This window comes from Reichenbachiella ulvae, assembly GCF_025833875.1.
Lineage (GTDB): Bacteria > Bacteroidota > Bacteroidia > Cytophagales > Cyclobacteriaceae > Reichenbachiella > Reichenbachiella ulvae.
In genome coordinates this window covers 2998917-3229602 of sequence record NZ_JAOYOD010000001.1, presented here as the reverse complement: position 1 = coordinate 3229602, position 230686 = coordinate 2998917, and the positions used below count along the sequence as shown (strand labels likewise).

At 42.3% G+C, this 230686-nt stretch carries 185 protein-coding genes, 1 tRNA gene and 1 pseudogene (2 of these 187 only partly in view); 144 read left to right on the top strand and 43 right to left on the bottom strand.

Annotated features, from left to right (window positions below):
* From N7U62_RS12835 to N7U62_RS12825, 3 genes are all read right to left on the bottom strand, one after another.
* Positions 1–998: the 5' portion of a dihydroorotase gene (locus N7U62_RS12835; RefSeq protein ID WP_264138379.1), read on the bottom strand. 265 nt of this gene lie to the left of the window's left edge; only the first 998 of its 1263 coding nucleotides appear in the window; the start codon lies at positions 996–998; its stop codon lies beyond the left edge, outside the window.
* Entirely contained in the window at positions 999–3005 is a 2007-nt protein-coding gene (locus tag N7U62_RS12830; protein WP_264138378.1) for a BatA domain-containing protein, read from the bottom strand.
* A gap of 238 nt (positions 3006–3243) precedes the next feature.
* Positions 3244–3819 carry a hypothetical protein gene (locus N7U62_RS12825; RefSeq protein ID WP_264138377.1) on the bottom strand — a complete coding sequence of 192 codons (576 nt, stop codon included), beginning with the start codon at positions 3817–3819 and terminating at the stop codon, positions 3244–3246.
* 121 nt (positions 3820–3940) lie between these two features.
* Here N7U62_RS12825 and N7U62_RS12820 point away from each other — a divergent pair, with 121 nt between their 5' ends.
* From N7U62_RS12820 to N7U62_RS12810, 3 genes are all read left to right on the top strand, one after another.
* Positions 3941–5275, top strand: a complete 1335-nt coding sequence (locus N7U62_RS12820) for a DNA recombination protein RmuC (protein ID WP_264138376.1) — start codon at positions 3941–3943, stop codon at positions 5273–5275.
* Positions 5276–5338: 63 nt separating this feature from the next.
* On the top strand, positions 5339–6403 hold the full coding sequence (locus N7U62_RS12815; protein ID WP_264138375.1) for a PA0069 family radical SAM protein: 1065 nt from the start codon (positions 5339–5341) through the stop codon (positions 6401–6403).
* A gap of 199 nt (positions 6404–6602) precedes the next feature.
* Positions 6603–7346 (top strand): MBL fold metallo-hydrolase, encoded by a 744-nt coding sequence (locus N7U62_RS12810; protein ID WP_264138374.1) that lies wholly within the window; start codon positions 6603–6605, stop codon positions 7344–7346.
* Positions 7347–7379: 33 nt separating this feature from the next.
* Here the strand turns inward: N7U62_RS12810 and N7U62_RS12805 are convergent, their stop codons facing one another.
* The gene (locus N7U62_RS12805) at positions 7380–7832 is read right to left on the bottom strand and encodes a DUF2214 family protein (protein ID WP_264138373.1); all 453 of its coding nucleotides are present in this window, start codon (positions 7830–7832) and stop codon (positions 7380–7382) included.
* 114 nt (positions 7833–7946) lie between these two features.
* A complete protein-coding gene (locus N7U62_RS12800) occupies positions 7947–8216 on the bottom strand; it encodes a VF530 family protein (protein ID WP_264138372.1) in 270 nt (89 codons plus the stop codon).
* 139 nt (positions 8217–8355) lie between these two features.
* Between N7U62_RS12800 and N7U62_RS12795 the strand changes: the two genes are divergently transcribed.
* Positions 8356–9339 (top strand): aldo/keto reductase, encoded by a 984-nt coding sequence (locus N7U62_RS12795; protein WP_264138371.1) that lies wholly within the window; start codon positions 8356–8358, stop codon positions 9337–9339.
* A gap of 34 nt (positions 9340–9373) precedes the next feature.
* Here N7U62_RS12795 and N7U62_RS12790 read toward each other — a convergent pair whose 3' ends face one another.
* The gene (locus N7U62_RS12790; RefSeq protein WP_264138370.1) at positions 9374–9571 is read right to left on the bottom strand and encodes a DUF6728 family protein; all 198 of its coding nucleotides are present in this window, start codon (positions 9569–9571) and stop codon (positions 9374–9376) included.
* Positions 9568–11508 carry a (E)-4-hydroxy-3-methylbut-2-enyl-diphosphate synthase gene (gene ispG / locus N7U62_RS12785; RefSeq protein ID WP_404818033.1) on the bottom strand — a complete coding sequence of 647 codons (1941 nt, stop codon included), beginning with the start codon at positions 11506–11508 and terminating at the stop codon, positions 9568–9570. Before ispG ends, N7U62_RS12790 begins: the two co-directional genes overlap by 4 nt.
* A 188-nt stretch (positions 11509–11696) precedes the next feature.
* On the opposite strand from ispG, the gene N7U62_RS12780 reads away from it, so the two are divergent.
* Together N7U62_RS12780 and N7U62_RS12775 are read left to right on the top strand one after the other, a co-directional pair.
* Positions 11697–14231, top strand: a complete 2535-nt coding sequence (locus N7U62_RS12780; RefSeq protein ID WP_264138368.1) for a zinc-dependent metalloprotease — start codon at positions 11697–11699, stop codon at positions 14229–14231.
* Between the two features lie 77 nt (positions 14232–14308).
* Complete coding sequence (locus N7U62_RS12775; RefSeq protein WP_264138367.1) at positions 14309–14929, top strand: class I SAM-dependent methyltransferase; 621 nt, start codon at positions 14309–14311, stop codon at positions 14927–14929.
* A gap of 75 nt (positions 14930–15004) precedes the next feature.
* On the opposite strand, the gene N7U62_RS12770 is transcribed toward N7U62_RS12775, so the two are convergent.
* The 9 genes from N7U62_RS12770 to N7U62_RS12730 all read right to left on the bottom strand — a co-directional run bounded on the left by N7U62_RS12770 (position 15005) and on the right by N7U62_RS12730 (position 21822).
* Positions 15005–15862: a hypothetical protein gene (locus N7U62_RS12770; RefSeq protein ID WP_264138366.1), complete on the bottom strand. Its 858-nt coding sequence runs from the start codon at positions 15860–15862 to the stop codon at positions 15005–15007.
* A complete protein-coding gene (locus tag N7U62_RS12765; protein ID WP_264138365.1) occupies positions 15859–16539 on the bottom strand; it encodes an outer membrane beta-barrel protein in 681 nt (226 codons plus the stop codon). The genes N7U62_RS12770 and N7U62_RS12765 overlap by 4 nt, the downstream gene beginning before the upstream one ends.
* Positions 16540–16542: 3 nt before the next feature.
* Positions 16543–17214, bottom strand: a complete 672-nt coding sequence (locus N7U62_RS12760; RefSeq protein WP_264138364.1) for a hypothetical protein — start codon at positions 17212–17214, stop codon at positions 16543–16545.
* Between the two features lie 72 nt (positions 17215–17286).
* Positions 17287–18636, bottom strand: a complete 1350-nt coding sequence (gene accC, locus N7U62_RS12755) for an acetyl-CoA carboxylase biotin carboxylase subunit (RefSeq protein ID WP_264138363.1) — start codon at positions 18634–18636, stop codon at positions 17287–17289.
* 28 nt (positions 18637–18664) lie between these two features.
* Positions 18665–19153, bottom strand: coding sequence for an acetyl-CoA carboxylase biotin carboxyl carrier protein (accB, locus tag N7U62_RS12750; protein ID WP_264138362.1), 489 nt, complete (start codon positions 19151–19153; stop codon positions 18665–18667).
* A 116-nt stretch (positions 19154–19269) separates the two neighbouring features.
* Positions 19270–19836 carry an elongation factor P gene (gene efp, locus N7U62_RS12745; protein ID WP_264138361.1) on the bottom strand — a complete coding sequence of 189 codons (567 nt, stop codon included), beginning with the start codon at positions 19834–19836 and terminating at the stop codon, positions 19270–19272.
* A gap of 28 nt (positions 19837–19864) precedes the next feature.
* Entirely contained in the window at positions 19865–20863 is a 999-nt protein-coding gene (locus tag N7U62_RS12740) for a beta-ketoacyl-ACP synthase III (RefSeq protein ID WP_264138360.1), read from the bottom strand.
* A gap of 203 nt (positions 20864–21066) precedes the next feature.
* A complete protein-coding gene (gene rpmF, locus N7U62_RS12735) occupies positions 21067–21258 on the bottom strand; it encodes a 50S ribosomal protein L32 (RefSeq protein WP_264138359.1) in 192 nt (63 codons plus the stop codon).
* 12 nt (positions 21259–21270) lie between these two features.
* Positions 21271–21822, bottom strand: coding sequence for a YceD family protein (locus N7U62_RS12730; protein WP_264138358.1), 552 nt, complete (start codon positions 21820–21822; stop codon positions 21271–21273).
* Between the two features lie 117 nt (positions 21823–21939).
* Between N7U62_RS12730 and N7U62_RS12725 the strand changes: the two genes are divergently transcribed.
* From N7U62_RS12725 to N7U62_RS12715, 3 genes are all read left to right on the top strand, one after another.
* Positions 21940–22563 (top strand): Crp/Fnr family transcriptional regulator, encoded by a 624-nt coding sequence (locus tag N7U62_RS12725; protein WP_264138357.1) that lies wholly within the window; start codon positions 21940–21942, stop codon positions 22561–22563.
* A 77-nt stretch (positions 22564–22640) separates the two neighbouring features.
* Positions 22641–24335 (top strand): SulP family inorganic anion transporter, encoded by a 1695-nt coding sequence (locus N7U62_RS12720; protein WP_264138356.1) that lies wholly within the window; start codon positions 22641–22643, stop codon positions 24333–24335.
* A 48-nt stretch (positions 24336–24383) separates the two neighbouring features.
* On the top strand, positions 24384–24917 hold the full coding sequence (locus tag N7U62_RS12715; RefSeq protein ID WP_264138355.1) for a DUF4251 domain-containing protein: 534 nt from the start codon (positions 24384–24386) through the stop codon (positions 24915–24917).
* Between the two features lie 69 nt (positions 24918–24986).
* On the opposite strand, the gene N7U62_RS12710 is transcribed toward N7U62_RS12715, so the two are convergent.
* Entirely contained in the window at positions 24987–26663 is a 1677-nt protein-coding gene (locus tag N7U62_RS12710) for an alanine/glycine:cation symporter family protein (RefSeq protein ID WP_264138354.1), read from the bottom strand.
* 117 nt (positions 26664–26780) lie between these two features.
* Here N7U62_RS12710 and N7U62_RS12705 point away from each other — a divergent pair, with 117 nt between their 5' ends.
* Both N7U62_RS12705 and N7U62_RS12700 read left to right on the top strand, forming a co-directional pair.
* The gene (locus N7U62_RS12705) at positions 26781–27380 is read left to right on the top strand and encodes a Crp/Fnr family transcriptional regulator (RefSeq protein ID WP_264138353.1); all 600 of its coding nucleotides are present in this window, start codon (positions 26781–26783) and stop codon (positions 27378–27380) included.
* 61 nt (positions 27381–27441) lie between these two features.
* Positions 27442–28011 carry a DinB family protein gene (locus N7U62_RS12700; protein ID WP_264138352.1) on the top strand — a complete coding sequence of 190 codons (570 nt, stop codon included), beginning with the start codon at positions 27442–27444 and terminating at the stop codon, positions 28009–28011.
* A gap of 336 nt (positions 28012–28347) precedes the next feature.
* On the opposite strand, the gene N7U62_RS12695 is transcribed toward N7U62_RS12700, so the two are convergent.
* The 4 genes from N7U62_RS12695 to N7U62_RS12680 are packed head-to-tail and all read right to left on the bottom strand — an operon-like array spanning position 28348 to position 32373.
* On the bottom strand, positions 28348–29499 hold the full coding sequence (locus N7U62_RS12695) for a class I SAM-dependent methyltransferase (protein WP_264138351.1): 1152 nt from the start codon (positions 29497–29499) through the stop codon (positions 28348–28350).
* A 16-nt stretch (positions 29500–29515) separates the two neighbouring features.
* Entirely contained in the window at positions 29516–30412 is an 897-nt protein-coding gene (locus tag N7U62_RS12690) for an SdiA-regulated domain-containing protein (protein ID WP_264138350.1), read from the bottom strand.
* Between the two features lie 9 nt (positions 30413–30421).
* Entirely contained in the window at positions 30422–31726 is a 1305-nt protein-coding gene (murA, locus tag N7U62_RS12685) for a UDP-N-acetylglucosamine 1-carboxyvinyltransferase (protein ID WP_264138349.1), read from the bottom strand.
* Positions 31726–32373, bottom strand: a complete 648-nt coding sequence (locus N7U62_RS12680; protein WP_264138348.1) for a DUF4290 domain-containing protein — start codon at positions 32371–32373, stop codon at positions 31726–31728. The genes murA and N7U62_RS12680 overlap by 1 nt, the downstream gene beginning before the upstream one ends.
* Positions 32374–32561: 188 nt before the next feature.
* Between N7U62_RS12680 and N7U62_RS12675 the strand changes: the two genes are divergently transcribed.
* Positions 32562–33092: a DUF2911 domain-containing protein gene (locus tag N7U62_RS12675; protein ID WP_264138347.1), complete on the top strand. Its 531-nt coding sequence runs from the start codon at positions 32562–32564 to the stop codon at positions 33090–33092.
* A gap of 186 nt (positions 33093–33278) precedes the next feature.
* Here N7U62_RS12675 and N7U62_RS12670 read toward each other — a convergent pair whose 3' ends face one another.
* From N7U62_RS12670 to N7U62_RS12660, 3 genes are all read right to left on the bottom strand, one after another.
* Entirely contained in the window at positions 33279–35822 is a 2544-nt protein-coding gene (locus N7U62_RS12670; protein WP_264138346.1) for an ATP-dependent Clp protease ATP-binding subunit, read from the bottom strand.
* Between the two features lie 103 nt (positions 35823–35925).
* The gene (locus N7U62_RS12665; protein WP_264138345.1) at positions 35926–36531 is read right to left on the bottom strand and encodes a WbqC family protein; all 606 of its coding nucleotides are present in this window, start codon (positions 36529–36531) and stop codon (positions 35926–35928) included.
* Positions 36528–37157 carry an L-threonylcarbamoyladenylate synthase gene (locus N7U62_RS12660; RefSeq protein WP_264138344.1) on the bottom strand — a complete coding sequence of 210 codons (630 nt, stop codon included), beginning with the start codon at positions 37155–37157 and terminating at the stop codon, positions 36528–36530. The genes N7U62_RS12665 and N7U62_RS12660 overlap by 4 nt, the downstream gene beginning before the upstream one ends.
* Before the next feature lie 156 nt (positions 37158–37313).
* Between N7U62_RS12660 and mltG the strand changes: the two genes are divergently transcribed.
* Entirely contained in the window at positions 37314–38351 is a 1038-nt protein-coding gene (gene mltG, locus N7U62_RS12655; protein ID WP_264138343.1) for an endolytic transglycosylase MltG, read from the top strand.
* Positions 38351–38686, top strand: coding sequence for an MGMT family protein (locus N7U62_RS12650; RefSeq protein WP_264138342.1), 336 nt, complete (start codon positions 38351–38353; stop codon positions 38684–38686). Before mltG ends, N7U62_RS12650 begins: the two co-directional genes overlap by 1 nt.
* On the opposite strand, the gene N7U62_RS12645 is transcribed toward N7U62_RS12650, so the two are convergent.
* Both N7U62_RS12645 and N7U62_RS12640 read right to left on the bottom strand, forming a co-directional pair.
* Entirely contained in the window at positions 38683–40116 is a 1434-nt protein-coding gene (locus tag N7U62_RS12645; RefSeq protein WP_264138341.1) for a sodium:solute symporter, read from the bottom strand. The genes N7U62_RS12650 and N7U62_RS12645 overlap by 4 nt on opposite strands.
* 191 nt (positions 40117–40307) lie before the next feature.
* Positions 40308–41486, bottom strand: coding sequence for an O-succinylhomoserine sulfhydrylase (locus tag N7U62_RS12640; protein ID WP_264138340.1), 1179 nt, complete (start codon positions 41484–41486; stop codon positions 40308–40310).
* Positions 41487–41614: 128 nt separating this feature from the next.
* Between N7U62_RS12640 and N7U62_RS12635 the strand changes: the two genes are divergently transcribed.
* The 10 genes and pseudogenes from N7U62_RS12635 (at position 41615) to N7U62_RS12585 (ending at position 52545) form a co-directional block, all read left to right on the top strand.
* A complete protein-coding gene (locus tag N7U62_RS12635) occupies positions 41615–42634 on the top strand; it encodes a homoserine O-acetyltransferase family protein (protein ID WP_264138339.1) in 1020 nt (339 codons plus the stop codon).
* Between the two features lie 300 nt (positions 42635–42934).
* A complete protein-coding gene (locus N7U62_RS12630; protein WP_264138338.1) occupies positions 42935–44344 on the top strand; it encodes an MBL fold metallo-hydrolase in 1410 nt (469 codons plus the stop codon).
* 11 nt (positions 44345–44355) lie between these two features.
* On the top strand, positions 44356–44667 hold the full coding sequence (locus N7U62_RS12625; RefSeq protein ID WP_264138337.1) for an ArsR/SmtB family transcription factor: 312 nt from the start codon (positions 44356–44358) through the stop codon (positions 44665–44667).
* A gap of 18 nt (positions 44668–44685) precedes the next feature.
* Positions 44686–46032: a TolC family protein gene (locus N7U62_RS12620; protein ID WP_264138336.1), complete on the top strand. Its 1347-nt coding sequence runs from the start codon at positions 44686–44688 to the stop codon at positions 46030–46032.
* 15 nt (positions 46033–46047) lie between these two features.
* Positions 46048–47130 carry an efflux RND transporter periplasmic adaptor subunit gene (locus tag N7U62_RS12615; protein WP_264138335.1) on the top strand — a complete coding sequence of 361 codons (1083 nt, stop codon included), beginning with the start codon at positions 46048–46050 and terminating at the stop codon, positions 47128–47130.
* Positions 47127–50321, top strand: coding sequence for an efflux RND transporter permease subunit (locus N7U62_RS12610; RefSeq protein WP_264138334.1), 3195 nt, complete (start codon positions 47127–47129; stop codon positions 50319–50321). Before N7U62_RS12615 ends, N7U62_RS12610 begins: the two co-directional genes overlap by 4 nt.
* Positions 50318–50623: a hypothetical protein gene (locus N7U62_RS12605; protein WP_264138333.1), complete on the top strand. Its 306-nt coding sequence runs from the start codon at positions 50318–50320 to the stop codon at positions 50621–50623. Before N7U62_RS12610 ends, N7U62_RS12605 begins: the two co-directional genes overlap by 4 nt.
* 2 nt (positions 50624–50625) lie before the next feature.
* Positions 50626–50811, top strand: a complete 186-nt coding sequence (locus N7U62_RS12600; RefSeq protein WP_264138332.1) for a YgaP family membrane protein — start codon at positions 50626–50628, stop codon at positions 50809–50811.
* A gap of 116 nt (positions 50812–50927) precedes the next feature.
* Positions 50928–52021 (top strand): annotated as a pseudogene (locus N7U62_RS23235) (ISAs1 family transposase).
* A gap of 209 nt (positions 52022–52230) precedes the next feature.
* Complete coding sequence (locus tag N7U62_RS12585) at positions 52231–52545, top strand: rhodanese-like domain-containing protein (protein WP_264138331.1); 315 nt, start codon at positions 52231–52233, stop codon at positions 52543–52545.
* Between the two features lie 136 nt (positions 52546–52681).
* Here N7U62_RS12585 and N7U62_RS12580 read toward each other — a convergent pair whose 3' ends face one another.
* The 3 genes from N7U62_RS12580 to N7U62_RS12570 form a co-directional block, all read right to left on the bottom strand.
* Positions 52682–52981 carry a type II toxin-antitoxin system RelE/ParE family toxin gene (locus N7U62_RS12580; protein WP_264138330.1) on the bottom strand — a complete coding sequence of 100 codons (300 nt, stop codon included), beginning with the start codon at positions 52979–52981 and terminating at the stop codon, positions 52682–52684.
* Positions 52966–53193: a hypothetical protein gene (locus N7U62_RS12575; protein WP_264138329.1), complete on the bottom strand. Its 228-nt coding sequence runs from the start codon at positions 53191–53193 to the stop codon at positions 52966–52968. The genes N7U62_RS12580 and N7U62_RS12575 overlap by 16 nt, the downstream gene beginning before the upstream one ends.
* 135 nt (positions 53194–53328) lie before the next feature.
* Positions 53329–53724, bottom strand: a complete 396-nt coding sequence (locus tag N7U62_RS12570) for an energy transducer TonB (protein WP_264138328.1) — start codon at positions 53722–53724, stop codon at positions 53329–53331.
* A 736-nt stretch (positions 53725–54460) separates the two neighbouring features.
* On the opposite strand from N7U62_RS12570, the gene N7U62_RS12565 reads away from it, so the two are divergent.
* The 3 genes from N7U62_RS12565 (at position 54461) to N7U62_RS12555 (ending at position 55869) form a co-directional block, all read left to right on the top strand.
* Complete coding sequence (locus N7U62_RS12565) at positions 54461–54781, top strand: rhodanese-like domain-containing protein (RefSeq protein WP_264138327.1); 321 nt, start codon at positions 54461–54463, stop codon at positions 54779–54781.
* Between the two features lie 98 nt (positions 54782–54879).
* Positions 54880–55443 (top strand): YeeE/YedE family protein, encoded by a 564-nt coding sequence (locus N7U62_RS12560; protein WP_264138326.1) that lies wholly within the window; start codon positions 54880–54882, stop codon positions 55441–55443.
* Between the two features lie 12 nt (positions 55444–55455).
* A complete protein-coding gene (locus N7U62_RS12555; RefSeq protein ID WP_264138325.1) occupies positions 55456–55869 on the top strand; it encodes a DUF6691 family protein in 414 nt (137 codons plus the stop codon).
* A 295-nt stretch (positions 55870–56164) separates the two neighbouring features.
* On the opposite strand, the gene N7U62_RS12550 is transcribed toward N7U62_RS12555, so the two are convergent.
* Both N7U62_RS12550 and N7U62_RS12545 read right to left on the bottom strand, forming a co-directional pair.
* Positions 56165–56818, bottom strand: coding sequence for a TPM domain-containing protein (locus N7U62_RS12550; protein ID WP_264138324.1), 654 nt, complete (start codon positions 56816–56818; stop codon positions 56165–56167).
* Between the two features lie 32 nt (positions 56819–56850).
* Entirely contained in the window at positions 56851–57732 is an 882-nt protein-coding gene (locus tag N7U62_RS12545; RefSeq protein ID WP_264138323.1) for a TPM domain-containing protein, read from the bottom strand.
* A 42-nt stretch (positions 57733–57774) separates the two neighbouring features.
* On the opposite strand from N7U62_RS12545, the gene N7U62_RS12540 reads away from it, so the two are divergent.
* From N7U62_RS12540 to N7U62_RS12515, 6 genes are all read left to right on the top strand, one after another.
* Entirely contained in the window at positions 57775–58368 is a 594-nt protein-coding gene (locus tag N7U62_RS12540; protein WP_264138322.1) for a LemA family protein, read from the top strand.
* 417 nt (positions 58369–58785) lie between these two features.
* The gene (gene trxA, locus N7U62_RS12535) at positions 58786–59082 is read left to right on the top strand and encodes a thioredoxin (protein ID WP_264138321.1); all 297 of its coding nucleotides are present in this window, start codon (positions 58786–58788) and stop codon (positions 59080–59082) included.
* A gap of 111 nt (positions 59083–59193) precedes the next feature.
* Positions 59194–59265 (top strand) — tRNA-Arg (locus N7U62_RS12530).
* Positions 59266–60192: 927 nt separating this feature from the next.
* A complete protein-coding gene (locus N7U62_RS12525) occupies positions 60193–61839 on the top strand; it encodes a type I restriction-modification system subunit M (RefSeq protein WP_264138320.1) in 1647 nt (548 codons plus the stop codon).
* Positions 61832–62566 (top strand): restriction endonuclease subunit S, encoded by a 735-nt coding sequence (locus tag N7U62_RS12520; RefSeq protein WP_264138319.1) that lies wholly within the window; start codon positions 61832–61834, stop codon positions 62564–62566. Before N7U62_RS12525 ends, N7U62_RS12520 begins: the two co-directional genes overlap by 8 nt.
* A gap of 179 nt (positions 62567–62745) precedes the next feature.
* Positions 62746–63924 (top strand): tyrosine-type recombinase/integrase, encoded by a 1179-nt coding sequence (locus tag N7U62_RS12515; protein WP_264138318.1) that lies wholly within the window; start codon positions 62746–62748, stop codon positions 63922–63924.
* A 22-nt stretch (positions 63925–63946) separates the two neighbouring features.
* On the opposite strand, the gene N7U62_RS12510 is transcribed toward N7U62_RS12515, so the two are convergent.
* The gene (locus tag N7U62_RS12510) at positions 63947–64372 is read right to left on the bottom strand and encodes a hypothetical protein (RefSeq protein ID WP_264138317.1); all 426 of its coding nucleotides are present in this window, start codon (positions 64370–64372) and stop codon (positions 63947–63949) included.
* 84 nt (positions 64373–64456) lie between these two features.
* Between N7U62_RS12510 and N7U62_RS12505 the strand changes: the two genes are divergently transcribed.
* From N7U62_RS12505 to N7U62_RS12460, 10 genes are all read left to right on the top strand, one after another.
* Positions 64457–64792 carry a helix-turn-helix domain-containing protein gene (locus tag N7U62_RS12505; protein WP_264138316.1) on the top strand — a complete coding sequence of 112 codons (336 nt, stop codon included), beginning with the start codon at positions 64457–64459 and terminating at the stop codon, positions 64790–64792.
* Positions 64793–65163: 371 nt separating this feature from the next.
* A complete protein-coding gene (locus N7U62_RS12500) occupies positions 65164–65775 on the top strand; it encodes a hypothetical protein (protein WP_264138315.1) in 612 nt (203 codons plus the stop codon).
* 2 nt (positions 65776–65777) lie between these two features.
* A complete protein-coding gene (locus tag N7U62_RS12495; protein WP_264138314.1) occupies positions 65778–66437 on the top strand; it encodes a hypothetical protein in 660 nt (219 codons plus the stop codon).
* 70 nt (positions 66438–66507) lie between these two features.
* A complete protein-coding gene (locus tag N7U62_RS12490) occupies positions 66508–67065 on the top strand; it encodes a hypothetical protein (RefSeq protein WP_264138313.1) in 558 nt (185 codons plus the stop codon).
* Positions 67066–67517: 452 nt separating this feature from the next.
* Entirely contained in the window at positions 67518–67859 is a 342-nt protein-coding gene (locus tag N7U62_RS12485) for a plasmid mobilization protein (RefSeq protein WP_264138312.1), read from the top strand.
* Between the two features lie 38 nt (positions 67860–67897).
* Entirely contained in the window at positions 67898–68860 is a 963-nt protein-coding gene (locus N7U62_RS12480) for a relaxase/mobilization nuclease domain-containing protein (protein ID WP_404818022.1), read from the top strand.
* 86 nt (positions 68861–68946) lie between these two features.
* On the top strand, positions 68947–69381 hold the full coding sequence (locus N7U62_RS12475; RefSeq protein WP_264138310.1) for a hypothetical protein: 435 nt from the start codon (positions 68947–68949) through the stop codon (positions 69379–69381).
* Between the two features lie 8 nt (positions 69382–69389).
* Entirely contained in the window at positions 69390–70160 is a 771-nt protein-coding gene (locus tag N7U62_RS12470) for a metallophosphoesterase (protein ID WP_264138309.1), read from the top strand.
* 169 nt (positions 70161–70329) lie between these two features.
* Positions 70330–70650 (top strand): helix-turn-helix domain-containing protein, encoded by a 321-nt coding sequence (locus N7U62_RS12465; protein WP_264138308.1) that lies wholly within the window; start codon positions 70330–70332, stop codon positions 70648–70650.
* Complete coding sequence (locus tag N7U62_RS12460; protein WP_264138307.1) at positions 70644–71951, top strand: type II toxin-antitoxin system HipA family toxin; 1308 nt, start codon at positions 70644–70646, stop codon at positions 71949–71951. Before N7U62_RS12465 ends, N7U62_RS12460 begins: the two co-directional genes overlap by 7 nt.
* 40 nt (positions 71952–71991) lie before the next feature.
* Here the strand turns inward: N7U62_RS12460 and N7U62_RS12455 are convergent, their stop codons facing one another.
* Genes N7U62_RS12455 through N7U62_RS12435 form a run of 5 tightly spaced genes read right to left on the bottom strand, consistent with a single transcriptional unit; the run spans position 71992 to position 75945 of the window.
* On the bottom strand, positions 71992–72753 hold the full coding sequence (locus tag N7U62_RS12455; protein WP_264138306.1) for a hypothetical protein: 762 nt from the start codon (positions 72751–72753) through the stop codon (positions 71992–71994).
* A 2-nt stretch (positions 72754–72755) separates the two neighbouring features.
* Positions 72756–73055, bottom strand: a complete 300-nt coding sequence (locus tag N7U62_RS12450) for a hypothetical protein (protein ID WP_264138305.1) — start codon at positions 73053–73055, stop codon at positions 72756–72758.
* A gap of 12 nt (positions 73056–73067) precedes the next feature.
* Positions 73068–73919 (bottom strand): hypothetical protein, encoded by an 852-nt coding sequence (locus N7U62_RS12445; protein ID WP_264138304.1) that lies wholly within the window; start codon positions 73917–73919, stop codon positions 73068–73070.
* 2 nt (positions 73920–73921) lie between these two features.
* Positions 73922–75067, bottom strand: coding sequence for a hypothetical protein (locus N7U62_RS12440; RefSeq protein ID WP_264138303.1), 1146 nt, complete (start codon positions 75065–75067; stop codon positions 73922–73924).
* Entirely contained in the window at positions 75064–75945 is an 882-nt protein-coding gene (locus tag N7U62_RS12435; protein WP_264138302.1) for a tail fiber protein, read from the bottom strand. Before N7U62_RS12435 ends, N7U62_RS12440 begins: the two co-directional genes overlap by 4 nt.
* Before the next feature lie 534 nt (positions 75946–76479).
* On the opposite strand from N7U62_RS12435, the gene N7U62_RS12430 reads away from it, so the two are divergent.
* The 5 genes from N7U62_RS12430 to N7U62_RS12410 are packed head-to-tail and all read left to right on the top strand — an operon-like array spanning position 76480 to position 85073.
* Positions 76480–77427 (top strand): hypothetical protein, encoded by a 948-nt coding sequence (locus tag N7U62_RS12430; RefSeq protein ID WP_264138301.1) that lies wholly within the window; start codon positions 76480–76482, stop codon positions 77425–77427.
* On the top strand, positions 77424–78635 hold the full coding sequence (locus N7U62_RS12425) for a hypothetical protein (RefSeq protein WP_264138300.1): 1212 nt from the start codon (positions 77424–77426) through the stop codon (positions 78633–78635). Before N7U62_RS12430 ends, N7U62_RS12425 begins: the two co-directional genes overlap by 4 nt.
* Entirely contained in the window at positions 78619–80799 is a 2181-nt protein-coding gene (locus N7U62_RS12420; protein ID WP_264138299.1) for an RHS repeat domain-containing protein, read from the top strand. Before N7U62_RS12425 ends, N7U62_RS12420 begins: the two co-directional genes overlap by 17 nt.
* Before the next feature lie 12 nt (positions 80800–80811).
* Positions 80812–84324: a DUF6443 domain-containing protein gene (locus N7U62_RS12415; RefSeq protein ID WP_264138298.1), complete on the top strand. Its 3513-nt coding sequence runs from the start codon at positions 80812–80814 to the stop codon at positions 84322–84324.
* Positions 84324–85073, top strand: a complete 750-nt coding sequence (locus tag N7U62_RS12410) for a hypothetical protein (protein ID WP_264138297.1) — start codon at positions 84324–84326, stop codon at positions 85071–85073. Before N7U62_RS12415 ends, N7U62_RS12410 begins: the two co-directional genes overlap by 1 nt.
* Before the next feature lie 36 nt (positions 85074–85109).
* Here N7U62_RS12410 and N7U62_RS12405 read toward each other — a convergent pair whose 3' ends face one another.
* Complete coding sequence (locus tag N7U62_RS12405; protein WP_264138296.1) at positions 85110–85283, bottom strand: DNA-binding protein; 174 nt, start codon at positions 85281–85283, stop codon at positions 85110–85112.
* 603 nt (positions 85284–85886) lie between these two features.
* Here N7U62_RS12405 and N7U62_RS12400 point away from each other — a divergent pair.
* From N7U62_RS12400 to N7U62_RS12365, 8 genes are all read left to right on the top strand, one after another.
* Entirely contained in the window at positions 85887–86888 is a 1002-nt protein-coding gene (locus N7U62_RS12400; RefSeq protein WP_264138295.1) for a tail fiber protein, read from the top strand.
* Between the two features lie 147 nt (positions 86889–87035).
* Entirely contained in the window at positions 87036–87899 is an 864-nt protein-coding gene (locus N7U62_RS12395) for a hypothetical protein (RefSeq protein WP_264138294.1), read from the top strand.
* Entirely contained in the window at positions 87899–89095 is a 1197-nt protein-coding gene (locus N7U62_RS12390) for a hypothetical protein (protein WP_264138293.1), read from the top strand. The genes N7U62_RS12395 and N7U62_RS12390 overlap by 1 nt, the downstream gene beginning before the upstream one ends.
* Complete coding sequence (locus N7U62_RS12385; RefSeq protein WP_264138292.1) at positions 89085–89900, top strand: hypothetical protein; 816 nt, start codon at positions 89085–89087, stop codon at positions 89898–89900. The genes N7U62_RS12390 and N7U62_RS12385 overlap by 11 nt, the downstream gene beginning before the upstream one ends.
* A complete protein-coding gene (locus tag N7U62_RS12380) occupies positions 89893–91008 on the top strand; it encodes a hypothetical protein (RefSeq protein WP_264138291.1) in 1116 nt (371 codons plus the stop codon). Before N7U62_RS12385 ends, N7U62_RS12380 begins: the two co-directional genes overlap by 8 nt.
* A complete protein-coding gene (locus tag N7U62_RS12375) occupies positions 90980–94417 on the top strand; it encodes an RHS repeat domain-containing protein (RefSeq protein WP_264138290.1) in 3438 nt (1145 codons plus the stop codon). Before N7U62_RS12380 ends, N7U62_RS12375 begins: the two co-directional genes overlap by 29 nt.
* 12 nt (positions 94418–94429) lie before the next feature.
* Positions 94430–97912, top strand: a complete 3483-nt coding sequence (locus tag N7U62_RS12370; RefSeq protein WP_264138289.1) for a DUF6443 domain-containing protein — start codon at positions 94430–94432, stop codon at positions 97910–97912.
* Positions 97913–97915: 3 nt separating this feature from the next.
* Complete coding sequence (locus N7U62_RS12365) at positions 97916–98344, top strand: hypothetical protein (RefSeq protein WP_264138288.1); 429 nt, start codon at positions 97916–97918, stop codon at positions 98342–98344.
* A 44-nt stretch (positions 98345–98388) separates the two neighbouring features.
* On the opposite strand, the gene N7U62_RS12360 is transcribed toward N7U62_RS12365, so the two are convergent.
* Complete coding sequence (locus N7U62_RS12360) at positions 98389–98739, bottom strand: helix-turn-helix domain-containing protein (protein ID WP_264138287.1); 351 nt, start codon at positions 98737–98739, stop codon at positions 98389–98391.
* Between the two features lie 593 nt (positions 98740–99332).
* Here N7U62_RS12360 and N7U62_RS12355 point away from each other — a divergent pair.
* From N7U62_RS12355 to N7U62_RS12230, 26 genes are all read left to right on the top strand, one after another.
* Positions 99333–99905, top strand: a complete 573-nt coding sequence (locus N7U62_RS12355; RefSeq protein WP_264138286.1) for a toxin-antitoxin system YwqK family antitoxin — start codon at positions 99333–99335, stop codon at positions 99903–99905.
* Entirely contained in the window at positions 99857–101170 is a 1314-nt protein-coding gene (locus N7U62_RS12350; protein ID WP_264138285.1) for a hypothetical protein, read from the top strand. The genes N7U62_RS12355 and N7U62_RS12350 overlap by 49 nt, the downstream gene beginning before the upstream one ends.
* A gap of 507 nt (positions 101171–101677) precedes the next feature.
* Complete coding sequence (locus N7U62_RS12345) at positions 101678–102643, top strand: IS110 family RNA-guided transposase (RefSeq protein WP_264138284.1); 966 nt, start codon at positions 101678–101680, stop codon at positions 102641–102643.
* Positions 102644–102983: 340 nt separating this feature from the next.
* Positions 102984–103352 (top strand): hypothetical protein, encoded by a 369-nt coding sequence (locus tag N7U62_RS12340; RefSeq protein WP_264138283.1) that lies wholly within the window; start codon positions 102984–102986, stop codon positions 103350–103352.
* Positions 103345–103776: a prepilin-type N-terminal cleavage/methylation domain-containing protein gene (locus N7U62_RS12335; RefSeq protein ID WP_264138282.1), complete on the top strand. Its 432-nt coding sequence runs from the start codon at positions 103345–103347 to the stop codon at positions 103774–103776. The genes N7U62_RS12340 and N7U62_RS12335 overlap by 8 nt, the downstream gene beginning before the upstream one ends.
* Entirely contained in the window at positions 103773–104924 is a 1152-nt protein-coding gene (locus N7U62_RS12330; protein ID WP_264138281.1) for a type II secretion system F family protein, read from the top strand. The genes N7U62_RS12335 and N7U62_RS12330 overlap by 4 nt, the downstream gene beginning before the upstream one ends.
* Before the next feature lie 313 nt (positions 104925–105237).
* Positions 105238–105657, top strand: coding sequence for a type IV pilin protein (locus N7U62_RS12325; protein WP_264138280.1), 420 nt, complete (start codon positions 105238–105240; stop codon positions 105655–105657).
* Positions 105654–106106 (top strand): prepilin peptidase, encoded by a 453-nt coding sequence (locus tag N7U62_RS12320; protein WP_264138279.1) that lies wholly within the window; start codon positions 105654–105656, stop codon positions 106104–106106. Before N7U62_RS12325 ends, N7U62_RS12320 begins: the two co-directional genes overlap by 4 nt.
* The gene (locus tag N7U62_RS12315) at positions 106093–107511 is read left to right on the top strand and encodes a GspE/PulE family protein (RefSeq protein WP_264138278.1); all 1419 of its coding nucleotides are present in this window, start codon (positions 106093–106095) and stop codon (positions 107509–107511) included. The genes N7U62_RS12320 and N7U62_RS12315 overlap by 14 nt, the downstream gene beginning before the upstream one ends.
* A 4-nt stretch (positions 107512–107515) precedes the next feature.
* The gene (locus N7U62_RS12310) at positions 107516–109438 is read left to right on the top strand and encodes a type II secretion system protein GspD (protein WP_264138277.1); all 1923 of its coding nucleotides are present in this window, start codon (positions 107516–107518) and stop codon (positions 109436–109438) included.
* Positions 109439–109441: 3 nt separating this feature from the next.
* A complete protein-coding gene (locus N7U62_RS12305; RefSeq protein ID WP_264138276.1) occupies positions 109442–110599 on the top strand; it encodes a PilN family protein in 1158 nt (385 codons plus the stop codon).
* Positions 110589–111098, top strand: coding sequence for a hypothetical protein (locus N7U62_RS12300; RefSeq protein WP_264138275.1), 510 nt, complete (start codon positions 110589–110591; stop codon positions 111096–111098). Before N7U62_RS12305 ends, N7U62_RS12300 begins: the two co-directional genes overlap by 11 nt.
* Positions 111082–111600, top strand: a complete 519-nt coding sequence (locus tag N7U62_RS12295) for a hypothetical protein (protein WP_264138274.1) — start codon at positions 111082–111084, stop codon at positions 111598–111600. Before N7U62_RS12300 ends, N7U62_RS12295 begins: the two co-directional genes overlap by 17 nt.
* Entirely contained in the window at positions 111587–112051 is a 465-nt protein-coding gene (locus N7U62_RS12290) for a hypothetical protein (RefSeq protein ID WP_264138273.1), read from the top strand. The genes N7U62_RS12295 and N7U62_RS12290 overlap by 14 nt, the downstream gene beginning before the upstream one ends.
* Positions 112048–112527, top strand: a complete 480-nt coding sequence (locus tag N7U62_RS12285) for a hypothetical protein (protein WP_264138271.1) — start codon at positions 112048–112050, stop codon at positions 112525–112527. Before N7U62_RS12290 ends, N7U62_RS12285 begins: the two co-directional genes overlap by 4 nt.
* A 276-nt stretch (positions 112528–112803) precedes the next feature.
* Positions 112804–113127, top strand: coding sequence for a hypothetical protein (locus N7U62_RS12280; RefSeq protein WP_264138270.1), 324 nt, complete (start codon positions 112804–112806; stop codon positions 113125–113127).
* Between the two features lie 16 nt (positions 113128–113143).
* The gene (locus tag N7U62_RS12275; protein WP_264138269.1) at positions 113144–114265 is read left to right on the top strand and encodes a hypothetical protein; all 1122 of its coding nucleotides are present in this window, start codon (positions 113144–113146) and stop codon (positions 114263–114265) included.
* Between the two features lie 10 nt (positions 114266–114275).
* Positions 114276–115121: a hypothetical protein gene (locus tag N7U62_RS12270; RefSeq protein ID WP_264138268.1), complete on the top strand. Its 846-nt coding sequence runs from the start codon at positions 114276–114278 to the stop codon at positions 115119–115121.
* Positions 115118–116035 (top strand): hypothetical protein, encoded by a 918-nt coding sequence (locus tag N7U62_RS12265; RefSeq protein ID WP_264138267.1) that lies wholly within the window; start codon positions 115118–115120, stop codon positions 116033–116035. Before N7U62_RS12270 ends, N7U62_RS12265 begins: the two co-directional genes overlap by 4 nt.
* Positions 116035–117078, top strand: a complete 1044-nt coding sequence (locus N7U62_RS12260; protein WP_264138266.1) for a hypothetical protein — start codon at positions 116035–116037, stop codon at positions 117076–117078. Before N7U62_RS12265 ends, N7U62_RS12260 begins: the two co-directional genes overlap by 1 nt.
* Positions 117071–118030 carry a hypothetical protein gene (locus N7U62_RS12255; RefSeq protein ID WP_264138265.1) on the top strand — a complete coding sequence of 320 codons (960 nt, stop codon included), beginning with the start codon at positions 117071–117073 and terminating at the stop codon, positions 118028–118030. Before N7U62_RS12260 ends, N7U62_RS12255 begins: the two co-directional genes overlap by 8 nt.
* Positions 118031–119422, top strand: a complete 1392-nt coding sequence (locus N7U62_RS12250) for a tropomyosin (RefSeq protein ID WP_264138264.1) — start codon at positions 118031–118033, stop codon at positions 119420–119422.
* A 308-nt stretch (positions 119423–119730) separates the two neighbouring features.
* Positions 119731–120816 (top strand): hypothetical protein, encoded by a 1086-nt coding sequence (locus N7U62_RS12245; RefSeq protein ID WP_264138263.1) that lies wholly within the window; start codon positions 119731–119733, stop codon positions 120814–120816.
* 104 nt (positions 120817–120920) lie between these two features.
* Positions 120921–124166 (top strand): RHS repeat domain-containing protein, encoded by a 3246-nt coding sequence (locus N7U62_RS12240; RefSeq protein ID WP_264138262.1) that lies wholly within the window; start codon positions 120921–120923, stop codon positions 124164–124166.
* 12 nt (positions 124167–124178) lie between these two features.
* Positions 124179–127643: a DUF6443 domain-containing protein gene (locus N7U62_RS12235; RefSeq protein ID WP_264138261.1), complete on the top strand. Its 3465-nt coding sequence runs from the start codon at positions 124179–124181 to the stop codon at positions 127641–127643.
* Entirely contained in the window at positions 127643–128221 is a 579-nt protein-coding gene (locus N7U62_RS12230; RefSeq protein ID WP_264138260.1) for a DUF922 domain-containing protein, read from the top strand. Before N7U62_RS12235 ends, N7U62_RS12230 begins: the two co-directional genes overlap by 1 nt.
* On the opposite strand, the gene N7U62_RS12225 is transcribed toward N7U62_RS12230, so the two are convergent.
* Positions 128218–128556: a helix-turn-helix domain-containing protein gene (locus tag N7U62_RS12225; RefSeq protein ID WP_264140436.1), complete on the bottom strand. Its 339-nt coding sequence runs from the start codon at positions 128554–128556 to the stop codon at positions 128218–128220. The two genes, N7U62_RS12230 and N7U62_RS12225, sit on opposite strands and share 4 nt — an antisense overlap.
* 155 nt (positions 128557–128711) lie before the next feature.
* Between N7U62_RS12225 and N7U62_RS12220 the strand changes: the two genes are divergently transcribed.
* The 5 genes from N7U62_RS12220 (at position 128712) to N7U62_RS12200 (ending at position 134807) form a co-directional block, all read left to right on the top strand.
* Positions 128712–130298 (top strand): MTBMA_p00010-related P-loop-containing protein, encoded by a 1587-nt coding sequence (locus N7U62_RS12220; RefSeq protein ID WP_264138259.1) that lies wholly within the window; start codon positions 128712–128714, stop codon positions 130296–130298.
* 41 nt (positions 130299–130339) lie between these two features.
* Positions 130340–131359, top strand: a complete 1020-nt coding sequence (locus N7U62_RS12215) for a tyrosine-type recombinase/integrase (RefSeq protein WP_264138258.1) — start codon at positions 130340–130342, stop codon at positions 131357–131359.
* Entirely contained in the window at positions 131319–132242 is a 924-nt protein-coding gene (locus N7U62_RS12210) for a tyrosine-type recombinase/integrase (protein ID WP_264138257.1), read from the top strand. Before N7U62_RS12215 ends, N7U62_RS12210 begins: the two co-directional genes overlap by 41 nt.
* A 1171-nt stretch (positions 132243–133413) precedes the next feature.
* On the top strand, positions 133414–134382 hold the full coding sequence (locus tag N7U62_RS12205) for an RHS repeat domain-containing protein (RefSeq protein ID WP_264138255.1): 969 nt from the start codon (positions 133414–133416) through the stop codon (positions 134380–134382).
* A gap of 14 nt (positions 134383–134396) precedes the next feature.
* Positions 134397–134807: a hypothetical protein gene (locus N7U62_RS12200; protein WP_264138254.1), complete on the top strand. Its 411-nt coding sequence runs from the start codon at positions 134397–134399 to the stop codon at positions 134805–134807.
* 344 nt (positions 134808–135151) lie between these two features.
* Here N7U62_RS12200 and N7U62_RS12195 read toward each other — a convergent pair whose 3' ends face one another.
* Positions 135152–135928, bottom strand: coding sequence for a helix-turn-helix domain-containing protein (locus N7U62_RS12195; protein WP_264138253.1), 777 nt, complete (start codon positions 135926–135928; stop codon positions 135152–135154).
* A gap of 194 nt (positions 135929–136122) precedes the next feature.
* Here N7U62_RS12195 and N7U62_RS12190 point away from each other — a divergent pair, with 194 nt between their 5' ends.
* From N7U62_RS12190 to N7U62_RS12160, 7 genes are all read left to right on the top strand, one after another.
* The gene (locus tag N7U62_RS12190) at positions 136123–136851 is read left to right on the top strand and encodes a restriction endonuclease subunit S (protein ID WP_264138252.1); all 729 of its coding nucleotides are present in this window, start codon (positions 136123–136125) and stop codon (positions 136849–136851) included.
* Between the two features lie 154 nt (positions 136852–137005).
* Positions 137006–137908, top strand: coding sequence for a hypothetical protein (locus N7U62_RS12185; protein ID WP_264138251.1), 903 nt, complete (start codon positions 137006–137008; stop codon positions 137906–137908).
* 12 nt (positions 137909–137920) lie between these two features.
* The gene (locus tag N7U62_RS12180) at positions 137921–138265 is read left to right on the top strand and encodes an STAS-like domain-containing protein (RefSeq protein ID WP_264138250.1); all 345 of its coding nucleotides are present in this window, start codon (positions 137921–137923) and stop codon (positions 138263–138265) included.
* The gene (locus tag N7U62_RS12175; RefSeq protein WP_264138249.1) at positions 138255–138797 is read left to right on the top strand and encodes a PIN domain-containing protein; all 543 of its coding nucleotides are present in this window, start codon (positions 138255–138257) and stop codon (positions 138795–138797) included. Before N7U62_RS12180 ends, N7U62_RS12175 begins: the two co-directional genes overlap by 11 nt.
* Before the next feature lie 213 nt (positions 138798–139010).
* Complete coding sequence (locus N7U62_RS12170) at positions 139011–139607, top strand: DUF6088 family protein (RefSeq protein ID WP_264138248.1); 597 nt, start codon at positions 139011–139013, stop codon at positions 139605–139607.
* Positions 139604–140590, top strand: a complete 987-nt coding sequence (locus tag N7U62_RS12165; protein ID WP_264138247.1) for a nucleotidyl transferase AbiEii/AbiGii toxin family protein — start codon at positions 139604–139606, stop codon at positions 140588–140590. Before N7U62_RS12170 ends, N7U62_RS12165 begins: the two co-directional genes overlap by 4 nt.
* Position 140591: 1 nt before the next feature.
* Positions 140592–143810, top strand: coding sequence for a type I restriction endonuclease subunit R (locus N7U62_RS12160; RefSeq protein ID WP_264138246.1), 3219 nt, complete (start codon positions 140592–140594; stop codon positions 143808–143810).
* 306 nt (positions 143811–144116) lie between these two features.
* Here N7U62_RS12160 and N7U62_RS12155 read toward each other — a convergent pair whose 3' ends face one another.
* Positions 144117–148232, bottom strand: coding sequence for a hybrid sensor histidine kinase/response regulator transcription factor (locus tag N7U62_RS12155; RefSeq protein WP_264138245.1), 4116 nt, complete (start codon positions 148230–148232; stop codon positions 144117–144119).
* Between the two features lie 485 nt (positions 148233–148717).
* On the opposite strand from N7U62_RS12155, the gene N7U62_RS12150 reads away from it, so the two are divergent.
* The 34 genes from N7U62_RS12150 to N7U62_RS11985 all read left to right on the top strand — a co-directional run bounded on the left by N7U62_RS12150 (position 148718) and on the right by N7U62_RS11985 (position 206842).
* On the top strand, positions 148718–151720 hold the full coding sequence (locus tag N7U62_RS12150) for a SusC/RagA family TonB-linked outer membrane protein (RefSeq protein ID WP_264138244.1): 3003 nt from the start codon (positions 148718–148720) through the stop codon (positions 151718–151720).
* 62 nt (positions 151721–151782) lie between these two features.
* Entirely contained in the window at positions 151783–153351 is a 1569-nt protein-coding gene (locus N7U62_RS12145; protein WP_264138243.1) for a RagB/SusD family nutrient uptake outer membrane protein, read from the top strand.
* 148 nt (positions 153352–153499) lie between these two features.
* Positions 153500–155179: a carbohydrate-binding protein gene (locus N7U62_RS12140; RefSeq protein WP_264138242.1), complete on the top strand. Its 1680-nt coding sequence runs from the start codon at positions 153500–153502 to the stop codon at positions 155177–155179.
* Positions 155180–155381: 202 nt separating this feature from the next.
* Positions 155382–157757, top strand: a complete 2376-nt coding sequence (locus N7U62_RS12135) for a glycoside hydrolase family 3 C-terminal domain-containing protein (protein WP_264138241.1) — start codon at positions 155382–155384, stop codon at positions 157755–157757.
* Between the two features lie 6 nt (positions 157758–157763).
* Entirely contained in the window at positions 157764–160109 is a 2346-nt protein-coding gene (locus N7U62_RS12130; RefSeq protein WP_264138240.1) for a glycoside hydrolase family 3 N-terminal domain-containing protein, read from the top strand.
* A gap of 8 nt (positions 160110–160117) precedes the next feature.
* Positions 160118–161563, top strand: coding sequence for a hypothetical protein (locus tag N7U62_RS12125; protein ID WP_264138239.1), 1446 nt, complete (start codon positions 160118–160120; stop codon positions 161561–161563).
* Between the two features lie 72 nt (positions 161564–161635).
* The gene (locus N7U62_RS12120; RefSeq protein WP_264138238.1) at positions 161636–162763 is read left to right on the top strand and encodes a glycoside hydrolase family 5 protein; all 1128 of its coding nucleotides are present in this window, start codon (positions 161636–161638) and stop codon (positions 162761–162763) included.
* A 179-nt stretch (positions 162764–162942) separates the two neighbouring features.
* Positions 162943–165135, top strand: coding sequence for a glycoside hydrolase family 3 N-terminal domain-containing protein (locus N7U62_RS12115; RefSeq protein ID WP_264138237.1), 2193 nt, complete (start codon positions 162943–162945; stop codon positions 165133–165135).
* 104 nt (positions 165136–165239) lie between these two features.
* Entirely contained in the window at positions 165240–167663 is a 2424-nt protein-coding gene (locus N7U62_RS12110; RefSeq protein ID WP_264138236.1) for a T9SS type A sorting domain-containing protein, read from the top strand.
* A 114-nt stretch (positions 167664–167777) separates the two neighbouring features.
* Complete coding sequence (locus N7U62_RS12105) at positions 167778–169193, top strand: PQQ-dependent sugar dehydrogenase (protein WP_264138235.1); 1416 nt, start codon at positions 167778–167780, stop codon at positions 169191–169193.
* A gap of 35 nt (positions 169194–169228) precedes the next feature.
* Complete coding sequence (locus N7U62_RS12100) at positions 169229–171034, top strand: glycoside hydrolase family 2 protein (protein WP_264138234.1); 1806 nt, start codon at positions 169229–169231, stop codon at positions 171032–171034.
* A 174-nt stretch (positions 171035–171208) separates the two neighbouring features.
* The gene (locus tag N7U62_RS12095) at positions 171209–173572 is read left to right on the top strand and encodes a carbohydrate-binding protein (protein ID WP_264138233.1); all 2364 of its coding nucleotides are present in this window, start codon (positions 171209–171211) and stop codon (positions 173570–173572) included.
* 101 nt (positions 173573–173673) lie between these two features.
* The gene (locus N7U62_RS12090) at positions 173674–174063 is read left to right on the top strand and encodes a response regulator transcription factor (RefSeq protein WP_264138232.1); all 390 of its coding nucleotides are present in this window, start codon (positions 173674–173676) and stop codon (positions 174061–174063) included.
* Positions 174064–174243: 180 nt separating this feature from the next.
* Positions 174244–175080 (top strand): SDR family oxidoreductase, encoded by an 837-nt coding sequence (locus tag N7U62_RS12085; RefSeq protein ID WP_264138133.1) that lies wholly within the window; start codon positions 174244–174246, stop codon positions 175078–175080.
* Between the two features lie 22 nt (positions 175081–175102).
* Positions 175103–176287 (top strand): mannonate dehydratase, encoded by a 1185-nt coding sequence (gene uxuA / locus N7U62_RS12080; protein ID WP_264140435.1) that lies wholly within the window; start codon positions 175103–175105, stop codon positions 176285–176287.
* 804 nt (positions 176288–177091) lie between these two features.
* Positions 177092–177727, top strand: coding sequence for an RNA polymerase sigma-70 factor (locus N7U62_RS12075; RefSeq protein ID WP_264138231.1), 636 nt, complete (start codon positions 177092–177094; stop codon positions 177725–177727).
* Between the two features lie 130 nt (positions 177728–177857).
* Entirely contained in the window at positions 177858–178838 is a 981-nt protein-coding gene (locus N7U62_RS12070) for a FecR family protein (protein ID WP_264138230.1), read from the top strand.
* A 98-nt stretch (positions 178839–178936) separates the two neighbouring features.
* Positions 178937–182335, top strand: coding sequence for a SusC/RagA family TonB-linked outer membrane protein (locus tag N7U62_RS12065; protein ID WP_264138229.1), 3399 nt, complete (start codon positions 178937–178939; stop codon positions 182333–182335).
* Positions 182336–182363: 28 nt separating this feature from the next.
* A complete protein-coding gene (locus N7U62_RS12060) occupies positions 182364–183878 on the top strand; it encodes a RagB/SusD family nutrient uptake outer membrane protein (RefSeq protein ID WP_264138228.1) in 1515 nt (504 codons plus the stop codon).
* Between the two features lie 134 nt (positions 183879–184012).
* Positions 184013–186340: a glycoside hydrolase family 3 C-terminal domain-containing protein gene (locus N7U62_RS12055; protein WP_264138227.1), complete on the top strand. Its 2328-nt coding sequence runs from the start codon at positions 184013–184015 to the stop codon at positions 186338–186340.
* Between the two features lie 56 nt (positions 186341–186396).
* The gene (locus N7U62_RS12050) at positions 186397–188670 is read left to right on the top strand and encodes a cellulase family glycosylhydrolase (RefSeq protein ID WP_264138226.1); all 2274 of its coding nucleotides are present in this window, start codon (positions 186397–186399) and stop codon (positions 188668–188670) included.
* A gap of 10 nt (positions 188671–188680) precedes the next feature.
* Positions 188681–190933: a cellulase family glycosylhydrolase gene (locus N7U62_RS12045; RefSeq protein WP_264138225.1), complete on the top strand. Its 2253-nt coding sequence runs from the start codon at positions 188681–188683 to the stop codon at positions 190931–190933.
* A 40-nt stretch (positions 190934–190973) separates the two neighbouring features.
* Positions 190974–194564 (top strand): family 78 glycoside hydrolase catalytic domain, encoded by a 3591-nt coding sequence (locus N7U62_RS12040; protein WP_264138224.1) that lies wholly within the window; start codon positions 190974–190976, stop codon positions 194562–194564.
* Between the two features lie 169 nt (positions 194565–194733).
* Positions 194734–196860, top strand: coding sequence for a bifunctional aldolase/short-chain dehydrogenase (locus tag N7U62_RS12035; protein ID WP_404818021.1), 2127 nt, complete (start codon positions 194734–194736; stop codon positions 196858–196860).
* A gap of 646 nt (positions 196861–197506) precedes the next feature.
* Positions 197507–199762 carry a tetratricopeptide repeat-containing sensor histidine kinase gene (locus N7U62_RS12030; RefSeq protein ID WP_264138223.1) on the top strand — a complete coding sequence of 752 codons (2256 nt, stop codon included), beginning with the start codon at positions 197507–197509 and terminating at the stop codon, positions 199760–199762.
* Entirely contained in the window at positions 199759–200496 is a 738-nt protein-coding gene (locus N7U62_RS12025; protein ID WP_264138222.1) for a LytR/AlgR family response regulator transcription factor, read from the top strand. Before N7U62_RS12030 ends, N7U62_RS12025 begins: the two co-directional genes overlap by 4 nt.
* Before the next feature lie 174 nt (positions 200497–200670).
* Positions 200671–201285, top strand: coding sequence for a hypothetical protein (locus N7U62_RS12020; protein ID WP_264138221.1), 615 nt, complete (start codon positions 200671–200673; stop codon positions 201283–201285).
* Between the two features lie 4 nt (positions 201286–201289).
* Positions 201290–201631 (top strand): hypothetical protein, encoded by a 342-nt coding sequence (locus N7U62_RS12015; protein WP_264138220.1) that lies wholly within the window; start codon positions 201290–201292, stop codon positions 201629–201631.
* Positions 201632–201647: 16 nt separating this feature from the next.
* Complete coding sequence (locus N7U62_RS12010; protein ID WP_264138219.1) at positions 201648–202961, top strand: PA3715 family protein; 1314 nt, start codon at positions 201648–201650, stop codon at positions 202959–202961.
* Positions 202945–203688: an FG-GAP repeat protein gene (locus tag N7U62_RS12005; RefSeq protein ID WP_264138218.1), complete on the top strand. Its 744-nt coding sequence runs from the start codon at positions 202945–202947 to the stop codon at positions 203686–203688. The genes N7U62_RS12010 and N7U62_RS12005 overlap by 17 nt, the downstream gene beginning before the upstream one ends.
* Before the next feature lie 12 nt (positions 203689–203700).
* Positions 203701–204258, top strand: a complete 558-nt coding sequence (locus N7U62_RS12000) for a LemA family protein (RefSeq protein ID WP_264138217.1) — start codon at positions 203701–203703, stop codon at positions 204256–204258.
* 11 nt (positions 204259–204269) lie between these two features.
* Positions 204270–205076, top strand: coding sequence for a DUF1266 domain-containing protein (locus N7U62_RS11995; protein WP_264138216.1), 807 nt, complete (start codon positions 204270–204272; stop codon positions 205074–205076).
* Positions 205077–205080: 4 nt separating this feature from the next.
* Entirely contained in the window at positions 205081–206142 is a 1062-nt protein-coding gene (locus N7U62_RS11990; RefSeq protein ID WP_264138215.1) for a DUF3137 domain-containing protein, read from the top strand.
* 298 nt (positions 206143–206440) lie between these two features.
* Entirely contained in the window at positions 206441–206842 is a 402-nt protein-coding gene (locus tag N7U62_RS11985) for a GFA family protein (protein ID WP_264138214.1), read from the top strand.
* 282 nt (positions 206843–207124) lie between these two features.
* On the opposite strand, the gene N7U62_RS11980 is transcribed toward N7U62_RS11985, so the two are convergent.
* Complete coding sequence (locus N7U62_RS11980) at positions 207125–207733, bottom strand: TetR/AcrR family transcriptional regulator (protein WP_264138213.1); 609 nt, start codon at positions 207731–207733, stop codon at positions 207125–207127.
* A 115-nt stretch (positions 207734–207848) separates the two neighbouring features.
* Between N7U62_RS11980 and N7U62_RS11975 the strand changes: the two genes are divergently transcribed.
* From N7U62_RS11975 to N7U62_RS11900, 16 genes are all read left to right on the top strand, one after another.
* Entirely contained in the window at positions 207849–208628 is a 780-nt protein-coding gene (locus N7U62_RS11975; protein WP_264138212.1) for a sterol desaturase family protein, read from the top strand.
* Positions 208629–209261: 633 nt separating this feature from the next.
* The gene (locus tag N7U62_RS11970; RefSeq protein WP_264138211.1) at positions 209262–209543 is read left to right on the top strand and encodes a type II toxin-antitoxin system RelE/ParE family toxin; all 282 of its coding nucleotides are present in this window, start codon (positions 209262–209264) and stop codon (positions 209541–209543) included.
* Between the two features lie 12 nt (positions 209544–209555).
* Entirely contained in the window at positions 209556–209852 is a 297-nt protein-coding gene (locus N7U62_RS11965; RefSeq protein ID WP_264138210.1) for a HigA family addiction module antitoxin, read from the top strand.
* Positions 209853–209864: 12 nt separating this feature from the next.
* Positions 209865–210626, top strand: coding sequence for a hypothetical protein (locus N7U62_RS11960; protein ID WP_264138209.1), 762 nt, complete (start codon positions 209865–209867; stop codon positions 210624–210626).
* A gap of 648 nt (positions 210627–211274) precedes the next feature.
* Positions 211275–212066 carry a type IV toxin-antitoxin system AbiEi family antitoxin domain-containing protein gene (locus N7U62_RS11955; protein WP_264138208.1) on the top strand — a complete coding sequence of 264 codons (792 nt, stop codon included), beginning with the start codon at positions 211275–211277 and terminating at the stop codon, positions 212064–212066.
* A complete protein-coding gene (locus tag N7U62_RS11950; RefSeq protein WP_264138207.1) occupies positions 212063–212854 on the top strand; it encodes a nucleotidyl transferase AbiEii/AbiGii toxin family protein in 792 nt (263 codons plus the stop codon). The genes N7U62_RS11955 and N7U62_RS11950 overlap by 4 nt, the downstream gene beginning before the upstream one ends.
* A 431-nt stretch (positions 212855–213285) precedes the next feature.
* A complete protein-coding gene (locus N7U62_RS11945) occupies positions 213286–213951 on the top strand; it encodes a hypothetical protein (RefSeq protein ID WP_264138206.1) in 666 nt (221 codons plus the stop codon).
* A gap of 1083 nt (positions 213952–215034) precedes the next feature.
* Positions 215035–215589 carry a hypothetical protein gene (locus N7U62_RS11940; RefSeq protein WP_264138205.1) on the top strand — a complete coding sequence of 185 codons (555 nt, stop codon included), beginning with the start codon at positions 215035–215037 and terminating at the stop codon, positions 215587–215589.
* A gap of 138 nt (positions 215590–215727) precedes the next feature.
* Positions 215728–215889, top strand: a complete 162-nt coding sequence (locus N7U62_RS11935; RefSeq protein WP_264138204.1) for a hypothetical protein — start codon at positions 215728–215730, stop codon at positions 215887–215889.
* Between the two features lie 392 nt (positions 215890–216281).
* On the top strand, positions 216282–220307 hold the full coding sequence (locus tag N7U62_RS11930) for a hybrid sensor histidine kinase/response regulator transcription factor (RefSeq protein WP_264138203.1): 4026 nt from the start codon (positions 216282–216284) through the stop codon (positions 220305–220307).
* Positions 220308–220614: 307 nt separating this feature from the next.
* Positions 220615–223917, top strand: coding sequence for a SusC/RagA family TonB-linked outer membrane protein (locus N7U62_RS11925; protein ID WP_264138202.1), 3303 nt, complete (start codon positions 220615–220617; stop codon positions 223915–223917).
* Positions 223918–223928: 11 nt separating this feature from the next.
* Positions 223929–225947: a RagB/SusD family nutrient uptake outer membrane protein gene (locus N7U62_RS11920; protein WP_264138201.1), complete on the top strand. Its 2019-nt coding sequence runs from the start codon at positions 223929–223931 to the stop codon at positions 225945–225947.
* A 279-nt stretch (positions 225948–226226) separates the two neighbouring features.
* The gene (locus N7U62_RS11915; RefSeq protein WP_264138200.1) at positions 226227–227420 is read left to right on the top strand and encodes a glycoside hydrolase family 88 protein; all 1194 of its coding nucleotides are present in this window, start codon (positions 226227–226229) and stop codon (positions 227418–227420) included.
* Between the two features lie 16 nt (positions 227421–227436).
* Positions 227437–229593, top strand: coding sequence for a glycoside hydrolase family 2 TIM barrel-domain containing protein (locus N7U62_RS11910; protein ID WP_264138199.1), 2157 nt, complete (start codon positions 227437–227439; stop codon positions 229591–229593).
* 7 nt (positions 229594–229600) lie between these two features.
* On the top strand, positions 229601–230521 hold the full coding sequence (locus tag N7U62_RS11905) for a beta-galactosidase small subunit (protein WP_264138198.1): 921 nt from the start codon (positions 229601–229603) through the stop codon (positions 230519–230521).
* Positions 230522–230551: 30 nt separating this feature from the next.
* A protein-coding gene (locus N7U62_RS11900; protein ID WP_264138196.1) for a glycoside hydrolase family 43 protein crosses the window boundary here: on the top strand, positions 230552–230686 show its beginning. 852 nt of this gene lie beyond the right edge of the window; the window shows 135 of its 987 coding nt (coding positions 1–135); the start codon lies at positions 230552–230554; its stop codon lies off the right edge, out of view.

Genomic DNA, 230686 nt, shown 5'->3' with positions numbered 1-230686 from the left:
GCAGGTATCATCGTCTGGAGTCCCAGGATTCCATTTTCTGCAAGATCATATTCCAATTTCTTGCTTTCTTCGTCTTGTGGACTATGCGCACTTACGATTACATCTATGATACCTTCTTTCAGTCCTTTGATGAGTGCTTTTCTGTCTTTTTCCTCACGTAGCGGAGGGTTGATTTTGTAGTTGGAGTCGTAATCTTCCAAATCAGCGTCCGTATGAATCAGGTGATGTATGCTCACATCGCAGGTCACATTCAGTCCTTTTTTCTTAGCCTGTTTGATCAGCTTCACACTTTCTTTGGAAGAGATGTTAGAAAAGTGCAGTCGTCCACCACTGTAGGCCAGGATGTCCAGGTCTCTTTTGATCATCAGGTGCTCTGCCAGGGCTGGCATGCCTTTTAGTCCCAGCCCGGTGCTTACGATCCCTTCGTTCATCGAGCCAAAACGAGTCAGAAGCTTATCTTCTGGCTGGTTGATTAGCAGGCCATCGAATTTCTGAAGGTAGATCAGGGACTTCAGCATGATGTCGGTATGCCACATTGGTTGCTCACCGTCGGAGAAGGCAATGGCGCCCGCTTCGTGCAGATCGATCATCTCAGTCAGATCTTCGCCTTTGGCATCCAGGGTCACTGCTGCTATCGGATATACGTCTGTCAGATAGTCGCGACTCTTTGATTTGGTGTATTCGATGTGGCTTTTCGTTTGAACGACGGGATCTGTATTTGGGATCAAAGCCACTCCTGTAAAGCCTGAAGCTGCTGCCAACTGGCAACCGCTATGAATGTCTTCTTTGTGCTCGAATCCCGGGTCACAGAAGTTGGCTTTCATATCAAAAAGCCCCGGCATCACATACTGTCCATTGGCATCAATGACAGTATCTGCGCGATGTTCTTTTTGGTCGATGGAGATGATCTTTCCCTCTTTGATCAGGATGTTTACAACCTTGTTGTGGTGAGAAGATTGCGGATCCAAAACTTTGGCTTCCCTTATAAAAATGCTCATTTATAAAAATCTTAGTAGCAAGGATTCGGCTATTAAAAATACCACTGACAAAAGTAAAGCATATTTCCATAACTCAATGCTGTGGTATTTTTCTTTCATGGTTTGGCTGAAGTTTTGACTGTTTAGTTTTTCGAATCGCTCCATGTTTTCCAGTCCGGCATACAGCGCTTCAAATTCTTCTGAATCAAGTGTCTCAAGTTGTGATTCCTCAGGCGCCTGATTAAAGGAAACAAAGCCAAGTGTTTGTTGGTCCGACTTCAGTTGATAATTGCCAGGTTTGAGCAAATATTTGGGGAAATCCATGACCAGCTGGTTTTGTACCAGTCTCTGCGAGGGTATCAGTGCATTACCTTCATGGCTGTAAGGTGTCAATTCATAGAGTTTCTGGTGATTGATGCTGTCGAGCGTGATCGAGATGTTGCTGTGGTCTGCCGTATAGTAGAGTCTATTGCTGCTGCTGGCGCTTAGTTCAGCGATTCGCTGCATCGTTGGGACGAAAAATGCATGTCGAAAGAAATTGGTCTGTTCGGTAATGAGGGGTGTGCTCAGCACATAAAGGTTGCCTTGTCCGCTGATTTTGCTCAGTAGAGACTGCCCGGTTTTTAGCTCCAATAGGCTTTGCTGCAGACCTGCTATTTTGAATAGTGGAGCTGCCATTGGTAGTGCAGTGTTTTGATCCAAGCTCTCGAAGATCCCTGCGAAAAATGGATTTTCCAGATCAGGAGCTTTTAACTCAATTTTTTCTTGAGAGCTGATGTTTTGATAGTTGAGTAAGCCCACTTGTTTGATTTCATCTAATCTTTCTTGTGGATGCGGAATCAGCAGTACAGATTTTTTTCTGCTTAATAAGTTGGCTACCTGGGCATTCAGGCTGTTGTTGATTTCGTCCAATGCATTGAAGATGAGCAGGTCCGAACCCTCCAAAACCTGATAGTCGATTTGACCGCTGGCAAAGGATTGAAACTCAAAAAGCGCATTGTCTTCGAATACTTTTTGAATGTAAGTTTTTTCTGAAGTAGACTTGATCTCTGTCACTTTGATCTTAGGCGCGAGGTTGAAAGAGAGGTAAAAGTCATTGTCAAAGGTAACTGGGAAGTCCTCAAAGCTGATTTTTCCTTCATTGTATTGTTGGAGCTGGTTGCTCAATTCGAAAGGGATGGATTTAGTGGATTGAGCATCGATATTGATGGCCACACTTGCGAATTGTTTACCATTCAGTTGTAGTTTGACGATTAGATCCTCAATGGAAGAATTGCCACTGTTTTTGATTCGCGCAGTTAACACATTGTCGTTGTGAGCGAGTACGAAGGGGTGATTGAGATACACCGAATCTACCGAGAGGTTGTTGCTCTGCAGCGTAGATATGGGTAGGTAGTAGTATTGGGAGCTACTATCCGCCACCTGATCCAATTGACCAAAAGTGCTTCTTTGTCCGTCGCTGATCAGAAAAATCTCACTTTCTTGCCCTTCGTCTTTTAGAGCCATTATTTTGTCTATTACTTCTTGACCTGTGCGACTCACAGGAGAGTAGTCCATTTCTGCGACTATATCTTTTGCCTTTTGTGCGGATTTGAAATGGTAGGATTGTGACCCGAAATCGTTATCCAGTATTTTGAATTGGGTGGCAGTAGGGTATAGATCTATCAACTGGCCGGCCATGGATTTGGCACTTGTTAGTGCGGCTGTGTTCTCCTGATTCAGGTTGTTCATGCTGCCGGAGTTGTCAACATATAAGATCACAGAAGAGGAATTCAATCCCTCTTCTTGCCCAGGGATAAAAGGCTGAGCAAAGGCCAAAACCAAAAATGCAATGAACAAAAGCCTGCATAGCAATACCAGAAGCTGCTTGAGTTGAAGTTTGGAAGAGGATTTCTTTCTGACTTGATGCAGGAAACGCACGTTCGAAAACTGAACAACCTTGGCCTTCCGAAAATTAAATAGATGAACAATGATCGGAATACTCAAGGCCAAAAGCCCCCATAGGAAAGTCACATTTGCAAAGCTCATCGCAGCAAATCTAAACGAAAATGCCAGCCGTCAAAGTCGATCAGAATGAATTATTTAGGTTTGGTCGGAATTACTAAAAAGTCATATGAGCCAAGTTCTATTAGAGGTATTTTTTTTTGGATTTAAAATCTCGTATATTCGTTTTGTTGTTGTGGATTAAGATTTGATTAGTCCTTTTTATTTTGAGTTTTTGACCTTGGGGTTCAAGTTTTTCTTGGACCCTTTTTTTATACCCTTCTCACTCCCTGGTGTTTAGTCTGGTGGGCACCATTTCTCCCTCATAGTTTTTTCGAAATACAGCTGGCATTCGGTCAGGAACTTCCTCCTTGTGAAATCGCAATTTGCTCTGCAATCCTCCGTGGTATCGGAATAGATATTCGCAATCATTGGGGAGCAGTTTGAGAATTTTTTTATCAGGCTGTATTGCTGAGATGTCTATCGAATCACCTACTGCTTTTTTAGAAAGTATAGGGTCTGGAATGTTGATAGAGATATAGGATAGATAGGACGTGTCATTTTCGTTTTTGATGACGTGGAGGGTGATTTTTTCTTTGTATGGCTCGATCCAAAAGGTCATTGGGTCGTTGGGTTGTGCTTTGAGTTTGGCGCCTCGCACAAAGTAGCTGTATTGATCGGTGGTGTTTTTGGGAAGGAGCTGGAGTTCATTTCCGCAAAAGCGATAGAGTGTATCCGGAGTGTAGGACGATATCTCAAAATCACCGTAATCTTTGTTTTCCTTTTTCGGCGCTTTGTGATTTTTGCAGGCACTCAAAGCCAGAAAAAGCAGTGTGAGATAGATAGGGATTGACTTCATTCCGAAAAGTTGGGAAGATTTATAGACAGAAAGAAATTTTAGCGGACAGGCTTTTGATTTTCTGTCAAAGAAAGCAATTGACAGGTCGTCTCATTTGGATGGCTCTGTCTAGATTTGTTGCATGGAAGCATTTCATTTTATCTACCTGTTGACTGGTCTTGTGTTGGGCGCAGTGATTGCCTGGTTCATGGCCAAATCTAAGTTTCAGAATAGCGGACAGTCCGATGATCAGCTCAAAGCAAAGGAGCTGGAATACCAATTGACAGCCGAGCGCGATCGTTCAGAAAAGCTGGGCAAGGACATCAACACTATCAATGAAGAGCTAAGAACCGAAAGAGATAAGAAGCTACACCTGAGCAACCAGTATGCCCGTTTGGAGTCTGATTACAAGAATCTGCAGGAGAATCTGAAAACGCAGAAGCAGGAGCTGAATGAAATTAAGGAGAAATTTTCTGCAGAATTTAAGAATCTGGCCAACGAGATTTTCGAGGAAAAAAGCAAGAAGTTTACAGATCAAAACAAGCTGCAGGTTGGCGAACTGCTCAAGCCACTAGGGGATAAAATTGTCGAGTTTGAGAAGAAAGTCGAGCAAACCAATAAGGAAAGTATAGAAAGAAACTCTGCCCTGAAAGAGCAAATCTCAGGCTTCAAAGAGCTGAATCAGAAGATCACCAAAGAAGCAGAGAATCTAGTCAAAGCCCTCAAAGGAGATACAAAGGCCCAAGGTAACTGGGGCGAATTCATTCTTGAGAGTATTCTCGAAAAGTCGGGACTTGAGAAGGGAAGAGAGTATTTTATTCAGCAATCCTTAAAAGACGAAGAAGGCAATCGCTACCAGCCCGATGTGGTAGTACAACTGCCAGATCAGAAGAGTGTGATTGTGGACTCTAAAGTTTCTTTGATTGCCTATGAGCGTTATGCCAATACGGATGATACGGGGGAGAAAGAGGCGCAAATCAAATCGCACTTGCTATCCCTGCGTGCTCATATCAAGGGTTTGAGTGAGAAAAATTATCAAAACCTCTACGGAGTTGAGGGACTGGATTTTGTGCTAATGTTTATCCCTGTCGAACCGGCTTTTTCCATAGCGGTTCAAAAAGATCCTGAGCTATTCAACGATGCGTATGCCAAGAATATCGTCATCGTGAGCCCTGCGACCCTGATTGCTACACTACGAACGATAGCGAGTATCTGGAAGCAGGAGTACCAAAATCGAAATGCCATCGAGATTGCCCGACAGGGAGGTGCGCTGTACGATAAGTTTGTGGCTTTCGTGGAAGATATAAAGGGAATCGGTCGTCATCTGGATCAGACACAAAAGGCCTATAAGGAGTCGGCTAAAAAACTCTATGACGGAACGGGGAATCTGGTGAAGCGAGCCGAGGACATGAAAAAGCTAGGAGCCAAGGCTTCTAAAAACATGGATCCAAAATTACTGGAAAGGTCTGGAGAATAAAGCTATAATATTTAGTTAAAAACTAAAATAATTAGCATTTTTGAATCGAGATTCGAGAATGCTATGTTAGATCAAAATAACGGACGAGGCGCGCAAAGTAATCCACACAATCAGTTCCTGAAAGGTGAGGTTGAGATGGACCAGGAGTTCTATGAACACCTACATCTCAATGGAGAAACACTAAAGAAGAAAACGGCTTTTCAGAAGATCTATCCAAAGACGATTGTCAATAAAGTCACCAGTCCTGATTTGCCATTTGAGTATTCGATGAATCCCTACCAGGGCTGTGAGCATGGATGTATTTATTGCTATGCGCGCAATTCTCATGAGTACTGGGGCTACAGTGCGGGTCGTGATTTTGAAAGCAAAATTTTAGTCAAGCATCAAGCTGCGGCTTTGCTCAGAAAAAAATTGGACAGTAAGAGTTGGAAGGGGCAGCCCATCATGCTGTCGGGCAATACCGACTGCTATCAGCCGATCGAGCGAAAGCTAGAGATCACACGTAGTTTGCTACAGATCTGTCTTGAATACAGAAACCCTGTCGGTATCATTACTAAAAATGCCATGGTTTTGAGGGATCTGGATATTTTGGAGCAGTTGGCAGAGTTGAATTTAGTCCGAGTAGCGATTTCCATCACTTCGCTCAATGAGAAACTCAGGGAGCGACTAGAGCCAAGAACCTCCACTTCAGGCTTGCGTTTCAATGCGGTGCGCAGGCTTTCTGAATCTGGAATACCTGTGATGGTCATGATGGCACCTGTGATCCCATCGATCAACAATCAGGAGATCATGAAGATTGCCGAAAAGGCAGCTGAAAATGGGGCAGGCGCCCTGAGTCATACCGTCGTGAGATTGAATGGTGTCATTGGCCAATTATTTGAGCAGTGGCTGGAAACTCACTACCCTGATCGAAAAGAAAAAGTGCTGAATCAGATCATGGAGTTGCATGGTGGTCAACTGAATGACAGCCGTTTCAAAACGCGGATGCGGGGAGAGGGAGAGCATGCCAATCAAATTTCTAAGATGTTTAAACTAGCGATCAAGAAATATAAGCTTGATGGTAAGATGGAGCCTTTGAATCGATCTCTTTTTCGACGCGCCTCTGAGAATCAGTTGAATTTGTTTTAATGTTGGTTTTCTGGTCTTCTGGTCCGCTAGTCTTCTTGTCCTTTAGTCTTCTGGTCACCTGGACCGCTGATTGACTGGCAGTCTGCCATTATGGTTTGGGTCGTTCTTCCAGGGTACACTTTGCTGTTTGGGTGGAGTTTCTGCTGCTGATTTTAGTCAAAATTTTGTACCTTTCTGAACCATATAAATCACCTTGTTTATGAAATTCATCTGTACTCTTCTTTGTTTAAGTCTTTGCACTTTAACCTTTGCTCAGGACAATACTTTTTCCCTCAAAGCTTCGGATGGGGATATTTTGATCACCCCAATCCAGCATGCCACCATGATGATCAGTTATCGAGATCTGAATATAGTTACAGACCCGACAGGTGGGGTAGAGGCATTTGAGGGACTGTCTAAGCCTAATTTAATCCTAATTACGGATATCCATGGAGATCACATGAACAAGGAGACCTTGACTGCTATGGGGGCTAAGGACATTCAGATTGTTGCACCTCAGGCTGTAGCTGATCAGTTGGGAGAGGAGTTTGGTGACATCTTAATATTAGGCAATGGAGAGAGTAAAGAACTTCTCGGCATTAATATAGAAGCATTGCCGATGTACAATTTGCCTGAAGACGAAAGTTCTCGCCATACCAAAGGGAGAGGCAATGGTTATGTATTGACCATAGGAGGTAAAAGAGTCTATGTATCAGGAGATACAGAAGATATCGTGGAAATGCGTGAGTTGAAAAAAATTGATTTGGCTTTCGTGTGTATGAATCTGCCTTACACCATGGATGTCGATGCTGCGGCAGATGCTACCCTGGATTTTCTACCGAATATCGTGATACCCTATCACTACAGAGGCAAAGGAGGTTTGAGTGATATCCAAAAGTTCAAAGCTACTGTGAATGAAGGAAGCCAAAAGGTAAACGTAGTACTATTGGATTGGTATAAATAGTCCTTTGGTTTGCTTATCCTTCAGTTTCCTGTCTTACATCCCAATGCCACGAGCCATGGCAGAGGCTGCAAATAGCATAATTAATACGCCCACGATTTCTAAATTAAGCAACAGCTTAATGGTCGAAAACTGCTGTGCAGTGATGATCGGTTCTTCTCCATTTTTGATTTGTTTGTTCCATTTCAGGAAGCGAACGGTTGGGTAAATGGATAAGACTCCCACCACAGTGAAAGCGCCCATTTTGACGTAAAAGAATGGGCTTGCAAGGTAGAATTCACTTCCTTTTTCGTAGAAGTAAATTCGAATAAAGCCTGCAATCAGCACGGCTAAGGCTGATAATCCATAGATCAAATCTGCCTTCTGGATTCTTTTGGCATCCTGGATGGAAAGGGTCTGACTTAATGTAACGCGTTCGTATACGAGACCAATCATAATCCCGAAAGCAGCTACAAAGTGTATGAATGCGAAAATGGTATGAGGTAACATAGCAATTGATTTGTTTGCTATTTAATCGCTATTTGTTCAAATGCCAAAATGGAAAGACTGAAACCTGTAAAAGGTGAGATGAATCAGGTTTTTCTTTGGGTCGAATGAAGATGATTATCTTTTTTTTAATCTGTTTTTGATGGATGGTGCTTTTTTCTTCAGAGACTTGAGGTAGAGCTGCTCTACTTTTTCTCTGGCCCAGGGGGTTTTTCTCAGAAAGGCCAGACTTGATTTGATGTTAGGATTGTATTTGAAGCAGCGAATATTGATGCGATGACCTAGCTCGCTCCAGTCGTACACCGCTACCAGATGCTCCAATATATCTACTAACTTCACTCCATGAAGAGGGTTGTTTGCCTGTGTTTCCTTTTGTTGCTTCTCCATCTTTTGCAAGTTAGGGCCTTTCGGTTTAGGATTTTCGTTTTGCACGATCCAACGAACAAAAATGCAGGATTTACCTTGTGTTTGGATTCATTGAATGGGCTAAATTGCACTTCCCAAAACGATTAGACTAAATATGATTATGAACAAAAGAAGATTAGGTAAAACTGGATTTGAGATAACTGACGTAGCATTAGGTACCTGGCAAGTAGGAGGTAAATGGGGATCAGGATTTGATCATCAGTTGGCTCAGAATATACTAGCGGAAGCCATAGATAGAGGGGTAAACTTTATCGATACTGCAGATGTCTATGAGGATGGGGAAAGTGAAAAAGCCGTAGGGAAAGCCATCAAAAGTGCAGGTAAGCGAATTTTTGTGGCTACCAAATGTGGCAGGCAGATCAGCCCACATGTCAATGAAGGATATACTCCAGCAGCGCTACGAGGCTATGTGGAGGATTCATTGAAAAGGCTGCAGTTGGATTGCATCGATTTGATACAGCTACACTGCCCGCCTACTCAGGTGTTTTATAGATCAGAAATTTTCGAAGAGTTCGAAAAATTGAAGCAGGAAGGAAAAATTTTGAACCTGGGGGTAAGTGTCGAAAAAATCGAGGAAGCTATGAAGGCCATCGAGTTTGATAATGTCACCACTGTGCAAATCATTTACAATATGTTTCGCCAGAGACCGCAGGAGGAGTTCTTCCAAAAAGCCGTGAAGAAGGACGTAGGGATCATCGTGCGTGTGCCTTTAGCTAGTGGTCTGCTAACCGGTAAATTCAGCAAGCAGAGTACTTTTGATAAGGAGGATCACAGGAACTTCAATAGAGACGGAGCGGTATTCGACAAAGGAGAGACCTTTGCAGGTATCCCATATGAAAAAGGTCTGGATGCTGTGGAAGAGTTGAAGGCAATCTTTGGAGATCAAAGCCTGGCTCAGACTGCAATCAAATGGATTCTGAGAAGACCTGAAGTGAGTACGGTGATCCCGGGAGCTTCTAAACCGGAACAGCTAGAATCTAATTTAGGTGTTGGAGAACTACCTGCCCTGACTGCAGAGCAACTAGCAGCTGTAGATCAAATCTATCAGGAGCAGATCAAAGGATATGTTCATCATAACTGGTAAGTAATACCTGAAGGAAGTTTTTGTTTTGATTGGATCAGAACAAAAACTTCTTTGACAGAAAGAATATCAATCCCAATAAAAATACCACAATCGAAAACTTATTGATGAAGTGCATCGCTTTCAGGTTGAAGCTGTTGTAGTGGTCCTTCTTTTTGAAGAAGTAGGTAAAAACCTCTCCAATAGAAAAGAACTCTTTCAATCCTCCTTTGCTTTTTTCTTGTTCCTCACTCATGACACTTCGGCTTTTATCGTTTCGGGTTCTACCCAGTTGTTGTCTTCTTTGATTATTTCAATCAGTTCGTCCACCGCATGCTCAGATGGGACGGCTCTTTTTACTACGGTTTGCCCTTTATAAAGCGTGATTTTTCCTTTTCCGGAACCTACATAGCCATAGTCAGCGTCGGCCATTTCTCCAGGGCCATTGACGATACATCCCATGATGCCGATCTTGACGCCTTTCAGGTGATCCGTCCTTTTTCGAATCATAGCTGTGGTTTCTTGTAGGTCGAACAGCGTTCTGCCGCAAGAGGGGCAGGAAATGTATTCGGTCTTGGTCATGCGCGTGCGAGCAGCTTGTAGTATACCAAAGGCCGTGTTGTTTTCGATTTTCTTGTCACCATGACCGCTCAGCATCACGCCATCTCCCAATCCATCGATCAACAGGGCTCCCACATCTGTAGCAGCGGCCAATTGAAATTCGCTTTGGTCGCTCTCGATAATTCGACTGTTGAGTACGACTGGAAGATCTATCTGTTGGATGATTAATTCGAAAATGAATCGTCTCATCTCTGCCATGGTGTGCGAGTTGCCAGAGCTCAGCATTAGGATGGCGTTTTGCTTACCTTTCAGACTTTCGACTGCTGACAGATCTGCCGCATCTATGGATACAAATGCCAATTGATCATCGCTCAATTGTTGCCATTCTTCTAAAGTGACAAATGGAAACTTGTTGGATTGATCTTCCAATTCCATCCAACTGGTATAATCCAGAATTTCTTTGAGTCCATTTGGAAGCATGAAGCTGATAGGGTGACTGCCGCTGTAGACATAATCGGCACCTGTGTCTCCCATTTTCCACTTGTCCAACTCTGGCAAATAGTAATGACCAATCGCCTTGAGATCAGCCATCTCTACATGTTTGAATTCACTGAAATTGGCAATTACTCTTGGCACATTTTCGTTCCCAAAGTTCAATACTTCAGCAGTTTTTCTTCTTTCGTAATTGAATGGGTCTACTGGCGATTCTGATAAAGCTGCAATTTCTTTATGGCCAGATCGAGTGGCGTATCTTTTGATCAAAGAGGCCGCTACTGGCGCCTCGAACTCTGGTTCTTCGGTCAGAGAAACTCTAACCGTGTCACCTAATCCATCTTCTAGTAAGGCTCCAATACCAACAGCTGATTTGATTCGTCCATCTTCACCATCTCCTGCTTCAGTTACCCCGAGGTGAAGAGGGTAAGGTTTGAGTCCTTCTTCCTCCAACTTATGGACCAGCAGGCGGTAAGCCTGAACCATCACACGGGTATTGCTGGCCTTCATCGATAGCACGATATCGTGGTAGTCCATCTCGTTACAGATGCGCAGAAACTCCAGGGCAGATTCGACCATGCCCAGAGGTGTATCACCAAAGCGGCTCATGATTCTATCCGATAGCGAACCATGGTTGGTCCCGATGCGCATGGCGGTTCCATTCTTCTGACAAAGCTTCACGAGAGGGACAAACTTTTCTCTGATGCGCTGAAGTTCCGCCTGATAGGACTCGTCGGTATATTCTATTTCTTCAAATTTCTTTTTATCCGCGTAGTTGCCTGGGTTGATTCGAACCTTCTCTACTATGCCTGCAGCTAACTCTGCCGCGTTAGGTGTGAAATGTATATCTGCCACCAAAGGTACGTTGACTCCTTGTGCTCTCAGTTCATCTTTGATGTTTTGCAAGTTCTGCGCCTCTTTGATACTGGGGGCAGTGATGCGTACATACTCACAGCCTGACTCAACCATTCGGATGGTTTGTTCTACAGAACCTTTCGTATCCATAGTGTCTACGGTAGTCATGGATTGGACTCTGATCGGTTGGTTTCCGCCTAAAGGCGTTTCACCAATATTGACTTCAATTGAGGCTCTTCTTTGATAGGCCGTAAGTGACGGACAGTATTTCTTGTTGTTCAAAATCAGGAACTTTGATTGTGCTGTAAAAATAATGCGATAGCATCAATATACTGAGGTATCGCGGTACAATGTCAGGAATAATTGCCACTCATCACTGATATTGACACTTGGGCAAAAAACAATAACATAATTCGACTCATGGATGTATTTTGATACTAGATAATTAAACAATTTACTTTCAATATCTCAAAATGAAGAAACCATTCCACTGGCTCTTTGTAGCCGTTCTTATTTGTTCGATGGGACTCGCCAATCAGGATGTTTTGGCCCAGAGAAAAAAGAAAAACAAAAAAGGTGATACCGAACAAAAAGATAAAAAAGAAGAAAAGAAAAAGATCAGCGAACTGATCAAGAAGCATCAAAAGTATGAGGGCTTGTTTGATATCTATCAGGACTCGACTTCTGGGGATACGAAGGTGTTTTTTGCTATGGATCAGATTGGTCAGGAATTCATTCACTGGTATTATATAGAGAATGGAGCGGTTTCAGTTTCTGCTTTTAGAGGACAGTTCAGAGGATCTCAGATCATCAAAATTGAAAAGCATTTTGATAAGATTGAGATCATTTCGCAGAACACGTCGTTTTATTTCGATCCTGAAAATGAATTGAGTCGCTCCCAAGAAGCGAATGTGAGTCACAGTGTGCTGTTTTCTGGTAAAATCCTGGGAGGAAGTGAAGAAGAAGGTGGCTACATGATTGCAGGAGATGATTTGTTTCTTAAAGAGATTTTGGGGATTGTAGATTTTACTCAATTCAGAGAGCAGCCCAAGGCATTCAAACTAGGGTCACTAAGTAAGGATAAATCTAAAATCAAGAGTATTAAGAACTACAGTGATAATACGGATTTGGTTGTTGAATATGTTTTTGAGAATAGTAAGATTAACAACATTGAATCTAATGCTTTGGCCGATGCGCGTAACATCAGTATTCTGGTTCAGCATTCTTTGATCAAAATTCCTGACAATGATTATCAGCCAAGATTTGATGATCCCAGAGTGGGTTACTTTCTGACCTATGTTGAAGACATGACCACTACAGATCCGATTGCCTACAGAGACATGATTCACCGTTGGGACTTGAAAAAGAAAGATCCTGAGGCAGCGGTTTCTGAGCCGGTAGAGCCGATCACCTGGTGGATGGAAAATACGACCCCTATGGAGTTTAGAGCTACTATTGAAGAAGCTGTTCTGGAGTGGAATAAGGCCTTTGAAGCGGCAGGATTTAAAAATGCAGTAGTTGTGAAGACGCAGCCTGACGATGCAGAGTGGGATGCCGGTGATTTGAATTACAACGTATTGAGATGGACTTCTTCACCCAATCCGCCATTTGGTGGATATGGTCCTAGTTTTGTCAATCCAAAAACAGGACAGATTCTGGGAGCCGACATCATGCTGGAGTTTGTGTACCATACCAATCGTGTGAAGTACGCTAAACTATTTGAAGAAACTGCTGCTGACAATTTTATGATTTGTAGTGCAGGACATCATTTCCAGAGTAATACCTTACTTGGGTTAGCGAGTTTGAAAGCAGTTGGAGCCTCTGGTATGGAAATGGAAGGCTTGAAAAGAGAGGCGATGAAGGAGCTGGTTATGCACGAAGTAGGGCATACGCTGGGTCTCAATCACAATATGAAAGCCAGTCAGAGATTTTCTCCTGCTGAATTGGCAAACAAAGAATTGATCGAAGGCCAATGCCTGACTGGGTCAGTGATGGACTATACAGCCATCAACCTAACCAAAGATCGCGCGAAGCAAGGACAGTACTATTCTACAACTGTTGGCCCATACGATATTTGGGCGATTACCTATGGCTATTATAGCGATGGGAGTGAGGAGAACCTCGAAAAGATATTGGCTAGATCCACTGAGCCAGATTTGATTTTCGGGAATGATGCAGATGACATGCGCTCGCCAGGTGTCGGTATAGATCCTCGCGTGATGATTGATGATATGTCGGGAGATGCTATAGCCTATTCGGTCGATCGCTTCGAAATCATCGATGCTACGATGAAAACGCTTAAGGATAAATTCAGCGAGGAGGGAGAGTCTTACGAAGAGTTGAAAATGAATTATGGGATTTTGTTGAGGTCTCAAGATATTGCCTCCAGGGTATTGTCTAGATATGTAGGGGGTGTATATATAGACCGTGCCATGGTAGGGCAGGAGGGAGCTACTAAGCCCTATACGCCTGTGTCATTGCAAGATCAGAAACGTGCTATGGACGCTTTAGGCAAGTTTACTTTCTCTCCAGAAGCATTTTCAGCTCCTGCCGAACTGTACAACTATCTGGCTGATCAACGAAGAGGTTTCAATTTTTATGGAGGAACTGAGGATCCGAAAATTCAGGAAAGAATCCTTAAGATTCAGAAAGGAGTGTTAGATCAACTGATGCATCAAAACACCTTGCAGAGATTGAGTGATTCCTATGTTTATGGCAATGAATACAGCTTGTCGAGCTATATGAAGGATTTGAATAACATGATGTTTGCAGCAGACCGATATACCAGTGTCAACGTCAATAGAAGGAATCTACAAGTGGAATACACCCAGCGATTGATTGATATTATGGATGAAAAAAGCAGTCATATATCTACAGCTAAAGCCATGGCTCTTTACAATCTAAAAAGTATCAAGAAAATGGCGAGCACGAGTTCTGGGAATACAGCTACACAGGCTCATAGACAGTATTTGGTCTACTTGATCAACCAAGCTTTGGAAAAAGCGTAAGAACAATTACACATACTTATAAAACCTATGTTTGGAAGTACGCTTCCGGTATAGGTTTTTGTTTTAAGCAGCAAACAATGGAAGAGCAAGAACGAAAAAAACACTGGGAGGATATTTACCATACCAAAAGTCTAAATGAAGTCAGTTGGTACCAGCCTATTCCCCAAACTTCCCTAGAGTTAATCGCAGCGTGCCAACTTCCCAAAGATGCCAAAATCATTGATGTAGGTGGAGGAGATGGTTTTTTAGTAGATCATTTGCTCGACAATGGGTATTTGGATCTTACCGTACTTGATATTTCCAAGGCTGCTATCGATCGGGCCAAACAGAGGTTGGGGGATCGAGCGGATCAAGTTCAATGGATTGTGGCGGACGCTTCAAGTTTTACGCCGGATCAGAGCTACGATCTCTGGCACGATCGAGCGGCTTTCCATTTCCTGACTCAGAAAAATGACATTGACCATTATTTAAAGTCGCTCAGTAAGGGATTGTCTAGTGGTGCTTATCTGATTCTGGGAACCTTTTCAGAGAATGGACCGAAAAAATGCAGCGGGATTGAAATAAAGCAATACTCCGCTCTGTCAATGCAGGAATTGTTGAAAGATCAATTTGAGGTCATCAAAACCATGAATGTGGATCATCCTACTCCTTTCGATACCGTTCAGAATTTTACCTTCGGGAGCTTTAAAAAGCTTTAGTCTTAGAAATACAGTATGGTACTGAAGTTAGCCCCTTGTGCTCCTACATGTTTGTCGCTCTTTTCTATCGGGGTGCTACCGGTATAGGCTGTAAGTGCAATCAAGAAGGAACCTGATCCAGAATAGGCTAGTTTGAAATAGGCATTGGAGGTGTTGTTCTCCATGGATTGAAAAGGTGTTGACCTGGGTGTTGGTGCTGCCTCCTATCACCAGGGATATTGGAAACCCAATGAGCTCTTCGAAATAGAAATCCATATTGAGAGCATAAAAATATTGCCATTTACTTTCCCCTCTTTTGAGAGTTTCTCCATAGGCCATTTTCATATCTGTATTGATTCCCAACCAATGGGAGGGAGCGTAGGAGAAGGTCAAGCCGCCACCACTTATCAGAGAAGGGATTTTTTGAGTTACGCTTGGGTCATCTGCTCCATCGATCAGATCATTGACATAGGCGGTAACATCAACTATGCTGGCCTGGGTATTGGTGAGAGAATAGTACATGGCCAACTGGTGCTTCTTACCACTAGATAGTTTGAATTTTACGCCAGTCTCGGTGCTGGTAATAGAACTAATTCCTTGTGTTAGAATGCTTTGAGCGCCAGTCCCTAATCTTGCCGAATAGTTCAGCCGCATAAAGAAATTCGCCCAATCTTTTACCCTTTGAGAATACCTTAGACTTAAACCCACATATAGTAATTCATTTCGCAGACTGAATAAGGTAGTATCACCCACTTCTACAGATTGGGAATTAAAAACCGAGGTGTTAGCCATGGACATATTTAGCCCAAACTGCGTGCGAATAAATGGTGAACGCATGGCTTCAATGCTATTGAATACATGTCCATTCAGTTCTGGTACTTTAGGTAGTTGCTGGGCCTGAATGAAAAAGGCAGTGAACAGAAGGGGTGATATGAGGAAACTGAGCTTTTTCATTTGTCTTTTTTGCCTATAGGTAGCACCCAGGTGAGTCTAGATTCAACAGATGTGGTTTTTAGTCTTGGCAGGTTCTGAGTGTTTTGCTGCTCTCCCTCTGAAATATTGATGAGCCCTTGTGTATAGCGCAGATCCAGCGTGATTAATTGCTTGAAAATATGCAGCCTGTATCCCAACCCAACCATGGCAGAGAAATTGTAGTTTTTGATGGCTTGTGAAAGGTCACTGGTCTCGTTTGTTCTTGTATTTTTCCCTTTGGCGCTTAATAGTTGATTATAGATCAGGCCTGTGAAAAACTGCCAATGTTGATTGTCGCTGATTAGTTTCAACTCCAGAGGCAGTGACAGGTAGTGCAAGGAGATGTTTTTGGTAGTGATGAAGCTTTGGTCGCTATTTAGGACGTAATCAGGGTTGATTTCTTGCAGGTTTCCTTTGGATAGTTTGAATGACGGAGTGAAGGCTAAATAGACGTCAGACTTGAGTCCATAATCAACCATGATTCCATATTGATAGGCATTGCCGAATTGAAAGCGAACCTCTGCTACATCTGAGGTCCTGTCTCCAACAAACTTATTTGTGACAGAGCCAGCGAATATGCCAAGGTTGATCTTTTCCTGAGCGCTTGCTTGATAGGCAAACAATAAAACACATATGATGAAGGTTGGGATATTTCTCATACTTTAGAAGCGGATAGGGATGTTCAGGTTCAAGCGATAAAAGAGTACATTGTCATTCCCTGTTTTTTCGCCCCAGCTAGATAGATTGTCCAGGTAGTCGGTCAAGGTATTGAAATACCCTGCCTGCAACCCAATCCCAAAGTCGTTGGCCAAATAATAGCAAAGGCCAATTTGACTAGGTAGCATAATAGTCAAGTTGCGATAATCCTCGCCTATGGGTCGGCTAACAGGTTGATCGATCAAGGAATTTCCTTCCTCATCCTTTGGGGTGAATCTCATGATTCCTATCCCTTGTGAAAAGTAAACCTGAAAACGTTCCCGATGGATGATGTTGAAGTGTAGTTCGTAATTGATGCTGAAATAGTCAGTATTGAAGGATTCGTTGGGAGTAGTAGGTGTGCCCGAGCCATCGTCAAAACTGTAATCCAATTGGTTGCCCTGTAGCATCCCAAAATTTAGGAGGATGTTGCTGTTGAGTCTTTTGTTTTTATTGAGTTTAATGCCAAGAGTAAGAAGGAGTTGACCATTGCTAAGTCCGGTTTCTAAATCACCTTGATAAAACCCACTTCCAAGACCTGTTAATAATTCTTTTTCCTTTTTCGTCTGCAGACTGTCCTGGCCCAATGCTGATTGGAGGGTGCTAAAGAAAAGGAGGATGAAGAGTGTGATTCTCATGAGGACAAAAAAATAACCGGGCATGAAGCATACCCGGTTACTAAAATAAGTATTGTCTATCGACTAATGAAATTAAAGATCAGTCAAGTCAAAGCTATCCATAAAGGATGTATTGAATTGGCCTGATTTGAAGATTTCGTCTTCCATCAACTTGATGTGAAATGGGATAGTCGTTTTGATTCCTTCGATTACGAATTCTTCTAGTGCACGCTTCATTCTAACCAAAGCCTCTTCTCTTGATTGAGCTGAAATGATCAGCTTGGCAATCATAGAATCATAGTTTGGAGGAATGGTGTAGCCTGCATACACATGGCTATCAACACGTACACCGTGTCCACCTGGTAGGTGAAGGTTGGTGATTTTCCCTGGAGAAGGTCTGAAATCCTTTGAAGGATCTTCCGCATTGATTCTACACTCGATCGCGTGAAGTTGTGGGAAATAGTTCTTTCCTGAAATAGGAATACCAGCTGCCACTTTAATTTGCTCCTTGATTAGGTCAAAATCAGTAACCTCTTCTGTAATCGGGTGCTCCACCTGAATACGTGTATTCATTTCCATGAAGTAGAAATCACCGTGTTTGTCCAAAAGGAACTCAACAGTACCGGCACCTTCATATTTGATAGCCTCAGCACCTTTGATAGCAGCGGCTCCCATTTTTTCTCTCAGCTCTTGTGTCATTACAGAAGCTGGGCAAGGAGTCTCCTCTGCCAATTTTTGGTGTCTACGCTGCACAGAACAATCACGCTCAGATAGGTGACAAGCTTTACCTGTGCTATCTCCAATGATTTGGATTTCTACGTGGCGTGGCTCTTCGATGAATTTTTCGAGGTACATGCCATCATTACCAAATGCGGCTTTAGATTCGGTACGAGCATCATCCCATGCCTTTTGAAAATCTTCCTCTTTCTTGACGATTCTCATACCACGTCCACCACCGCCGGCAGTTGCCTTCAGTATGACTGGGTATTTGATTTTCTTTGCAATTTCCTTTCCTTGAGCTACAGAATCCAACAGTCCGTCAGATCCCGGGATCGTAGGAACACCCGCTTTCTTCATGGTGTCTTTAGCAGTGGCTTTGTCACCCATTTGGTTGATCATTTCTGCACTTGCACCAATGAATTTGATGTTATATTCTTCACAAACTCTTGAGAACTCAGCGTTCTCAGACAAGAAGCCATATCCAGGGTGGATGGCGTCAGCATTTGTGATTTCTGCTGCTGAAACTATTTTTTTGATATCCAGGTAAGACTGGTTGCTGGGTGCTGGGCCGATGCATACTGCCTCGTCCGCAAATCTCACGTGAAGACTTTCTGCATCTGCAGTAGAATAAATAGCTACTGTCTTGATGCCCATCTCTTTACACGTTCGGATTACCCTTAGCGCAATTTCTCCCCTGTTTGCAATTAATATTTTCTTAAACACTGCTTGAGGTATTTAAATGAAGGAATAATTAAGATGGATCTACCAGGAACAACGGCTGATCGTATTCTACTGGAGAAGCATTGTCAACCAATACTTTTACAATAGTTCCAGATACTTCTGATTCGATCTCGTTGAAAAGCTTCATCGCTTCGATGATACAAACTGGTGAACCTTTATCTACTTTGTCTCCAATGTTTACAAAGTCAGGAGACTCAGGATTAGCTGCACGGTAGAAAGTACCAATCATAGGTGACTTGATTTCTACATAGTTGCTTCCGCTGGCTGCAGGAGCTTCAGCTTGTGGTGCAGCAGTAGCTGCGGCTGGAGCCGGTGCAGGTGCAGGAGCTGCGGCAGGAGCAGCTGCAACTGGAGCAGGTGCAGATATCGCTTTTTCGATGATCTGAGCTTCGTTGCTTCTCTTAACCTTTATTTTAAATTCTTCAGTTTCAATGTTTACTTCTTCCAAACCAGAGTTTGATAGAAAGTCGATTAAATCTCTTATTTCTTTAACCTTCATTTGATCGATTGTTTAATTAATGTTTTTGTAAAGCTGCCGCTTCTTTATTCTTACAAATTTAAGCGAATTGCGCAATTTTCTTGGATTTTGCATTCGCACAAAAAAAGAGTCAAGAATTACTTCTTCACTCTTTCAACATAAGATCCTGTACTACTTTCGATTTTTAGCACATCACCCTGGTTCACGAATAGAGGAACCTGGATTTCTGCACCTGTCTCGAGCGTAGCGGGTTTACTTGCATTAGTTGCTGTATCTCCTTTTAGACCTGGCTCTGTGTAGGTTACTTCCAGTTCGATATGCATCGGGAGTTCACATCCCAATACTTTTTCTTCCTCGGCGTGGAAAATCACCACCACTTCCTGACCATCCTTCAAAAATTGAGGCGCATTGATCAGGTCCTCTTGCAAGGATACCTGCTCATAAGTAGAGCTATCCATGAAGTGGTAGCCTAAGTCATCCTTGTATAGGTACTGGTAGTCGCGACGCTCGATACGAGCAGTGTTGATTTTGTGTCCTGCCGTAAAAGTGTTGTCGATCACTTTTCCTGTTTCCACATTTTTCAATTTGGTGCGTACGAAGGCCGGACCTTTCCCTGGTTTTACGTGTTGGAATTCCACGATGAAGTACAACCCATTGTTGTACTCAATACACATTCCATTTTTAAAATCTGCTGTGCTAGCCATTGCTAAATCAGAATTTTAGTTTTTCAAGTTATTTCGGGTCGTAGGCCCATTTTATATACATAGAACCCCATGTGAAACCACCACCAAATGCAGCAAGGATGATATTATCTCCTTTTTGGAGTTGATCTTCGTAGTCCCAAAGACACAGGGGCAAAGTACCAGCAGTCGTGTTGCCGTACTTTTCGATGTTCATCATTACTTTTTCTTCACTGATTCCCATACGGTTCGCAGTGGCGTCAATGATTCTTTTGTTGGCCTGATGCGGCACTAACCATCTGACATCATCAGCGGTTAGATTATTCTTTTGCATGATTTCGGCAGAAACTTCTGCCATATTAGTCACAGCAAATTTGAATACGGTAGCTCCTTCCTGAAAAGCATAGTGTTTGTCAGCCTGTACACTCTCAATCGAAGCAGGAATTCTACTTCCTCCAGCTGGCATGCCTAAATATTCTGCTCCTGAACCGTCTGCTTTCAATATTGAATCCTGAACGCCTAAGCCTTCTTCGTTAGGCTCTAAAAGCACGGCTCCACCGCCATCACCAAAAATGATGCAGGTTGTACGGTCTTTGTAATTGATGATAGAGGACATTTTATCCGCTCCGATCACGATTACTTTTTTGTACATGCCTGTTTCAATGAATTGAGCGCCTGTTGCCAGGGCGTATAAGAAGCCTGAACAAGCGGCCGACATGTCGTAACTAAAGGAGTTGATAGCACCAATTTTGTCTGCTACGATATTGGCTGTAGCGGGAAAGGGCATGTCTGGTGTGACAGTAGCACAGATGATTAGATCTATGTCCTTAGGATCAGTACCTGTTTTCTCGAGCAAGCCTTTGCAGGCTTCTATGCCGATCACAGATGTCCCCTGTCCTTCACCTTTTAATATTCTTCTTTCTTTGATACCTGTACGAGAAGTGATCCATTCGTCACTTGTCTCTACCATGGTCTCTAGTTCTGCATTGGTCAGTACGTAATCAGGAACCCAGCCCTGAACGCCCGTAATTGCAGCTGTTATTTTACTCATTTGCAGATTGTCTTATTGGTAAAATCAGGTTGAAATATTAGCCTCTGTTGGTATCTTTTGAATCGGCAATTTAAGCATTTATTTCAGTATTAAAAGGGCATTTCAATCCTCTTAAAACATGGTATGCATGCATCATTCATATAAACACAGAAAGTCTGCTCAGAAAGCAGACTTCTAATATTTTACCCGGAAGCATCAAAGTTTTATGCTAAAACTTCTTTTTCGATTACTACTTTTCCTTTGTAGTACAATTTGCCTTCGTGCCAATAAGCCCGGTGAGGTAAATGAGCCTCTCCAGTAGTCGCACAAACTACATAGTTCTTTGCCTCAGACTTGTAGTGAGTTCTTCTTTTGTCTCTTCTTGTTTTTGAAGTTTTGCGTTTTGGATGCGCCATTTTCTTATAATTTTAATTTTCCTTATTCTTAATTTTTTTCAATAGAGCCCATCTGGGATCCACTTCTTCTTCATCTGGAGTGGTATCTACTTCTTCCTCGTCCTCGGTCGATGAGTAAACCAACTCCAATTCATACTCATCATCCTCTTCCTCTAATTCGAATCTAGGGTGAAGCTTTTTCATCGGAACAGCTAAAGTCAGGTAATCAAATAGATTTTTCTCTATGTTGATACTCTGCTGACCATTAGGTATTGTCCAGATTTCGTCTTGACTGTCGTCAAACTCCTCACCATATTTCAGGATCAGCTGTTCTTGAATACTGACGGGGAAGTCGAAATCTTCCATGCTTCTATCGCATGTCAGCACGATCGAACCCTCAATGTCAAAATTGACCTCTATTAAGCGATCTTTTTTGACTAGCTCGATTCTGCAAATTCCCTGTCCGGATTCTACCAGACTGTCCTCATGATTCTCAAAGAGCGTGTCGTTAAAATCAAAATCAAATTCATGAACCCCTAATTTGAGTCCGAAAATGTCGATTCTGAAGTTTTTATTCTCTTTCATCGTCTTGTAAGAAAATAAGTCCGCAAATTTAGAGATTTAAATTTAATATTTAAAGTCTATTTCCGAATTTTGGGGACTTCTAGTTTGTTTAATGAATTTTTCTTTGACTATTTGAATATGAGAGAGTTGCTAATTGCCAAATATGGTTCAGTATTTCAGAAAGAATTGATTGATGAAATAGTTGCCAAAGGTGTAAGTAAAGAACTCGGTGCAGGCACCACTCTCATAGACTATGGCAAATATATCAAGTCTATTCCACTCGTGATGCAAGGTACGATTAAGATTGTGCGTGAAGACGAGAAAGGAAATGAACTTTTTTTGTATTACCTGGGGGGAGGCGACACTTGTGCCATGTCACTGACTTGCTGTACCAGTCACAAGAAAAGTGAAATAAAAGCGATCGTCGAAATGGATGCGTTGGTTATCATGGTGCCACTGCAGTACATGGACGAATGGATGAAGTACAGCAGCTGGCGTCAATTTATCTTTTCTTCTTTTAATACTCGTTTTGAAGAAATGCTCAATGCACTAGATTCTGTAGCGTTTATGAATCTTGACGAGCGCCTACTCAATTACCTTTTGGATATAAAGGAGAATACTGGTACCTACGAAATCACTCGCACCCATCAGGAGATTGCCAATGATCTGGGAACATCACGTGTCGTTATTTCCAGACTGCTGAAGAAACTGTCCCAGGAGGACCGGATCGAACTGCACCGCAACCGAATAGAAATCCTTTAGGACAGAACATTGTAACAAGGGTTACAAAATCCCCATGTAAGCTGAGGTATTTTTGTGCATCTGATTAAATTGATGCTATGGAGCGAATTTTCCCTTTCCTTGCAGTAGTAAGGAATTACAAGTCTGGTGATTTTAGAAGTGACCTGATCGCCGGGTTGACGGTGGGGGTCATGCTCGTGCCTCAGGGTATGGCCTATGCTATGATAGCAGGGCTTCCTCCAGTGTATGGATTGTATGCATCGATTTTTCCTCCTATTATATATGCTTTTTTTGGCACCTCCAGACAGTTAGCTGTTGGGCCAGTGGCGATGGACTCTTTGCTGGTCGCTACGGGAGTTTCCACTATGGCTGTTGTAGGTTCTGAAGATTATATCAGTCTGGCCATTTTACTGGCCTTGATGATTGGTGTTATTCAGGTGATGATGGGGACATTGCGATTGGGGTTTCTCACTCATTTTTTATCTCGCCCTGTGATCGCTGGTTTTACCAATGCCGCGGTTTTGATTATTGCTATCAATCATATTAAATATCTGACAGGAATTGATTTGCCCAAGAGCAAATATCTCCATGAGATTATCATCGAGCTTTTTGCCAGGATTACGGAGGTTAATTTTCCTACCCTTGTTCTTGGGCTGTCAGCAATAGTTTTTATTCTGGTGATGAAAAAGGTAGCGCCTCGAGTGCCAGCTGGGCTGACCCTGGTGATGCTGGGAGTAGCAGTGGTTTACTTTTTTGATTTGGAACAATTGGGTGTAGCCATTGTAGGGTTTATCCCTGATGGGTTGCCTGAGTTTTCGGTTCCAGAGTGGAGTGTGGCAAGGTTGCGCGGTTTGCTCCCTATGGCATTTACCTTGGCTTTTATTGGCTATATGGAGGCTTTTTCTATCGCTAAAACCATTCAGTTTAAAAGAAATAATGAATATGAAGTAAGAGCCAATCAGGAATTGGTGGCGCTGGGAGTAGCTAACGTCGTAGGGTCTATGTTCAGCTCATTTACCTCATCAGCCAGTTTTAGCAGATCAGCCGTCAACAACAATTCAGGGGCTAAGTCAACTGTGGCGCTTGTGATAGCGGGAGTGGTGGTGTCTCTTGTGTTGCTTTTTTTGACTCCTGTATTTTATTACTTGCCAAGCACAGTTTTGGCAGCTATCGTGATCGTAGGAGTTATCTCTTTATTAGATATCAAAGAAGTCAAGTCACTTTGGTATACCGATCGGGTGGATTTTACGATGTTGGCTGTAGCATTTGTAGGGACAATCGCTTTGGGTGTAGAGTGGGGTATCATATTAGGTGTCCTATTGTCGCTGGCTGTATTGATATATAAAACATCCATCCCTCATATGGCGGAATTGGGTCAGATCGAAGGGACTCGTTTTTTTAGAAACATCCACCGTTTCCAAAATGCCGTCGAAAAAGAAGAGGTGAGTATTTTGAGATTTGATGCCCGACTTTATTTTGCCAATGTCGATGCGCTGAAAGAAAAGGTGGCTTCCATTGTAAGAAGAAAGCCGGACTTAAAGCTTTTTATACTTGATAGTCAAAGCATCAGTGACATTGACTCTATGGGGATCAATTGCCTTCGTGAGATTCAAACTGATCTTCAGGCCAAAGGAGTGGTGTTTAAGATGAGTTCAGTCATTGGGCCGGTGAGAGACAAACTGCAAAGGACTGGACTATCGGACCAAATAGGACTTGATAATCTTCACCCTACCATCGAGTCGGCTCTGGGCCTCCTTGGAAAAGAAAGTATTCCTTTTCAAGCCAATATTTAATCTTTGGCATAGCATTTGGTTAAGTCTTCGCAGCAAACGTTTATTGCCATGAGAAGCCTGTTAATCATTTTCGCACTTTTATTGTTGACCGCATTTGCGGTTTTGGCTCAGGATAAACAATCAAAAAGAGCAGCTAAGAAGGAAGCAGAAGCAAAGAAATATGCTTTGACTAAAGAAATCCTGGAATCTGGCGAGTACTATTTTGTGGCCGATTGGGCTACTACCCAAAAAGGGAGAAGAATCAATCTCATTTCCAACCCGAATCAATTCAAAATTTCTGATCAAAAAGCTGAGGCCAGCATGCCTTACTTTGGCGCAGTTCAGATGTATGACATGAGTGGCCAGGGAGGAATCAATATCGAAGGCCCGGTAGAAAACTATGAGGTCAAATACAATGAAAAGAAAAACAGGATCACGGTTACTTTCAAGGCGAGATCCAGTACGGGCAACGAGACTTACGCCTGTACTTTTAATATGGGTGCCACTGGCGGTACGAGTCTGAGTATAACCAGCGGTGCCCGCAATAGGATCAGTTATTCTGGTCAGATCAAGGCTCTTTCAGATACAAACCCAAAAGAATAGTAATAGTAGTTTTGATAAATTAGAAAAGGCTAGCGATTTCGCTAGCCTTTTTGATTTTCTTAGGAGTAGTTACTCTGGAGTCTTTTCGTCCGGGTATTCTTTTTTGAATCCATCCCAGAATTCATTGACCGTTTGCTTCATGTCCTTGTGAAGGTAGACCAGCCCGAAAAGGTTCGGAAGTGTCATCACCGCAATGGCAATACCGGCAAGGGACCAAATGATCGTGGTGTCTGTAAAAGAAGCCACGAAGAATCCAATCACGTATACGATTCTGTAGTAGACTACAGACCTGCTTCCAAACAAGAAAGTCATAGCTCTATCTCCATAATATGACCATGAAATGGCAGTACTGAATGCGAATAGTAAAATTCCTAAAGAGACGATGTATTTTCCATATTCACCGAAAAATCCGCGTCCAAAGGCTTCTGCAGTTAGAGGAGCACTATGGATGAGTGATTTTCCTCTGAAAGATACGGTGATATCAGTGGGATAGCCTGACTCAATTTCTGTTTCGCCAGTAAAAGGCTCTCCGTCCTTATATATCATCACATTCTCAGCTAATGATCTGGCATGAATGAAAGTAACAGGATTGATTGCCTTGCCATCTTTTACCTCTAAGGTACCGTCAAATGAAGGCAAAGTTTCTTTTCCTGATATGTGCTTGTAGAGAATCTGCTGCCCTTCTTCGTCTTGATCTGAAGCATTTACTTGCTCCAGTATGGTCAAATCAGCATAGTCAAATTGATTCTCCATTTTTTCGTTCCATACCCCTGATGAAAGCAATACCATACCTGTGATTGTACAAATCACAATGGTATCGATGAATGGTTCGAGGATGGCCACCATACCTTCTGATACAGGTTCGTGTCCTTTGGCAGAAGCGTGGGCAATAGGTGCACTACCCTGACCCGCTTCGTTAGAGAAAAGGCCTCTTCCTACGCCTTTGTTGAATGCGAAAGCTACAGAGGCTCCCAGGAAACCACCGGTAGCCGATGAACCAGAAAATAGATCTGCAAAGATGGAAGTGAAAGAAGGTATGATCTGATCGTAATTGTAGAAAATCACAGCAAAAGCACCGATGAAATAAATTAGAGCCATAGAAGGAACCAACTTTTCTGTCACTGCTGCAATTCGTTTGATCCCTCCAATAATGACCAATCCAAGTAAAACAGAAAGAACTGCTCCAGTGACCATCAAATCAATGCCAAAAGTGGAGTATAGCGTCGTGGAGATGCTGTTGATCTGAGGCAAACTACCTGTCCCGAATGACGATAAAACAGTGGCAACAGCAAATGCTGCGGCCAACCATTTCATGTTCATTTTATTTTTCATGAAATACATGGGGCCACCGGCCATGGTGCCATCTTCTGTTTTTTCACGGTATTTGTGAGACAAAGTCACCTCTACAAATTTGGTACACATACCAACTGCAGCAGTGGCTAGCATCCAAAATAGAGCAGCGGGCCCGCCAATATGAATGGCCAGCGCCACCCCAGCGATGTTACCCGTACCTACTGTACCCGAAAGCGCAGTAGCCAGCGCTTGAAAATGGGAGGTATCACCCTCATCATCGCTTTTGTCAAATTTGCCCTTTACTACTTTGACGGCAAATCCGAAATATCTTATTTGTGGAAACTTTAGGTAGATGGTAAAGAATAGTCCAGTCCCAAGTAGTACATAAGGAAACCAGCCAGAGCTGCCTATATAACTATCAATTAGGATCAAGATGTCGTTTAACTCTTGCATAAAGATTTATATGTTGTTTAAAAAATCGTCCAACAACAAATCTATACAAAGCGATCACTTCAGGAAGCAGGAGATTCTATTTATCTTAGATATCTGGCCAAAAAGCAGCTTTTTTTCATGACAGCATACGAACACCTACACGAACGCATCGATTCTCTTTCTCCATTGAGTGAGTCAGAGTGGTTGGATTTCTCCTCGCGATGGCATCCTCATCGGTTCAAGAAAGGTGATTTTATGATCGAGGAGGGAAAGGTTGAAAAGTATTTTTGGTTCGTACATGAAGGAGTGCTAAGGGCTTTTTTCAGAAGAAATGGGAACGAATCTATTGTCGGTTTTACTTACGAAGGGGATTTTTCGGGAGCTTATGATTCTTTTTTGGATCAAAAGCCGTCGGATTGGAACATTCAGGCATTGTCTAATGTGGAGGCCCTGAGGATCAGCTACCAGGATCTCATGGAAATGTACGATGCCTACAAATCTGTGGAACGCTGGGGGCGAATGTTCAATGCCAGGATACTGATAGGAATGGGTAGGAGACAAGTGGAGGTGCGAGATTTTTCGGCAGAAGAGCGTTTTGATCGACTGATGCAGGATAGCCCTCACATTTTTCAAAAAGTTCCTCAGAAGTATTTGGCTTCTTATCTGGGTATGACCCCTGAGACTTTCAGTCGGATGAGGAAAAGTACCATGAAAAATTCTGTTGTAGAACGAACTTGATTTAGATCAAGTTTTTAAAAATCAAACTCATTTAGCTTTGTATCATACAAAAACACAAACTATGAAAAGGTCTGAACTCATCGAATCCCTCAAAAAAGACACTCTAGAAGTATTAGAAGAAGTGAAGTCTCTGGAAACCCTCGGCGAGGAGCTATTGTCCAGGCGTCCCAATCCAAACAAATGGAGTGTGATCGAGTGCATAGAACATCTCAATATTGCAGACGGGCATTATTTAACCCTGTTCGAAAAGAAATTGCCCAAGGCCAAAGCCTCAGATAAGGAGGAGTATGATAGTAGCTGGATGGGAAACTATTTCGTGAAAGTGATGAAGCCAAGACCTGATGGATCGATCCCATCTCCAATGCGCACCATGAGCAAGTTCGATCCAGAGGTGAAAGTTCATGCCGATACATTAACGAAGTTTAAGAAGGATCAACTGGAGTTGATTAAGTATCTGGACATGGCAGCTAGCTTAGATCTAAAGGCCATTAAGATCTCATCAGCGATAGGTCGTTTGGTTACTTTTAGATTGGGAGATGCCTTTCGTTTCGTGATCGCGCACAATCAGCGACATATTATTCAGGCCAAAAATGTGCTGAAAGCGCTGGAGGAAGAATCGGTGAGTGTGTAAATGATAAATGACCCCACCTCTGAGGTGGGTACCCCCACTTCAGAGGTGGGGTCAGTCGTCTTTGAAGTACCCCCTCCCACTACAAACATGCGAGCTCGCATCTCAGAACCTCTCGATCGGAGCAAAAAGACCCGAGCGCGCATCTTTTTGCTGCGGCGTTGAGTGTTTGAAGTCCCCAGGGGTACCTTTTTGGTCCGGAGGCGCATGTTTTTGCTGCGAGCACTCACCTAAAACATGAGCTGGTTCATCTTTTTAGTGGGGGACCCCACTTGCATAAGTACCCCATTCACTTCTGAAGTGGGTTAGGTTCATGGAAAGACCAATTAGAAGGCTGTATTAATCTCCCAACAACCTTTCCAACTGCTGATATTCAATCCCAAACTCCTTCTTGATTTCTTGGATTTTGGTAGTGCTCTGTTCGCTGTTTCTGGTATTGTGGTGATTGATACCTACTAGCATCACGTTTTTGCGTGTGTGCTCATTGGATACAAATTCGAAGATTTTGGATTCGTATCCTTCTCTCTCGAGGAGCAAGGCGCGAATGGTGTCTGTTACCATTTCGTACTGCCTCTCTTTGAATATACCGTATTTCAATATTGGGTTTTCGGCAGGTTTTCCTTTGAGCTGCTTTCTGATCTGTTTGTGACAGCAGGGTGCCGATACGATCAGGGCTGCTTTGGAAGCGATTCCTTTGGCTAGCGCGTCATCTGTGGCAGTATCGCAGGCGTGCAGCGCGATCAGTATGTCTATATCGTTATCGTTGTATTCTTCTATGGGTTGATCCAAAAAGTTGAGCCCGTCGAATCCTAATTCCGTGGCTGCCTGATTACAGAAGTCCACCAGATCTTTCCTTAATTCTATTCCCGTCACCTGTACATCCAGACCTTTCTGAGTGAGGTAATCATAGAGCGCAAATGTTAAATAGCCTTTGCCAGACCCCATGTCCACGATTTTTGGTTTGGGTGGGAGGGAAGCCGAGTCAAGTAGAGACTCCATGATCTCAAGAAACTTGTTGATCTGTCGATACTTGTCAGCCATTTTGGGGATGATGTTTCCCTGGCTATCAGAGATTCCTAATTTCTGTAGGTAAGTGGACTCTGCTGTAGATCGCTTCTTTTTCTGTTTGTCGTGACTCACGTCTTCTATTTCTCTGGTTACGGCCTTTTTTTGTAGCGTGGTTTTGCCTTTTTTACTGGTCAGTAGCGTATAGTCGATTGTGGTGGTGCATAGCACGGCATTTTTAAAATGCGTCTCCAGATATTTGGCGACTTCTTTCAGCCCCTCTTCAAAATCGAAGTTTTTCGTTTCGTCCTGAGTTAGATGGCGAAAGAGAAAGTTGAGTACCGTTTCATTTTTGATTTCAATCGGTCGGACATACAAGTTTTGAAGACTACTTGATTTTTGAAAAGGTTTGCTCAAAGTCAACTTAACAAAGGTGCCGCCCTGTAGGCTCTCCTTGATGTGCTGCAGAAATGCCGGTTTGCTCATGTTGCAAAACTAGGGATTAAAATCCTTTAGGGCGCTTGAATTTGATGATTACAGGATTGTTTCCCTTGATTTGGTAGGTGTTAGTGGCATGAGTGCTTGTCTGAATGCCATTGTTGTCAAGCCCAATCCATATTTCGTTTTCTTTAAGTAACAGGGCTTCTGCCATGCCGTATTTTTCTGGTTCAAAGAGCTTCCCTTCAGGATGACTGCAGATATGACCATAATACTTTTTGTCTATCACCTCACCAGACGCTGGGTCAATCTTGGATATATAATTGCCGTTTCTCTCGAGAAGGTATAAAAAGCCATTTTCAAATTTGGCATCTGAAAAATCGTTGCTTTCTGTATTCGGGATGTCAAATTCAGGGAGTAATTGGTTGGACTTATTGTCGTAGGGTAATATGAATCTCGGCTGTCTTTCCTTGACCAGGTATAAGATTTGATTTTCGCAGTTGATTGCCAATCCTTCCCATCCGGCATTGCCCCATTCGGTTTGCTTTAGTTGCTTGTCTTCGAAAGGAATATCTATCAGTTCTAGTTTGCCCTTCCCATCAAAAAGGTCGCTTTTATTCAATCGGTAGATTCCGCCATTTTTTTCATTGGCCAGATAGAAATAGCCATCGCAGTAGTCTATGGCTTCTAGATCCAGTCGGAATTTTGCGTTGAAAAAGTAGGATTGAACAAGGTTGAACTTGTTTTGATCCAATGAGATTTCATAAATGTATCGGTTCCATACTTTGTCAGAAATAACAAAGTACCGATTATCTACTTCTACGATTCCGCTAAGATCAAATCTCAGTGTATCCTCTTTCTCTAATTGATGTATAGAGATCATTTCAAGTTGCTCATAGCTCGATTGAGCCATTAGCAACTTTGAAATCAAAAGGCAGTACGTGAGAAGTACTGTTCTCATGGATTTGAATTAGATACGTTCGATTTTGGCTCCCAAAGCATTGAGTCGACCATCGATATTTTGATATCCTCTGTCGATTTGCTCCACGTTGTGGATGATGCTATCTCCCTCTGCTGACATAGCTGCTATGAGGAGTGATACGCCCGCTCTGATGTCAGGAGAGGTCATGGTGATGCCTCTCAATGGCACCTTCCTATCCATACCGATGACGGTAGCTCTATGTGGATCACAAAGGATAACCTGAGCGCCCATTTCGATCAACTTGTCTACGAAGAACAAGCGACTTTCAAACATCTTTTGATGGATCAGTACAGTTCCTTTAGCCTGAGTGGCCGTCACCAAAGCAATACTCAATAGGTCAGGAGTGAAGCCTGGCCAAATCGCATCTGCGATAGTCATGATGGAACCGTCGATGAAGGTTTCAATCTCGTAATGGTCTTGCTCAGGGATGAAAATATCATCTCCCTTGAATTCCATTTTGATCCCTAGTCTTTTGAAGATGTCAGGGATAATTCCCAGATGAGGAATGCCTGCATTTTTAATCGTGATCTCAGATCGAGTCATGGCTGCCATGCCAATGAAACTACCTATCTCGATCATATCGGGTAGCATAGTGTGTTCCGTACCATGTAGAGACTCGACTCCTTCGATTACCAGAAGGTTCGAACCTACGCCAGATATTTTAGCTCCCATGCGATTGAGCATACTACACAATTGCTGTAAGTAGGGTTCGCAGGCCGCATTGTATATGGTGGTCTTTCCTTTGGCTAATACAGCCGCCATCACGATGTTGGCTGTACCTGTTACTGACGCTTCGTCCAGTAGCATATAGGTGCCAGTCAGGTGAGAGGCGTCAATTTTATAATAGCCAGAAGCCTTATCGTATTTGAATTTCGCTCCGAGTTTTTGGAAACCGGTGAAGTGAGTGTCTAACCTCCTTCTTCCGATTTTGTCACCTCCAGGCTGTGGAATCATGCCTTTCTTGAATCTAGCCAGTAACGGACCCAGCAACATGATAGACCCTCTCAGCGAGGAAGCCATCTTGCTATACTCTTCAGATTCTAAAAAGTCAATATTGATATTATCAGCCTTGAAGGTATAGGACTCAGGGCTGTTTTTGGTGACACGTACTCCGATTTCGTTGAGTAGGTCGATCAACTTGTTTACGTCCCTGATGTTAGGGACTTTGTTGATGACCATTTCTTCGTCTGTGAGAAGCACCGCAGACAAAATTTGAAGTGCTTCATTTTTGGCACCTTGGGGAATGAGATCGCCCTTCAACTGGGTGCCGCCAGTCACATGGAATGAAGCCATTAATTTCTTCTTCTTCTGTTGTTATTGTTGTTGTTATTATTCCTTCTGTTATTGTTGTTATGGGCTCTTCTGTTGCTACGTTTTTCACGTTTTTGAGGCTCGAAGAGGTTTCCAGCTTTCACTTTTTCCATATCAATATCAAGCTGATTTTTGGAGAGTTTCCTGATGTTGGTGTAAACCACATCATCTTCCATAGTGTCTTGATTGTAAGAGTAGAAGAAAGTCTTCATCAATTTGCCGATGTGAATAATTGCAGCCTCTTTTTCTTCAGCATCTTCCAGCGTGATGGCTTTATCAATCAATAGTTCGATGTTCTTACCGAAGTGTCTGAAAGTAATGTCGTTAGCTGAATAAGGGACACGATCTGGCTTCTTGTCTAAAATAGCTTTGTCTGGAGTAGGGAAAGGACCTTCTATATCCAGTTTGAAGCCAGAGATGATGTGCATGTCATCCCAGATTTTTTGATTGGTTTCAGTCGTTTCTTTGGCGGTAGGATTGATTTGCTTCATCAGCTCAACCATTGTCTGAGCTTTCTTGTTTCTTTCCTCCTTGTCTTCAATAGTCAATAAGTGATCAACTAATTTTTGAACGTTGCGCCCGTATTCTTTTAGGATCAAATGTTCCTGGACTGTATTATAATCGTGCATGTGCTTTATGATATATCAAAGATCAAAATTAACCTTTTACCCCAAATATTATAGGTCTTCTTGATTAATATGTGATTTTGAGAGATTTTCTGACAACTTCTAGTTTAGATTTTGTCTGTATTAGCCCCGCTTGTAACCTTTTAGATACCGATGTAGTTTCTACTCACAGTTAACTAAATACTAAAAGCATGCTTAAAAAGATATTATGGGTTGTAGGAGGGATAGTCATTCTGTTTGGTTCCTATGTGGTCTACGAGATTTTAACGACCAAAAAATATAGTCCCGCCGATAAGGTTGCCTTTCAAAATGAATCTGTGGAAATAGAAGTGGACTATTGTCGTCCATATAAAAAGGGCAGAAATGTGTTTGGAGATTTGTTGCCTTATGATACTTATTGGCGTACTGGCGCTAATGAACCGACCATTATTAGTTTTTCGGATGACGTAAAATTCGGAGGACTGAAAGTCAAGGCAGGTAGCTATAGGCTGTATACCATTCCGGGGAAAATGACCTGGACAGTCGCACTCAATTCTGAATTGGAAACCTGGGGGTATTGGGAACCCGACTATTCGATGGATGTTTTGAGAGTGGAGGTTCCTAGTCAGTCTTATCCCTGTTGTCAGGAACAATTTGTGATTCAATTTCCAGAAACCGAATATGGAACTGATCTGGTCTTGATCTGGGATGATGTGAAAGTGACTGTTCCTATTTCGACTTGATGAAAAATATTTTAGAGTGCTTGCAACTATTTTGGACTTGAAAGCATCTTATGTATGAAAGGTTAGAAATATGAACGTAGAATCCTCATAAAGACAAACCTTAACCCCATAGGTCAAAAACAAAAATCCCGATTCATGTATGTTTGAATCGGGATTGTTTTTTTATGATCGAGATAGATATTACATCTATTCTTTCTTCTCTTTTTTCGATTTGCCTTTCTTAACAGCAATACTCAAAGCATCAGATTTACCATCGTAATCAGCAAGTAGTGTATCACCTTCCTGAACATCTCCAGTTAAGATGAATTCTGCTACCTGATCCTCCAGATACTTCTGGATGGCTCTATTGAGCGGTCTGGCACCAAATGCTGGGTCATATCCTTTATCTGCTAAGAAATCTTTTGCTTTCTTGGTCAGCTCTACGTTGTAACCCAATTCGATCACTCTCTCTAACAGCGAGTCCAAAGTAATGTCGATGATTTTGTGGATGTCTTCTCTTTCTAGAGAATTAAACACTACTACATCATCCAATCTGTTGAGGAACTCAGGAGAGAAAGCTTTCTTCAATGCATTTTGAATCGTAGACTTCATGATGTCGTCCAAATTGTTCTTTTTGGGTTTGTTCATGAAACCAATTCCAGCTCCGAAATCTTTTAAGTCTCTGGCACCAATGTTAGAAGTCATGATGATTACAGTATTTCTGAAATCAACTTTTCTACCTAAACCATCGGTAAGAATACCGTCATCCAATACTTGTAGCAAGATATTGAATACATCTGGGTGTGCTTTCTCTATTTCGTCTAATAGAACTACACTATAAGGCTTCCTTCTTACTTTTTCAGTCAATTGACCACCCTCTTCATATCCGACGTATCCCGGAGGTGCCCCCACGAGTCTGGATACCGAGAATTTTTCCATGTACTCACTCATGTCTATTCTCACCAGGGCATCGTCCTTGTCGAATAGGTATTTAGAAAGTACTTTGGCCAATTCTGTTTTACCCACACCTGTTGGTCCCAGGAATACGAAAGAACCAATCGGTTTTTTCGGATCTTTCAGCCCTACACGTGTTCTTTGAATCGCCTTGGTCAATTTGGCGATTACATCGTCCTGACCAATGACTTTCTTCTGAAGATCGTCCTTCATGGTTAGCAATTTCTTGCTTTCCTTTTGGGCAATTCTCTTCGCTGGAACACCTGTCATCATAGCGATCACCTCAGCCACACTGTCTTCGTTAACTGTGTATCTCTGTGATTTGGTTTCTTCTTCCCACTTGGCTTTTGCCAGTTCGAGTTGCTCGATGAGTTTCTTTTCTTTGTCTCTCAACTGAGCCGCCTCTTCATATTTTTGACTTTTTACGACCTGATTCTTTTCAACCTTAACCTCTTCGATAGATTCTTCCAGGCTTACGATCTCATCTGGAACATAAATGTTGTTGATGTGAACGCGAGACCCTGCTTCATCCATTACGTCGATGGCTTTGTCTGGCAAAAATCTATCACTGATGTATCTGTCCGATAGGTTGACACAAGCTTGTATCGCCTCTTCGGTATAGTTTACATTGTGGTGATCCTCGTATTTGTCCTTGATGTTGTTCAGGATTTGAACCGTTTCATCCTTGGTGGTGGCATCTACCATTACCATTTGGAATCTACGAGCCAAAGCCCCATCCTTCTCGATGTACTGTCTGTATTCGTCGAGTGTGGTAGCCCCGATGCATTGGATTTCTCCTCTGGCTAACGCAGGCTTGAACATGTTAGAAGCGTCGAGCGAGCCTGATGCTCCTCCAGCGCCAACAATTGTGTGCAGCTCGTCGATGAATAGAATCACTTCCGGAGATTTTTCAATCTCATTCATGACTGCTTTCATTCTTTCTTCGAACTGTCCTCTATATTTTGTACCAGCTACCAATGAGGCCAAGTCGAGTGTAACCACTCTTTTGCCAAACAGTACGCGGGATACTTTCTTCTGAACGATTCTCAATGCCAAACCTTCTGCGATGGCAGTTTTACCCACACCAGGCTCGCCTATCAGGATTGGATTGTTTTTCTTTCTTCTACTCAGAATCTGAGCGACACGCTCAATCTCCTTGTCTCTACCTACTATTGGATCTAACTTGTCGTTCTCAGCCAATTTAGTCAGGTCACGGCCGAAGTTGTCCAAAACAGGAGTTCTGGATTTTTCGCCTCCTTTCGGATCCTTGCTAGAAGAACTGCCAGAACCACCCGCTCCAAATAATCTTGAAGAATCATCTTCTGGCTCATCCGTGTCGGATGAAGAAGACATTGGATGTTCTGTCTGATATTCGAGCAATTCCTTCACTACATCGTAAGCCACATCAAATTTGTCAAGGATCTGAGTCCCGATATTATCTTCGTCTCTTAGGATGGAAAGCAAAAGGTGTTCAGTACCGATCAACTGGCTTTTGAAGATTTTGGCCTCCAAATAGGTGATTTTTAATACTTTTTCTGATTGTCGAGTCAATGGAATATTTGCCAGGTTCTTCACGTTGTTAGTGGCAGATCCTTTGGTGGCTTTTTCTATTGAGGCTCTCAGCTCATCAAGAGAAACTCCCAGTTTCTTTAGCAGACTGATAGCAACCCCTTCTCCTTCTCGGATCATTCCCAGAATGAGGTGTTCGGTTCCTATGTAGTCATGCCCTAGACGGAGTGCTTCCTCGCGACTTAGTGAAATGACCTCTTTGACTCTATTTGAAAACTTTGCTTCCATGTGCTACTTCGTTAGTAGTAAAAATAATTTTTAATCTAATAAAAACTAAACATTAATCTAAAAACGATTGAAACTATTAATCGTTATGTCCATGCTTCAGTTTTTATAAATAATTGTCGGATTCGGGCCCAGTATTGCTGAGCAAATCCAGTACGCTCAATTTAGCTGCAAATTCCTGTCCAAACAGCTGGGGGTACGGGATGGGATCTTTGATCTTTGAACAAATATAATCCTTTTTAGGGTGAATCTTAGACCTCATGTCCTCTATTTGACCCTTTTCACCACTTTCATATTTATTTGTCAAATTCACTTTCGTGTCAATATTGAGGACTTTGAGACAAAATGACATGATATCCTGATTCAGTTCTAGCAATCGCTCAGGTTTGCGATGCAAAATATCATGAATATAAGGTTCGTAATATTCGAAAAATGGAGACTTGTTGTAGGCAGTCGTAATGGATCGCCAGTGATCTTTGATCCAGTCATGCTTATAATCGATCAGAATTTCGTCCATAGGGATTTTTCTATTCCCATTTTTGACGGGCACCGACAGAGGCTGTACTTTGTTAGGTCCTAAAATATAGCATCGGTTGCGGTAGGTCTGTTTTACGAAGTTCTCCTTGGCGTCAATCCAAATTTCATCAGATGCTTTGATATAGGATAAATAGGGTATGGATGGAAAGTATTGGCTGTCAATTATAGTCATCATAAGAATTCTGAAAGGTCTCCCATACCTTCTCTCACTACCAAAGCTTCCCCTTCGGTGCAGTCCACTACTGTACTGGCTACATTGCTGCCATATCCTCCATCGATGATCAGGTCGACTCGCCCATCATACTTTTCCAGGATCAACTCTGGATCCGTGGAGTATTCTAATATTTCGTCATCGTCGTGTATGGAGGTGGTGATGATTGGGTTTTCTAATTCTCTGACTATATCTCTTGGGATGTTGTTGTTGGGCACACGGATACCGATGGTCTTCTTCGAGGCATTCAGCATCTTAGGTACTTTGTTGCTCGAATTCAAAATGAAAGTGAAAGGCCCAGGGAGTGCTTTTTTCATCAATTTGAATGTGGAAGTTTCCAGGGACTTGGTGTATTCGGAGATGTGACTCAGATCGTAACAAATAAATGAGAAGTCTACCTTTTTGGACTTAATGCCCTTGAGTTGTTTGATTTTTTCAATGGCTCGTGTATTAAAAATATCACAGCCCATACCATAAATGGTGTCGGTAGGGTAGATGATCACGCCACCTTTTCTTAATACATCTACGACCTGACTGATTTTTCTGGGATCAGGATTTTCTTCATATAATTTGATGAACTCCGTTTTCATAGGAGTCAAATTTAGTCAATACCTATGATACATTTCGGTTTCGTGTCAGGTACTATTTCTGTTCTTTTCCTCGATTGGGGTAAATCAAAGGGTTCTTTTGAAATAATTAGAAGGCGACAAAAGTCGATTGGCTGAATTACTTATTTTTGCGGCCTTATGGACAGAAAAAAAGTCATTTTAGGAGCCATCATCGTTTCGTTTTCAGTGATGTTGTCTTCATTTGGTTTCTACTTTCATCAGGTAGTTTATGCCCCCAATTTTCTATATGAAAAGAATCCAAAACCATTAATTATTCCTACTGGTTCGGATTATAAATATGTGCAAAAGCAAATAGCTGATGGGGGATTTGTGGATGATTTGGTCAGCTTTAGTTTTCTGGCTAAGACCATGGGGTACCAGGAAAATGTAAAACCGGGATTGTATCTGTTGGAGCCCGGAATGAATAATCTGGAAGTGATCCGTTTGCTAAGAAATGGTAGTCAGACGGCTGTTAATGTTACTTTCAATAACGTGAGGTTGGTTTCTGATCTCACTGAAAAAATCACAAAAAACCTGGAAATTACAGCGGAGGATTTTGAGGCAGTGTTGAGAAATGATTCGCTGATTAAGGCCAATGGGTTCGACAGCCTGACTATCATTTCTATGTTCATTCCTAATACTTATCAAGCCTATTGGAACACCAGTGCTGAGGCGTTATTTGCTAAAATGAAGCGAGAGTATGACAAGTTCTGGACGGATGAGAGAAAGAAGAAAGCCGAAGCACTTGGTATGACACCTAAAGAAGTGTCTGTTTTGGCCTCTATCGTACAGGCAGAGACCATCATGTCAGATGAAAGACCAGTTGTAGCGGGTTTGTATCTGAACCGTCTGAAGACTGGAATGCCACTACAAGCCGATCCTACGCTGGTTTTTGCAGCACAGGATTTCGAAATCAAAAGAGTACTCACCAAGCATACCCAAATCGAATCTCCATTCAATACCTATAAGTACACAGGTTTGCCTCCTGGGCCTATTAATATGCCCAGTATCAAGTCCATTGATGCTGTGTTGAATTACAAAGAGCATGATTATATCTTCATGTGTGCGAAGGAGGACTTTTCGGGCTATCACAATTTTGCGTCTAATCTGAGAGACCACAATCGCAATGCAGCCCGCTATCAGCGTGCGTTGAATCAGGCTGGACTGTATAAATAATGGCCAAGGAGCATAGCTTTTTCAACGACGTGTATGAGGTGGTCAAATTGATCCCTGAAGGTCGTGCTACGAGCTATGGTCTAATCGCCAACTATCTCGGGACAGGAATGAGTGCCCGTATGGTAGGATGGGCTATGAATGCCGCCCATGGTTTGCCAGAGGTTCCAGCCCATCGGGTGGTCAACCGAAATGGTTTATTGACCGGTAAAGCACATTTTGCTACTCCTACGCTGATGCAGGAGCTTCTAGAGCAAGAGGGCATTGAAATCGTGAAAGATAAAATTCAAAATTTCAAGGAGATCGTGTGGGATCCTATGAAGGAGTTAGAGATTTAGTCTCTCTCTTTGATCAACCAAAGACCAATAAAGCAAAGTAATCCGTTGACCAAGAGCAGTTCAAAGCCAAATTGGTAGCCGCCTAGCAGCACATCTGAATACGCATTGAGGACATAGGTGAGCACGGGAGCAATCACACAGATTACAGGAGCCCAGGCATCTTTTATCTTCCATGAAGTGAAAAGTCCGAAACTGTAAAGCCCCAATAAAGGTCCATAAGTATACCCTGCCACGCGGAAGACCTGGTTGATTACACTATCGTCGTTCAATGCTTTGAAAATCAATATGACAGCAAGAATCAATACAGAAAAGCCCACGTGAATCCATCTCCTTTGGGCATTATTGGAAGTGTTCGGTTTTTTCTCAAGAAAGTCGATAAAGAAGGAGGTAGTCAAGGCCGTGAGCGCCGAGTCTGCACTTGAATAAGCCGCAGCTGTTACGCCCAGTAAGAAAACCACACCTCCCAGTACGCCGAAGTGGTTGATCGCCAGGTAGGGGAACAAGGCATCGGTAGTTTCGGTCAAGTCAATTTGCTTAACTTCTACATAGTGATAGAGCAGTGTGCCTAAGGCAAGAAAGAAAAGGTTGACAAAAATCAATACAAATGTGAACCAGTATACATTTTTTTGAGCGTCTTTGAGCGAGCGACAGGTCAGGTTTTTCTGCATCATGTCCTGATCCAGTCCCGTCATCACGATGGCGATAAAAGCTCCTGCAAAGAATTGTTTAAAGAAGTTGCGTGGAGCCTGCCAATCCCAAATGAATGTTTGAGAAGTCTCACTATCTGCCACAATCTGGATGAGCTGAGAGGGAGAATAATCCAACTCACTGCCTATGATCCAAATGCTAATACCGACGGCCAATAGCATAAATAAAGTCTGTAAGGTGTCGGTCCAAACGATGGTTTTGATGCCGCCCTTGAAAGTATAGAGCCAAATGAGTGCGATGGTGACAAATACGGAAACCGCAAATGGCACATTGAATGCATCGAAGAAGGCTACCTGAAGCACGGTGGCTACCAAAAACAAACGAAAGGCTGCTCCAATCACTCGAGAAATGAGGAAAAAGAAGGCGCCAGTCTTGTATGATCTCTTTCCGAAACGCTGATCTAGATACTGGTAGATAGATACGAGGTTCAGTTTGTAGTACAGAGGCAGTAGGACCAATGCAATCACGGCATAGCCCAGAATGTAGCCTAAAACCATCTGAAAATAAGCCCAGTGACTGCTGCCCACTTCACCAGGGACGGAAATAAAAGTGACACCTGAAAGAGAGGCACCAATCATTCCAAAGGCAACCAAATACCAGGGAGACTGTCGGTTGGCGGTGAAGAAAGTTTCTGCATCACTGTTTTTGCTGGTGATTTTTGCGATCAGCATCAATACTGCGAAATATCCAGCGATGATCAGAAATACAAGTGTTGGGCTCATGTGTTAATGGGTTTGATCTAGAAAGAAAAGAGGTTGTCTCAAAAGGTTCATTTATCTGAATTTTGTCAAATTGGGCCAAGTCGCCCGCCTGCCGGATGGCCAGAAAATGTACCATTGAAAGGCAGAATCAATGTTTCGACGGTGCTCGACATGACAATGCGGTGCTTTCGAGACAGCCTCTTTTCTTTCCATTATACTTTACTAAATGCAAGGTCCAGGTCAGCCTTGATATCTTCAATATGCTCGAGTCCAACGGATACTCTGATCATATTAGGAGTGATACCAGTGGCAGCACGCTCTTCATCGGTTAGCTTGGCGTGGGTGGTAGAAGGTGGATGGGTCACGATGGTTCTCGTATCCCCAAGGTTAGCAGTTAGTGAGCACATTTCCACACTTTTCAAGAAAGTCTTGCCTGCTTCCAGTCCGCCTTTCAACCCAAAGCAAACCATGCCACCACCTGCCTTCATTTGTTTTTTGGCAATCTCATGCTGTGGGTGTGAGGGTAAGAAAGGGTAGCGTACCCATTCTACTTGGGGATGTGATTCCAAATATTGCGCCAGTGCGAGTGCATTGTCGCAGTGGCGATCCATTCTCACCGCCAGAGTTTCCAGGCTTTTGGATAGTACCCATGCGTTGAATGGCGATAGGGTAGGTCCTGTACTGCGCGAGAAGGTGAATATTTCTTTGACCAAATCCTGACGACCTACTATGATGCCTCCCATGACACGGCCTTGACCATCGATGTACTTGGTGGCAGAGTGGATGACCAGGTCTGCACCAAAATCAATAGGGCGCTGTAGATAAGGTGTAGCGAAGCAATTGTCCACCACGAAAATGATATCGTTCTTTTTGCAAAAATCATTAACGAACTCCATATCGACTAGTTCGATGCCCGGATTGGTAGGAGTTTCTAGATAGAGGACTTTGGTGTTTTCTTTTACCAGATTCTGCCACTGATCTTCTTGCCCGATATCGAGGTAGTCACTTTCCACTTTGAATTTCGGTAGGAACTTGCTAATCACTGTATGGGACGACCCGAAAATGGAACGAACCGATAGCATGTGATCCCCTGCCGACAACAGCGTGGCAAAAGTGGTGAAGACAGCGGACATACCTGTAGAGGTAGCAAAACCGGCCTCAGCTCCTTCTAGCGCACACATCTTGTCTATTAGCTCTGTGGTGTTTGGGTTGGTGAAACGGCTATAGGTGTTGCGCTCGAGCTCGTCAGCGAAAGTAGCACGCATTTCTTCTGCATCATCGAATACAAAGCTGGAAGTAAGGTACATCGGTGTAGAATGTTCCTTTTCTTCGGTTGTGTTGATTTGCGTTCTGATGGCTTCTGTTTCGAAATGTCTACTTTTTTTCGTCATTGTCTCGTGTCTTCAAAGCTCCCCGAACTGTGGAGAGGTGGCTGCAAATATGGCTTTTTCTTCCCTGAAATTGAAGTTAGGGCGGTGACTATTATCATACATTTATTAGGTTTGCGGTCGCTAAAATTATGAGTGAAAATCCTGAAATACTGAAGATTGGTGGTGGCTTTGCGCTAGAGCGTGGAGGTGAATTGCCCGAATTGCAAATTGCCTATCACACCTGGGGTGAATTGAATGAAGCCAAAGACAATGTGGTTTGGGTTTTTCATGCCTTGACAGCCAACTCCAATTTGGCTGATTGGTGGGGCGATATACTGACGCCTGAGTCGGCCCTGAGCCCAGAAAAATATTTCATCGTTTGTGCCAATATTTTGGGGTCTCCCTATGGTACGACGAGTCCACTGACGACCAATCCTGAAACTGGGGAACCATACTATTCAGACTTTCCACTCTATACTATCAGAGACATGGTGCATGCGCACAAGCTGCTTCGTGATCATCTGGGGATCAAAAAAGTGGCTATTGGTCTGGGAGGATCGATGGGGGGCTTTCAGGCATATGAGTGGGCTGTACAGGAACCAGAGTTTTTTGAAAAACTGATACTGGTAGTAACCGGTCCGAAGGAATCACCATGGAGAATCGCGGTGCATAGTTCACAGCGTGTAGCGATCGAAGCTGATCCTACCTGGAAAGAATCGCACATGAGAGCTGGTGAGCATGGAGTAGCAGCTGCTCGAGCGATTGGTATGCTTTCTTACCGTAATCATACCATCTTCAATAAAACGCAAGCTGATGCGGAACCTCAGGTGGATGACTTCAGAGCGGACTCTTATATAAGGTACCAGGGCAAGAAATTGATCGATCGAAAATTTCAAGCCTATTTGCTATGGCTTTTGACCAAGGCAATGGATTCGCATGATATTGGAAGAGACCGAGGTGGAGTTGAGAAAGCACTGGGTATGATCCAGGCAGATGTTTTGCAGATTTCTATTGACTCGGATTTGTTATTTGCAGCTGACGAGCAGCAGTGGATCGCCTCGCACATCCCTAATGTTACTTACAGAGAAATCCATTCACTCTATGGTCACGATGGCTTCCTTACCGAGTTCGGTAAGATCAATGTCTTGATGAAAGAGTTTTTGGGTTAGATTCTAGATACTAGACTTTTAGAACCAAGATTCAAGACTTATAAATAGACGTTAGACCAGAGTCTAAATATGTGATTTAAGATTTCTAGATGTTAGAAGCTAGATTCTTGGAATCATTTAGCAAGTCTTTTGGCTTGACCTAGCCAAAAGCAAATAGCCACAACAGCCAATAATCACCAACTTTCCCCTTTTTACTTTTAACTTTATACGCTAAGTAACTATTGTTACAATCCCAGGATGATCACGATCGTACATTTGTGGTATGAATGTAAAACTGATCGAGTATAAAAGCATTAACTCATGAAGATAGAACAGATATATACAGGTTGTTTGGCGCAGGGAGCTTACTACATAGAAAGCAAAGGCGAAGCAGCCATTATAGATCCATTAAGAGAGGTTGAGCCATATATCAAAAAGGCTGAACAGGATCAAGCCAAAATCAAATACATTTTCGAAACCCACTTCCATGCGGATTTTGTGTCGGGTCATGTGGACCTGGCCAAAAAGACCGGTGGACAAATCGTCTATGGTCCTAACGCTGAAACAGGTTATGATAGCCATATAGGAGTAGATGGAGAGGTGTTTCCATTAGGAGATGTACAAATCAAACTTTTGCATACGCCAGGTCACACGATGGAGAGCAGTACATACTTACTGATCGATGAGGATGGGAAAGAGCATGCGATCTTTTCAGGTGACACTCTATTTATCGGAGATGTCGGACGTCCTGACTTGGCGGTGAAAACAGATTTGACCCGAGAGGATTTGGCGGGGCATCTTTACAGCAGTTTGAGAAACAAAATCATGACGCTACCTGACGATGTGATTGTCTATCCAGCACATGGAGCAGGATCTGCTTGTGGTAAGAATATGTCCAAGGAGACCTGGGATACTTTAGGTCATCAGAAAGAAGTGAATTACGCCTTGAGAGCGGATATGACTAGAGAGGAGTTTATCACTGAAGTGACTTCCGGTATTTTGCCAGCGCCTCAGTACTTCGCTAAAAATGCGATGATGAACAAATCAGGTTATGATAGCATCGATCATGTGATGGAAAAAGGTCAGGTGGCCCTGGATGTGGAGACATTCGAAGCAATGGCCAATCATGAAGGAGCTATGGTACTGGATACGCGTAGCAAAGAAGCCTTTGTAGAGGAGCACATTCCTAATTCTATATTCATAGGGATCGACGGAAGCTTTGCTCCATGGGTGGGTGCTTTGATCGTGGATTTGAAGCAGCCGATTATTTTCGTGTCGGACGAAGGAAGAGAAGAAGAAGTAGTGACCAGACTGTCACGTGTGGGATATGACAACACTTTGGGCTATCTAGAAGGAGGAATGAAAGCCTGGAAAGAAGCCGGCAAAGAAACAGACAGCATCGAGTCGGTAACCGCCGATGATCTGGAATCAAAGATTGGTACTGAGAAAATGACTGTGCTGGATGTGCGTAAGCCCGGAGAATACACCTCGGAGCACGTAGATGGCGCGATGACTTTTCCGTTGGATTACATCAATGATCACATGGAGGAGCTGGATAAGAAGGAAAAATACTATATCCACTGTGCGAGTGGTTATCGTTCGGTGATCGCTTCTTCTATCCTAAAGTCGCGAGGATATCATAATATTGCGGATATCTCAGGTGGGTTCAAAGCCATCCAGCAAACGGGTATCAAGAAGACAGACTATGTTTGTCCGACTACTTTGAAATAAAAGAATCTTCCATGGAAGAAACAGAAAGAATAAATTTAGTACTGGATGACGAAAAGTTCGAAAAGGTGGCTTTCATCTTGAAGACGATTGGTCATCCAGTACGTCTCAAAATCATCAGTTATCTATCTAAGTACGGATCGATGAGTGTCAACGACATCTGCGAAAAATGTGAAGTAGAACAGTCTTTGATCTCTCATCATCTTAACAACATGAAGCTGAAAGGGATCGTCTCGAGCCAAAGAGAAGGCAAGAGTATCTACTACAGCATCAAGTTGGAGGAGGTCCTAACAGTGATCAACTGTATGTCTAAATGTGATATCTAAAAAAATTTAATTAAACATATGAAAAAAACAACATATATACATATTAATAAATATGTATACACCGCTCTCCTCATGATCTTAATGATAGGGCCGTCTTTCGGGCAGGACACGCTCAAATACAGCCTGGAGGAGGTTAAAAAGGAAGTTTTGAACCAGAACTGGGATATCCGAAAGCTAGAAGCTCAGCAGGGAATAGCCAAAGGCAGAAGCATGCAGGCCAATGCCTCGTTCTTGCCATCAGTGAGTCTGCAGGAAAATTACATGACTACTACGGATCCCATGATGGCTTTCGGAATCAAACTGAGACAGGAGAGCATCGAGCAGGTGGATTTCAATCCTGACTTGCTCAACGATCCTGATCGCATCGACAACTTCAATACGAGCATACAGGTACAGCAGCCGATTTTTAATCTGGATGGCATATATGCTAAGAAAGCAGCACAGCTTCAATATGAGTCATTGAACAAGAACAAGGAATGGTTGACCAGTCAGTTGATGATCCATGCCAAGAGCATGTACTACGGTTTGATATTGGCAGAGCAGAGAGGTGAGGTAGTGAGACAGTCACTGACTTCTGCAGAGGAGGATCTCAAAGTAACGCAAGATCTGTATGATCAGGGCATGATCAACGATGCAGATAGAATGCAGGCGGAATTGAGAGTACTGCAAATGCAAAGCAGTCTACTGGAGGCGGACAACGACCTGGCGAAGTTGCAGCAGCAATTGCTACACCTGATGGGCAGACCTGCTGGCGTTCGATTGGTGCCCACAGAGTCGATTCCGATGTTGAAGATGAATGGTTCAGATTTGGCATTTTGGGAAAGCAGACCGGATCTACAGGCGGCCAAAATGCAAGCAGAATCTGCGGCTGTGAATCACAATTCTAAGAAAAGTGCTTTTCTCCCAAGAGTGAATGCCTTCGGGTCCTACGATCTACACGACACGCAGATGTTTGGCAATCAGGCAGACAACTACACGGTAGGTGTGCAGCTCAAGTGGGATTTGTTCCAGGGAGGAAAGAATCTGGGCTCTGTCCAAAGTGCGCGCTACGAAAAGGAATATGCGCAGATGCAATATGAGGCGATGGTCAACGATGCGCAGCACAACTGGATCGAATTGCAAAATGCCTTTGCGCTGGCTCAATCACAACTGGAACTGGCACAGAAAAGCACCGCTCAGTCCAAAGCATTGAATGAGATCGTGAAGGATCGCTATGCTCAGGGATTGGAAAAAACAGCCGACCTATTAAGAAACGAATCACTCTATCTCAGCAAGCAGTTGAGGGAACTGCAAGCGACGCATCAGTATCTGCAGTTGCTCTTTGAGATCGAATCTAAATCTATGAATGACATAATCACACAATAAGAAATGAAACAAGTAATGAAATCATATAAAAACATTTTGCCAGCCCTTGCACTCGGATCTATGCTATTGGGCCTAGGAGCCTGCTCGAATACCGTAGCAAATGAGGCCACTTCTGAAAGTATCAATGCGGAAGTGCTAAAGATTGAGAAGCAAGCAGGAAAGAAAGAATTGAGCTATGCTGGATTGGTGGTAGCTGAAGATCAAACTGTGATCAGTACCAAATTGCTGGGACAGGTCAAGCGTGTTTTTGTAAAGGAAGGGCAGAAAGTATCTAAAGGAGAACTGCTAGTTCAGATAGCCAGCAAGGACCTGGATTCTAAATTAGCAGCAGCCCAGGCAGGCCTAAGTCAGGCGGAGGCCAATCGCAAAAACATCGAAAAGAACCATGAGCGAATCAAAGTGTTGTTCGAGCAGGGTAGTGCCACACAGAAAGAATGGGACGACATCAGCACGGGCTTTACTGCAGCCAAGGCGCAAGAAGAGGCGGCAAGAAGAAGCATTGACGAGATCAATGAATTGAGAACTTACGCCAATCTTCGTGCGCCAATCAGCGGTTTTGTATCTCAAAAATTCAAGAATGAAGGAGATCTGGCTTCTCCAGGGCAGCCATTGTTGGCACTGGAGTCAATGCAGCAGCTGAAGGTAGAGCTGATGGTACCAGAGACCGAAATCACCTACTTCAGCGAAGGCGATACAGTAGAGGTAGGCTTCAATAGTCTGGCGGATCAGACTTACATAAGTGTCGTGGATCGTATCATTCCCTCTACGGTTTATTCCGGTGCTCAATTTCAGATCAGTGCAAGATTGATCGATGCGGATACCAAGGTGAGACCGGGCATGCATGCCGATGGAAAAGTGTACCGATCTACTGAAGAGCAAATTTGGTTGCCAGAATCTGCCTTGGTGAGAAAAGGCCAGTTGGTAGGGGTGTATGCTGTGAGCCAGCGTGGTGAAGCCATGTTGAGATGGGTCAGATTGGGAAGAGCGTATGATGATCAGTATTTGGTATTGTCGGGATTAGAAGCAGGCGATCAGGTGGTTGTTTCTTCCGAAGGCAAAATGGTTGAAGGTCTGAAGATAAATACAGCATCACTATGAGTGGAGTAGCAGGAAATCTGGCGAAACAGTTTATCAATTCTAAACTGACGCCATTGCTCATGATCGCCTTTGTGGCGGTCGGGATATACAGTGCGGTTTTGACTCCTAAAGAGGAAGAACCACAGATAGACGTGCCGATTGCAGATATATTCTTGCAATACCCTGGAGCCAGCAGCGAAGAGGTCGAGTCGAGAATCGTGGCACCTCTGGAGGCTTTGATAGCCGATATACATGGAGTAGAATATGTCTACTCTCAGTCGATGGAAGGCCAGGCCTTTTTGGTGGTTCGCTATCTGGTAGGTGAAGACATAGAGCGCAGTATTGTCAAGCTCTACAACGAGATCCAAAAGCATATGGATCAGATGCCGAGAGGCGTGACTCCTCCACTGATCAAAACACGATCGATCGATGATGTACCGATGCTGGGTGTAACCTTCTTTGGTGAGGAGTATGGCGATTATGATTTGCGCAGAGTGATCGAAGAGTTGTCTGCGGAGATCGAAAATGTAGATGACGTATCGAGTGTCAAGCTCTACGGTGGACGTAGCAGACAGGTTCAGGTGGTTTTAGATCCACAGTTGTTGGCTTCATATGGTTTGGATACCGATCAGATTGCACACTTCATTCAATCGGCCAATCAAGAAGGACAGGCTGGGACTTTCGTGTCCAACAACTACGAGTATCAGGTACATGTAGGCAACTTCATCAAGAATGCAGAAGAGTTGGCTGACCTGGTAGTGGGTGTAGTCGATGGTGCACCGATCTACTTGAAGCAGGTAGCGGAGGTGAAAGATGGTCCTTCTTTGCCATCAGAGTATGTGGCTTTCGGCTATGGAGCGGGAAGTGAAAATTTGGCCTCTAAAGCCAGCCATCCGGCAGTTACGCTCTCTGTTGCGAAACGAAAAGGAGCAGATGCGATGCAGGTGGCTCAAAAGGTGCTGGACAAAATAGAGGCGATGGAAGGGACTTTGATTCCTTCGGATATGGAATATGAAGTGGTGCGCAACTACGGTGAAACTGCTTCACACAAGGTGCAAGAGTTGATGATTCATCTGGGTTCTGCGATTTTGGCGGTGACCATCGTGGTGATGCTGTCTATGGGATGGAGAGGTGGATTGGTCGTATTCCTGTCCGTACCGGTGACTTTTGCCCTGACGCTGTTTGTGTACTATGTCTTTGGCTATACGCTGAATAGAATTACACTTTTCGCGCTGGTGTTCGTGACGGGGATCGTGGTGGATGACTCCATCATCATCGCGGAGAACATGCACCGTCACTTCAAGATGAAGAAGAAGCCATTTATGCAGGCAGCCATTGCCTCGATCAACGAGGTAGGTAACCCTACGATTTTGGCGACATTCACTGTGATCGCGGCAGTATTGCCGATGATTTTCGTGTCTGGTCTGATGGGACCCTATATGAGTCCTATGCCGATTGGCGCTTCTTTGGCGATGTTCTTTTCATTGTTGGTGGCTTTGGTGATCACGCCGTATTTGGCTTATCATCTCTTGAAAAACGACAAGGGAGAAACCAAGGAATTTGTATTGGAAGAAACCATGATCTATCGTGGGTACAACTACATGATGCAGCCTTTGATCAACAACGCCAAATATAGATGGAGCTTCATCGGTGGAGTGACTGTGTTGATGTTGGCTTCTTTCTCATTGGTTTACTTCAAGCTAGTGGCTGTCAAGATGCTCCCATTCGATAACAAGAATGAGTTTCAGGTAGTGATCGATATGCCGGAAGGTGCGGCTCTGGAGAAGACCTCTGCAGTGACTCGCGAGATTGCGGCCTATCTCCAGACACAACCAGAGGTGGTGAGCTACCAGAGCTATGCAGGTACTGCTGCACCGATCAACTTCAATGGACTGGTGCGTCACTATGACCTACGCAAGGCAGGGAACCTCGGAGATATCCAGGTAAACTTGCTCGACAAAGGAGACAGAGATACGCAAAGCCACGATATCGCCAAGCGCGTTCGTGCCGAAGTGCAAAAAATAGCGGCAACCTATGGCGCCAATGCCAAGGTAGTAGAGGTGCCACCGGGACCTCCCGTGATCTCAACGATCGTTGCGGAGATCTATGGCCAGGACATGGACGAGCAGATCAAAATCGCCGAACAGGTGAAACAGCTGCTGTCTCAGACCGACGATGTGGTAGATGTAGACTGGATGGTAGAAGACGACCAGGTGACTTATGATTTGGTTGTCGACAAACGAAAAGCCATGAGCTGGGGGATCTCCTCGGACAAAGTGCTACGAATTGTCTCTACTGCGCTCAATGGCGCTTCGGTGAGTTTCCTTCATGATGAAAAAGAGAAGACTTCTACTCCGATCCAACTGAGAGTGGGAGAGGAGAAAAGGTCTTCGATAGAGGATATCCAGAAGCTGACGATTCAAGGACAGGGCGGTCAGATGGTCGCACTGGGTGATATCGTCACGATCAACGAAAGAGCCAAAGACAAGGCCATCTTCCGCAAGAATCAGAAGAGAGTGGTGTATGTAGTGGCAGACGTAGCGGGTAACCTTGAGTCACCTGTCTATGCGATCCTGAGTGCTTCGGATCACTTGAGCGAGATCGAGGTGCCAGCAGGCTATGACTTCAAAGAGTACTATACTTCACAGCCATTTACCGAACTGGACTATGGCATCAAGTGGGACGGAGAGTGGCACATCACTTATGAGGTGTTCCGCGATCTGGGTAGTGCCTTTGCAGTGGTGTTGGTGATCATCTATCTGTTGATAGTTGGTTGGTTCCAGGACTTCAAAGTGCCTATCGTGATGATGGTGGCTATCCCACTGTCGCTAGTCGGGATTTTGGTCGGGCACTGGTTGCTGGATGCTTTCTTTACGGCGACCTCTATGATCGGTATGATCGCACTGGCAGGGATCATGGTGAGAAACTCGGTGCTGTTGATTGACTTCATCAATCTGAGAACCGCAGAGGGAGTGCCGATTGCTCAGGCAGTGATCGAGGCAGGTGCAGTGAGAACCACACCGATTTTGTTGACTGCTGGTACGGTGGTGATTGGAGCCTTTGTGATCCTGTTTGATCCGATCTTCCAGGGCTTGGCGATTTCGCTGATGGGTGGATCTATCGCATCGACGGTGCTGACGCTACTGATCGTACCACTGATCTACTATATGACAGAAAAGAATAAGAAAACGGCTAACAATAAAGAATCATGAGACAGGTCATTGTATTAAGTATCAAGGATTTTGAGGAGGAATTGGCGCAGGTCTTTTCCGGATTGCAAATCCAGGTGTACAGCAAGGTAGATATCGAAGGATATAAAAATGCCCACCACAAAGTAGATGTGGGAAATTGGTTTGGGGGCAGAAGCGATACTGATTTTTCTGTGATGTTTTTCATGTTCGTGGAGGACAGCCAGGCAGATAGCATCATGGAGGCCATGGTAGAGTGGAACCAAACGCATGACTCGGCTTATCCCGTGCATGCATTCGAAACAGGAGTAATAAGAACAGTATAGAGATGAGAAATAGAGTCATAAGATTTATCGCCGGGGCATTGGTTTTGACCGGGCTGATTTTGGGAATGATGGTCAGTACCTATTGGTTTATTTTGGTGGGCTTTGTAGCAGTGAACCTGATGCAATCCTCGCTGACTAAGTGGTGCCTGATGGAGGATATCCTCAAAAAGGCCGGGGTGAAGGATTGATATAGTACTAGTTTTCAGTCAAAACAAATCAATTTATTAAGTTGAACATCCCCCTAGCCCCCTTCAAAGGGCAGGGCTGTTGCATTCTAAAAAATGGATTAACTTGAAAATTAAAAATGGCATCAGAAAGTATCATTTGGTATTTAGGAAAAGTGAAGGATCACAGGCGTGGTGCGGGTCAGCGACATTCTCTGGAATTGGTACTGGTCATCGTGCTGATGTCGGTAATGAGCGGCTACTATGGTTATCGTGCTATTGGAGATTTTATAGAAAGAAATAGAGAGAACTTATTGTCTACTTTTCAGCCCAAACAAGACAGATTACCGACTTTTTATACTATTCGAAGAGTGTTGATGGGATTGGATTTTGATTCCTTTTCTCATCAATTCTATCAGTGGAGTAAAGCCTATGTTTCGATAGAGTCTGGAGAGTGGCTTAGTGTAGATGGCAAGGCCATCGGTGGTACAATGAGTGATTATTCAAAGTCGTATCAGAATTTCATCAATCTAGTGACCGTATTCGTTTCCAGACAGAAAATGGTATTAGCCAATGGAGAAGTCATTAACTCAAAAGAGAGTGAAATACCTGTAGTTCGTCAATTAATAGAGATGCTGGATCTCAAAGATGTGGTCTTTACTATGGATGCTCTTCATTGTCAAAAAAAACGGTAGAAGTGATTATAGCTAGTGGAAATAATTATGTAATTGGAGTGAAGAAAAATCAAAAGACACTCTACCAGAGCATCGAAAAGTGTGCCCAAGAAAAGCCTATAGGTTATTATTCTCAGCTAGAGAGAAACAAAGGAAGAATAGAAAATAGAGATGTAACAGTGTTCAATTTGCCAGAGGAAATAAAAAAACAATGGACTGGTGCACAACACGGCATCAAAATTAGAAGAGAAGTAAAAGTCAATGGACGCTACAGGGAAGAAAACGCGTATTATTTAAGCAGCATAAAGAATGGAAGTGCATTATTATACAACTATGGGATAAGGAATCATTGGCACATTGAAAACAGTCTACACTGGACCAAAGATGTAACGATGAAAGAAGATGCCTCTAAAATCAGATTAGGCAACGCTCCATCAATTATATCCACGCTTAAAAATGGTGCAATGAATATATTTAGAAAACAAGGCATGAATCAAATAGCAAAGGCCACCAGACTGGTAGCCAATGATATTGAGACTCTAAACAAACTAATCAATTAGAATGCAACAGCCCTGCTTCAAAGGGGGATTAATGGAGCTTTGTTTTGACTGAAACACTATATAGGGTCAGCATCCCCTTGAAAGCAACAGTCCTCTTTCGTAGTGGTGTTTGATTTTACAACTTATATGATCAATTTTGGATCGAATAAGAAACCTTGGGCTCTTTGGATGAGTAAGAGGCTAAAAGAATCAAACCAAAAGTAAATACCATGTACGAGAATATCGATGAAGTAGAATTTGCCGAGAAATTTGAAGCGGATGACAATGCGGTCTTACTGGATGTAAGGACACAGCAGGAGTGGGACTCAGGATACATCAAAGGCGCCATCATGCTGGACTTTTTCAATCCGGAGTTTCCTAAGGAAGTGGAGAAGCTGGATAAGTCGAAAAACTACTACATCTACTGTCGCAGCGGCAACCGCAGCGGCCAGGCCTGTGGCTTGATGGAAGGCATGGGATTCGATGGAGAACTGTACAATCTCGAAGGCGGGATCATGTCCTGGACAGGAGATTTGGAATACTAATCCTCGCGATTAGCATTACATGAAAAGGCTTGTTGAGTTCGCTCGGCAGGCCTTTTTTTGTTTTTATAATACTTAGTATAGAGTAGCTAGTATTTAGACTTAGGGACAGTCCAGTTTGTTTGTGAAACGCTTTAGGTTAACTATCAATCTTCAAATTTGTAGGATCCTGCCTGCTGTCCCAAATGGTCAATATTTCGATGGTGAATTTGGTGTCTTCATAGAAGAGAAGGTAATCTCTTACGATTTTGATTCGAACGCCTGGTATATCTGATGGTCGTCCAATGTACGGGAACTTGGAAAGCTGTGTGGTTGCTTCTTTAAAAAGGGAATTGAATTTGAGACTATATGAATGGTCGCCGTTGTTTTCTATCCAAAACGCAAGAATGCTCTTTCGCTTGTCTTGAGCCAAAGGTGACCAGTTTACTTGGAGAGCCATTCATCCATTTCCTTATCTGCGATATCAGAAGGTATTCCTTGCCCTGTAGAAGCGGTCTCAATCTCTTTTTTTTGTTCTTCTGATGTATGGTAGACAGATTCCTCCATGTCCACATCTAGTAGCCTGTTAACCTCATCCAGAATCTCCCGATTGTCGATTGAGTTGATCCGATCGATTAGTTTGGTTTTATATTTTGAACCTACTCTTGCCATATTCAAATATACGGTAAAATCTCAGATACATGTTTTGATAATCTTTTTTGTACTCGAATCGACGATGGCTAGTAAATTATGCTTTAATCCTACAGTCTCATTTAAGATGTAATCAAGCGGAGTAACACTTTTATTCTATCTCAGGTTAATATGGATTGGTATAACCAGTCTAGTTGGTGCTGCTTCACCCTTCTTTGTTATTCTTCCTGGTATCCAATCTGGACATTCTTTTATTAGTCTGATAGCTTCTTCATCTAGAGATGGATATAATCCTTGTTTGACCTCTATTGAGTTGTCGTCGATTTCTCCTGTTTTAGTTACCACAAATTGGACAAGCACTTTTCCTTGAACTCCTTCATTTCTTGCATCAGCTGGATAGTGCATATTTTTAGCGATATATTTAAAGAATTCGCTCATTCCTCCTTTAAATTCTGGCTGTACCTCAAGTTGCTCAAATGTATAATCTTGTTCTTGGGCTGTTACTGAAAATCCCAAAGAGAGGATGAATGCAAGAAGAATTATCTTTTTCATGTGGTTTTAATAATGAGTAAGTAAATATGGACCAATATATGTCATATCTATTTCAGATAAACTATCTACTCCTAAAGGCTGACTTGGATTCAACAATAAACCATCTCTCGGATAGTCGCAAATATGCCTGATGACAATACTGTGGAGCTGAAGGTCGTCCTCTCCAGCGTCAATTCGAACGAACGATAGTGAGGAGAATTCTGGTTCGAAGAGCAGTGCTGATGGCGGCTACCTGCCATCAGAGCACCAGAATCACGCCTGCCGCGTGCAGGCCTCGTCCTAGCTCAGGACTCACGTCCTGTTCTACTCTGTCGGAGTGACGTTGATTAGGGCGAGGGGAGCTTGGTTTATAGTTTTTTTGATCTGTATCGTTTCAATCCCCCTAGCCCCCTTTGCAAAAGGGGGAATTGTTCTTAATTATGGTTTGCTGTATTGACTCTCGACTCTGGTCTCCCGACTATTTAACCCCCGGACTACCGTCAGGCAGGCTTCCGCCTTCGGCACCTTCCCCGAGGAAGGACTAATGAATTTCGACTTCTTACCTCAAAAAATAAAGCGTTCAGCGCAAAGCGGATAGCGCCTAGCTATAATACTCTACGGACTATTGACTCCTGGCTCCAACTCTCCTGGTTCTTGATTCTCAAAATCTTGAGTTTCATTCCCCTCCCGGTAACAATTGTTACAAACTCGCGTGGTGCAGGCGCGTATTTTTGTAGACATAATTAATAAGGTAAACATGGGATTACTCGAGTTATTCGGAATAGGTAAAAAAAGAAAAGCAGCGATGATAGAAGCATTAAAAAACGGCGCTGTGATCGTGGATGTACGTTCGCAGGGTGAATTTATGGGAGGACATGTAGATGGAGCGAAAAATATCCCTTTGGATTCTATAGGTTCAAAAATGAAAGAATTAAAGGCAAGTGGTAAGCCTGTCGTGTTTTGCTGTGCTAGCGGTATGCGCAGCGGAATGGCGACTAGTCAGGCCAAATCTGCCGGTATCGAAGCATACAATGGCGGTGGCTGGATGTCTCTCAATGGCGTGATGCAGAGCATCTAATAATTTTTGGTTGACTAAGTGGTAGATCCCCGTGAAACTTTTCACGGGGATTATTTGTATGTACATACCTAAGTTTGCGTATAATAAATAAAAAAAGGATGGAGTGGATAAGTCAACCATGGCCCTGGTATGTGGGTGGGCCGTTGATCGCAGGGGTTTTAGTAGCCCTGATGTATTTTGGAAAACGATTCGGGATCTCGAGCAACCTGGAGACGATGTGTAGCATCGCCGGTGCGGGTCGCTGGGTCGATTACTTCCGGGTCGACTGGAAGCAAAACGTTTGGAATTTGGTCTTCGTTCTGGGGACCTTGATAGGTGGGTATATATCGCATGTTTATTTGACTCCTGATACTGCAGTAGCGATCAGTGAGAGTACTAAGGAGAGTCTGATTCAGTATGGGATAGCGAATCCTGGTGCAGACTACCTGCCGCTAGAGATTTTTTCGTGGGACAATCTGATGACCCTGCAAGGGATGATCATGCTACTGGGAGGAGGTATCCTAGTAGGGTTCGGTACGCGCTATGCCGGGGGGTGTACCTCTGGACATGCCATCACGGGCCTTAGCAATCTGGAGCTGCCTTCGTTGGTAGCCGTCATTGGTTTTTTTATCGGAGGATTGTTGATGACACATCTAATCCTTCCTCATTTGCTTACCCTATAATTTTCGTCTCTTATGAAGTTTATCAAGTTTTTAGTTACAGGAATATTTTTTGGTATTGTACTGAGCAAAACAGAAGTGATCTCGTGGTTTCGAATCTATGAGATGTTTCGCTTCGAGTCTTTTCATATGTATGGAGTGATCGGATCGGCAGTGATCGTCGGGGCGATATCCATTGCTTTGATCAAGCGCTTTCATCTGCGTGGACTGGATGGGATGGAAATGAATATCGAACCGAAGGAAAATGGCTTCAAAGCCCTCCTGATTGGCGGTAGCATCTTTGGTATGGGCTGGGCGATGACAGGTGCATGTCCGGGTCCGATGTTTATCATCGCAGGACACGGCGCTCCGGTCTTTTTAGTCGTGATCCTAGGCGCTACGGTGGGTGCTTTTCTTTACGGATTGTTGAGGAAGTATTTGCCGCATTAGTGGGGCTAAGCGCAGGGTGCTAAACGCTGACTGCTGCGCTTTTATTTTACTTGTGTTTCTTGATCTGTGAATCGCTTTAGATCCCTGTCTGTCCGGTAGGCTGGTCTCCAGAGTACCAATGACGTATTTGTAAAAACCAATGTTTTAGCATCATTTGCTATTAGGTCATTCAGCATTTGTGGCCTTATAATACTAAGGCTTAGCCTTTCGGAAAGACAAAATAAAGTAGAATCAAACTACAACAAGAAATTGGCAGAAAGCGGTTTGCTTTCAGCGCTAAGCGGACAGCCAGGAATTACTCCTCAATCCTAATCTCATCCGAAAGCTCATTGGTATCGTCGGGTCGTACGACGAAACCGTTGGCCAGGAGCAGGTCTTTGCATTTGAGCACGGCATTGGCCAGACCCTTGGCCGTTTGATTGCCTTTGATTCCTTCTATTACCAGACCTACCACTTCGGTCCAGTCGCTGGGTTGTATCTTTTGGTTGATCCCTTTGTCTCCGATCACCTGTACCTGATGCTCCAGTTCACTCACGTAGATGAGGATGCCCGTGCGGTCGATCGTCGTGAATACTTCCTCTTGCAGGAACATGTCGCGGGCCTTGGTGAGCACGCGATGGGCTACCACCTCGTCGGGAATGAAGCCCAGCCTGAGTTTGGGCACGAAAAGTAGTAGCAAGAATCCAGCGGCCATCAATGCACTGATGTAGATGCTGGTGTTGAGCAGGGTGAAATTCTCTGGGAGCATCCATAGCCAGGACAGGCAGCCCAATAGTGCCAAGCCTGCCACACCGAGTATGGCGGATAGCTTCCAGCTGGCCTCCGAATAGTCGTCGCTCGAGCGAGCAAAATAGATGACGATTTCTCCTGAGGATTCGTTTTCGAGGCTTTCGATGGCCTCTTTTACTACTTTTTTATCTTCTTCTGAAAATGTAAATTTCTTATTCATAGTTGCGAGATTGTAAGGTGTGAAAAAAGGGTTTACCAGCCACCGGAAGCACCGCCTCCGCCAAATCCGCCGCCTCCCCCAGAGAAGCCACCGCCACCGAAACCGCCGCCTCCTGAGAAGCCACCAAATCCGCCACTACTGCCATAGTATCCACCCCCGTAGTATCCGCCTCCACCGCCACCGCGGCCTCCTTTGATGCCAAAGAGTAGGGAGATCACAAAGGTCACTATCGATATGATGGCACTACTGAATATGAAGCCCACGATGATCGCCAATACAATCGAGATGGCGATTTTTACAAATTTGTTTTTGAACAGACTGCTGATGACCGTGATGATGATCGCCGCAATCAATACCCCGCCTAGTGAGAAGGAGTGACGCTTGCTTTTGGTTTTCGTTTGGGTGACAACTGGCAGCTCTTCGCCATCTACTAGTTTGATCAGAGCATCCAGTCCTTCGTCGATCCCTGAGATGAATTGCCCGTTTCTGAACTCGGGCACGATTATATTGTCGATGATGCGTTTGGCATAGATATCGGGGATCGCTCCCTCCAGACCATAGCCTACTTCTATTCTTACTTTTCGGTCCTGCTTGGCGACTATTAGGATCACACCATCGTCGACTCCCCCGCGACCGATTTGCCAGGCCTCTGCTACTTTGATGCCATACTGCTCGATCGTCTCTGGTCCAGTGGTAGGTAGGATCAGTACCGTTAGCTGACTGCCTTTTCTTTGTTCGAACTGAGCGAGCTTGTTGGTGAAGTGACTGATGTCCGAAGAGCTGAGGGTGGCAGTCTGGTCTATGACTCTACCGGAGAGTTCAGGAACGGGAACTTCGTCTGCTGCGTGCACAAAAAAGTGCGAAAAAATGAAACACAGCAGGACAAAAACAGTTTGAATATTCTTGATTTTCATTGCAGCTAAAATAGTTAGATTTGTTGCCTAATCAATAGAAACATGAGTAAAAAGTCGTATATCATAATAGGAGTAGTTGTAGTAGGATTGTTCCTGATCTACAGCAGTATCAAGGGTACTTTCAATAGTATGAACCGTGCCGATCAGGGTGTCAAAGCTCAGTGGGCCAAGGTAGAATCGCAATATCAGCGCAGGGCAGATTTGATCCCTAATCTGGTGAATGTGGTGAAAGGCTATGCCGATCATGAGAAGGAAACGTTGGAGGCAGTAGTCAATGCCAGAGCGAAAGCGACCAGCACGACGATCGATGCTTCTAACCTGAATGCCGCTTCGATTCAGAAGTTTCAGCAAGCGCAGGGTGAATTGTCCTCTGCTTTGTCCAAGCTACTGGTATCGGTAGAGCGCTATCCTGACCTGAAGGCGAACAAAAACTTCTCCGAGCTACAGGCACAGTTGGAAGGAACTGAAAACAGAATCGCCGTGGAACGCAATCGCTTCAACGATGCAGTAAAGGCCTACAATGTACTGGTGACGGACTTTCCAGGTCGTATCTGGGCGGGTATGTTTGGATTCCAGGAAAAAGGATATTTCCAATCCGATGCTGGCACAGAGAAAGCGCCTACGGTGGAGTTTTAAAGACTTGAGAGCATAAAAGAATAGGAGCGTTGGTAGAAGGAGATTCAGCTGACGCTTTTTTTTTTGTTGTTGGATAATTCGTCTGGCCCGCTGACATTACTTTCTTCCTTGCGGTCCGACGTTTCGGTGAAGAAAGTAATCAAAGAAATGAATGGGGCACAGTGGTGTGCAATGCTATTAAGTTAAGCGTCATGCTCCGGCTTGACCGGGGCATCTCCAGCTCTGCTTGCAGTGAGATTCCCCTATCAAGTAAGGGGAATGACGGGTAACATTTAGGGCAGAGGGCTTAACTTAATAACATTGTGGTGAAGTGAGGCTGGGGGATTTAAAACCTGACGAATTATGGTTTGTAACAATTGTATCGTTTTAGAAACTCTTTGTGGGGCAATTTTGTATATCAATAAAACAGAATAAGACATGGCAACATTCGCAGATATGATTAATAGTGACCAACCGGTGTTGGTGGATTTTTATGCAGACTGGTGCGGGCCTTGCAAGATGATGGCGCCTGTGCTGGAGGAGCTTTCTGCCGAACTCAATGGCAAGGGAAAGGTGATCAAAGTGGACGTGGACAAGAACCAAAAGGCCTCCCAGGTCTATCAGATCCAAAGCATCCCGACCCTGATCCTGTTCAAACAAGGCAAGATCCTGTGGAGGCACTCGGGCACGGCTGGCAAGGAACAACTTAAGCAGCTGATAGAGGCTAATTGTTAATAGGATGATGAGTTAATAGTGAATAGGTGGGCGTGCTTGTTAAAATCGTCTATTGAAAAAACACAGAAAGCCTGAATATTTAGTTCGGGCTTTTTAGATTTGTTACACTCTGGCCCTGTAGTTCAACGGATAGAATAGTCGTTTCCTAAACGATTGATCCAGGTTCGATCCCTGGCAGGGCTACACTTCTATTAGATCTTAGACCTTAGATCGCTGGATTCTAGACCTCATCCTTATATCCCATGCTAATCCCTGCCTGACGGCTAGGGCCGCAGGGAGGGTAGAAATTGGCGCAGGACGGGCCAAAAGTCGCGCAGGGAACCCTCCAGGTCGCGCAGGGAGCCTTTGAAGTCCCGCAGGAGGCATGCCAAGTCCCGCAGGGAGCTGTTAGGTTGGCGCAGGACAGGGCCTAATTCGCGCAGGGAGTAGGTTTATTGGCCTTTATCCGGCTGCTCCCGGGTCCCGGGACGGGTCCGAAGTCTCCCGGGAAGGGGTATAACTCTCCCGGGGATCCCTCAGATTGTCCCGGGAAGGGCTACAAGTGGCCCGGGACGGCCATAAGGTCACCCGGGAGAGAGTCAAAGTCTCCCGGAGAATAGTCCAGATCTCCCGAGAGGTACCGTTGGTCGCCCGGGGCCTACTACTGATAAGAATTGAGAGGTTTTAGATTAATTCTGATTATTTCTACCTTCATAAAAAAATTGAGTTATGCTCAATGGTTGGTTTGGCCTCAGCTCGATCGGGTTGCGGCTATTTTTTTGCTGTGGGGTAGGCTTGATAGTATTATGGGTAGATTTGGACCGAAGCGGGGAACACGAGCAGCAGATTAATACTCTGAGCGCAGCAGCAGGCGACCGTTTCTATTTTTCCCTTCACCTTCTATTAAAAATTTAGACCCAGCACGTTTGTGCCAGGTCAGCCCCAAGACCGCAGCCTTGGGCGGTGGGCCGTGAGGCCCGAAATCAAAGCTACTTAATTCGCTTATATCTTGTTTTAGCTTGCTTTATTGTTTTACTTCAAGCCAGCATTTTGAGAATAATAAACTTGGCTCAGAATGTCCTATCCTGAAGTACATTTCTGAATCATCCCAAGGCATTAGTACACAAGCGAATGGCAAAAAAAGCAGCTACGAAAAAGTCCGCATCGGCAGGTAAGAACAAATCCATGGAAGAATCCCTATGGGACTCGGCCAACAAACTGAGAGGATCGGTGGAGTCCTCCGAATACAAACATGTGGTACTGGGACTGATCTTCCTCAAGTTCGTCTCCGACAAGTTCGAAGAGCGAAAACAGGAACTGATCGGTGAAGGCAAAGAAAAGTACCTCGACATGAAGGAGTTCTACAACATGAAGAACATATTTTATCTCCCAGCCGAAAGCCGATGGAGCTACATCATCGATCAGGCCAAGCAGGACGATATCGCGCTCAAGATCGATACCGCCCTCCATACTATCGAAAAGAATAACCCCAGCCTGAAAGGCGCCCTACCGGACAACTATTTTTCGCGGCTCAACATGGATCCGAGCAAGCTGGCTGCACTGCTCGATACGGTCAACAACATACAGACCATCTCCGAAGAGGGAGAAGACATCGTAGGGCGTATCTATGAGTATTTCTTTGGGCGATTCGCAGCAGCAGAGGGCAAAGGCGGTGGGGAATTCTACACACCCAAGTCGATTGTAAATCTGATCGCCGAAATGCTCGAACCCTACAAAGGCAAGATCTATGATCCGGCCTGTGGATCGGGTGGCATGTTCGTGCAGTCGATCAAGTTCGTGCAGAGCCATCAGGGCAATACCAAAGACATCTCCATCTATGGGCAGGAGTACACCGCTACGACCTACAAGCTGGCCAAAATGAACCTGGCCATTCGTGGGATCTCTGCTAATCTGGGCGAGGTGCCAGCCGATACTTTCTTCAAAGACCAGCACCCAGAGCTCAAGGCGGATTACATCATGGCCAATCCGCCATTTAACCAAAGCCAGTGGAGAGAAAAGAATGAACTAGAGGACGATGCCCGATGGGCAGGCTATACTGTGCCTCCTACAGGCAATGCCAACTATGCCTGGATCCTGCACATGCTGAGTAAGCTATCCGAAAACGGCACGGCAGGTTTCGTCCTGGCCAATGGCTCCATGAGCTCCAATACCTCCGGTGAGGGCGAGATCAGAAAACAACTGATCGACAAAGACATGGTAGACTGCATGATCGCCCTGCCCGGGCAGCTCTTCTACACCACGCAGATCCCAGTCTGCCTGTGGTTCATCACCAAAAACAAAGGCGAGCGACCCCATCCGGAAAACCCCGACATCCACTTCCGCGACCGCAAGGGCGAAACGCTCTTCATCGATGCACGCAACATGGGCACCATGACCGACCGTACCCACAAAGAACTGACCCCCGATGACATCCAACACATCGCCAACACCTACCACACCTGGCGAAACAAAACAGCCGAAGAATCTAAAAACAACGTCATTGTGAGCGACGAAGGAGCGCGACAATCCCCATCGGATCGTAGCGCCTATGAAGACATCCCCGGCTACTGCCGCACCGCCACCCTCACCGACATCCAGTCCAACGACTATGTGCTGACCCCTGGTCGCTATGTAGGTGTGGCAGCCGAAGAAGATGATGGCATCCCCTTCGAAGAAAAGATGGAGTCGCTGACCCAGCAGCTCAAAGAACAGATGAGCCAGGGCGAGCAACTGGATGCAGAAATAAAGAAGAATTTGAAACTGTTGGGGTATGAGTGAGGAGTGGAAGGAAGTTAGAATTGGGGATTATTGTAAACTACAAGGTGGATATGCTTTTAAGAGTAATGACTTTCAAGAAAGAGGTGTTCCTGTTGTTAAAATAAAAAACATACAAGGTAGTACAGTTACTTTAAAGGATTCACAATGTTTTTCAGAAGAGGATGTATCAGAAAAACTTGAAAAGTTTAAACTTAATCATGGTGATGTTCTTATTGCCATGACTGGTGCTGGAAGTGTAGGTAGAGTTGGACGTTTAATTTGTTGTGAAAATGAATATGGCTTGTTGAATCAACGAGTTGGTAGATTTGATGTAAATCCAATTAAACTTAATCGTGAGTTTCTTTATTATGTTTTGATCCAGCCTAGGTTTCAAGAAGCTTTGTTTATGGCAGGAAGTGGAAGTGGTCAACCAAATCTAAGCCCTTCTCAAATAGAGTCTTTCAAAATCAATCTCCCCCCACTCCCCGAACAAAAAGCCATCGCCAAAATCCTCGGTGATCTGGATGCCAAAATCGAGCTCAACCGCCAGATGAACCAGACCCTGGAGCAGATGGCGCAGGCGCTGTTTCAGAGTTGGTTTGTGGACTTTGATCCTGTGATCGACAATGCCTTGGCGGCTGGCCATGAAATCCCCGAGCCGCTTCGGACCCTATCACAGAGAAGGAAAGACCTTCTGACTCATAATCAGAAAGTCCCTGGTTCGAGCCCAGGTGGGCCCACTGCTTAAACCGCTTAAATTTATGATTTAAGCGGTTTTTTTATTTATATCCTCTAAATTTATATCAGTTATATAGGGTGGTTTTCTGTAATTCCTATGTTTTTTCCGAGTGAATTCCGAGTTGGGTAGATCTGATTTCCGAGTAAATCAATTCAATTGGACTTGGTAGATATAACTGAAATTTAGATATGAGATATAGAGTTAAAGCATACTGCAAAGGTTCAGATTATAAGGAAAATTTAAAATCTGCTCCAGTTTATTTATCCTTGAGCGCACCAAAGCAAAGAGAAATATTAATAAATACTGGGGAAAGAATTCATCCAGATTTTTTTGATAATAAAATAGGTAGATGCATTGGTAGATCAAGCGAGGCATTAGAAGTTCAATCATCATTGGATGATCAAATGGTAAAGTTAAAATTGGTTATTGATGACTTTTCTAAAGATGATGATACCCCTACATTAAAGATGATAAAGGATCGATTTTTAAGGAAGGGGAATTTTAATGGATTTGTGGGATTTGCTAGGAATGAACTGGATATTGAAAAAGTGAGGTTATCGTCAATCACCTGGAAGAATTACGCTCATTGTTTGAATAATCTTGAAAAGTATGCGCCCGGGTTATCTTTTGCAGAGATCACCGTCGAATTTTTAGAAGAATATCGAAGCTATTTGAAGAATGTAGGAGGTAGGAATGAGAAGGGTATTTATCAAGACTTGGCAACAATAAGAAAGTTTTGGAATATTGCTCTGCGAAAACGAGAGGTAAGACATTCTCCATTTGATGAATTCAGAATTAAAACAGTTAGAGGGAGTGATCAGATTAAGTACCTTGTTTTGGATGAATTAAAGAATTTATTGGCTTTATACTATGAAGGAGATTTATCAGAAAGACTGACTGGTGTGTTGTATTATTATTTGATTGGCTGTTTATGTGGGTTAAGATCAAAAGATCTTTATGAATTGTCTTTGCGCCAAGTGAAAGACAAAAAAACATTTGAAGAAATCTTGCGTCGAGGTGAAATGGAAGTGTACACGTCTAAAAGTGGTTATAAAAAAAGAGTTGTAATTCCAGTTTCCAGTCAACTTCGGCAACTATTAGCCAATCCTTTAAAGCAAAGCTTGGTTCATAAAGGAGATCGAAGAAACAAAGCTTTACGGGAAGTATTGAAAATAGCTCAGATTGAAAAGTATCTAAGTTTTCATTCTTCCAGGCATACCTTTGGAGTAGTATCAAAACAACTAGGTATTGATACAGCAGTAGTCCAGGATATTTTGGGACACGATTCTATTTCTACTACACAGATTTATGCGAGAATTGTTGATGATTTAAGATCTAAAGAGATGACAAAATGGGATGTGATTTAAATGTTTGTGACTTTGTCTTTTTTTAATTTTTTTTTGATAGTTGTTCGATTAGTTGGTCCTTCGTTTTTATTAATTCATGTAGGGTTTGAATTTGAGCTTCCTTGGAGTCTAATAACTTATTTAGGTCTTGTACTCTTAATGAGTCAGTACTTACGTTTCTGTAATCTTCGCGCTTCCCTAAAGAATAAGATTTACCCTTCAGACTAAATGACCCTAGGAACGGCATACCCTTGCCAGTAATTAACCAGTTGATATTGATAGCCTTTAAAGAGTTACGAATTTTTAAAATGAATGATATTTTAGGGTCTTTTTTTAACCCTTTTGCGTAATCAATTGCTGAAGTGTACGGTATTTTTGTGTCTTCTGAAAATTTTCTAATATTTCCACCGTATTCATTATCAATGATTTGTGTTAGTCTTTCCGAAAAATCCGAAGAATTATAACTCATAAAGGTTAAAAATAACTTGAAAAGGTTTATAATTGCATTGTTACATTCAAATATATCAATTATTAAACGTTAAATCTTTTTAATATGTCAAATGTAGAAAATGATTTGTTGCCTAGCTTAATAAGAAAGGTTTCACAAATGGAACATACATTTCGCGAATTTATAGACTTTAACAATGAAGGTCTTTATTCTGTATCTGAGTTTTCTAAATTAACTGGTTTGGATGATGATACCGTAACCAATTATTGTAAAAGGCAATCACTTGCCGCAGTTCAAGTCATTAAAGGTGGTAAATGGATGATTTTAAGAAGTGAATTTAAAAGGCTAGTATCTGAAGCCATAAAGAATAACCAAAGTAAATTAAGAAGCACTGCAAGAAGGGATGCCAAGATCTTAAACCACCTAGGGATATCAAAATAAAAAAGCAATACTACTCCAATAGTATTGCTCTTAAGGAAACACTATGGTCTCCGTTAACCTGAAACAAAGATAACCATAGTGTATTGTTTAACCAAATAATAAAAACTATGGAAATCATAAGCCAAACAGGGTAGGTACTACCCAATTCAAAATCAGAATTATCACTTCAAATACATAGGATTAATCCGTATTACCATATATAAAAACGTCATGTGCAATAAAATGACTTAGGATAGCTATGTCCAATTGATAACACTGTTTTTTTAAACGTTTTCCGTTATCGTTTACCAAAAGATTTCGAAGAAATCTAATGCGTTTGCTAGTGTTTTCAATAATTAAAGTTTTCTAAACTATTAAATAATAAAATCAAAATGAGTTCAAGAACAGGATTTACAAGTCAACCTTGGGATACGGTTGAGAGCACGTATAGGCAAGAGATCACCCTCAAAAATGGTAAGTGGTTTCCTGGATATAGTAAGCGAGTGGGGATGCCAGAAGCAAAGGATAAGGTTTATCTTTTAAAAAATATGATTCTAAGAATGTATAAGCAAGGATATTTGGATGAAACCAATCCTGATCGATCCGATGCAGAGTATATCGAATATTTTTGGAAAAATACAAAAGGTAAATATGTTTCAATTTTTAGGTTGTATCAGGACGTACACGAATGGACCACAAATACTGAATACAGGAGTTATCTTGAAGATTTTCTAAATGATTTTTATAGACTCAAATCTAAAGGGTTGGACCCCTATTCACAATTATACATCTCCAAAAGAAGTCCTAGAGGAGATTATTTTGATTTGGATATGAGGAAATTCTACAACTACCAAAGTTTGAGAGGTTACTGTTTGAGTCTCATCAAAAAAAACATCAAGTCTCATGGTGAGGTCAAGCAATATTACATTAAGTATGCTCAAAAATGGCTTGATGGTTACAGAGATGAAGATGAGCGGTTTTTTGAAAATCTTAGGTTCGGTTAACTATGAAAGGTCAATCTTTCGAACTAAAAGTAGCTAATGGGATAAACTCATTAGCTGCTGTTATGATACCCATGCTGACATTGATTTTGGCATTTATTATCCATGCGAGTACACTGATTTATCGAGCACTGCCAGATGATATGGTCATTGAATTTAAGTTGGTTGCTAGTGCAGCATTGGGGTTCTCAATGGTGCTGCCATTATTATTAACAGCAGTAAATAGCGAGCTGCTGCCGAAGTGGTATAAGAACAATGATTGGGTTGGTTTCCCTATGTTGTTTGGTGTATTTACAATCATAATGACACTTTTCTTCTTTGATGTTTTTGAGGCAAAGGGCAAGTCAATGAGCTGGTACTTTCTTAATGTTTTTATCAGTCTGTTCTTCGGACTTATTGATTACCTCTATGCCTTCTTATTTGTTGCTAAATACAAGGAAACAGCCAATAGAGAGATGAGAAGTAAGTTGCAGGAGGATTACAAGTTGAAGTATCAACAACTTGAGAGCAAACACCAGCAACTCAAGCACAACTCAGAACAACTCAAAGAAGACTCAGCGCAATATCATGAATTGCTCAAGCAACTCACATGCAAATACTGTGGTGAAGTGAAGACAATCAATAGCATCAAGAGCCATCAAGCCAGATGCTCTAAAAGAGTCTAGTACTCACTTTTTTATTTAATGTTTTATTACCTGCAGTCCATTGCAAAGGACTGCGCTAACAGAATTAACTATGAACAATTTTAATTTAGATGACATTCTGGGTTTTGAACTGGAAGAGTCAATCGAGAATCTAACATTGGCTCAATGTGAGCTACTTCGAGATAGAGGTATATCGAGATATTCTGCCTCTTCCTACTTGACTCCATTTCGGGTCAAGAGTATAGAAGATTTACTTCTTATGGGGACTTACAATGATTTAGGAGGCGTAGAGGTAATTACCCTAGATGGCGATCGAGTTCTGTTCGGAGAACGAGATATCACGACCCTTCAAGGAAGAGAGGAAGAGTTGATCATTTGCCAAGATATGTTCTGTTTTTTAAGCCTGGTGGAGCTGGGGATATATAGAGATCAGAGTGCCATCATTTTGCATGATGATACGATGATGGCCAATGCCATGATTACGATTCATGACGAGTATTCTCATGCCAGGATTACAGCATATTTTGACCATACGGTTAGTGGGAAGTCGAGTTTCGAAAATCTAAAAAGTTGCTTTAAAAAGATCATAGATGGATCACCTTTTTACCTGGACTATGAGAACGTGAATGACTACATAATGTCCCGATAAATGGAAGATTTTAACACCAACTGAAACCCAAAAAAAGGATGGTGAATAACGAAAGACTACTTTATAAAACTGACATAGAAATACTGTGATTGCTACGAAGATTTAGAGAATCTAGCACCAATATAAATGTCAAAAATATAGAGCTGCAACACTATGATTAAAAGCTCAACTATCTACTTCTGAACCTTGGATTAATCAAGAATGAAGGAACGATTTGAAAGATAAATTTTATGAATAATCTACTGGAAGGATGGACGGAGTGGAACTATTTAATCAATGGAAAATGATGAGTACAGGTATCAAAGAATAAGATAAATCTAAGATGAACGGGAATAGCTAAAAGGGTAGAAGTTTAGTAAAGCGAGGAATGTTTTTGTCAGACAATAACCGATACAGTGAACGTGACAACAACCTCGAAATTACTAGCCCTGTGGTTGTAATTTTTAAAAGAAATGGCAAGACCAAAGATTAAAGAACTAGAAAAGAAAGTGATGCGAAAAACCTTTAGGTGTACCTTGGAAGATTTTGCTGAAATAAACAGCTACTGCGAGGATAGAAAACTGACATTATTGCAGCTGGTGAAGCTAGGGATGAACAAGAAGATCAAGGAAAAGCCGTTCCCGGAATTCAAAGCAGTGAAGATAGAACTCTATAGAATTGGGAATAATTTGAATCAGATAAGTAAGGCCTTGAACTCGGGTAACAGAGCTGCAAAATTGATGGCTGTCAATCGCATAAAAGAGTTGAAAGAACTCAAGAGTTTAATTGAAAATGTAAACTCCAAATTGAAGTGATCCCTAAGGTGAAATCGGGCACAGACTTCAAGGGTCTGATGAATTATCTCACTCAAGAAGATAAGAATCATGAGAGCCTGGGAGATAATATGGGAGACCTACCAACTGATCAACAATTGGAGGCGATGATCTGTGTGTCTGATCAAAATCAAAGACTGCAAAAGAAGGTCTTTCATGGTTCATTGAGTTTACCGATAGGCGAGCGATTGACAAACGATCGGTGGAAAGAGGTCGCTCATGATTTCATGGATCATATGGGGTATTCCGATGCGCCGTATGCAATTATCAAACACAATGATCGGGACCATGAACATATCCATATAATTGGGTCACGTGTCTCTTATAATGGCAAGACTGTTTCAGATTCCTTTTCCTATCGTGAAGCGGTAGACTTTGCTCGAATTACTGAGGTTATGCTTGGGTTGAAAGAAGTGCCCAGTCCGGATTGGGGAAAGGGTGAAAAGAATAAATCCTCAAAAGAGATTCATGCAGAAAGAAAGCATGCCAAAGGGAAAGGAGATAAACTGGTCAAGACCCAGATCAAGGATGCCGTTCAAGAGTGTCTGAAAAAAACAAGGGGTTCTAGTCTAAAACAATTTACTGTCAATTTCAAAAAGGAACTGAATGGTAGAGGGGTCAAGATGCACTTTCATTCTCACGCAAAATCTGGAGAGGTCTATGGATTATCCTATCAAATGGGAGATAAGGTTTTCAAAGCAAGCCAATTGGGCAAAACCTATCAGAACAAGCAGATGCAAGAATCCATCAAAAAGGCTTTCATTAGTCAAATGCCTGAAATGAATATAACCATTCAACCATCTACTGAAGTTAATACTCAACCTACAGTTGAACGGGCTCAAGATCCAGCCCCTACTCATGAAGAAGGGTACACACCTAAACCATTCATAGGACCAGGGCAAAAAAAATCAGATGATGAGGAAGAGGATGAAGAGGAATTGAGAAAGAAGCGAAAAAGGAGAAGAGGCCGTGATATGAATTAGAAGAAAGGCAGGGTATCAGTTAGCCTTAAAAATTGTTTGTCGTCTCTCGGTGAACAAACAAATTTTTAATTCTAACTAATACAATTATGAAGATCGAGAGATTAGAGATGCCTGGTTTCTTTTATGTGTTGAAACTGGAAAATGGGGTGAGTAAATTTGGTATATCCCGACGGTGGAGCCTTAGGTATCGCTACTACAACAAGGAGCATAAAGGCCAACAATTTCAAGTAGAGCACCATGATCATTGGGATCATTTTTGGCAAGCAGAGTTGATCGAAAAGATGATGATCAAGCTGCTAGAACCCTGGGCTGTTCCAGGAAAAAGGGAATATATTATCGAAGCTTTCCCGACCGAGGCTATCATTACCTGCTATCAAAGGATTAAGCAATTCATGATAGAAGAAGAGGATTTTCTCTATGCTCAGGATTTTTACAAGGAAGGCAAAGCCAGAATGGATCACTATAAGAACCTGTACAGGATGAGAGAAAGTAAGTTTAAAGAATTAATGATGACGAAATAACGATAGCTATGAAATTCCAATACGCAAGTGATCTCCATTTGGAGTTTGAAAATAACCACCACTATTTGACACAAGTCAATAACCTGAAGCCAGTCGCTCCATACTTGATATTAGCAGGGGATATAGATAACATAGTTAACCGGCAAGTAACGCGAGATAGCTACTTTGAGTGGCTATCCAAAAATTGGGAACAGGTTTATATTATCCCTGGTAACCATGAATGGTATATGAATGAAGATGTCTCTCAGGCTTTTGATATTGATCTGAAGATCTATCCTAATGTCCGATACCTCAATCATCAAAAAGTTCATATCGAAGGAGTAGATTTTTACTTCACTACACTTTGGTCGATAGTTAGACATCACATGATCAAAAATTACATTGCCGATTTTCGTAGCTGTAAATATGATGGTGAGCGCTATACTTATAAGCATCATGATGAGCTTCATCAAAGGGCTGTGAAATGGCTCAGTACTGAACTGAATAAGGAAAAAACAAATCCTAGAGTAGTGGTATCTCATTTTGTTCCTTGTCCACAAACTGATGGCTATCCAAAGGGTTCTAATTCGCTCATTGGTCCAATTATTAAAAGATACTTTACGGCGGATTTGTCTGTGAGAATTGAGGGGTGGGATATCGACTATTGGATCTATGGTCACAACCACTGGGACAAGAATGTTGATGCCCTTGGAGTCAAGTTCAGATCCAACCAGTTTGGTTATGTATCACATAGTGAACATCAAGGCTTTGATTTTGCCAAGGTGATCGAAATGAGTTAACATAAGAGAGAGACCTAAGAATGATTTAGGTCTCTCTCTTGAAATATTAAATCATAACACAAGTTTTTATATCATTATCTTTGATAAATTTTTTATCGTATGATTAATCATTCAATAATTGTTTATATTTGATTTTATGAATGATAAATCATACATAAATTGGGTGTCGATGAGTGATGTAGCCTTGAGCCAGACGATAGGTGTTTTCGTTCAGCATCATCGTCTCAATCAGAATAGATCCCAGGAGGAAGTGGCCAATGCAGCAGGTATCAGCCGGTCGACCTTGAGCCTTTTAGAACGAGGGGAGAAGGTAACGCTAAGTACTTTACTCCAAGTGCTTAGAGTGTTAGATTTATTATACGTCATGGATGTTTTTAAAGTGGATCATAGCATTAGCCCACTAGAATATGCCAGGCTTCAAAAGCAAGCCAGAAAGAAGGCAACAGGAAAAAGAAAAGATCAGGAACATAAAACGGACTTAGGATGGTAGATGTAGCAGAGGTATTGATCTGGGGAGAGCTGGTGGGAGCGGTACGCTGGGATGAGGGTAGACAGCTGGCGAGCTTTCAATATGATAGGAAATTTCTGTCTAAAGATTGGGATTTGTCTCCCATCAAAATGCCGATTCAGCAAGGGAATCGTATTTATGAGTTCCCTGAGTTGAGGAAAAGAAAAGATGAATCTGAAGATACCTACAAAGGGCTACCAGGATTACTGGCAGACAGCCTGCCTGACCGATATGGTAGTCAGCTCATGAATGTTTGGTTAGCCAGACAAGGCCGGCCAGCCAATAGCATGAATCCAGTGGAGCAGCTCTGTTTCATAGGTTCAAGAGGAATGGGCGCACTGGAATTTAGACCTGCACAGATGGAAGCCAGTGTTGGTACTGTAAGTCTGGAAATCAATAGTTTGGTAGATGTGGCTCGCAAGATGCTTTCGGATAGAGAAGCATTTCAAACCAAGCTCAACAAGGAAGAAGAGCAGGGTGTCAAAGAGATTCTCCGAATAGGTACGTCTGCCGGTGGTGCTAGACCAAAAGCAGTGATTGCCTATAATGAGCAATCTGGAGAAGTGCGGTCTGGACAGGCACAAGTGGACGAGGGATTTGAACATTGGCTGATCAAATTAGATGGCGTTAGCGGTGCGCAGTTTGGAGAAAGTATGGGCTGGGGTGAAGTGGAGTATGCGTACTACCTAATGGCTAAGGAATGCGGTATAGACATGATGGAGTGTAAAATCCTGAACGATGGGAAAAGAACGCACTTTATGACCAAGCGATTTGATCGAGAGGCTAATAACGTTAAGCATCACATTCAGACTCTGTGCGGTATCCAGCACTTTGACTACAATCATATGCAAGGCTATAGCTATGAGCAACTGTTTCAGACCATGCGTGTGCTCAGATTGACTTATCCTGAGGCCGAACAGATGTTTCGAAGAATGGTGTTCAATGTACTAGCAACTAACTGCGATGACCACACCAAGAATTTTGCATTTCGCCTAAAGCAAGGCGGGAAATGGGAACTGTCTCCGGCCTATGATGTCTGTTACGCATATGATCCTAACAACCACTGGGTCAACCAGCAAACGCTCAGTGTCAATGGTAAACACAAAGACATCACAAAAGCCGACCTAATGACCATCGCTAAGGCCAATAGCATCAAAAAAGGGGAGAAGATCATTGAGGAGATTAATACCGTAGTGAAGAATTGGGTTGATTTTGCGCGAGAAGCTAAAGTGGATGCTGAGAAGACAATGGAGATCGAAAGTCATCTTCACCATCTCAAGTAAACCAAAGAGCTAGCCTCTTGGATAGAGACTAGCATTATGATTAATTTTTCGATTCCAATTCCTGTATTTTCTCTTCGGCATGTTCTAGTCTTTCCAGAAGTTCGATTTGATAGAGGGTAAGTTCTTCTATTTTTTTGAGAAGTAGCATGTTCATTTGTCCCAGTTCCACGCCAGATGCTTCCATCTCCTTGGCACTTGGTACCTCTGGCAGGTGTTTGTTATCTTCAATGAATTTTTTGGTGTCCAGAAGAGATCTTAGTTCATAATCAGATTCAAATACATAGTCTGGTCCTGCATTGATGGCTACTTTGACCTCACGTGAATGTAAGTGGCCTTTAATAGTCAGTAGGCCTAGGCCATTGGAGCCTTGAGAAAGGCTCATCAATTTTTCAAAACCATTAGAAGTGTTGCTACCAAAGTTCATAGCACTGCTTGCTGCAGTTCCAAATGCTAAGATTAGTTGACCAGAATTGATAGAAGAGCCAGAATAGTGAAAGTCAATGTAGGCTTGTTGATCACTATTAAAACCGATACGACCATTTTGATCTCTAAATCCATAATAATGTCCAACACGTAGTTCACCTGCTTTGGTGTATAATAAACTTTTTGACCAATCATAACCCCAGCTTCCTCCATCATAAGTCTTTCTAGGAGCTATTTCGAGTTGGCCGGAATTGGGCTTGGTATAAAATAACCAATTGTTTTCTTCTGGATGAGGTCCTAATTCTAATCGATTGCTTTGTCCTTGAGAGGTAGAGAAGGTAAAAATTAGACAACAAATAATTACAATGATTTTTTTCATAGTTAGAGCTTTTTAATTTGTTCAATTTTTTCTTCCAGTTGTTTGATATTGATGGCTTGTGATTCAATGAGTTTTTGCTGTTCAATATTCTGTTTATTCATCTCAATCATATGCAAGGTCAACTCCTCAATTTTCTGCAGGAGCTTGGCGTCCATTTCTCCAAGGTTGATGCCGTTGGCGGTGACCTCAGCCTCGCTGGGGATGTCGGGGAGGTGCTGGTTCTCCTGAATAAATTGCTCGGTTTCGTCTAGGGAGCGAAGATTGTAATTGTCGAAAAAGACAAAGTCGGACCAGCCAGTCATGTCTACTTTTACTTACTGAGTATGGATGGTGCCCTTTACGGCTAGTTTAGCGTCAGGGGATGAGGTACCTATTCCCACGTTACCATTATCATCTATGGTTAATCTTGCAGCATTGTTGGTTTTGTCTCTAATGATAAATTTGTTATTTGAAGAATTTTGAACTTGCCAAGTTTTTGCAGGATTAGTTAATTCTAGGATGGACGCGGAATTAGCTCCGGCTTCCAGCACACTATAAGCCCAGCCTGTTGCCTTGATATGAAGTAAATGATCTGGAGAGCTTGTGCCAATTCCGATTTTGCCATCGCCATTGATTTTTAATAATAGTTTTTCAACCCCACTATTGTTTATGTCTCTAAATTCGAAACCTCCTTCAGATCCTGTCCCTCGGTTTGAAATAAAATCAGTTTCACCATGGGATGCACTGCGGTTCCAGCCCACTAATAGAGCTCCGGTGTTTTGTAAAAAATCTAAGTTATCACCATGCAGATTATTACCATTGATTCGAATCGAATTGGTCATGGTCAACAGACCAATCGACGTTGAATATTCGCTCATGACTCTTGCCCAAACCCCTTGTCCATCACTTTTGGTGCTGCGATAGTACATGGTGGGCTGGTTATATGCATTTTTAATTGCGATTTGTCCATTGTATCTATATGCGGTGCTGTTTGAACTGTGATTCATGTTGATGCCCCAAAACCAACCGGTTGACTCAGGTGCATTTGCAGCATCTTGTCCCTGGACAAAAGAGCTTTTCCATAACTGATTCCAATCTGATGTAGTTGCAGGATCATTCCATTCTTGGGCTTTGGTAGATAATGTAAAAATTACCAAGAGGAAAGTAAGTTTGGTGTAGAGTTTCATAGTTATTGCTTTTCGAGTTTTTCTAATCGAGATTTTAGAGATTCCATTTCAGTTTTAAGGGCTTGATTTTCCTTGTTCTGCTCTATCAAGTATAAGGTCAACTCCTCAATCTTCTGCAGGAGCTTGGCGTCCATTTCTCCGAGGCTGATGCCGTTGGCGGTGACTTCTGCCTCGCTGGGGATGTCAGGGAGGTGTTGGTTCTCCTGAATGTATTGCTCGGTTTCTTCTAGGGAGCGAAGGTTGTAATTGTCGAAAAAGACAAAGTCTGACCAGCCGCTAGCTTCTACTTTGATTTCTCGAGCACCAATTGAACCATGTACAGCCAGTTTGTGTGATCCTGTAGATGCGCCTCCGATAGCTACATTCCCACCTAAATCGTTGATGATGATATTTCCAGCGGCATCACCTGCTACCATACTTCTGAAATACAAATTGCCATTGTCAGCGATATGTTCCAATACAAAATTGTTAGAAGTACCAGAAGTTCTAAACCTAAATTTGTTATCTAGATTTATACCGTCATTGTTTAAATTGTTGATTTGAAGTTTATTAATTGGAGTAAGTGTCCCAATCCCTAGATTGCCATTATGTCTAAGAATCATAGATTCGGTTCCTCCGCCAACGGCAAATACTAGTGAATTGTAATCGCCATTTTTGCCATTTGTTGAGCCTATGTAGGCTCTAGTTCCACCATTGACTTTTTCAAGAAAAGTGATTTTGTGAGTTCTAGAAAGTGAAATATCACCATTTACTTCTAATGTGGTGGCTGGAGTTAAAGTTCCAACCCCAATAGAGCCATTATTATCAATTGAAAGATTATAATTATGATTGTTAGCTCTAAAAATCAAGCGGTTGTTGGTGTGATCATATTGCATTCCTCCAATGTAATTGTCAAGCTCATTGCCAAAACCGAAGTAGCCGATACCGGTACTTGGAGTGACGATTTGAATCATTCCTTTATCGTTATCTTCCACCAAAATATCAGCAAAATTGTGACCATTGGTTCCTGAAGATCCTTTTTTAACGTGCAAGAGATAATTAGGACTGGAAGTTCCAATACCCACATTACCTGTGGATTCCAATTTGTTTTGTCCAAATGCAATTTGGTATGTGAATAAAATAATTAGGAGTGGGAGTAGGCTTCTCATTTTGATTGATTTTTAAGTGCTTTTATTTCTGTTTTTAAAGATTCGATTTCCTTATTCTGCTCAATAAGATATAGCGTCAACTCCTCGATCTTTTGCAGGAGCTTGGCGTCCATTTCTCCGAGGTTGATGCCGTTGGCGGTGACTTCTGCCTCGCTGGGGATGTCAGGGAGGTGCTGGTTTTCCTGGATGTATTGCTCGGTTTCTTCTAGGGAGCGAAGATTGTAGTTGTCGAAAAAGACAAAGTCCGACCAGCCGTTCATATCTACTTTTACTTCCTGGGTATGGATGGTGCCCTTTACGGCTAGTTTAGCGTCAGGGGTGGTTGTTCCGATTCCTACATTTCCTGCATTAGTTATAGAAAAACTTTTACCACCGCCTTTGGTCACAGCTTGAAATACGCAATAATCATTACTGCTCCCACTGTTTTCAACAATCAAACCACTAACATCTGAAATTCCAAGACCAGATTCGCTATGTTTAACATGTGCAGTCGAAAAGGGAGTTTCTGTCCCAATACCTACTTTACCATCACCATTAATAAATAGCCGCTCCTTTAGACCATCAACGCCTCGAGTTCCAAAACTTAATGCACCTTTGTATGAGCTTCCGCCTTCCTTGTGCCATTTAATCATCGCTCTTGAGGTTAATCCTACATTCAAGAGCATCGTAGATTGAGCATTATCAGTATTGTTTGTACTTTCAAATCTCGCCACGTTGGATACGTCATCTACGACATGAAGCTTTAAGTTCGGGTTATCTGTTCCAATCCCCACATCTCCTGAAGTTCCTATTTTGTTAGTTTGAGCTTGAGTTTGCCAGGACAGAAGTAGACAGGCTAAAGTGCATAGGCCAAGGTTGATTCTTTTTTTGATATTCATGCTTTTACAATTCTTTGCATCCCATTCAAAAAGGCAATGGCTGTCCTTCTGGATGGGTGCGATCCAATAATTTATTCAAACGATAGTTTTCTCTTGCTGCGGGAGGTCCAATCAATGACCCGGTTGCAAGGATAAATAAAAGGAGGCGAATCGGCAAGTAAGCTTCTGAGGTCTAACGGTGTTAGGACGAGGGCGAAAAGTAGAAAGTCAAAAAAAAACTTGACAATCCGACCGGATCATTCTATCATCGTGGTGCAGCATTCAGAGAAACTACTTTTTAACACATTGACCCTATGTGAAAAATCCCTCTAAGTATTTAGAGGAAAAGTATGTTTATGAAAGATGAAATGAATCCAACCGTTAATAAACTCTGGATGAGAATGTCCCTTCTCAGTGTCCTTTCTATAGGTGGTAGCCCGAGATTTGATCGCAGCGATTCGTATTCCCTTTCTTTACCCATGTTCGATCATCAGTCGGACACATCACTAGCGAATCAATTCAAATCAATACTATACACTAATTCCCTTATTACAGATGAAAACCACCATGTCCATATTGGCAATGTTGCTGATATCTCTTATTTCGCAGGCTCAGGTAGGAGTCAAATACGACAATTACGAAACCACAGATTATGGGGCGTCTATGAAGGACCCCAACTTTACCTATCTCCTCTGGGATAGGAATGACGATGGAGACGGATCATTTATCAATGATCAAACCCCGAAGTTTTTTTACTATGATGCCGATACTGATCTATTGGGCTTTCTGATCGATACGCGCAACATGAGCACGCTCAATGCCAAGTTTTATAGTGCAATACTTACTGATCTTACCGTCAATGGGGCTGTTACTTTGGGCAAAGCAGGGACTTCAGATCCTGTGATCATCAACGGTCCTGATGGATCATCGAGTATAGATCTTTTTATCAATAGTCAAAGTGCGCTTATCTCACTTGGTGAAGGAGCGGGAGGGCCTCATGGTTTCCTGTTTGGAGATTCTGATGCAGGCCTTCAATTGCTCTATCGTACGACCCCAAATGCTCTGATTGTAGAAAAGGGCAATACAGGGAGTCCTGGAACCGACCTCTTTAGTGTGGACTATGATACAGAGCTCGTCTATGCCAGGACAGGTTTGACGGTGGGTACCATCAATTTACCTTCTGGTTACAAATTCGCTGTAGATGGTAAAGCATTGATGGAAGAAGTCAAAGTAGAGGTCTCTGGCAACTGGCCCGACTATGTCTTTGCTGATGATTATCAACTCGCCACTTTAGAAGAAACAGCCGAATACATCCAGCAAAACCGTCATTTACCAGAGGTGCCATCCGCCACAGAGATGGAAGCCAATGGCGTGGAGTTGGGTGAAATGAATATGCTCCTGCTAAAGAAGATAGAGGAACTGACGCTGCACGTGATAGAGCAGCAAGAGCTGATCAAAGAGCAGAATGAAAGAATTGAAAAATTGGAAAATCAGATAAAATGAAGAGAGTCCTAATTGCTTTTTTGTTTGTGTTTTTCTTAAAAGCTATCGCTTTTTCGCAAGAACCAATTAATGATCCTTACCAAGAACCTGTGTTCATTCAAACTTCTCCTGAGGTATCCGCTTTTAAGCGCTATGGCGAAATACCTGTGAGCTTGTATACTGGTGTTCCAGATATTAGTATCCCTTTACACTCGGTTAAGTTTAAAAATATGGAAGTTCCTATCAGTTTAAGTTATCATGCAGGAGGTATTACTGTGGATCAGGAGGCTACCATCGTGGGATTAGGGTGGAACTTAATGGCCGGGGGAAATATTACAGTATCTGCGGTTGGGGCCAGAGAAACACCAATTGTGGGAATTGAATGGGAAGGTTGGCAAAAGAATTTGGATTTTATAGCAGCGAATACTGGAGGAATTGTAAATGTTGGTAGTGAGTCTCCGTATAATACATGGGGGTGTGCATTTAATGGTTGTGGACCTGCAGGATTCGCACCTGATTTCTTGCAAGGGTATGGTATAGCAGCTAATATGGGTATGGGAGAATTGGATTTATATAAGGTTAATTTACCCAACAGATCTTTTACATTTATTATTCATCCTAGTACTCTCGAACCCATATTGGTAGGAGAGAAGAATAAATGCATGATAGAACTTAACGATATTACTTCAGTCAAATGGGAGTTTGTCATTACAGATGAGCAGGGAATTAAGTATTACTTTTCTGTAGCCGAATATGATAATTATGATAATATGCCCAATGCATGGCATATGACAAGAATAGTGGATGTTTATGGTAACGAAATCGTTTTTGATTACCAAAGCTTAAATATTGGAACTTTACCGAAAATGTCAGAATCGGTTAGAGGTCTTTATCCTTCCAGTCAACCAGTTAATCGTAGTTTTAGTTATCCTGGTGATGTTTCGAATTACTATCTCAAAGCTATCAAAACCAAAACGCAAAGAGTGTCATTTCAATATGAAGGCGGAAGAAGGGATTTTGCAGGAAGTAAACTGAAATATATATCAGTTATTGACAGTCTGGATCAAAGTGTAAAAACTCTCTATAAATTCAATTATGGATATTTTAACTCCAGTAATGTGGGTGGCGATTATATTAAGGATGAACAAGGCGATGCCCCTTTACCCACAGATGCTAAAACACTTCGATTAAAATTGGAAAGTTTGTTCTCAATTGAATCCTGTAAATAGTGATGATAGTCTCACTCATGTGTTTTCATATGAAGAAACACATTTGCTACCAGGCAAAACTTCCTTTGCCAAGGATTTTTGGGGGTATTTCAACGGTCAAGAAAATTCATCTAACTTATATGGAAATCAGCATTCTTTGCTTCCGAACCCTGAAGTGATGCAATACCTCGAGTCTGATTTTGGAAATGTTGATTGGGATGGTTATTACGCCAATTTTTATGATTTACAATTTGCAAATCGATTTACCGATGGTGAGTATCTAAAGACAGGTACATTGAAATCAATTACATATCCGACCGGAGGTAGGACGGAATTTGAATTTGAGCCCCATGATTTTTACAATAAGGAAATGTTTTCGGCCTCAGAGCAATCTTTGTTTATACCGGATAAGGTAGCCCATTCTGTGACCGATTTTAATGAGCCAGCTGGTTATCCGAGTATGTCGGTTCTTTCGGTTCCTTTTACATTAGAAGAGTTGACGGAAGTAAATATTAAAGGTGGAGTAAATATCTCGGGTAATTATGATTTCAGTTCAAGTAATATTGGCATAGTCGATCTTTCGGGTGGAGCTAACTCACATATGTATAATCTGGGTCAGCAAAGTACCTGGGATGAAACTTTCGAATTACCCGCAGGTTCCTACAGGTTAGTTTGTGGAGCTCCGTCCAACATTCCGTTTCAGAATTATCAACCTATAGTTTATGCTAATTTGAAATATCACGAATATGACCGTGAGGCAATGGATTCGGTTCTAAATATTTCCGGTGGAATTGGGGGAGGTCTACGTGTGAAAACCGTGACCAATTACGATGAACAAAATCAAATCGTGCTTAAAAAAGACTATAGTTATGTAGATGAAGATGGGGTCAGTAGTGGAAGATTGCTAAGGACAATGGATAATTTTCAGACTGTTACGATTACTACTGGTTATTATGATGATAGAGGAATTGACGGTTGGTATACTTCAACTCAAATGATAGATGCTTTTAGCTTTTTTTCAAACAACTTCTTGAGCATGCATAATGCAAATTCACAAGCCAATGTAGGTTACGATAGAGTGATTGTAAGAGAAGTAAATGGTACTGAAAATCTGGGTGAATCGATTTCTTATTTTGTTAATGAATCACCTAGCCAAATAGCCAATTATTTTAACCTCTACTATACTTCTACAAATGGCACGTTGAAGGAGTACATTATTTTGGATTCTGATCTTGACACTGTCCAATATGTAAAGAATCAATACCATGTGGTGGACTTCACAAGGAATATGCTCAACATAAAAGCTGTAGATACCTATTATGGCCCTAGAAGTGGGTACTGCGCAATTGAATGTATTTTAGCAGATGGGACAAAAGGAATGTATGATGTAGTTGTTTTTGGCTATACCAGCTTTCTTAATCAACTTGTAAGTACTGAGACGATCGAATATGCCGGAGGGGATAGGTTGATTACCACAGTCAGTCATCGGTATGATGATTTCAATTATCTATTGGATCAAGTCTCAAGGATGGTTAACCATGATCAAGAACGGGTTACTACTTTTAAGTATCCGCATGATTATCCGAATGATATAATTTACTCATCGTTAATAGATGATAATATTATTAGTCCTGTCATAATACAATCAGAATTTCTTGACAATGAATTATTGAAAACACAGAGGAATTCCTGGAAGTTTTATGATGGGGGATCGATACTAGCTTCTTATGATGTTAAAATAGCATTTGGCGAGCGAGATTTAGAACAAAAAATTGTTTTCGATGATTATGATTTGTTAGGTAATGTCTTACAGTATCATAAACCCAATGAAGACATCAACACCGTTTTGTTTCGTGGATATGGCGATAACCGCGTAGTAGCCAAAATAGTGGGGGAGAAAGATTACGATCAAGTTGCGACTAGCGCGGGGAGTTATTTAGTCCAGTTGGATGATCAACTCACCGAGAGCCAATTAAGAACTGTGAATGTTTCAATTCGAAATGCCTTGCCAAACTCTATGGTCACCACCTATACCTACGATCCATTGGTAGGAATGACCTCTCAAACCGACCCCAACGGCAGGACGACCTACTACGAATATGATGATTTTGGAAGACTGGAACGTGTGATTGATGATGAGGGGAATCCAGTGTCGGCCTACGAGTACAATTACAAAAACCAATAAACCAGCCTAACTATGAAGAAATTAGCGATGAAACAACCAATCCTAATCCTAGTGCTATTGATGACTGGTCTTCAAGGCTGGGCTCAAGATGAGAACTATGTACGAAGTACCCAATACCGTGCCACTAACGCTGGTTCTGCAGTAGTAACTGAGCAGTATTTCGACGGCTTAGGCAGACCGACCCAGACAGTGGCCAAGAGTCAATCGCCTGAGAATAAGGATATAGTCAGTGTAGTGACGTATGATGATTTTGGGCGCCAAGACACTGTCTATTTGCCCTATACGCGAACTTCTGCAGTGGGCTCAGATACCAACTGGGAAACCAATATTGATGACTTTTATTCGGCTACAGAAGATGGAGTAGCGAATGAAGCAACCAACTATTATAGTCATGTGACCTATGAACCCTCACCTCTCAACCGAGTGACTCAGCAATATGGCCCAGGTAGTGCTTGGAGTAGCCGTCCAGTAGAGATGAGCTACGAGACCGTAGGAGCCAGTGAGGTTAAACTCTGGCAACTGGACCCATCGGGACTACCCGAGCAAAATGGCCATTTTGCCGCAGGTAGTTTGTACAAGAATATAACGGAAGATGAAAACAACCATGAAGTAGTGGAATACATAGACAAGCAGGGTCGTACCATACTCAAACGAGTAGAAGATGAACAAAGCAATGGCCTTACTACAGATGATTGGCTGGATACCTACTATGTTTATGATGATTTTGGTAACCTACGCTATGTTCTACCTCCTTACATTACAAGAAAGAATGTACCAATTAATGTGGCAGACGATGATAATCAATACCATGATGAAGATTTCTTTATAGATGAACCAGATTTTGGAGGAGGAGAGGTGTATGTTAGCGAAGCGCATTCGATCACACTAGGACCTGGCTTTAGTTTTACTGCCACTAGCAATAAGAGCTTTCTGGCCGCTACTGGTCATCCTGCGATTCGCTATGGTAAGTTCAAAGACCTGGCCTTCGAGTATCTCTATGATGAGCGCCAGCGCATGATTGCCAAGAAGGTGCCTGGTGCAGACTGGGTCTACATGGTCTATGATCAATGGGATAGACTGGTGCTGACACAGGATGGCAACCAACGAAGTGCCAATGAATGGACCTTTACCAAATATGACCAATTCAATCGTCCGGTGATGACAGGTATCACGACAGATACCCGCTCAAGAGACCAGATCCAGAAAGACTTGAAAAGCCAAAGTGCTTCGGCCCGCTACGTGAGTCGTGGAGGAAGTATACATGAATACAACAATGTCGGCTATCCTAGCGTATCTAACAATGATGTGCTGACAGTGACCTACTATGACAGTTATCCGAGTTTTATGAATAGCTACACATTTGAAGAACTAAATGATGGCTATCCAGATAGTGATGATGTGAACCCAAAGCTAAAAGGCCAGGTAACCGCCTCAAAAACAAAGGTGCTGGATGGAACCAATACTTATTTAAAATCTGTGATCTACTACGATGACAAATATCGCCCGATTCAGACTTTTACAGAAAACCATATGGGAGGCTATGATCAAGTGACCAATAAGTACCTCTTCTCAGGGGAAGTAGAAAAGACGAAACGCTATCACAGCTCATCAATTGTGTCTAAAAATATAGAAGAGATCTATACCTACGACCATGTGGGTAGACTGGAGTCCACCCTTACGATCATAGATGGTAAAAGCAGTACTGTGGCGATGAGCTACAACGAACTGGGAGAGCTCACTGCCAAAGATCTGGCAGGGATACAAAATGTAGACTATGCCTACAACATCCGAGGCTGGCTGACCAAAATCAACAATGGAACGACCAGTGGAACTGATAAGTTCGGGATGGAGTTGACCTATATAGATACTTCCTTGCCAGTAGCTGATAGGCAGTACAATGGTAATATCTCCAAGATGAAATGGAAAAGCTTAGGCGGTGATAATACCAATGATCAAACCTATACTTATACCTACGATCCTGTCAATCGACTAAAGGGAGCCACATATTCGAGTGCAAATAAGGGCGGGCATTATGATGTAAGTAATATTACTTATGATGCCAATGGAAATATCCATGACTTAACAAGGAAAATGGGGGGGCATGAAATCGACGTGTTGGACTATGATTATTACGAATCAACAAGCCCGAATAGACTAAGTAAAGTGAGCGATGGAGCTGCTGCCAATCACAAGGCTAAAGGCTTTAAGGATGGAACCAACTCTGGTAATGACTATGCATATGATGCGAATGGTAATATGATCTCTGACGCCAACAAAGGCATCAGCAGCATCACTTATAACTATATGAACCTACCTCAGTCGGTAGTAACACCAGGTGGTACTGTGACCTATACTTATGATGCTGCGGGAACGAAACTTAAAAAGGTTTTTGGCAATGATACAACTGAATATGTAGGCGGTATTCACTATGAAATGAGTCAATTACCAGAGGAAACTGAGCCAACTTTGAAACTTTCTTTTATTCAAACAGCTGAGGGTAGATACAATTATACCACCAGCCAATACGAGTACAACCTGACCGATCACCTGGGCAATGTGAGAGTGACAGTATCGAAAGAAAATCAATCTGTAATAATCACACAGACGGATGATTACTATCCTTTTGGTTTGACATTCAACTCCTTCAATAATGATAACAAATATCTCTATAATGGGAAGGAGCTACAAGACGAGACTGGATGGCTTGATTACGGGGCTAGAATGATGGATCCTACAATTGGAAGATTCCTTCAAATAGATCCACTTGCTAATGTTATGCAAGAGTCTTGGAATCCATATCACTATGTAAAGAATAATCCAATAAAGTATATTGATCCAACTGGTATGATTTGGAAAGATCAGAAAGAGGCTGATGATTTAATTGACAAAGTTCTGAATAGATTAGGTAGCGTAATTGAATCTAGGGCAAAAGCACAATATAAACTTAATAATGACAGTGGTTTGAGTGACAAGCAAAAATCTAAACTTCAGAAGAAGATTGATAAACTTGATGGCAGGGTAGAAAGCTTACAAGGAACGATCTCAGATGTTGTAGCGCTTGGAGCGGATCAGGATCATGTTTATGATTTAGTTAGTGGAGACAATCAAGGTAGTGGTAAGCATGGGGTTACTCAGGGAGAAGATGGGGTAATTAATATTTATGGTTCGAACGATGGATTGCATGTGCATGAAATTAAACATGTGTCTTTGTCGCTTGTATCTGCCGAAGGTTTATCCTTTGATAAGAATAATAATTTGCTTGGAACGAGTCCGGAAACTTATGGTGCTGATGATGAAGTAGCGGGATACAAAGCTCAATATGGTTACACGGGAAGCGGTCCAGGTGCTGCTGAAACAAGATGGGGAGTCATTGAAAATATAGCAAACTTGAAAGATGATAATGGTAACTATGTGTACCCTGATATCAGAAATAAAGTGTACTTGCGAAGACAGCAAGGAATACGAGCTTCTGAAAAGTATCAAAAGAAAATCCAGAAAGGCAAGACTGTAAAGTTTAAACAGTAATGAGAGGATTATTAGTAGCGCTATTATTAAGCCTATCACTTGAAGGACTTGTAGCTCAAAACATTGAGGGGGCATATGTTCATGACGAAATGGATAATATCAAGCTTTATTTAAGTGAAGATTTGTTTTTATTTATCGATACTCACGAGACCTCTCATTTAGCACTTTTTCATTGTAGTGATACTCTAGCTTTTGGTTATTGGGAAAGGGATGAGAATGTATCTTCCTTTATTAAGCTTTACACGAATCCAATGCAACTAGCTTCATTGATCGAAATGCAGGTTAATGAGCAGGTTGTTGAATCAACGGATAGTACGTACTTCTTGATCAGAAACCCAATTGAAGAAGTACATGAAAAGTACAATAAGGAGAATGATAGAGCTAGGGTTCTTTATTACACAATCTCTGTTGAGACTAATAGAACTCAGATTGACTATCAAGTGAATCTGGCTAGGTTTTATTCAAACACAATAGTTCTAGGGTTACCAAAAGATGTATTTGTTAAGAGTTTTGAGATTACAGCTCATCCAGTAAATAGTACATTTGGTTGGAGACCTAACATGCCACCAAATTACGTTTCAACCATGAGATATGAAGTGACAAATCCACAATCGAATCAGTTTGTAATTGATATCCCAGAATTAACGGCTTGTTACTTGAGTACTCTTCGGTTAAATGGTGACTTTGTAAAAGTTTTAAGCAAGAATGAGCTCGAATGGGACGGACATATTTACACTAAGAAGAAATGAACGAAAGCCCAATCAGAAATGGTTGGGCTTTTGTTTTTACAGGCTTTTGAGCTTGACATTCTTGATTAGAGCATCCAGTGTGTAAAGGATATGGTTTTTATCTTCATCAGAGAAGGAGGCAATATCCTCTAATCGTTTGACTGTCTTCTTATCAAAAGCAGCGTTTTGCCCTTCACCTACTAAGTAATCCAGCGACCCCGTTCCCGCCATGCTCTGCATGGTGGATATGCGGTAATGAAGGTTTAGAACCTTAAATGTGAAGCTATTTTGTTAATTCTCATCCTACTCGGTCACAATTCCAGATGGCATCCCGATCGGTCGCATTTCCGAATGCGACTAAAACCTTTTGAGGCATTTTCAATGCCTGCAGTATGATAATCATAAAAAGCCGAAATCAAAATATGAGATTTGCTTTCGGCTTTTTTGTAACCAAAGGAATGATCAGTGAAGAGGATGGAAACCCACCCACCAGCATCCTAAGTATATCTGGATTAAGTCTACTACTATTCCATTTTGGAAATCCTAAACCTCTGAAAACTAAGTGTTATCAGACGTATTTGTGGAAAAGTAATCTGTCTTGAATTTGACATTGTCGGACTTGAGACTTATTATAGCGGCAGCATTTCTGAGAACAATTATTACTGCAAAAATGAAGATGAGCACCGCGTGCTCCAGTAATAAGTATGAGCAAGAAAGAGTCATGAACCAACCACATATCCCTACATTTTACCCGCCCTTTTCGTCGATACTGCTATGTGCTAGCGACAGTTCCGTAGGGCATCTATTATCCATTTTTTTAATCCACTATCCATTATGAAAAACCAAATGAAATATTTGTTGGTGTTGTTGTTTGCAATATGTCTAGTTAACGCCAGTATAGCCCAGAATTGGAATGATACTGGAGATACTAGTACGACAGATGATAATATAAAGGTCAATGGCTATCTAATGGGCTATGATGTGAGTGATCATTTAAAATTATTTGTAGACAATGCTGGGGAATATTCTAGGATTCAGTGGGGAGATGATAAATCTGATCGTCTCAGTTTTTACTTTAATTTCCATGACGGTACTAGTAGTGATAGAGAGGTTATGACCTTGCTGTCCAATGGAAAGGTTGGGATTGGTAAGGTTGCCCCTTCTACTAAATTGGAGGTAAGTGGGTCTGAGACTACCAACCGAATCTCTCAATCAGGAGGGACTTATACTGAGTTGGCTCAAAGAGCCTGGAGTGGAAGTGCAGGTATTTTATTTAGTGCATACGCTTCTAATGGGTATGTCAACGGGGGCTTGGTTACCACAGGAAACACTAAATATAAATTCAATGCACAATCGTTTGGGTCCAGTTATCATGGTGCTAAAATGATTTATACTGACCATTCTAGTATCCGTTTTTATATCAGCCCACCATCTACTGGAGCTGACCAAGATGTTAATTGGGGAACAGCAGTACTGTCCTTATATAGAGGAGGTAAGGTAGGCGTAGGTACTACTAATCCTACATCCATGTTATCGGTAGCTGGTAAAATGGATGCACAGGAAATAAAAGTATTGGTTGGAGCGGGTGTGGCTCCAGACTATGTCTTTGCCGACGACTACAAACTCACCACTTTAGAAGAAACAGCCGAATACATCCAGCAAAACCGTCATTTACCAGAAATCCCTTCTGCCGCAGAGATGGAGGCCAACGGTGTAGAGCTGGGAGAGATGAATATGCTACTGCTAAAGAAGATCGAAGAGTTGACACTGCATTTGATAGAGAAAGATGAACAGCTGAAGAAGGTGAAAGCGAGGTTGGCTGAACTAGAAAAGTAGTCTTAACTGTGATCCATGAGATGTCCGAGATTGACGTTTCATAGGTTGATAAATTAAATACAAAAGTCATCTGAACATCACTAATATCTCAAACATCAAGGTTCAGACGGAGGTACGGATTAGAAAGAATATAGAAAATAATTAGAAATGAAACAGATAATAATGTTCCTTGGTCTAGTATTGCTAGGCCTTCAGTTGATCGCACAACCCGCCGATTCAGAGTGGGGGTACTTTGGTGGAAACGCCTCTGCTAGTGGTTTTGAAAACACTGGGAATACAGCCAATAAATGGATTAGAATTGCAGAGTTGACACTGAATGGTAACTATAATGCAGCCAGTGTCGAAATCACCTTCCATCCTAAAAATTCTAATCATGGGGACTCAAAACATGAGTTGTTTGTAGGCTTTAGGAATAATAAGGTTGGTTTAGAACCCACATATGATATTAGACTTAATCATGTTTATGGTTATAATAAGTCAATTAAAGATGTAAAGGCAGTCCATTACGCGGGAACTGGTACATCTGGAAATAAGATCGCCGTATGGGTGCAAATGTCGGTTAGTTGGTTGTCAAACGTTCCAATAGAGGTTCGAACTATAGGGAGTGTAGATTGCAAAATGACCAATTATATCTATCATGCAACTATTCAAGATACAGGGACTGTTTATGAACTCAACTCCTACTATGGTATGATCAATTCTGTCTTTTATGTCACCGGAACTGTAAAAACCAATGAAGTGAAAGTGGAAGCAACTCAATGGCCGGATTATGTTTTTGAAGAGGGATATGAGTTGCCATCATTAGAAAACACAGCCAACTATATCCAAGAATATGGACATCTGCCGGGGGTGCCTTCAGCGAGCGAGGTGAATGAAAATGGGGTTTCACTTGGGGAGATGAATGAGGTGTTGCTAAAGAAGATCGAAGAGTTGACACTTCATTTGATAGAAAAGGATCAAGAAATCTTAGAAATAAAAAGAGAAATAGAAGCATTAAAAAAGAACCAATAATGAAATTTTATACTATACCACTTTTGTGTTTACTTATAGGCATCAATTGCTATGGACAAACCTCCCTTCCGGACACGGATCCCACCTCGATTCCAGCTGGGGTGACTGTTCAAGGAGGTCCAGGGAATTCAGGTGGATGGACCTATAATTATGGGATGAAATTAACTGCCTGGGGGAGTGGTGCAAGAAATTTCGAATTAATGAATACTGAAAAAACTGCTTCAAGTACACTGGCCTTTCGGACATACAATCCTTCTTCCAATCTTTGGAATCCTTGGAAGGAAATTGTAATGAAAGACCAGTATGGTCATTTCCGTTTCAATGTTAATCCTTACTCATTGGCGTCATCAGAACTTTCAGGTGAAATAATTATCTCAAGTTCAAATCAACCGGGGCAATGGAATTATGGTGGAGCTATTTCATTCACTAAAATAGAAGGTGGTTACAATAATAAGAGAGCCAGCATAGCAGCTATTCAAACGGGTACTGATCCTGATAACGTGGGGTTGGCATTTTTTACACATACCAACACTGCCGCAGATCCTCTTGTACAGCAAGTAGTAATAAATGGAAGTGGTAATATGGGGATAGGTACAAAATCACCTTCAAGCAAATTAGAAATTAAGAATCATGGAGAAGGAGCTAGTCTTTTGAAACTAAGCTCGGAAAGGCCATGGCAATTTATGCAAACAGGGTCTGGTGCAAACACAAATTTAACTTTGAGATCCGAAGTGAATAGCAAAAGTTTTAGAATTGAATCACCGACAGGATTATTGAACTCAATGTTCTTTGTTTCGGATGAAAATTCCAGTAATAAAGTATTAATGGTGCCATATGGAGGACGGGTTGCTATTGGAACCAATGCACCTGACGAGCTCCTCACTGTCAATGGTACCATCCACAGCTCTGAAGTCAGGGTAGACCTGGATGTACCAGCCCCCGACTATGTCTTTGCTGACGATTATCAATTGACTACCCTAGGAGAAACTGCTGTCTACATCGAAGAAAACCATCACCTACCAGAAATCCCTTCTGCTACAGAGATGGAAGCCAATGGGGTAGAGCTGGGCGAAATGAATATGCTACTGCTAAAGAAGATCGAAGAGTTGACGCTGCATTTGATAGAGAAGGAAAAGAATGAGCAGGAAATGCTAAGAAGAATTGAAAACCTAGAACAGAAAATAAATGAAAGGTAAACTAACTATAATGATACTGTTATTGCTGCCTTTGCTTGCAAGTGGGCAGCTTCATACTGAGGAAGTTACTGCAAGCGGGAGTGGTGATTTAATTGTTCCTTTAGGTAAATACCAAATCGGTGCAAATATCGAAGTGAAGTTTAGAGCTTCTGGTGGATGGGCAGAGGATGGAGGGATTTATCATATAGCGGCTGATTGGGGTAGAGTACCTGTAGTGGTTTTTAGATCTGAAAGCTCCAGCGCAGATCGACTGATATTTTATTCCTATGTAGCCCCCAGTTCTAATTCGTGGTGCTATCTGTATGCTGAATGGATTAATGGATCCCCTGGTAAGAGCAGTAGCAATAATTTATTCTTTAGTATCAATTCTAAATCACCCATATTAGTTAATTCCCACGGAGATTTTAGTCAAGCCGTTGAACTATCTACAGTATTATCCATTGCTTCGACTAACAAGAATGTAGGAATTGGCATTAAAAACCCTGATGAAAAATTAGCGGTCAATGGAACCATTCGCTCCAAGGAGGTAAAGGTAGAAGCCACCAACTGGCCCGACTATGTATTTGCTGACGACTACAAACTCACCACTCTAGAAGAAACCGCCGAATACATCGAGCAAAACCGTCATTTACCAGAGGTGCCATCCGCCGCAGAGATGGAATCCAATGGGGTAGAGCTGGGAGAGATGAATATGCTTTTGCTTAAGAAGATCGAAGAGTTGACTTTGCACCTCATTCGACTTGAGCAAGAAAACAAAGAACAAAACCAATTGATTAAAGAACTAAAGGAACAGCAAAATGACTAAGAAAATACTATTCGTAATACTAGTGGCTAGTGTGCCCTTGTTTAGTAATGGACAAACTCATTCATCAACCGTGAGTATTGAAAGGGTTTCTGAAACTATGATCAAACTGCAAGACAGTGATGGAAACTATACCGGATACTGGACCATGAACGACGGCCTGGGTAACATGGCCATTAAGCTAGGTAATGACCATGATGGAAAATACACCTTTTCTGGAGATGGTGCTGCAGAGATCCTTTGGGGTGCACATAATCAGGATGGGTACATCAGCCTCAATGCAGCCAATACAGGTACGCTAGGCAGTAATGTTATTTATAATGTAGGATTATTATTAGAATCCAGTACCCGATCACTGAATATAGGAAGCCCAGGTAATTCTACGGGGTTGACAAAGGGAAATGGTTTCAAGATTGCGGATTATAATGGTGTGCTTTATACACACCAATTAGCTGCGAGATCAGGGGCTTTGGATATAAATATGGGGGATAAAGATGGTAATTTGACCCTGTATGATGCGAATGGAACGGCTCATGTCTTCGGGGATGACGAAAGCGGAGAGACCAATGGGATTGTATTAAGAACCACAACAAATCCAGCCGATGGTGAAGCGATTTTCACTGTAGAGTCCGAAGGTTTTTCTGAAAGATTAAGGGTGGAACACTATGGAGCACTTTTGACGACCAATTATCTTCATGTAAAAAATGATGCGAACAAACGAAACACGATTAATGGAAATACTTATTTCGAGGATAAAGTATCGATAGGTACAGCTAATTATGTTGGGTCGCACAAGCTGCTAGTTGATGGCTCTGCGGCTTTTGAAGAGGTGAAAGTAGAGGTCTCAGGCAACTGGCCCGACTATGTCTTTGCTGACGATTATCAACTCACCACTTTAGAAGAAACAGCTGCCTACATCGAAGAAAACCATCACCTCCCAGAGATTCCCTCTGCCGCAGAGATGGAAGCCAATGGCGTAGAATTGGGAGAGATGAACATGCTCTTGCTGAAGAAGATAGAGGAGTTGACTTTGCACGTGATCGAGCAGCAGAAACAGATTGAAGAATTGAGATTGTACATAAATGATAAAAAAGAGAATGATGAGAAATAATAATGTTTCGATAACTGTGCGCATTTCAAAAACTGTTCGAGTGACTTTTTTGATTTTCTTAGTCAACTTTTTTGTTGGTAGTGCCTTGAAGGCTCAATTCAATACCCCTTTTGAAAATGTGATTCCTGCCTCGCCTGATGCGAGTTCATTAGGTAAATATGGGGAAATGCCTATCAATCTGCATAATGGCGCTGTTTCAGTAGATATTCCTTTGGGAAATATGTTGCTTGGAGACATGCAATTACCTATTTCTTTATCTTATCATACTTCTGGGATTAGAGTTGGTGATGTAGCTTCTCGAGTCGGCTTGGGCTGGTCATTAAATGCAGGAGGAGTGATTACAAGGAGTATAAGGGGAGTTGATGATCTATTAGGGAAAGGGATTTACGTGGAGAATTATTATGAGAATCATAATAACCATTACGAATTAGGGATGGAAATTTATTCTGGAAATAAAGATGGAGAACCAGATATCTTTTCATTTAATGTAGGAGGTTATTCAGGGAGATTTGTTTTAACTCATGATCATCAAGTGAGATTGCTTGAATATCAAAATATTGTTATAAAAACTCCCCAAGAAACGGGTGTAGGATGGGAAATAATTACGCCGGATGGGCTTATTTATAAGTTCACTGATGTTGAAAGAACAAATACATATCCTAGTTCTGGTGGCGGTGTTTTGAATGTTAGTACTTCATGGTTTTTATCCGAAATAGAACATCCCAATAGAATTGATAGAATGTATTTCAATTATGAAGATGAAACAACAATGGATAGAGCTGTCTTTTCTGAAACTTTATATCAAAGTATTTTCAGCTTCGGAACAAATCAATATACCGAGTTAGATACTGAGAATAATACTAGGTTTCAAATTCTATCTAAAAGATTGTCCACAGTTGATTTTCCTAATGGAAGCATTGAATTAGTTTCTGAGGATTATAGAAAAGATCTACAAGGGTCAAAAGTTTATAATAAAATCTTATTTAAAGATGAATTTGACAATGTAACTAAATCGTTCAAGCTGAAATATAAATATTTCAATGGGTCAGCTCTAGTTGATTTTTCAGCTGGTTCAGAAACAAATGTTTCAAACCCAAATTTACGCCTTGTTTTAGCTGAAGTGATTCAAATTGATAATAGTGGAATAGAATTAAATAAATATACTTTAGAATATGAAGATCAGGTATGGTTACCTAATAGGTTAGAATCTAGGGCTGTTGACCATTGGGGGTATTATAATGGTGAAGACTCTAATACTTTGTTAATTCCAGGGTTTAATGGTGTTAATCGTAGCGCTGTTTGGCCATTTGTAAAGGCTGGTTCACTTAAGAAAATCACATATCCAACCGGAGGAAGTACTAATTTTGGTTATGAAATAAATAAATCTTCTGATCATGGTTTGCCCAATCAAATTGAAACTGTGGTATCTAAGGTTATCATAGGGTCTTGCAATTTGCTAAAACCAAATTCTTTTACAATTGATGATGTTGTCGATTCAGAGGCACCAGTTGTAATAGAGCTAACAGGAGGTCCTTGGATTTTTGATGAAGATTCTCCAGTAACTTCATGTGGTACCGTCACTAAACAGGTGAGAGTTGGTGATATTGATTCTCAAATATTTTTTAAGATTTTTGAATTAAATGATCTAGTAAATCCAGTTTATACTTCAGGCGAAGAACACACATTAGGGGCACAACTTGAAGCTCCGGATCATACATCAATTACCTTACCTAATGGGACTTATGTCATTAAACCCTATACCAGATGTGAAACAAACTGTAGAGAGGCTGTCGCATCTGATATGGTACTGTATGGTAGTTATACTTTTTCTGTAAAGGCGTTGGTGGAAAGAGAATATGTTAGCTCAGGTGAAATTAACGTAGGAGGTCTTAGGATACAATCTGTAATAAATAAGGATGAATTTGGAGAAATTAGTAGTCAAAAAAACTATAGTTATACTTTAGAAAATAGTTCTGAGTCCTCTGGGTATGTAAGTTATATCCCTGCTTATTGGTATGATAGAATGAGGAGAACTGAAACAGGAGATATTGCCGTTGTTGAATATAGTTCACAAGGTATGCACTCAGCATCTCAAATTGGCTCTTCACATATTGGCTATAAGAGAGTTGTGGAAAGTTCCCCTGGAAATGGTAGTACAGAGAATTACTACTCCCATGAACCAACCTTTTATCCTCAATCCAAAAGAATAATCTATTTGGATGGAGACTTTAGTGGTGATATTCGTTTAAGTTATCCCGTCAATGTCTTTCCTTTTGCCTCTGGTATGTTCGCTTCATGGAAAAGATCACAATTACAAAGGCAGGTTTTTAAAAATAGTAATGGTGAAGTAGTGAAGGAATTGAATTATTTTTATGATAATACCTCTTTTACAAATGAAGATGATTATTTGTATGGTATTAAATTAATTAACCGAGGCCCTGATGCCGCAAATCCAATTTTTTCTTTTCAGATCTATCGCATTTTTGAGGGAGCAGGAAAGTTGACTCAAAGTATCGAATATTTGTATGAAAATGGAGAACGAAAAGAAACCAAGAATATCAATTATCAATACGAAAATTCAGAGCACCTTTTGGTAACCAAGGAGACTTCATCTCTATCAAATGGAAAGGTTTTGTTGACTCAGTATTTATATCCTGAAGATTTTTCTAATTCAAATGATGGCACTTTTATTTCTGCGATGAAGGAGGCCAATATTGTTGAGAAACCGGTAGAGACGGTCAATTTAATTATGGATACTAACGAAGAAAATGTTAGGGTTCTTTCTGGTCAGTTGATTACATATCATCAAGGAAGTAATGTTGGTAGGCCTCATCAAATTAGAACTGTGGAATTGGAATCCAGTTTGCCTTTAGAAAACTTTAAGTTTTCAAATCAGCTGGTAACCGGCTACATTCCTAGTGGTCAAGAGGGTGGTTTTCAAATTGAAAACATTGATAATAGTTACTCTAAAGTTATTGTTGAATTTGATTTTGATAATAGTGGGAACATACGTGAAAAGCAAAATAGAGATGGAAGTTATACTTCCTTCATCTGGGGCTATGAAGATAGCTATCCAGTGGCCAAGATAGAAGGAGCCAGTTATTCAAGCATATCTGGATATGTCAGTAATATAAAATCCAAGTCCAATCTGGACGATGATACATGTCGGGGAACTTCTGGTTGTGATGAAGCCAATTTAAGAGCGGCCTTAAATGCTTTGCGCAATGGTGTAAGTGGAGCCATGGTCACCACCTATACCTACGATCCATTGGTAGGAATGACCAGTCAAACCGACTCGAACGGCAGGACGACCTACTACGAATATGATGATTTTGGCAGACTGGAACGTGTGATTGATGATGAGGGGAATCCAGTGTCGGCCTACGAGTACAATTACAAAAACCAATAAACCAGCCTAACGATGAAGAAATTAGCGATGAAACAACCAATCCTAATCCTAGTGCTATTGATGACTGGTCTTCAAGGCTGGGCTCAAGATGAGAACTATGTACGAAGTACCCAATACCGTGCCACTAACGCTGGTTCTGCAGTAGTAACTGAGCAGTATTTCGACGGTTTAGGCAGACCCACCCAGACAGTAGCCAAGAGTCAATCGCCTACTAATAAGGATATAGTCAGTGTAGTGACCTATGATGACTATGGACGCCAGGAAAAGACTTATTTGCCCTACACGCGAACTTCTGCAGTGGGCTCAGATGCTAACTGGGAGACGAATGTGGATACTTTCTATGACAATATGTTTGGGAATAATGAAGGAAGTCATGCCTTTTCTCAATCCGTGTATGAACCTTCACCTCTCAACCGGGTCATTGAACAGCATGGTCCAGGGAGTGCATGGAGTAGCCGTCCAGTAGAGATGAGCTACGAGATCGTAGGAGCCAGTGAAGTCAAACTCTGGCAACTGGATCCATCGGGACTACCCGAGCAAAATGGGAACTATGCGGCAGGTAGCTTGTACAAGAATGTGACCGAAGATGAAAACAACAATGAAGTAGTGGAATACATAGACAAGCAAGGTCGAACTGTACTCAAACGAGTAGAAGATGAACAAAGCAATGGTTCTACCGCAGACGACTGGCTGGATACCTACTATGTCTATGACGATTTTGGTAACCTGCGCTATGTGTTGCCACCTAACATCACCAGAGATGGTGTGACAGTGAATGTAGCGGATGAGGATAATCAATATTATGATGAAGATATATTGCTTGACGAACAAGACCCGGGAGGAGAGCTGTTCGTCAGCGAAGCGCATTCGATCACTCTGGCCCCCGGCTTTAGCTTTACCGCTACGGCAAGTAAGAGCTTTCTGGCGGCCACTGGTCATCCTGCGATTCGCTATGGTAAATTCAAAGACCTGGCCTTCGAGTATCTCTATGATGAGCGCCAGCGGATGATCGCCAAGAAGGTGCCTGGTGCAGACTGGGTCTACCTGGTCTATGACCAATGGGATAGACTGGTGCTAACACAGGATGGTAACCAACGAAGTACCAATGAATGGAACTTTACCAAATATGACCAATTCAATCGTCCGGTGATGACAGGTATCACGACAGATACCCGCTCAAGAGACCAGATCCAGAAAGACTTGAAAAGCCAAAGTGCTTCGGCCCGCTACGTGAGTCGAGGAGGAAGTATACATGAATACAACAATGTCGGCTATCCTAGCGTATCTAGCAATGATGTGTTGACAGTAACCTACTATGACAGCTACCCAAGTTTCATGAGTAGCTATGCTTTCGTGGCATTGAGTGGCTATCCACAAAGTGGAGAAAAAAACCTGGCCTTGAAAGGTCAGGTGACTGCCTCAAAAACGAAGGTGCTGGATGGATCCAATACCTATTTGAAATCTGTGATCTACTATGATGATAAATATCGCCCGATTCAGACTTTTACAGAAAACCATCTGGGAGGCTATGACCGAGTGACCAATAAGTATCTCTTCTCAGGGGAAGTCCAAAAGACGAAACGCTATCACAAGAAAACCTCAGGGTCTGCAGTGAAGCACATAGAGGAGATCTATACCTACGACCATGTGGGTAGACTGGAGACCACTCGTACGATCATAGATGGTAAAAGCAGTACTGTGGCGATGAGCTACAACGAACTGGGAGAGCTAACTACCAAAGACCTGGCAGGCATACAAAATGTAGACTATGACTACAACATCCGAGGCTGGCTGACCAAAATCAACAATGGAACGACCAGTGGAACTGATAAGTTCGGGATGACACTCAAATATCAAGATGCGACGAATCCACAATACAATGGCAACATCGGAGAGATGAGCTGGAGGAGTCTGGGCGGAACCAATACTACAACTCAGACCTACAAGTATAGCTACGATCATGTGAACCGCATCAAAACTGCAGTCTACTCAAGCTCTAATACAGGGCTGAATGGAGACTTCACGGTGAATGGCATCAGCTATGACGCGAATGGCAACATCAAGAGCCTGAGAAGGTACATGGATGGAAGTGAGATCGATGAGCTGACCTATAGCTACGAAACAGGCAGCCCAAACCGTCTGGCGAAAGTAACAGATGCGGGATCTGGAACGAAATCGAAAGGTTTCGACAATGGCAGCTCAGGGACGGGTACAGACTACAGCTATGACGCCAATGGAAACATGATCTCTGACGCCAATAAAGGTATCAGCAGTATCACTTACAACTACCTGAATCTACCTCAGACAGTGGTAACGCCAGATGGATCAGTGACCTACACCTACGATGCAGTGGGTATGAAACTTCAAAAGGTAGCAGTTTCAGGTAATAACACAACGACTACCGACTACATAGGAGGTGTTCACTACCTGGATGGAGCGTTGGACTTTGTACAGCATGCAGAGGGTAGATACAAATATACCACCAGCCAATACGAGTACAACCTGACTGATCACTTGGGTAATGTAAGAGTGACTGTCAATGAATCTGGCACAGTTGTGCAGGCGGATGATTACTATCCTTTTGGGCTAACCTTTAATAGCTACTCATCGGGTACAGAAAACCTTTACAAATACAACGGGAAGGAGGAACAGAAGGAAATTGGTTTGTTAGATTATGGATTTAGAATGTTTGATCCTGCATTAGGGAGATTTACAACGATAGACCCTTGGGCTGGAAAATATGTTGATCAAGGGGTTTACAATTATGCGTTTAACAATCCTGTTCGATTTACTGACTTTATGGGGTTAGGTCCTGATGACAAGACTCTGCAGGTAACTTCTACAGATGACAAGGACGTAATAACGGAAACAACAACTACCAAGACTGAAACTACTCGAACTGTTAAAAAGGGGAGCAAGGAGTATACTAAGTTGTTAGGTAAGTCCAAAATATCTGGTAAAAATGGAATTGGAGATGAGATAAAGGTCACTGAAACCACTACTACTACAGTGACTTCTACCGTTGAAATTGAATATGATGCAGATGGCAATGTGACCTCAACATCAGAATACGGATCGACTACAACAGAATCTACAACTAAAGCGACAGTTATGGGGCAAGATGGTAGTGATGCAGGTGGTTTTACCGAAAGCAATACAGCAGCGAGTATTACATTTAACCCTGAATTATCCGCTACACAATCAGCTTTTGTTGGAGAGGCTCAGAGTTACAGAGCAGCGAACGGTGTTTCTATTACTAATAACAATGAGTACGCACAGCAAATAGCAAAACAACAGCAATTAGTTGATGTCCTTGATAACAAATATCTTCCAGCAGCTGGTGCATTACTTTTTAAATATGCGACTAAGAGAAGTTTATATGTTGGAGGAGCTCTACAAGTTTTGCAAATGTCTTCTCAAAGAGGGTTGAAAAATTTAAAATCGAAAGGTGCTCGCAATTCTTGTAATAATTGTACGAAGCAAATCAGGAGGTAAACTATGAGTGTGGGGATGACAGAAAGTGTTTTAATCAAAAGGAATAAAGCAAGTTACATAGGGTATCTAGTATTTATATTCCTCTTTGTCGAGCAAGTTTTGAAGATTGATTTAACATCGATTGAAGTGATAGATGTAGTGAATGTAGTTGGAGTGATGTTGTTTATTGCAATGCTGATAAAGGCATTACTTAATCCTGCTTTTATCAAGGTAGAAAATGGAACTCTTACTATTTTTCGAGACCTGTTTTATACGGAGAAAATTGATATCAAAGATGTTGTGAAATTTAAGGAATCTGTGTCTCCATTTTCTAGGAGCTATTTTTTATTGAATAATGATAAAAAAGTGAAAATTCTATCTTCAAACCTCTCAAGTCAAGAGCTTAAGCTTTTGAAATTAGTTCTAGAAAAACACGGAGTAGAACTAATCTAGTTTTATTTAGATATTAGCCCTTTGCAGAAATGTGAAGGGCTTTTTTAATGCGCTAGCTTTTGTACCTGCTTTTTGGTGATGAAAGCATCGATGAGTTTTTTGACCACATTACGATCATCCTCGTCCATTGCTTCAATAGCCTTGAATTGATTGATTAGCTCAGGATCAGATAGACGGGTTTTAGCCTTTTCATCAGTAGAGCCATAGAGTAGGAAATCAGGAGAAACACCAAGAGCATCAGCAATAATGGTTAGGGTCTTAGCAGGTGGCTGCACGTCCTTAGTCTCATATCTTCCAATCTGTGCATAAGAAATACCTACCTGATCTGCTAAGTCAGATTGCGACATGCTTAACTCCTTCCTTTTAAGCTTTATTCTATCCCCAAGCGTGCTCATATTCCCGCTCGGTCGCATTTGCTAATGCGACAGAAACCTTTTGAGGCATTTGCAATGCTTGTAGATGATAATCATAAAAAGCCGAAAGCAAAATATGGGATTTGCTTTCGGCTATTTTGTGGCCAAATGAATGATCAGCGAACTGCAAGTGGCAATTGAAGCAAAGGGAATACTGCTGTTTTTCAGGAGAAATTTTAATGAGTGATAAGGCAGTGATTCACTGAGTAACTCTATGCTTTGAAGAGTTAGTACTCACCCCGTTCCCGCCATGCTCTGCATGGTGAATATGCGTAGATGAAGGTTGAGAACCCCTGTTGGTGCATGCTTTGCATGGTTCTATGTGGGCCTTCCTGTCCATCCCCGTTCCCGCCATGCTTTGCATGGTGGTTATGCGCTAATGAGGGTTTAGATTTTTAATTCTGCAGCTATCCCCGCTCGGTCTCATTTCCGAATGCGAATGAAACCTTTTGAGGCATTCCTGTCCGTTCGGAATGCGGATGAAATGTCTGCTGTATGATGATCTTCAAAAGCCGAAAGCAAAATATGAGTTTTGCTTTCGGCTTTTTTGTTGGAGAGTTATGTAATATTGTGATATGAGTAAAATGACATTCTCTGTACTGCTGCTGGGGATGGGGTGGATGCTGATCCAGTCCTGCAAGACCAAGCAAGTGCAACCGACCGAAGATTTTAGTTTCAAGCATTACCAGAGCATCACCCTGGATCATGGGGATTCGCTGGTCAAGTTTCATATCTCCGAAAACCCTGAGGACATCGAGACCGATTTCAGCAAGGACTACTATTGGTTCAAGGTGGATCGCATAGGCCATAGCCAGGGGCAGTATACGGGCAAGTTGCTGGATGGAAGCTACGAGGTAATCGATCAAAAGGACAAGTCCCTGATGCGAAAAGGGGAGTTTACAGAAGGCCTCCAGTCCGGCCAGTGGATCGAGTGGTACCCAGGTGGCGAGGTGATCCGAGCTGCCTATGAGTATGCAGAAGGAGAAAAGGAAGGGAGCTTTCTCAAACAAAACCCTACAGGCAGTCCGCTGATGAAGGGGAGCTACAGCAAGGACCAACTCAATGGCAAGGTAGACTACTACCAGTCCGATACACTCCAGTGGACGATCCGTTATCGCATGGGAGTGCCACAGGATACGATACAGTAGCGATGTCCCGTCATGGGCTGAGTCAGATATTGCATTTTTTTCGATCCCGACTATCGGGTGGTGTCTTGTCATTTACCATGGCGGTGTCCGTGATAGTGGCCATGCTGCTACTGATGATGATCCTGATGGCCTATTACACCCGTCAGGAGCGCAATATCTACAGAATCAACAGCCGACTGCTGGACAATCTGTCTTCGGCCCAGGCCTGGTGTCTGGCGCGGGGAGATCAAATGGACTATGGCAGCTATCGCAGCTTCGACCTATTCGGTCGTGGGATCGACAGTGTAGCGGTCGGCAAGTTTCGCTGGGGGCTGTTTGATTCTTATCGTTTGCATGCCTTTCATCGAGTGCATGAGCAGCGAGCGGCCTTTTTGCAAGGGCAAATTCCTAGCGAAGAGGGACTGTCTACTATTTATTTGGAGGACAATCGTGGGGGACTGGCGCTGGCAGGAGACACGAAGATATCCGGCACGGTATACTTGCCACAAGCGGGCACACGTACGACCTACATCGATCGGGTAGGCTACATGAATGAAAAGATGGTCTATGGCGAAGTGCGCAAGAGCAAGGATAGAATTCCGAAATTGGAAGACTGGTCGCTCGACGATCTGGAAAAAGAATGGAAGGAAATGCCTCAGCTACAGGTGACTGAGCTGGAAGGGGACTATTCGTTTTTATCAGATACGCTGACTGTCTTGCGCTGTGGTGATTATTTGCTACAGGACACCTTACGTGGCTTTGCGATGATCCAAAGCAGTGGGACCGTGCGCATCGATACCATGGCCTATACCGAAGATATCATTGTGCTGGCGGATGAGATAGAGTTCCTGAGCGGCTTCAGAGGGCAGGGGCAGTTCTTTGCCCGAGATACGATCATCGTACAGGGGGATGTGGAGTTGGACTATCCCACCGTACTCTATGCCGAAAATGAAAAGGCAACTGCCACCATCGTACTCAAGGAGAAAGCTACCGTCGATGGCTTTTTGCTGATCGATGGAGACCGAAACAACTTCAGGGATCGACTGATTCATCTGGAGGAAGGCAGTACGGTCAATGGGATGATCTATGCCAATGGTTTTGTATCTGCCCATGGTAAGATCAATGGACATGTATGTACCCGGGCTTTTTTGATCAATACTTTCTCAGGCGTGCTGGAAAATCATTTGTTCAACGCACAATTGAGCCATGAGCTGGATTCGGGCTTTTTGATGCCCGGGCTCTGGTTTGCCGATCAGCAGAAGGGGGTAGTGCAGTGGCTTTATTGAGTGTGTTTGATTGAACCCCTCTCATTCTTCCTTCAAAGCAGTCCTTTTGCATGAAAACTGTTTTCAGCCTAATAGATGATGGTCAGCCACCATGCGGAGCATGGCGGTAACGTGGAGGGAACAGAGGATGTTTTATAATAAAGTGGTTTGAGTTAACTACAGGGGGGGGGGCGCATGCTTGGCATGGTGGTTTCAACGATTTGTTGTTAAACCATCAAATGAAGCTCTATGGTAATTCAAATTTTGAAGTAATCCTTCCCCGGGGAAGGTGCCCAATGCTATTAAGTTAAGCGTCATCCTATGTTTACAAAGGCTTAAATTGATAGTTTTTGTAAACAGGAAAAGTACGGGGAAAGAGTAAGGCCTTGGGTCGTCATTTGTCATCAAGACCGCGGAGCATGCTGGCCCCTTTCCCCTTCTACCTCAACTTTGGACAGTTCATTAGGCTTAGAGCCTGTATGTAGGATTGAAAAAGCCGGGTAGTCTTTTCCATAAACAATTATAAACATGAAAGTAGTAGGAATAGATATCTCCAAAAGGACTTTTGATGTAAGTTTCAAGAGCGAGGGTAAATGGTTTTACAAGGTGTTTCCCAATACAAGTAAAGGCTTTACCAAGTTGTTGCAGTTATTAGAAGACCAGGACAAATGTGTTATGGAAGCCTCCGGTCCGTATTACCTCCCATTAGCACTTTTTCTAGACAAAAAAGGGGTGTTCGTCTCTGTAGAAAATCCATTGGTTATCAAACGGTTTTCTCAAATGAAACTAATAAGGGCAAAGACCGATAAGAAAGACGCACGCACCATCGCTGAATACGCCTCTATCCACCCGTTGAAACAATGGACAGATAAGTCTAAGACCATTATCAAGATGCAGCAGATATTGACTGCTATAGACGGCTTTAAGAAGCAGCTTACCATGGTAAGGAACCAGAAAGAAGCCTTTGACAGCACAAAGCTTGTGGATACAACCCTCAGAAAGAGCCTGGAGTCATTGCAGAGACACATCCAAAAACAAATAGACAAACTAGAAGCTTATCTGACAGATTATGCTCAAAAGGAGTATGCAGCAACCATGGAGAAGCTAACCTCTATTCCAGGAATAGGGCAAAATGCAGCCATTATACTAGTTCTCCTCACCGAAGACTTTACCAAGTTTGAAAATTACAAACAACTGATTGCCTATGTAGGCATGAGTCCCAGGATCTATCAATCCGGCACTTCGGTGAGGGGGAAAGGACGTATTTGCAAAATGGGTAACTCTCAGGTACGAAAGGTTCTTTACATGTGTTCTTGGTCTGCTAAAAGGTACAATCAAGCCTGTATTGACATGTACCATAGGCTCGCAGAAAAGGGGAAGAACGAAAGAGTGATAAAAATAGCGCTTGCTAATAAACTTCTTAAGCAGTGTTTTGCTATCGCTAAAGGCGAAAGTCTTTATCAAAAAAACTATCAGCCTATTGCTTGCATTTAAACACAGTTCATGCTCCGGCTTGACCGGGGCATCTCCAGCTCTGTTTGCAGTGAGATTCACCTAACAAGCCCGCCTGTCCGGCGAGGCAGGTAAGGGGAATGACGGGTACTTTTAGGGTAGAGGGCTTAACTTAATAGCATTGGGAAAGTGCCGAAGGCGGAAGCCTGCCTGACGGCAGTCTGGGGGTTTATCATACTACTCAAGTGAGATATCCACCATGCAAAGCATGGCGGGAACGTGGGTAAGTTTTGAGGAACAATTGAGATTGTTAATAATTAGTCCTGTTGCAAAAGGAGGTACTTCAATATTTCAATAAATTAGCGGAAATAAAGGGAGTATTTTGTCTAAAGAACGAAAGGGGTTAGCGATACTAAAGAGGTGGAGAGCCTATACGCTGATGGAGTCACTAGTGGCTGGGATCATCATCTCGATGGTCACAGGACTGGCCATGTTGATTTACCTGAATGTGTCGGCCTCTATGAGCAATACCCGAGACATGATATTAGAATCCAGGGCCTACCAGGCGAAGGACTCGCTCCGCCACTTGATAGGGGAGCAAGAGATGATTTTACCTTTAGGCGAAGGCTATGATATGATGTTTACCAAGAAGAGCTGGGAAGGAGATACCGACTTGTATCAACTGGAGATAGAGGTGCTGGATACTCTGGGTGTTGTACATTTGCAACTATACGAATGGGTCTATGAATAAGTGGAAAGCATTTACGTTGGTGGAGATGATGGTGGTACTGCTGCTGTCATCGCTGCTGCTGACCGCTGCTTCGGCGATCTATCTCAATGTGCTGGACTATCATCACAGATTGAGAAAGCGCATCGATCATACCAATGCCTACTACCGACTGAAATACTATCTGGAGCGCGATACCCAGCGTAGCGCCTCCTATGAGCTGAAGGGGGATGAATTGCAATTGGGGAAGGAAACCCACTATCAGTTTGGCGCAGATACGGTGTTTCGTGAGTGGAAAGGAAACCGTGACTTTTTCTTGATTGGAGGGCAGTGCCAGGAGCAGGCCGGATCCTTGCAAGTGAATTTTACTTTGTATCAGCAATCCATTACTTTGCCACTGAAATCGAAATCTTCCTATCGTCAAATCTGGAAAAGCAAAAACAAATGAACCTGGCTGAATTAAAAAAAAGGACGGAGACCAATAGTCGGGCGAAGGAAGCTGCAGCAGAAGAAAAGAAGGAGACCATCTGGAACAAGGACATTGCGCTCACCCCTAAATTTGGGAACAAGGAGAAGGCGGTGTTCTATCAGCAGCTCTATGTGCTGCTAGAGGCGGGGGTAGATATCAACTCCAGCTTGAACCACCTGATCAAACAGAGCAAGAAGCCCTACATCAAAGAGATGATCAAAAAGGTGCAGGAGGCGCTGCAAACGGGTAATTCCATACAAGAGGCCATGGAGCAGACTGGGGACTTTAGCAACTACGAAGTGTATAGTGTACGCATAGGGGAAGAATCTGGGAAGTTGTTGGAGGTTTTTGCCAACCTGAGCGAGTACTTTGAAGAAAAGGTAGCACAGAAAAGGGAGATCATGTCGGCCATATCCTATCCTTTGCTCATCATCAATGCGGCAGTTGCTGCTGTGCTTTTCATGATCTTTTTTATCATTCCTGTGTTTGAGGGGATTTTTACCCGCTTTGGTGGGGATTTGCCTTATCTGACTCGACAGGTCTTGTCTGTGTCTTATTTCTTTAGAGAAAACTGGTTGATCCTATTGCTGTTGGTGGTGGGACTAGCTGTTTTGATCAGCTTTTTGCTCAAGCGAGACAGACCTTATGAAATCATGGAGACCGTTTTGTACAAAGTCCCTTATCTGGGCGCCTTCTTTTATCAAACGATCATGGCGAAGTTTAGTAATAGCATGGCACTGCTGCTGGGCGCCAATGTGCCATTGGTACATGCATTGGAAATGAACAAGGCCATGTTTAAAAGTCCAGTGCTCAATCGTAACATCGATGAGGCCATAGAGGCGCTGATCAAAGGAGAAAACTACAGTGAAGTAGTAGAGCGCAGCAAGTGGTTCGATGAGAATTTCAAAGTGTTTATCAGGATAGGAGAGGAGAGTAGTAAGATTGGGTATTTCTTCAAAAAACTATCTGGAGAGTACCGAGCTGCGATCAAGCATCAAACTTCAATTTTGAATACGGTGTTGGAACCTCTTCTGATCATAGTACTGGGTGGAATTGTAGGGGTGATACTGGTGTCGATGTATCTGCCTATGTTTGAGATTTCTACACAAATGTCTTTTCCTGATTAAACCCGATTTATGCAATGGTAAAATCGGAGTTAATGGCTAATCAGTTATTACCCGCCTGCCGGAGTACGCTGTACGGCGGGCAGAAGTTAATAGGGATTTGATTTTCGATTATAAATGCATAAATACTCAATAACCATTTGGTTAATTTCTGTAAACAAATGATATCAATGTAATCAATTGAAGATTAACTCAATAACAAATAACTATTAACTCCTGAATTGAATAATTCAGGTTAAACAACATTTTAGCAGGACTTGTTCTGCATCCTAACGAATTATTCATAATTTAGAGTTTTCTTTAAAATCCAATCGAAATGAAAGTCAGTAGAGATCCTAAGTTATCGGCCTTTACCTTGTCGGAGTTGTTGGTGGTGTTGGTAATCATAGGTGTGCTTATTTTGATGGCGCTGCCTTCCCTGATGCCGTTGATATCCAAAACGAGAAGTTTAGAAGCCAAGCAGGCCCTCAAACATGTTCATACGCTCCAAAAGACCTATTTCTATGAATATGCGCGTTTCGGAGAAGATCTGAATGCCATTGGTTTTGAGAGTGAAAGACTTTCCACTGATCCAGACAATCCAGGCAATGCCAATTACCTGATCGAAATTGTAGAATCCACTCCCAATACCTATATGGCTCGAGCTACCGCAGTGGTAGATTTTGATGGGGATGGACAAATGAATGTTTGGGAGGTCGACCAAATGGGGGACATCCGTGAAGTGACAAGAGATTGATTGCCTATTTGATAGTCATAGGGCTCGTAGTGGTATTGGCCATTCAGGATATGCAGCATCGACAGGTGAGCGTATGGTTACTTGCGGTATTAGGAGCGGCTACCTTATGGGCTGCCTATTCCAATCACTTGATTTGGATTGATATGCTATTGAATGCTGGCTACCTGCTGTTTCTTTTTGCTTTGACTGGCCTATATCTGTTGGTGACTCGTCGCAAGCCTGCACAGATGATTGGGAAAGGAGACATCGTATTTTTGATCGTTTTGCTTCCTTTGTTTTCATTTGAGGCTTTTTCTTACTGGTTGATTTTGTCTCTATTGGTCAGCTTGATTATCCATGGATTGGTGCAGTGGTTGATTCGACCTAAAGAACCATCCATTCCTTTGGTGACTTACCTTTCGCTTTGTCTTATGTTCCACCTGATACCAACCCTTTTTGAAAGCATTTGACATACATAGCGACAGCAAACTAGACTCTGATCTTAGGCAGGTGATTCCAAAAAATGTAGCCTTAGGCCATCAGGTTATACCCAAGCAAATTGATAAGGAGCACTATCAGTTCTATATTCATTCGAAGGCAGATGAGGTAGCGACAGGTCGGTACCTTCAAGTTTTGCTAGGGAAAACGGTTGCATTTGAACCCATAGATGGGGAAGTGATCGAATTGGCTTTGTCAAAGTTTTATGGCAATACAGATAGAACCAGTCAGGAGACTAAGAACTTTGACAAGAACAATTTTCTGGATCAGCTCATCTTTGAAGCCATAGAGCTCAAATCCAGTGACATTCATGTAGAATGCTATGAACATTCGGCGAGAGTACGCTTTCGTATCAATGGGCACCTGGTCGAGCGTTTCAATCTAGGGCTGGACAACTATCCCGAATTGGTCAACAAGATCAAGATCGTTGCACGGCTGGATATAGCAGAAAAGCGTCTGCCACAGGATGGCCGAATCAATTTCAGCAAAGGAGAGATAGATCTGGACCTTCGGGTTTCTGTCTTGCCTTCCCTCTATGGAGAGAAAGTGGTGCTTCGATTGCTGGAAAAGAATTCTTCTGCTATTCATATCGAGGACTTGGGTCTGAGTTCGAGCGAATTGGCTGTTTATCGCCGTGTGGTTACCAAACCGAACGGGTTGATATTGATCAGTGGCCCCACGGGTTCGGGTAAGACAACGACACTGTATGCGACACTCAAGGAGCTCAATCAGGAAGATGTCAATATCGTGACTATCGAAGATCCTGTAGAATACACCCTCCCAGGTATCAACCAGGTGCAGCTCAATGAAAAGATTGGATTGGGCTTTCCACAGGCATTGAGAACCTTCTTAAGGCAAGACCCTGACATTGTGATGGTAGGGGAGATCCGCGATGTAGAAACAGCACAGATGGCTACCAGGGCAGCCTTGACTGGTCACCTGGTATTTAGTACGGTGCATACCAACTCTGCCCTGGGGATTTTCAATCGTCTGGTGGAGATGGGGATATCCGAATACCTATTGGCAGATACACTCAATGCTGGGATTGCCCAGCGTCTGGTCCGGGTGCTTTGTGAATCTTGCAAAGTAGAAGCAAAGGAGGAAGAATTTGTCGGTCATATCGATGGCCTAAAAGGGCATCGAATCTACAAGGCAGTCGGGTGCGTGGAGTGTCTGGGTACAGGATATACCGGGCGAAAAGCCCTATATGAAATCATCCCGAATTCTCCTGGGTTGATCCATCAAATCAAAGATCAATCATTTAACTTAAATTCGCATTTGGGTGAATTAGGCCTGGCCACCCTTCAAGTCAATGCCATTAACTTTTTAAAAGAAGGTAAAACCTCTGTAGAGGAAGTATTACCCCTGTTGATATAGAAGCATGAAACAATTATTTCTAACCTTATTGTTCGCCTTTGGTGTTTGTTCCCTGTTCGCTCAGGATGTGACTCGAATGGATTCATTGACGCAGGTACTTAGTCGACAGGCTGATTCTATACCTGCCCTCAAGGAGAAGGTCGATATCTCTGTATCTGGTACTTCACTCAAAGAATTTTTGAGAGCAGTGGCGGAAATGCATGATCTTAACCTAAGTCTGGATAACATCCCTCCCTATCAGATCACCAACAATTTTGAAAATGTAACGATAGAAGAGTTGTTGGTCTTCGTTTGTTCTAGCTATCAATTGGAGATCAAATTCCTGAAAAGCATCATTATTCTTTACCCCATCGAAAAGCCTACTTCTGTGGCTTTCGAATACAATAGGCGTGATGACTTAATCTCTTTTCATTTGGCAGGAGATACCCTAAAACATGTGGCCAAAGCCATTACAGACAGTACGGGTTATAATTTAGTACTGAGCCAGGATTGCCGTGATTTGGTTGTGCATGGCTTTATCAAGCAATTGCCTTTCGAAATTGCCATGGAGCAATTTGGTGTATCGAATGGATTGGTTGTAGAGAAGAAGCAGGATCGGGTGTTTCACATTTCTCCTGATGTGCCAGAGACCATGGCACAAGTAGAAGGCCAGACTTATAATAACCAAAATGAAAGAAGAGGGACCAGACGAGTCAGTTCCAGAAGAAACAATGGCTATGCTGGAGGAGGTGGTTTTAGCTTTGAAAAGAGTCCAACACAACCGGACAAGTTGAATGTAGATGCAGAAGGAGTCTCCGTCATAGAGGCGATCAAAACTGTGAGCAAGGACCTGAATAAAGGCTATTTCTTTCTCAATGAGCCCAAGGGGAATCTGGACTGCTATCTAGTCAATGTATCTTTTGATGATTTTCTGAATGTAGCCCTCTCATCGGCCAATCCGCAGTTTAGTTACTCGATTAGAGATGAAGTCTATGTGATCGGTGATCCTAAAAATCTGGATATCTATGAGTCCCATGTTTTTACTTTTAGAAATAGAAGTGTAGAAAAGGTAAGCGAAAGCATACCTGCTGCCATGAAGTCTGATGTGGAGATCAATGAATATCCTGAGCTCAATTCACTGGTTTTGACTGGTAGTGAGCAAAGAGTCAATAAACTCAGGTCCTTTTTGGAGCAGATAGATAAGCCAGTAGCCAATGTGCTGATAGAAGTAATGGTAGTGGTGATCAATCGAGGGGCTTCTTTGGAAACAGGGATTTCTGCGGGAATAGCAGATTCTATTCCTCCTACCCAGGGGCAGGTCTTCCCGGGTCTGGACATGACGCTCAATTCTGAATCCATCAATCTGTTCCTGGATGCAATAGACCGAAGAGGTTTGATTAACCTGGGGCAGGTGACCCCTAATTTTTATGCGACAATCAAGGCGCTTGAGCAAGCCAGTTATTTGGATTTGCAATCTACTCCTAAGCTCTCTACGGTGAATGGACACGAGGCGAATTTGATCATTGGTAGTTCAGTTTATTATTTGATCGAAACCCAAAATGTAACAGGAGGAGTCAATCCGATCATTACCCGAACACCCAGGTATGAAAAGGTGGAAGCCAACCTGGAATTGAAGATTAAACCTTTCGTATCCTACAATGAAGATGTGACCTTGAACATTGCCTTTGAATCCTCTGATTTTATTGACCCGACTGTAGAAGGAGCCCCTCCTGGAAATTCCACCAGAAAGTTTGATTCCAAAATAAGAATCAAAAACGAAGAGATGATAGTGGTAGGTGGATTAGAGCAAGAATCCACTTCCGAATCTTCGAGTGGACTACCGGTAATAGCACGAATTCCAGTGCTCAAGTGGATCTTTGGTAGAAACTCTAGAACCAGTACCACCAATAAGCTTTTGGTCTTCATCAAACCTACTATTGTTTACTAGATCATGCAGGGCCTAATTGATTTTTTGTATCAAAAGACCAAGCCCAAAAAGGTGCTGGTGGTCGGTGTTGCTGAAGTTAAAGAAGGCTTAAGTTTTGAACTCCTTTTGGTAGCAAGAAAAAAAGGGGAGCTCGAAGGAGTGTTGCACGAAAAGGGTCTGAATCTCAATCAGCTTTTGAGTCGTGTCGAAACCGATTACCCTCAAGTTCCGATTGTATTGGCTATCGATACGGATTATGTATTGACAGCACAAGAAGAGGATAGAGAAAATTTTCCTGAACAGGACTTTTATTTTGATAGGGATGAGGCCTTGTCTGTCTCAAGTTTGATTCGTAAAGATCAACTCAATCAATTGTTGGATACCTTAAGAGCTATCATCGATCAGGTAGTAGCTGTAGAACTAGGGGTGCTGTTTGGCCTAAAGTATTTCGATGCAGAGAAACTTTCGGGTGGCATCCATTTGGGTAGACAACGGGTGATTCAAAATGAAGCCGGGAGAATTGATATTGAGCATCAATCGGGGGAAGGAGTAGAGTGGGAAGGCAGGACTTATGAACCGTCCTATTTGCTATTGCTCTTGGCTGCTACCAATTATTATATAGGTGGTCTTAAGGAAAAGTTGATTCCTGTTCAGGTTTTGGCCCGTGAGTATGCTTTTCGTGTGTTTTACCGCAAGTTGACTCTGTTTGGAGGGGTTGTGCTTTTTATGGTTTTTTTGCTCAGTGCGTCTATTTTCATGATATATGACTCAGAGCTGAAAGTCCTAAAGGAAGAATATCAGGACAGCCGAAGTATCGAGAAGAAATACAACTGGTATGTATCTGAGATCAACCGCTTAGAAAAGAGCATGAATATAAATGGACGTAGACCTGTGCTGTCTCGTCTGGCTGTAGAATTAGCCAAAGAAATACCTTCGCAGGTTACCCTGGAAGAATTGAAACTACAGCCAATCTCTCTGAACCAAAGAAATAGGAATAAGGCGCTACTGGAAAAGAATATTCTTGAATTAAGCGGAGAGGCTATTGATCTGGGAGCATTTTCTTCCTGGATATCGATCCTTAATCAGCAGGAATGGCTTGAAGATATTCTAGAACAGGAAATGGCTGCTGATGGCAGAGTCTATAAGTTCAATTTGAAACTCAAGGTGAACTATGTGGAATAAGTTGACATATGAGAAAAGGGTGTACTATTTTCTCGGGGCCTTGCTACTGTCATTGGTCATGGGTTATCACCTGTCTTTCAAAAAAACAGCAGAGGTGTATTTTGAGTACAGCGAATTGATCAATCGCGAATCGGGCAATCATTCTGTGGTAGATTTGGCCAGTCTCAAAACGGAATATGAGCAGTTGGATTCCACCTATCAACAGATGCAAGGAGCGGACTATGATAAAATATTGGTGACCGAGTTGGAGAGGTTTCTAAGTGGTACCCCTCTTAGCTTATCCAACCTGAGACACCATCGACAGCAAAAAGACATCATTGACGAGATAGAAATAAAGGGTGATTACAAAGGATTGGTTCGCCTGATCTATCAATTAGAGACCCAATTTTATGCGGGGGCCATACTGTCCACCCACTTTAGAACGGAAATCGAGAAAAGGACCAAAAGAAAAGAATTATTTTTAACCATCTATGTACAACGCAATGAAGCACATCTTTAAAAACAAGCTATGGGTTTGGGTAGTCAGTTTGACAATAATGGCCTCCTGTGGAGTGATATTAGAAGTGGATATTTCGTCAGACGAAGTGAAGGTGTTGGCTCCAGGAGAGGGTGCGGAGATATTCAGCGAAGAGATCCAATTCAAGTGGGAAGAATTGAAGGGGGCATCAGAATATGAGATTGTGGTGGTGTCTCCGGATTTCGATCAACCCGCTACCGTTGCATTGGATTCGGTCGTAGGTGAGGTGACTTTTTTAGAGATAGCCCTGGAACCCGGTGACTATCAATGGCAGATCACAGCGCTGAATGAGGGCTATCGCAGTACAGGGGTGATACGTTCGTTTCAAGTGATGGATTCTTCTTTTTATTTTGACTTGAGTGAATATGAATTGGTGTTGAATGCTCCTTCTTCTGGAACTGTCTTTGCAGAGTCTAGGGTTACCTTGTCATGGACCCAACTGGACAAAGCCAGAAAATATCATATCGGAGATGGTATCTCCTGATTTTAATAACCCCACAAGCATTGCATTGGATTCTACCTTAACCACCAATTATTGTGAACTGGAATTATCAAATGCCAAATATGCATGGCGAGTGACTGCCAGTAATGATTTTTCGGAACTGACAAGTTCAACTTCGTCTTTTGAGGTGTCTGTTCCAACCAATGATTTGTCTGAAATTACACCAGTGATATTGGCCCCAGCGAATGCCGCACAATTTCAGCCTGGAAGTGTCGTGTTCTGGTGGGAAGAAATACCAGAGGCGGAAAGCTATGATCTACTGATCATGTCTCCTTCCTTTGACAACCCGGTATCTGTGATATATGATGAAAGCCTGGAGGATACTAAGGTAGAATTGGATTTGGCAGAAGGTAGTTATGAATGGAGTCTGAAGGCAATAAACTCCAGTTCGGAATCACAGGAAGTGAGAAGTACCTTAACTGTGGCTCCATGAGTTTTATCAACAATAAGAAGTTTCAACCTGTTCTGATTGTCCTGGTGGTGGGTCTGTGGATTACCATTGCCTATCGTGTAGTGGATTCACTACAGGGGGAGGAAGAAATGAGAATGGAAGGAATTGATGTTTCGAAGGTGAGGCAATCGTCCGGTGAAGCTTCGGTATGGGCATTGGATCTGGATTTTCAGGATCCTTTTATTCGAAGGAAAGTGGTACATCGAGTGAAGAAGATGCCCAAAAAAAAGTTTGAAACCAATGAGCCCATAGAGAAGCCGCCCTTGTCGATTCAAGTAGTCTATCAGGGATTGGTGAGCCCCTCCGGGTCAGGTCAAAAAATGGCTATGATCAGTAGAAATAATATCTCCCGTTTTTATCAAAAAGGTGAAATGCTGGATGGTTATCAATTGACTTCTGTTACAGAGGATAGCATTGTGTTGTTTCAAGAGCCATTTCGATATGCAGTATACCGCTAGATAGTTAAGGGATTTGGATGCTCGCTAATATTTCCCTATTATAGCGGCAGCATTTCTGAGAAAAATACTTGAACTACATATGACCCAACCCAAATGATAGAATGAATCATTCTAAGTAGATAAAGTATATCCATGAAAATACGTCTAAAACCAACCAAAAAGAGTCTCCAATCTATCGTGGAGCGCAATTCTATTATTTCTTTTTACACCTTTTTTAATCAATGACTCAGTTGGATATTGCCCAATCAAATACATGATTTTTAAATTCAAATAGATATGAAAAAACTAATATTACTATTTTTTTTATTTGGCATATTTAGTATCCAAGCTCAAGAAGCTACTTATGATGTTGTATCTGGAACAGGTAATGGCTTAAGGTTTTGGTCAAGCAACAGTTATAAAATTCACATGGGCGATGGGGCAGAATATCATTATGGGCCAGTAAGTTCCTATAGCATCATATTCATCCCTCATATCACAGTTCAGACGAATAGGCTGAAGAAGATCGAGGATTTGATGCTACATCAGATTGAAATGATGAAAATTATTAAGACCCAAGGTGATAAAATTAAAGAATTAGAGAAACCAAATCAGTATTAACCTACTTCAAAATACCATGAAAAAACTGTTTTCCTGTACAATCTTAATATGTCTCTTCCAGCATATAACCGTCGCTCAAGATTGGAGTGATAGTGGTGAGACAAGTACAACTAATGACAATATCAATGTAATCGGGTATCTAAGAACTACAGACGGGAGTGATCGGTTGCAATTGTTTGTTGATAATGCCGCCAATTACTCCAGAATCATGTGGGGTGATGATTTGGGTGATCGCTTAAGTTTTTATTTCAATTACCATGATGGAACTGCAAGTGATGTGGAAGTAATGACCCTTCAATCAAATGGAAAGGTAGGAATTGGTCAAACCACCCCCTCAACTCGTCTTGAGGTTAGTGGGTCTGAAACTACCAATCGTATTTCTCAATCAGGAGGAACTTATACAGAATTAGCACAAAGGGCTTGGAGTGGCAGTGCAGGAATCTTGTTCAGCGCCTATGCTTCAAATGGATACGTTCAAGGTGGTCTTGCAACTACTGGCAATACTAAATATAAATTTAATGCACAATCTTTTGGTGCGTCACATCATGGAGCAAAAATGATATACACAGATCATTCTAGTATTAGGTTCTTTATCAGCCCAGTCTCTACTGGTGCAGACTCCAATGTAGAATGGGGTCCAGCCGTAATGACCTTAAAAAGAGGCGGAAGAGTAGGAATAGGTACCACCAACCCAGACGAGCTCCTCACCGTCAACGGCACCATCCATAGTTCTGAAGTCAGGGTAGACCTGGATGTACCCGCCCCTGACTATGTCTTCTCCCCCGACTATCAACTCAATACCTTAGAAGAAACCGCTGCCTACATCGAAGAAAACCATCACCTCCCCGAGATCCCCTCTGCCGCTGAGATGGAGGCTAATGGCGTAGAGCTAGGCGAGATGAATATGCTCTTGTTAAAGAAGATTGAAGAACTTACCCTTCACATGATTGAGCTTAAGAAAGAAAACCAGCAATTGAAAGAGGAGCAAAGCCAGACACCAATGGCCAACAGCCAATTAGCCAATCAGATAGAGGGGTTGAAACTGCATATGATAGAGATGAATAAACAGAATATTGAACAGCAAAAACTCATTGAATCTCTTCAACAGGTAGTATCAACATTAAAAAGCACTAAATAAACAATTTAAAATGAAAGTGAAATTTTTATCAATCTTTTTGTTTGCTGTAATTTCAGCAAGTGTCAATGCAAACGCCCAGTCAAAATTGGTTAGCCTGAGTAACGGTGATGGCTGGTACCGGATTATTAGAGGTGCTTCTGCCGCTGGAGGGGGCATGGTAAGAATATATGGAAGTTCCGGAAATAACAGACAAACTCTGATCACTATGAATGTTTCCCTCATGCGATTTGGTCAAGGTGGATCTATTAATATTTCAGATAATTTATTTTATAACACAAATCACGTGGATCAAATTAGAGGTGGTTCTGTAGGAAGTGATGAGTATGTACTGGATATTCATTTCGTCGGAATCAATACACCCAGCAATTTATGGATCACTGTAGATGGTCATAATTTACCCATTCTTGATTCACCTGTTTTTAACCCGACTCCACCCGATAGAAACGTTGTAGATATTTCCGGTCGTGTAGTTGGAACCACTAGCACCAGGTGGCCAGTTTTCATTAATCAAAATGTTGGAATTGGTGTTGCTAATCCAGATTCCAAATTGGTTGTGGATGGAAAAATTAGGAGTGAAGAAGTCAAAGTAGAAATTGTTAATGCCCCCGATTATGTCTTCTCCTCAGACTACCAGCTCAGCACCCTAGAAGAGACAGCTGCCTACATCGAAGAAAACCATCACCTCCCAGAGATCCCCTCTGCTGCAGAGATGGAGGCCAATGGCGTAGAGCTGGGTGAGATGAATATGCTATTGTTGAAGAAGATTGAGGAGTTGACGCTGCATGTAATTGAACTCAGTGAGCAAAATCAAGAATTAAAAAAGGAAATAAATAAAATTAAGGTTAGTGCAAAATGAGATCTTATATTTTAATCTTTAGTTTTTTATTAATTACGTTAAGTAAACTGTCTGGACAGGATATTAACTTTTCATCTGAATACAATCACATTAAATGGCCGATCAACCCTAACTACCCTTACGGTGGAGGAATTACTGGTGATGATGGGGTTTTCAAAAGATTGACCTTATATCATGGACACAGTATAGCTCTTGAGACTGGCTCAAATACTAAGAGTCATTCTTACACCAGAATGTATATCAATTCAACTGGGTTAGTAGGGTTCAGTACGACTACTCCATTGGAAAAATTACACGTCAAAAATGGAGGTACATTGATTGAAATGGATAGTAGGTTCGGTACTGAGCCTAGAATTTTATTTCAGAACGATGGAGATGGAGCAAACCCGTACCAAACTTTTTATAGATGGACAGGGAATTCTAACACATATTTTGCTACTAGATTTTATCATTCAGGTAATCAGGGATTCAAAATACAGGTAGATAATTCAACGGTTGCCTATGGAGAGCATACTTTCAAAGATGTCATGATAATTCAAAGGTCAGGAAAGGTAGGAATCGGAACCACTACCCCTGACGAGCTCCTCACCGTCAACGGCACCATCCATAGTTCTGAAGTCAGGGTAGACCTGGATGTGCCTGCCCCCGACTATGTCTTCTCCCCCGACTACCAGCTCAGCACACTAGAAGAAACCGCTGCCTACATCGAAGAAAACCATCACCTCCCAGAGATCCCCTCTGCCGCAGAGATGGAAGCCAATGGTGTAGAGCTGGGTGAGATGAATATGCTCTTGCTGAAGAAGATAGAGGAGTTGACGTTGCATTTGATAGAGAAAGAGGAGCTATTAGAGAAAGTGCTCATGAGAACCGAACAAATAGAAAATGAATTGAAATTAATTAAACAACAACTCTGATGAAAGGGCTTAGATTATCTATTGTATTGTTATTGATATCACACTGTTCAATTGCCCAAGATTTGATAAGTGGAGGAGCAAATTCCTGGATATTTCATACACCAGATGATGGTAGAACTATGCTATCAATAGCACCCAAAGTAAATGGTAGCTGGGATTTCAGTAAAAGAATCCTATTTGAAAGTAATGGTGAGATAAGTGCTTCTGGCCTAATTGAAGCCTACAGTAGTTCTAGTGGAAATATGTTGGATCTTTTGAGGCTCTCAAATTCTAATGGGAATTATTTAGGGGGTAGTTCTATTCTCTTTACCACAGGAGCTCAAAATACTGCTCGGATAGGGACTCAAAGAACTAATTCAGGGACTAATGGTGATGGTGATTTGATTTTTTACACTCAGAATGGCGGTTCGATGACAGAGAAACTTCGGTTGAAAGACGATGGTAAAATCAATTTTTCTGGAACATTATATAAAAAAATAAGTTCACCTGGCTCTATCGATCCAGCGCTGCTAAGTGCATATTCTGAACACACTACAAATGGAGGTGAATTGCCTATTATATCATTAGGTTTTTCGCAAGGAATTACCTCGGGAACTGACATGGATACCAAGATTTGGTCCTACGCAAGAAATGTCAGTGAATCCAGAAACTTCATAACCATAGGCAGAAGAAGAATCGACCTTTCTTCTGAGAAAGTCTATTTGGATGGAAATTTGGGGATTGGTATATCATCACCTACTGAAAAGCTTGAAGTAGATGGGATGATCAAATCAGAAGAAGTCAAAGTTGAGATTTTGGCTGGTACAGCCCCCGACTATGTCTTCTCCCCCGACTACCAGCTCAGCACCCTAGAAGAAACCGCGGCCTACATCGAAGAAAACCATCACCTACCAGAGATCCCCTCTGCTGCAGAGATTGAGGCCAATGGCGTAGAACTGGGCGAGATGAATATGCTCTTGCTGAAGAAGATAGAGGAGCTGACGCTGCATGTAATTGAGCTGAAAAAAGAAGTCGAAACACTAAAATCTATTAAAGATGAATAACATTAGAATTGTTTTTTTCATAACCCTTATCTCTATGTTGGTAAGTCAATTTGTTTTAGCACAACAAACAACTAATCTTAGTATTACCAAGACATACCCCAGAATAGAACTAATAAATAGTTCGATAAATAAATATGGTTGGTCGGCAATAGAGTTTAAAAGTCCGAATACTTCCAGCGATACTTATTATCGTTTTTTTAGTGAGCGGACCGCAGATGGAGATGGTGTTGGAAGTTTGAATTATCGATTTCGGAAATTTAAGGAAGGATACTGGTATGATTTTATTGTTATTGGAGATGATTCCAATACTCTTTATTTAAATGGACTAAAGTCCAATGGATCAGAGCCTTTTGGAAATGTGGTTATTAAATATGGAAACCTATCGATTGGTTCAAATCCGGGAGATGCCAACTTAACCATTGGTGGTGGCGCATTAACAACTTATAATTTAAAAATTCAAGATAAGTTAGGAAGAGCTGTAGAACTAATTTCACCGACAGAAGGTAGTCCTTATGGTCGACTAAAGATAAGTTCAACTATATCGCATTTGAGGTTGGGGGTTCGTGATTATCCTGATGCATTACATCTAAGCGGCCATTCCGGTTATGTTGGAATAGGGACAACTACGCCCGACGAACTCCTAACCGTCAATGGCACCATCCACAGCTCTGAAGTCAGAGTCGACCTGGATGTACCCGCCCCCGACTATGTTTTCTCCCCCGACTACCAGCTCAGCACCCTAGAAGAGACAGCTGCCTACATCGAAGAAAATCATCACCTCCCAGAGATCCCCTCTGCTGCAGAGATGGAAGCCAATGGCGTAGAGCTGGGAGAGATGAATATGCTACTCTTGAAGAAGATCGAGGAGTTGACGTTGCATTTGATAGAGAAGGAGGAGCAAATGAATGAAATGCAAAAGGAAATTGATTTGTTAAAGGAAAAAGTAAAATAAATGGGAATTGAGTTTAAGCATGTTTTTAGTCTTTTTCTGTTATTATTCACGGTTTCAGCTCAGGGACAAATAACAGAAGAACCTATTACAGGGAATGTTGGGATAGGAGGTAGTTCCTCGACTAGCTATAAGTTGAATGTGGATGGTGAACAAAGGATTAATTCTGGCAGTGAAACTAATTCGGTCCTTAAATTAAACAATTGGCATACAAACCAGTCAAAGTTTAAAGGATCAATGCTATCTTTTACTACAGCAAGCGAGGGAAGATATGGTCATTTTAAGTTTATTAATGCTAGCGATGTACATGGAATTAAGTTTAGTGTAGGATCTCAAGGAAATCTCTATACTGCGGGAAATGTTGGAATTGGCATAAGTAGTCCCCAGGCAAAACTTCATGTGTTTGGTGCAGGTGAGCAAGTAATAATAGGCGACCCAGAGAATTCATCAATTCCTGCATTGAAATTCTTTGGAGGACATAATACGGGCTATGCTTACATCCAGGCTGGAGGAAGTGCACCAGGCAAGCTTAGAATTACGCGCTATCAAACTACATCTGCAAGTTTAGATGAATTTCAAGTGTACTCTTCTATAAGCTCTTTTAATGGGTTTGTTGGAATTGGAACCAATTCCCCAGAATCTAAATTACATTTGAAAGGAGATGGTTTGAGTTTTTGGATATCTCGAAATACTTATAGAGCCGTTGGATCTGAGATTGGCATTGATTTTCGACAGTTAACTCACAATGGATCTCTTCGGACAGGAGGGGCGATAAAATCAATTTCGACAAATTCATATTACGGAGGTAATGGTTCTACATACGATTCACATCTTGTTTTGTACAGTACGGGTGATGGGGATCTTATTGAAGGATTGCGTATTGATGATAATGGAAATGTTGGAATAGGGACAACTACGCCCGACGAGCTCCTTACAGTCAATGGCACCATCCACAGCTCTGAAGTCAGAGTCGACCTGGATGTGCCCGCCCCCGATTATGTCTTCTCCCCCGACTACCAGCTCAGCACACTAGAAGAAACCGCTGCCTACATCGAAGAAAACCATCATCTCCCAGAGATTCCCTCTGCCGCAGAGATGGAAGCCAATGGCGTAGAGCTGGGCGAGATGAATATGCTACTCTTGAAGAAGATTGAGGAACTGACGCTGCATATGATAGAGCTTAAGAAAGAAAATCAGCAATTGAAGGAGGAGCAAAGCCAAGCGCCAATGGCCAATAGCCAACTAGCCAATCAGATCGAGGAGTTGACGTTGCATACGATAGAACAGGAAAAGGCAATCAAAACCAAAGAGGAAAGATTGGTGAAGTTGGAAAGTCAAAATGAAGCATTGACTAAGAGGTTGGAAGCGATTGAGCAAATATTAAGCGAGCGATGAAACAGTTTGGGGCAATTGGTTTTGACTGATGATCAATAATGGATCAGAAGATTGTTTTGGGAAATAGTGTGTCCGTTATTTGACATTCTGCCAGTCAGGTCTTAATATAGCGGTAGCATTTCCGAGAACAACTTTTACTGAAAAATGAATCAGAGCCAGCGTGCTCCAGTGATAAGTATGTTTATGACTTTATATTAAATGAACCAACCGAAAAATCAAATCTTAATATTGTTCCCTTCCTATTCATATTGCTCTACTTGGCAATTTGTTGGCTGTTTTTATTCATCTGTTTATAGACCGTTTAACCAATGAAAAGACTATTTTCTATTGCTGTATTGTTGTTTTTGGTACAATCAGCTTTTTCACAAACTTATAACAATACGGCACCCAATGGTAGTACCTGGTACAAGCTGAAGACTAGGGGTAGACATGTAGTGCAAATCAATGGTAGTGGGGATTATGCACACTTACAGGTGATCGCTCACATTGTATCTGGTAGCTACAATACTGCAGAGTATACCATCCTTAGCGAGTACAATTATAATCATAAGCAAATTGAGTTCAAATGGGGCTATATCGGAAATCAGCACGATAGATATCTGGCAATAAAAACAGAGCCTACTCCGAATGCCTCTTATTCAAGAGGGTTTACCATCACAGATATTTCTGATCCTTCTAAGGTCTTTGAACTAGAGTTGATTACTGATCCTGGTCAGGTGGTAGAGATTGGGCCACATAACATGGTCTATGTCAAAGAGCATCAGAGGAAGGTAGGGATTGGTACTACAGATCCTCAGACTAGATTGCATGTTTCTACGGGAACGAATGGTGATGCAGTATTGAAAATAGAAGCTGATACTGATAACAGCAATGAAGGGGATAATGCCCGAATAGAACTCGTGCAAGATGGTGGTAGCTTAGGCGCGAAGATAGGAATGGATCAATCCTGGCCTTCAGCGGTAAATGCCCCTGACAATCTTTTTAGGATTGTAACGAGATATGCCAATGTAGATCGAACAGATGCCTTTGTAATTGACAATTCAAATGGCAATATCGGAATTGGGACTGCAAATCCAGGTCAAAAACTGGAGGTTAATGGTACCATTCGTTCCAAAGAAGTTAAGGTTGAAGCCAACAACTGGCCAGACTATGTCTTTGCTGATGACTATCAACTCACCACACTAGAAGAAACAGCCCAATACATCCAGCAAAACCGTCACCTACCAGAGGTTCCCTCTGCCATTGAGATGGAAGCCAATGGGGTAGAGCTGGGAGAGATGAACATGCTCTTGCTCAAGAAGATTGAGGAGTTGACGCTTCATTTGATTGAGCAGCAAGAGCTGATCAAAGAGCAGAATGAAAGAATTGAAAAATTGGAAAATCAAATAAAATGAATAAGGATTTACTTTTAAACCAACTAGTGAATATGAGATTTCAGGTTAAAGCCAGAAAGGTCATAACAATTTTTATTTGCGTGTTCTTAAAATGCTCAATTATAATGGGGCAGGAATTATTACAACCTCAAGTGCCTTTGCCTCCTGAAGCTGCTGCTATATCTAAATTCGGTGATATTGATGTGTCTCTATACACAGGAACGCCATCGATTTCTATTCCAATTTATACAATTAACACTGGAGATGTTGAATTGCCAATATCTTTGGACTATCATGCTTCAGGTAACAAAGTTACAGAAGAAGCCAGCTGGGTAGGACTAGGATGGTCACTAAATGCAGGAGGTGTCATTACTAGAGACATTCGTGGTAGTGATGATTTGACATCTGGTACTGGTTTTTTGGCCCATGTCAATGATTTGCCATTACCTCCTCCTATTAATAATGATTGTAATATAGCCTGGGATGTTGATAGCGACGGGGTGGCTGAGATGTATCTCTGGGAAACTGAGAATTCTGAAAAGGATTATTTTCCTACCATGTCTCCATATAATAATAATGATTGGTCTTCTGATTTATATTCCGTTTCATATCCTGCTGGCGTTGGAAAATTTATTATCGTAGGTGCCAATGAACAGCAAACTTTGATTCATTCGGATGCTAAGATTGAAAGAAAGAATAGTGGAAGTACGACCAATTGGGAAATTACTGATGAAAAAGGGACAGTGTACAAATATGAAAGCAAACAGTATTCAAATATTGATGAGCAAAAGTATATTACAGCCTGGTATTTGACTTCAATTGTACCAGTCAAAGGTGAAAACAGTAAAATAACATTTGAATATTCAAGTGCTTTAAATGTACAAGGAATTCCTAAACTTATTCAACTAGTTAGAACTGGGAATCCTTGTAATCAACCATTGACAAGTGAATCCATACAATCAGTAGATTTCGATGTTTTTTATCCGGAAAAGATAACTTTTCCTAATGGCTATGTCGAATTTATAGAAGATACGGCCAATCCTAGATTGGATCTTTCAGGGGCAAAAAGATTAAGGTATATCAAAGTTTATTCTAGCATTAATGGTGTTGATCAATTGATAAAAACTGTTGAGCTAGAAACAAGTTATTTTGAGGCAAGTGGCAGTACAGGGTATGCCAATAAAATATCATTAGATGATGAAGCGAACCTTATATCCAAAAGATTAAAATTAGAGGCATTGACTATCAACGATGGTAGATATGACTTCTCCTATAATGGTAAAAATCTATTACCAAAGACATCATATGGGATAGATCACTGGGGCTATGCCAACAGGGCAAGTAATAGCACCCTTGTGCCTGATAATGAGGCTAGACCTGGTGCAGATAGGGAGGTACATGAAGATTATGTAGAATCAAATGTTTTGTCTTCTATTCAATACCCGACTGGGGGTAAAACAGACTTTGTGTTTGAACCGCATTTGTTAGGGATTATATCTGGCGACACAAAGTGGGTCATGCAAGAAAAAAAGGAATATGTAAGGATTGGTTATCAGCAATATGCTACAGAATTAATTACTCCGTCTACATCTCCGAATTTTGATTATACCTATAATCTGGAGGTTCCATCTAATCTGTCGGGAACTATGCAGTGCAAAGCCAGTTTTTCTGCAATTGGTCCTTATAGTTTTGGTACAGCATCCCTCACAATTAATGGGAACGGAAATCAAACTTTTCATAATCTACCGCAAGGAACAGAAGTTAATTTTCAGCAATATTTAGAAGGTGGCAATTATTTGCTCCAGTTTAATCTTCCATCAGGTGCTAGCGGAATAGATATGGATCCAGAATCTGGAAATGCCATGTTGTATTTTGAGGTAATATGGGAGGAATTAGTAGAAGTACCAGTTGCCGATTATCTAGAATACGGTCCTGGACTAAGAATCAAACAAATCATAAATGATGATGGGGATGGCCAAATAACCACTAAAAATTATTCCTATGGGGGAGGGGAACTCATGGTGAAAACTGTCTATTCCTATCCAAATTATTGCGAAACTACAAGTGGTAGGACAGTGGGGCTTGAAATGCATTCCAGACCAGTATATGATGAAAATTTGTTCAATGGTAGTATTGTAGGATATGACAAGGTTACCGTAGAGCTAGGAGGTGAGGGGAGTATCGGTAAGGAAGTTTATAACTATTACAATGAAAGACCATATGAATCTGTACACTATAACCCATTCAGTTGTAGCGTCGCGGTACAGCCTGGTTCCTTGCCTACTTTACCAATAATTCGACCTCTTGAGACTCCTTTTTTTGCTGATATGCAAAATGGAAACTTGCTTTCTAAAGAAGTGTATAAGGCCAATGATTCTGGACAACCTATTTACACATTAGTTAATACTTATTCAGATTCTGAAATGTCTGACAATAGCAAAGTCTTTCATCAAATTTTATTGCATACTCATTTTGAAACGGTAAATCCAGATTGGAATTCTGGAAGTCATGTGGAGACAGTGATGTTCTTTTATCCAATCAATTCAGATAAAAATCAGTTGATCAGCAAAGTAGAGTCCGATCTTGATAATGGACAATGGATCACCAAAACCACCAATTTTTTTTATGGTTCTGATCAACATTTACAAATTGTTAAAGAAGAACATAGTAGTTCCAGTGGTGGAACTCAGGCGATTTCTTATAGATATAGTGAGGACTATGCAGGTGGAGCATTGACCGGATTGATTGGGAGAAACATGGTAGGTGTTCCCATTGAGACATTTAGATGGGTAAATGATAGGATAACAGGAGCAAGTGCGGTTAGTTTTGATGAAGATGAGTTACCTAGCGATTTCTATTCTTTAGAAATTGTCAATCCCTTGGATAATTTTTCAGGTTCTAGTAATGGTGTTTCCTTTGATGCTTATGAATTAAAGGCTAGTATTTTAACTAGAGATGCAGGGGGTAATGTAACCAGCCAGCAAATGGCCAACAATACTGTTACCAGTTTTATCTGGGGCTATAATTCGAAGTATCCTGTAGCTAAAGTAGAGGGAGCTAATTATTCAGAGATTTCGAGTTACGCTAGCAATATTCAAAGTAAATCAAATCTAGACGATGATACCTGTCAGGGAACCACTGGTTGTGATGAAGCCAATTTAAGAGCGGCCTTAAATGCTTTGCGCAATGGTGTAAGTGGAGCCATGGTCACCACCTATACCTACGATCCATTGGTAGGAATGACCAGTCAAACCGACTCGAACGGCAGGACGACCTACTACGAATATGATGATTTTGGCAGACTGGAACGTGTGATTGATGATGAGGGGAATCCAGTGTCGGCCTACGAGTACAATTACAAAAACCAATAAACCAGCCTAACGATGAAGAAATTAGCGATGAAACAACCAATCCTAATCCTAGTGCTATTGATGACTGGTCTTCAAGGCTGGGCTCAAGATGAGAACTATGTACGAAGTACCCAATACCGTGCCACTAACGCTGGTTCTGCAGTAGTAACTGAGCAGTATTTCGACGGTTTAGGCAGACCCACCCAGACAGTAGCCAAGAGTCAATCGCCTACTAATAAGGATATAGTCAGTGTAGTGACCTATGATGACTATGGACGCCAGGAAAAGACTTATTTGCCCTACACGCGAACTTCTGCAGTGGGCTCAGATGCTAACTGGGAGACGAATGTGGATACTTTCTATGACAATATGTTTGGGAATAATGAAGGAAGTCATGCCTTTTCTCAATCCGTGTATGAACCTTCACCTCTCAACCGGGTCATTGAACAGCATGGTCCAGGGAGTGCATGGAGTAGCCGTCCAGTAGAGATGAGCTACGAGATCGTAGGAGCCAGTGAAGTCAAACTCTGGCAACTGGATCCATCGGGACTACCCGAGCAAAATGGGAACTATGCGGCAGGTAGCTTGTACAAGAATGTGACCGAAGATGAAAACAACAATGAAGTAGTGGAATACATAGACAAGCAAGGTCGAACTGTACTCAAACGAGTAGAAGATGAACAAAGCAATGGTTCTACCGCAGACGACTGGCTGGATACCTACTATGTCTATGACGATTTTGGTAACCTGCGCTATGTGTTGCCACCTAACATCACCAGAGATGGTGTGACAGTGAATGTAGCGGATGAGGATAATCAATATTATGATGAAGATATATTGCTTGACGAACAAGACCCGGGAGGAGAGCTGTTCGTCAGCGAAGCGCATTCGATCACTCTGGCCCCCGGCTTTAGCTTTACCGCTACGGCAAGTAAGAGCTTTCTGGCGGCCACTGGTCATCCTGCGATTCGCTATGGTAAATTCAAAGACCTGGCCTTCGAGTATCTCTATGATGAGCGCCAGCGGATGATCGCCAAGAAGGTGCCTGGTGCAGACTGGGTCTACCTGGTCTATGACCAATGGGATAGACTGGTGCTAACACAGGATGGTAACCAACGAAGTACCAATGAATGGAACTTTACCAAATATGACCAATTCAATCGTCCGGTGATGACAGGTATCACGACAGATACCCGCTCAAGAGACCAGATCCAGAAAGACTTGAAAAGCCAAAGTGCTTCGGCCCGCTACGTGAGTCGAGGAGGAAGTATACATGAATACAACAATGTCGGCTATCCTAGCGTATCTAGCAATGATGTGTTGACAGTAACCTACTATGACAGCTACCCAAGTTTCATGAGTAGCTATGCTTTCGTGGCATTGAGTGGCTATCCACAAAGTGGAGAAAAAAACCTGGCCTTGAAAGGTCAGGTGACTGCCTCAAAAACGAAGGTGCTGGATGGATCCAATACCTATTTGAAATCTGTGATCTACTATGATGATAAATATCGCCCGATTCAGACTTTTACAGAAAACCATCTGGGAGGCTATGACCGAGTGACCAATAAGTATCTCTTCTCAGGGGAAGTCCAAAAGACGAAACGCTATCACAAGAAAACCTCAGGGTCTGCAGTGAAGCACATAGAGGAGATCTATACCTACGACCATGTGGGTAGACTGGAGACCACTCGTACGATCATAGATGGTAAAAGCAGTACTGTGGCGATGAGCTACAACGAACTGGGAGAGCTAACTACCAAAGACCTGGCAGGCATACAAAATGTAGACTATGACTACAACATCCGAGGCTGGCTGACCAAAATCAACAATGGAACGACCAGTGGAACTGATAAGTTCGGGATGACACTCAAATATCAAGATGCGACGAATCCACAATACAATGGCAACATCGGAGAGATGAGCTGGAGGAGTCTGGGCGGAACCAATACTACAACTCAGACCTACAAGTATAGCTACGATCATGTGAACCGCATCAAAACTGCAGTCTACTCAAGCTCTAATACAGGGCTGAATGGAGACTTCACGGTGAATGGCATCAGCTATGACGCGAATGGCAACATCAAGAGCCTGAGAAGGTACATGGATGGAAGTGAGATCGATGAGCTGACCTATAGCTACGAAACAGGCAGCCCAAACCGTCTGGCGAAAGTAACAGATGCGGGATCTGGAACGAAATCGAAAGGTTTCGACAATGGCAGCTCAGGGACGGGTACAGACTACAGCTATGACGCCAATGGAAACATGATCTCTGACGCCAATAAAGGTATCAGCAGTATCACTTACAACTACCTGAATCTACCTCAGACAGTGGTAACGCCAGATGGATCAGTGACCTACACCTACGATGCAGTGGGTATGAAACTTCAAAAGGTAGCAGTTTCAGGTAATAACACAACGACTACCGACTACATAGGAGGTGTTCACTACCTGGATGGAGCGTTGGACTTTGTACAGCATGCAGAGGGTAGATACAAATATACCACCAGCCAATACGAGTACAACCTGACTGATCACTTGGGTAATGTAAGAGTGACTGTCAATGAATCTGGCACAGTTGTACAGACGGATGATTACTATCCTTTTGGGCTAACTTTTAACTCTTACACTTCTGGTACTGAGAACCTGTATAAGTTTAATGGAGTAGAGGAAGAAAAAGAGACTGGGAACTACCAAACCTTATTTAGAGGATATGACCCTTCATTGGGAAGGTTTATGCAAATCGATCCAATGGCTGATTTTTTACCTGGGATTAACCCTTATCAATTTGGGTTCAATAATCCTGTCAATATGATGGATCCAGATGGTTTGTGGCCATGGAATAAAAAGAAGAAACAAGATAGGAATACGAAAAAGCAAACTCATTCAAAAACTGGTTGGGGCCCAGGGAAGAAGAAAGAGAAGCAACGGAAACAAAGAGGTAAAGCACCTTCTTCAACTGCAAGTAGTTCTTCAAATAATAATTCTACTTCAAACACTGATGACGATGATGATTCGAGTGGTGGATCAGATATTCCATTTATTGTATTTGAAACACCTTCGCTAGGTGGATATGAGCCTCAAAAATCGAAGGTAGGAGTAATTGATTATACTCCAAGAGAAATACCTAAACCAGTGGTTAATAAACCTATCAGTTATCCAGTTTTCTTTCAACCTACTGCGGGTAGACATATCGAAACACGTCCAGTTTGGGCAGAGGAACAGTACACAATACCCGAAAATGTGATGCATGGACTAATTATTCCTATTGCAAATTATTTGAAGCAAAAAAGTGGCACGACAGTTGATTTTCAGTTCAGAACAGCATCAGATTTGGATGAGGCTTTGCCAAAAAACAAAAGTATGACTGGTCAAGAATTATTGGATAAAAGAGCTGCTGCCTATAAGAGGGCATTCAAAAGGCTAGGGATTGATCCCTCAAGAATTACTACTGATGGTGTCCAAACGGTAAACAACCACTTGAGAATAATTATTAAGTAATGAGGGTGATCACTTTCTTCTTTCTATCTCTAAATAGTTTTGTGGTTCAAGGTCAAAGTGAACCACAAAACGATAGTTTGATTTATTGGGATGAAAGAGAGTTAGAGTGGAGTGACTTTACCGCTAGAGTAGGGCTACTAGAAGAGATTATGGGTGAAGCTATTTCATATTGTACGGTTCTTGCGTCCACTATTGATAAGGATAGTTGCTTATATTATGAGATTTATACAGTTTTTAACACGAATCACTCATGGGTCTCGGGAATTCAAAGCTCTGAATTACTAAGACATGAACAGCTCCACTTTGATATTGTTGAGCTTCACTCACGCAAAATAAGAAAGGCTATTATTGATGGGGTGACTCAAGGTGATAGTCAGGAAGAAGTGGGAAAAAGAATTACTTCATTGATCAATGAAGTATCAGTGGTTCAAAATGATTACGATGACGAAACGCTACATGGGCAAGACGCTGATCGCCAGCAAGAATGGGTAACTAAAGTGAGAGACTCCCTAAAGCAATATGAGTCTTATTCTAGCCCTACAGGAAATGTGTTTTTCCCAACAAGCCAAAATGATTAAACTTCGTAAGCGGCTTTAGTTCTAAAATCTCTAATATATGCGCTAATGACCTTCATTAGCGCATTTTTTTCGTCATCAGGCATAGAATCCACTTCTTTGAATTGCTTCAAGAGTGCAGTGTCCTTGATGGCACTATCCACTTCATTACCGAGTAGGTAATCAGTCGTTACATCTAAAGCATCAGCAATTTTTTTAAGCACAAGAGCAGAAGGCGTAACCAAATCCTTTTCATACTTGGATATGTTTTTTTGATGTGTCTCAGCGATATCACCCAGTTCTTGTTGTGAAATCTTCTTTTGCATCCGAGCAAGTTTTATCTTCTCTCCTAAGGTCATAAAGCGTAAATAATCTAATGAAATAGCTTTAAAAGCGAATAACACTCAAATATACCATTAATAAGGTAGTAAAAAATACCTAAAGGTTTGATTGATTAATACCTAAATGCTACATTTGGAGCAAATAGGTATAAGAAAAGAAAATCAAACTTTTTATGGGCACTCCTGACAAACGACACTTAGACACCACCAACGCAGACCACATCATCTACCAATACGACATGATCGACATTACGATCCTGGGCGGTATCAGACTGGAAGGATTGGACAGAATGCGGGTCACGCTCAAAATACAAGTAGAACACCTAGCACTAAGACATAACCTGGACCTGTACAATGACACCCAGGTAGAGAAGCTGATCCGAAAAGTAGCGGAGAAACTAGAGATCGGGACATCAGTGATTGCAGCAGCCCTTTTGGATCTGACCGACCTGATCGAGCAGTACAGACTGGAAGAGCTGGAACGACAAACCCAAACCCAGGACAAAAGGAAGATGCTGACCACCGAAGAAATCAAAGCAGCCAAAACCTACCTGTCAGCCCCTAACCTCATGCAGCGCACCATGGAAGATATAGGCAAGGCCGGAGTGATCGGAGAAACCAGTAACAGGTTACTTATGTACCTGATCTTCACCAGTAGAAAGCGACAAAACCCATTACACATCATTAGCCTGGGCAGTTCTGGAATCGGCAAAACACACTTACAAGAGAAAGTAGGCCAGCTGATTCCCGAAGAAGACAAAATAGAAATCACGACCCTAAGCGAAAATGCTTTTTACTACTTCGGCCAAAGGCAGCTACAACACAAACTGGTTTTGATAGAAGACTTGGACGGAGCAGAAGGCGCACTGTATCCACTCAGAGAATTACAAAGCAAAAAGCGAATCAATAAAACAGTAGTACACAAGAATACAAAAGGAGAAACCAGAAGCGTCAACCTGATGGTAGAAGGCCCTGTGAGCGTGTCAGGATGTACCACCAAAGAAAGCCTGTATGAAGACAATGCCAATCGAAACTTTTTGATCTACATTGACGAAAGCCCCGAGCAAGACCAACAGATCATGCAATACCAAAGGAAGCTCTCAGCAGGAAAGATTGATACCACAGAAGAAGAAAAGCTACAAGAGCAGTTCCGGAATATGCAAAGGGCACTAGTCCCCGTTGCAGTTCGTAACCCCTATGCCGAGCTCTTGCAAATCCCTGTAGAAGTGTTCAAGCCAAGAAGGACAAACGCCCATTACCTGGCCTTTATCGAGGTGGTGACTTTTTACCACCAATATCAAAGAGAGAAGCAATACGACAAGGAAACAGGAGAAGAGTTCATAGAAACCACACTGGAAGATATTAGAGAAGCAAACGAACTACTGAAAGACGTACTGATCCGAAAGAGCGATCTGTTGACAGGTGCTTGCCGGAATTACTTTGAGAGCCTGAAAACCCACCTGAAAATAGAAGGCAAGCTGACCTTTAGCAATCGGGAAATCAGGCAAGTACTCAGGACGAAATCAACGACACTCAAACGCTACCATCAGCAATTACTGGAAGCAGGGATGATCAGAGTAAAAGCAGGAAAACGGTACAGGGGCTATGAATATGAAATCGTCAATCAACAGGAATACAAAGAACTAAGAGAAGGGATCGGCAGTGTATTGGATCAGATCATCATGAAGCTAGAGAAGCCCAGCAGACCACCAGTAGCCCAAAGTGGAAATAGTCCAGTTAAAACAAAGAAAGCCAGTTAGTTAAATCCAGTGGACTAGTAGTCCACCAAAAGTATGACCGAGTGAAAAAACTAAGCCTCCAAAATAGCTCTTACAAATACCTCGAACAAAGCTTTAGAGAGTGGCTGGACGTGTTGGGTTATGCACCGTCTACCGTGTACAACATGCCCAACCTGATCAGAGAGCTATTTTATTATCTGGAACAACGGTCAGTCACAAACATCAAAGAACTGGACATCCATCATATTGAAAGCTACTATCAGAAACTCAAAGAAAGAAGCAATCAAAGGCGGGGCGGTGGCCTGAGTGCAGCCCATCTAAACAAGCACATCCAGGCACTGAGAAAGTTCATCCAATACCTTCGAAAAGTAGGCAGGCTGCAAATCCCTGAAATCAATCTGGAGAACGAAGAAACCGAAACCAAACTCACCTACCTGACCGGCGAAGAAATCAAAGAACTTTTTGCAGCCATCCCAAAAGCTACCAGCACCAAGAACAAATCCATAGAAACTGTCCAGGCGATCCAGGCAAGGGACAGGGCAATGTTGGCCATCTTTTACGGATGTGGGCTTAGGAGAAATGAAGGCGTGAGCTTGGATGTTGGGGACATCAATTTTGACCGATCGATCCTGCATGTACGAAAAGGAAAGAACTACAAAGAGCGGCTGGTCCCCATCAGTAAAACCAACTTAAAGCACTTGACCGAATACATCTACGATCACAGACCAGAACTAACCAAAGGAAGCAAAACAGAAGCGTTGTTCATCGGTTACACCAATGCCAAAAGGATGCAAGGGCAAAGCCTGACCATACGATTGAGAGTGCTGCAATACCACACAGAAAATATTGAACTACAAGAAAAGGAAATCGGCCTCCATATGCTCAGGCATAGCATAGCGACACACTTTTTGCAAGCAGGAATGAAACTGGAATCCATCAGCAGGTTTTTAGGACATAGCAGTTTAGAAAGTACACAGATCTACACCCACTTAGCAGGAATCCCAATCGAGAGAGTACAGCCTTTTGACAACATCAAGAATCATGACCGCATCCAATTATCAGAAGACGAAAGAGGGCTTTGAAAGCTACCTGAAATCAAAACACTTCACCCGTAAAAGCATCAAAAGCCGGATGGTTGTACTAAGACTGTACTGCGATTGGTTGGACAAAGAAAACCTAGAAGCGGAAAGTATTAGCTACAGTGATTTATTGCTTTACATGAAATACAGGGCTAAAAAAGGAACGAGCCAAAAGACGATCCAGCACTACATGGGAACAGTCAGGCACTTTTATGATCACCTGATCAGGGAAGGGAAAACCATCAATAATCCAGCCTCAGAGATAGAGATCAAAGGCATCAAAAGGAAAGTGCTTTACCACATACTAGAACCCCACGAATTACAGGCACTCTACAACAACTATCAGGAGGAAACACCCAAAGGGATCAGGAACAAAGTAATACTTGGGCTGCTGGTCAATCAGGGGTTGAGAACGGACGAACTGGCCAAACTGGAAGTAAAAGACATCAAGTTAAGAGAAGGAATAATCGACGTTCCGGGCGGGATCAAAAGCAACAGCAGGGAAATGAAATTAGAGGCTCACCAAGTCATGGAAATGTATGACTATACGCTTCGAGTGAGACAATTAATATTAGAAATGAAACCCAAACGGACGACTCAAACTAAGCAGGAAACCGACAAGCTTTTTGTAGGTGATGGAGGCAACTGTTACAGCTTCAGCAACTTTATGACTCAGTTAATGGTTAAGGTGAGAAAGCTCAACCCAAGCGTCCAAAATGCCAAACAGATTAGGGCAAGTGTGATCACCAAATGGCTAAGAATGTACAATCTAAGGGAAGTTCAATATCTGGCCGGCCATCGTTACATCAGCAGTACAGAAAGCTTTTTAGAGAACGAAATGGAAGGTCTGGCAGAAGAAGTCCAGCAGTTCCATCCGCTTGGCTGATAAGGCCGAAAGGTTAGCAGCCAGTCTCCCTTTGGTCGCTGGGGAAAGTGTAGTGCAATCCGAAACATTGGTACATTTATAGGTGCCCTCCGGGCGCGCTCTTACTCTGCCTGCCCAGACCCAAATAGGAGCCTTCGGCAAGTGTTTATCTGGGCAGTCACCAGAGTCGCCATGTTTATCCGCATCTACCGCCCATAGCCCTGTAGCACCAGCCGTTCAGGTGCTAACGCATCCGAAAAATGATAAAAGCAAATCCTCACGCCTTAAACCGTTCCACAAGGAAAAGGATACCGTGATCAGTTAATTATTAAAATTGCACTCCGAAAAGGAGAGCATAAATAGGTATCACCGTATCCTTTTCCTTGCTCCACTATTTAGCCACCGCACAGTCAGCCCCCAAATATGCCGAGCTTCGAAGGAAGTTTAGCGGTCAATCAACGGAAGTGCTTCGAATGAAAACCAGTGCAATCCGAATGGGCATATTAGGGTTCTGCCTTTTCCCCACGCTTGCGGAATCGACCCCAACCCCTGATCTCAGGGGCTTTTAGATACTGCATAAAAAGACGTTTACGGTTAAAGAGAAGAAAGAATGTGCAACCTTCCGCCCTCTAATAACATCCTGCCCCAATCAAGTTTAGTGGTTCGGTTGGATCATTTTTTTGAATGACAAAAGCCAACTACGATTGTGCAAAGAATAGAGATCAGCCAATGTCTTTTGTCCTCCAAAAAAACGTCTTTCTTCACTACGGAGAGGGTAAAACGTTTTTATGATTGATGTGAAAAATGCCCTTCAATCATTAACTGATTTTTTGCATCGATCATAAAAATGAAACAACCGTAGGGCGTTAGTCTTCAATCCTGCATTGAGCAGTAATCAAAATCGCAGTTATCCTTTTTGCGAAGCACGCGAGCCGTGAGAAAGCGGTGTGCAACACGGCTGCCGAACAGAACGCAGCGAGCCCAAACGCTGGTGAAGCTCATGCATTTTAAGGAAGTGCCGACAGGGAACAGGAAAGCAAAAAACGTGACAAGCTTAAGGGCTGGAAATAGCGAAAGCAGCTTGGCGGGTTTTATTGCCCTGCCTGACTGAATGCATGTGCTGAACACCTTATAACTGCGACCACTGAACATTGTATTGCCCCCGAAATAATCTATCTTAGAACCTTCGATAATGGGCTGTAGAAAACTCACATATTACCATGAAGAAGGCATAGAAAAATCGCCTCTCAGAATTAATTCCTGCCTAGAGGAAAAAAATGACAGCCAGATTTTTTACGTAGATTATTCGCCTTTTGGGATGACCTTCGGACACCCTAACATTGATGGAGATAATAAGTATCTTTATAATGGAAAGGAAGTTCAGCAGGAGACGGATTGGTATGATTATGGAGCTAGGATGTATACACCTGCTCTTGGAAGGTGGAATAATGTTGACCCGTTAGCTGAGAAGTATATGGATTGGTCGTCATACGTATACGCAATTAATAATCCAGTTCGTTTTATTGATCCAGACGGAATGAGAGTTAGTGTTGAAAAACAAGGAGATCAAGAAATGGTTAAAAATACTGTGAGTGAAAACGAAGCTCAATATGTAAAATTTAAACGAAATGGTGAAATTAGACGAGGTGCAATGAGGCGAGGAATTAGAAAAATGAACGGTGATGTAAGTGAGAACTTTAAAGATTTAAATGCTCTGGTACAATCTAAAGATAACTACGCTATAGTAACATCAAATGACGTTGGAGAATTTCATAATTCAAAATATGAGGATGCTCGTGTTTTTACTGGTGCAGAAAATGCATTTGGAGGAATTATTGAGATAAATGGAGAGTTTGTAACTGGTAAAGCAGGTATGTTTAAAGCGTCAGAAGGTACTAAAACCAAACCTCATTTGATTATGGTGAATGGAGGGTTATCAAAAGATAACCAGTCTGTTACAACTTCTCATGAAGCCTATGGTCATGGTTATTTCTTTCATAAATCTGGTGGCGATTCCGATGTTTACGGTCATGATTACGTTAAACAATTCTCTGTGGAGACCGGAGAGGATGAAAGAATTGATTTAAATAAGGAACTTGCAGAACATATTGAAAAGGTAGAGAAATTAACTATTAAATTTATTCAGGACAGAAATAAGTAGAGTATATGAGGTGTTTGTTACTATTAATATTTTTTTTCCTATCTCAGGATCATGATTACGCATTAAAAGGTCAAGGATTTACTGTTAGATTGAATATCCCATTTGATGATTATGTGTATTCTGAAGACTATGTAGAAGAAGGGACGTTTTTTGATTTTTCCTTTTCTGATACAACTGCAATTACTGTTCAATGTGTATCAAATGTTCGTCGCCCGTCGATGAAAAAAAATGTTTATAAGATTGATACTTTGGAAATAGATAATCAATTAGTCTATAGATGCCTTGGAATGAAGGGAGATGGATATCGTTACTGGCAGGAAGATGTTTATCGGGATATTGATTTATCAATAAAGATATATTATAGAAGCAAAGAGAATCTTAATAAATATAGGAATATTCTTGATAAAGTTAAAATAGATTTATGATCATGCTAGGTCCCCCCTGGTGCTCGCTTCTGGCGAGTACTGAATCTATCGACAGTCCCCGTTCCCGCCATGCTCTGCATGGTGGATATGCGTAAATGAAGGTTGAGAACCTGAAATGTGGAGCTTTCCTGTCCGTTCGGAACGCGGATGAAATGCCTGCTGTATGATGATCTTCAAAAGCCGAAAGCAAAATATGGGATTTGCTTTCGGCTTTTTTGTAATCATAGGAATGATCAGTGAACTGCAATTATCATTATGAGCAAAGGGAATACTGCTGTTTTTCAGGGGGGACTTTAATGAGTGATAAGGAGGTAAATCAATCTTATGTTTTGTAGAGTTTGCAATCATGACGGTCGTGAACTATGGTCTCTTGGCAAATTCTCATAAATTGTAATAAAACCTTCATGTGAGGTAATGCTTGATTTGAATAAATCCTTCTCAGGGAATTCAAAATTTTCATGTAAATCAAGAAGATACTTTCTTATCACTGAATCAAATTCATCCATTACTTGATCATTTAATAAATTTTGACAGCGTGCAGTTTCTTGGGAGTTTCTCCATGAATCATAATACCCAGTAATCTTCCACTCCGGGTTAATGTTAACATAATGCATAATTCCGGCATAAGTTACCTCATCAAATTTAGGGTCTGGATCTGAGCTGAATTTTGTAAAAACAAATCCCAGACCAAATTTAGATATTGATTGCACTTCAATGGTGAAGTAATAATCTTCAGGAGAATCGTAAATTAATTCTGCAAATTTTAATGCCAAAATAAGCACTTGATGCTTAGATAGTCGACGGGGATAAATCACTCTTCCATTATGAAATACCTCATTGCCATATTGGAGGTTTAAAATTTCTTTGGTTCTCATTTCTCCATCTCCATGAAGCAGCCATTCAGTGTTTACTCTAAGGGTAGAAAGTTCCAATTTTCTGATGAACGAATTAGAGATTTTGTTTGATCCATTCAAGATCATATAAATTGGGTGAGGGGATTTATAACCTAATTTTCTAGCAAACTCTGCTTTAGATAAGCCAAGGTTTACAATGAGTTGCTTGAGTCTTTCTAAAGCCTGTTGATTCGAGTTCTCTTTAATTTCGTTTATTTGATAATTCATCAATAGTAAAACAATTGTAATTAAGTAGTTTGTAATGTAACCAAATGTAATTACTATGAATTGGATACAGGAGGTTTTTGATTTTATTATTTCCGAGTAATAGTAAGTTTTATCTTATATACAGATGAAATATCCGAGTGTATCCCGAGTGGTTTATTGGCGTATGGTTATAAAATATTGTAATAGAGATAGATATGTTTCTACTATATATGACTCATAATCAGATACGCCACACCAACCCCGAACTTGCCGCACAGTTTCCCAGTTCGTTTGAGTACAATGAGACACTGGGCAAGTGGATCCCTGAGGGGTGGGAGGTGAAAGCTTTGGGAGAAATTACAACTGAGCTGAGAAGAGGTATTTCACCGAAATATATCGAAGAGGGAGGTGTCTTAGTGTTAAATCAAAAATGTATTAGAAATCACGAAGTTGATTTTTCTCTTGGCAGAAGAAATGATCCTACCAAAAAGAAAGTGGATGGTAGGTTACTTCAAGTTGGAGATATGGTTGTGAATTCCACAGGTACAGGAACTCTTGGACGTGTAGCAAATATCAAATCCTTGTCAGAACCTACAACAATAGATTCTCATGTCACAGTACTCAGGCCTGATACCGAGAAAGTATGTTCTAATTACTTTAATGGAATCATCTTTTCCATTGAAAAGTTTATTGAAGATATGGGGGAAGGTAGTACTGGGCAAACAGAACTGAGTAGAGCTAGACTATCTGAGGTTAATGTTTTACTTGCTTCAAATGAGATACAAGAAATTATGGATCTACAACTTCATTCAGTTTATAAAAAACAAGATGCGAATCAAAAACAAATCTTAACTCTCACCCAGCTACGGGATGCCTTGCTACCGCAGTTGATTAGTGGGCGGGTGAGATTGTCTGCATCACAGATTACACAGATGATAGGATGACACGGATGTTGATCTGTGGAGTGGCTAAATCTGTGGAATCAGAGCAATCCGTGCAAATCCGTGATTCAGACAGGGGATGTGCAGAGTGAGGTTTAATAACATCAAGAAATTGGTAACACTGTTTTTGATTATTTTCGGGGATTAAACCCCACATGTGTTGATACAGAAAGGAGACATACTTACCCTGCTCATGCCGAGCAGAATCGAAAGCAATCATACAGGTTATGCTTGTCTGATAGACTTGTATCATCAAGCCAATACATCTGATGCCAAGCGGGTGTTTTTTGATTTTCGGCGTACCACCTGGTTTGAGGCCAACCTGTGTGCTGTTTTGGGGGCAATTAGGGAATTGTTGTTGAAAAATGGAAAGTCCTTTGATGTCACTAATATTGGAGGTAGCATCAAAACCATTCTCCAAAAGAATAAATTCTTGTGCGATTTCGGCCATTTCGGAATGCATGACCAATACAATACGACTGTCTCTTATCAAAAATTCAACCCTACAGCAGATGGAGCGTTTATGACTTATATCAAAAATGAAATGCTCGCCAAGCCGGATTTTCCCAGTCACTCCCCAGCTCTTGGTAAAAAAATCAGTGAAAGTATCTTTGAGCTCTACGAAAATGCCCGTACGCATGGCAACTGTGACCTACTCCATACCTGTGGGCAGTATTTTCCACAGAAAATTCCTGCTCGCCTGGATATCACCATAGTAGATATGGGGATCACAATCAAAAAAAATGTCAAAGAATATCTTAATCAGCCATTGTCAGGTGTCGAGGCTATAGTGTGGGCCTTGCAGTATGGAAATACAACTAAAACAGGCAATATCTCAGGAGGTTTGGGGCTGGATATTATGTTCAAATTTATACAGGAGAACAATGGTAAAGTGCAGATTATTTCGTCAGATGGTTATTGGGAGTCGCGTCGTGGTGCTATATCCACTCACATTTTTGAAAACTTTTTTCCGGGAACTATTGTTAACATAGAATTCAATCTAAGCGACACCAATAGCTATCTCCTGAAAGAGGAGATCTCGCTTGACGGTATTTTTTAGTACTTTTGCATTATGGAAACTATAAAGGTCCAGTCAATAATCGAAAGAGATACAGCCGTATCCACAGATGATGGTCAAAAAGTACATGACCAAATCCAGTCCTTGTTTTCTCAAGCAGATGTCATCGAAGTAGATTTTAGTGGAATTCAAATCATGACTACTGCTTTTTTGAATGCTGCATTGGGTCAGTTGTATAGCTCATATACGGGGGACGTGTTGAATAGCAAGCTCAAACTGACCCATGTCTCCGAGACTGACAAGGTGCTATTCAAAAAAGTAGTCACCAGAGCCAAAGAGTATTTTGCTAACAAAGCAGATTTCGATTCCTCAGCCAACAATGTACTCTATGGTGACTGATATCAGGCACTACCAGCCAAGCTCTTCTGATCGTTTACTGTTTGACAATAACATCTGGATGTTCCTTTTTTGTCCTTTAGGGAACTATCAGCAATGGAAACAGGATCTATACTCAGATTTTTTTGCTAGGTGTTTGTCTAATAGTGCCACCATTCTTACCTCAAGCCTTATTTTTTCTGAGTTTTCAAATGCGTATTTACGGTTAGATTTCAATCTATGGAAGGAATCGACCAGTGTTCCATCTCCTAATTACAAAAGGGATTATCAGGCGACACAAGATTATGTGGATACAGCGAATGAAATTAAAAATCATATCAACTCTATCAATCAAGTCTCCAGTAAAATCAATGATCAATTTGATCAGCTCAACTCAAATAAAATCTTTCAGAGATTGGATCAAATTGATTTTAATGATAGTTATTATATCGAATTGGCCGAATCGAACAATTTGAAAATTGTAACGGACGACAGAGATTTTCAGAAGCTTCCTGGTATCTCTTGTGAGATCATTTCTATTCCTCTTAAGCGATAATGTATATTACTCTGTTTTGTCAAGTTTTTGAATCAATAAACTTGACATTGGTTTTAGTAAATTAGCCGTAGCATGCAAGAAACGAACAGGATAGAGCTAAAGCGAGAATTGACCAGCAGCCTTGACCAGCAGGTAGTGGCATCATCCGCATCACTTGTATTTGAATTTTGATTTGTAACGAATTTAGCATAAATTCGTTACAAATCACAGGCTTTGAGTGTAGAAGAAACCATACTAAAACGGATCAAAAGAGGTAAAAAAGGGACTATTTACTTTACTGAGGATTTTCATGGAGAGTTTTCTCAAGAATCCGTTCGATTAGCCTTTCACCGCCTGGTAAACAAAGGGGAAGTCTATCGTCTGGCCAATGGAATCTATGTACGTCCAGAAGTCAATTCTTATATTGGTCCGGTACTACCCACAGCAGAGGACATCGCATGGGCCATAGCCAAAAGGGATCAGGCCAAAATTATTCCATCAGGAGCACTTGCCTTGAATCTATTAGGGCTCAGTACACAAGTTCCATTAAATCTAGTGTATTTGACAGATGCCTCACCACGCATGATCAAGGTGGGCAACAGATCTATAAAGTTCAAAAAGGTAGCCCCAAAGAATTTAAGTACTAAAGGTGAGATCAGTGGATTGGCTATTCAGGCTTTAAAGACCTTGGGAAAAGAAAAGCTAGATCCAGACCGGGAAAATCGATTGATCGAAGTGCTAAAGAAGGAGGATCAAAAGCATTTGATTCATGATGCAAAACTAGCCCCAGAGTGGATCAGAAAGGTATTTAAAAAGGCAATGAAATCATGAGCGTGTTTTACAATATACCTTCAAAAGAAAAGAAGCAGATATTTCAGCAAGTGGCCAATGAGACGGGCTTGCCAGCTCATAACGTCGAAAAGGATTGGTGGGTAGTACAAACCTTGTCGCTAGTTTTTGGCCTAGATGCAGGACCACATTTGGTGTTTAAAGGAGGGACTTCTCTGAGTAAGTCATGGGGGATCATACACCGGTTCTCAGAAGATGTAGATCTGGCTGTCGATCGAGCTTTTTTAGGATTCGAAGGAGATCTAAGCAAGAAGCAATTGACCAAGCTTCGAAAGGCTTCTAGTGCTTACATCATCGATGAGTTTGCACCATCGCTTCAAAAATCATTTGATTCCATAGGAATGAATGAAGTTCAGGTTAGCGTAATAGAAACCACTGAGTCTGATCAAGATCCCAAACTGGTAGAAGTCCACTATCCTTATACCGTGGATTACCCTGACTACATCAAGCCAAGAATATTACTAGAGATAGGGTGCAGATCATTGATAGAGCCCTACACAGCTTGTAATATCCATTCACTGGTGGATAATCAATATCCGGATGCTGTATTTGCCACGCCGGCCATAACAGTACCAAGTGTCAATCCAGAAAGGACATTTCTTGAGAAAATCTTTTTATTACATGAGGAGTTTCAAAAAGATGAAATGAGAAGTGAGCGAATGTCTAGACACTTGTATGATTTGTACAAATTGAAGCAGCAGCAGGACTGTTTGGACGCTATTGCCGACGAAGAATTGTACGCTACTATCGTATCACACAGGCGTCAGTTTACCAGGTTAAAGGATGTGGACTATGAGAAACACAAAAGAGAATCTATAGACCCAATCCCACCTGAAAGGGTTTATGAGCAGTATAGACAAGATTATGACGAGATGTGTGAGAACATGATTAGTGAAAACGCACCCTCCTTTGACCAATTGATGGAAGAGATTTTAGATCTGAAACAGTTGATTAACCAACCATGAAATGAAATACACAGAAGCCAAACTAGAAGAAAGCGTCATTGCACTGCTCCAAAAGCAAGGCTATACTTACCTTAAAGGAGATGCCATTGATCGAGCAGAGGATGAAGTCTTGATCAAAAAAGGCCTCAGAACTTTCCTATCCAGTAAGTACCAGACAGAGGGCATTACCAAAGGTGAAATTGACACCATCATCCGGCAGCTGGAAGTCTTACCCGCTTCCGACCTCTACGATAGCAATAAGACTTTTACCAAGTGGCTCATGGATGGTTTTATACTCAAACGTGAGGATCATACTAAGAAGGATCTGTATATACAGCTAATAGACTACCAGATCCTGGGCGAGCAAATCAGACCCGCCGACGACCAACTGGACAGCATCGCCGCTGAACCCAAACAAGAATACTCAATAGGACAGAACCTCTTCAAAGTAGTCAACCAACTCGAAATTACAGGGACTGAAAAGCGCATACCAGACTGTATTATTTATATCAATGGCTTGCCGCTGGTGGTCTTCGAACTAAAGAGTGCCATCCGAGAGGAAGTAGATATCAGCGAGGCACACCGCCAACTGCATGTTCGTTATACTCGGGGCATCCCAGAGTTGATGAAGTACAACGCCTTTTGTGTGATCAGTGATGGGGTCAACTCCAAGGCTGGGACGATCTTTTCTCCGTACGAGTTTTTTTATTCCTGGAGACGGACATTCGGATTAGCCAAAGAGGTAGATGGCATACAGTCACTCTATACGATGATCGAAGGCATGCTCAATCAAAAGCATCTGCTGGATATCATCAGGAATTTCATTCATATCCCTGACACAGGTAATAAGGAGGTGAAAGTACTATGCCGCTATCCGCAGTACTATGCCACTCGTCGGTTGTATGAGAATGTTTTGCTACATCAGAAACCCCAAGGTGATGGGAAAGGTGGGACATACTTTGGAGCCACTGGTTGCGGCAAGAGTTTTACCATGCTCTTTCTTGCCCGTATGCTCATGAAGAGTCCGGAGCTGTCTAGCCCTACACTGGTCATCATTACTGACCGTACCGACCTGGACGATCAGCTGTCCGGACAGTTTACCAATGCCAAGACCTATATCGGCGATCAGGTGATTCAAAGTGTAGAGAGCCGATCTGACCTGAGAGAAAAACTGCAGGGCAGAAACTCTGGAGGAGTATTCCTGACGACTATCCACAAGTTCAATGAAGATACCGATTTGCTCAGCGAGCGCACCAATGTGGTGTGCATCTCGGATGAAGCCCATAGAAGCCAGGTGAACCTGGATCAGAAAGTGAAAGTCACCGAACAAGGGGTGAAGAAAAGTTATGGCTTTGCGAAACACCTGCATGACTCACTACCTAATGCCACATATGTGGGTTTTACGGGTACGCCGGTGGATGCCACGCTGGATGTCTTTGGCCAGATAGTGGACTCCTACACCATGACCGAGTCTGTCAGAGATGAGATTACCGTTCGATTAGTCTATGAAGGCCGAGCGGCCAAAGTCGTACTGAACAATGAGCAACTTCGCCTGATCGAGCAATACTATAGCCAAGCAGAAGAGGAAGGTGCGAGCGAATATCATATCGAAAAGAGCAAGCAGGAAAGTGCCAGCATGAAGACCATTTTGGGAGACCCTGATCGATTGGAAGCAGTAGCCAGGGACTTTATAGAGCACTATGAAAACAGAGTATCTGAGGGCAGTACGGTGAAAGGCAAAGCGATGTTTGTTTCCAGTAGTCGCTATGTGGCTTATGATTTTTATAAGCAACTAATCAAGCTTAGACCTGAATGGGCAGAGATCAAAACACATGCCGAGGGAGAAGAGCTTTCAGAAATGGAACAAAAAGAGATCCTGCCTATGGAACGAGTCAAGATGATCATGACCAGAGGAAAGGATGACCCCAAAGTACTTTGGGACATACTAGGCGATAAGTCGTATAAGAAAACACTGGATACCCAATTCAAAAATCCAAAGTCTAATTTCAAAATTGCAATAGTAGTAGACATGTGGCTGACAGGGTTCGATGTGCCATTCTTGGATACCATATACATTGATAAGCCAATTCAGAAGCACACCTTGATTCAGACGATCTCCAGAGTAAACAGAAAGTTTGCCGGCAAAGAGAAGGGGTTGGTAGTGGATTACATTGGGATTAAAAAGAATATGAACCTGGCCTTGGCTATGTACAATAAGGAAGAAGAGCAAAACTTTGAGGATATAGCCCACTCGGTCAAAGTAGTCAAAGATCATTTGGATTTGCTCGAACGCTACTTCCATCATTTTGACTACAGCCTATATTTCAATGGCACTTCATTGGAACAATTGGAAACGCTAAATAAAGCATCAGAATATGTCTTGACTACTGAAGAAAGCAAAAAGCGATTCATGGATATGGTCAAGCGAATGAAATCGGCCTATGACATTTGCTGCGGTAGTGAGGATTTCTCGCAGGAGGAGAAAGACAAGGTTCACTTCTTTTTGGCGGTGCGGTCCATCGTATTCAAGCTCACCAAAGGAGATGCGCCAGATACCGAGCAGATGAACGCACGCGTTCGTGAAATGGTGAAAGATGCGCTACAGAGTGATGGCGTAGAAGAGATCCTGGCGATTGAAGATGGTTCAAAGCAAGAAGATATTTTCTCGGATGAGTACTTAAGAATGCTGGGCAACATCAAAATGCCTAATACCAAAATCCAGCTACTCCAAAAACTCCTTAGCAAAGCCATCGGTCAGCTTAAAGAGGTGAACAAAATGCAGGGAGTTAACTTCTCGAAGAAAATGCAATCCCTGGTCGATCGATACAATGAGCGTAAGGGGAATGAATTTACTGGAGAGGAAGCGGGTGTATTCTATGAAGAAGTGACTGATCGGATGTTAGAGCTTATCATGAGCATAAGAAAGGAACTTGAAAGTGGCCATGATTTGGGGATAGACCTGGAAGAAAAAGCCTTTTACGACATCTTGAAACTGATGGCCCAAAAGTACAGCTTTGAATATCCAGAAGATAAGCTTTTGTTTTTAGCCAGGGCAGTGAAAAGTATTGTAGAGGATAAAACAAGTTTTCCTGACTGGAACAATCGTGAGGATATCAAATCTTCCTTAAAAGTAGAGCTCATTATTTTACTTGACAGCAATGGTTATCCACCGATAGATAGAGATGAAGTTTATCAAGAGATCTTTGAACAAGCCGAGAATTTTAAGAGGAATAGGGGGTAGGAATAATAATATAACTACACCTCTAAGCTCCAAATAAGCCCAATTTAGTTTCACTAAAATTCGATAAAATGTTTTACCATATGTTTTATCTAATTTATGTAAGTATCTGATTATGAGATATTAAATAATTCCTTGAGGGGCTACTATGTTTTTAACTAGTAGAAATAGAGTGTTTTGCAGTTTATGTTTAGGGATCGAAACTGAATTAAAAAGTCGTTATATTCAATTGAAAAGATGTTGATTCAATAAAATTGTCCAATGTTTTTTACTTTGTTTTACCTTTTTATCTCCTCTCTCCATTAGAAATTAGGCGTGTGTCTTTGAGTATTCGCTAGGAGTCATGCCATAGGCTTCTTTAAAACATTTTCTGAAATAATCGGCATCTTCGAAACCTACCAGATTTTTCACTTCTTTTATATTGAATTTACCTTGTTCTAATAATTGGCAGGCAGTTTTGAGGCGAATACTTCTAATGAATTCCACGGCAGTCATGTTGGTTAGGGCTTTCATTTTTCTGTAGAAATGTACACGGCTCAACCCTAACTCGTGACTTAGTTCGTTTACCGTGATATTAGTATTGGAAAGGTTCTTAGATATGTAGTCAATAGCTTTCTTAAGTAGCTTTTCGTCTACTGAAGTTACGGAGAGTTCAGCTGGTTGCAGCAAGTTCATGGACTGAAAGTGTCTTTGCAAACGCTCTCTTTGCTCTAGTAGATTGTTGACTCTGAGGAGGAGATAGTTCGCGCTAAAGGGTTTGGTAATGTACTCGTCCGCACCTGTTTCAAAGCCTTCGTATTTGAATGTAATGGCCGTTCTGGCCGTCAGTAGGATAACAGGTGTATGACTGATTCTTGTATCTTGTTTCACTTTTTTGCAAAGGTCTATTCCATTCATTTCAGGCATCATTACATCGCTGATGATCATGTCAGGGCCATGTTCCAAAGCCTTTTCTAGTCCTTCTCGACCATTCTCAGACTCTATGATGCTAAAGTTTTTAGATAGCAGTTCTGTGATGAATTTTCTGACTTCATAATTGTCCTCGATCACCAGAATGGTCTTTTTATTGGTTTGTCTGTTCCAAACTTTTTCTTCAGAAAGGGCCTGAAGGTCCATTTCCTTTTCGCGTTGGATGAAGTCACGTGTGTATTGACTTACATCTTCACTGTTCTTGAAATCTGTGATAAGATCTTCTTTTTCGAAGTGTTTGTTTCCCTGAAGTAGATAAATGATAAAGGTGGTGAAACCATTGTATTCTTTGGTTTCTTCCTGGCTTTGTACCAATATTTGGCCTTTGTGCAACTGAATCATTCGTTTGGATAATTCCAATCCAATTCCGGTTTGGTGATTTTCCAGATTCCCTTTTTTAGAAAAATATCGTTCGAATATGTTCTCAATGTCTTGCTGAGAAATGCCCAAACCACTATCAGTAATGCTTATTTTGACACCTTTCTGCTTACTTCCATGTTTGATCCCGCTAGGTAGATCTTTGGAATCTACCTCTGATATTTCCAGTTTGATATCACCTCCTTCTGGTGTGTATTTAAAAGCATTAGAAAGTAGGTTGAAGAATACGATCTCTATTTTATCCCTGTCGAACCAAATAGGTAGTTTATCCTGATTGGCTGAAAACTGAAAGTTGATGTTCTTATTCTCGGCTATTCCGTCAAAGGCCAGACAGATTTCTTTTAGAAAGGCTATCAGATTGCCTTTAGCAACCCTAAGGTTAGCATTGCCAGTTTCTAATTTTCTAAAATCTAACAATTGATTGATCAGCTGTGTCATGCGGTTGCCGTTGCGCTGAATCATAGCCAGTTGATTTTTGAACCTGTCCGAAATCCCACTCTGCTCCATGAGGTTTTCCACTGGGGCCAATATCAAGGTTAGAGGGGTTCTCAACTCATGTGACATATCAGTGAAAAACCTAAGTTTAGTTTCGTTCAGTTCGTGTTCCTTTTCACGTTGAAATTGCTCCATGGACAGGTTGGATTTCATTTTGGCCCATTTCATTGACAGATTGAAAAACAAATAGAGCAATACAGATAGTAGCAGAATGTAGAAGGTATAGGCCCACCAGGTTTTCCAGAAAGGAGGCAATACTCTGAACCTAATGCTGGTATACTCTACTCCCCATTGGTCTGGTTCGGTACTGGCTTTGATCTTGAGTTCGTGATCACCAATGGGTAGATAGGTGATGTTAAGTGTACGTTGGTTTTGCAGGTCGATCCAGTTGTCTTCTGATTTGTTCAGACTGTATCGGTAGTGAATCTTCTCAGGGTTGATGTAGTTAACCCCAGCAAATCTAAGAAGTAGGTTGCGCTGGTCGTAATTCAGGGTAATGATACTATCTTTTTCAAGTTGATGAATAGGATACGAAAAGCTCTGGTTCAGAGACTGGTCGTTGGTGATGTTGAGTTCAGAAAGAACAACTGGGGGAAAATAATGCCGTTTATCGATGGCTTGAGGGTAGAAAGCATTATAGCCATTAATACCTCCAAAAAACAATCTGCCGTCAGTGGTTTTCATACTTGAGTTGGGTTCGAACTGGAGGCTTTGCAGACCGTGGCTCATGCCATAGTTGATAGAGGTTAATTCAAGTCCATCAGGCAGAGTCTTTGGAAGTAAAATCCTCGTAAGGCCATTATTAGATGATATCCAGAACCGCGAGGAATCTCCTTCTTCAATGGAATTGATCGTGTTAGAAATGAGCCCATTGTTGATGTTGAACCAGCTGATTTTTTGATCGTCCAGTACAAAGAGCCCATTGTTCTGCGTACCTATGAGCAGTCGCCCATGACTATCTTCCATGATACAATTGACATAGGTCAATTTACTTTTGAATGGAGCTAACATCGCATCGATATTGATGAGTTTTTTTGTGATTCGATCAATGCATTCCAATTGACCTGTACTCCCTACCCAAATTCGATTATGACTATCCTCATAGATGGTTCGAATGTTATAATATGCTGTATAGACTGAGTCAAATGTGTTTTTTGTTCGATCAAAGGTCTGGATACCCCCACCATTGGTGCCTAGCCATAACAGGTCGTTTTCGTCCACATGTACCGCATGGATTTGGTTGTTGTTCAATGAGTTTTGATCGTTTTGATCATGCTGATAATACTCGAATCGATAGTTTCCTCGGTCAAAATACACTAGTCCATTGAAGGTGCCCAGCCATATGTTTTTTTGATTGTCGTAGGTCAGGGATTTGATGTTGTTGGTTAGTGATATTTCATTTTTGGTGAAATGTTCGAATATACCTTTTGATTGATCATAGTAGTTGAGCCCACCATTGCCTGTCGAAACCCAATATCCATTGGGGCCATCATCTAGAAAACCAGTAATGGAATTGTCATTCAAACCATGAGCATCAATTTTGGATTCTTTGATGTGTGGGAACAAGTTGTTTTGCCTGTGATAGTAAACTGCTCCATCCAGGTAAGATGTAACCCAAATGCCTTCATTACTATCTACCAGGATATCATGAAAAGAACTTTCGCTCAGCCCTTCCCAGTTTACCTCATGAAAGGAACTCTGATCAGCATTCCAATAGCCAAGCCCATCTAGAGTTGCGCACCATATCTGATTGTCGTCTATCACTTTTAGTTTTCTGATATGGTCTGAAACCAGATTTGAGTTTTTTATATTGAATTGACGGACTTGAATTGTTTTTTCATCATCAAATTCGAAATTAAAGAGGCCATGGTTTTCTGATGCCAGCCAATAGTTACCATTCCCCTGTTGGGTGAGGTTTCTCAACTCAAATTCATCCTTGTTGTTTTCGAGCTTAGCATCGATGGTAACTTTTTCAAACTGATCCTCTGGGGTAACCAGAAATAAACCTCCTTTTGTACATACCCAGAGTCTATTTTCCAAATCGTTGAATAGCGAAATGATATTATTGGTATTACTGGCGATTTCTTTAATCCTGCGCCTTTCCATTTGATTGTTTTTGGGATCATAGATGCTTAATCCCTCGGGGGTACCGATCCAGATTCTACCATCCCTAGTTTCAGCTATACATTTGACATACCGATTGGGTATGGACAGTGATGAATTATCGGCAAAGTATTTAGTGAAGCTTTCGTCCTTGTTTAGTCGATTGAGACCATTGGCTGTGCCTATCCAGATATTCTTCTTTGAATCTTCAAAAAGACAATTGATTTGATTGTTTGATATAGAGAGCGAATCATCAAAGTTATACTTGAAAATTTCATTATCCAGCCCGTTGAACTTATTGAGTCCATCGCTGGTACCTATCCAGATGATGCCCTGATGATCTTGTATGATACAAAGCGCCGAATTCAATGAAAGACCTTCTTGCATACCGATCTTCTTGATTTTTTTGGCATCGATGGGCCTGGCAGTAATTGGGACTACCACCTGTATCATGGCTATCATAAGGAGGAGAAATCTCATCGTACTAATCTTTTCGAATCTATGCTTTGCTGTGGCTGGCTAAGAAGCAGAAGTGCTTCGTAGCTGAAATTTACCAAGATGTTCCCGCATTTTGACCGGATTGCTGTGAAAATAGCTGTTTACCTCCGGATTCATAATTTTCTGATTTTTCTAATTGTTGCAAGATTTTAAACATCAGTTAATCAATTAGTTACGGATTCGGTCTGTAACATATATCCGGTCTTCTTGTAACTGATTTCGGCGCTGATGTAACATATGTAGGGTAATCGTGAAACACTGATTTTCTTTTTTCAGGTTCATTGAGAACGAAGTTTACCAAAAGCTGAAAAACGAAAATTACTTGATTTTGAAAAAGGAGAAAGGAAAACTGATCTGGATGAGATACCATCTATTGATAAAGATAGGCGCACTGGCCTTTTCCATCATCATACTTTTCGTGTTGATGTTTTTTATCTCTCAATAAATTTTTCACATAAAAAATGATTATGAAATTAAGAATTACTATTCAAGCATGTGTGTTTGCATTGCTCTCCCTATTAGGAGGAGTAGTCATGGCACAAGGCCAGCGAGTCACTGGTACGGTGATAGATGATGCTGGCGAGGGGCTGCCTGGGGTTTCTATTATTATAAAAGGAACGACGTCTGGGACAGTGACAGATTTAGATGGTAAATTTTCGGTGGAAGCCAATTCATCGGATGTGCTTACATTTAGTTTCGTGGGTTATGTCACGAAGGAAGTAGAGGTCAATGGCCGTTCTGCTATTGATATTCAAATGCAACCTGATGTGACTAGCCTAGAAGAAGTGGTGGTTGTGGGTTATGGTACTCAAAAGAAGAGTGATATCATTAGCTCTGTTGCTTCGGTCAATACGGATCAAATTTTGAAAGTGCCGTCAACCGATATGGGTGAAATGCTCAGAGGTAAAGTGGCAGGAGTATTTGTTACGACCGACAATGCAGGTCCAGGTGGTAGCACCAATCTTTTGATTAGAGGAAAGAGAACTCTTGCCAACTTTGACGGTACTGATTCTAACGCGCCAATAATTATTGCTGATGGGGTTCAAATAGGAGGAATTAACGATGTGAACCCTAATGACATTGAGTCTATGGAAATCCTGAAGGATGCCGCTGCACAGGCTATCTATGGTGCCAGGGCTTCCAATGGTGTGGTTTTGATTACAACCAAGAGAGGTAAGAAGGGAGAAACTAGAGTTAACTACAATGGATATTACGGGGTTCAGTCAGTGAATAGGACTTTTGATATCTATAGTGCTGAAGAATTTGCACAGCTGAAGAGAGAAGCTTTCAGAACGGATAACAATGACAACTATCTGAACGATGCTGATATTTTCACTGCTACAGAATACGAAGTATTACAGAGTGGTGAATACATAGATTGGGAAAAGGAGTTGTTGCGCGTGGCACCTATCCAAAGTCACAATTTGAGTGTGTCTACGGGTACTGAGCGAACTACAGCTTATGCTGCAATTAATTACAACAATCAGGAAGGAGTAATCCCAGGTACTGATTTTGATAGAATCAACATTCGTTTGAATGCCGATCAAAAAATTAATGATTGGTTAAAGTTGGGTGTGAACACTTCTTGGCAACTGTCAAATAAGAATAACCCTGGTACTGGGGGAACTCTTCAAAGTGCGATTACAACCTCCCCATTAGGGAAAATCTACAACGAAGATGGATCCTACAAAGTAAATCCAACGGATCAGCAAGAGAGCTTCAACCCACTTTTGGATATTTCAGAAGTAGTGAATTTCGAGGAGGATAGAAATGATATCATGAATGTGTTTTTGGACATTTCGCCAATCAAAGGATTCAATTACAGAATCAATGCTAGTAGAAGATCCTGGAATAGAAAAACAGAGAACTATAATTCGACTGCTTCCTTGACAGGTTTGAGAAATAGCGGTACAGGTACTGGATATTTGAGATATCAGGATAGTGAGCAGTTTCAGCTCGAGAATATCATTACTTATGATTTGCCTTTGGATGGATCTAAGCATGGAGTGAACATCACGGCTGTTCAAAGTATGATGGAGGAAAACTACAATGATACGCGTATCAGAGGTGCGGGTATTCCTAACGACCTATTAGGTATCTATGGTTTGGAAACGGCATTGACTTTTTTACCTGAAGTTGGTGGAAATCAAAAGCAGTTGTTGTCATATGTAGGACGTGTACAATACGACTATGACGGAAGATATTATATCAATGCCTCTTTTAGAGGGGATGGATCGAGTGTATTCGGAGCGAACAACAAATGGGCTTACTTCCCAGCTGTAGCTGTTGGTTGGAATATTTACAGAGAGAATTTCATGACTTCTTTGGATATGGTTTCTAATCTGAAACTAAGAGCAAGTTATGGTAGCGTAGGTAATACGGCAATTCCAGCATACAGAAGCCAGGCATTGGCTGTTCAGAGAGATTATCTTTTCAACGATCAAAAGTCAGTTGGTTACATTGCCGGTTCAGAGTTGCCTAATCCAGATTTGAGATGGGAAACTTCTACCACGTTGAACTTAGCTCTTGATTTTGGATTGTTCACCAATAGAATCTCTGGTACGGTAGAATGGTATGATACCAGAACGACAGATCTTTTGGTAAGACAGTCAGTTGATGTACCTGGATATAGCAGTACGCTTTCCAACATTGGTGAGGTACAAAACAGAGGCTTGGAATTGGCTTTGAATGCCATAGTAGTTGAAACGCAAGATTTTAATTTCAGCCTGGGAGCCAATATTACCAGAAACAGAAATGAAATCATATCTCTATATGGTGAAGATGCAGATGGTGATGGCGTTGAAGATGACGATATCGCGAACCGTTGGTTTATTGGTAGACCTATTGATGTGACTTATGGCTATTTACCTGTAGGGATATTCCAGTACGGAGAGGATATTGCAAATTCTCATCAACCAGATCAGCAGCCAGGAACAGTAAAGCTGTATGATCGTGATCCTGAAGATGGATTATTGAATGATACAGATCGAGTAATCAGAAATACTGCTGCTGATTGGTATGGTTCTTTCACAGCCAATGCTGGTTACAAAGGTTTTGACTTGTCAGCCACTGTTTATACTGTACAAGGCGTACTTAGGAACAATCCTTTCCTTTACGGATACAACGAAGGAGGATCTCTCAGAGGTATATATAATGGAGTTAAGCAAGATTACTGGACACCAGAAAATCAAACAGGTAACTGGCCAAGACCTTCAGAAGCCAATGACCCAGACTACATCTGGACATTGGGGATGCAAGATGCATCATATATCAGGTTGCAAAATGTGACTCTGGGTTACACGCTTCCATCTTCTGTTCTGGAAAGAATCAACATGACAAAAATTAGAGTTTATGTATCAGGACAAAACCTTTTTACATGGACAGATTTTCAGTCTTATAGCCCGGAAAAAAATCCTAATGATTATCCAGAGGCTAGAACAATTATCGGTGGTTTACAAATAGCATTTTAAGGCTCGATAAGTAGATGAATTGAATCAGCAATGATTCAAATAATTGACAAAAAGATAAGATTATGAACAAGATATTTAAATATATGGCATTGGCAATGGGAGTGTTTTTCCTTGGCTCGTGCGAGGAGTATTTGGACGAAGTTCCGGTAACTTCGATTTCGGTGGATTATATATTTGATTCACCAGACGGTTTGGACGTGGGCATCACTTCCCTCTATAACTTGATGAGAAGGAATAACTTCCCTGCTTTTGGCGATAATGGAGGGAATCCAATGAAAGCAAATTTGTTTTTCTACGTAGGGACGGATCTTGGCCACACCAGAACTTGGCACAGACCTTATGACATATCAGCCATGAGTCCTCAGGGTTTTCCAGAATACAAATGGACCAGGGCTTATGAGATCATCGATAGAGCATCAGGAATCATCGCTGCAGCTTCTCAAATGGAAGGAGATGAAGCTCAATTGAATCGAATAGAAGCTGAGGCGAAGGCAATGAGAGGGGAGTGCTATTTTGATTTGATCAGAATGTATGACAACATCATCTTGGATACCACTGCTGTAACTCCTCAAAACGCCAATGACCCTCAGGTATTTGAGGTGGCCAACCCTGCTGATGTTTACGCAGTGATCAAATCTGATTTGGATTTTGCGATAGAACATTTGGAATGGTCGGTGGCCTCTGGAAGATATGGCCAAGGTGCTGTTCGACACATTAGAGGTAAAGTTGCGATGTGGGAGAGTGATTGGTCTGAGGCTGCCTCGCAATTTGATGCGATCATTGATGATGGTACTCATTACTTGGTTGGCTTAAACGAAGTGTTTGGTCAGGATGTAAATCATTCGGAATCACTCTTTACTTATCAGAGAGATGAAGACCTGGGAACCACTGCTGGAAATGGTGACAATACTGCTGGTGGAAGAGGTACATGGCATAGTAGCGTATTTAACAATCGTGCTTATGAAATGTCAACAGGTGAAATCGTGCAGAGCGCTGAGTACGGTGGGCAGGCCTTGGGTTGGTCTTTCCCTAATGACTATTTGCAATCACTTTACGATCAAGACAATGATAGAAGATATACTACATATTACTATCCATTGACTAAATATGTAAATGCTCCAGGCCACCCGAATTTTGGTGAAGAGATATCAGTATATGATGATAATTTCAGAAGACACCATTTCAGTCTAAAGAAATTTCATGATGAGGACAAGGCGGTATTGACCAATGACAGTTGGAAAGATGATATGTACTACCGTTTTGCAGAGACCTTGCTGTTGAGCGCAGAGGCTCACTGGAGAATGTCTGGTAGTGATACAGATGCCAAAGCTTTGGAATATATCAACATGATTCGTGAAAGAGCATTCGGAAATTCTGATCACAATTTCACGACTTTCAATCTGGACATCTATCTGGAGGAATCTGCGAGAGAATTGGCATTTGAGAAAAACAGATGGTTTTTGCTGAAGAGAATGGGCTTATTGGTAGAAAGACAGCAGATGTATTATACCTATGGTTCAAGCTCGACCAACCAAATTCTGGAACCGATGGCACCACATATGGTGAGGTTGCCAATTCCTCAAAGCCAGATTGATTTGATGGGAACCTTTCCTCAAAACCCTGGATACTAATTAGTAAATAATAGTAATAGATGAATTTGTCTCTCTCCATTCTTAGGGATGGAGGGGCAATTCAACCCTTATTATTCAAATGACTCTCAGGAGGCATACCAGGAATGGTACATCCTTTTGGAAGAGTAAAAACGAAAAAAACATTATTATGAAAAGCATAAATAAACTCAAAAGAAACTTGCTATACCTGGCTTTTGCAGGGTTGGCAGTTGCGGCGTGTGAAGAGGAGGATCTATCTGGAAACATGCAATTCGAACCTGGAACGATTGAAGCGACAGTTTCTGAAACTGCTATCACCAATGGTACCAGCGTGAAATATACTGATTTTTCTACCAAGGTGCAGACAAGAAAGTGGACTTTCAATGGTGGAGATCCGGCTTCTTCAACTGATTCTGTTGTCAATGTTACTTACCCTTGGGGGGGCGATTGGGAGGCCATTTTGGAAATAAAATTCATTGATAATTCTGTCAAGTTGGACACCTTCCTCATTGAAGTGGATGGTCCATCTGCACCTGCGTCCTTACCATATTCAGGTTCTCCTGCTGCCGTCCCAGGAACTATTGAGGCGGAAGATTATGATTTAGGTACTTCTGGTTTGGCCTATTACGATACTGATGCGGGCAATAATGCCATAAACTCTGGTAGCCCTGTCTATCGTACTGATAATGACACAGAAGGAAACGTCGACGTTCAAGTCAATGATCCAGGTGTGACCAATATTGGTTGGACCTCTGGAGGAGAGTGGTTGAATTATACTGTAGATGTGGCCTCTGCTGGTACTCATACTATTGATTTCGTATTGGGTAGTGACCCGGGAGGATTCTCTGTCCAGCTTAGCAAAATCAATGGAGAAGATACGACTTTCATTGCTGAGTCGGGTGATTTTAGCTCAACTGGTGGCTGGAGTACTTACAAGAGTTTTAAGGTAGCTGCTGAATTGGAAGAGGGTGTTCAATTGTGGCACTTGTACCTGACTGGAGGATCAACTAATGTGGACAAACTTGTGATTACTGAAGGCGAACCAGTAATAGATGCTGTCGTTGAAGCAACAGCTTCTTCATTAGTAGTGAACGAAGGGGAGTCAATTACCTTCACAGACAAATCAACCATTGTGGCTGATAGAACATGGACTTTTGAAGGTGGAGATCCAGCTACCTCTACGGAGGCTGAGGTTGTAGTGACTTATGCAACCGCTGGTACCTATACTGCTACTTTAGATGTGAATCATACAGATGGTACTTCAGGTTCTCAGACTTTTGATATTGAAGTGAAAGTACCAACATCTCGTACCGGAAACCTGGGTATCTATACTGAAAATACAACCGTAGAGACCAGTTCCAGTGTGGCAACTCAGAATAACCAAATGGTGGCAATAAGCGCTGTGACAACAGATGCTTATGAAGGTTCAGAAGCCTTATTCTTTGAATACGTTTGGGCTGATGGGGCGTATGGTTACCATGCAACTTTGAATCCAGACCCTAGTCCACTAGATGCTTCTGGATATGAGGAAGGATTCTACAATGTTGCGATCAAAACGACATGTGTTGGCAAGTTCAAAATTAGAATAAGAGATGCATCTGGAGGAAACTTCTTCGTGATCATGGACGATGCGGTTAAAACTTACGGTTTAGAAAGAGATGGTGCTTGGCACAAATTGAAGATCCCTGTATCGAGCTTCACTAAAGATGGTGATGGTAACGGTGATAAGCCTGATTTATCTACTCTTAGCAATGTATTTGTGTTGAGAAGTGATGAGGGTAGTCCGACACCAGCAGATGGTGATGACTGGGATTTTTATGTAGATGATATCTACTTCTCAGTAGACTAATTGTACTTACTAAAGTTAGGTGAGTCTATCACTGACTCACCTAACTATTTCTTTCATCTCATTCACTAAACTGTTCATGAAGTTAAACCATACTTTATATTATTTCATAATGGTGTTTTTCTTTACCAGTTGTCAACCAACTAGGGAAGAAACTTCAAATGCACTTGAATATCGCATTGATACTTTGATTCAAGCAATGGATATGCAAGAAAAAATCGAACAGCTCTACTATCTCACCGATGGAAATGAGCGTTTGAACATTCCACAATTTACCGGAAGTGATGGCCCGCATGGAATAGGGAATGGAGCCAAAGGCTACTCCTCTTTTCCTGTAACAATAGCCATGGCAGCTACATGGGATCCCAATCTCATCACTCGAGTAGGGAGAGCGATTTCTCTAGAGCAAGCAGCTAGAACTAAAGACCGCATAGCCGGACCTACTTTGGATTTGCTCATAGATCCACGCATAGGTCGAGCACCAGAAACCATTGGCGAAGATCCATTTTTAGGTGGACGAATCTCTGAGGCTTTTGTTAAAGGACAAAATACCACATCTGTTTTCGGATCAGTCAAACACTACAACCTAAATACCTACGAAATTAACCGCAGAACAAATAACTACCTAAGTGATAATAGAAGCTTGGTAGAATTCTGGGGATACCACTGGAAAAGAACCGTTCAGCAGGGCGGTGCCCTATCGATCATGTGTGCTTACAACTGGGTCAATGGAGATAAATGTGCCGAAAATAGTTACTTGATTAAAGACCTACTGAGAGATCAATGGGGTTTCAATTATTACACCATGTCTGATTGGGGTGGTTTCGCCTCGACTGGAAAAGCACTAGAGTCAGAACTGGATTTTTGTGAGGGAAATGATTTGTATATCAAAGAGTTGCCAGATGGAGTGCGAGAAGGTAAATATGACTCAACCTTGGTTGACCGTGCCACAAGAAATATTCTGAGAACAAAAATACTCTCTGGAATGATGGATGGTAAACCATCCATTCCCAAAACGGTGATCGATAGCAAAGAGCACAGGGCATTGGTCTATGAAAGCGGACTGAAGAGTTTGGTTTTGTTGAAAAACTCTGAAAACCTTTTACCTCTTAATCCTGAAGAATTAAAATCAGTAGCCGTGATAGGTCCCAATGCTGGGGTATTGCCTTTGGATGGTAACAGTAGCTCAAAGGTAGTACCGTCATATACGATTCCGGTTCAGGATGCAATGACCAAAGCTTTGGGGCAAGACAAAGTTGTGTACGAAAAAGGTTGTGCAATCAATGATGCCGATCGCTCTGGTTTTGGATCGGCAATAGAAGCGGCAAAGGAGTCTGAATATGTAATATTTGTGGGAGGCTTAGATAGCACGGTAGAGGGAGAAGGATACTTTCTAGATAAGGAAGCCGATGAGAAAGGAGGGGGAACAGTGACTCGTCCTGATCGACCATATGGGAGTGTCCTTTTGCCCGGTTTGCAAAATGAGTTGATTCAGGAAATTGCAAAGGTCAATTCTAATATAATATTAGTGGTGATCTCTGGGGGGACCTGCAGTGTCACTCCAGTGATTGATCGAGTGAAAGGCCTGCTTTATGCTTTTTATCCTGGACAGGAAGGAGGACGCGCAATCACGGATGTGATTCTGGGCCAATATAACCCATCTGGAAAGCTACCTGCTACCATCCCAAAGGATGACGCCCAGATCATACCTATATCACCGGATTTTAGAAATATGGTAACCAAAGGGGTGGGCTATCGATGGTTTGATTCACAGGGTTTGGAACCAGAGTTTGCTTTTGGTTCAGGTCTTAGTTACACCACTTTTGAGTATAGTAATATTTCTTTAGATCGTGACCAAGTCGACAAAGGCGAAAATATCCTAGTCACATTTGACATGAAAAACATTGGAGAGAGAGCAGGAGAGGAGGTAGCTCAACTTTACTTGTCAACAGGGACAATTAGTCCGTCGATAGAAATGCCAGTAAAGCAGCTGCGGGCTTTTGAAAAAGTAAGGTTAGAAGCTGGAGAAAGTAAAAACATAACGTTTACTCTTTCGCCCGAGGAGCTGTATATCTACGATGAAACCAAGGGTGCGTATGAAGTGCCAGTAGGTGAATACAAAGTACAAATCGGTGGGGCATCCGATCAACTGCCATTGAAAGCCAGCTTCCAAATAGTGGAAGCCGATGGCAAACCGGATTTATCCGTAGCTAACATCCGAACGATGCCCACCTTTCCAAAGCCCGGTGATGAGGTTGTTTTCATGGTTTCTTTAATCAATAATGGAACTGCCCCCACCCAAGTTGGGGATGCTCATCACATCCGATTTTACCTGGATGGGGATGAAATCGCCAACTACTTTTCCCAATCCATTTCTATTCCTGCAGGTGGTATGCATCTGGCTTGTGCCCAGGAACTCGATGGCATCAATTGGATTGCAAGAGAGGGAGATTTTGAAGTGACAGCCGAGATAGTAGTTGACAGAGTTGGAGAACTGAATACGGATAACAATCGTTGCGTGGGCCGATTGAGTCTACCAAATGGAAGAGTTGTACCTGAGCATTTAAGCCAATTGTTTTAATCAAATATGACCGACATAAAATACGATATTAAACCATTTTTAATTCTGATTTCAATAGGAATCTTGCTTGTATCATGTACTTCTGAAGGTCAGATAGTACCTACATATAAAAATGCGGAGGCATCTATAGAGGAAAGAGTGAGTGATTTGCTTAGTCGAATGACACTTGAGGATAAGTGCAGACAGATCGATATCTGGCATCCCAAAGATCGAAACACATCAGATTCAGTCACTTTTACTAAGATCAGAGAGGAAGATGGTGCCATTATTAAGGATGGAATTGGATTTCTACAGTTTGCTACTCAAGATCTAAGTCATGCTGAGTATGCTGCAAACTTCAATGCCATTCAAAAATTTTTGCTGGAGGAAACGAGGCTAGGAATCCCAGCCATTTCAAATGGGGAGGGGTGTCATGGCTTTGTGGGTTCTGAGGGAACGGTTTTTCCTGTGTCATTAAGTTTAGGTAGTAGCTGGGACGCGGAGATGATCGAGGAAATCTACACTGCAGTAGGAAAGGAAATGAGGGCTTATGGTATCACTCATGCTGCCACTCCAGTTTTGGATTTGTTGCGTGAACCGAGATATGGACGCTGCGACGAAATGTTTGGGGAGGACCCTTATCATGTTGCTGAACTTGGATTGTCGGCAATTTTAGGTCTACAGGGAAGAGAAGGGAAAATAGATGGTAATCACCTGATTGCATGTGCTAAGCATTTTGGTGCTCACGGTCAGCCGGAGGGTGGGACTAACCTTTCGCCAGTCAATCTTTCGGAAAGAGTACTACGCGAAAGCCATTTTTATCCTTTCGAAATTGCTGTGAAAAAAGGAAACATACGAACCGTAATGGCTTCTTACAACGAGATAGATGGTGTGCCCAGCCATGCCAATGAATGGTTGCTCAAAGATGTGCTTAGGGGTGAGTGGGGGTTTGATGGTTATGTGATCTCAGACTATGATGCAGTGCGCCGAATGGTATACAGGCAGCATGTAGCACACGACAAATCCGAAGCAGGAATGCTTGCCATCAATGCAGGTATGGATTTCGAATGTCCAAACAGCCGTGAAAATTATTGTTTTGAATTTTTACCTGAATTGATCCAGTCAGGTCAGGTCAAAGAAAGTGCCCTGGATTCTGCTGTAGCCAGAGTTCTTAGAAATAAGTTCGTCATGGGGCTCTTTGAGCATCCCTATGTTGAGGCCTTAGATTCTGTAGAGTTGAATCAAATGAAAAAGGTTCATGCCCAGCTGGCTTTGAAGGCTGCAGAACGAAGCATGGTTTTACTTAAAAACGATGAGCAAACACTTCCTTTTGATCCAAATCAAATAAATAGGCTGGCGGTGATAGGCCCTAATGCTGATGAGGTCCATTACGGTACATACTCCAATGACTCTACTGAAGGGGTCAGTATCCTGGAGGGGTTAAAAGCTTATGCCGATGGTCGTTTTGATGTTCAATATAGCGAAGGTTTTAAAATATACGAGAATGACACCCTACTGGCTGAAGAGGAAAAGACATTGGAAGCTGAGGATGCAAGAATAAGAGAAGCTGTAGCATTGGCAAAAAGCAGTGATGCAGTACTGCTCGTCATGGGGGGCAATGAGATGACCAGTAGAGAAGGCTGGGCAGAGAATCGAACAGGTGACAGAGTAGATTTAACCTTACTAGGACGACAAAACGATTTGGCTCAGGCCATTTTCGAATTGAAAAAACAAACTGCAGTATTATTGATCAATGGGCGGCCACTTGCAGTGACAGAATTGGCTGAAAGTGCTCCTGCAATCATTGAAGGATGGTATCTCGGCCAGCAGCAGGGTGTTGCGGTAGCGAATGTGGTTTTTGGAGAAGTCAACCCATCAGGAAAGTTACCAGTTACCATACCTCGATCGGTAGGGCAATTGCCTGTTTATTATAACCACAAGCCGATAGTACATGAGCGTAGTTTTGTAGAGGGTCCTTATTCGCCCCTTTTTCCATTTGGTTTCGGACTAAGTTATACCCAGTTCGAGTACAGTAGCCTGGAGTTGGATCAGAAAGAAATTAACCCCGATGGAGGTACAGTGGTTTCTGTTGTTGTTACCAATACGGGGCATACAGTAGGGGAGGAAATAGTGCAAATGTATATCAGAGATCAAGTCAGTTCGGTAACGCGACCTGTGAAAGAACTCAAGGGGTTTAAACGTGTGAATTTGAAACCTGGAGAAAGCAAAAAAATAAGTTTTGAGATCAATTCGGAGACCTTAGAGTTCTATGGTTTGGATATGCAGCGAGTTGTCGAGCCCGGAGATTTTGATGTGATGGTGGGCAGAAATTCTCAGGATTTTTTAGTAAAAACGTTAAGTGTAAAAAAGTAATTATTTAAATGAAAGAGGCTTTAAAGTTTAAGTGGGTTTTGATTCTGTCCGCCATGGTGATGGTCTTTTCTTGTCAGAAGAACCAAGAGGAAAAAACTAGCGAATCACCCGAGTACCTTCAGGTACAGGCAAGAAAAAATGCGAGAGATACGGTTTGGAAAAGCTATACCGCCAAAACACTTGATCGCTTGCCTGATTTCGACTACTCAAAAGATCCTGAATTGAGCACTTTTGGTGGTTGGAAGGTCAATCCATCTGAAGCAACTGGTTTTTTTAGAGTGGAGAAGAAAGGCGATCGGTGGTGGATCATAGATCCTGCTGGCTATCCTTTCATCCATAAAGGTGTGGCGGTTTTTCGTCCAGGGAAATCTGAGAATCAAAAGGCAGCACAAGCGGAAAAATATGGCTCAAATGAAAATTGGATCGAAAAGGAGACCGCATTCCTAAGAGACTATGGTTTCAACGGAACCGGTGCCTGGTCAAATGTCGATTTGATTCGCAACAGTAAGAAGCCCCTGGTATATACGGTGATCGTAAATCCCATGGGCTCTTACAAACATGAGCATATCAAGAAATTTGGAGGAAAATATGAAATGGCAGGATGGCAAGGCTATCGCTACGATTTGGCCATGGTTTTCGATCCGGAGTTCGACAAGCATGTCGAGTCGACTATAAGTGTCATTGCAAAGTATGCAGAGGACAAAAACTTATTGGGGTACTTTACTGACAATGAATTGCCGTGGAAAAATGATGCGCTGGATCGACATATTCAATATCTCGGAAAAGAGGAGGCGGGCTATGTCGCTGCAAAAAATTGGTTAGATGAAAGAAAAGGAAAGGATGCCACGTTGGAGGACATCACTGAAGAGGACCGTGAGGCCTTCAATGCCTTCTATTTCGAGACTTACATCAAGAAGGTATCTGCTGCGGTACGTAAGTATGATCCTAATCACATGTATCTAGGGTGTAGATTTAATCAGGAAAAAGAGGAGTTACAGAGTAAGGCCATTTTTGAGGTGGCGGGTAAATACATGGATGTTGTATCTATCAATCATTATCGCAAATGGGAACCCGTACAGGAGATTATGGACAATTGGGGTAACTGGGCGGGTAAGCCTTTCATCATTACCGAATGGTATACCAAGGGTGAAGATTCCGGCTTACCCAATAATACCGGGGCGGGTTGGAATGTGCCTACCCAAGAGGATAGAGGTTTATTCTATCAGAATTTTACCATTGAACTGCTCAAAAGTAAGGTTTGTGTAGGCTGGCATTGGTTCACCTATCAAGATAATGATCCAAATGATTTGAACACCGATTACTCAAATAGAGATTCAAACAAAGGAATCGTCAATAGTGATTTTGTGCGCTATGAGCCGCTATTGAAAAATGCAAAAATGGTTAATGATCATACCTATGAATTGATTCGATACCTAGATAAAACCGAAGATTAATAAACTGAAATTTCTATAAAGATTGAACATATGAAAAGGTCAGATAAAAATATATTGAAGAGTTACTCACTAATGATTCTATCAAGTATATTATTGGTAGCATTTATGTTGTTTTCATGTTCCAATGATGATGGTTTGGATCCGATACCTGATCCAGAACCTGATCCAGAAGTACCGGTCGAGGGTTCGGCTTTTGAGGTGATTAAAGCAATGTCTGCAGGATTTAACCTTGGCAATACGTTTGATAATGGAATCAACTCAACTGTTTTTTCTAATATCAAGCCAATAATTGATATTTATCACGGTCAAGGTATGAAACATGTAAGAATTCCTGTCACATGGATGGATCGTTTTAATGGGGATCATATCGCCGATGAGCAAGGGAATATTAATGCCAATCATCCCAGGTTTCAAGAACTAGTAAAGGTGATCGATTATGCTTTAGAATTAAATATGTATGTAGTGATTAACACTCATCACGAGCATTGGTTGAAAGACCACTATGATGGAACTGAGGAATTTGATACGCGATTTGCGAATTTGTGGACTGAAATAGCAACTTATTTTAAAGATTACCCGAGTGAATTGATCTTCGAAGTACTGAATGAGCCAGAAGGGAAATTAGGGGAATGGAGTAGTAATGGAGAGTGGCCATCACCCGGCAGTAGTTTAGCTGTAGCCTATACTAGAATGGTCAATGAATTAGGTTATGAGGCAATCCGTGCAACTGGGGGTAACAATACTACTCGAGTGGTTATGGTTTCTACCAATGGTCAGGGGAATGATCAAAATATAGAGGAAATTTTTCCGAGTATAAATCATGTGCCTGGAGATGGTCAAGATGCTTTCGTCGCGATTCAGGTGCATAGCTATAATCCTTGGGCTTTTTGTGGTCATACGGGTAGTAATACTGCTTTTCCAGGAACAGAGGCAATTGAGGAAGCTATTGCCAAAGTAGCTGCACATTCAGATTTATTAGGTGTTCCAATTAACTATGGAGAATTTGGAGTAGGACGAGAACAGAATGTGGCAGAAAGAAATACCGACTTGGTTCGTGGCTATTACAAAACTTTTGCCAACGCCACCCTTGGTGCTGATATGTCTTATTCAGTCTGGGATGATCGAGGCTGGTTTGGTTTGGTCAATAGTTCTGGCAGCAGTTTTATCAATGATATTGTGCCAACTATGTTGAAAGAATAGACAATATGGACGGCAAGAGGGACAACATCTATAGGCAAATAATGGCCTGATGATTTAAGAGGACTGGAGGAATTGCATGTCGAAGAGAATGAATGCCATGAATACTTTCTCTAGTCTATCACCTGCGATGGAACTCAAAAGAAGCAGGATAAAAAAATGAAGAATTGATATACAAAGAGATGAAAAATATACTAGGGATAGTCTTGATGATGATAGGATGGTGTGGGGTTGCACAGGAAATGAGCCCATTGTATAAGGATAAAAATGCCGGGATAGAGGAGCGCATTGAAGATTTGATTCCACGAATGACACTGGAAGAAAAAATTCTTCAGATGAACCAATGGACATATGGAAAAAATGCCAACCCTAACAATATCGAAGCATCCATGAAGAAAGTGAGACCTGAAATTGGCTCATTGATTTACCGTAGTACTAATCCCAAGTATCGAAATCAGATTCAGGCTAAAGCCATGAATGAATCACGCTTGGGTATCCCAATTATTTTTGGTTTTGATGCCATTCATGGATACAAAACGGTGTTTCCCATACCTCTGGCTCAAGCCTGCAGTTGGGATACTGCATTAGTCAGACAGTCATGTGCTATATCTGCCAGAGAATGCTGGTTGTCTGGTGTAGACTGGACCTTTTCACCAATGGTAGATGTGGCACGCGACGCACGATGGGGCAGAGTTGCAGAAGGCTATGGAGAAGATCCATATACCAATGCGGCCTTTGCAGTCGCTGCAGTTCAGGGCTATCAAGGAGATAACTTGGCAGGCAAGTACACCATTGCAGCCTGTCTCAAGCATTATATCGGTTATAGTTTATCCGAAGGAGGCAGAGACTACCACTATAGTGATGTTTCTGATCAGACACTTTGGGAAACTTTCATGCCTCCCTATGAGGCAGGTGTCAAGGCAGGAGCCGTGACACTTATGAGTGCTTTCAATGATATTAGTGGGGTGCCTGCTTCGGCCAATTATTATACGCTGACTCAGGTGCTAAAGGAGCAATGGGGACATACAGGTTTCGTGGTTTCCGATTGGGGCTCAATTGAAAATTTGATTCCTCAAGGTGTGGCTGCAGATCGTAAAGAAGCAGCTCAAAAGGCATTTCTATCCGGTGTAGAAATGGACATGGTAGATGATGTCTATGTTGAGAATCTACCAAAGTTGGTAGAGGAAGGTAAGGTGCCTATGTCAGCTATCGATGAGGCTGTGAGAAGAATTTTGAGAGTAAAAATGCAGTTGGGGTTGTTTGATCAACCTTATGTGGATGACATTCCTGACGAACAGCGATACTTATTACCCAGTGATCTGGAACTAGCTGAAAAAATAGCCACTGAGTCAATGGTTTTGTTGAAGAATGAGAATCAGACCTTGCCTCTAAATCCAAAGTGGAAAAAGCTGGCGGTGATAGGACCAATGGTAAAAGACTCTGTGAATCTTATGGGGTCATGGGAAGGCATGGGAGAAGCACAGCACGTAAGGACTATCTATGATGGTTTGTTAAATGAATTTTCCGCAAAGGCCAAGCTACTGTATTCCAAAGGTTGTGATTTTGAAGGGAATGATACTTCGGGATTTAAGGAGGCATTGGTCAATGCAAAAAGTGCCGATGCTGTGTTACTATTTCTGGGTGAAAAGAAAAAATGGAGTGGTGAGAATGGTACTCGTTCTACACTGGCTTTACCTTCTATACAGGAGGAACTGCTCAAAACCTTAAAGTCCAGTGGCAAGCCTATTATCTTGGTTTTGTCTAGTGGTAGGCCGATCGAAATGATCAGAATGGAACCCTTAGCTGATGCTATTTTGGAGATATGGCAGCCCGGTACAATGGGCGGACCTGCAGTGGCAGGCATCTTATCAGGACGATCTAACCCATCTGGCAAGCTGTCGATTACTTTTCCTCGTACGACTGGTCAAATACCGATGTATTATAACATGCGTAGACCTGCCCGCTATATGGGCTATTATCAGGATATTGACAAAGAACCTATGTATTGGTTAGGACATGGCCTGAGTTATACCCAATTCTCCCATGGTTCAATTCAGCTTTCCTCTTCTAAGATTTCTAAATCAGAAAAAATCATCGCGAGAATAAAGGTGACCAATACTGGCGATGGAGATGGTAAAGAAACGCTGCTCTGGTATGTATCTGATCCGGTTGCAACCATCTCGCGTCCAATCAAAGAAATCAAGTATTTCCAAAAAAAACTGATAGCCAAAGGGGAAAGTGAAATTTATGAATTTGAAATCGATCCGATGAGGGATCTGAGTTACTTCGACAAAACTGGTGAAAGACATTTAGAACCTGGAGAGTTTATCCTTAGAGTGGGAGATCAGAAAGTGACATTTGAACTAACCGATTGATGATGTAGAGTAAGCATGAAAGACTAATGAAAGACTTCCTCTTCATTCATTGATATCAAGCAAAGAGCATGATTATGTAAACTTTTAACAAAACAATGAATGTAATGAAACAAAGACTAAAACTATGTTTAATACTGATGCTGATGTTTGCTTCGCTCCTGAGTAGGGGCCAGTCGACGGAGCTTTTTTTCGGAATGAATTATTGGGAATATGCGGACTGGGGGTCCGGTGTTACCGATGCATTTCAGGATAACATGGCTGAAACTTCGACATGGGGCTTTAGCTTCATAAGAGTAGGAGGCAATCATTCGAACGCAGAAGGGCATGCACAGGTCAAAGAATGGTATGACCAACCAATCCAGAACATACTATCAATGGGAGCCGAGCCACTGGTGCAGTTTCCTATTAATTTGGATCCTGCTCAGGTGAGTGTTTGGATGGACTATTTCAATGTCACTCGGGGATACAATATCAAGTACTGGGCTATCGGGAACGAACCTGATCCTTCAGGTGATGGTTCCAGTCCAGAGGTTTTCACTAGATGGGATCAAGATCAATTGGACAATGAGCTGGGGAATACCTACACACAGTTCAGAGGGAAATTCAGAACCTTGGCTACAGAGATTAAAAAGAAAGATCCGAACAGTGTGATTTGTGGACCTGATTTTAGACACTGGTGGGGCATTGACACAGGTAGTCCATACAATGCTTTTGATAATTGGTACAAGGACTTTCTCTATGGAGATGGTGATTGGGCAGTAGGTACCGATGATTACAATGGTGATCAGTTGGTGGACATATTCGCCTTTCACTGGTATGGCAATGATGGTGAAGATAAGATGATTCAACGCTATGAGTTGATGATGGATTTGATCGATGAAACCAATGCCAGACGTCCAGCTAATCAACCATTGAAAATAGCGGTTGGTGAGTATAATCAAAGCTTTAGTAATGCACTGTCATTTGAAGCAGGACAGCATATGGCAATTATGGCTAAGCAGTCCCTGGCTCATGGTGCAGTTTATTTCACTCCATGGTCAATCTCGGAGGGAGCTAACTGGAGAATGATAAATAAGTCCACAGGGGAAATCTATTCCACCGGTCATCATTGGAAGATGCTTTGTCAGAATCAGAAGGGTAGTTACATGGAAGGCCAGATTCAGGACAACAAGGGTTATGATATCATGGAATTTGGTATGAAGGATGCTACTGGCTACACCATCATGCTGATGAACAAGTCAGATATTGATTACAGCATAGCTGTGAACTTTTCAGAGAGTCCAAATACTTACAATCCTAATGCCGCGGATTTGAAGTTTAGGTTTGATGCTAATGAACCCAATGCCGCTTTTTCAGGGGTGACATTGCATGCGAATTCTACAATACTCTATACTTACAATAACAATGGCGAACGCCTGAAGAAGTTGGAGTATCGCATGGGATATACTGAACCTACAGTATATAATTTTCCAAATGTTGATCCAACAACAGGATTTGATCTCAGTTTTGAAACACCCAATGAGGGTACCACTTACGATGAAGCGGCAGATGTGCCGGTGACTGTATTGATTGATCCTGCGCCGGCTGATTTAAGTACAGAGTACAGTGTAGCACTTTACTTACAAAAGGACAATGATCCGGAGTTTCTTGTTCGTCAGGAAAATATGGCTCCCTACGATTGGGCCAATGATCTGGTAGGGTTGACAGCAGGACAATATACGCTACGGGCTTTAGCGACACTTAATAGCACTCAAGAGACGAAGGAGGCTTATTTGAACTTTGTGGTCAATGCACCAGTACCCCAAGGGGATCCCTTGACGGAAAATTATTTTCACTTTATCAATCAAAGAACAGGTGATTATATGCGTCCTGTTGGAGGGGCTGCGGATGCAGATGTGGTAATGTATCAGGAAGTATCTGAACCTACTTATAGTTCTTATGAGTGGCAGATAGAAGTGTCCCCGTTGGATGCAACTAACTACTTCATTACGAACAAGTGGACCAATCAAGCCATCTTGCCTGGATCTGCGGCTGTGACCGCCAATACCCCGATAGAGCAGATGGACGCTTCTCTGAACTGGAATGCAATGCAGTGGAGAATAATTCCATCAAATGAGGCAGGGTATTACTGGATTCAGAATGTGAAATCTGGTTTGTATATCCGTCCTCAGGGTGGACAGTATAGCAATAACCAGGGGGCGATTCCTGTTGTTCAGGATGTCTTGAATGAAACTTATTCATCTTTTAGATGGACGCTGAATGCCAAAGAGGCTATACCAGCTGCAAGATTTGCACATACTGAATCTATTGAACAGAAAGGCGGATTGGATACTAAGATTATTCTATATCCCAACCCAGCTTCTGATAGGATCAACCTTTCGCAATCCTCTGAGTGGAATCTCCTGGACGTAATGGGTAGAAATATCATGACAGGACAGGGAAAGACGATAGAAACAAATGTGTTGAAAAGTGGTCTGTATTGGGTCAAAGTCAAAGATCAGACAATAAGAGTGGTAATAAGCAAGTAGCACAGGTGTTGCCTCACCCGTTAGGGTGGGGCATACTTTGACAGATGTGAAGGAGTGAAGAAAGAGAAAAGAATGGAAATGATGAGAAAAAAATGGCACTTGCTGTTATGCATAATGCTGACATTAGGATTGATCCGGTGTGGTCAGAAACCTCAGGAATCTGCAATTGAACAAGTAACCATTAATCCCGAGCTGGACAGTGCAACGATACGTTCACAAAAACTTTATGAGACTTATTGTACCGGATGTCATGGAGAGCAAATGATGGCATTTGCCGATCGTACCTGGAAGCATGGAAATACAAAAGACAGTCTGATTCTTTCCATTACCAATGGATATGCAGAAGCCGGGATGCCCAAATGGGGTGAAGTGTTTTCTGACGAACAAATAACAGAGCTAGCTGACTACATACGAACAGGTATTGAGCATGTAGAGAAATATGGCTTTGATGAAGTGATGCTTAGCTCAGATACCTTTCAAACTGAGCAATTCTCTTTTAGCCTAGATACCATCGTGTCTGGTATGACCAATCCCTGGGGTATGACCTTTTTACCTTCAGGTGAATTCTTAATCACCGAAAAATCAGGCACGCTGTTTTTGGTAGATGGAGAGGGAAATCGAGAAGTGGTGAAAGGGACACCGGATGTTAGACATGATGTACAAGGTGGATTGCTGGATATCATATTACACCCAGATTTTAAGGATAACCAATGGTTGTACATTAGTTATTCGGACTATATCATCGAAGAGGGTGATACCCTGTCTGGCACTGCCATTGATCGTTTTACCTATCAGGATGGACATCTTACCAATCCTCTTGAGATATTCAGAGGTAGACCTTACACCTCTGCTAAATGGCACTATGGTTCTCGTATGGCTTTCGATGAGAAAGGGTATCTCTTTTTTACTGCGAGCGATCGTGCTCATCAATCGGCTAATCCTCAGGACCTAAGTAACCCAAAGGGGAAGATCCACAGAATGTATGATGATGGGGGGATTCCTGAAGATAACCCATTCTTTGGAAAGAAGGATACGATAGCTTCTATCTATACCTATGGTCATCGTAATGCTCAGGGTCTGGCTTTCAATTCCGTTACCAATGAAATATGGTCACACGAACATGGACCTAGAGGAGGTGACGAGCTGAATTTGGTTAAAAAGGGAGTGAACTATGGCTGGCCAGTTATTTCCTATGGGATCAATTATGATGGAACGACCTTCACCGACAAACTGGAGCAGGAAGGCATGGAGCAGCCCATTCATTACTGGGTTCCCTCCATTGCACCTTGCGGTATGACCTTCGTCGAATCGGATCTTTATCCAGGTTGGAAGGGTGATATTCTGATTGGTTCTTTAAGATTCAACTATCTCAATCGCTGCATTATGGATGGGCAGAAAGTGGTAGGTGAAGAGACCCTCATGAAAAATATAGGCCGACTTAGAAATGTAAAACAGGGACCAGATGGCTACATCTATGTGGCAGTAGAAGATCCCGGTTATGTGTTTAGGTTGGTGCCTATTAAGGAATAAGAGAAATGAAACTGTTGAATATAAATTTTAGAATAATGAGTTACTTGAAAATTACACTAGCGATCCTCTTGTTAGGAGTCAGTGCGACACTGTCAGCACAAGAGGTAAAGAATGCAGATTTACTGCAAAACATTGAATCAAGAGATAAAATAAGTCTCAATGGGACATGGGAAATTATCATTGATCCTTTGGAAAATGGTTACTACAGCCACAGGTACCAACCCAGAAGAAATGGTTATTTCAAGGATGATCAAATGAAGTCTCCATCTGATTTAGTGGAGTATAATTTTGATACAGACCTGCAGCTATTGGTGCCCGGAGATTGGAATACTCAGCTCGAAAAACTGTATTATTATGAAGGCACAGTTTGGTACAAAAAGGACTTTAGTTATGAGGGGGGGGCAAACGAACTGGCTTACCTGTACTTTGAAGCAGTTAACTATGAGGCGACCGTATATGTCAATGGGGAGAAAGTAGGCTCTCACATTGGAGGTTATACCCCTTTCCAGTTTGAGGTTTCCAGTCTTTTGAAAAAAGGAGACAACTTCGTAGTAGTCAAAGTAGATAACAAAAGAAAAAGAGAGGCCATCCCTACCATCAATACGGATTGGTGGAACTACGGCGGTATCACTCGTTCAGTTCATCTGATCACTACGCCTAAACAGCATATTGCTGATTATTCTGTACAGTTGGAGAAAGGTAGTACCACTAACATCAAAGGATGGGTCGAAGTGAAGAATGCCAAAGATGGAGAGTCGGTGACTGTTTCTATCCCAGGGTTAAAGAAGTCGGTTACGGCAAAAACCTCTGGCGGTAAGGCTAGCTTTTCCATTAAAGCCAAGCCAAAATTGTGGAGTCCAAAAAATCCTAAGCTGTATGAGGTGAAGTTAAGTACTGCGAGTGATGAGATTTCTGATCTAATCGGTTTTAGAACGATAGAAACCAGCGGCTCTAAAATATTATTGAATGGAGAGACTATATTCATGAAAGGCATCAGCATTCATGAAGAAGCCCCTTTCAAGACAGGTCGGGTGACTTCCCCTGAAGAATGCAGAATTCTTCTAGGTTGGGCAAAGGAGCTGGGCTGTAACTTTATACGTTTGGCACACTATCCACATAGCGAGACAATGGTGCGTGAAGCAGAGAAAATGGGTTTCTTGGTTTGGTCTGAGATCCCAGTATACTGGACCGTACTTTTCGACAATGAACCTACCTACGCCAATGCTCAAAACCAACTGACCGAGATGATCAGCAGAGACAAGAATCGAGCGGCGGTAGTGCTTTGGTCTGTAGCCAACGAAACGCCAGAAGGGGAGCCAAGATTACATTTCTTGAGCAATCTTGCCAAGCATGCAAGGGCTTTGGACAATACTCGGTTGATCACAGCTGCACTCGATACGCAAGGGTTTAGAGATGGTAGTAAATTCATCGAGGACCCTCTGGGAGAAGTAGTAGATGTAATTGGAATTAACAATTACTGTGGGTGGTATTCAGTAGATCCAGCTGACTGTGGTATGATCAAATGGGCCACAGACTACAACAAGCCTATGATCATGAGTGAAGTAGGGGGCGGTGCGCTTTATGGTATGCACGGTGACAAGACCGAAAGATGGACAGAAGAGTATCAAGCTGATGTTTATAAAAACAATATCGAAATGATGCGCAACATTGATTTTCTAGCGGGCGCTTCACCATGGATTTTGATGGATTTCCGTTCAGCAAGAAGACACCTCAGAAGGATACAGGGAGACTTCAATCGCAAAGGATTAATCTCTGAGCAAGGCATGAGAAAGCAGGCTTTCTTCATACTACAGGATTATTATCTCAACGAAAACAAATAATTCAACAGTTGTCATTGGTTTGGCAAAAGCATCACTGGTCGGAATGATGGGTCGGTGATGCTACTGTTGAACGTGTGAGTTTAGTAGCGCATTGCGACTTGATTCAGGCAACATATACCATATAATTCAAGTGGAAATTGAACGGTCAAACCAAGCAACTTAAACATGAAAATTATGAAGAAGATTTTACAATTGATGAAGGTTAAACTCCAAAGGACTGCCTTGGCTATTGCTTTCTTATGGGGGATGGGAGTGATGGAGGCCCAGCCGATCAGTCCGATGCTGGTAGGTAACAATGCCTGGTATACCAATCCTACAGATGAGGTGTGGGCACTAACAGGCGAATGTGGTGTCAAAACCATTCGTATAGGAGGCAATGGTTTCAATGATAATATGCCATCCAATGCAACTTTACTCTCCTGGATCAAAAAAATCAGAGCCATTGGAGCAGAGCCAATCGTGCAGGTATCACAACACCAATCAGCTGCCGTGGCTGCCGGAGTAGTAAAATACCTTAATGTGGACATGAGTGCAGAAATCGCGCCCATTAAGTATTGGAATATCGGTAATGAGCCCTGGTTGGAGGCCAATCGACCTAACACCTCGGAGGTAGCTCCATTGGTTGAGGCTTACTTTAAGCCCATTGCAGAAGCGATGAAGGAAGTGGATCCGACTATAAAAATATACGGGCCTGATTTTGCCTATTACATCGAGGACGCCATCAACGATCTATTTGGTGGAGCCAATGATATAGCGGGTAAGATTCCCGGAAAGGATTACTACTACTGCGATGGGATCTCATGGCACAGATACCCTCAGGATGAAAATATCAATCTGGCCTATGAAGGGATTGAAGATTTCAAAACCTCGATTGTGAAGTGCAAGGCAAAAGTGGATGCCATCAATGCCTCTTACAATCGTACGGGAGATGATGCCCTTCAGTGGGGTATCGGAGAGTACAATGCCAAAGGCGGCCCACAAGTACATACCTGGGAGAATGGTCAAATGTTTGGCGGAGTATTGGGATTGTGTATGAAATACGAGGCTACCTATGCAGCTACCTGGAGTATGTTCGAGAATGGGGGGAGCCGCACGGGTACTGATTTTAGTTTTATTGATGGAGCTAATATGACCCCACGATCTTCTTATCGCCATATGGAGTTTGTGGCTAAGTATTTTACAGGCAATTATCTGGAAGGAACCACAAGTCATGACGATATCATCGTCTATGGAGCCCAAGAGGGCAGCCGCACCTCTGTTATGATCATGAATCGCGAATCAGGCGCCCCTCTTAAGTATACACTTCACCTCAATGCTGACGCAATTGCAGGAGAACATGTTGTACTCACCGTAGATGGGGCGTTGGACAAAAGTTATTCAGATATCATTGGAGAGAAAACGACTCATGTGATTGTATTTGATGGCGAGACAATTACCAAATACAATTATTCTTCCGATCATTTTGAGAAGGAGCAGGCGCCGGTGATGACAGAGTTAGGTTCTGTGACCGAACTGCCAATGGCGCCATCAGGTATAGAGCAGATCGGGGCAGAATTTGACAGAGTAGAGATTGGTTGGGTGGACAATGCTGACAATGAATCTGGTTTTATCATTGAGAGAAAAATCGGAGAAACCTTTGAAGTTGTGGGTTTGGTAGATGCAGATGTGAACAGTTTTGTCGAAACCGGATTGACGGCAGAAACCAGCTATACTTTTCGTTTGCTCTCCTACAATAGTCTAGGAGAATCGGACTATACCGAAGCACTGGTAGCAACTACCAGTGCTGTACCCGCTCAGGTAGCCTACAATGGCCCACATGCCATACCAGGTAGGATTCAGGCGGAGGATTATAATGACAATCCTCAGGGGCTTGGTTATAATGATGCGGAATCAGAAAATCAGGGTGGTGCCTATAGGACCTCTGAGGGAGTAGATATTGAAGCTTGCACAGACGAAGGTGCGGGCTTTAATATTGGCTATGTGACTGAGGGTGAATGGCTGAATTACTTGATTGCAGATGTAGCGCCGGGTACTTATGATATCGCCTTTCGACTGGCCAGTAACTCCACCAGTACAGACACTAAGAAAATCACCGTTCGCCTCAATGAGCAACTTCTGGGTACAGTGACCCCAGCGGTGACAGGTGGCTGGCAGGAGTGGGAGACCAAATACATCGAAGGAGTCAATATTGTTGGAGGAAGTAACCAGCTATTGGAATTGAGCTTTTCGGGATCTGGTTTCAATATCAACTGGTTTGAGTTTCAGGAAAAAAGTGTAGTAACAGGAGCGATTGATCCAGGTCTATCGAATCTGATCTACTACGATGCAGGGCACAAGCTTTTGAAGTTAGAACTGAACGAACAAAGTGATCGAGCCAGAATATCTGTTCATGATTTATCAGGGCGTATCCATTTTAAGAACAGTTATAGGGATTTGCAATCCACCCAGATACATCTGGGGAATTTGCCAGAGGGGCTTTATATAGTAAAGCTCAAAGAAATGAATCAAACCACCCAACAGAAAATATGGGTGTATTAAGCATCTGTCCTTAGTTTATGACTTGTGCCAGAGGAAAATATTTTTTGATGAATACAAATAACAGAAGAATGAAATAGAAGTAAAACTAAAGCAGCAAGAACATGAGAAAGCACGAAGTAGATGTATTGATTATTGATGATGACAACATTTCTAGATTTTTGATTGCCAATACAATTCGATCCAGCCACGAAGACATTTGTTTAATGGAGGCACATTCGCCTCAGATGGCTCTGAATTATCTCACAAGAAGGGAGGAGAATTGGCCCAAAATAATATTGTGCGATATCAATATGCCGGTAATGACGGGTTGGGATATGCTTCATAAACTTTCCTATCAATGCTGTAAGCACCCTGAGACTAAAATTTTCATGGTGTCAAGTTCTGAATGCAAAGATGATATCAATCAACTCAAAAGTAATCCCCGTATTCTGGCCCTACTTAAGAAGCCGCTGAGTTTTGGGGATGTTGACTATATTTTTGACTTTCTATAGCGTGTTTCGAATAGAGAGTGTTTACCTGAGTTGGTATCGATCAGTTTATTTAAGGTCTAATTAGAATTGGCACAAGATATATTATTGAGTTATGGGTAATTGTAATGCCATTAACCACGCCCGTGAAGGCGTGTTTTTTTAAGATATAATGCGGTAACGTACACACGAAATAGAATAGATATGAAATTATTAGAAAACAAAGTAGTCGTCATCACAGGGGGTGGTGGAGTGCTATGCAGCACGATGGCAGAGAAGACTGCCGAATTGGGCGCGAAGGTGGCCATTTTGGATCTGAAAAGAGAGAACGCAGAGAAGGTGGCTCTGGAGATCAACAAAAATGGAGGTCAGGCGATAGGCCTGGAAGCCAATGTACTGGACAAAGCCAGCTTGCTCAAAGCGCAGGCGGAGCTACATAAGAACTTTGGTCCCTGCGACATCCTGATCAATGGTGCAGGTGGGAATCACCCGAAAGGCACCACTTCCAAGCCCTATTTTGAGGCAGAAGATCTGGAGAAGGATGAGGATTTGATCACCTTTTTCGATTTGGATCCAGAAGGAATCAAGTTTGTATTTGACCTCAACTTCATAGGTACTTTGCTACCCTGCCAGGTTTTTGCCAGAGACATGGCCAAAAGCCAGTCAGGTAATATCATTAACATATCGTCTATGAATGCCTTCACTCCATTGACGAAAATACCTGCCTACAGTGGAGCCAAAGCAGCGATTTCAAACTTTACGCAATGGCTGGCTGTGCACTTCTCTAAAGTAGGCATCCGAGTCAATGCCATGGCGCCAGGTTTTTTCCTCACCGAGCAAAACAGACGCCTGTTGACCGAGGAAAATGGAGATCTGACAGCCAGAGGCAATACCATTATCGATCACACCCCTATGTCTCGATTTGGGACACCGGAGGATCTGCTAGGCACGCTGGAATGGTTGTGCGGCGAAGGGTCCGCATTTGTGACTGGAGTGACTGTGCCGATTGACGGTGGGTTTAGTGCATTTAGTGGAGTTTAAATCGATGAATGATATGAAAGAAATAAAGCTAGAACAAACATGGAGATGGTACGGGCCGAATGATGGGGTATCATTGGCCGATATTAGAATGGCTGGGGCAACTGGAGTAGTGTCTGCCCTGCATCACGTGCCCAATGGTGAGGTATGGACCATAGAAGAGATCGAAAAACGCAAAGCAGAGATAGAGGCTGCAGGCTTAAGCTGGAGTGTGGTGGAGAGTGTGCCAGTGCACGAAGACATTAAGAAGCGAACAGGTAATTTTCAGCAATACATTCAGAACTACCAGCAGTCGATTCGCAACTTAGGACAGTGCGGGATAGATACGGTTTGCTACAATTTCATGCCCGTGCTGGACTGGACGCGAACGGACTTGGCCTATGACTATGGAGACGGTTCGACAGCCCTGCGCTTTGATGCCACGGCCTTTGCTGCCTTTGAACTTTACCTGTTGAAAAGACCGGGTGCTGCCGAGAGTTATAGCGAGAGCCAAATCGAAAAGGCTCAGGCCTGTTTTGACGGGATGACAGAGGAGCAAAAGGAAGAGTTGGTGTCTAACATTATAGCTGGGCTGCCGGGAGCAGAGGAGGGCTATACCCTGGAGCAATTTCAGCAAGTGCTATCCGCCTATGATGAGATCGACGCAAGAAAACTCAAAGACAATCTCTATGCTTTCCTCGCAGCGATAGTGCCGGCTGCAGAAGAAGCAGGTGTGCTTCTATGTATCCATCCTGATGACCCTCCATTCCCAATTTTGGGACTCCCGAGGGTAGTGAGCACCGAACAGGATGTCGAAGAGCTATATGCAGCAGTGGACAGCCCGAACAATGGCTTGACCTATTGCACAGGATCGTTTGGCGTACGAGCGGACAATGATCTGGTAGGCATGGTTCAGCGATTGGGTCATCGGATTCACTTCATTCATCTGCGAGCGACGAAGAGAGACGCCGAGGGCAACTTCCATGAAGCCGATCACCTGGATGGAGATGTAGATATGTATGGGGTGATGAAGGCTTTGGTAGAGGAGCAGGAAAAACGCCAGGAAGCTGGAAGAAAGGATTTGCGCATGCCTTTCCGTCCGGATCATGGTCATAAGATGCTGGATGATCTCAGCAAAAAGACCAATCCGGGCTATTCTGCCATTGGTCGCTTGAGAGGCTTGGCTGAGCTGAGAGGTTTGGAGCTGGGTATCAGACGGAGCAAGGGTTGATTCCAAATTTGAAATATAGGCCTTTGATAAGATTGATATAGAAAAGCCCAGCGATAGTCTGGGTTTTTCTATATGATGTATGGATTAGGGTTTACCCAATAAGTCCTATTTAGGACTGCTAAAAACCGATAAAAATGTTTTACTATTTGTTTTATTTATTTACTGTAAGTATCTATAATACAAGTATATAAAATTCCCTGGCAGGGCTACACTTATAATAGATTTTAGACCTTGGATTGCTAGATTCTAGACCTCATCCTTATATCCCATGCTAATCCCTAGGGGGTTCATTGCACCTAAAGAAAGTGCATTTGATTTTTTGACGAATCACAGGGCGGGCTGGGATGTTTGCTGTCGATACATTAGTTTGGCACAACCAAGTAGGTCAGCAGCCTGCTTCCCGCAGCAAGTATTCGAGTAAGAGAGAAAACATATTTAAACGTAAAAAACACCTACAAACGGGTATAAAGTGCATGGTCGGGCATCCATATACAAAGTGGAACCTGAAATTATAAAGGGGTGTCGAAAGCTGGAGCGCTATCTATTTTGAATGGTGTCAATCACTAAGAACTGGAAGGGCAAAACCTCACACATGTAAAGAATAGAGTTGACTATTAGTTCTTTATTGTCTTATCCAAGATCGATGTATAAGCTGTTAATTTGTTTGATCTTGTCTTCCTTCATTCTACCCTAAATGTGCTGCTTTTACAGGGCTTGCCCTTATTAGATTTCCTTAAGAGTAAGTTAATAAATCAGGGTTAAGTCGTACATTAAGTTTATATTTGACAATTAAAGATTATAAGCATGAGGACTAAGTTACGCAAACTGAGCACAGAGCAGCCCTTTGACGGGTACTTTGAGCAGGTTTATTCTGACTATTTCCAACCTCTCTACCTATATGCACGCTCTTTAGTAAAATCTGATGATATAGCTAAAGGAGTAGTGTCCGATGTGTTTTTTAATTTGTGGAAATCCAACTCCGACTTAAAAAATATCAAAGAGATAAAATCCTATCTATTTCGAGCAGTCAAAAATCAAGTAGTTCGTACGCTATCACATGATCCCCGTAATTTTGACAGTATCGATACCGAAAACTATGTCAAGCAAATAGAGCAAATAAGTCCAGAGGAAATCCTACTTGAAAAAGAATTGATAGAAATTATTGATAAAGCTGTACAGGAACTACCGGATCAATGCCGTTTGATCTTTGACATGGCTAAGAACAAACAGATGTCATATAAAGAAATAGCGGCCGAGTTAGAGATCTCCCAATCTACAATCAAAACTCAAGTAGCCAGAGCTATTTCGGTAATCAAGCAAAAGATTGAAATTTACTACGACAATACAAGCTCTCAGAGCTGGAAGAGTTTTGAGATTGGTGGAGCGATTAGTCTAGTTTTCTTTTTATTAAATCAGTCTGACTTGTTAGGAAAAGTATAATGAAACGGCTCAATTTTTGAAAATAAAACATCTTTTAGATGCTTTTGTTGAAAATAGTTTAAATATTGAGTCTTTTGTAAACCTAAACGCTTAGATATGACTCTTGCTGGTATAAAGAAAGACATTACTAGTGGAGCACCTCATAACAAAATACTTTAAAGGTGAACTCTCCTTAGAAGAGCAGCATACGCTAACTAAGTGGATTCAAAGAGACGAGAAAAATGCGGAAACCTTCCGTGTTTTGAAAAATTACTGGCATTTCCACCAGTCGGACCTGAAAAAGGAAGAGCAAGAAGTTCGCTCTATGCTCCATGCTCGAATCAATGCAGAAAAAACTTCTTCCAAATCATTACAAAAATCCTCAAAAACAAGAAAGGCATTTTATTGGGTAGCAGCCAGCATAGCACTTTTACTCTCAAGCTATATAGGTCTTCGTCTGCTTGACTCTAATCAGGCAGTACAATCTCAACCTGTTGCCAAACTAATAGAGAAAGTAAGTCTGCCTGGGCAAAAGATCATCACTACCCTACCTGATGGAACCAAAGTCAAATTGAATGCTGGAAGCAGGCTTATCGTGCCAGAGGTCTTCGATACAGACAGACGCTTGGTCACGCTCATCGGAGAAGCATTCTTTGAGGTGGAACGCGACGAAAACCGACCTTTTATCATACAGACAGATAGCCTTCAGGTTCAAGTACTTGGCACTTCCTTTAATGTCAATGCCTATAGAGGCGAACAAGCTCTAGTTGCTGTTAAGACAGGAAGAGTTGCAGTTAGTAATTCTTCGGATAGAGTAGAGTTAGTCCCTAATCAAATGGCAAGTATGATTAATGCAAGACTGCTCAAAGAAAGTATTTCTAAAGAACAACTTCCTTTTGCCTGGACCGAGCAAAAACTGGTTTTCAATGATGAAGCTATTGCTCAGGTTTTTCAAAAAGTATCGAGATGGTATGGAATTCAGATCGAACTGAATGGGGAACTGAATACTGATAAAAAATATACAGCCAACTATGACAATCCTACCATGCTAGAAATGATGGATGTATTATCATTTGTTTACGATTTTAAATATGAATTCTATGAAAATGAAAAGAAGCTAATTATCAATTGAATCATACTTAAAGAAGAGAAAGAGAGCTGAAATACTTTGGGGAAAGTCGGCAGCTCCCTTCTCTCTGAGTTTTAGTCATTATTAACCAAAACAATTTTATGAAGACAAAATTACAAAAATTACTAATCCGCATGTCCAAATATGGAATATATGTGTTGATCGTGCTGCAGTCTTTGTCGATGGCCATGGCCAACGATATGAGTGCGCAGCGCAAGATGCTGAACGAAGTTTCAGTAACATGGAATCAATCTGAGAACCAGGCTGAATTGGTCGATGTGTTCAAGAAGATTGAAGAAGTAACGACTTTTAATTTCGCCTATTCAAAGAGTGAAATAAAAGGCAAAAAGGTCAGCCTAGAAAATAAGGTATGGCAAATGGACGATCTCCTAAAAAACCTTTCTGTGCAGGCGGGACTTGCATTTAGAAGAGTCAATGGTCAAATCGGCGTATCTGCAGTCAAATCCAAAGATGGATTACCAAGACTCAATGAGGAAATAACCCCTCAAGAAAACATCCAGGGTACTGTAACTGATGAAATCGGAGAGCCTCTACCTGGAGCAACTGTAGTAGAAAAAGGCACGAACAACGGGACTATTACTGATATCGATGGCAATTTTCGTCTAGATGTGGCGGGAAATCAATCTGTTATTGTCATTTCCTATGTAGGATATATCACTAAGGAAGTCACTGTAAGCGGACGTTCTACACTTGATGTGGTGTTGGATTTGGATGTGGGAAATTTGGAAGAAGTAGTCGTAGTAGCCTATGGAACGGAAAGTAAGCAAAAATCTACAGGTTCGATCCAAAAGGTGGATTCTGATGAGTTGAAGGAATTGCCGGTGGCGCAAGTGACGCAAAAACTACAAGGTAAACTAGCAGGTGTTCAGATCAACCAGACTACTGGTACTCCAGGTGCTGGTATGTCGGTACGTATCAGAGGGCAGGCATCTATATCTGCGGGTAGCGATCCCCTTTATGTGGTAGATGGATTCCCAATCACTGGAGATATCGCCAATATGAACCCTGACGAAATCGAAAGCATTACCGTACTGAAAGACGCAGCTTCTACTTCGCTATATGGTTCGCGTGCGGCAAATGGGGTAGTCATCGTGACGACCAAGAGAGGTGGAGCTGGAGAGACTGAAATTTCTTTTAGCTCATACTATGGTGTCCAGCAGATTCCTGAAAAGGGAAAGCCAGATATGATGAATGCGCAGGAGTATGGTCAGTTCAAAAAAGAATACTATGAAGCTAATGGCCAGCCTGTTCCAGAATTGTTTCAAAACCCTGAAGAGTTGGGTAAAGGTACAGATTGGTTTGATCTGATTACACGTGATGCACCGATCCAAAACTACAGTTTGGCGATCAAAGGAAGTACCGGTAAGCTGAGATCTTCGATCGTGGCAGGATATTTCAAGCAAGACGGGGTGCTGTTGAACTCAGAGTTCGAAAGAGTATCGCTACGTGCCAATATGGATTATAATGTGAATGACCGAATCACAGTAGGCGCCAATGTCGCTCCGACTTATACTAGCAGCAAGTCGCCACAGGCCGATGGTGTTTGGTATGTGTCAGGAGGTATCATTCAGGGTGCATTGTTGACTCCTGCTATTTTCCCTCATGTCAATGAAGATGGTTCAGTGCCTTATTCAGCGGGTACCTGGGGAGATTTTGGTACGATTGGAACAGTTCCAATGCCTAACTGGTACCACCAGGTTCAGGCAGCCAAAAACACTTCTAAAAATATGGGATTGCTTTCCAATCTGTTTTTGGAGGCAGAGATCATCCCTAATCTGACTTACAAAATTCAGGCTGGTGTAGATATAGGAAGTAGAGTAAATGACAGTTTCACACCTTCTACAGCAGGTGGTGTGTTCAATCCAGGGAATCCCGATGACCCTAACAGGATTTCAGGTTCACATGGCAACAGCTTTGGGTACTCATGGATGGTAGAGAATACCCTAAAGTATCAAAAGAGCATTGGCAACCATGACTTCAGTCTACTGGGAGGATATACGACCCAGGCAGCCAGAGGTGAGTCAGGAAATATGTTCGGTACGGGCTACCCGGACAACAGAGTAGAAACCCTCAATGCTGCCACGACCATTACTGGATCTACAGATATTCAGGAGTGGAGTTTGGCTTCATTTGTAGGACGTTTGAACTATAGCTTCAACAACAAGTATTTGTTTTCTGCCTCAGTGAGAGCAGACGGTTCATCTAAGTTTGGTGTGGACAACAGATGGGGTACCTTCCCATCGGTATCAGCTGGCTGGGTTATTTCAGAAGAAAGTTTTATGGATCAGATTACACCCGTTTCTTTCTTGAAACTACGCGCTAGCTACGGGGTAACGGGTAACAACAATGTGGGTAACTACACGCAGTATGCCTCTGTGGTATCGACCAACTATCCATTCAACAATCAACTGTATGGAGGTAAAAGTTTGGCAGGTTTGAACAACCAGGACTTAGGTTGGGAACGTACGGCACAGACTGATATCGGAGTGGAGCTAGGCTTGTTCAATGATCGCATTTCTCTGGGATATGACTACTATGAGAAGTTGACCAGCGACCTGCTATATTCTGTAGAGATTCCCATTTCTTCAGGCTTCTACAACTTTGCAACTAACATAGGTGAGATCAAATTCTGGGGGCATGAGATGACTTTGAGTACCAAGAATCTGACAGGTGCTTTCGTTTGGAATACGGATTTCAACATCGCATTTAACCGCAATGAGGCGGTAAGTCTAGGGACAGACGATGCGCCGCTGATCGTAGGAGATGCAGCAGGATTCGTCAGGAACATCACCGAAGTAGGACAGCCATTGGGACAGCTTTATGGACTGGAAGCAGACGGATTGTTTTTGAATCAGGAAGAATATGATGCGGGTCCTTTGCACAATGGTGCTGCAGTAGGTTCGATCCGTTTTGTAGATCAAGATGGAGATGGCGAGATCAATAATGATGAGCGTGATTGGAAGAAAATCGGAAACCCAGCACCTAAATTCATTTATGGTTTTACCAACACTTTTGCCTATAAGAATTTTGACCTGTCTATCGTAGCTCAGGGAGCTTATGGTAATAAGATTGTCAATACGATTGATCGTTTTGCTGCCAATCTGGATGGTAATTTCAATGTGCTGAGCGATGTAGCAAATAGATACAAGTCGGAGGCAGAGCCAGGGGATGGCAGATATGGTATCACTACACCTGGATCGACAGGGCCAGAAAGAGATTGGTTCCACTCCAAGTTTATCTATGATGGTTCTTACCTCACGATTAAAAATATCACCTTGGGATACAACTTGCCTACTAAGAATCTGGAGTTCATTAGAGGCTTGAGAGTGTATACCAGTATTCAGCAAGCATTTGTGTTTAGCAAATATCCAGGTCCTAACCCAGAGGTTACCACGGGTGGTGGGATTGCAGCAGGAGGAGACAATACGACTTATCCTGTGCCAAGAACCTTTTCACTGGGTGTCAACCTAACGCTGTAATTTGATTATGACTAAAAAGATGAAAATCATGAAACTAAAGATATATATAGTGGCAATGCTGGGGATCGTATTCTCCGCATGCCAGGACGATTTGTTGACTAAGCTACCTGAAACGGTAGTGTCATCAGGCGATTTTTATAAAACAGCCGAAGACTTTCAGCAGGCCACAGTGGGGATGTATGCGCCACTCAGAGAATTGTATGGTACTGGCCTGGGCAATGATGACTTTGGAGACTGGACTATCGATGAGATGAGATCAGACAATACCTGCTTCATCTACAACTTCAACAGAGGATTTGCAGGGATAGAGCAGTATGACCAATTCATCGATGATGCCAATGGAGCAGGTGCTGGCAATAAGTACAACAATGACTACATCATTATCGGTAGAGCCAATCAGATATTGGACAAGATCGATGGTGCAGACATTGATGAGGCTGCAAAAAACAATTTTAAAGGCCAGGCGCTGTTCATGAGAGCTTTCGCCTATTTTGATTTGATCCAGCATTTTGGTGCCGTGCCATTGATACTGAATCCTCCAACTTCCTATGAAGAAACTGGAAGTCCGAGAGTATCGACAGAGGAGATCTATGCAGAGATCCTTGCAGATGTGGAGCTGGCAGCTACTTTGTTGCCAGACAGAGCCAGCCAGGCCGTCGGTTTTGTTTCCAACGGAGCAGCTTATACCCTGTTGGGTAATATGCACCTGGTGAGAGAAGAATGGGCAGCAGCAGAGGATGCATTGATGCAGGTGAGTGGATATGCCCTCATGGATGACTATGCTTCTATTTTCTTCCCATCTAACAAGAACAATACGGAATCTATCTTCGAGATTCAGTACTGGGAAGATCAGAGCGCTGGACTGGCAAGTAATTTTGCTTATCAGTTCCTGCCTTCTCTTTCTAATATCGGCGTGGTACCTGGTTTCCCGAATGGCTATGCCAATGGTGCAGGCGGATGGAACATTCCTACTCCTGATTTGCTAGCGGCCTACGAGCCAGGCGATTTGAGACTAGATGCTTCGGTAGGTTACATTACAGCGGATACCTATGTCAATACGCCCTATATCAAAAAGTTTGTTCATGGATCGAACATCGCTCCTAACACCAACAACAATTGGCCAGTTTATCGCTATGCGGAGGTGTTGCTGATGATCGCAGAAGCCAAAAATGAGCAGGGAGAAGCAGATGCTTTGACTTACCTGAACATGGTACACGCGCACTCCAGAACAGGTTTGGCGCCAATCGCGGCTGCTTCTCAAGCGCAACTTAGAGATTTGATCATGCAGGAGAGAAGAATAGAACTCGCCTTCGAAAACAAGAGATGGTTAGACCTGGTAAGAACGGATCAAGCAGTTGCCGTGATGAACGCCCATGGAGCTGAGATCCTGGCGGACCCTCAGGCCTACTACTACCCAGTAGGGGTGGAGCCTCCGGCTGGGGCTTATCAGGTGACTACAGAAGATTTGTTATTGCCGATCCCACAGAGAGAGATCCGCATCAATCCTGAAATCGGTCAGGAAGACCAAAATCCTGGTTATTAATAGTTGAATTGAATTTGATGGCAGACAGGTCAAATGTACCTGTCTGCCTTTCCTCTCATTTCTGGACAGGAAGTGCGGAATAGCTGTGCTCTAACACTTCGATTGAGAAAGAGAAAAATAGTAAACCTATAAAGATGAAATTAAGAATATTACTGTTCGTGGGGCTTTTGGCCTTTACGAGTTGGGAGATGTCGTATGCGCAGGGGAGCCTGGATGTAAAGGCGCTGATTGAACAGATGACATTGGAAGAAAAGGAGAGAGTAGTGGTAGGATCGGAGATGGAAATTCCCTGGTCTGAAGGCGGGAGTACGGGTGTCGGACAGGTAGGTGGAGAAGTGCCAGGAGCTGCAGGAAAAAGTTTAACGAACAAGCGACTGGGACTCAATACTGTGGTGTTTGCTGATGGACCTGCAGGTGTGAGAATAGATCCCATACGACCCAATGAGTCCAACAAAACTTTCTATGCCACGGCTTTTCCCGTAGCGACTATGTTGGCCTCTTCTTTCAACCTCGAATTGATGAAGGAAGTAGGGACGGCCTTTGGCCATGAGGCCAAAGAGTATGGTGTGGATATTTTGCTTGCCCCCGCTTTGAATATTCATAGAAATCCACTGGGTGGCAGAAACTTTGAGTATTATTCTGAAGACCCATATTTGTCTGGAAAGATGGCCTCTTATTTTACTCAAGGGGTTCAGGAGCAAGGTGTGGGTGTTTCGATCAAGCACTATGCTGCCAACAATCAGGAAACCAATCGAGCAAGGGTAGATGCTGTGATCACTGAGAGAGCGATGCGGGAGATTTATCTCAGAGGTTTTGAGATTGCGATCAAAGAATCCGATCCCTGGACGGTGATGACTGCCTATAACAAAGTGAATGGAGCTTTTGCTTCGGAGAGTGAAGAACTGCTGACCACTATTCTTCGCGAGGAGTGGGGCTTTGATGGATTTGTGATGACGGATTGGTTTGCAGGCACAGACATACCTGGACAACTCAAAGCAGGAAATGACCTGCTGATGCCAGGGACCCCTGGACACAAGGGCTTGATCGTACAGGCAGTGAAGGATGGTAAGATGAGCGAAGAAGACCTGAACAAGAATGTAGAAGCCATTCTCAATATTTACAAGCAGACATTGGAGTTCAAGGGATATGAATCTAGTGGATCACCAGACCTGAAGGCTAGCCAGGCGATTGCCAAAAAGGCGGCAACCGAAGGAGTAATCTTGTTGAAAAATGAGGAGGGAGCTTTGCCATTGGCCTCTTCTGCTAAGCTGGCACTATTTGGTGTAGCGAGTTATGAAACCATAGCGACGGGTACAGGTAGCGGCAATGTGAACAAAGCCTATTCTATCTCGATTGCACAAGGCTTAGAAAATAGCAAGCAAGCGATACATTCAGAGCTTCAGGAGGTCTATACCCAATACATCAAAAAGACGCGCGAAGATATGGGGCCTAAGGCCTGGTCTTTTGGTCCGGATAAAATCCTGCCAGAAAAAATCTGGACTCAGGAAGAGATCGCTGCTTTCGTAGCACAGTCCGAAATGGGGATTTTCACTCTCAATAGAACCTCTGGCGAATTTTACGATCGCCAGCAGGGCTATGATTTTTACTTGTCTCAAGAGGAGCAGGATCTGATTAAAAATATTTCTGCGGCTTACAGAGCAGAAGGAAAGAAGTTCGTGGTGATCCTCAACATCGGAGGTGTGATTGAGACGCAATCCTGGAAGGAGTATGCCGATGCGATTTTGCTGATGTGGCAGGCAGGACAGGAAGGTGGCGATGCAGTAGCGGATATCCTGACAGGGAAGGTGAGCCCATCGGGTAAGTTGCCGATGACCTTTCCAAATTACTACATGGATCACTACTCCTCCAGAAACTTCCCGGGTAGGGAACTGGTGGACAACCCTTATCCTAGTCCATTCGATGCGGTAGAATCAGAGGTGATCTATGAGGAGGGAATTTATGTAGGCTATAGATATTTTGAAACCTTTGATGTGGGCGTATCATATCCTTTTGGCTATGGTCTGTCATACACACAGTTCGAGTTTTCTGATCTAAAAGCAGCAATGACGGATGAAGGTGAATTGACATTAAAGTGTAAAGTGAGGAATACAGGAAGCAAAGCGGGAAAAGAAGTGGCTCAGGTTTATGTTTCCTCACCTGATGGGAAGCTTGAAAAACCTGCCAAAGAGTTGCGTGCCTTTGCCAAGACTCAAAGCCTAAAACCAGGCAAGTCTGAGACGTTGATTTTTGAATTGAATGCCAAAGACTTGGCTTCTTTTGATTCGGCTACCTCTACATGGATTTTAGAAAAAGGGATCTACACCATTAGCATAGGAGGAGGATTGCATGACCTTCAACTGTCCGACTCAGTGGTGTTAAAATCAGGTTTGGAAGTGATGAAGACATCCAAAAGCATGGCTCCCAAGCGGGAGATTGATGTCCTTACTAAGCGTAAGGATTAGCACTAAGGGATGGGGTAAGCTCCCATTCCTGATTGGCATGACTAAAGACTAAGACTATGAAAACACGAATTACTAAACTGACCATTGGTATGATATTATGGCTATTTGCATGGAACAGTCAGGCGCAGTTCGACGCATCTGATTTTCTGAAAGCAAATGGTACGGTACTGAGGAATAACTCTGGTACTGGAGATACAATCAACCTACGAGGAACCAATTTGGGTTCCTGGCTCAGCATGGAATACTGGATGGGGCCTTTGGGCAAAGGCTCATTGGATAGGAGTCAATGGGTCGCTTCAGCCTATAAAACGGAAGTAGGAACCAACCCGCAGAATGTATTTGATCGAGACCTGACCACTCACTGGTCCAATGGCGAAGGACAACGACGCAACAAAAATCAGTACTTCATGGTGGATATGCAGGAGAATGTTCTTTTCAATCGGGTATCTTTTGAAGCGGGCACCCACACTGGAGAATATCCCGCTTCCTATGAAATTGAAGTTTCCGAAGATGGAACCAATTGGGAGCTGGTATCTAGTGGATCTGGAAACACTGAAAATATTTTTGTTCAGCTCCCGAATATCTACTACAAAAGATATGTGAGGATCAATCAAACCGGTATGGATCCAGGTAGCGACTGGTCGATTGCCGAATTCAACCTTTTCATGGAGGACGATTTTAGGATCAGAAATTCACTCATCCTGCGATATGGAGAAGACGGAATGGATGCCTTGCTGGACGAATTTCAGAATGCATGGATCACCACCAAAGACCTGGACAGTATTCAGGCGATGGGCATGAATATGGTTCGAGTGCCTTTTTACTGGATGGAAATCATGTATAATGACGGCAGTATCAAACCTCACGGATTCGATCAGCTGGATTGGATCATTTCCGAATGCAGCCAAAGGGAGATGTATGTGATACTAGACCTGCATGGAGCACCCGGTGGGCTGAATGGTTTCATTACCAGTGGGCAGGCTTATTTCAACGAACTATGGACGGATGCTGGTTATCAGCAGATGACCATTGACATATGGAAGGCACTGGCTGCTCGCTACAAGGATAACCCCACTGTGGCGATGTATGATTTGATGAACGAACCCTTGAGTTCTGATCAGGATACTTACCCCATTCATGCTTTCTACAACACCTTGTATCAAGAGGTCAGAGCAATTGATCCGGATCATTTGATCAGCATTGGTGCCTTCCCTACTTTTTCGTTTGTCGTGTCTCCGGACTATTACGGCTGGACCAATGTTATTTACCAGGTCCACCACTACAACGAAGACAAGACCAACTTTGCTTCACAAAATGGATTCATCGATGCGGTAATCACCGAAGTAGCCAATCATCAAAACAACTGGAATGTACCCATCCTGGCAGGAGAGTTTAACTTTTGGGATTTCCCCGATCTATGGGCCAAATATCTCAGAGGGCTGAATGCACTGAATGTCTCCTGGTCCAACTGGTCTTACAAAACCAAAAGAGTCGATAGCCCAAAGGAGAACTGGGGTTACTATGATGAAAATACCAATCCATCTCCAGACATCCACTATGATAGCTATGATTCGATAGCCGCCAAGTGGAGCCGCTTCGAAACTTCTGAATTTCGTGTCAATCAGGAATTGAAAGATATCGTGACTCCCCATACAACGACAGCTGTGAGCAAGGCTCCCATTGGACAGGTCATTTGGTTGCAAGGCAGCAATGGCTTGTATGTGAGTTCGGAGGGCAACAGCAACCCCATGACCTGTAATCGCAGTAGCTACGATGGTTGGGAGCTTTTCGAGGTGGTAGATACAGGCAATGGCAAGATCGCCCTTAGAGGGTCCAATGGTTTTTATGTTAGCTCCGAGAATGGACAAAATCCAATGATTTGTGATAAAACGGCCATTGGTGAATGGGAACAATTTACCTTTATACAGCTCGGTGTAGGCCGTGTAGCCCTAAAAGGTAACAATGGAAAATATGTGAGTTCGGAGGATGGCGTCATTCCTATGAATTGCAACAGAGATGCCATCGGTGGATGGGAAATATTCAACTGGGGAAACCCCGCTGGTGGCAGACAGATAAATCAGAGTACGATGAATACCCTGACCGAAGTAGCACTTTATCCTAATCCGGCGAATGATTTTCTCTCTATTAGAACGGAGATGGAAGATTATTCAGTGACTGTATTTGATACTGCAGGTACCATCAGGATGTTCCTTCCTCACCAGAGAGGGTCATTCGAGTTGGCTACTTCCAATCTGAATGCAGGCTTGTATTTCTTTAAGATCGCTTCGGATAATCAAATCACATTTAGAAAAATTTTAATAAACAATTAATCACTCATTGATGAGAGTAAGCATTAGATGTCAATTGTCAGCACTGATCGTTATCTGCACCATGCATACCGCATGGTCGCAGATGACTGATGCTGATTTTCTTAAAGCAAATGGAACAGTCCTTAGGAATCAATCCGGGCAAGGCGACACCATCAACCTGCGGGGTACCAACCTGGGTTCATGGCTCAGTCTGGAGTATTGGATGTGCCCTTTAGGTACAGGGTCTCTCGATCGCAGGACCTGGCAGGCGACCACCTACGATGGGGCAACCCAGGAGAGCCTTCAAGCGCTATTCGATCGGGACTTAACTACTGGATGGACCAGTACAGATGTGCAATCAGGAGGGCAGTACCTGGAAATTGACATGCAGAAGGAGGTGGTGTTCAACCGTATTTCTTTCGAAGCGGGAGGGTTTACTTCTCAGTACCCGAGAGAGTACACGGTGGAGGCTTCTCTTAATAAAACCAATTGGCAAACCATTGCCTCAGGTACAGGGACGACAGAAGATATTTTCATCCAACTACCAGCCATCTATGAGCAACGCTACCTACGCATTTCACAGACCGGAAGTGACACGGAGGCCAAGTGGTCTGTCGCAGAACTGAATCTCTATATGGAGGACGATTTTCATGTCCGCAACTCTTTGAGCGTGCGTTTTGGAGAGGATGGTATGGATGAGATTCTCGATCACTATCAAGAGACCTGGATCACCTCTGATGATCTGGATCGTATCCAGGCTATGGGTATGAACATGGTCAGAGTACCTTTCTATTGGATGGAGTTAATGTACAATGATGGTAGCATCAAGACGAATGGTTTTACCCAGTTAGATTGGGTCATCGAGGAGTGCAACCAAAGAAACATGTACGTCATTCTAGACATGCATGGTGGTCCTGGAGGCTGGAATGGTTTCATCACCAGTGGTCAGGCTCATACCAATGATATCTGGACAGACAAGGATTCTCAGCAAATGGCTATTGACATTTGGAAGGCGATTGCCGCCAGATACAAGGGCAACCCTACAGTAGCTGCCTATGATTTGATGAATGAGCCTTTGAGTTCGAATCAAGAGCTGTATCCCATTCACGGACTTTATAACAAGATCTATCAGGAAGTTCGGCAGATCGATCCTGATCATGTGATCTCTATTGGAGCGTTCCCTGGCTTTGGTTTTGTGGTGGGGCCCGAATACTATGGATGGGAAAATGTACTCTATCAGGCCCATCACTACAACGAGGACAAGACGAATCACGATTCACAGTTGGGATTTGCTGATTGGGCGATTCGAGATATGGCCAATCATCAGCATATCTGGCAAGTACCCATATTGGCAGGAGAGTTCAATTTCTGGACATTCTCAGATGTTTGGGAATATTATTTCAATGGACTCAATGCCTCGAATATTTCCTGGTCTAACTGGGCCTACAAGACCAAAAGAGTAGATACACCCAAAGAAAACTGGGGTTACTATGATGCCAACACCAATCCCGCACCGGACATTCATTATGATACTAAAGAAGAGATTGAAGCGAAATGGAGTGAGTTTGGAACCGAACAATTCCGGACCAACACAGAGCTGATCAATATAGTGACTCCTCATACTAAAGCGGCGGTGTCCAAACCACGCTATGGTCATAGAGTTTGGCTTATGAGTTATGCAGATCGATACATGACATCTGCTGGAGACGACCCCATGGTTTGCAACCAGAGCACCCGTGAGTTATTCGAATTGGTGGATGCAGGCGATGGAAAGGTAGCTTTTGAGACCATGGATGGAAAATACCTGGGGATTGTGAATGGCGGGGCGCAGCTGAAAGCCAACAAAACGTCGATCGGAGAGACAGAGAAGTTCACCTTTGTTGATCTGGGTAATCGAAAAATGGCTTTGATGGGAAGTAATGGAAAGTTTGTAAGCGCCGAAGAGGCATCAAATCCAATGACATGTAATCGCGATTATGCAGATGGATGGGAAGTATTCCAGTGGGGGAGTTATGCCCCTGGGGTGTTGACGGTTGCTGATTTTGTCCATTCGGACAGCCTCATCTATCCTAACCCTAGCACTGGTACCATTCAGTTAAAGACGGGGTTTGATCAATACCTAGTCGAAATATTTGATTTAAGAGGATGTTTGAGGATGGCCCTGGCTGATTCGAAAGATGGTGATTGGGTGGACATTAGCTCGCTGGAGAGCGGTACTTATGTGGTGAAAATATCATCAGCAAATACCGTGGTGAACAAGAAGTTGGTAGTAGGGATTCAGTGATATGTACTGCTTTTAATAAGGGAATATAAATTAAAGAAATATGAGAGCAAGATGGTTTGGTTTGGTTTTGGTTTGTTTGACTCTGCAGTTGCAGGCACAGATTAGTATTGGAGATCTGGCTGTGGAGTATCAGACAACACCGCTTGGGTTGGATGTAACTCAGCCACGCTTTAGCTGGAAAATGATCCAGGAGGGTAAGGAAAGAGGAATGTCCCAGATAGCCTATCAGTTAGAAGTGAAAGATGAGACCCAAGAGCTAGTTTGGAACAGCGATAGGGTTGAATCGGGTACTTCCATCAATATCGAATATCAGGGTGAGTCACTCGAGCCGGGCACTCGCTATCAATGGACCGTGTCGGTTTGGGATCAAAAAGGAAAAGTCCATAGCAACAGCTCCTGGTTTGAAACGGGGTTGCTAAACTCAGGGATGGAAGCATGGGATGGAGCCCAGTGGATTGGTGGTACTAGTGAAGCACTTGTGCTCTACTCCCATGCCCTTTCTGTTTTCAAAGTGGAATATGCGATTCAGATCGATAAGGGGTCTGCTAGGGCAGGCTTGGTGCTGGGTGCCAATGATCGCAGGTTGATGAACGATCATCTCAACATATTAGGAGTTGAAAATGCGAAAGACGAGAGCTATTTGCTTTTCGAATTGGACCTGACTACTCTGGGCAAAAAAGAGGAGGAGATGGCTACATTAAACATCTATCGTGCCGGCTACTTACCTAGCGATCAGGCCAACAAACCACTTCATGCTGTCCAAATTCCTAAAAGTCTGATTCATCGTCAAAACCAATATGAGGCGCATCAATTCTATCTTGATTTCAATTTTGGATTCTGTCAAATTTTTATTGATGGGCATGATCAGGAGCATCTTGTAATTCCCAAAGAATTTTTGCCTTCATCGCCGTGGGTGGATGTCTGGGGAGTGCCGCTCAATCCGCATGGCAGTGCTGGTGGAGATCAACTGACCTATCCGGTATTAGGCGACATAGGTTTCAAGATGGAAAAGGGACAGAAGGCGAGATTTTCTCAACTGAAAATTAAAAACTACAGAGAACCATCCAATACCCTCTTTTTTGAGGATTTAGGCGGGCAGAACTATGCCGGTGCCTTTAGCGATCAGGTCACTCAGGGACGACTGTCGATTGAGGATAAGAGTTACAGAGTTGATGCTTCCAAATCTGAACAATTGATCATAGCGGACCCTAGCCAGAATGCTATGCCTATGCTCAGGACAGAGTTCGAGGCGAAAGGTAAAAAATTGAGCAAGGCGCGACTGTATGTGACGGCCAGAGGGATATACGAGATGTACTTGAATGGGGAGAGAGTAGGGGATGACTATTTCAATCCAGGCCTGACACAGTACAATAAAACGCATATGTACCAGACCTATGATGTGACAGAAATGGTTTCTGATGGAGCGAATGCATTGGGAGCCATGCTGGCCGAAGGCTGGTGGAGTGGTAATATCACCTACCGCGGATACAACTGGAACTACTTTGGTGATAGACAATCGTTATTGGCCAAGCTCGTATTGACCTACGAAGATGGGGCAACACAGACGATCTCAACCCAGCCCGATAGCTGGACTTATTATGACCAGGGGCCAATTGTGTACAGTAGCTTTTTTCAGGGGGAGATCTATGATGCCAATAGAGAGTCAGCAGTGAGTGGTTGGAGTCAGGTCGGGTTTGACGACAAAGACTGGAAACCTGCCGTAGAGGTGCCATTGGAGGGGACTGCCTTTACTGCGGCCCCACTGCAATATGACGAATTGAAGTTGATAGGTCAAATAGGTAAGAATGCAGGAATAGTAAAAGAACTGACGGCCCAAAGTGTAGATGAAGTGAGGCCTGGGGTGTTTGTGTATGATATGGGCCAGAATATGGTAGGTGTGCCGAAAATCACTCTTTCAGGTGAAAAAGGAGATACCGTTACCATGCGTTATGCGGAGATGAAGTATCCAGATTTGCCTGAGCACAAGGACTATGTGGGCATGATCATGATGGAAAACATCCGGGGAGCTCAAACTACTGACCGGTGGATCCTGGGCGAGACGACTACTCAAATTCAGCCTCGCTTTACATTTCATGGATACAGATACCTGGAGATTACAGGGATCAAAGCGGCCATTCCTTTGGATCAGGTAAAAGGCCTGGTGATCAGTTCGATCGATGAGTTGGCTTCCGGCTATGAGACTTCCAATCCTTTGGTCAACCAGCTGTGGAGTAACATTACCTGGTCGTTTCGTAGCAACTTCCTTTCTATCCCTACGGATACTCCTGCCAGAAATGAGCGCATGGGATGGAATGGAGATATCAATGTATTTGCAAGGACAGCTACATTTTTGGGAGACATCGATCCTTTCCTCAATAGACATTTGATGGCCAACAGAGACCTTCAGGCAGCGTCAGGTCGCTTTCAGGATATCGCCCCTATTGGAACAGGTTTTGGCGGTACACTATGGGGTAGTGCTGGTATCGTTCTAGCCTGGGAGTTGTATCAGCAGTATGGAGACTTACGATTGATAGAGGAACACTATGATGCCATGAAGGCCTATGTCAATTTTTTGGAGACGAAACAAGATGCTAAAACTGGAATTCTGGATGAGGGACCTCTGGGCGATTGGCTGAGCCCTGAGGGCTATAAAAACGACAACTCCCTGTTATGGACAGCTTATCAGGTATATGACTTGCGGGTAGTATATCAATCTGCCGAGTTGCTGGGCAAAACCAGTGATGCCAAAAAATACAAGGCCAAACATGATGAAAGGAAGACTTTCTTCAATCAGACCTATGTCGATGAAGCAACAGGCAAAACCATACGGTCGGCCTATGCTGGTGACTCGTGGGCGCAAAAACCGGAAGGTTACACCTACGAAAAGGGCGATTTTATTGATACGCAGGTTTCGTATGCCGTGCCTTTGGCTCTGGATGTATTTGCCGAAAGATACCAAAAACGGGCGGCAGAGCATTTGGCACAAGCAGTCAGCAGAAAGAACCAGGATTTCATGGGAGTAGAGAGACCTGAAGTTTCCCTGATGACAGGATTCATAGGGACTGCTTCATTAGCCCCCTCTCTTTCTGAGCATGGATACGATCAACTTTCATATCAGCTCTTGCAGCAGACTTCTTACCCTTCATGGTTGTATTCGGTAGAGAATGGAGCTACTACAATCTGGGAGCGCCTGAATTCTTACACCAAAGAAGAGGGGTTCGGCGGCAACAACAGCATGAATTCATTCAACCATTATTCGTTTGGTGCGATTGGTTCCTGGATGTACAACACTTCTCTGGGCATTCAACGTAAGGATCCTGGTTTTAAAGAGTTTGTGCTTGCACCCACGCCTGACCCTACCGGTCAGATGACCTGGGCCAGGGGATACTATGATTCTATGTATGGTAAGATCGTAAGTGAGTGGCGCATAGAGGAGGATAAGGTGACTTATCAAATCACAGTTCCGGCTAACACCAAAGCCAGGCTGTACCTGCTGGCAGCCGACAAGGGACAAGTGAAAGAATCGGGAAAGAAACTAGCCAAATCCAAAGGGTTGGTTTGGATTGGACAAGAGAAGGATCGCGTGCTGTTAGAACTCTCCTCGGGGAGCTATGAGTTTACGGTTCAATAATGCAAAGAGTAAGAAAGGATATGAGACCTTGATTCATATGTCTCATATTTTTTTATATAGATGAAATATCAAAATGTACAATCGTAAAACCAAATTATACAATTAATCAAAATTTGAGAGGTTTAAATTCGTAAATGCATTAATAATAACGTATCAAAATGTGTAAAAAATGAGCTCGGATATACTTGAAAGCAAAATGGAAACCAAAGAGTTTAAATATGTGGACTACCTCTGGAAGGAGTCCGAAGCAGAGAAGCTAGGGGATGATCAGGTTGCCTTGTTTCTTTATAGATCCAATGTATTAGGTGCAGACCTTCGTGTGACCAATTATGGAGGAGGTAACACATCCTGCAAGACCATGGAGAAGGATCCATTGTCAGGAGAAGAGAGAGAAGTGCTTTGGGTCAAAGGCTCTGGTGGAGACATCGGTACACTCAAAAGAGATGGGATTGCAGGTCTGTATGTTGACAAGCTGCATGGCTTGAAGAACGCCTACATAGGGATAGAATTTGAAGATGAGATCGTTCCGCTGTATTATCACTGTTTACATGATTTGGATAGCAAGGCTCCTTCGATCGATACGCCTTTGCATGGTTTGCTTCCTTTCAAGCACATCGACCACTTGCATCCGGATGCTTTGATTGCCGTGGCAGCAGCCAAGGATAGTGAAGCCATTACAAAAGAAATTTGGGGAGATAAAATGGGTTGGGTGCCCTGGCAAAGACCGGGATTCGACCTGGCCCTACAATTAGAAAAGTGTTTGAATGATAACCCAGGTATTCGAGGCATTGTGCTTGGTAGCCATGGTTTGTTTACCTGGGGTGACACCAGCTACGAATGCTACATGAACAGTCTCGAAGTAATCGAGGCAGCTTCTCAATACATTGCTGATAGGGAAGGAAAGGACCGCGAAGTATTCGGTGGTACTAAAATGGAAAGTCTGCCTGAGTCAGAAAGAAAACAACAGGCTGCACTGTTGTCTCCAGTTCTAAGAGGGCTTTGCTCGAGCGAGCAAAAGATGATTGGTCACTTTACGGATGACGAAAGAGTATTGCAATTTGTCAACTCACAAGACCTAAGTAAACTGGCACCATTAGGTACTTCATGTCCAGACCACTTTTTGAGAACCAAAATTCAGCCATTGGTATTGGAACTGGGAGCCAATGATGACCTCACTGATCCGATGGCTGTGAAGGAGAAGATCACTCCGGCATTTGAGCAGTATCGTCAGGAATACGCTACCTACTACGAAACATGCAAAAGAGACAATAGCCCGGCGATGAGAGATCCGAACCCAGTGGTGATTTTATATCCGGGGGTCGGGATGTTCACTTTTGCTAAAAATAAGCAGACTGCAAGAGTCGCTTCTGAATTTTACCTCAATGCCATCAATGTGATGCGTGGGGCAGAGGCTATTTCAGAATATACTGCTTTGCCAAGACAGGAAGCATTCGATATCGAATACTGGCTCCTGGAAGAAGATAAACTGAAGAGAATGCCTCCCGAAAAACCTTTGTCTCGAAGAGTGGCTATCATCACCGGAGCTGGTGGAGGTATCGGAAAAGCCATAGCCGACAAGCTGGCGGAGCAGGGAGCCAATGTGTTTTTGACTGATATAGAAGAGGAAAGGCTGATCGAGGCGAATGCGACATACAAACGTGACATTTCAGCCTTTGGCCTATGCAATGTTGCCAATCCAGATTCTGTAAAAGAGGCCTTTGAAGCTGCTAGTCTTGAATTTGGTGGAGTGGATATTGTTGTGCATTCAGCTGGTTTAGCGATTTCAAAACCCTTAGAAGAAACAACCCAGAAGGATTGGGATCTGCTTCAGGATGTATTGGTCAAAGGCCAGTTCAATATGGCACAAAAAGGAACGGCTATTATGAAAACCCAGGGCTTTGGTGGTGATATCATCAATATCGCGAGTAAGAATGGTCTGGTAGCGGGTAAAAACAATGTAGGCTATGGTACAGCCAAAGCAGCTCAACAACATATGACGCGACTTCTGGCGGCAGAATTTGGAGGTGATAAAATCAGAGTGAACACCGTGAATCCAGATGGCGTGATCGTAGGTAGCAAAATCTGGGAAGGGGCCTGGGCAGAGGGTAGAGCCAAGGCTTACGGAATCACTGTGGAGGAGCTACCCGCTTTTTATGCCAAAAGAAACTTGATGAATGAAATCATCAGACCAGAGGATATCGCCAACGCGGTTTTTGCGCTAGCGGCTATCTTGGATAAGAGCACGGGCAATACAATCAATGTAGACGGAGGAATGGCTGAGGCCTTCTTGAGATAAGTAAATGCAATAAAAGTAAGGGAAGACGATATTGCTGATATAAACAAGACCGAAATCGTATCGCTCCATGAGCGGTACGATTTTCTCGGCAATCAATTGGCTGATGGCCTCAGGGGGATTTTATCTCTTGTCGGTTTCGACCGGGGTATTTCTTTCTTTATTCACTTTACCGGCATGGTTGCTCTGCGGAGGACTCTACTATGCCTTTTACAGAAGAATGCAGACCGAAAATGTAGCCTCAGCTTTTAAATGAGGCATTGGTAAGACAATCATACTTATAGATAGATTGTAATAATCGTATAACCAGATAGACTTTGTTCTATCTGGTTTTTTGTTCCTTCTATTGAAGTAAATCGCAATCGATAATGAAAGTAAGAAATGATTTACCTTTTGTTATTGTCAATATTTAGTAAGTGTTTGTAAAACAAATAGATAAAAATCCCTGGTGGGGCTACACTTCTATTAGATTTTAGATCTCATCCTTACACTCCATGCCAGTCCCTAGGGGGTTCATTGCACCTAAAGAAAAGTGCATTTGATTTTTCGACTAATCGAGGGTCGGGCTGGGATGTTTGCTGTTGATCCATTAGTTTGGTAGGACAAGTAGGTTAGCCATTACTTACTGACGAATGCTCATATTTACTACATGACAAATCCATTGACCAACTTCTTACCCGCAAACAAAGTCAGTTTAGAAAAAAAGGAATTAGGGCATTTGATTTCCAAACCATTGCTCTTTTGGTCTCTATTGTTGCTTTCTCTTGGTCAATCACATGCGCAGCGCTCCAAAATCGATAGTCTTGAATCGGAGCTGTCACTACATGCTACATATGACACGACTAGGGTGAATCTTTTAAACGAACTGGCGTTTTCCTATTTTAGTCAAGACCTCATCACTACCCTGAAATATTTGGATCAATCGGATTCTATTGCGGATGTCATCCATTTTAAAAAAGGGCAGGCAAGAAGCATCTACATCCGAGGTATTACAGAAGCCATTCAATCGAATTATGATCAAGCGTTGGATTACTACGATGAGGCCTTGGAATGGTATAAAACTGCTAATTACCAAGCAGGGATCGCGAACTGCTACAATGCCATGGGCATCGCCCTTAGCTATAAGGGTATGCCTAGAGAAGCGATATTTTACTTCAAAGAAGCCATCAAGATCGAAGAGAAAATAGGAGGTAAAAACCTTTCCGCACCCTTTATTAATATTGGCGGCCTTTATCAGGATTTAGGTGAGTTTGATCAAGCCGTCTTTCACCTAAAAAAAGCACTTGCCATTGCTGAAGCCAATGAGAATGAGCAACGTATTGCCTATAGTCTGAATAACCTGGGGACAGTTTACGATAAGCAGGGCAATTACCCGCTTGCTCTGGAGCACTACAAACAATCTATGTACATGAATGAAGCACTCGGAGATAGCCTGGGCATAGTCAATAACATAACCAATATGGGGCTAATTTATCAGACGCAGAAAAACTATGACAAGGCCATGAAGTGTTATGAAAGGGCTTTAGAAATCGACGAACACAACAATAAAAAGAAAGGAATCTGCACAGCACTAAACCTGATTGGAACGATATATGAAGAAACCGGAGATTACCCAAGTGCGCTCAGTCACTATGCAAAGGCCCTGAGATTGAGCAAAGAAGCAGGCATAAACACTGTGATCCCTTATATTCATAATAATATCGGCACAACTAATTTGGCATTAAAAAATTATGAGACGGCCATTCAATCCTTCATTGAGGCAAAGAAAAGTGGCTTGGAGATTGAAAGCAAGGCTGCAGTCAGTGCGGCTTATATCGGACTGGCTAAAACATATACGACCCTAAAAGCATACGATATTGCTCTGAATAATGCGCTCCGTGCACAGGAGATTTCGGAAAAATCCGGTTTTTTGGAGGATCAAAAAGAAGCTTCGGAAATCCTTTCCCGGATTTATGAAGCAACGGGCAACTACAAAAATGCACTCGAAAGCCACCAACAGTTCAAACTGTTGAACGACAGCCTTTTCAATCAAGAGAACTTTGAAAGAGTGGCGCAACTCGAATATGAGTACATGTATAAGCAGCAACTGGATTCTGCCAATATCCGTGAATTAAAACTCACCCAAACCGTATTGACCACATCGCAGGACCTGGCCAACTCGAGGCAAAATTATCTTTGGGCTATTATCGGCATCCTCATCCTTTCCATTATTTCTGGAGCTACGATGTTTTATCAAAAATTCAACGCCATTAAGGCCAGGAACCGACAAATCGTAACCGAACAAAAACTGCTGCGATCGCAAATGACCCCCCACTTCATCTTTAACTCCTTATCTGTTTTGCAGGGAATGATCTTAAGCAAGGAAGAAAATAAATCCATTACTTACCTATCAAAATTCTCCAAACTACTCCGTATCGTTCTGGAAAATTCAAGGGATAAGATGGTTCCTTTAATCCAGGAACTAGAAGCCATCGATATTTATATGGCCTTACAGAATATAGATGCCGACCCATCCTATGATTATAGTCTGGTGGTGGATGAAAGTATAGATAGCAACCTCTTGCTCATTCCTCCTATGATTATTCAGCCCTTTATTGAAAATGCCATTGAACATGCCTTTGGGTCGAGTCAAGAACATTGCGAAATAAAGGTGAACCTGAGGTGGATAGGAAATGAATTAAACTGTACCATTACTGACAATGGAATTGGGATTGATACGATTGTGCAAAAATCCGGCACCCGCAAGAACTCCCTGGCCACTATCATTACTAGTGAGAGGTTGGAACTTCTGGGCAAAGAACTACGCCTACCTGGAACCATATCCATAGAGGACAGAAAAAAGTATCAAGCGCAGGGAACCCAGGTCTCTTTGATTATTCCATATAAACTAGTTGAGCATCAATGAAAGCAATAATCGTTGAGGACAAGGCATACATCCGAAAAGGGTTGTTAAATCTTCTGAAAACGGTGGATGCCGAAATGGAGATCATAGGAGAATGCGCTTCGGTAAAAGATGCCGTGGTAGTTGCCAATGCCTGCAAGCCCGAACTTGTGTTTTTGGATATTAACCTGACAGATGGGACAGGTTTTGATTTTTTGGATCAGACCGAGCATCTTGATTTCAAAACCATATTTATCACAGCTTATGAGGAGTATGCACTCAAAGCCTTGAAAAAAGGGGCAGTGGACTATCTATTGAAACCTGTGGATATCGACGAGCTGCAGTTGGCGCTGAAAAAAGTAAAGGCCACTCCCATAACCCAACAAAAAGAGCAAATAACCACAGCCAAAAAAGTCTGGTACCAGAATGACGCTACACTAGTGCTATCCTTGAGCGATAGTTTTCAAGTGATCAACCTAGATGAATTATTATACTGCGAATCAGACAAAGGTTATACCACCTTCTATTTAACCAATGCTAAAAAGTACATAGCCTCCAAACCTTTAAAAGAATATGAAACAAGACTTGAAAAGGTGAATTTTACCCGGCCCCACCAGTCTTTTATGGTTAATCTCAAATTCATCGATAAATATGACAAGACGGGCATTATCCATTTAATAAATGGTCAAAGGATTCCCGTCTCTTCCCGAAAAAAAGAAGCATTCCTGGCCACATTTCTGGAGTACAACAGCCACTAGCCATCTAGTATAAAGCTCTGGTTAGGTCGCCCTTCATGACGCTTATTGATTAAGGTTGATCGCATATGGGTTAGAACTTGGCACATCGACATTAGCTATTTCATAGTAAACTCGCTTAGTGCATCTTTATGCTGATAAAATGATATGGAGTTCAGCTGGTAGTATAGACAAAGCATGGAAGTAGTCATCCTCTTTATTTTGGTTTTTTTGCTCCTTTTTTTGGGGTTTTTAGCTTTTAGATTGGGCCAATGGATCTTTGCGGTGAAAAAGAGACTTGTCATTTTTCTGGCTTTAATTGTAGCGGTTACACTTGGGGAGGTGATCAACCAGGTCTTTTTTAAGAAGATGGAGTTCGTACAGTCTCAGGTCTATCTGAATCTGTACCTGGTAAAAAATCCTGTCAAAGACCCGATGGTGCGTAACCAGTCTATCCGTGAAAAAGCCATCGAATACCTAAAAAGTGAAATTATTGGAAGTAATAAACCTGTCTACATCTCTGAACAATCTGTCTTATTTTATGAGTACAGCAAAGGCTTTCAATTCAATATTTTTCAAGATGCAGGCACTGCTTATTTTTTAGAAAATGAGGAGGATCTGGGAGGTTTTGTTTCAGAAGAACTGGGCATGTACACCCAGTATCGGTTGGCGGAGTTTTATTTTGATACCTGCGAAACAGACTCCACTTATTACTGCGGAGATGTAAGCTATTTTGATCAAGGTGAATTTGTGAAAGAGGATCGTCTGAGCCGTTTAGTTTCGGTGAATCACAAAACACAAAAGAACTTCTGAAGAGATGCGCAGTTTTAAAAATATATGGACCTACACACTTTGGACGCTTTTATCATTGCTTCTGGGCATTGGTTATATGCGACTTGTTTTAGGATCCAATGACTCCTCCGAAGAAGGACTTGGGTTTCTGCTCCATGTGTTTTATGATTTCGGACTGATGTATGTAGGAAGCATCGTAGGTAGCGTAATAGCCCTGTGTTTTGTCCTGACGGATATATTCTACCTCAGAAAAAAAATGAACAACAGTTCGAAAAAGACGGCCACCCGTTTGGTAGTGCTCATGGCTATTACCGCGTTTGTGGTCATCGTACACTATCTATTGGAAAAGGTCATTGATGTTATCTAATCGAAAAAGAGATAAAATGAAATACGCACATTTAATCATCCTGTTGGTTTTCTTTTCATGTGGTCAGCAAGGCAAAGAAAAGCAAACAGCTACTACAGAAATACAAATCACTGAGCCAGACAGCACGGTCCAGCAAGTGAGCGATACGGTGATCGAAAAAGCCGTTTCGCAAACATTTGATGAGGTCATTGCCCAATCCAAAGTCAAAAGTTTGCCTCAAATAGAGGTTACCAATTTTGATAGTTTCATCGAGGAAGGAGATTATACTGAGGTAGATGTCAAAACCTTGAAGTTGGAGGAAATTTATCCTGATTTCCATACAAAAAGCCACAACTACAAGGCTATTTCCAACTACAAAATTCCCTTATCCACAGACTTTCATACAGTTGTGGTCACCATAAAAAAGGGAGACAATGAAATGGAAACGGTGCTGATCAACTATGATCAGGAAGGTGCCATTATAGCACATCGAGTGGTGGCTTATGATGAAATAGCTGAGGGCATGTCTCGAATAGTCTCTCGCATCTCTCCAAACAGACTAACAGTCCATCGGATCTTTTGGGACGTGTCCAAAGAGGTAGAAGAAACGGTATATCAAATACGAACAGATGGAAGATTTGAAAAATTAAGCGCTGGCATCTTGAATGAATCCATTGAGGAGTTTACACTGATAGACGCTGTTTTGACGGACCTTCGATTGAATTGGGTGCAAATCAAAACGGATTTGATAGCAATTCAGGAACACCCTTTTAGAATCGATGAAGCCATTCTGGTCATCCCAGGTATAGTGGATGAAGCTGAACAATATTTTGAACTCAACAGCCACATTGTACTCGTGGATCCCAGATCAGGGAATATATCACACCAATTCTATGAAGGTGCTGCGAATAGCTCTTGGGTATCAGATGCCGTTGAGCTAAAAGAAATACGAATTGACTCTGCGCTGTATCAGGTCTCTGAGGAGAAAGAAGCCTACGGTGTACGGGTTTCTTTCGTTGGGATGTCCCGAGCCAATCCCTATGAACATGAAACACTTTCGCTCTTTACGAAAATTGAGGATGATCTAAGACGAGTATTGGAAAACTATCCTGTCATGCAGTACAACGGTGAATGGGATACGGATTGTGAAGGTGAATTTGTTCGTGAAGAAAAGACTCTAAGTATGGATTCTACAAAGAGCAAAGGTCTTTTCGACTTTACGGTCAACAACGAGATCACCGCCACGACCAATTACGTGGACGATCAGGGAGATTGCGACTATGAAGAACAGATAAGCACCGAAACGCAGGTACTGAAATTTAATGGTATTAAGTATGAGCATGACCAATAGGACTGTGAGGATGAAAGTGTGTATGGTATTCTACCTGTTGATCTTTTCAGTCCTGGGACTCAAAGCACAGAATGATTCGATGGAATTACCATTCCATGGCAAGGAATTCAATGATCTAATTCCAGCCGGATGGCGCGTCCTGTCACAGGCATCGGGAGACCTGAACCAGGATGGTTATCCAGACCTGGCTTTTGCCCTCCAAAACACTTTGAAAGAGCACATTGAATACAATGATGGATTAGGCATTGATACCCTTGATCTAAATCCAAGAGTGCTTGGCATCTACTTTGGTCAAGCAGATAAAAGTTTGGAAAAGGTGCTGCAATCCGATGAGTTCATCATCATTTGCGATGCGCCTACGATGGATGAGCCATTTGACGGACTTCAAATCCTCCCGGATGGAGAGCTGCAGATAAAATTCCATCTGTGGTACAGTGCAGGTAGCTGGTCCAGTTCCTTCTACCAGTACAGTTTCAGATATCAGAATCAGGCCTTTGAGCTCATAGGCTTTGAGAGAAGTGAACACCATCGGGGTACTGGTGATGAAATTGATCACAGCATTGATTTCCAAAACAGAACCATGAAAATCATAAGCACGACCCTCAATGAGGACACCGAGGAACAAGACTCAGAAGTACTGAATAAGGCGTTCGAATTGCAACAACTGAAATCAATAAAAACATTGGGGAAACCCTTCGAGTGGAAATTTCAAGAAATAAGCATTTAAAAAAAAACGGATATGGAAATCATAATCATCACTTCGGCTCTGGTGCTACTTGCCATCATAGGCATCATGATCAACAACCGAATCATCGCCAAAAAGAATCAGGTGCAACAGGCCTATGGAAGCATTGAGATCTATCTCAAAAAGCGTTTCGATCTGATTCCAAACCTCATAGCTATGCTGAAAAAGTACCTGGCTCATGAGAAGGAAATCCTACTGAGCATCACTGAACTGCGCAGTAAGGTGGATGACGCCTCAGCAGCCAATGAAAAAATCAAGGCCTCCAATGAGTTGACTCATCTAATGAGTGGGTTAAACATCAGTATAGAAAGCTATCCTGATTTAAAGGCAGATAAGCAATTCTCCAATATTGAATTTGAACTATCAGATATTGAAGATCAAATCTCTGCCGCTCGTCGGGCTTACAATGCTGCGGTGACCCGATATAACGACACCATACAAATGTTTCCCGCCAGCATGATTGCCAGCATTCGAAAGGATCGAACCCACGAACTACTAGAGATCCCCCAATCGGATCAAAAAGAAATTCATATTAATCAACTGTTAAACTAAACACTTATCCAATGTTAGAAAACTTACCCTGGTACAGCTATGTCATTTTCGCTATAGCTGCCGCCTCTTACGCCTATCGCTATTTCAAAATCGGGAAAGAGGAATATGATGCCCCGGACCTGGTCAAAGCCAAATTTAACCGATCGCCGAACAGCCAGCTGAACGATGAGCAGCTCTTTGCCGTGGCGTTTTACACGCCTATTTCAGAGTGGTGGAAAGCGGACTCAAATACCTTGTCCTTTTTGACTGCAAAAGAGGTGCAGCCTTATTTGGAAGGCTGGGGCATTGACACCCCAGAGGGGTACTGGGGACTTACCGAGTATTTTATGAAAGATGGTCGCCGTTGGTATTTCGATTTTATATTCCACATGATTCAAAATGAACCAAAGGAGAATTGGGACCAATTGATGGAAGGGAAATTTGGTCAAAACGAACGTGCTGAGCGTTATTTGAAGCACTTGAGTACAGGTGAAACTTTGAGTGTGTTAAAGCAAAAAGGGATTCTCACTTTTGATTCCGAAATGCAGCTGGGTGTTGCGGGTTATGATGCCGCTATTTTAACGGGGCAGGCGCGCAAGGCATTTACGGCCAAGCTCATCTCAGAGGAAGAAGCCTGGAAGGTGATCAGTTTTGCAAGAAAGTTGGCCTTAGAGACCTTCTCTTCCTGGGAGGAATTTGGAAAGAGTTTTGCCCTTGGTTTTGCCCTGGATATGAGAGAGGACTACCACACCTACAAGGAAGAAGTATTCCACCTTTACAAACAAGTGCTGGAAGACGACAACAGCCCCTGGAACACCATAGATTGGCCCGCTCGATAAGGTGATGGAGCAGCTACAGACCGTCTATACGGAAACCCGTGAAGTCCTGAACACCCTTTACCAAAAGAGGAGACAAACCCTCTTTTATCAGAAAATCATGTGGGGTGTTTTTGGCATTTATCTGGTGTTTATGATGTTGATTTTGGGCAGTGGATATCTCCCTGATGCAGACAAGGGTTTCTTCTCTCTGCTGAAACACCTTCGGCCCAATGCCATGCATCCCTATATCAATATGTACCTGTTGGGAGGGATGTTGGTGCTCTTGTATCCTACCACATTGGTGTTTGCCAGGGCTTTTCAAAAGTTTAAAATCAAGGAAGACGAAACTATGGCCAGAGTGGTCAGGAGATTGTTTCCTATGGTCGAATTTACGCAAGGTGCCAAGAGCCCGGCCAAAGAGGTCGTCAGGAGCAAACTTTTCGCCTGGATAAAAGAGGATGCACCCATCTATAGCTATGGGCAGATCAGAAGCAAGACAAACGACACGGAGGTTAACATCACCGACCTTGGCATTGCTGAAAACAATGTGGCCAACAAACTACTCAACACCCTCATGCACATTCCTGTCCTGAATATGTTCGGGGTGCTATACCAAAATGTGTTTAAGAACCTATTTTCGGGAAAGTTGGCAGACAATACCCAGTATTCTTACCGGGGTATGTTCTGCTGGCTGAATTTTAAAAAGAAACTGAATGGACACACGGTGGTGTTGCCTAAAAATCAGAAAGCGAAACTAGATCGATGGGTCAGCTTTAACTTTCGCGAAGAACAGGAAGTGCATCTGGAGGATCCGAGATTTACCGAAAGGTTCGTTGTATATGGGACGGATCAGGTAGAGGCTCGCTATGTTTTGTCTTCGTCGATTATGGAGCGTGTGGTTAGCTTGAATCAAAAATTTGATCGTCCTATCATGATGTCTTTTGAAAATAGGCAACTGTACTTAGCGGTGGAAAATGAAAACGGATTGTTCTCATTTTCATCGGGAAAACTGGAGGATGTAGCGGTATTGGAAGAATTGGCCAATGACATTGATACGGCGTTGCATATTCCTCAAGCACTTTTTTGATAGAGATACGAACAGCATGCAACAGCCCGACCCATGACTTATGGTTTAAAACTGCTGTATTGATAGCATGTAATTATAGCACATGCCTCTATTGCACTACTTGCAAACTGCTCTCGAATCGAATACTTTTAGCAAAATTAACAGAGGTCAAGCCACGGTTTTTAGCTCGACATTGTGCTTAATTTAACCGAGAGACGCGCCGCTTAAAGAAAAGATTGGAAGTGTAAGCCAGAAAAAATAGAAATCACAAGAAAATGGATTTCAACTAAAATAATAAATTTAATAAGGCACTTATCAAATGGAATACTTGGGTTCTTGTTTATGCAAGGGAATAAAATTTAAAGTTACAGGTGACTTTGAGAGTTTTTATTTGTGCCATTGCAGATATTGTAGGAAAGACACAGGGTCTGCTCATGCTGCGAATTTGTTTTCCTCTACAGCTAAACTAGAATGGATGAAAACGGAAACTGAAATTAAAATATTTCAACCACACAAGAGTAATCATGTGAAAGCCTTTTGTACAAATTGCGGTTCAGCTCTGCCCAATTTGCAAATGGACGGTAAACTTTTAGTAGTTCCAGCAGGTTGTTTAGATACAAAATTAGAACAAAGACCTAATGCACATATCTTTATCTCAAACAAAGCAAGTTGGGATGATTCGTTGGAAGAAACAAATAAATTTGGACGCTTCCCAGAATAAAAAATTGATAAAGAGATTTGCACCCACTCGTCCTCGTTTAGCGGAGTGCAACGAGGATGTGTGAGTTGAGCGTTTGCTCATTTGATTTTTCGATGAATCTCAGGGCGGGCTGGGATAATCATTTATCATCCGAAAATGGATAATTATTTGCACCTTAATTTACCCCCCCCAAAAAAAAAGCAATTGGGCTGTATTTGATTAGTGTAAATGCTATGTGACAACACTAATAATTTTCTTAGTGTTTCCGTACCTCCTTTATCACCTGGAGCTAAAATCTTAACCTTAAGTCTTAAATAGTAATTCAAGATAGTTTCGATAGTGTACGAGTTGCTTGGCTATTAGAGTAGGATCATTCAAGGCTTTGGAAACAATAAAGGCTCCCTCGATGATAACGTTAAATTGATCGGCGAGAGACTCTTTATTTATGGCTATCGCAGTATCATGATTCTCTAAAACTTTATCGATCATATCTTCGAGAGCAATCCGCCACTTGAGCATCGTATCGCTGACCACTTTTTTGATCTCGTCATTGAATTGATTTTGCTCATTGCTTACTGACGCATACAAGCAACCAGGAGGTTCCTCCAGGCCGGAAAACATATTGATAAAACGTTGAACAAATTCTATTAATCGCTGCTTTGGCTGGTCAAGATATTGATTGGTATCGTTCAGCACACGGTCTAATTCCTTTAGGTCAGTTTCAGCAAAGTCATGTATAAGAACAAGTGCGAGCTCAGCTTTCGTTTTGAAGTGATAAAAAAATGCACCCTTGGTGATACCGGTTTTAGAAAGTATGGCATCTACAGATGTACCTGCAAATCCATTTTCATATATCAAAGCCTTTGACACAGCTAATATCTTGTCCCTTGTCGGTTTTCCATCTCTTCCCATACAGCTAAAATAAATAATTTAAACAGACTAGTTGGTATGTTGAAAATAAATTTTATTTTTGCACCGTCTAGTCTGTATAGATATATTAGAAATAAACCAAACTCAATCAATTAAAATGGAAGAATTCATTTCACAATTACCAACACCGTTAGAGATCCTAATGGATCCAGTTTCTGTCGTCGTATATGTCATTTTCGGCGGACTAATGCTCTGGGAAACCTTTTTTCCCGCCAGGCAGCTACCCAAAATTAAATTTTGGAAGCTTAAAGGAGTGGGCTTTTTTATGGTCTATTTGCTTTTCACTACTTACATACCTTTGGTATGGGATGACTTTTTTGCCTCTTATCAGTTGTTGGATTTCAGCACAATGAACTTGTGGCTTCAGGTGTTATTAGGCGTATTCTTATTTGAACTAGTTCAATATGGGTGGCACATTTCAATGCATAAGTCTGATTTTCTGTTTCGGGTATCCCATCAAATTCACCACAGCGCTGAAAGGTTGGATGTACCCAGCTCGTTTATGTTCAGCTTCAACGACATGATCGGGGTGTCTTTGGTAGGGTCTGTAAGCTTTGCACTAATTATGGGACTTTCGCCACAGGCCATTACCATTGTTATTCTTGTACTCACATTTATGGGTATTTTTCAGCATGCGAATATTAACACACCGAGATGGCTGGGTTACATTATTCAACGTCCGGAAAGCCATACCGTTCATCATGCCAAAGGTGTCCATGCACATAACTACACGGATTTGCCAATCATAGATATGCTTTTTGGGACGTTTAAAAACCCTAAATCTTACGAGCATGAAACAGGGTACTATCTGGGAGCCTCCGGTCGATTATGGGACATGTTGCGGTTCAAAGATGTAACTTCACCAAAGAAAGAATAATTCAAAGGTTCAAAACCAGTCTTGGGAAAAGGGCACAAATTTCAACCTTTTGGCTCTATCCCGAGTCTGATTTTAGAACTATAGATGCAATCAAAATATAAACTAAAGTTGATAAGGAAAGCTTTAAATGGATGCATTGGCCAGACTTTGATTCTACGCTACGCTTGTAATGAGAATGACGAAATCAAACCCATAGAAAATCCCCCCTAAGTGTAGTTTGCAACTACACTTTTCTATATTCTTTATAATACATTTCTGTTCATATTCCATTCATACTCCCCATTCGTTCTCGTTTAGCGGATTGCAACGAGGATGTGTGAGTTGAGCGTTTGCTCATTTGATTTTTCGATGAATCGCAGGGCGGGCTGGGATGTTTGCTGTTGATACACTAGTTTGGCACAACCAAGCAGGTCAGCAGCCTGCTTCCCGCAGCATGTATTCGAGAGAGAGAAAACATTTTTATAACCGTTTATAAACTACTTACAAACGGATATATAGAGCGCTGAATGTAATGTAGATATAGTGCATTGCTTATATTCGGATGTGGGCTGCATTGCATTACTTTGGAGCAATTTTCCTTTTATTCTCCGGAACTTTTACTTACTTTTGACGTTAGTAACGTAACGCGTTGGTATGATTTTATCTTTTGGTTCTAAGGAGACTGAGAAAGTATGGAACGGGGAACGAGTGAAAAAGTGGCCCCTGGAAATTCAGACTGTAGGAAGAAGAAAGCTAAGAATGCTTAATAACTCCCCGAACATAGCTGATTTAAGGATTCCTCCTTCAAACAGACTTGAGAAATTAAGCGGGAACCTGAAAGATTTTTATAGCATCAGAATTAATGATCAATGGCGGATAATATTCATCTGGGAAGATGGAAATACCCAAGAAGTTGAGATTATTGATTATCACTAAAAAATAGATGAAATGGAAAAGCTACCGAACATACATCCTGGTGAAGTTCTCTCGGAAGAGTTTCTGAAACCATTGGGAATTACGGCTTACAGACTTTCAAAAGACCTTGGTATCCCTCAGACACGAGTGAGTGAGATATTGAAAAGGAACCGACGAATTACGGCTGATACTGCTTTGAGATTGAGTCAATACTTTGGAACATCTCCCAAATTCTGGCTTGGACTTCAAGACGATTTTGACATTGAGGAAGAATCAAAGGCCAAAGCAAAGGAATTTGCGGCGATAGAGAAAATAACGACAGCCCAATAGGCGATATAGTACATGCCTCTACTGAGTCACTTGAATCTGAAATGCAAAACCGATGCTTTAAGTAGATATTTAAAAAGTCCAGAGGCACGTGCCATATCTGGGCATTACCCACCACATTCGCAACCTGACAGCAAGATGGCCAAATATTCTAGAACTGAAGATTTAAGTAATAAACTGAACCAATTTTTACATGGCCTAACTGGAACCTCAGAGGACTATTACTCACGAATAACTCCAGATGAATTAATTCAACTGAAAGCAGCACTTGCGAATATCAATAACATTTTGACTTTAAAGACCACTTCCGCATTTGCCAACTGGCTTTCCAACTCAATACGATTAACCTCTGCTGAACACAAACTCTTAATTGACCAAGTTGAAGAGACCAAACCTAACACTAATGGATACGATATTGAATTGCCCGAAAAAAGAATTATTGCTGAAATAAAAAGCATAGTGCCGATTAACAACGGCAATCAATATAAAGCAGCTCAATGGAACTCAATATTGGATGATGCAAGAAAACTAGTCAATGGAAAAAAGAGAATTTCCAATACGAAATCATACTTCAAGTTTATCGGAATTTTGGACTTAGGAGAACGAACTGACCAGGCAATAACTAAGCTAATGACTCCCTCAAGAAATATGCGAACCAAAACTGATTTTAGAATTGAACGGCATGATATGGTTAAGAAACTCGAAATTATTCCTGAACAATTCGTATTAGCGGACTTGTCAACTGAAAAAATTTATATCAAAATGGTGAGAATATAGCGGTGGGTAACAGATGCTGCTCGGTCCTATTTCTCAGTGCTTTCTGACTGTTTTCAATGCAACTCGACCGTGATATCTACTGCTGAGAAATGACGGTGCTTTCTACTTTTTACTTCTCTCCAACCGGACTCCTTAGCAATGCATTCGTCTAGGTAGACAAGTTGATGGTGTGGTCTGCGATTTTTGAAATGCCAATCTCATATCAGAAGAGTATAAGCTTCGAGATCCATCCAGATTGTAGGGATACCGTCACCTCCCATTGCACCTAAATAAGAGCGCATTTGATCTTTCGATGAATCGCAGGGCGGGCTGGGATGTTTGCTGTCGGTACATTAGTTTGGTGATACCAAGCAGGTCAGCAGCCTGCTTCCCGCAGTATGTATTCGAGAGAGATAAAAGAAATAATGCGAACTGTTCGCATTATCCATTAAAATAGTAGGTTTAATACACACGGTGCGCATTGTACAAATTTAGGTTTCATGCCGTGACGCAAACTCAACACATATTTTAGCACATTTGGTTTTTTCCAACACACAAATCCCACCCTAAAAAACCAAAAGAGCTAAAATCTTACATCCTGCCAATGAATCTTAGTTATAATTCTCGATAAGTAGCATTTTTTGCTACTTTTGTAAAAATTATACTAAAGTGAACGCTAAAGAATTCATCAAGCATCTTTTGTCAATTGAGAGTTATTCCTTTTCTCTTGAAGAAATAGCAAAAAATACTGATGGAGAAGGAACTTCACTAAAATTTGAACTTGCCAGATTAATAGAAAAACGAGAAATAGTAAACTTTAGAAAAGGGTTCTATTTAATTATACCACCTAGATACTCAAAACAAGGAAAAATCCCTATCCAATTATACGCTGAAAAGCTTTTCAAAAGCTTGAATCGCAATTACTATTTGGGGTTTTATACCGCAGCAAAATTTCATGGAGCCAGTCATCAACAATCTCAACAAGAATATGTGATGATAGAAAAGCCCAAAATGGGTGACATCAAAAAAAAGGAATTAAAAATTCGGTTTTTCACTGCTTCTAAGTGGTCAAACATAAATATTCAAGAAAGAAAATCGGATGCAGGGATTTTCAAAATCTCCAGCCCAGCCCTCACATCTGTTGACTTAATTCATCATCAATCCAAATTGGGAGGGATCAATAGGATGTTAGCTGTTTTGGAAGAACTATCGGAAGAGATAAATCAAGATGATATTAAAAATCTCTTAACCTGGTACCCACATAAAAGCACCTTACAAAGACTTGGTTTCATACTGGAAGAAATGCAAGTAGACGAGACATTGACTCAGCCTATTTGGGAACATCTAAAAACAAATAAATATTTTCCAGTATTGCTCTCTCCAAAAACAAATCAGAAAGCTGGAGCGGTTGACAACAGGTGGAAGGTGGATGTAAACATTAAAATGGATAGTGACTTATGATTCCTAAGCCTGACATAGCACAATGGCAAAACCATGCTCCATGGAAGGAATTTGCTCAGGTAGAACAAGACCTAGTCATCAGTCGAACATTAGTAGAAATTTTCTCAGATGATTTTCTAAAGGCGAATCTTGCTATTAGAGGAGGCACAGCACTTCACAAACTGTACTTAAACCCTGCTCCAAGATACTCTGAGGATATTGACCTTGTTCAAATACAGCCTGGTCCTATTAAACCAATCATGAAAAGAATTGGTGAAGTAGTCACCTTTTTTGAAGAAGATAGAAAAACGAAAATTGGGGGGCATGGAGCTAAAGCTTTATATCGATTTACTTCAGAGTATGAAGAAATCAGAATGCGGCTAAAGCTTGAAATTAATTGCAAGGAACACTTCAATATTCTGGAATGGGTAGACTTTCCTTTCGAGGTTAGGAGTGAATGGTTTTCAGGGAAAACAGAAATAAGAACTTATAACATTAATGAACTTTTAGGAACAAAGCTACGAGCACTTTATCAACGAAGTAAAGGGCGTGATTTGTTCGATTTAAACTATGCTAGACAAAATCTAGAGTTGGACTTTGAAAAAATAATTGCATGCTTCAAAGAGTACATAACTTTTGCGACTGGAAACCGACCTCCAAGTAAAAAAGAATTCGTACTAAACATTGAAGAAAAAGAAAATGATGCTGATTTTACAGAAGACATGGAAGCATTATTGAGATCCGGCATATCATATAATCAAGCAGCCGCTTTTGAATGGTTAAAAACAGAATTAATTGAAAAGATTTAAACGAGCAATATAACATCTATCATAAAATCAATTAGAAACATCATGAGGAAAGAAGAAGGGCTTGACGGTGATGCCCAAAGAATTTCTCAGATGGTGGGGTTTGCGATTTTTGAAATGCCTATCTCATGTCAGAAGAGTATAAGCTTCGAGATCCATCCAGATTGTAGGGATACCGTCACCTCCCATTGCACCTAAATAAGAGCGCATTTGATTTTTCGATGAATCGCAGGGCGGGCTGGGATGTTTGCTGTCGATACATTAGTTTGGCACAACCAAGCAGGTCAGCAGCCTGCTTCCTGCAGTAAGTATTCGAGAGAAAGAACATTTTTTAAACGTTTATAAACAATTACAAACGGGTATATAGTGCACTATTCATAAGGTAGATAAAGTGCATGGCTGTTATCCGGTTGTTGGCGATCATTACTTCAAGGATGAAAAAAATATGGACATTTTTAAATAGCAATTTCTTCCTACTCATTCTAGGGTTTGGATTGACAACTATTGCCGGAACTTACATTTCGGATAGAGTTCAGCAAAAATCATGGTTGAAACAAGCAGAATTTGAAAAGGAACGTCAATTAGCAGAATGGAAAAGAGAAAAGCGTTTTGAGATTTTAAGAAGAAAGTTGGACAATGGACAGGCTGCACTGGAAGAGCTATCCGATCTAATTAATTTAAGATTCTATCGACTACAAAACGTGTACATAAATATTGTACAAAAAGACTTAAATACAGCAAATAAGAACTGGGGAAAATATTTCGAAACAGTTGAAGATTGGAATGTCAAGTTAACTATCAATCAGAATAAAATTAGAAGGCTGGTAAATGATGAGGAGTCTTATTATTTCAACAACTATGAAACAGACAATCCTGACTTAGAACAACCAGAATCTATCCATGGTAAGTTTTATGTAGCTCATCAAAAAGTATTAAACCTTTTAAGGTGTTTGAGAAATTCAAATTGTACAATTACGAAACAGCAAAAGAAGGAAGTAAATGAATTGCTTCGAGAATTAGATTACCAGACGGACAATTTTGTTGATCGTATTTCAGATATCTATCTGAGGCAAACTACTGACCTTGAAAACTTTAAATAGACGATCGCCAACATATGCTATGAATGAATGGGGTTTTATCTGTAAGGATATTTTCGTGGGGATTGGAAAGTCCGCCACAAGTTTTAAATTTAAATCAAGGCGTGGCTATGTGCGAGACGAGAGATTAGTGCATTCTAATCCCCACTCATCATAGCTTGGCGTTAGAGTGCATTGGGTATTCGTAGAAAGGATGAAGCTATTAATCTTAAATCTTATGTTCCACCTCGTCCTCGTTTAGCAGAACCCAACGAGGATGACCGAGCCTAGCGTTTGCAACGCAAAGGGAATACCAACCAAGCCCCATGTTTAACCCAGAATTGTTATTGGAACTTTGTGATGAGGGTGCAAATCGCAATAAATCAGGAAGTTTGGCGAAAGAAGCATAGCATCGCTATGGTGATTGAGTCAAACGAAATGAAGTGTCTGATTTGAAGCGAGTTGTGTCCGTAATAAATTTTTCAATGACAATTTTGGGTTTACCCTAAATTCCCTCCCATTCCCCCTCCCCAAACCACTATCTGTCACCACGAATAATTTCCCATTTTGTCTCCCAAATTTTCGGGCGACTTTAAAATCCTGCCAAAATCCTTTAAAATCCTGCCATTTTCGAAAAAAGTGCCTTGATTATTTGAAATGAGGCTTTTGGGCTCCTAGCTTTTGATCTGGGTTTGGCTATGACCAAGCCCGGGTGAATAGGAAATAGAAGAAAAGTGAATAGGTGAATCCCTGTCATATCATTGAGTATCGGCAGGCAGCTAATCCGATATGTAGGCTGCCAGTAGATGTACTTGGGTTCGTCACTATTAACTATTAATCTATTCACTTTTTATTCCTGAATAGGGAACCGAAGGGAGGCCTTCGGCGCTTGATTCAGGATAGACGCGAGCAGTGAAAATCACTGACTTGGAAACATTACTTACCTAAATTTTAAACAAGATGTCAAAGGACAACTACGACACCCTGCTACCGCAGATCGAAGCGGTACCGGATGCAGAAACCAAAAACCCTAACATGCCCATCGATACATTCGTGCAGGAAGCAACCAACCTGGAGGTTTGGTGCGGTGCAGATCACGAGCGCCTCTTGAGTGCGGGGCTAGATCAGGCGGTGCTGGATGCACTAGCTCCTCAGACCGAGGCACTGCGCTATAGCCAGAGTATCTGGGCCAGGGAGCGCTATAGCAAGGAGGAGGCTCGGCAGGAATGGGAGCAGCGTGCCCCCATCATGGAAGAACTGAAAAACGAACTGGAGCACAATTGTCGCTTCGCCTTTCGCAAGCGGCCCGATCTGCTGGTCAAAGTACAGGCCATAGAGGCGGGACATGGCCATGCGGATATGATTCAGGACCTGAGTGACTTGTCTGTACTGGGTACGGCCAATATGCCGCTGCTGGAGGCGGTAGGTTTTGATACTAGCAAGCTAAAAACAGCCGAAACCATGGCCAGTGAGATGAGCGTGCTCCTCGCTACGATGAATGGCGAAAGATTCGAAAACAACCAGACCAAAAAACTACGCGACAAGGCCTATACCTTGCTCAAAGCTACGGTAGATGAGGTGCGCGAGACGGGTAAGTTCGTGTTCTGGAAGGAGGAGGACCGCAGACGGGGCTATATCAGCTCCCACTGGCGCAACAACTAGGCTCCATGCCGGGCTCATGGCCTTCCATGGTCGCCATGGAGGGTGCTAGCGCTCCCATGACGATATATTGTTTGGTATGGAGGTGGTCGATATTGCCATGGCGGAATATTATTTGCCATGAGAGGTCATTGGTGAGCCATGAGGCTTCACTTCATCGCCATGAAGCTTCGCTCAGGTGGCATGGGCCTTCACTTGGTCGCCATGGAGGACTACTTGACAGCCATGGGAGGGTATCGGGTAGCCATGGGCACAACTCCTGCCGGCATGAGGGTCTACTCTCCGGTGCTCAGTCATGATTGACGGGCATCGGGATGGGCGTTTTCCGGAAAATACCTAACTTTCGATAATATTGAGTTTAACTCAAAGGTTGGAAGGCCGCAGTTCGCTTGAGCTGCGGCTATTTTTTTGCTGTTTTCAGCTCGATCATGTTTCGGATGGAGCCATATAGCATGCTTTGTCAAAGTGAATGATTGGAGGTGAAACGCTACTTTTGTCAAAAGTCAAAAAAGGTGTTTGGAGCTGCTCATATAAGGTGAAAAAGATGCCCGCCAGCATTGGCTGATGAGGCACTTGCATAATCAGCCCCCTACAATTGCACAATCAGTTACATTAGAAAACCAGCTTACCTTTTAGTTTTGTATAGCTTTAGGGCCTTGTTATTGGTCTATAATTAGACTATTTTCTTTCTGAATATGAAGATTAAAATTGCTATCATTTCTTATTTGTTGGGGGCTTGGCTTTCAGTGTGTGGACAGGGTGACAGATTGTTCATCCAGCACAAGTTTCATCGACTGGACGAGAGTCACAAGCTGAGCAACAACGTGATCAATGATATTGCTCAGGATTCGCTAGGGTATATTTGGGTGGCTACAGAGGGGGGACTGTTGAGATACCAGGGCTTTGAGTTTAAGACTTATCGAAAGGATAGAAGCAACCCCAATTCTCTGCCGCACAATCTGGTGTACAAGGTTTATGTAGATGACGAAAATCAAGTTTGGGCTTTGACCGAACAGGGGGTGGCTATTTATAGTTATGAGACGGATGAGGTGTTTCGTTATTTGCCGGATCAGCTTAGCGTAGGCATCACATCGATGGCCAAGAGCAGTGATGGCCAGTATTACTTTGGGTCATACACTGGTGGGCTATGGACTGGTGTGGATAGCCTGAAAAACATACCGCTTGTTACCACGGATGGCAAGGCTGACTTATCTCTTGAGGGAATCTCCAATATCGAAATCGGAGAGGAATATTTGTGGATTTCATTCAATTTGAGAGGGATGCTTCAGTACCATCTCAAAACACATGAAGTGATCTACCATGGTCTCAAACCGTCCTTTAACCTGGATAGGGCAGAGTTTTATGATTTCATCATTGATCAGGATCAAGTGATTTGGATCGCGTCTAATCTGGGGCTGTTGCGCATGAAGCCAGGGGAAGATGGAGCTTACCACTATGAACGAGTGCTAAGAACCCTGCCCTTTGATGATTACTTGTCGATACATCTAGATGATAACGGCCAATTATGGCTGGGGAGTCGACAAAATGGTATGTATACCATAGATGCTAAGGAACTGACAGTTATACAGCACTTCGAGCCCCAGTCAGATGATAGTGGGATCTCGCACCGAACTATCAGTAATATATTTAGGGACAATAGTGGCCTGATGTGGTTAGGTACGCACAATGGGGGACTCAATGATTTCGATCCTGAGGGGGAGCAAGTCAGGTATCTCACCCATAGTCCAGTCAGTAGCAATTCGCTCAGCTATGAAAGTGTCTGGGGTATATCTCCCAGTAGAGATGGAGGGATCTGGGTAGGTACTGATGGTAAAGGGCTCAATTATTTGGATCCGAAAACGGGTAAGATCGAGCCTAAATATGAAGAGGAGCTAAAAAATAGAGCCATACTATGCGCATTTGAGGACAATCAATCCCGGTTATGGTTAGGTACCTACGAACACGGATTGTACATGATCGATGCCCAGGGTCATATTAGCAACTTCACTACCCGGAGTGCGAATTCAGAATTGATAGGGAATGATATACGTGTCGTTCATCAAACGCTAGAGGGTCAGATTCTTATTGGTGCTAATGGTGTCGGCCTTTACCATTTCGACGAAGAAAAAGAAGAGGTAGTAATGGTAGATGGAGGGTCTGGATTAGATATTCGTTCGATCATCAGCATCGACGAAAAGTTGATTTATCTCGGATCTTTCAGGAGTGGGTTTCTCAGAGCAGACAAAACACAAGGGGGCTGGCGAATAGAAAGAGTGAAGGTGCCTCAAATTGTAGGGCGAATGGTGATCAGCGATATCAAAAGATACAAAAGCAAGCTGCTTCTTGCTACTCGCGAAAATGGTCTTGTGACCTATGACATGCTTTCGGAGCAATTTGATTTTTTTCCTGACCAATCTCTTCTTAGAGATATTGCGGTATCAGGGGTCGCCCTGGATCGTCAGGGCAATGTCTGGTTGACTTCCAATTCAGGCATCTATTCATACAATTTTGATACAGATATAGTGACGCAGTTTGACGAAATGGATGGAGTGCAGCCAGGTCATTTCAATTATGGCTCATTATTTATATCAGATCAAGGTTATTTGGTAGCCGGTGGCATCCACGGAATGAATCTGTTTTACACAGAAGAACTACTCGAAGAGCCACCTATAGTGCCTGTTATCTTCAATGAACTCAAAGTACTCAATGAAAAAGTGACGCCCATTAACTCTGACTATTTTGAATCAGGTAAGAGCATTTTTCTGACAGACAAGGTGGTGCTCAGTCATACCGACAATGTGTTTTCGCTCAGTTATTCCATTCCGGGATTCAATATCGGAAAGCAAAACAAATTCGAATACAAGTTGGAGGGCTATGATACAGATTGGCAGACCAACAATGAAATCAATGAGGCCACCTATCGAAACGTGCCATTTGGGCATTACACCTTTCGAGTCAAGAGCATATATGATGATAAGATCAGCAATAGTCTGAAAGTAGAAGTGGCCACTCCCTTGTGGCGAACATGGGAAGCATACTTCTTGTTTATGCTGGTGATTGCCTTTTTGCTTTGGCGATTTATCAAGTTCAATAATGTACGGGTGGTATTGCGCCAGCAGTTAAAGTTCGAAAAGGAACTGAGGGAAAAGGACCATAATGTGATGCAGGAAAAACTTCGGTTTTACACTAATTTTTCTCATGAGCTAAAAACTCCCCTGACCTTGATACAAGGGCCTGTCAATGATCTGATCAAAAAAGAAAAGGACCCGGAACACCTCTATTACCTTCAATTGATCAAAAAGAATACTTCGATTTTGCTCAAGTTTATCGGCCGTATGCTTGAGTTCAGAAAAGTCGAAATGAACAAAACCATCTTCAATATTGGAAAACATGACTTGAACATTCTGGCACAGGAGGAGGCGGAGAGTTTTGGCTACCTGGCCAGAGAGAAGGGAATTCAATTCGGTTTTTACTCTGAAAACAATCTGAATGCCTGGGTGGATATAGAGAAAATTCAGATCGTGATGAATAACCTCCTATCCAATGCAATCAAATTTTCCGAATCGGGGAAGAAGGTGCAGTTTGGGGTATTTAAGGAAGAAGAGGTGTTCGTGATAGAGGTGAAAGATCAGGGGGAGGGTATTAATCCATCCGAAATTGACAATATATTTTCGCCTTTCTATCAGGCTAGCAATTCAGTGGGGTCCGGAGGAACGGGAATTGGCCTGGCTTTGAGCAAGAATTTTGTCGAGTCACATGGCGGAACCATTGAAGTCGAAAGTGGACGGGATGGGACCGTTTTTAGAGTGGAAATCCCTGTAGGTAAGGAGCATCTGGAAGGCAAGGATCATGTGCGCTTCATATCTTCTGAGCCTTCCGAACTACTAGAGATTGAAAAGATAGCGGAATCCTTTGTGATTGACGGTCGACAGGAGACCATAGGGGATGCAGATCGTGTCATGCTGGTGGTAGATGACAACAAGGACATATCCAGGTACATTAGTTCGCTGTTTTCCTCAGAGTTCAAAGTAATCTTGGCCGAAGACGGGATAGAGGCTTTCAATCAAGCGGTCAGCAGCATGCCGGATATCATCATCTCAGATATGATGATGCCAGGTTTAGATGGGATTGGGCTTTGTAAAAAGCTGAAACACAACATTGCTACCAGCCATGTCCCTATTATTTTGCTGACAGCCAAAAACTCCAACAAGTCTAAGATAGATGGCTTTGAGGTAGGTGCCGACGATTATATCACCAAGCCCTTTGACTCGGAGCTGCTGAAAGTACGGGTAGCCAATATTCTAAGCAGAAGAAAGCTGCTTCATCTCAAATACACTACTGGCGACTTGGTAGTTTCTAAAGATCAGCAGGTATCAAAAGAAGAGGAATTTGTATTGCATGTCGAAGCTACAATCATCTCTATGTTGAGTGCATCGGAGTTTAATGTGCCGGACCTATGTAAGGAGCTCGGGATGAGCCAGACTTCTCTTTATAGAAAGATTAAATCACTGACTGATGATTCTATCCAGGTTTTCATCCGTAAGATCAAAATTAAGCGAGCGGCTCACTTGCTGGTTTCAGAAGATTTGACCGTGGCAGAAGTTGCCATGGCGATGAACTTTTCTGACCTGAAATATTTCAGAAAATGCTTTAAGGAGCAGTTCGATATGACTCCTTCTGAATACAAAAATAGTCGAGTCGAAAACTCGCATACCATTTAGGGGAATTAGTATTAGTCTACACTTCGTTCTTCAATCATTCCATTCCTGATGGTAGCGCTAGCAAGGTAGGGGGCTAATTATTCATCTTTTGGACTGATAAGTTCCTGAAAAGCCTTAAAACCTTACTATGCAGCTTTTAAAGCTGGTTTTTTTCAAAGACTAATTCATCCCCTTACTTAGCATGATCGCCCCCCCTATGTTTAATAGGAAATTCAGTTGATTTGAGAAAGCATTTGGTAGGAAGGGCATGTACATTAGTGTCACCTGCACAAAGCATGATTTTTTTTTAAGACCAAAATTTAATTGTATGAAAGACAAATTACTCAAGCAATTGATGCGGAGGTCAATTGGGTTATTGTTATGCCCATTGATGCTTTGCTTTGGACTGCCCGCCTGGTCAGCTCCAACTTACGATCTGGCCGATGTTACGGTTTCAGGTATAGTCACCGATGATACAGGGGAGCCTTTGCCGGGAGCCACTGTTCAAATAAAAGGGACTAACAAAGGAACAATTACCGATGTGACTGGTAAGTATACCATAAGTGCCCCAGAAGATGGCACATTGGTGTTTTCGTTTATTGGATATGAAAAACAGGAAATAGCGGTTGGTAGCCGATCTTCCATAGATGTACAGTTGGCTATGAGCGCCGAAAGTCTGGAGGAGGTTGTCGTAGTAGGGTACGGAACCATGAGGAAGAAAGATCTTACTGGGGCTATTGTTCAAGTTGAACCAGAAAAGATCGCCAATGAAAACCCTAACACTGTTCAGGATATTTTGCGTGGTACACCTGGTGTGAGCGTCGGTTATGACCCATCTGCCAAAGGGGGTGGATCTATTCGTATTCGTGGACAGCGTTCAGTCTATTCTGATGGAGGACACAACAATCCTCAGATCATTTTGGATGGTATGATATTTTATGGAGAATTATCAGAGATTAATCCAGATGATATTGCTCAGATCGATGTATTGAAAGATGCATCAGCTGCCGCTGTATACGGTGCTAGAGCTGCTAATGGTGTGCTTATTATTACCACCAAAAAAGGTAAAGTTGGAAAGCCTGTGATTAATGTGACATCAACTGTAGGTCTTACAACCAAAAGTGTCTATAGAAATGTTTTCGGACCAGATGCATACATGGATTACCGAGAAGATTGGTACAAAAAAGATACCTATGGTGTGAATGCAACATCAGGAGAATATGAGGCCTACCAGACAGATGCTATTAGAGATATGCCTGGATTTTATGATTCACCAGAGAATCTATCTCAGTACGGAGTATCGATCGACGATTGGAGAGCATATACAACCAATGAAACAGGAGAATCTGATGAAAGTATATATGCTAAGCGTTTAGGGCTAGAAGGCGGAGTACTTAACGATTACTTGGCTGGAAGAACTTTCGATTGGTATGATCACACTTTCCGTACAGGTGTTAATAAAGACCTGAATGTAAGTGTGTCGGGGGCTAATGACAAAATGAATTACTATATGTCAGTTGGCTATTTGAAAAATCAAGGAGCAGTGCAATATGATGATTATCAGGCTGTACGTTCTAACATGAAGGTGAATGGCAAGGTGACTGACTGGTTGGAAGTAGGTGCTAATGTGAATTTTCAGGACAGAAGTGATGGAAGCCTTACTCCTGGGCTAGGAGAAAATTACTGGGATCTGAACCAGATACGAAATTCTCCATACAGTCATTATTATGATCTAAATGATGATGGGACTCTTTCAGAAGAGTTGGCTCAGTTTCCTATGGGTGACGATGTTATCCTTAGAGGACACAACTATGATTTTGACAGACAGTTTTTGGAGCTTGAAAAGGGATATACTGTGCTCAATACTATGGTGAACGCCAAAGTGAAATTACCTTTTGATATTACCTATTCATTCAACGCATCACCACGTTATCAGTGGTTTTATGACCGCTACTTTATGTCAGCGGATCTACCCTTGTCTAGTCCTGTCGATAGAGGTGTGAACCGTGAACAAACTAAACGATTCGATTGGTCACTTAACAACACCATTACCTGGGATCATTTTTTTGGCGATCGTCATCATGTGATGTTGACATTGGTACAGGAAGCTGAGGCACGTCAGTCTTGGCAAGACAGAATCATAGCACGAAATATCCAACCATCTGATGCTCTTGGTTTTCACAATGTTTCTAATGCCACTATGGAGAATAGTTCTATTTCTTCATATGACACTCGTCAAACTGCCGATGCTTTGATGGCACGTTTGTTCTATTCTTATGACGATCGATATATGGTTACAGCGTCGGTACGTCGCGATGGTTATTCCGCATTTGGTCAAAATAACCCTTACGCTACCTTCCCTTCAATTGCCGGGGCCTGGACTTTCTCCAATGAGAACTTCATGCTCGGAAATGATGTTTTAAGTACGGGTAAATTGCGTCTTTCATGGGGTGAAAACGGGAACAGATCTCTGGCCAACCCTTATATGGCATTGGCCAATTTAAGTTCTGGTGCTGGTGCGACTATGGGTTATGTAGTAGGTAGTGGCATGGACGAAGTGAAATATTTGCTAGTAGATAGATTGGAAAACCCTAACCTACGTTGGGAAAAGACACAATCATGGAATGTTGGATTGGACTATGGTCTGTTTGATGACAGAATTTTTGGTTCAATTGAATATTACAGCATGAAGACGAGTGATATGATCATGAATCAGAGATTGCCTGGATTCACGGGCTTTGGATCCATCACTACTAACCTGGGTGAAGTGACTAATAAGGGGATAGAAATTGCTATCAACTCCACTAATGTCAGAAATGAAATATTTGAGTGGAATACATCATTTACATTTTCTTACAACAAGAATGAAATAAAGCACCTCTATTATGAAGATGAGGATATTCTGGATGAAGAAGGAAATGTGATTGGAACCAAAGAAGCTGATGATATACCTAATGGATGGTTTATCGGTCAGCCTATTGGTGCAATATGGAACTATGAAGTGACAGGTATATGGCAAGCAGATGAGGCAGAAGAAGCTGCGCTGTATAATCAGAGACCTGGAGATCCTAAAATCGCCAACAACTATACGGCTGATGATATAGACAATGGTGATGGTACTTTTACTCCTGTGTATAATGATAAGGATAAGGAGTTCCTTGGACAAACTGCACCTCCAATCAACTGGCAGCTGCGTAATGATTTCACCATTTTTAAGAATTTGAATATTTCATTCAATATTTACTCTTACATGGGGCATAAAAGTCTGGCTTACTATTATTTGAACCAGGATAATGGTGGATCCTTGATTACTTACAATTACAATACTTTCGAAAAGGACTACTGGACTCCAGAAAACCCATCTAATGAATATGCTAGGTTGGATGCAAGAGCTCCTGCAGGAGCCTCTGCTGGGAAACTCTATGATCGTTCATTTATTCGTTTAGAGAACATTTCAGTGGGTTACACACTACCAGCGGCTTGGACCGATAGATATAACATTGATAAGGTGAAAGTCTATGGTACCATACGTAACGTAGGGGTTTGGCAGAAAGACTGGGAATATGGAGACCCAGAGACAGGTGGTCTGGCAACCCGTATTTATTCAATTGGATTAAACCTGACGCTCTAAAATTTATAGACATGATAAGATTATTTAAAAATAAGATAAACATAGGACTGTTGACAAGGTCATTTGTGGTAGCGACTTGTTTGTTGTTTTCGGTGAGCTGTTCAGAAGATTTTCTAGAACCGGAACCTCTTTCCTTTTATGAACCGAATGCTACCTTTTCTACAGAATCAGGATTAAGATCAGCGCTTGCTATCTGTGATCGTCATATTCGTAGCTATTGGGTAGGTACAGCTTTAGGTTGGAACAATACGGTAATAAGTACCGAATATTTGTTTTCAGATATGGCAGTTTATGGAAAAACTGATGTTGATGGGAACAGTGTTGATTTCAATTTTGCTGATAACCTGACTCCAACAGGTGGTATTGGAAGCACTCGTCCTAGAGATGGTAACAATATTGGTTTTTACTGGAATGAAACCTACAACGGTATCAAGTATGCTAATACAGTACTCACTTTTGTGGATGATGTAGAAGCATTGAGTGAAGAAGTGAAAAATGCCTATAAGGGCAGAGCTTACTTTCATAGAGCATACCGTTATATGGCCTTGGTATTCCAATTTGGTGATGTTCCATTGATTACTAAGTTGCTTGAGGTACCAAAGCAGAATTATAGAAGTACTGAGAAGGCTGCCATTTTGGAAATGATAACCAAAGACATGGAGTTCGCAGTGGAGTGGGTACCTGAACAAGCCGAAATGACTGATATAGGGGCTGTCAATAAAGGAGCTTGCCGAATGTTGTTAGCCAAATGCTATCTAGCAATAGGCGAATGGGATGCTGCTGAGGAACAGCTTGATATATTGATCAATCAGTCGGGTTATTCTTTGATGCAAAACTCTTTTGGTTCATTTATTCCAAATAGTGCCCAAAACACTTGGCCTATCACACGTAATGTAATTTGGGATCTTCATAGACCGGAGAATAAGTTGATTTCAACTAACTCGGAAGTGATCATGGGTATGCCAAACCGTGGGGCTCAAAGTTTTATGGGCTTTCATACCATGCGTATTTATGCGCCATTTTATAATGGAGGTAATGTGAGGACTCCATCAGGGGGATATGCAGTGCCATTCTATGCTCGCAATAATGATAATTATAGTGATGAGCTCGATTATGGTAGAGCACTTGGTAGAGGAATTGGAACTGTACGTCCATCAGTTTATGCACAACATGGCCTTTGGGAGGTAAATGGAGTTGAAGACAATGATGATTTGAGACATAATAGTACGGTCGGAAACTGGGCTAGAATGGATTCTATTAAGTATACTGAAGTAGGGTCTCCTCACCGTGGTGAGAACCTAACACTACATGACCCTGTTTCGGGTGATTTGCTATGTGCTGATACAATACGTTGCTGGTACGAATGGCCTCATTACAAGCTCTATATTATAGATGCTGTTGCAGAATCGAACCAAGGAGCTAATTCTTACCTTGGAGCCTCAGTGGGTAGTAATGCAGATTGGTACCTCTATCGTCTTGCAGAGGCGTATTTACTTCGTGCTGAAGCCAAATACTATAAAGGAGACGCAGGTGGAGCTGCTGCTGACGTGAACGTAGTAAGAGAGAGAGCACAATGCTCTGAATTATACGCTGGGTCTGTTACCATTGGTGATATTGTGGACGAGCGTGCCAGAGAGCTGTATATGGAAGAGTGGCGTCACATGGAGTTGAGTCGTGTTTCTTATTGCCTGGCATTGAGTGGTCAGCCTGACGAGTGGGGCAATACTTACGATGTAACTACATATGACAAGCAGCAAGGTACAGATGCAAGCGGTGGTAGCTATTGGTACCAGCGTGTGTTGAAGGGTGGTTTTTATAATATTGATGGAGGTGTAAATTCCGCTAATCGTACCCTTTACTATAAGATGGATAAGCGCAATTTGTATTGGCCTATTCCTAACTATGCTATTACAGCTAATAATAAAGGACAGCTTAGCCAAAACTTTGGTTATGATGGTTATAACCCAAATACTCCGAAGTGGACAACTTGGGAAGAGGCTGTTGCTGATGAAGACAATGTAAGTAATTAATATAGTTTGATTTAAGGATGTCCGATTCTACCCAAAGTATTTAAATCGGACATTCTATTATGAATTTGAATGTATCGAACATCCACATCGATGATATCAACATTCATAATAGGTAATAGTTTAGTAATTCTTGCGTGGGGGTTGGTAAGGCTCCCACGCATTTTTTGATACCAGCCTTGGTCTAAAAGCAAATGCTCGTGAATAGGCTTGATAAATGAAAGAAAGAATATGAGAGAAGTAGGAGGCAGAAGAAGTGAGGGGAAGATTAACCAGATTAATATGAGCAGGATATTAAGGGAATTCCTGTCTTATGGATTGATTATTTTTTTGGGGCTGTCATGTACGCCCAAAGAAGAGAAAAAATTAAATGTTGATCAGATACTGCAAGAATCAGCAGAACAATACAGTTATATGTCTTCTTTGCTGGAAGAAGATCGCTTTCCAACCACCTATGAAAATGGAAAATTAAAGAGCAGTAGATCAGATTGGTGGTGCAGTGGTTTTTACCCAGGTACTTTGCTGTATCTCTACGAGGCGACACAAAACCCTGAATTGCTAGCGGAAGTCAAGAGGATATTGGTACCACTGGAAAAAGAAAAAAACAACACGGGAACTCATGACCTGGGCTTTATGATGTTCTGCAGTTTTGGTAATGCCCATCGAATCAGTCCAGCTGATTCTCTCAAAGAGATCATTAGGACATCTTCCGTGTCATTGAGTACGCGTTTTGATCCTGCTATTGGTTGCATCCGATCCTGGGATCCAGCTCCCTGGAATTCCAAATGGCAATACCCCGTCATTATCGACAACATGATGAATCTGGAAATGCTCCTTTGGTCAGCTGCCGAATTCAACATCGATAGCCTCAAACAAATCGCAGTTACACATGCCGATACAACATTAAAAAACCATTTCAGAAAAGATTTCAGTAGTTACCATGTGGTATCCTATGATACGCTGACTGGTCAGGTAGAAATGAAAAACACCGATCAGGGCTATGCAGATGAATCATCCTGGGCACGCGGACAGGCCTGGGGGCTCTATGGGTACACGGTAATGTACCGATATACAAAAGACCCCAAGTATCTAACACAGGCTACAGGTATTGCCGATTATATTCTTAATCACCCGAATCTACCAGCGGATAAGGTGCCTTACTGGGATTTTAATGCACCTGACATCCCTGAAGCTGACAGAGATGCTTCTGCCGCTGCGATCATGGCATCCGCTTTATTAGAGCTGACAGATCTGGCAAAGAACAAAGAATACTTTGTTGCTGCAGAGCAAATGCTGAGTACGCTCTCTTCAGAGGTTTACCGAGGAGCACCTCAAACCAATGGAGGTTTCATCCTCAAGCACAGTGTTGGGAATATGCCGGATGGCAATGAAGTAGACGTGCCGCTCAGCTATGCGGACTACTACTACGTGGAAGCATTGATGCGATACAAGAATAGAAAAAGTAAAGAGTCATAATACGAAAAATATAACAATGAGTAAGAAGATCACATCATTTCTGATAGCCCTCGTACTTTGTCTGCCCCTTTTGGGCCAGAATGAATGGGAAAACCCAAAGGTGTTTGAAAGAAACAAAGAGGCAGGTCATGTGGATTTTATCGCCTACGAAGAGGCTGCTGCGGCAAGGAAAGACGATTTTGGAGCTTCATCCAATTTTTTGTCTCTCAATGGCACCTGGAAATTCAACTATTTAGACAAACCCGCCGATCGTCCTATGGATTTTTTCAAAGGATCGTTTGACGATTCTTCCTGGGACCAAATCAAGGTGCCATCCAATTGGGAGATAGAAGGTTTTGGACTGCCGATCTATACCAATGTGACTTATCCTTTTCCGAAGAATCCTCCCTTTCTGGACAATGATTACAATCCAGTAGGAACTTATCGAAGAACGTTTGAGGTGCCTGCGGATTGGCAAGACAAAGCGGTGATACTTAATCTATCCTCAGTGTCAGGCTATGCTCGCATTTATGTCAATGGAGAGGAAGCAGGTATGACCAAAGTGGCCAAGTCGCCTTCAGAGTTTGATGTGACACCCTTCTTGAAAAAAGGAGAAAATGTCATTGCCATTCAGATTTTCAGATGGCACGATGGTAGCTATTTGGAGGATCAAGATTTTTGGAGACTCAGTGGATTGGAGCAAGATGTGTACTTGTATGCCTTGCCTAAGGTCACAGTTTGGGATTTTTTCCTCAAGGCAGGACTAGATGCTCAATATCAAAATGGCGTATTTTCTGCCAATATAGACCTTCGCTCTTTCGATGATCAGGTAGATCAGGCAGGAAAGATCAAGGTGGAGGTCTTGCCAGTGGGATCTTCTAAGGCTGTTTTTTCTGAAGAAAAGTCATTTTCATCTTTGAACGATGCTATCAATTTTTCTTCTAACATTCCCGATGTGGCCAAATGGAGCGCTGAGACACCGAACCTATACGACTGTGTAATCACGCTAATGGATGCCAAAGGCAAAACGACCATGGTGACCAGCGAACAAATAGGTTTCCGAACGGTAGAGATCAAGGATTCTCAACTCATGGTCAATGGTATGCCTATTTTGGTCAAAGGGGTGAATTTGCACATTCACGACGATGTCCTGGGGCATGTGCCTACACGCGAGATGATGATGAAGGACATTCGTCTCATGAAGCAAAACAATATCAATGCTGTACGAACCAGCCATTATCCACAAAACCCACTGTGGTACAAACTCTGCGACCAATATGGTTTGTATCTGGTGGATGAAGCCAATATAGAAACGCACGCCATGGGTGCGACCAATCAGGGTTGGTTCAACAAGGAGGTACATCCAGCTTATCTGCCCGAGTGGGCGCCTGCACATATGGATCGGATACAGCGACTGGTGGAGCGTGACAAAAACCACCCGTCTGTCATCATTTGGTCCCTGGGGAACGAGTGTGGCAATGGTCAGGTTTTTTATGATGGCTATGACTGGATCAAAGAAAGAGACGAAACTCGCCTGGTTCAATTCGAGCAGGCCACTGAAAATCGAAACACAGATATCGTTTGTCCGATGTATCCTTCTCTACATCATATGAAGAGCTATGCGGAGGATTCAGAGAAAGAACGTCCGTTCATCATGTGTGAGTACTCTCATGCCATGGGCAACAGCAATGGTAACTTTCAGGAGTATTGGGACATCATCATGAGCAGTCCGAAAATGCAGGGCGGTTTCATCTGGGACTGGGTAGATCAGGGATTGAAAGCCGAAGATGAGAATGGAACCTACTGGGCTTATGGAGGTGATTTAGGTGGTCTCAATTTTCAGCACGATGAGAACTTTTGTGCTAACGGCCTGGTGTCTGCCAACAGAACCCCCCACCCCGGATTGGTAGAGGTAAAGAAAGTGTATCAAAATGTACTGTTCAGCTGGGATCAAAAGTCTAAGGAGCTCAGCATAGAGAACCTGTTTGATTTCACCAGTCTTAGCGACTATCAGTTTACCTGGGAGCTCTACAAAAATGGCGAGTTGCAAACGAGCAGTTCGTTTACAGTTAATACTGCGCCACATGCTGTAGAGAAGCAAAAAATCAAATTGCCTAAGTTGAAAGGTGAGGACGAGTATTACCTGAATGTTTTCGTTCGGACCCAATCTGCTACTGAGATGATTCCGGCGTGAGCAGTTTGTGCTTCAGGAAGCTGATTTTGCGCTTTCACAAAACAGTGGAGAACTATCCATTGATGAGGAAGACGAAAAAATTCAATTCCAGTCTGGTGATATTTCAGGGGAGTTTAATAAGAAGAGAGGGAGTTTCTCTTACTACAAAAAGGGTGATACCCGAATCGGTAGATTGCCTGAACCTTATTTTTGGAGAGCACCTACTGACAATGATTTTGGTAACCATATGCCGAGCAACCTGGGAGTGTGGAGAACAGCCCATGTCAACAAATCATTAGAAGAAGTAGTGGTAGGAGAGCAAAGCAAGGAAGGTTTGCCGATTACGGTAAAATATATGTTAAAGGATATCGGGGTGCCTTATACTTTAGCGTATTTGATCCGAAACGACGGTTCTATTCAAGTGACTTCATCGATTGATATGAGTGGGAAGACGTTACCAGAGTTGCCTCGATTTGGGATGAGGATGACATTGCCAGGGCAGTTTGATCAGGTCAGCTATTACGGTAGAGGACCAGAGGAAAATTATTCGGATCGAAAGACGGCAAGCTTTCTGGGGATTTGGGAACACAAAGCCAGTGAGCAAAAAATGCCGTATATCCGTCCGCAAGAATATGGGAATCATACTGATACCCGATGGGTGAAATTGTTCAATGAGAGTGAAGAGTCGCTTGTTATCACTGGGCTACAACCATTTGATTTCAGTGCTTTGAATATCCGTGCAGAAGATATGGATCCTGGTTTGACTAAAAAACAACAACATCCGACTGACTTGAGCTATAGTAATGATATCACCTTGCATATCGACTTGTTGCAAAGAGGTTTGGGTGGAGATACCAGCTGGGGAGCCTATCCACACAGGCCTTATAGGCTGCATGACGAAAAGTATAGTTACAGTTTTGTGATCACTATCGAATCTGATAAGAAATAGATGACTAACTTTTAAATAAAAAAGAGCAAGATGAAGACAAAAAAGTTGATCCTACTGATGGCTGTAATGGCGCTAGCGGTGTTGACCGGCAGAGCACAAGATTCGTTGCCTAGGACATTTGAGGCAAAAGGAAATCCGATATTTACGGATAAATTTTCTGCTGAC

Bases quoted from the DNA above. Each gene is read 5' to 3' on its own strand.
- N7U62_RS12830 (WP_264138378.1), bottom strand. From the start codon at position 3,005: ATGAGCTTTGCAAATGTGACTTTCCTATGGGGGCTTTTGGCCTTGAGT.
- N7U62_RS12825 (WP_264138377.1), bottom strand. From the start codon at position 3,819: ATGAAGTCAATCCCTATCTATCTCACACTGCTTTTTCTGGCTTTGAGT.
- N7U62_RS12820 (WP_264138376.1), top strand. From the start codon at position 3,941: ATGGAAGCATTTCATTTTATCTACCTGTTGACTGGTCTTGTGTTGGGC.
- N7U62_RS12815 (WP_264138375.1), top strand. From the start codon at position 5,339: ATGTTAGATCAAAATAACGGACGAGGCGCGCAAAGTAATCCACACAAT.
- N7U62_RS12810 (WP_264138374.1), top strand. From the start codon at position 6,603: ATGAAATTCATCTGTACTCTTCTTTGTTTAAGTCTTTGCACTTTAACC.
- N7U62_RS12805 (WP_264138373.1), bottom strand. From the start codon at position 7,832: ATGTTACCTCATACCATTTTCGCATTCATACACTTTGTAGCTGCTTTC.
- N7U62_RS12800 (WP_264138372.1), bottom strand. From the start codon at position 8,216: ATGGAGAAGCAACAAAAGGAAACACAGGCAAACAACCCTCTTCATGGA.
- N7U62_RS12795 (WP_264138371.1), top strand. From the start codon at position 8,356: ATGAACAAAAGAAGATTAGGTAAAACTGGATTTGAGATAACTGACGTA.
- N7U62_RS12790 (WP_264138370.1), bottom strand. From the start codon at position 9,571: ATGAGTGAGGAACAAGAAAAAAGCAAAGGAGGATTGAAAGAGTTCTTT.
- N7U62_RS12780 (WP_264138368.1), top strand. From the start codon at position 11,697: ATGAAGAAACCATTCCACTGGCTCTTTGTAGCCGTTCTTATTTGTTCG.
- N7U62_RS12775 (WP_264138367.1), top strand. From the start codon at position 14,309: ATGGAAGAGCAAGAACGAAAAAAACACTGGGAGGATATTTACCATACC.
- N7U62_RS12770 (WP_264138366.1), bottom strand. From the start codon at position 15,862: ATGAAAAAGCTCAGTTTCCTCATATCACCCCTTCTGTTCACTGCCTTT.
- N7U62_RS12765 (WP_264138365.1), bottom strand. From the start codon at position 16,539: ATGAGAAATATCCCAACCTTCATCATATGTGTTTTATTGTTTGCCTAT.
- N7U62_RS12760 (WP_264138364.1), bottom strand. From the start codon at position 17,214: ATGAGAATCACACTCTTCATCCTCCTTTTCTTTAGCACCCTCCAATCA.
- accB (WP_264138362.1), bottom strand. From the start codon at position 19,153: ATGAAGGTTAAAGAAATAAGAGATTTAATCGACTTTCTATCAAACTCT.
- efp (WP_264138361.1), bottom strand. From the start codon at position 19,836: ATGGCTAGCACAGCAGATTTTAAAAATGGAATGTGTATTGAGTACAAC.
- N7U62_RS12740 (WP_264138360.1), bottom strand. From the start codon at position 20,863: ATGAGTAAAATAACAGCTGCAATTACGGGCGTTCAGGGCTGGGTTCCT.
- rpmF (WP_264138359.1), bottom strand. From the start codon at position 21,258: ATGGCGCATCCAAAACGCAAAACTTCAAAAACAAGAAGAGACAAAAGA.
- N7U62_RS12730 (WP_264138358.1), bottom strand. From the start codon at position 21,822: ATGAAAGAGAATAAAAACTTCAGAATCGACATTTTCGGACTCAAATTA.
- N7U62_RS12725 (WP_264138357.1), top strand. From the start codon at position 21,940: ATGAGAGAGTTGCTAATTGCCAAATATGGTTCAGTATTTCAGAAAGAA.
- N7U62_RS12720 (WP_264138356.1), top strand. From the start codon at position 22,641: ATGGAGCGAATTTTCCCTTTCCTTGCAGTAGTAAGGAATTACAAGTCT.
- N7U62_RS12715 (WP_264138355.1), top strand. From the start codon at position 24,384: ATGAGAAGCCTGTTAATCATTTTCGCACTTTTATTGTTGACCGCATTT.
- N7U62_RS12710 (WP_264138354.1), bottom strand. From the start codon at position 26,663: ATGCAAGAGTTAAACGACATCTTGATCCTAATTGATAGTTATATAGGC.
- N7U62_RS12705 (WP_264138353.1), top strand. From the start codon at position 26,781: ATGACAGCATACGAACACCTACACGAACGCATCGATTCTCTTTCTCCA.
- N7U62_RS12700 (WP_264138352.1), top strand. From the start codon at position 27,442: ATGAAAAGGTCTGAACTCATCGAATCCCTCAAAAAAGACACTCTAGAA.
- N7U62_RS12695 (WP_264138351.1), bottom strand. From the start codon at position 29,499: ATGAGCAAACCGGCATTTCTGCAGCACATCAAGGAGAGCCTACAGGGC.
- N7U62_RS12690 (WP_264138350.1), bottom strand. From the start codon at position 30,412: ATGAGAACAGTACTTCTCACGTACTGCCTTTTGATTTCAAAGTTGCTA.
- murA (WP_264138349.1), bottom strand. From the start codon at position 31,726: ATGGCTTCATTCCATGTGACTGGCGGCACCCAGTTGAAGGGCGATCTC.
- N7U62_RS12680 (WP_264138348.1), bottom strand. From the start codon at position 32,373: ATGCACGATTATAATACAGTCCAGGAACATTTGATCCTAAAAGAATAC.
- N7U62_RS12675 (WP_264138347.1), top strand. From the start codon at position 32,562: ATGCTTAAAAAGATATTATGGGTTGTAGGAGGGATAGTCATTCTGTTT.
- N7U62_RS12670 (WP_264138346.1), bottom strand. From the start codon at position 35,822: ATGGAAGCAAAGTTTTCAAATAGAGTCAAAGAGGTCATTTCACTAAGT.
- N7U62_RS12665 (WP_264138345.1), bottom strand. From the start codon at position 36,531: ATGATGACTATAATTGACAGCCAATACTTTCCATCCATACCCTATTTA.
- N7U62_RS12660 (WP_264138344.1), bottom strand. From the start codon at position 37,157: ATGAAAACGGAGTTCATCAAATTATATGAAGAAAATCCTGATCCCAGA.
- mltG (WP_264138343.1), top strand. From the start codon at position 37,314: ATGGACAGAAAAAAAGTCATTTTAGGAGCCATCATCGTTTCGTTTTCA.
- N7U62_RS12650 (WP_264138342.1), top strand. From the start codon at position 38,351: ATGGCCAAGGAGCATAGCTTTTTCAACGACGTGTATGAGGTGGTCAAA.
- N7U62_RS12645 (WP_264138341.1), bottom strand. From the start codon at position 40,116: ATGAGCCCAACACTTGTATTTCTGATCATCGCTGGATATTTCGCAGTA.
- N7U62_RS12640 (WP_264138340.1), bottom strand. From the start codon at position 41,486: ATGACGAAAAAAAGTAGACATTTCGAAACAGAAGCCATCAGAACGCAA.
- N7U62_RS12635 (WP_264138339.1), top strand. From the start codon at position 41,615: ATGAGTGAAAATCCTGAAATACTGAAGATTGGTGGTGGCTTTGCGCTA.
- N7U62_RS12630 (WP_264138338.1), top strand. From the start codon at position 42,935: ATGAAGATAGAACAGATATATACAGGTTGTTTGGCGCAGGGAGCTTAC.
- N7U62_RS12625 (WP_264138337.1), top strand. From the start codon at position 44,356: ATGGAAGAAACAGAAAGAATAAATTTAGTACTGGATGACGAAAAGTTC.
- N7U62_RS12620 (WP_264138336.1), top strand. From the start codon at position 44,686: ATGAAAAAAACAACATATATACATATTAATAAATATGTATACACCGCT.
- N7U62_RS12615 (WP_264138335.1), top strand. From the start codon at position 46,048: ATGAAATCATATAAAAACATTTTGCCAGCCCTTGCACTCGGATCTATG.
- N7U62_RS12610 (WP_264138334.1), top strand. From the start codon at position 47,127: ATGAGTGGAGTAGCAGGAAATCTGGCGAAACAGTTTATCAATTCTAAA.
- N7U62_RS12605 (WP_264138333.1), top strand. From the start codon at position 50,318: ATGAGACAGGTCATTGTATTAAGTATCAAGGATTTTGAGGAGGAATTG.
- N7U62_RS12600 (WP_264138332.1), top strand. From the start codon at position 50,626: ATGAGAAATAGAGTCATAAGATTTATCGCCGGGGCATTGGTTTTGACC.
- N7U62_RS12585 (WP_264138331.1), top strand. From the start codon at position 52,231: ATGTACGAGAATATCGATGAAGTAGAATTTGCCGAGAAATTTGAAGCG.
- N7U62_RS12580 (WP_264138330.1), bottom strand. From the start codon at position 52,981: ATGGCTCTCCAAGTAAACTGGTCACCTTTGGCTCAAGACAAGCGAAAG.
- N7U62_RS12575 (WP_264138329.1), bottom strand. From the start codon at position 53,193: ATGGCAAGAGTAGGTTCAAAATATAAAACCAAACTAATCGATCGGATC.
- N7U62_RS12570 (WP_264138328.1), bottom strand. From the start codon at position 53,724: ATGAAAAAGATAATTCTTCTTGCATTCATCCTCTCTTTGGGATTTTCA.
- N7U62_RS12565 (WP_264138327.1), top strand. From the start codon at position 54,461: ATGGGATTACTCGAGTTATTCGGAATAGGTAAAAAAAGAAAAGCAGCG.
- N7U62_RS12560 (WP_264138326.1), top strand. From the start codon at position 54,880: ATGGAGTGGATAAGTCAACCATGGCCCTGGTATGTGGGTGGGCCGTTG.
- N7U62_RS12555 (WP_264138325.1), top strand. From the start codon at position 55,456: ATGAAGTTTATCAAGTTTTTAGTTACAGGAATATTTTTTGGTATTGTA.
- N7U62_RS12550 (WP_264138324.1), bottom strand. From the start codon at position 56,818: ATGAATAAGAAATTTACATTTTCAGAAGAAGATAAAAAAGTAGTAAAA.
- N7U62_RS12545 (WP_264138323.1), bottom strand. From the start codon at position 57,732: ATGAAAATCAAGAATATTCAAACTGTTTTTGTCCTGCTGTGTTTCATT.
- N7U62_RS12540 (WP_264138322.1), top strand. From the start codon at position 57,775: ATGAGTAAAAAGTCGTATATCATAATAGGAGTAGTTGTAGTAGGATTG.
- trxA (WP_264138321.1), top strand. From the start codon at position 58,786: ATGGCAACATTCGCAGATATGATTAATAGTGACCAACCGGTGTTGGTG.
- N7U62_RS12525 (WP_264138320.1), top strand. From the start codon at position 60,193: ATGGCAAAAAAAGCAGCTACGAAAAAGTCCGCATCGGCAGGTAAGAAC.
- N7U62_RS12520 (WP_264138319.1), top strand. From the start codon at position 61,832: ATGAGTGAGGAGTGGAAGGAAGTTAGAATTGGGGATTATTGTAAACTA.
- N7U62_RS12515 (WP_264138318.1), top strand. From the start codon at position 62,746: ATGAGATATAGAGTTAAAGCATACTGCAAAGGTTCAGATTATAAGGAA.
- N7U62_RS12510 (WP_264138317.1), bottom strand. From the start codon at position 64,372: ATGAGTTATAATTCTTCGGATTTTTCGGAAAGACTAACACAAATCATT.
- N7U62_RS12505 (WP_264138316.1), top strand. From the start codon at position 64,457: ATGTCAAATGTAGAAAATGATTTGTTGCCTAGCTTAATAAGAAAGGTT.
- N7U62_RS12500 (WP_264138315.1), top strand. From the start codon at position 65,164: ATGAGTTCAAGAACAGGATTTACAAGTCAACCTTGGGATACGGTTGAG.
- N7U62_RS12495 (WP_264138314.1), top strand. From the start codon at position 65,778: ATGAAAGGTCAATCTTTCGAACTAAAAGTAGCTAATGGGATAAACTCA.
- N7U62_RS12490 (WP_264138313.1), top strand. From the start codon at position 66,508: ATGAACAATTTTAATTTAGATGACATTCTGGGTTTTGAACTGGAAGAG.
- N7U62_RS12485 (WP_264138312.1), top strand. From the start codon at position 67,518: ATGGCAAGACCAAAGATTAAAGAACTAGAAAAGAAAGTGATGCGAAAA.
- N7U62_RS12480 (WP_404818022.1), top strand. From the start codon at position 67,898: ATGAATTATCTCACTCAAGAAGATAAGAATCATGAGAGCCTGGGAGAT.
- N7U62_RS12475 (WP_264138310.1), top strand. From the start codon at position 68,947: ATGAAGATCGAGAGATTAGAGATGCCTGGTTTCTTTTATGTGTTGAAA.
- N7U62_RS12470 (WP_264138309.1), top strand. From the start codon at position 69,390: ATGAAATTCCAATACGCAAGTGATCTCCATTTGGAGTTTGAAAATAAC.
- N7U62_RS12465 (WP_264138308.1), top strand. From the start codon at position 70,330: ATGAGTGATGTAGCCTTGAGCCAGACGATAGGTGTTTTCGTTCAGCAT.
- N7U62_RS12460 (WP_264138307.1), top strand. From the start codon at position 70,644: ATGGTAGATGTAGCAGAGGTATTGATCTGGGGAGAGCTGGTGGGAGCG.
- N7U62_RS12455 (WP_264138306.1), bottom strand. From the start codon at position 72,753: ATGAAAAAAATCATTGTAATTATTTGTTGTCTAATTTTTACCTTCTCT.
- N7U62_RS12450 (WP_264138305.1), bottom strand. From the start codon at position 73,055: ATGACTGGCTGGTCCGACTTTGTCTTTTTCGACAATTACAATCTTCGC.
- N7U62_RS12445 (WP_264138304.1), bottom strand. From the start codon at position 73,919: ATGAAACTCTACACCAAACTTACTTTCCTCTTGGTAATTTTTACATTA.
- N7U62_RS12440 (WP_264138303.1), bottom strand. From the start codon at position 75,067: ATGAGAAGCCTACTCCCACTCCTAATTATTTTATTCACATACCAAATT.
- N7U62_RS12435 (WP_264138302.1), bottom strand. From the start codon at position 75,945: ATGAATATCAAAAAAAGAATCAACCTTGGCCTATGCACTTTAGCCTGT.
- N7U62_RS12430 (WP_264138301.1), top strand. From the start codon at position 76,480: ATGAAAACCACCATGTCCATATTGGCAATGTTGCTGATATCTCTTATT.
- N7U62_RS12425 (WP_264138300.1), top strand. From the start codon at position 77,424: ATGAAGAGAGTCCTAATTGCTTTTTTGTTTGTGTTTTTCTTAAAAGCT.
- N7U62_RS12415 (WP_264138298.1), top strand. From the start codon at position 80,812: ATGAAGAAATTAGCGATGAAACAACCAATCCTAATCCTAGTGCTATTG.
- N7U62_RS12410 (WP_264138297.1), top strand. From the start codon at position 84,324: ATGAGAGGATTATTAGTAGCGCTATTATTAAGCCTATCACTTGAAGGA.
- N7U62_RS12405 (WP_264138296.1), bottom strand. From the start codon at position 85,283: ATGGCGGGAACGGGGTCGCTGGATTACTTAGTAGGTGAAGGGCAAAAC.
- N7U62_RS12400 (WP_264138295.1), top strand. From the start codon at position 85,887: ATGAAAAACCAAATGAAATATTTGTTGGTGTTGTTGTTTGCAATATGT.
- N7U62_RS12395 (WP_264138294.1), top strand. From the start codon at position 87,036: ATGAAACAGATAATAATGTTCCTTGGTCTAGTATTGCTAGGCCTTCAG.
- N7U62_RS12390 (WP_264138293.1), top strand. From the start codon at position 87,899: ATGAAATTTTATACTATACCACTTTTGTGTTTACTTATAGGCATCAAT.
- N7U62_RS12385 (WP_264138292.1), top strand. From the start codon at position 89,085: ATGAAAGGTAAACTAACTATAATGATACTGTTATTGCTGCCTTTGCTT.
- N7U62_RS12380 (WP_264138291.1), top strand. From the start codon at position 89,893: ATGACTAAGAAAATACTATTCGTAATACTAGTGGCTAGTGTGCCCTTG.
- N7U62_RS12375 (WP_264138290.1), top strand. From the start codon at position 90,980: ATGATAAAAAAGAGAATGATGAGAAATAATAATGTTTCGATAACTGTG.
- N7U62_RS12370 (WP_264138289.1), top strand. From the start codon at position 94,430: ATGAAGAAATTAGCGATGAAACAACCAATCCTAATCCTAGTGCTATTG.
- N7U62_RS12365 (WP_264138288.1), top strand. From the start codon at position 97,916: ATGAGTGTGGGGATGACAGAAAGTGTTTTAATCAAAAGGAATAAAGCA.
- N7U62_RS12360 (WP_264138287.1), bottom strand. From the start codon at position 98,739: ATGAGCACGCTTGGGGATAGAATAAAGCTTAAAAGGAAGGAGTTAAGC.
- N7U62_RS12355 (WP_264138286.1), top strand. From the start codon at position 99,333: ATGAGTAAAATGACATTCTCTGTACTGCTGCTGGGGATGGGGTGGATG.
- N7U62_RS12345 (WP_264138284.1), top strand. From the start codon at position 101,678: ATGAAAGTAGTAGGAATAGATATCTCCAAAAGGACTTTTGATGTAAGT.
- N7U62_RS12335 (WP_264138282.1), top strand. From the start codon at position 103,345: ATGAATAAGTGGAAAGCATTTACGTTGGTGGAGATGATGGTGGTACTG.
- N7U62_RS12330 (WP_264138281.1), top strand. From the start codon at position 103,773: ATGAACCTGGCTGAATTAAAAAAAAGGACGGAGACCAATAGTCGGGCG.
- N7U62_RS12325 (WP_264138280.1), top strand. From the start codon at position 105,238: ATGAAAGTCAGTAGAGATCCTAAGTTATCGGCCTTTACCTTGTCGGAG.
- N7U62_RS12310 (WP_264138277.1), top strand. From the start codon at position 107,516: ATGAAACAATTATTTCTAACCTTATTGTTCGCCTTTGGTGTTTGTTCC.
- N7U62_RS12305 (WP_264138276.1), top strand. From the start codon at position 109,442: ATGCAGGGCCTAATTGATTTTTTGTATCAAAAGACCAAGCCCAAAAAG.
- N7U62_RS12300 (WP_264138275.1), top strand. From the start codon at position 110,589: ATGTGGAATAAGTTGACATATGAGAAAAGGGTGTACTATTTTCTCGGG.
- N7U62_RS12295 (WP_264138274.1), top strand. From the start codon at position 111,082: ATGAAGCACATCTTTAAAAACAAGCTATGGGTTTGGGTAGTCAGTTTG.
- N7U62_RS12290 (WP_264138273.1), top strand. From the start codon at position 111,587: ATGGTATCTCCTGATTTTAATAACCCCACAAGCATTGCATTGGATTCT.
- N7U62_RS12285 (WP_264138271.1), top strand. From the start codon at position 112,048: ATGAGTTTTATCAACAATAAGAAGTTTCAACCTGTTCTGATTGTCCTG.
- N7U62_RS12280 (WP_264138270.1), top strand. From the start codon at position 112,804: ATGAAAAAACTAATATTACTATTTTTTTTATTTGGCATATTTAGTATC.
- N7U62_RS12275 (WP_264138269.1), top strand. From the start codon at position 113,144: ATGAAAAAACTGTTTTCCTGTACAATCTTAATATGTCTCTTCCAGCAT.
- N7U62_RS12270 (WP_264138268.1), top strand. From the start codon at position 114,276: ATGAAAGTGAAATTTTTATCAATCTTTTTGTTTGCTGTAATTTCAGCA.
- N7U62_RS12265 (WP_264138267.1), top strand. From the start codon at position 115,118: ATGAGATCTTATATTTTAATCTTTAGTTTTTTATTAATTACGTTAAGT.
- N7U62_RS12260 (WP_264138266.1), top strand. From the start codon at position 116,035: ATGAAAGGGCTTAGATTATCTATTGTATTGTTATTGATATCACACTGT.
- N7U62_RS12255 (WP_264138265.1), top strand. From the start codon at position 117,071: ATGAATAACATTAGAATTGTTTTTTTCATAACCCTTATCTCTATGTTG.
- N7U62_RS12250 (WP_264138264.1), top strand. From the start codon at position 118,031: ATGGGAATTGAGTTTAAGCATGTTTTTAGTCTTTTTCTGTTATTATTC.
- N7U62_RS12245 (WP_264138263.1), top strand. From the start codon at position 119,731: ATGAAAAGACTATTTTCTATTGCTGTATTGTTGTTTTTGGTACAATCA.
- N7U62_RS12240 (WP_264138262.1), top strand. From the start codon at position 120,921: ATGGGGCAGGAATTATTACAACCTCAAGTGCCTTTGCCTCCTGAAGCT.
- N7U62_RS12235 (WP_264138261.1), top strand. From the start codon at position 124,179: ATGAAGAAATTAGCGATGAAACAACCAATCCTAATCCTAGTGCTATTG.
- N7U62_RS12230 (WP_264138260.1), top strand. From the start codon at position 127,643: ATGAGGGTGATCACTTTCTTCTTTCTATCTCTAAATAGTTTTGTGGTT.
- N7U62_RS12225 (WP_264140436.1), bottom strand. From the start codon at position 128,556: ATGACCTTAGGAGAGAAGATAAAACTTGCTCGGATGCAAAAGAAGATT.
- N7U62_RS12220 (WP_264138259.1), top strand. From the start codon at position 128,712: ATGGGCACTCCTGACAAACGACACTTAGACACCACCAACGCAGACCAC.
- N7U62_RS12210 (WP_264138257.1), top strand. From the start codon at position 131,319: ATGACCGCATCCAATTATCAGAAGACGAAAGAGGGCTTTGAAAGCTAC.
- N7U62_RS12205 (WP_264138255.1), top strand. From the start codon at position 133,414: ATGGGCTGTAGAAAACTCACATATTACCATGAAGAAGGCATAGAAAAA.
- N7U62_RS12195 (WP_264138253.1), bottom strand. From the start codon at position 135,928: ATGAATTATCAAATAAACGAAATTAAAGAGAACTCGAATCAACAGGCT.
- N7U62_RS12190 (WP_264138252.1), top strand. From the start codon at position 136,123: ATGTTTCTACTATATATGACTCATAATCAGATACGCCACACCAACCCC.
- N7U62_RS12180 (WP_264138250.1), top strand. From the start codon at position 137,921: ATGGAAACTATAAAGGTCCAGTCAATAATCGAAAGAGATACAGCCGTA.
- N7U62_RS12175 (WP_264138249.1), top strand. From the start codon at position 138,255: ATGGTGACTGATATCAGGCACTACCAGCCAAGCTCTTCTGATCGTTTA.
- N7U62_RS12165 (WP_264138247.1), top strand. From the start codon at position 139,604: ATGAGCGTGTTTTACAATATACCTTCAAAAGAAAAGAAGCAGATATTT.
- N7U62_RS12160 (WP_264138246.1), top strand. From the start codon at position 140,592: ATGAAATACACAGAAGCCAAACTAGAAGAAAGCGTCATTGCACTGCTC.
- N7U62_RS12155 (WP_264138245.1), bottom strand. From the start codon at position 148,232: ATGAGATTTCTCCTCCTTATGATAGCCATGATACAGGTGGTAGTCCCA.
- N7U62_RS12150 (WP_264138244.1), top strand. From the start codon at position 148,718: ATGAAATTAAGAATTACTATTCAAGCATGTGTGTTTGCATTGCTCTCC.
- N7U62_RS12145 (WP_264138243.1), top strand. From the start codon at position 151,783: ATGAACAAGATATTTAAATATATGGCATTGGCAATGGGAGTGTTTTTC.
- N7U62_RS12140 (WP_264138242.1), top strand. From the start codon at position 153,500: ATGAAAAGCATAAATAAACTCAAAAGAAACTTGCTATACCTGGCTTTT.
- N7U62_RS12135 (WP_264138241.1), top strand. From the start codon at position 155,382: ATGCAAGAAAAAATCGAACAGCTCTACTATCTCACCGATGGAAATGAG.
- N7U62_RS12130 (WP_264138240.1), top strand. From the start codon at position 157,764: ATGACCGACATAAAATACGATATTAAACCATTTTTAATTCTGATTTCA.
- N7U62_RS12125 (WP_264138239.1), top strand. From the start codon at position 160,118: ATGAAAGAGGCTTTAAAGTTTAAGTGGGTTTTGATTCTGTCCGCCATG.
- N7U62_RS12120 (WP_264138238.1), top strand. From the start codon at position 161,636: ATGATTCTATCAAGTATATTATTGGTAGCATTTATGTTGTTTTCATGT.
- N7U62_RS12115 (WP_264138237.1), top strand. From the start codon at position 162,943: ATGAAAAATATACTAGGGATAGTCTTGATGATGATAGGATGGTGTGGG.
- N7U62_RS12110 (WP_264138236.1), top strand. From the start codon at position 165,240: ATGAAACAAAGACTAAAACTATGTTTAATACTGATGCTGATGTTTGCT.
- N7U62_RS12105 (WP_264138235.1), top strand. From the start codon at position 167,778: ATGCTGACATTAGGATTGATCCGGTGTGGTCAGAAACCTCAGGAATCT.
- N7U62_RS12100 (WP_264138234.1), top strand. From the start codon at position 169,229: ATGAGTTACTTGAAAATTACACTAGCGATCCTCTTGTTAGGAGTCAGT.
- N7U62_RS12095 (WP_264138233.1), top strand. From the start codon at position 171,209: ATGAAGAAGATTTTACAATTGATGAAGGTTAAACTCCAAAGGACTGCC.
- N7U62_RS12090 (WP_264138232.1), top strand. From the start codon at position 173,674: ATGAGAAAGCACGAAGTAGATGTATTGATTATTGATGATGACAACATT.
- N7U62_RS12085 (WP_264138133.1), top strand. From the start codon at position 174,244: ATGAAATTATTAGAAAACAAAGTAGTCGTCATCACAGGGGGTGGTGGA.
- N7U62_RS12075 (WP_264138231.1), top strand. From the start codon at position 177,092: ATGAGGACTAAGTTACGCAAACTGAGCACAGAGCAGCCCTTTGACGGG.
- N7U62_RS12065 (WP_264138229.1), top strand. From the start codon at position 178,937: ATGAAGACAAAATTACAAAAATTACTAATCCGCATGTCCAAATATGGA.
- N7U62_RS12060 (WP_264138228.1), top strand. From the start codon at position 182,364: ATGAAACTAAAGATATATATAGTGGCAATGCTGGGGATCGTATTCTCC.
- N7U62_RS12055 (WP_264138227.1), top strand. From the start codon at position 184,013: ATGAAATTAAGAATATTACTGTTCGTGGGGCTTTTGGCCTTTACGAGT.
- N7U62_RS12050 (WP_264138226.1), top strand. From the start codon at position 186,397: ATGAAAACACGAATTACTAAACTGACCATTGGTATGATATTATGGCTA.
- N7U62_RS12045 (WP_264138225.1), top strand. From the start codon at position 188,681: ATGAGAGTAAGCATTAGATGTCAATTGTCAGCACTGATCGTTATCTGC.
- N7U62_RS12040 (WP_264138224.1), top strand. From the start codon at position 190,974: ATGAGAGCAAGATGGTTTGGTTTGGTTTTGGTTTGTTTGACTCTGCAG.
- N7U62_RS12035 (WP_404818021.1), top strand. From the start codon at position 194,734: ATGAGCTCGGATATACTTGAAAGCAAAATGGAAACCAAAGAGTTTAAA.
- N7U62_RS12030 (WP_264138223.1), top strand. From the start codon at position 197,507: ATGACAAATCCATTGACCAACTTCTTACCCGCAAACAAAGTCAGTTTA.
- N7U62_RS12025 (WP_264138222.1), top strand. From the start codon at position 199,759: ATGAAAGCAATAATCGTTGAGGACAAGGCATACATCCGAAAAGGGTTG.
- N7U62_RS12020 (WP_264138221.1), top strand. From the start codon at position 200,671: ATGGAAGTAGTCATCCTCTTTATTTTGGTTTTTTTGCTCCTTTTTTTG.
- N7U62_RS12015 (WP_264138220.1), top strand. From the start codon at position 201,290: ATGCGCAGTTTTAAAAATATATGGACCTACACACTTTGGACGCTTTTA.
- N7U62_RS12010 (WP_264138219.1), top strand. From the start codon at position 201,648: ATGAAATACGCACATTTAATCATCCTGTTGGTTTTCTTTTCATGTGGT.
- N7U62_RS12005 (WP_264138218.1), top strand. From the start codon at position 202,945: ATGAGCATGACCAATAGGACTGTGAGGATGAAAGTGTGTATGGTATTC.
- N7U62_RS12000 (WP_264138217.1), top strand. From the start codon at position 203,701: ATGGAAATCATAATCATCACTTCGGCTCTGGTGCTACTTGCCATCATA.
- N7U62_RS11995 (WP_264138216.1), top strand. From the start codon at position 204,270: ATGTTAGAAAACTTACCCTGGTACAGCTATGTCATTTTCGCTATAGCT.
- N7U62_RS11990 (WP_264138215.1), top strand. From the start codon at position 205,081: ATGGAGCAGCTACAGACCGTCTATACGGAAACCCGTGAAGTCCTGAAC.
- N7U62_RS11985 (WP_264138214.1), top strand. From the start codon at position 206,441: ATGGAATACTTGGGTTCTTGTTTATGCAAGGGAATAAAATTTAAAGTT.
- N7U62_RS11980 (WP_264138213.1), bottom strand. From the start codon at position 207,733: ATGGGAAGAGATGGAAAACCGACAAGGGACAAGATATTAGCTGTGTCA.
- N7U62_RS11975 (WP_264138212.1), top strand. From the start codon at position 207,849: ATGGAAGAATTCATTTCACAATTACCAACACCGTTAGAGATCCTAATG.
- N7U62_RS11970 (WP_264138211.1), top strand. From the start codon at position 209,262: ATGATTTTATCTTTTGGTTCTAAGGAGACTGAGAAAGTATGGAACGGG.
- N7U62_RS11965 (WP_264138210.1), top strand. From the start codon at position 209,556: ATGGAAAAGCTACCGAACATACATCCTGGTGAAGTTCTCTCGGAAGAG.
- N7U62_RS11960 (WP_264138209.1), top strand. From the start codon at position 209,865: ATGCCTCTACTGAGTCACTTGAATCTGAAATGCAAAACCGATGCTTTA.
- N7U62_RS11950 (WP_264138207.1), top strand. From the start codon at position 212,063: ATGATTCCTAAGCCTGACATAGCACAATGGCAAAACCATGCTCCATGG.
- N7U62_RS11945 (WP_264138206.1), top strand. From the start codon at position 213,286: ATGAAAAAAATATGGACATTTTTAAATAGCAATTTCTTCCTACTCATT.
- N7U62_RS11935 (WP_264138204.1), top strand. From the start codon at position 215,728: ATGAGGCTTCACTTCATCGCCATGAAGCTTCGCTCAGGTGGCATGGGC.
- N7U62_RS11930 (WP_264138203.1), top strand. From the start codon at position 216,282: ATGAAGATTAAAATTGCTATCATTTCTTATTTGTTGGGGGCTTGGCTT.
- N7U62_RS11925 (WP_264138202.1), top strand. From the start codon at position 220,615: ATGAAAGACAAATTACTCAAGCAATTGATGCGGAGGTCAATTGGGTTA.
- N7U62_RS11920 (WP_264138201.1), top strand. From the start codon at position 223,929: ATGATAAGATTATTTAAAAATAAGATAAACATAGGACTGTTGACAAGG.
- N7U62_RS11915 (WP_264138200.1), top strand. From the start codon at position 226,227: ATGAGCAGGATATTAAGGGAATTCCTGTCTTATGGATTGATTATTTTT.
- N7U62_RS11910 (WP_264138199.1), top strand. From the start codon at position 227,437: ATGAGTAAGAAGATCACATCATTTCTGATAGCCCTCGTACTTTGTCTG.